Source organism: Fibrivirga algicola, from assembly GCF_011742925.1.
Taxonomy (GTDB): Bacteria; Bacteroidota; Bacteroidia; order Cytophagales; family Spirosomataceae; genus Fibrella; species Fibrella algicola.
The window spans coordinates 57,672-288,357 of sequence record NZ_WAEL01000001.1 but is presented as its reverse complement, the minus strand read 5'-3'; the positions used below and the strand labels follow the sequence as shown (position 1 = coordinate 288,357).

Genomic DNA, 230,686 nt, shown 5'->3' with positions numbered 1-230,686 from the left:
CACCTGCTTGGTGCCGCCCATATCGTGCTCGACATCTTTGAGAACGGGCAGAAAAAAAGCATCTGCTTCTCGGGCGACATTGGTCGTAAGAACTATCCCCTCCTGGTCGATCCCGCTCCGGTGCCCCCCGTTGATTACCTGATCTGCGAATCGACTTATGGCAATCGCCTCCACGTAAATACCGAGTCGCCGGAAGATGCACTGGCCGACGTGATCAAACGTACCTGCATCGATATTCCGGGCCGACTGATTATTCCTACGTTCTCGGTAGGCCGTACTCAATCGCTGCTCTACACGCTGAACCGGCTCTATACGGAGCGCGGCTTCCAGCCCATCAAAGTATTTTCAGATAGCCCCATGGGCTTCGAAAGCACGAAGGTGTACGCTAAAAATGTACGCCAGTTGAGCAAGGAGGCCCGCGATTTCTTCGATGAGAACGAAACGTTGTTCGATTTTGAAAACTTCGAGTTTCTGGAGTCGACCAAGGCGAGTAAGGCGGTATCTGACTACAACGAACCCTGCATCATCATCTCCTCGTCAGGCATGGTGCAGGGTGGGCGCGTTGAGTACCACGTAGCAGCCAACATTGGCAACCCCTATTGCACTATCCTGCTCATCGGTTATTGCGCCGAGGGCACTCTGGGCTGGCGATTGCTGAACGGGCAGCCTACTCTGACCATTAAAGGCGAAGAAAAACCGGTGTTAGCCAACATCGAAAAAATCGACGTGTTTAGCGGCCACGGTGACCGAAACGATCTGATGAATTTTGTGCAGATGCAGTCGCCCGAAACGCTGAAGAACATTTTCCTGGTTCACGGCGACGCTAGCAGTATGGTCTCTTTTAAAGAAACACTGGGTGAGGCAGGCTACGCAAACGTAGAGATTCCCGCCAAAGGCCAGACGTACGAACTTTAAACTAGTTTGCCGTTTGTGACTTGCCGGTTGGAGTAGCAGCGCAACATTAACCGACAAATCACAAACGGCAAGCCCCCTTCATGAAAACCTACCTCGATTTTGAAAAGCCAATAGCCGACCTGGAAGGCCGGTTAGACGAGATGAAGCGGCTGGCCGAAACCAGCAAAATAGACGTTTCAGAGGCTGTATCAACCCTCGAGCAGAGTATCGACCGGCTTCGGCACGACCTGTTCCAAAACCTAACACGATGGCAGCGGGTACAGCTTTCCCGCCACCCTGACCGGCCCTACACCCTCGACTACATCGAGCGGATGTGCGACCAGTTCATTGAACTCCATGGCGACCGTACGGTACGTGATGACCCGGCGATGGTAGGTGGCTTTGGTGAGATTGATGGGCAGACCGTTATGATCATCGGGCAGCAGAAGGGCCGCAATACCAAGCAGCGCCAACAGCGTAACTTTGGTATGCCCAACCCCGAAGGCTACCGCAAAGCCCTGCGGCTGATGAAGCTAGCCGAAAAATTTAACCGGCCCATCATCACACTAATTGACACGCCGGGTGCCTTTCCGGGTCTGGAGGCTGAAGAGCGCGGACAAGGTGAAGCCATTGCCCGCAACCTGAAAGAGATGTTCATGCTGAAGGTGCCGGTGATCTGTATCGTTATTGGCGAAGGTGCCTCTGGCGGTGCACTCGGCATTGCGATCGGCGACCGCGTACTCATGCTCGAGAACACCTGGTACTCGGTTATTTCGCCCGAAAACTGCTCAACCATCCTGTGGCGTAGCTGGAACTACAAGGAGCAGGCTGCTGAGGCCATGAAGCTGACAGCCGCCGATATGAGCTCGTTCAAACTGGTGGACGGTATCGTTGATGAACCGCTGGGTGGAGCCCACCACGACCACGCCGCGATGGCCGAGATCATGAAGAAGACGATTCTCGACACGCTGGCTGAATTAAATCAGATGACTCCCGAACAACGAATCGACAGCCGCATCGACAAGTTTTGCGCCATGGGCGTCGTAGTAGAATAAACTACGTGTAGGGTTTTTCGTTTGCTGGTTGGGGGAGGCAGCGCAACCAGCAAACGACAAACCCTACACTCAGTTCAACGCCAGCCGGATATGGGCCAGATGATGTTTGCCATGCCAAACGACCATATCAATTGCCTGCGCCAGCGTTACGTTAATTTGACGAAACGGGTGGTAGTAGGCCTTCTCTAGATCAGCGGCCGCCAGGTGTTCGTATAGGTAGGCTAGCCGTTGGTGTAGTCCCTCTATAATAGCCAGCGACGCCGCTACGGGCAATGACTTCCCATCGGGCTGGTTGGCCCAGCCAGTTACATCACTGAATATACCAGGTTGCGTCTCTGACACGGTTAGTGCGTGTTTGATCCGAAAATAGTGCCATTGGTGCGTATCGGCCACATGGTGTACCAATTGCCGAACGGTCCAGCTACCGGGCCGGTAGGTACGTTGTAACGCTTCATCCGAAAGCAATTCGGTTAACGCACGGTACATAGCTGGCAACTCATTCAGTTGCTGAATACGCTCCTTCACTTCATCAGACGTGAAAGTAAGTTGACCCGACCATCGGCCGATCGGAAACTGGCGGGATTCATCTGGTTGCATTGGGTACGTTCGGTTAGTTTGGTGCCGCCAATTTAAGCCCCACAATAGCTACAGCCAGCAAGCCTACGAAGAATAACTCGGTAAGTGACCAGGGGGCTTTCAGGAACAGAATGTCAGTCAGTTTGATCAGCACAAGTGTAGCGGCCGTCCAAAGTCCGAATCCCGTTGTGAGCGGAACGTGTTTAAACGCAATCGTCAGGAAGAAAACATTCGCCAGACCCGATGCAATGTTAGCCAGTATGGGCACCATTACGGCCAAGCTAAACCGGAATCCAGCCAGCGCGCTAAAATCAGCGTATTTCAACGAATATGTCCAGGCTGTCTGGCAGGCAGCAGCCAGCAAAAGAGCGATCCAGGCCATGCGACCAAATTACAAGCCAGACAGCAGTAGTCGGTAACCGGGTACGTTATGAAACCATTACGTTACTGGCTGGGTGTGTGGTTTCTTATCTATTGTTAACAAATTGAGCGAGGGCTATCCAGCACCTTTGTTGCGTAATCAAACCACAGCCAACGCGGCTGTTCATCCCATGAAAACGCTCCTGAAACTGGAAGAAGCGGCGCAGTTCGCCCTCTCAATTGCCCTGTTCGCTAAACTGCCGTTTGTTTGGTGGCTGTACCCTGCCCTCCTGCTGCTGCCCGACCTGGGTATGATCGGTTATGCTATCAACCCCACCATTGGTGCTGTTGTCTACAACGTGTTTCATCATAAAGGTGTCGCCATTCTGATAGGCCTGGTCGGACTATTGATGGGTAATCCAACGCTGATGCTCGCGGGCATCATCCTCTTTGGCCACTCGGCCATGGACCGGCTAATGGGGTATGGCCTGAAATACAGCAAAGGTTTTGCGTTTACGCACCTGGGCGATCTGGATAGTAGCCCTAAACAAGAGCCTATGCTCGTTAGCTGATCTAGTGGTACGGCAACTGACTCCAACAAAAACGGGCAGATCCTATTAGGAGTCTGCCCGTTTTTGTTGCACTATGAACGGTTAACCGACTGAACCCTCCAGGCTGATTTCCAGCAGTTTCTGGGCTTCAACGGCAAATTCCATTGGCAGTTGGTTCAACACCTCTTTGGCGTACCCGTTGATAATTAGAGCAACGGCCTGCTCGGTAGGAATACCACGCTGATTGCAATAGAACAACTGATCTTCACCAATCTTTGATGTAGTCGCTTCGTGCTCAACTGTGGCCGACTGGTTTTTTACCTCAATGTAAGGGAACGTGTGCGCACCGCACTTATCGCCCAACAGCAGCGAATCGCACTGCGAGAAGTTCCGGGCGTTGTCGGCACGCTTCATTACCTCAACCAGACCACGGTATGAGTTTTGGCTTTTACCGGCTGAAATACCTTTCGATACAATCCGGCTCTTCGTGTTCTTGCCGATGTGTACCATTTTGGTACCTGTATCGGCCTGTTGCATATTATTGGTAACGGCTACCGAATAGAACTCACCGATCGAGTTGTCGCCTTTCAGGATAACCGATGGGTATTTCCAGGTAATCGATGAGCCTGTTTCAACCTGTGTCCACGAAATTTTAGCGTTGGCATCGCAGATACCGCGCTTGGTCACGAAGTTGTAAACACCACCCAGACCGTTTTTATCACCGGGGTACCAGTTCTGAACGGTCGAGTACTTGATTTCTGCATTGTCATGGGCGATCAGCTCCACGCAGGCAGCGTGCAACTGGTTTTCATCGCGCATCGGAGCGGTACAGCCTTCCAAATAGCTTACGTAAGATCCTTCGTCGGCCACGATCAGCGTCCGCTCGAACTGACCGGTACCGGCCGCGTTGATACGGAAATAAGTCGAGAGCTCCATCGGGCAACGAACGCCTTTCGGGATGTAGCAGAATGAGCCGTCTGAGAATACGGCGGCATTAAGGGCTGCGAAATAGTTGTCTTTGGCCGGAATAACTGAGCCGAGGTACTTTTTCACCATTTCGGGGTGATCATGTACCGCCTCAGAGATCGAGGAGAAAATGATGCCTTTTTCAGCCAGCTCTTTCTTGAACGTTGTCGCTACTGACACCGAGTCCATAACGGCGTCGACGGCAACACGAGGCCGTTCAATTGGGTTACCATTAGCGTCTACGGGCTCTTCTACTACGCCCGACAACCGCTTTTGTTCCGACAGAGAGATACCAAGCCGTTCGAACGTCCGCCGCAATTCGGGATCGATCTCATCGAGTGAGCCTACCGTTTTTTGCTGTTTAGGCGCTGAATAGTAGATAATGTCCTGGTAATCAATCTTGGGGTATTTCACATTTGGCCAATGCGGCTCCTCCATGGTCTGCCACAGTCGGAACGCTTCTAAACGGCGTTCAAGCAGCCACTCTGGTTCGTTTTTCTTAGCCGATATAAAGCGGATGGTATCATCGTTCAGCCCTTTAGGAGCTTCGTCCGCTTCAATCAGGGTTTCAAACCCGTACTTGTACTCGGCGTTGGTAATGCTCTCTAAGAGTTCAACTTCTTTGCTCATGATTGGTTGGCAATTGCCGGTGAAAGCTAGCGTAACGCAAAAACCGTTCGCTACTGTTTAAGAACGTATCGTACAAAATTAACAAAATCGCGTAAGGGTCTGTTCCGGTGACGTGAAATAAGGTTGGGATACATATGGGTACGTTTGGCCGGCCCGATTAGTTGCCATCTCAACAAACTCAATCTACCCTATAGATGCGGCAGCCACTCTCGTCAAAGACCAGCATGCCCGATCCAGCCGGAGCAGGTACGTCGCCAACGGTTGCCGTGAACAGGTACGTACCGATCTGCCACGATAACGCCGTGCCAGTTGTTGCCTTGATATCCGGCTTTTGCCGCCATGTTACCGGCTTATCAGCTATGGTCGACCAGATCGCTTCGGCAAAAGTTCGGATTCGGCTGATCGCCATAAACTGCTCGGCATTGTGCCCCCAGACAAATGGACCATGCGTTACCTTATCCGTTTGCGCTTCATCGGCCACCCGGAATACGTATAGCTTGGTATATTCTTCATTGGCACCGCGCTCGGTATGCGGATTGCGTACCTCAAAACCCAACCCGACGTAGCTGGGTAGCTCGGCTAGAAACAGACTGACGAAGTAGCGGAACAGATTACCCGTCTGGTAAAACTCGTCGAAGCGAGGATCATCCTTATCCGCGGTCATCACCGTGAAATTAGGCGCAAACCGACGTGTCTCGGCCAAGTCCAGGTACGTGCATAGCTGTTCGTTGAACGTACCTGAACCGACAACCATCGACTGCAGATCGCCGAGTGTACTGTCGGCATCGATGGCTTCCAGGTGATCCAGTTCATTGCCGTAGGCCATGGTATCGGGCGGAGCCAGGAAGGTTTCGGCAAAAAACGCGAAATGGGGCGTTCCCTTTGCCTGAACGTAGTGCTTGATCGTTCGCAACGGATCATAATGCGCATCGGGATTGGCTGGCACCCCGTCGGGACGCAGCTGCACATGGGCCATGTCACCACGCATGAAATCGAAGCCGAACCGCTGCTGACAGGCGTGCACGTGCTGGCAGATATAGTCCCAGGCGGGTTGGTTGGGCTTATCAAAGTCGAGTTGCCAGTCGCGGTTATCGTTCAGGCTGTGGTAAAATTTGTAACGCGCCAGGGGGCCAAACACCCGTGAAAACGGTTGCGGCTGGTTGAAACTGTACTGATACCAGACCTGCCCGAACTCGTCGGTCACGAAATCGTCGGGAACAATGTGCAGTCCCCGATACGGCGGAGCCATTGTCATGGGCAGCGTTTCGAAGCCCTGCGCCGTCAGGTGCTTGATCAGATCGAGCCGACGTTGCAGCCGGCCACTGTAATCGCCGGGACGACCAAACAGAATCAGATGCCGCTGCTCGTCAGTCAGCAGTGGAATCTGAGTCGAGAAAAAGACACTTTTCGAGTACGTGATCGGGCTTTCATCGGCGGTGCCGTGCTGGTGTAGAAACTGCCAGATCACTTCTTCTACATGCCGATATACGTTTTCAGAATGATCGATTAGCCGGTAGTCTTCCCGGTGAACCCATTCAAACAACGCCGGATGCACAAGCGCCATTTCAGAGAACCGGTCGGTGTGAGGAATGACGTCCATCCCTACGGTGCGACCCATGGCGTGCAACAGGTTCACGACCACTTTCAGTTGCTTGTCGACCGTATCGAGCGTGGGGATGAAACGGGCCAGATCAACACTGTAGAATTCGGGGTTAATTTGCCAGCTCACCATCCCGTACAGGCTCCCTACCACCCCCGGCTCCCAGATGGGCAGCAGGTGAATGCTATCATGACAGGCAGGCAGTGTGAGCGTGTAGTTAATCACATTCCAGAATGAGCCGATCGTTCGCACATTGATGCCCACCATCCGGCTTTTCTTCATCCAGTGGCCATTAGGCTGCCCCAATACCGGCGACGCAATACTCTGCTGAGGGTCCAGTGCCTTACGCATCACGTCGGTACCCAGTCGTTTTTGCAGGATGTCGAGTGTCTGGTACACCGAAAACTGCACGGCTGTTTGTGGCAGCAGGTTGGGTACGTAGCTGGTCTTACCCGACTGGTACTCGTTCAGGTACGTTGGGTACTGGCGCTGCCAATCGGCAGAAATAGTCTGGATGGTGGTCGGCATGAAGCAAAAGTAAATAGGTTAGGGGCTTTACAAAAAAGAGTTGAACACAGGGCTACGGAGAACACGGAGTAATCTGTTTTAAAAAGAGACTCTATGCTCTCTGTGGCGCTGCGTTTAATCGCTTAATCTGCTCGTCAGGTTGTAACTCTGTGGCCCGAAAAGCTGTTTACCTGCCATGCAGGATGTACTTATCGTTGGCGGTGGATTGGCCGGGCTTGTCAGTGCGCTCGAACTGGCTCGGGCCGGGTTTGGCGTGACGCTGGTTGAGCGGAAAACGTACCCATTCCACAAAGTTTGCGGCGAGTACGTATCCAATGAAGTGCGCCCTTACATCGAATCACTCGGCGTTGATCTGGATGGGCTCGGTGCTGCCCGAATTACGAAATTCTGGCTCTCCTCGCCCGCTGGCAGGCTGCTCACGGCCCCACTCGATCTGGGCGGTTTCGGCATTTCCAGGTACGTTCTCGATGAGCAGTTGCATCAGCTTGGCCTGGCCGCAGGCGTCGACTTTCGGCTTGGGCAAAGCGTCGATCGGGTCGATTTTGCAAACGACCAGTTTACCGTAGGGCTATCGAACGGTGAGGCGCTGACGGCGCGGCTGGTACTGGGCACGTTTGGCAAACGATCGAAGCTGGACAAAACGCTGGATCGGGCCTTCATGCGGCGTTCTGGTCCGGCCTCCGGGTCGCCGTATGTCGGCGTCAAGTACCATATCAGCGGCATCGATTTTCCGAAAGATGTGATTGCCCTGCACAACTTCCCGGACGGCTATTGCGGCATGTCGGCTATCGAAAATGATGCTTATTGCTTGTGTTACCTGACCACCCGCACCAACGTGCGCACGCATGGCTCTATTGCCGCCATGGAACAGGCTGTTTTGCATCAGAATCCGCACTTACGGGCCGTTTTCGAAGAAAGTACTTTTTTGTACGACCGCCCCGAAGTGATTAACGAAATATCGTTTTCGCCCAAACAGGCCGTAGAGAATCACATCCTGATGGCCGGCGACGCGGCGGGACTGATTACGCCCCTTTGCGGCAACGGCATGGCCATGGCGATTCACGGTGCCAAACTCGTAAGCGGACTATCGGCCCGTTTTCTGCGCAACGAACTCTCCAGGCCCGACCTGGAACGTACCTATCAAACCGGCTGGTCATCGCTGTTCAGTAGACGGCTGTGGGTGGGGCGAACGGTACAAAAACTCTTCGGCCAGTCGTGGCTGAGCGAAGTGGCCGTGGCAGCATTCGGTACCGTTAAACCCGCCCTGCGTACCGTGATGAAGCAAACGCACGGAACAGTGATCGTGCCGTGACACAGCGTGTAGACAGTGGTAGTGAAGAGAAATTAGTCCGTACTTTCAGCAAATGAGTATAACTTGAAACCATGATCAAGTTATGCTGTACTTTTTTGTTGCAGGGTCTATGCCTGCTTTCGTTTGCTCAACAAAATCTGGTCCCCTACGTCCATCCGCTGATTGGCACCGAAAAAATGGGGCATACGTACCCCGGCGCTACAGTCCCTTTCGGCTCCGTTCAGCTCAGCCCCGACACCGACACACTCTCCTACGAGTTTAACGGCAAATACAACGGCGATGTGTACCGCTATTGTGCTGGTTACAAATACGAAGACAAGACCATTGTCGGCTTTAGCCACACGCACTTTAGCGGCACGGGCCACTCCGACCTCGGCGATTTCCTGATCATGCCCACGCAGGGGCCCCTACAACTTAACCCCGGCGTGGCAAGCGATCCTAAAAGCGGCTACCGGTCGGCTTTTTCGCACGCCAACGAGGTAGCGCAGGCGGCGTACTACAAAGTCAAACTCGACGATCATAACATCACAGCCGAGCTGACGGCTTCTGAACGCGTGGGCGTTCATCGGTACACCTTTCCAAAGTCCGACCAATCTCATATTTTGCTCGATCTGGCGGCGGGTATCTACAACTACGACGATAAAACGGTCTGGACGTTCGTGCGGGTCGTGAACGATACGCTGATCACCGGCTACCGACAAACCAACGGCTGGGCACGTACCCGCACGGTCTACTTCGCGCTCTCCTTCTCGAAACCGTTCAAATCATACGGCCAGAAAAACCTCGACAAAGCCCAGGTGTACCGGGGTTTCTGGCGCAAATTCGACCAGACACGTAATTTTCCTGAGATCGCGGGTAAACGCATCCGCATGTATTTCGACTTCGATACAAACGAGGGCGAACAGATCAACGTGAAGATGGCGCTCTCGCCAGTCAGCCAGGAAAACGCGCTGGCGAACATGCGGGCCGAAGTACCGCACTGGAATTTCGAGCAGGTGAAAGAGAAAGCGCAGGCCGCCTGGAATCGGGAGTTAAACAAAATTCAGATTGACGCGGCCGATGCCGACAAGGTCAATTTCTACACGGCCATGTACCACGCCTTCATCAACCCGACGGTGTATATGGATACAAACGGCCAATACAAGGGACTCGATCAGGGGGTGCATCAGGCCAGCGGCTTTACCAACCACACTACTTTTTCGCTCTGGGATACCTACCGCGCCCTGCACCCGTTTTTCAATTTGATGCAGCCCGCCCGAAACAACGACATGATGCAGTCGATGCTGAAACATTATGAGCAGAGCACGTTGAAGATGCTGCCGGTCTGGTCGCACTACGCCAACGATAACTGGTGCATGAGCGGCTACCACAGCGTATCAGTGCTGGCCGACGCCATCGTTAAAGGGGTATTCAAAGGCGACCCAAACCAGGCGCTGGATGCCTGCATCGCTACGTCGAACCACCGCAGCTACGAGGGTATCGGCGAGTACATCGACCGGGGGTACATTCCGGCTACGGCCAACGGCACGTCGGTATCGAACACGCTCGAATACGCCTACGACGACTGGTGCATTGCCCAACTGGCCAAAAAACTGGGGAGGCAGGACGTCTACGCCACGTACCTGAAACGCTCGGACAACTGGAAGAACGTCTACGACAAATCGATCGGGTTCATGCGCCCCCGCCTGGCCGACGGTTCGTTTAAACAGGCGTTCGACGTGTACAGCACCGACGGACAGGGCTTCATTGAAGGCAACTCCTGGAACTTCAGCTTCTTTGTTCCACAGAATCCGGCGGCGCTGGTGGAAACGATGGGCGGCGCGAAGAAATTTGCCGCCCGGCTCGATACGCTGTTCGCTATGCACCTACCCGACAAGTTCTTTGCCGAAACCGAAGACATCACCCGTGAAGGCATCATTGGCGGCTACATTCACGGCAACGAACCGGCCCACCACATTGCTTATCTCTACAACTGGGCAGGCCAACCGTGGCGAACCCAGGAGCGTATACGTCAAATTCTCCGGATGCAGTACAAACCCACCCCCGACGGGCTGGGCGGCAATGACGACTGCGGTCAGATGAGTGCATGGTACTTGTTTTCGGCGATGGGCTTCTACCCCGTCGCACCTGGTTCAACCAATTATTCGCTGGGCAGCCCACTGGTAAAAAGCGCAAAAATTGCTCTCGAAAACGGCCAGACGATACAAATCGAGGCGGTGAACCAGAGCGACAAAAATGTGTATGTCTCGAAGGTCACGTTCAATGGCACGACCCTCACACAGCCAGTCATAACCCACGACGACCTGCTGAAAGGCGGTAAACTCACCTTCTATATGAGCGCGAAGCCGGTGAAGAAATAGACGTGCTGTTGCTTCTCGCTTGCGGCCCTACGAAGTAGTGCCAACAAATAAAAAGGCTCTCCACTTTCGTAGAGAGCCTTTTTATTTTCAATACAACCAGCCTTATGGCTTACGATCGTAGTCTGTATTTTGTGGGTTGAAGTTTGTCCAGCCCGCGATCCAGTTATCGGTGCCGAACGCACCGCGGTACGTGGTTTGTGTGAAGAACGAACCAGTTAGTTTACCACCCGTTACGGCCCCACCCAGCAGCGTAGAACCGGTTTGTGGCAGGAAGTTGGGCGTCGTGGCGTTGAAGTTTGCTCCGTTAAGCATCAGCGAACCAATATCGCCCGAGCTGATGAGCTGGTTCGACCGGGTAGCTGCCGTCAGGTACGTGTTCGCCACGGCATCGGTAACAGCACCACCACCTGCAACAGGCGTCAGCGTATTGGCAAAGACATTACCCCGCAGGTCAATGGCACCGCTCGTGAGGCTGGCACCCAGCCCGGTCAGTGTACCTTCCAGCCGAACGCCTTCCGGATAGCCGTAAATCAGCGAGTTGTAAATGCTGATAGCCGTATTGCGACGCAGGTAAATACCCGACTGGTAGTAGCCTAGCACCGGCGAAGCAGCCGTTATGGCTGTGGGCGTGGTAGCAGCGGCAAAGTTACTCATGTTAGCAAACACCGGTGCCGTTTGTGGCAGCCCATTCAGGCGCGTCAGAGGCGTACCATCGGCGTTTTCGCCCGGATCATAGTTCTGCGATTCAAAGGCATTGCTACCCGATGGATCGGCCACGTTGGCATCGCGCAGGGCCACACCAAACTGCACCTGCCCCGTGTAGCCCCAATCGGTGCTCCAGTCGTCGTCGGTGGCGCGGTTAGAGACCAGGTATTTGGCCTGCACCCCGCCGCCGAACCAGCCAAAGGAATCGCCGCTGCTCTGCGTCACCTGAATGTGATTCAATACCGTGCCCGTGCCAACGCCAATCAGCGTAAGACCGGCCAGTTTACCCGTTGGTGTACCGCGCTGTCCCGTTCCGGCATACTCGATGCGCACATACTGAAGTGAACCGCTGTTGTCCTCCGGCTCCGAATAGGTCTCGGCAGTCCCCCGAATACCACCCGCGTAGGTCGTTGTTCCGGGCCGGTTGGTCGGCGATTTGCCCACGAGCACAACACCGCCCCAATCGCCGGGGAAACGCTGACCAGCGGGTTTGTTGGACGTAAAAACGATGGGCTCACTAGCTGTACCGTTGGCAATGAGCTTACCCCGGCGTTCAACCACCAACGTACCTGCATTGCCCTGATTAAGCGGGTCAGCATCGGCCCCAGCCCCTTTTATGACCGTTCCCGCCTGGATGGTCATAGTATAATCGGCGGCCACATAAACGAAACCCCGTAGCAGGTACACCGTATCTTTCGATAACGTCCGGTTTCTGAACAGGGTACCCTGCAGTTCCACAACGGGGCGCAATGGGTTGGGAGCCAGTGTAAATGTGGTCGTACTCTGAGTGGTTTGCCCACCAACCGTTAGCGAAACAGGGCCATTTTGTGCGCCCTGCGGAACCGTGACAACCAGCCGCGTAGCCGAGGCAGACACGATAGTGGCCGAAACACCACCGATCGTTACGGTATTGCTACCGGGCGTAGTGTTGAAGTTAGTACCATTGATGGCAATCGTGCTGCCAACCGGAGCCGTCGCTGGATCAATACTCGCGATCGTCGGCACGGCAGGCGTCGGAACGGGATCCGGCGTATTTTTACACGCCGCGAAAAAGACAAACAGGCCAATAAATAGCCAGAAGGCATGGAGCCACCGTGGAGATTGTTTCATGAAAAGATGACTAACGTTCGTGAGTAACCAAGCCTGGTTCAACAGGCTTACTACATCAAGTTACGTCAACCTCTTTTGTCTAGTGTGCTACCTATATAGGATATTTATCTAATGATCCATTTCCTCCATAGGATAATATCTATTCTAAAAATTAGCCAATAAAGATTCCTCTTCACACTGGAATGGCAGTGGTGCTTTTTACCTCAGCCATTACAAAGAAGCTGCTGATGTGCACAATGCCGGAAATCACCGACAGGCGTTCGCGGTAAAACTGGTTATAGGCGTCCATGTCGGGCACAATTACGTGGATCAGGTAGTCGAACGTACCTGAGACCAAATGACAGCTGAGTACCTCGGGCAATTCCAGTACCGCCCGATCAAAGTCCGCGAAATTATCGGCAGTCTGTTTATCGAGGGTGATCTGACAGAAGACCGCCAGTGGATTACCTATCTTCTTCTTATTGAGCACCGTCACGTACCGGTCAATAACGCCTTCCCGTTCCAGCCGTTTAATTCGTTCGTGAACGGGCGTTTTCGACAAACTAATCCGCTGCCCTATTTCCTGAATAGTCAGGTGTGCGTCGGCTTGCAGCAGAGCCAGTATAGCCCGGTCAATCTTGTCGAGTTCCATATGCAAAATGAGGGGACGGAAAAAGGAATTGGCAACAGGATAAAAAGCAGCGACTAAAAGAAATATATCCTGCTATATAGCCTTATTTAACACTAATTTCCCAAATATATGAACAGTAATAGAAAACAGTAGTGGATTTTTTAGCTTTGTAAGTACTTCAACAAGCTACTCTCAACTCCCCAAACGTATGGTAATTGGCGTCCCTAAAGAGATCAAGAACAACGAGAACCGCGTGGCCTTAACGCCTGCTGGTGTGGCCGAACTGCGTAAGTATGGCCATACGGTTTATGTACAGGTTAATGCCGGGGAGGGTAGCGGCTTCAGCGATGAAGAATACATTGGCGCTGGTGCTACCATGTTGCCTTCTATTGAAGACGTCTACGGTATTGCCGAGATGATCATCAAAGTGAAGGAGCCAATTGCACAGGAGTACCCACTGATCAAGGAAAACCAGTTGCTGTTCACTTATTTCCACTTCGCCTCGTCGGAAGAACTGACACACGCGATGATCGAAAAAGGCGCTGTTTGTCTGGCCTACGAAACGGTTGAGAAAACAGATCGCAGTCTGCCCCTGCTCGTACCGATGTCGGAAGTAGCCGGTCGGATGGCGATTCAGGAGGGCGCTAAATACCTGGAGAAACCACAAAAAGGACGCGGCATCCTGCTTGGCGGCGTACCGGGCGTAAAACCAGCTAAAGTACTTGTTTTAGGCGGCGGCATTGTTGGTACACAAGCAGCCCGCATGGCAGCTGGTTTGGGTGCCCACGTAACGATCATGGATGTTAGCCTACCCCGACTGCGTTACCTGGCCGACGTTATGCCCGCCAATGTCGACACGATGATGTCGAACGAATACAGCATCCGCGAAGAAATCAAAACGTCTGACTTGATTGTTGGTGCCGTGTTGATCCCCGGTGCGAAAGCTCCGCACCTGATCACCCGCGACATGCTGAAACTGATGCGTCCCGGCACCGTACTGGTCGACGTAGCCGTTGATCAGGGTGGTTGTATCGAAACTTGTCGCCCCACAACTCACGAAGATCCAACGTTTATCATTGACGACGTGGTGCACTATTGCGTAGCCAACATGCCCGGCGCCGTGCCTTACACGAGCACACTGGCCCTGACCAACGCTACTCTACCCTACGCGCTGCAACTGGCCAACAAAGGCTGGTTGAAAGCTTGCCGCGACAATGCAGAACTGAAAGTAGGCCTCAACGTGGTAGAAGGTAAGGTGGTGTACAAAGGCGTGGCCGATGCATGGGGCCTGCCACTGGTCAGCGTAGACGATTTACTGACAGAAGAAGTTCTGAACTAACGATATTACTAATTCATCGACGAACGCAGGCCGTTCCCTTCCGGGAGCGGCCTTTTTTTATCAAGTATACTACTGACTATCAATAAACTGGAAAGAAAACTATCATTCGTATTAGTGAGCCTTATCGAGCCACGCTACACGATAAACCCGGCGAAAGATGATACCCTATCTTTTTGAGCATTGCCATAAGCTGCTATCCCTTGCTGCTCTGCTTTAACGGGTACCTACTATGCTCCCGTAGTTTAGCAGCGTGCCATAGGTATGTGACTGTCGTGTACCTATGGCACGTTGGAATGCGGCAATAACTAACTTTTCTCTACCGACGCTACGCTGTCGAGCCCCAAGGAGGCAAAAGGCTCACGTTACATCACAGCCGCTTTCGTCTAGATATTTCTACAGATACATACCTACCAACTCCTGCCATTCGTCTTTCAGCGGTCCTTTAAAAACGGGTTTGCCCGCGCGGCGGTACCAGTAACCGGCATTGAATGAATCGCCTTCTTTTCGGTGCAGATACGCGTGTAAATGGTCGTAGGAAGGCGTCCCTTCTTTCAGTTGAGCAATATTGTGAGCAGCGGCCCATTCGCCCCGGGCATCATGCCAGAGTGCGGTCAGGATTGGGTTTAAATCGGCAGGTGGTGTCTTGTCCTGCAATGTGGCGGTAAATTGATCGAGCGTCATAAAAAGTAAATCAATAAAAAACGGTTTTCATCGCAGTTGTCATAACGGCCATAACGCAGACTTTGCATAGCTTGCAATCCGTACGCCCCTATAAATCAACTATGTACGTACCTAAACTCGCAGGTCTATGCAAACTATTCTGGGTGCAGGCGGTGCTATCGGCATCGAAGTAGCTAAAGCCCTCACCACCTATACAGACACCATCCGGCTTGTTAGTCGAACGCCCAGGAAAGTCAACGACACCGATACGCTGTTTCCAGCCAACCTCGACGACCCGGCGCAGGTGATGAAGGCCGTGGCTGGCAGTCAGGTCGTGTACGTGACGATCGGGTTCGATTACAAAACCAACATTTGGCAGGAGAAGTGGCCGGCACTCATAAAAAATGTAGTCAACGCCTGCACTGAGCATCAGGCTAAACTAGTCTTCTTCGACAATATTTACGCCATCGGGGGCGACAATGTAAGACACATTACCGAAACGTCGCCAATGAGCCCGTGCAGCAAAAAAGGCGAGGTTCGCGCTGCCGTGGACCGGCACATTCTGGAAGCCGTTGAAACAGGAAAAATCGACGCCATCATTGCCCGCGCGCCTGACTTTTTCGGACCAACCAGCCGCCAGACCAGCATTACCATGAACCTGATTTATGATAACTTGGTGAAAGGCAAAAAAGCGCAGTGGTTCTGCGATGCCGACCGGATTCATTCAACCGGTTACACCCCCGACCTAGGACTCGGCACCGCCATGCTCGGCAACACCCCGTCGGCCTACAACCAAATCTGGAACCTCCCTGTCGACCCAACCCCACCTACCGGCCGGGAATGGGCCAACCTGTTTGCCCAGGAAATGCCCACATCGAATGCACCAGCAGGCGTTCAGGTATTGCCCGGCTGGGGCATGCTGGCCCTGGGGCTCTTTGTTCCGGTCTTGAAGGAGATGCACGAAATGCGCTACCAATACGACCGTGACTACTTCTTCGACTCCGCTAAATTCAATACGGCCTTTAACTACGTACCCACCACCAACGCTGCGGCGGTGAAAGAAACAGTAGCGGCGTTAAGAGAACCAAGCCTATAAATTTTCAAAAATGCGGCAAGCCCTTGTAAGACCTCAAAACACTCCCTGTCATCTTTTTATAGCATAGTGCATGCTCAATCGTGCCGTTTGATTAAGCGATGACAGAAGCACATTATTGCTGGAGGCAGATCGCACCAGACTTTGGCTATAGCGGAGGTCAACCCCAATACGATGAGTCAGCGCATAGGCAAGTCCCGTAGTAAGCCCAAAGTCAAACGTGTTGAACTGGCTGGACTGTAGGTCAAAATAAGTGATGGAAGTGTACGCATTGTTGATTAAAAGCTGGTAATTACCCTTCTGGTGCTCGACCAGTTTCAGGCTCAGATACGGCCCGCCCAATAATGAGATCTTACCTAAGCGGTAACTGACCAATATGGGTAAGGTAAGGTACGTTAAGCGTGCGGTAGCCTGACCGATGGCAGAAATCGACGTTGGAGGGTGATAAATAATTCCACAATTACCACTAGTGCAATAGGTAACAAGCCTATCTGTAGTAGCCCGTGCGCCTTTTTGCTCCAAGTTTAATTCAGCACCAATGGTAAAATGCTTGCTCACATCAATTGACAACCCCGCACCCACATTAGGTGTTATTAAGGCATTGCCGGTTCCCGTTAGCAGCAAGTCTGTTTCATATTGAAATTGCTGGCTCAGCGCAACTACGCCCTGTCCAGTTGAACTCATCTGGCTAGCGCCTATCCCCGCCCGCACGTATACCTGGGTACGTATTGGTGTTTGGGCTACCAACGTAGAGGCAGTAATCAACAAAAGAAGAAGCGTGTAGCTGTTCTTCATAGGTCATTTAGTTGCTTTTGAAGTAGACCACTAAACAAGCGATTCCGTTGCCACGCCAGAAATAACCTAAACTGATAAAATCTCAATTTACGCTGACAAGCAATGTGTCTGATTCACTGGATTTTTGGGCTTCACTATAACCGTTTCCAGCGAAGTCAATCAAATGAATGCACACGAACAACTCCTGAACGAGGCTTACCTAAATTTCAATCAACGCACTATCGACGGTGCGTTAGCCTTGATGCACCCTGATGTTGACTGGTCAAATGGCATGGAAGGTGGCTTTGTGCACGGCCATCAGGAAATCCGGGATTACTGGACCAGGCAGTGGGGGCTCATCAACCCGCACGTTGAGCCGCTATCCTTTACAGTCGATAGCGACGGCCGGGTGCGCACGGAAGTTCATCAGTTCATTAAAGACTTAAACGGCGCAACGCTTATTGATGAGACTGTCTATCACATCTACCAAATCGAAAACGGCTTGATTCGCCGGATGGATATTGAGCGAATTGAGCTGTAGTGGAAGGTGCTTGCTTCTCGAGGTAGGGCCTGATCCTATCTGTAACGCCTAGTTGAAGGCCTTACCTCGAGAAGCAAGTACCCAAATTATCCAACTACCTCATCTGCCAACCTAGCAACCCTGACCGTAATACGCATTCACGCCGTGCTTGCGCTCGTAGTGCTTCATGCGAAGGGTGTCTTTCAGGCGGGGCGTGTTCGGGTTGATCTGGAGCGTGAGGTACGCCATACGAGCTAGCTCTTCCAGCACGGCGGCGTTGTATACGGCTTTTTCGGCGGTTTTCCCCCAGGTAAACGGGCCATGGTTCTGCAACAGCACCATTTCCATCTCCTTGTGGTTCAACCCTTTTTCGGCAAAAACACCAAAAATCTGATTGCCCGTTTCATGCTCATAATCACCCTGAATCATCTCGTCGGTTAAGGCGGGGGCGCAGGGGATATCTTGGTGCGTGTGGTCGGCGTGCGTAGTTCCAAAGATTGGAATGTCCATACCGGCTTGCGCCCAGGCAACGGCATGAGTGCTGTGCGTATGCACAATGCCACCGATATCGCCCCAGGTTTTGTAAAGCAACGCGTGGGTTTTGGTATCCGACGACGGGCGAAACGTACCTGCCACCACCTTCGCCTCGTAATCGCAGATGACGATGTCGGCGGGCGTTAGTTTGGCGTAATCGACGCCGCTTGGCTTGATGGCGAACACCGCTCGGTCACGATCGACCGCGCTGACATTGCCAAAGGTGAAGAGCACCAGACCTAGCTTCGGCAGCTGCATATTGGCCTCGTAGCATTCTTCCTGTAGGGACTTATACATAGGGGTAGAAAAGGAGGTACGGGAAAAGGGAAAAAGAGAAAAGAAATCAGTTGCACGCGTAGCTTACCGTGCGAAAGCAACCCCGTTTCACCGTTCCTCCCTTCTCCCTTTGTTTACATTTCTAACACAACAACTGACACCGCTGGCAAGGTCACGGTTAGTTCGTCACCGTTTAGTTTGGTTCCATTGAACGCAACGGGTTTCACTTTGGCCGGGCTCTCGAACGTATTGTGATCCTGCACCTTGGCCGACGTTAAAATACGGCCCGTTACGGCTTTGGCGGTTAACCCTTTCAGACTCACTGTCACCTCCTGCGACTTATTCGGATTCAGGTTTACGAGCGATACGTGTACTTTACCTGCTTTATCGCGTGAAGCCGAAGCCGACACGGCGGGCAGTTTGTCTTTACCCACTTCGTAATCGTCTGACTTTATATCGATCGGCAGCAGCGTGGCGTCCTGGTGCACGTTGTACATTTCCAGCACGTGGTAAGTCGGCGTCAGAATAAGCTGCGACCCTTTCGTCAGAATCACGGCCTGCAGCACGTTGATCGCCTGCGCCAGGTTCGCCATACGTACCCGCTCAGCATGCTTGTGGAAGATGTTGAGCGTGGCTCCGGCCAGAATAGCGTCGCGCATGGTGTTCTGCTGGTACAGGAAACCCGGATTGGTACCCGGTTCTACTTCGTACCACGAACCCCACTCGTCGACTACTAGCGCTACGCGTTTCTTGGGGTCATACTTATCCATGATAGCCGAGTGCTTCTGGATGTATTCATCCATTTTCAGCGCCTGCTGCATGGTGCGGAAGTACTGTGCTTCGGTGAAATCCGTAGCAGACCCTTTCACGCCGGGGTCCCAGCCGAATGTCGAGTAGTGGTGCATGGCTACGCCTTCCACCATGTTGACCGGAATATTCTTCATCAGCGTTTCCGTCCAGTTAAAATCGTCTGAACTAGCACCCGACGCAATGCGGAAGATCTTCTCTTTACCCACCTGCGGATTCATGAACGTGCTGTACTGCCGGTAGATGTTGGCGTAATACTCTGGTTTCATGTTGCCGCCGCAGCCCCACGCTTCGTTACCAACACCCCAGTATTTCACGTTCCAGGGCGTAGCGCGACCGTTCTGCTGACGCAGGTTCGACATCGGGCTATTCTTCTCGAAGTTCACGTACTGCACCCACTCGGTCAGGTCCTGCACGGTGCCGCTGCCGACGTTACCGGCCAGATAGGGCTCAGTGCCCAGCAGTTCACACATGTTCAGGAAGTCGTGCGTACCGAAGCTGTTGTTCTCGGTTACGCCACCCCACCAGGTGTTCACGATCGACGGCCGTTTGGCTTTCGGACCAATACCATCTTTCCAGTGATATGTATCGGCAAAGCAACCACCCGGCCAGCGCAGGTTCGGGATTTTCATCTTCTTTAGCGCGTCGACCACATCGAGACGTACCCCGTTTTTGTTCGGGATCGTCTTGTTGGTTTCGCCTACATAAAAGCCATCGTAGATACACCGCCCCAGGTGTTCGGCAAAGTGACCGTAGATATGCTTGTTGATAATGGTCTTGCCATCACCCGCATTGATCGTCACCTTATTCTGTGCTGCCGCCAATAATGACAGACAGGCTAAGGGAATAGTTAGGAGTTGTTTTTTCATGAGAGATTTTGGAGAGCGGGTTGTTTGTTGTCTTGGCGTAACCCCCTTGAGGGGGTTACGCCAAGACAACAAACAACCCGCAACGTACCTACCGGTAATAGCTTTCGCTCCAGCGGAGTTCGTTTTTCAGTTGACGCAGGTTTGTGTCGCCGTCGATCACGACGAGTTCAACACCGAAGATGTCGGCGAAATCTTCGATCTGGTCAGTGTTCAGGTTCTGGCTGTACACAGTATGGTGCGCACCACCAGCTAGAATCCAGGCCGCACAACCCGTGGCCATATCCGGCTTGGGTTTCCAGAGCGCACGGGCAACGGGCAGTTTAGGCAACGCTTCGGTTACGGCAACAGCATCTACTTCGTTAACCAGCAGCCGGAACCGGTTACCCATATCAATTAGCGACACGTTGATGGCCGGGCCAGCCGGGGCGTTGAACACCAGGCGGACAGGATCGGCTTTACCACCAATACCCAGCGGGTGAATCTCGCAGGTTGGCTTACCGTCCGCGATGCTGGGGCATATCTCGAGCATGTGCGAGCCTAATACCAGCGGATTTGATGGATCGAAATGGTAAGTGTAGTCTTCCATGAACGAGTTACCGCCCGACAATCCGGCCGCCATCACTTTCATCACGCGCACCATCGCCGCGGTTTTCCAGTCTCCCTCGCCCGCAAAGCCGTAGCCTTCGGCCATTAGCCGTTGCGCCGCAATACCCGGCAACTGACCCATGCCATGCAAATCTTCAAAGGTGTCGCTAAAAGCACCGAAACCACCGTCTTGCATAAACGCGCGCAGACCAATTTCAATTTTGGCAGCATCACGCAACGAGCTGTGCTGCTCGCCCCCTTTCAGCAGCGAGTTCATCAACGTGTAGCTATCGGCATAGTCTGTCACCAACTGATCAATATCCGCGTCGGTCACCTGGTTGATCACCGCTACCAGATCGCCGATGCCATGCGTGTTCACCGACATACCAAAGGTCATTTCGGCGGCCACTTTATCGCCATCCGTTACGGCCACCTGCCGCATATTGTCGCCGAAACGAACGACTTTCAGCGTCTTCAGCTCGTGCGCACCTACAGCTACCCGCGCCCATGACCCGATTTTCTGAATCACGGCCTCTTCCTGCCAGAAACCAACCACGATCTTGCGATTTAACCGCATACGCGACATGATGAACCCAAACTCCCGGTCGCCATGTGCCGACTGGTTGAGGTTCATGAAATCCATATCGATATCGCCCCAGGGTATATCGCGGTTGAATTGCGTATGCAGATGCAGCAACGGCTTTTTCAGAATGTTCAGCCCCCGAATCCACATTTTGGCGGGCGAGAACGTATGCATCCAGGTCACAATACCCACGCAGTTTGGCGCCACGTTGGCCTGCTGACAAATGGCGTAAATCTCGTCGGGCGTTTTCACCACCGGCTTGAACACCACCCGCACCGGCATAGCGGCGGCGTTATCGAGGAATTGGGCGATAACCTGCGAATGGGCATCTACCTGCCGCAGGGTTTCTTCCCCATATAAATGTTGGCTACCAGTAACGAACCAAATTTCGAACTGCTTCAGATTGAGCATTGATAATGAGTATTGTAAAATGAAAAATAGTGTATTGTGTACGTAACACAGGCTTCAGCCTGTATTACATCACCTCGGCCACTGCCTGCCGGGCAGGTACGTTCTCGACGAACGCGCCGAGAGTCAGGTATTTCTGGTAGAGGGTCTCATAGATCGCTACCTTGTCGGGACGGGGGGCGTAAGAGGCATCGAACCCGGAACCCATCGCCTGTTGCGCTTCCGATAGCGTTGGATGAACGCCCGCCGCTACAGCCGCGCACATAGCCGCGCCAAGGGCACAGGCCTGATCAGACTGCGCCACCTGAATGGGCTTGTTCAGCACGTCGGCCAAGGTTTGCATCACAAATGGCGACTTCTTGGCGACACCACCGATAGCAATTACTTTTTTGATTTGAACCCCTTCCTGAATGAACCGGTCGACAATGCTGCGCGAACCAAAGGCCGTGGCTTCGACCAGCGCCTTGAACACCTGTGCGGCATCTGTACCTAAATTCAGACCCGAAATAGCGGCTTTCAGCGTGTGGTTGGCATCCGGCGTGCGGCGACCGTTGATCCAGTCGAGGGCGATGATATCGTTTGGTGTAACGGGCAGCTGAGCGGCCTGATCTGACAGGTGCGGAATTAGTTTGCTCATCATCGTGTTGGCGGCTTCGTCACCCAGCAGATCGCGTACCGGCCCCGTCAGCAGGCGGGCAAACCAGGCGTAGAGATCACCGAAGGCTGATTGACCGGCTTCCATACCCAGCATACTCGGTGCCACCGACCCATCGACCTGACCGCAGATGCCCCGGATCAGGCGGTGTCCGATCTCTTCGTTCGGCGCCATCAGAATATCACAGGTCGATGTACCCATGATGCGGACGAACGTGTAGGGCTCAATTTCAGCCCCGACAGCGCCCATGTGTGCATCGAAGGCACCCACGCCAATGACCACGTCGGTCGACAAGCCCAGCTTGTCAGCCCATTCAGCCGAGAGGTTACCCATGGCTTCGTCGGCAGTATAGGTATCGGTAAACAGGCGATCGCGCAGACCGGCCAGTAGGGGGTCCAGTTTGGTTAAGAATTCATCGGAAGGTAACCCATCAAATTCACTATGCCACAACGCTTTGTGCCCCGCCGCACACCGCGACCGGCGCAGTGTCAGCGGATCGGTATTGCCTGTCAATACGGCCGATGCCCAGTCGCAGTGCTCAACCCACGAGAACGCGTGTTCACGTACTTGTTCATCAACGCGCAGAGTCCGCAGCATCTTGGCCCAATACCATTCCGACGAGTAAATACCGCCAACGTACTTGGTGTAGTCGGTATCCCAGTGGTGGGCCAGGTTATTGATCTCTTCGGCTTCGGCGTTGGCCGTATGGTCTTTCCAGAGAATGAACATGCCATTGGGGTTGCCTTCAAAATCGGGACGTAACGCCAGCGGCAAACCGGTTTTGTCGACCGCAACGGGCGTCGAACCGGTTGTATCGACGGAGATGCCGACTACCTGCGAACGTACCTCGGCGGGCGCCTGCGCTAATGCACCTTTGATGCTTGCCTCCAACCCTTCAAGGTAATCAAGAGGATGCTGACGGAACTGCGATTGGGCAGGATTGCAATATAAACCCTGTTTCCAGCGCACGTATTCATGCACGTGTGTGCCCACGGCCTGCCCGGTATGTGCATCCACCAGCAACGCCCGCACGGAGTCGGTGCCGAAATCGACGCCAATAACATACTGACTTTTCATAGTATTTTATTCGTTCTGAACGAGTTAAGGGTAAGTTTCTTCGACACTGTGTGATTAAGTGCATGTTGCTTCGCGCGCCAGACCTTTCCACAGACCCGGCGCGCGAAGCAACTATACAGCAAGCCTCAATCTGCTACAACGCGAAACACGGCACGCTTCAAAGAAGTCCGGTTACCCTTCTAACCCAACCGTGTAACCCGTACATGATTCAGGGTAAAAGCAGTCATCGAACCAGGAAACTCTTAAAAGTGTCAATTTGACACAATATTACTATCGTTCATTTTAACTTTAGCCGGGTTACTTCAATTTTTCCTCCAAAACAGGCCATCCTTTTCGGAAGGACAGTTCTCTGAACGCCAGTTTCGACCGGCCCTTATCTTCAGCATCGTAGTAATGAATCGATACGATATTCCTGCCTCCTTCGCGGAGCAGGCCCACGTGCCCGGGTCCGATATACCGGCCATCGGTGCGCAGTACAATGGTGCCACCGCCAGCCGTCAGATCGCGCCCCGTTTGGTCGAGGAACGGCCCCATCGGGTTTTCCGAACGGCCAACCACAATGTAGTATGTGCTGTTGAGCCCCTTGCAGCATAGCCCGTTGTTCACGAACAAGTAATAGTATTTCCCTTCCTTCACCAGCGTTGCCGCCTCCCAGTCTGACTCACGGCCGCCGGCCACCCGCTTAATGTCGGTTTTGAGTTTGCCGGTCGTTGTGTCTACCTCAGCTGCACCGATGCCTCCGTGGAAAGAGCCGTAAACGAAGTAGACCCGCCCATCGGTGTCGCGCATCAGGCCGGGGTCAATGGCGTTAAAATCAGCTCGCACCTTTGACTTCACCACCATGCCCTGATCCTCCCATTTGTAAGTCGGCGACTGCGGATCGAGCGTGGGTGACGTGGCCACACCAATAGCCGAGGTGGGCGCTCCAAACGACGAGCAGGAATAATAGAGGTAGTATTTCCCGTTCATCCGGATACAGTCGGGTGCCCAGAAATGACCTTTGAAATTCGTAACGGTCGAATCAATCCATTTAGGCCACGTACCCCGCTCAAAGATGGACTTTTCCACGTTCCAGGTCTTCAGGTCGGGCGAGCTAACGGCTTGTATGCCGTTCCCGGTAGCGAAATACCAGTACTTGCTATTCTCTTTCTGAATAGTGCTGGGGTCATGGGTGGTGATCCCCGTTCCCGACGTAGGGCCCGGCCCCTGTGCAAAGCTGGGTACGCCTGCGGCCAGGGTCATGAGCAGTGCAACGGTAGCTATTTTGTTGAACATGGGGTATTTTGGGTTTATCGTTTGTTGTTCGAGACGGTCCGCCGCCGCGGTTTGTGGTTGCTTCGCGCTCTAGGTTGCTGACGCGGGGCGAGTGACAACGGAGTAAGCGGTAACTATGGCTTAGGAGAGTTTGCAGTTGCTTTGCACTGTAGGTTACTGACGTGGAGCCCTTCGACTAGGCGTGCCCGCGTCAGTAGCCTACAGCGCGAAGCAGCCACAGACGTCAAACAATAAACCTCGAACCCGGTATTACATCATCGCCTTGATTCGCACGACTGAGAACGACTTGGGGGCCAGCGTCATCGTTACGTATTTCTTCTTCGTATCAACGGAAATCGGCTGTTCGACCGGGCTGACGTTGGTCGCGTTCTCAAAGGAATTGACCGCATTCAGGTTGTCATTTTTCAACAGGAAAAGCTTGCCGGTTGGGTCCAGTTTCTTCGTGCCGTCGAGCTGAATCTGACGTACCTGCACCTTGTCCGACACGTTGGCTACTTTCAGGATGATCTCGCCCGCCGCTTTGTCCCAGGCGGCCGAAGCATAGAGGCTATCCTGACCAGCCAGCGGCTCGTTGTTCTGCGTCATGGTTAGCACATGCGTGCCTTTGTTGACCGAATAAAGCTTCTGCACGTAATAGTTGGGCGTTCCGTACACCCGCAGGTTATCAACCCAGATCAGGTCGGGCGTCCACTGCCAGGCGTCGGCGTTGGCGAAGAGCGGGGCGTAGGAGGCCATCTGTACCACAGCAGCGTTCCGCTCCAGGCCGGTCATGAAGGCTGCTTCGTTCAGGGCGCAGAGCCAGTTATTCTTGTTGTTCACGCTCACCGTTTTGTCGCTTTGGGCGGCCCATTCGCCCGCAAACACTTTCGAGCCGTTGCGTGGGTACGTGTCGTAGCGCTTCACGTTTTGCAGGAACCACTCGGGCCGACGGTAGTAATGCTCGTCGATCAGATCGGCGTTCATGGCGCGGAGTTTCCCGTTCAGGAAGTCGAATCGTTCACCGTCGGGATCGGTGCCGGAGCTGCACACCAGCCGCATATTAGGGTATTTCGCTTTGATGGCTTTCTGGAAAATGGCTAGTCGCTCGATGTACTGCGGGCCCCAATTTTCGTTACCTACACCCAGCACTTTCAGGTTAAACGGCTTTGGGTGACCCAGATCGGCCCGCACCTTACCCCACTTGGTAGTCACATCAGCATTGGCAAATTCAATCAGGTCGATGGCGTCCTGCACGTATGGGTCGAGCTGATCCAGCGGTACCAGCTCGGCGGTATTGAACTGACAGGCCATACCACAGTTCAGGATCGGCAGTGGCTCGGCGCCGATGTCTTCACAGAGCTGGAAATATTCAAGAAAGCCCAGCCCAAATGTCTGGAAATAGTCGGGCGTGGGGCGGTGGCCAAACTCAAAATTCCAGCGGTTAATGACCAGCTGGCGATCTTCGGGTGCACCCAGCGTTTTCTTCCACTGGTAGCGTTGCGTGAGGTCATGCCCTTCCACGATACAGCCACCGGGAAAACGCACAAAACCAGGCTTCATATCGGCCAGCATCTGCACCATATCGGCCCGCATTCCGCCGGGGCGACCTTTCCAGGTATCTTCCGGGAAAAGCGAAATCATGTCGAGATCGACCACGCCGGTGCCTTCAAACCAGACTTTTAGCTTGCCTTTCGGCTCGGTGGCACTTGATTTAAAGCTGATCTGTTGTTTGTGCCATTGCCCGTCCGTTTTTTCGGGGGTCAACGTACCTGAGCCAATCGGTTGGCCTTTGGCATCGAGCAGGTCGGCGTGTAGTTTTACGTTACCCGATTGCACCCGGTACATCAGGGCGAAATCGTAACGCAGACCGTTCTTGATACCCATGCCCCGGAAGCCTTCATTGATCAGTTCCAGATCGCCGGCATTAGCCGAATTGGCACTTACCCGGATGTAGCGCGGGTTATTGCTTTGCGACTCCGACGACGTACCTGACTCGGCCCGGTTCTGCACCAGAATGTCGCCTTCCGTGCGCTTTTTACCCCGCACAGTCCAGCCCATCAGTGGCTTAAAAAACTCGAATGAGCGGTTCTTAACCAGTTCAGCATAAATCCCCCCGTCGGCCCCGAAGTTGATATCTTCAAAGAAAACGCCCCACATGGTAGGCTGAATATCGGCAACAGGTTGGTTGACATTAACCCGGACAACCGGGGCAGGTTGTGCCTGCGCAAAGCTGGCAGCGGCGAGCAACAGACTCACCGTTTTGGTAATTACATTCATACTATGTGATTCGATGGATTAATCAATTCGTTCTGGCAGGCTTTGTATCAACCCGACTATCGGGTAGGTACGTTACTTCTTTTTCCCCCACACGGCGGTGCCTTTGTTGTTGAGGCCGGTAAAAATGACCGTCGCTTTTTTGTTTTCCCAATCGCGGCCTTTCTGCACCAGTACCTGATCGGTCAGCCCGTCGCTCCAGGTGATACTAAGCCAGGGAGCAGCATAGGTCCACTTGCTGGCGGCATCGGCGTTCACCGTGCCATTGGCATTAAGCTTAAGGACTACCGACTGTTGAAAATCGGGCGATGTTTGTTCTCTGTCGTAACCCGGCACAATGCGATAACCCAGCGAAATAGCCTCCCAATCGCCCGACAAATCAGTTTGGGCCACCAATGCTTCGTCTTCACCAGCGTAACGTTCGGGCGAAACCACCGGCCAGCCATCGGGCGTCCAGAATAGCTTGCGAACGTGCAGGTGCATAAAGTATTTGTCGAACCCCGGCCGCCCCTGATGCGCCATGAAAAACTGGCCGTCTTTGGCAAACACCGAGCAGTGCGATACACCCTGCCAGCCACTATGCCCGCTAAACTGGTAAGGTGCCAGAATCATGGGGCCGTGGTCGATGTCGAGGTTCAGGTCTTTACCGTCGAAATCGTAGAACGGGCCGGTGGGGCTGTCACTGCGCCCAACCCGCACGTTGTATTTGGTGTCGATCCAGTCGTAGGCAATAAACAGAAAGTACTTTTTCAGCGTCGGGTGGTAAATGATCTCCGGCCCCTCAATATTGCCGTTGTAGCGGCCACTGGTAAAGCCCCGGTTGGCAATACGCCTGCCCTTGTCGCCGGTGGTCAGCGCCATCCCTGTTGCGGGGTTGAGTGGCAGGGTGTAGATACCGTCGTAGCCCGAGCCGTAGTGCATCCAGTGTTCGCCCGACGCGGTAACAATCACCGTGGGATCAATGGCGTTGGTTTGCGGGTTGCTCTGGCAGGTCGAACTCACCACAATGCCTTTATCGACCCAGGGACCTTCGGGGTTAGTGGCCGTGGCCAGGCCAATGGCGCTGAGTTTGCACTGGTCAGACGAGAGTGAGTAGTAGAGCCGCAGTTCGCTACCTACCTGCATGATGTATGGGGCCCAGATGCCTTCGTTGGGTTTGCCGTTGTTGAGCCGGATGAAGTTGGCCGCCGGAATCGGTAAGCCTGCGTTGAACACCCAGCCCACAAACGTCCACTCGATCAGGTCCTTCGATTTCCGGATCTGAATGCCCGGCCGCACGCTCGTTCCGTAAGCAACATCGGTATTGTAGCAGTAATAGTAATCGCCAATTTTCAGAATAGAGGGGTCGTGTACGTTGTAGCTTCCCCAGCGCTGGTAGTTGCTAAACGGAGCCACATTGGCATAATTATCCGTGATGGAATTGAGGTCAAAGGCGGGCGGCGGGCTACCCACGGGCACAACAGGTACGCTGCTGGCTGTGCCGGTGTCCTGTTTGCATGATACCATGAGCAGCCATAGCGCAAACGTACCCAGCAGTTTGTAAATAGGCATCCGTGTGACCGGGGTTGACTAGTGAAGATTGGGTGGCGCGGCGCCATACCACAGGTTGCACGGACGAACAGATACGTCTACTTCACCGCGATGAAACTACTTGCGCCCGACTCTCTTTTCGGCGTTGGTCCGGCCAGAACAGTAACAAACCGGGCAACTAACCACAACTGATCAGTTACCCGGTTTGCCTGCATCTCTATTCGTCCTGGCTACTTACTGCGTTATTTTCTGTACTGGGGCGTACAGCAGTTCAGCTACACCAACTGTTTTCACGCCAATGCGGGCGTAAAAATAAGCCCGGCTCGAAACCGCCGTTGGTAGCGCCAGCGACAGGGCCAACGGCTTGCTCAGATCGGCCAGGGCCGTTCCGGTCAAGTTCACCGAGCCAACGTTATTGGTAGCGTCAACAAACTGCGTAGTGCCCACATACATCGTTACCCGTTCGATAGCCCGACCCGCTGTTGCCTGAGCCACCGTACAGGAGCCCGTCAGGTTGGTACCGCTCCGCTGCACAGTTGGATTCCGAATTACGAAGTAGGGCTGCACGGGTACATCGATTGTGGCAGAGCCACGTACCTGTACAGCAATTGTATCGGTGTTGTCGACCCAGGGGCCATTACCGCGCAACCGCACCAGTTTGTAGTCGCCGTCGAACAGGACAGCCGAGAACGTACCATCCTGCCCTACCAGCAGGGGAATTTTCGTAAACAGCTGGTAGCCACGCTGCCAAAGTTCGAGCTGAACACCGTTGGTGCGAACGCCCACTGGCTGGTTCTCATAAATAACGCGGCCTGTCAGTGTCGACTTGGGGGGCTCGAAGTTATCTTTCTGGCAGCTCGTCATCAGGATCGTACCCGCCAATAGGCTAAAAAGAATTGCTTTCATGATTGGTTCTTACTGAAAAGGATTGCGAACGATCTTCGGATTATTATTGATAACAGCCTGGTCGATAGACGAATAGTAGTTACCAAACTGGAACAGGCGCGGCGCACGGAAACGGGGAGCCACCAACTTTACGAAGATGTATTTACCGTCTTGCGGGCTACCCGGACGCACTACGCGGTAGGGATACAGCGCCGACATGACGGCGTTGGGGTTGCTTGCGCTGCCATTCCAGATCTCGTGGGCAATACGCCACCGTTTCACGTCCCACACGCGGTGGTCTTCAAACGCCAACTCTACCCGACGCTCGTTTTGCAACCGCGCCAGCGTAAGGGTCTTGAGGCTATTGGCCGGGAAACCAGCCCGCTCACGTACCTGATTTACGTAGGTGAGGGCCGTGGCTGTCTGACCCAGTTCGAAGGCAGCCTCCGAGGCGTTGAGCAGCACTTCACCCAGACGGAAACGGATCCACCACATGTCGCTCCGGATACCACGCGTGCTCGACAGGGCGGCGGGATCAATGTATTTCCGTAGGTAAAAACCTGAGTTCGACACTTCCGTCTGTGACCGCTGTGGTCCCGAGCTACCTGTTAGCAATTTGCCATCGGTGTAGTTTGAACCCAGCGTGTTGCCTTCCACAAACTGGTAGGTTGTGCCATTCCAAACGGCTACGCCTGCCTGAATCTGTACTTCCTGCCCCTTAAAGGTGGTACCGGGGTAAATGACCGTTCCATATAAGCGGGCATCTTTATTGGCAAACGGACCGCTGAGATTATCGTAGTAGATATAATCTTTATCATCGGCCGTGCGCGTTTTCAGTTCACCCGACGAACCGTCCAGGTATTCGTAGGCTTCCACCAGGTTCAGGACAGGCGTTACGTTCGACGACGACAGGTTATCTTCCCGGATGTTGCGGGCGATGTTGTCGTAACTGAATGAGTGCCGCTTGTCTTTCGCCGTCAGGAAATCCTTGGCCATAATCACCTCGGCGTTGTTCAGCTTTTTGGTGATCGCATCAAAGAAATTTTCGCCCAGATTAGGGTTCACGCGGTAGAGTGAATACGGACCGGCAATAACTTCCTTGGCTGCATCGAGCGCCTTGGTGTAGTATTCGGTTGCCCGGTTGGCCGGAATACCAACCTCACCACCCGGTGTTTGAATCGGTGCGCCCAGCAGGTTGTTATACTTGGCAATTGACCCTGCATACAGCATCGCCCGGCTTTTCAGTGCCATCGCCGTGTAGCGGTTGGCGCGGGTGTTGCTGCCTGTATTACCCAAGTCATTCTTGATCGCATCGAGTTCACTAGCCACAAAATCGTACACTTCCGATTCTTTGTTGCGAGGGAACTGGATCGACGACGGATCACCGCTAAAGTCGTAGATGAGTTGCTTGGTGATGATCGGCACACCGCCCATCCGCTTCACCAACTCAAAATACATGTAGGCCCGCAGGAACCGGAACTCAGCCGAAAACTGTGCCTTTTGGGCCGTGTTTAGCGCGGTGCTTTTAGATTCGATGTTTTCTAGCGCCAGGTTGATGTCCCTGATCAAACCGTAGTCCCACAGGCGCCACCGATCAAAACCATAGTTAATGATGTTGTTGGGGCCGTCGTTATTTCCCGACCACATGGCTTCATCATAGGCCGCAAACTGATCCCAGCCGATATCGATCTGCGTGTGGGCAGGCAGCCGGTCGTAATAGTTGGCCAGCAGGCTCGTTATCAGCTTGGGGTCATTCCAAACCTGACTTTCAAGGATGATGTTTGGTGGCTGACGTTCCAGAAAGTCTTCCTGGCAAGCGGTCGAGCTAAGCGCCAGTAAACTGATTGTCAGAATTTTATGAAAACGATTCATTGTTATAGTCGTTTTTGGCGATTAGAAACTGAGTGCAAAACCGGCGTTATACAACCGTTGTGGTGGATACACCAGGGCACCGTTTGATGAAATTTCGGGATCTACTTCAATCGACTTCAGATTGTCGAACGAAACCAGGTTCGTACCGTTTACATACACCCGCATAGCCGTTACACCCAGTTTGCTCAGGAATAGCTTAGGGATGTTATAGCCAATCTCGAGGTTACGCAGGCGCAGGTACTGCACGTTGGTTACCCAGAAGTCAGAGCGGCGGCTGTAGTTCACGTGGCTTGGGCTGTCTTTCCGAACGGCTGGGTACGTGCCCTCAATCCAGGGGCTATCCGCATTGAACGGATCGGCGCGGTGCCAGCGATCTTCCAGAATATAAGCTGGTGATGTACCGTTATTTTGGAACGGGATTTTCTGCTCTACCTCGCGGCGGAACGTCTGCAACCCGGCACCCACTACATCGACGCGCAGCGAGAAGCCCCGGTAGCCTAGTGTACCGTTGAATGCGTAGTTGCCGTAGGGTGTCGCGCCTTCTGCATAACCGATCGGGCGCTCGTCGAGAGCAGTGATCAGGCCGTCGCCGTTGACATCTTTATAGATAAAGTCGCCGGGCAGTTGCGTACGGTTACCCTGTCCGTCATTGTCCACTTTGTAATCGTCGATCTGCTGCTGCGACTGGAACCGGCCTTCGACCTGGTAGCCCCAGTTGATGCTCGACCAGCGATCAACGGCTGAGTTGCGGTACTGATCCCATGAGTTACCAAACCGTGGCTTGTAAATCTCCAGGCTGCGCAACCGGGCCAGTGTCGCGTTTACACCAACGGTATACGTAAACTCACCGGCTTTGCCTGAGTAGCTCAAGGCACCTTCAATACCCCGAATAGCATCGGAGTTCAGGTTGGCGTTAGGCAGCGTGTAGCCCACTTCGCTTGGCAGGAGTACGTCATACTGCGCCGCTGGCAGACCCGTCCGTTTCCGCTCAAACACATCGAACTGACCCGTGAGTTTGCCATTGAAGAGACCGAAATCAACACCGATGTTGGTTGACACGTTGTTAACCCATGAAAGCGTGGTGATTGGTAAACCCCGTGGGCGAACACCAATTACGTATCCTCCGTTGAAAATGGCACTGCCTTGCAAAAAGTCGTAACCAGGCAGGTAGCTGTATGGCGGTACAATAAAGTTGTTGTTGATCAGGTCACTACCTGTACGACCGTAGCTGGCCCGCAGTTTCAGCTCGCTGACAATTTTGCCTACGCCACTGTTCTTGAAGAAGTCTTCTTCCGAAGCTCGCCAGCCCACTGAGGCACCAGGGAAGAAACCATACCGACGACCCGGAGCAAACAGGAACGACCCATCATACCGACCCAGCGCTTCAACCAGATACCGCTGTTTGTAGTTGTAATTGACCCGGCCAATGTAGCCCGCCCGTGCCGTTACGTTCCACTCGTCGAGCAGGTAGTCCTGGTTGGCGAATGACATCAGTGGGATATAGTTGTTGGGCGGCACTGTGTGCACGATCATGTACTTATTGTCGGTGTCATAGCGCTCGTAAGCCAGCACCGTCGACAAACCATGATCGCCAAACTGCTTATTATAGGTTGCCTGCAACTGCCCGAACCGATCGGCGATATTCCGCTTCCGGCGTTCACGCCAGGGGTTCTGGTTACCACCACCCGGCACTACATTATAGGTGTCGGTTTTGGCATCGTAGGTATAGGCGTCATAGGTATACTCGAAGCCGTCAAAATCAAAGTTGGTGAAGTTGTACGAATACGTTCCTTTAATAGCCAGGCCAAAATCGAAATCGTATTGCGCTGTAAAGTTGGCCTTCACCGCCCGCCATAGTTCGCTGATCGTACCGGTGATCTCCTTCTTATAGGTAGCCGGGTTTACGTTTACGTTGTGCGTCTGGTTAATGTAGTTCGGGTTATCGTTGGCGTAGGGCCGCTCGGTTGGCCACATCGAGAAGATACTCAGGAACGGGTTGAAGTAATCATCCAGGCCCGGTACACCCGTCTGGAAACGATTCTCGAAACGGCCGCTGATCTGCGTACCAATCCGAAGCTTCTTGCTCAGACCCGCCTCAACGTTCGCCTGAAAGTTGCTCCGTTTGAAATTGTAGTCTTCAATGAGGGCATCCTGGTTCAGGTGGCTGGCCGATACGTAGTACGACACGTTGTCTGACCCGCCCGACACGCTACCGTTCAGGTACGATTGGGGTACGTTGGGCCGCATCACCATGCTGTAATAGTCAAAGCTCTGATACCCTTTCTCGGTACCTACCCGCCACTTTTCCAGTTCGGCCGGCGTAATGCTCGACGCAATGCCCCGGTTCTGATCCGACTCGGCTAGACCCCGTACGTGCTGATACGCGTTGGCCGGTTTTGGGTACCGCGTGAAGTTCTGCAGACCATAGTAACCCGACAGGCTAACAACGGGCTTCTGACCGGCTTTACCTTTTTTGGTAGTTACCAGTACAACGCCGTTGGCAGCACGCAGGCCATAAATAGCTGCCGAACCATCTTTCAGAATCGATATATTCTCGATATCATTGATGCCCAGGTTATTGAATTGTCCTTCATCAGCAACGATGTTGTCAATTACATAAAGTGGCGTACCCATGTTCCGGATCTGGATGCCTGTACCGTTACCGGGGCGAGCATCGCCCTGACGGGCAGTGATACCCGGAACCCGGCCAACCAGTGCACTCGACGTAGCTACGGCGGGGGTTCGGAGGATCTCTTCCGATCTAACGGCAGCTACCGAACCGGTTACCGTTCCGCGCGACTGCGTACCATAACCTACTACCACCACCTCGTCGAGCGCCTGCTCATCAGCGAGCAGCCGAACGCTGAGGCGAGTCTGACTACCAACTGTAATCTCCTGCGATTTGTAGCCGACAAACGAAACAACCAGGACCGTAGTTGGCCCGGGTACGTTGATCGAAAACTGGCCATTCGCATCAGTGGTAGCGCCTTTCGTGCTGCCTTTGATAACCACGTTTACGCCAGGAAGTCCTTCGCCTTTGTCGTCTGTTACGGTTCCCGAAACTTGCACATCGGCCTTAACGCCAACGAAGCTGTTACCGGCACTTACCCGTACGCCCGGCGTTGTAAGTAGCCGATCCGCCCCGGGCGCAGCAATGGCTATGTCAAGTGTTACGCTGAGCGCAATTGGAAGCAATGCATGCTTGACTACCGCACACATCCGCTCAGTCTGTACTGGTCTTCTCATAATCCAGAGGGTTTTATTCGGATGAAAGAAACAGATGAGGGTGAAAAAAATGTAGCTGCTCTTAACTGGAAGCTATATTAATCTTATCAATTTAATTCTACTATTCAAAGCTAAAATGCAAGGATATTAAAAGCTAATTAATGATAAAATTTAGTCATTATTGGTAAATAGTTAATCTGTTTTTAGAACTATTCACTTATCCATTAGTGATCTACTCAGTAAATTGACTGTATTTTGCCTATTAATCCTTTTTTATTGCGCACCTACTTGCCAACGCAACAGGGTAGGTAACTGAGTGAACAGGTGGTCAAAAAAAGCTCAGTCTGGTCAGGAGATAATTACTTCAGTAGTAGCTGACTACAGCGACATAGCGGCGCACCGCGCTCAGCCTCCTTCGGGCAAGCGAATGAGATAGGATGACAGGTGCTCATTGAGCCGTGAGTTCGGCTAGTTCGGGCAGGAAGGTATAGTAGCCGTCGAGGTACTTCTGGTATTTCTCGGTGTTGAGGGTATAAAGCTGCGCCTTCTTGGTTACCGAATTGGTGTCTTTTTCGCCGGTGCTCAAAAGCAGGTCAGTAGCCATAATCTTACGACTAAAATTACGCCGGTCGAGTTGGGTATTGTAGATGGCTTCGTATAGCTTTTGCAATTGGGGTACCGTAAACTTCTCGGGCAGCAATTCAAATCCGATCGGATGCAGTGCCGCCTTGTACCGCAGCCGTTGCAGGGCAGCAATCACCATCTGGTCGTGGTCAAAAATGAGCGGGGGCTTGTTGTCGAGGCTGATCCACGACGCATTGTGGGCCTGAATGGCCGACACGTCCTGATCGGCAATATTCACCAGCGAATAATACACTACCGAGATCGTTCGTTCAACGGGGTCTCGGTGTACGGTGCCAAAAGTTTGTAGCTGTTCGAGGTAGTTGTTGTGCAGCCCCGTGAGGTTGTAGAGAATACGGCTGGCCGCATGCTCCAGGTCTTCCCCTTCGTTCAAGAAGCCACCCATCAGCGACCAGTTGCCAAACTGAGGCTCGAAATTCCGCTTGATCAGCAACAGCTTCAGCGTTTCTCCATCGAATCCGAAGATGATACAGTCCAGGGCGACAAGAATACGGGTGTTGTGCTGGTACGCTGATGACATGAAAGGGGGTGATGAATTAACACATGAAAGAAAACTTGCCTCGCGCTGTGTTGCTGACGACGGGGTTTCTGACCAGGCGTCACCGATAGGCTTAGCGTCAGCAACACAGCGCGAAGCAATATAAATCGTCAAAGAAACAACGTACCCAGCCTATGATACAAAGTCCTCCCGCATGGGTGTAAACACATCGACCAGCATGCCGGCTTCGTGGCAAACGGCGCCGTGAAGCACGTTGGGGGGAATATAATAGGCATCGCCAGCCTTCAGCACACGCTCTTCGTTGCCGATGGTGATGGCAAAGGCACCACTTTTTACGTAGCTGATCTGGGTGTGGTAATGCTGGTGCATGGCCCCTACCCCGCCCTGCTCAAAATCGACAACGACCAGCATGAGGTTGGCGTCGTAGGTCAGAATTTTGCGGCGCACGCCCTCGCCCACAGTTTCCCAGGCAATGGCCTCGGCATCAACAAATTGTTGCTCAAACGGAAAGGCACTCATCAGCTGGCTGGAATAAGGTTTATAAAAAAAGTCATTCACTGGAAGTCGATACGCACGCATTGTAAAAGCAATATTATGCGATTAACAGCGAAGGAGCACCAACGACCAATGAATGACCGGGTAACTAATTATATGTTTAATAGCCCGGATTCTGCGTATACAGACCTGGCTTGGCGTCTAACTCAGCCTGTGGAACCGGATAGAGAATGTAGTTTTTCTGGAACGGCTGCATCTGCTTCTGGGTGTCTTCCTTCGCAATCCAGCTAGTGATAATCGACTCGATTTGTCCGCTCCGCACCAGATCGTGCCAGCGCGACCCCTCACCGATCAGCTCTTTGCGGCGCTCCTGTAGTAACTGCGTCAGCGTGACACCCGTCACGGTTGGTAAACCGGCACGCACACGTACCTGATTCACAATCGCGTCGACCTCTGCCTGCGTACCGCCCGTGGCGCCACGCAAAATGCACTCGGCCTTAAGCAGCAGAATATCGGTGTACCGATACACAATGAAGTTGATGGGCCAGTCGGAACGGTTGTTGGTTGGCACCCGGGTCAGGTCAACGTATTTTTTTATGAAGGGCCGGGTTTCGGCCACGCCGTTGAACGTGTATCCACTTTGGACGGCAAACGCTTTTCGCACGTCGGCGGCGTCATACGAATTCACCAGATCGAGTGCCGCCGGACGGATGGTCAACCCACCCTGTACGGCTTTTCCGTTGGCCTGAAACCAGGTATCGGGTACCAGCACCCACGGGAACGTAGCGCCCACCAGCGGGTTCAGGCCGTTGGCATACTGCACGTCGAAAATCACCTCCGAGTTGTTCTCATTCGTGTACGAAAACACGTTGGCGTACGATGGAACCAGCGAAAACTTGCCGCTGGCGATTATTTCGTTCAGCAACGCCAGTGCCTGCGGCCACTCGTTTACACCCAGTCCCGGTCCTTCAATGTCGTAGGTAGGGCCCGAGCGGGTCATGTGCACCAGCGCCAGGGCGGCTTTAGCGGCAAACCGCGTAGCACGGCCCCGGTCGGCCACGGCGTAGGTTTCGGGCAGGTTGGTCGCGGCAAATGTCAGGTCGGCAATAATCTGTGCGTATACATCCTTAACGGGGCTGCGCGGAATGGCCGTGGCTTCGTTGGCCGTTACGGGACGGTCAATGATGGGCACCTTGCCAAAGAAGCGGACCAGATCGAAGTAAAAGAACGCACGCAGAAACTTGGCCTCAGCCTCTAACCGGGTACGCAGATTGGCATCAGTGATGACCTTGCCGTTTTTCTGCAATTGCTCTAGCAGCGTGTTGGCCCGGAATATCCCGTTGAAATTAGTCGACCAGGCTTCCGACACGTAGGGGTTACCCGCAATACTTTTCTGGAAGCTGTTGATGCCTTCCCAATCCCGCACGCCACCATCAGACACGGCGTACAGGTTGTCGGAGCGTGTTTCTGACAGGTTCAGCTGCCGGTCTGGATATCCCCGCAACGAACTGTAAACGGCATTACTCGCCTGTAGAAAGTCATTCGTCTGCGAATAAAACGTTGATGTTGTGGCCGCAGAAATAGGAATTTGGGTAAGGTCTTCGGTGCAGGATGTCAGCACCAGCATGGTAAGCGCCGCAACGGCGATTGATCTAGTTTTCATGAGTTTGGGCTGATTAGAATGTGACATTTAAACCGACAACAAGCGAACGGGGCAGTGGTAGTCCGCCGTAATCCCCCGCTTCGGGGTACTGCGAATTACCGCTCAGGTCAGTGTTGGTAGCTTCCGGGTTAAAGCCGCCTTTGTACTTGTCGAAGCCAAAGAAGTTTTCGGCCGTTACATACAGACGGGCACCCTGCAATCGAGGCGTTTTTACGAACGTTTTGAGGTCATACCCCAGGGTGATGTTTCGAACCCGCACGTAATCAGACGAATACAGCCAGTCGGTATTTTTGATCCGGCCAAATGTCGAGTACGCTTTACCCACAATGCCTGCGCCTGGGTTGGCCGCCGAGAACCAGCGATCGCGGTACGTACCCAGTGCATTATCCGTTGATCCCTGACCGGTACGGCCCAGCGCCCGGCCCAGCAGCGAGTAAATAGAACCGCCATTCTGGCCCTGCACCAGTACCGTCAGGTCGAAGCCTTTGTAGCGGACACTGTTGGTGATACCCCAGACAAAATCAGGGTTTGGCTTACCCACAATCATGCGGTCGTTGGCGTCGATCACGCCATCGTTGTTGGCGTCGAAGTACTTGGGATCACCCACCGTTTGGGTGCCAAACAGGGCTGCTTTGCCATCAATATCCGCCTGCGACAGGATGCCCACCTGCTTCACCACATAGATGCTGTACATCGGTTCGCCAATACGCAGCAGCGAGTGCGAAATATCGAACGCCGACGGAATCAGAATCTGGTTTTGTCCTTCAGCCAGCGCCACCACTTTGTTGTCGTAGTGGCTCAGGTTCAGCGAGGTATTCCATTTCACGGCACCCGTTGTGTTGCGGCTGCTTACTTCAATTTCCCAACCCCGGTTGCGAACGCTGCCCGCGTTGCTCAGGTACGAGGCAAAACCCGTAGCACCCGGCAGGGGTACGTTCAGCAGCAGGCCTTTATTCAGTTTGTTGTACACGTCGAAGGTCAGCGACAGGCGGTTGTTCAACAGGCTGGCATCAAAACCAAAGTCAACCGTTTCCGATGTTTCCCAGGTCAAATCGGGGTTGGTTACCCCACCCGGTGCCTGCCCAATGGCATTTACTCCGTTGAAGGTGTAGTTGGCCGTTGTCAGCGTGGGCAGGGTGCTGTAATCACCAATGTTGTAGTTACCCGCCGTACCGAAGCTGGCCCGGAGTTTCAGGTCGTTGATCGGCTTGATGCCTTTCATGAAGGACTCTTCCGAAATGCGCCAGCCAATCGAGGCTGATGGAAACAGGCCCCAGCGCGTGTTGGCCCCGAAGCGAGACGAACCGTCGCGGCGTAAGCTGGCCGACAGCAGGTACTTGTCAGCGTAGTTGTACTGCGCCCGACCGAAATACGAGATCAGGACGTTTTGCGATTCGGTGGTGTTGCCCGTCACGGCATTGGCTGCGTTCAGCGTGGTGATCACATTGCTACTGAAACCGCCGTTCGAGTTAAGCGTAGCCGTTTCCACCTTGAGCGAGTTGTACGAATAACCACCCAGCAGCGAAATATTGTGTTTATCGCCAATGGCCTTGGCATACGATAAGGTGTTTTCGTTGACGAACGTCCGTTTCCGATAGGTGTTGTAGTTGCCGCTGGTCAACGTCGTGAGCTGCGCCAGGCGGGTTGCCAGGTTGCTGGCAATGGCATACGGATTGTACGATTTCGCCGAGTTATCGGTGTTGTCGAGGTTCAGCGACGTCCGGAACGACAGGCCAGGCAGAATCTGGTAATCGGCAAATACCGAGCCGAGGGTACGGAACCGCTTGGTTTCACCAATTGCGTATTGCAGTTTACCGATCGGGCTGTTGGTCGACGTGCTCCACCGGTACTGCCCGTTATTACCCACGTTGGGGTATACGCCCATGGTATCTTCCTGCACCGGACTCATGCTCACCAGTTGGTGCAGAATATTGTCTTTGCCTTCCACACCCGGATCGTTATTGACCGAGTAAGTTGGGGCCAGATTCAGGCCCAGTTTCAGTTTGTTACTCGCATTCACTTCCACATTGGCCCGTGCCGAATAAGCAGTGTAGTTGGTGTTGATCACCATGCCCTGCTGATTCACGAAATTGCCCGACACGAAGTAGTTCACCCGGTCGTTACCGCCACTCGCCGACAGTTGGTGGTTCTGCACGCCGCCTCTGCGGAACGCCTGCTCTTGCCAGTCGATGTAGTTCAGACCCGGATGGCCCGGCAAAGCCCAGCGGTCGTCGGTCATAAAGGTAGTGTTCACCTGACCCACCGGCAGGCCCAGAATAACCCGGCGCTGTTCGTTGGTTTGCGAGGCCGACCGACCTGCTGCTGAGGCTACCCACTGCGCGTTGATCATTTCGGTAGCCCGGTCAACCCATTCCTGGGCGCTGAGCATATCCAGTTTACGGCTGCGCTCCATGAATCCGCCGTACGTATTCAGCGAGATCGTCGCCCGACCCGACTTACCGCGTTTGGTGGTCACCAGCACGACGCCGTTGGCCGCCCGCGAGCCATAAATAGCCGCCGAAGCCGCATCTTTCAGGACCTGAATCGACTCAATATCGTTCGGGTTGATGTTGTCGAGGGGGTTACCTTGCGCAAAGTTACCGGCCGTATTCGGCGCAGCCGTTGCCAACGGGAAGCCATCGATGACGTAAAGTGGTTCATTACCGGCTGTAATTGAGCCGCTACCACGTACCTGCACACTGAAGCCTTTCCCCAACGCACCGCTGGTTTGCTTCACCTGCACACCCGCCATCTGGCCAACCAACGCCTGGTCGACACGGAGTATGGGGCGTTGATCAATCGTCTTCACGTCAAACGAGGCTACCGCGCCGGTTACGTCGGCTTTTTTGGCCGTACCGTAACCGATCACAACCACCTCGCTCAGCGACCGGTCATCGGCATCCAGCTTAACCGACACCGTTGTCTGGTTGGTAACCACAACTTCTTTCGACGTATAGCCGATCGATGAGAAGGTCAGCGTTGCTGGCTTTGCGCTGTTAATACGCAGGCTGAACTCCCCTTTTGCATCGGTCACGGCACCGTTTGTCGTTCCTTTCTGAACTACGTTCACGCCGGGTAGCGCTTCGTTATTGTCGGCGGCGGTCACAACACCAGTGATCGTTTGAGCCATTGCTCCTGCGCCCATCAGTACTATACTGACAAGCAGAAATAGCCTGGTTAGGAAATTATACGTTCGCATAGTAGAGTGTATTTAAACAACATAGGATTGTATTAAATTTATACATGTCACTTGGGGTCGGCAAAAATGAAAAAACTACCTGCATAGGCCATCCTGTACTCACCTGAGTAGGCTGGTCCCGGTAGGGCGCATCCATGTTGCTCTATGAATTAATTTTTTCTAGCGAACTACCTAGAAAAGACTCCCCACCAGGTACTGCGCTCGCCATCAGACTGAAAATGGGCATAAAAAAAGTGGTCTGTGTCTGCACACAAACCACCTTAGAGAGATCTCAAGAAACAATATCGACTAGTTTGACAAGCACCACACTACCAGCCTCCCAAGGGGTTGTTGCTGGTTTCTGTAGCTAGCCATCCACTGATTATTTCGGGGCGGGCATTGCAACTTCGCGCCGGATTAAAACCAGTTGGGCCCGGTCGGCTTTGGCTACCTTTTTTCTAAAATCAGCGTAGTCAGTATAGGCAGTGGCCGGGAAGTTGCCCCGATGCATGCGTAACCGGCGAACGTAAACCACCTTGTCGCCGCTTACCTCGGCGCGGGCGCTATAGCTCCCAAACGGCGACTCGATGAGTTGAGGCGCCAGCGCAAATTCGGGCGTGTAGCCGGTGGGCAGCGTATAGGTTATGGTGTCCGTATCCAAGTAGTCCTGCGTATAGGTCAGCACAACCGGGAGTTTGCGGGGTTTTGTCAGTACGGGGGCGGTACCGATCGCAGAGAGCGGATTCAAGGGCAAAAACAACCGGGAACCACTGGGCGACGCCCACCGCCGCGACAACACCGACAGTGTCTCGGTAACAACCGGAATACGCTCTTTTTTTTCGGTAAAGCCAAAATCGGTCAGTTCAAACGAAGGCAGTTTTATTGTTTTGGTGAGCCATTCGCGCTGCTGATCGCGGTTTCGGCCGTGAAGCACCCCCACATACGGCTCTTGTTGCAGCCCCGTGTAATTGGTTCGAATGGTCGCCGTGGCGCCGCCGTCGGGCAGAAGCGTGACCGAAGCAGTACGTTGCTGCCGGTTATTATCGGGGCTATAGGCGGGTGTTTTCACCAGTTTACCCCCTTCGGGCGTCACCAGCAGCACATGACGGTTACCCGTAAAATCACCCAGATACCCCAGCGGACTATGCTGACTGGTACATTCCAGCCAAAGCGTATCCCGATCGACGGGCACGCACAGAAAAACGTGGTTGAACTGAAAACCAGGCAGGTCAGTCCGGATATCAGGGGCATCGTCACCCGCTTTTACGAGTGCCTCGACAGACGGCACACCAACGGCTTTCAGTAACGCCTTGGTGTAATTGGTCAGCGCCTTACAATCGCCGTAATGCGTCTGGGCCACGCGACTTGCTTCAATGGTTTGCCAGCCGCCAATGCCCAACTGAATGCTGATGTACCGGGCCTGACTTTGCAGGTAGGCATAGACGCTGCCCACCTTACCGGCCACCGTTTTTTCATTGGCTACCAGTTGCCGCACCTGCTGCTGAACCGCCTCCGGCAACACATCACGGCCTTTGTTGAGCTGGTAATAAAACGCACCTACATCTTTCCAGGTGTCAAAACGGCCGGTATAATCTTGTACGTCAAACTGACTGGGTGCCGTATACACGGTAGGCACCTGCTCGGACAGAGGTGGCGACAGGGGTTCCATTTCCAGGGCCCGCAACGTATCGAGGTACCAGGTGTAGGCCACGCCATTGGTTTGCCCGCTTCCGCCCGCCCGATTAACGGCGTTGGGTACGTTGCTTTCTTTGTAGCGCAGGCTAATTCCCGCCGGAATTTCGATGTGGAACTGGCTCCGGACAACCGACAGCCGCTGATCGTCCTGCGGTTGCCAAATGGGGTAAAACATCAGGTTGCGCGTACTCACCTCATACCGGAATTCGACCGTGTAAGGGTAGTCCAGCTGCCGCGAGAACTCAGCCAGTTTAAAGCGGGTGTCATCCTGAAAATCGTCGGAATAAGACCGGTCGGCAATCTCGGCACGTTTGAGGCGTTTCACCTGCTTGCCCGCCGCGTCAAAAATGGCGCCTTCAATGTCGACCACTTTCGAGAACTTATCATAATACACCGCCAGCCGCGCCTTATCCTCGGCCTGTTCGTTCAGGATCGTGATTACCTGACGTACCTGGCGAGTAGCTTCACCTGGCGATTTAACCACATACCGGAGGTCATCGAGCCGCAGCACGGCGTCGGCGTTTTCCAGCATGGCGGCTGGAATGGCGCTCACCGCCCAGTTTTCAGACTGTGCCCGGCTACTCAGCGAAGCCAGCAGTAAACCAATGGTAATAATTGTTTTCATGCCCGTTCAGGAACTGGTATCTACTTCTTCTCGGCTATCGCCCCTTTCACCAACACGACCTGTTCACCCTGCTTAAGCAGAATCTTGTCGTAAAACTCTTTGAGAAACATGTATTCCTCAGCGCCGAAAATGGGCTTCTTGATCGTAATACGGCTGACAACTGTCAGTTGCTTCCCCGATTGCTGCACCTGGTACACAAAGCGTCCAGCGTTTTCCGGTAGATTCATGACCAGCGGCTTAGGCAATTCGTCAGCAGTATAGCCATCGGGTAACGTATAGGTAGCGGTGAAGGCCTCGTCAATCGGGGTGCCGAAATCGATCGGAAACTGACGCGAGGGCTGTTTAAACGGATTTTCCGACTGGCCTTCCGTTAGCATCGGGTGCAGGTAAATTCGGTCACCGGCTACCTGCGCCACATCAGTCATGCTCAGGCTGTACTTCACATTCATCGATACATTCAGGTCGTCGACACTCGTAAATTCTGCTTTATCAACCTGCCAGGTCGATTTCCTACGCTTTACATCGGCCAGAAATTTCTCTTCGCCCTGACGTTTATACGACGCACGGGCCTGAACAGCCCCATACCCGCCGTACGAATGCACCAGTGTGCCCTTCGTTTCCCCATCATCCGTGATGGTAAACGTGCATGTCTTTGCTTCCACGTCCCGCTCCGCAGGCAGCAACGACACAAACCGGCTCTTCCCTTCCGGTAAAATCAGGCGGCCAACGGCATTCAGCGCCCGATACGGCAGCATACCGGGTTTTACGAACCGGTCGGTGGCATCGAGCATAACGTCTTTCCCGCCCAGTGTCAGGTGCGCCACCACGTAGTTGAACTGCCGTAGCAAACCATATGCCTCGTTTATCCGGCCATGGTCGCGCGTGCTCAGAATTACCGGATTAGCGTTGATATCGAGATTCCGCAACAGCCCGATCAGCATAAAATTCAGGTCAGCAGCGTCGCCTTTCTTCAATTCCAGCACCTTTTTCAGGCGATCGCTTTCCAGGTTTCCCTTTTCGTTCCAGGTCATGGTAGTACGCACGTAGTCGTAAGCCGCTGTTACACGGCCAAGCGTGTCACTTGCCGGGTATTTCGTTTTGATGGCCTCCGTTACGTCACGCAGATAAGTGGCTTTTGCATACTGTCCGCTGAAGGTTTCTTTATCCAGCAACAGGCGATCCATATCAGGCCAGCTCAGTGAATAAATCTTTGTGGTATACCCAGGCACATCGATCTTCGCCAGTTCGAAATGGATGCTGGCAACATAATCAACCGGGGTTGTGATGTACGGCTCGTTCCGAAAAGCCGGTGCATTCGCTATCGCATAGTGAAACAAAGTGCCACCCTCATCATTTAAGCCCGGAATCAGCCCCATCGACACGGGTTTTTGCTCGACAACAGTCAACGGGATGTAGCCACTCACCAGTCCCCTGAACTGAAAATAATTGGAGATAGTCACCTTGTAATCACTCCATATAACCGGAATTTCGTGCTGGAACTCCCACGACGGCGGGACCTCTTCATTTGGTGAGTAGACCGTGTAGCGGTACTCAATGATACACCCTTCCTCCACGCCTGGAAGGGTGAACTTTGTTGTGTTACTTACCTCAGAAAGCCGCTCTGATACCACCGCGGCCTTATCCATTTTCTGTCTGGCAACCTGCCCGTTCCGGAGCGTATACGTCTGGCCTTCGATCGCCGTCGCGTATTCAGCATTCCCCGGCTGATTCCACAACGGAATCTGGATGGTCGCCTGATCGTAACCTGACTTTTTATTGATTCGGATTCGACCGTAGTAGTAGGCTATTCTAGTAATTTTTTCATTCCGGTACTCGAACCGTGTATCCACTGACTCGTACAGCGCAACAGCTTCGGCAGTGGTATCATCAAGAGCCGGTTTAACCTGAAAATCAGCGGCTGTAACCTGCCCAAACTTGACGACGGGTTGTTGAGACGGCGCCTGAGCGCAAAGGAAAATGGGCAAGAACGTACCCAGCAACCCGCATAGGGTCGTTAATGGGGCAAACGCAGTAACGCGCATGAAGAATGGTGTGGCGAATAGAGGTTATAAAGAATCCGGAGAGCAATATATGTATAGTAACTACGCAAACAAATACCAATCCAGAATACTAGGTTAACCGGCAAATTCAAGGACAATCGCTCAATTTTACCTGGTCTCCGCACCACCAGCCATCTGCTTCCTCGCGTGATCAAGCCTATGGCAAACCAACCGGGACGCCTTTGTTATTGGTAAGCCAGCTACTTCTTCTCGGCTAGTGCGCCTTTCACCAATACGACCTGTTCGCCATGCTTGAGCAGGATCTTGTCATATAATTCCTTCAACATCGAATATTCGTCGGCTAAGAAAACGGGCTTCCGAATAGTGATCCGGCTCGACACGCTCAGTTGCCGCCCTATCTGCTGTACCTGATACGTAAACCGGCCACCGTTGTTGGGCAAACTCAGGGCCAGCGGTGCAGGCAGCTCATCTACCCGGTACCCCTCGGGCAGGGTATAGGTAGCGGTAAACGTCTCGTCGAAAGGGGCACCAAAATCGACCGGATACTGCCGAACAAGCTGTTTAAATGGATTGTCGGCCTGCCCCTCCGTCATCATTGGATGCAGGTACATTCGGTCGCCCACCACCTGAACCACATCCGTCACGGCCAGCTTATAATCGACGGTCATCGAGGCGGCAGGGTCATCGACATTAGCAAATTCAACCTGCTCCACCTGCCAGTTTGGCTTTTTCCGCTTCACATCGGCGACAAAGTTGGTTTCGCCCCGCAGACTGTACGACTTGCGCGCGTCGACGGCCCCGTAGCCGCCATACGAATGCCGCAACGTACCTGTCGTGGTGCCATCTTCGGTAACCGTAAGCGTTACCACTTTGGCTTCAATATCACGCTCAGTGGGGAGCAGCGACACAAACCGGCTCTTCCCTTCCGGTAAAATCAGGCGCCCCGTCTGGTTCAGCGCCCGCTCTGGTAAGACTCCCGGTTTTATAAAGCGATCGGTGGCGTCGAGCATAAAATCTTTGCCGTCCAGCATCAGGTGCGCCACTACGTAGTTGAACTGCCGAAGCAACCCATACTCTTTATTGACGGCCCCATGGCTGCGTGTGCTCAAAATCACCGGGTTCGCGTCGATGTTCAGCTCTCGGAGTAGGCCAATCAGCGTAAAATTCAGGTCCGATACCGTTCCTTTTTTCAGTTCCAGTACCCGCTTCAGACGATCCGACAGCAGGCTGTTTTCCTCATTCCAGGTTAGGGTATTACGTACATACGCGTAGGCCGCCCCTACCCGGCCCAGCGTATCAGCATCGGGGTGTTTGGCCTTGATCGCGTCGGCTACATCGCGCAGGAACGACGCCTTCTGGTATTGTTCACCGAAAGTGCTCTTCGTAAGCAACGTGCGGTCTACATCGGCCCAGCTCAGCGAATACGTTTCCAGCACATTGCCGGGAATCTCGATCTTCGCTAGCTCAAAATCAATCTTCGACAGGTAATCGGTCGGGGTCGTGATAAAGGGTTCGTTACGGAAAGCAGGGGCATTGGCAACGGCGAAATGGTAGACCATCGCCCCTTCATTGCCCAGCCCGTTCACCAGCCCAAACGAAATAGGTTTGGCCGTATTGATCGTGAGCGGCAAGTAACCGCCCAGTATGATTTTTAGGTAGAAATAGTTTGACAGGGTCAGCTTGTAGTCGCTCCAGAGTACAGGAATTTGCTGCTGAAACCGCCACGAGTGCGGCGTAGCGGTGGCCGGCGAATACACAATGTACCGGTACTCGATGATGCTGCCTTCTTCTACGCCTGGCAGGGTAAATTTCTGCACAGCCATGTCGGCCGTGGACTGATCCAGTACAATGGCGCTCTTATCCATCCGCTGCGTGGTTACCTGCCCGTTCCGGAGCGTGTGCGTAACGCCCTCAATGTTGGCCATGTATTCGGCACGGGCGGCCACACCCCACAACGGTACCTGAACGGTGGCATGGCGGTAACCCGACTTTTTATTAATGCGAATGCGGCTGTAGTACTGCGTAAACACGGTGATTTTATCATTCCGGTACTCGTGCTGCGTCACTGCCGACTCGTACAGCACCACGGCCTCGGCGGTCGTGTCATTCGGGACGGGCAGTTGCTTGAAATCGGCGGCCGATACCTGCCCAAACTTGACAACAGGTTCCTGCACGGGAGCCTGGGCGTACATCAAAAAAGGCAGGAACGTACCCAGTAACCCGCATAGGGTCGTTAGTCGGGCAAACGCAGCAATGCGCATGAAAAATGGCGTGGCGAAAATGTAAATGAAGAAACGGATAAGCAAGATATACATAGTAACTACGCAAACAAATAGCACTCCAAGACGCTGGTTTTGTCAACTCCATTTACACAATGGATAGTGTTTCGTATCGGCCGGGTTTCTATTTTTTTCCGGCTACTGGACCTTGCACTAATACAACCTGTTCGCCATGCTTGAGCAGGATCTTGTCGTAAAACTCTTTGAGAAACATGTACTCGTCAGCGCCAAAAACAGGTTTACGAATGGTAATACGACTCACTACATCCAGTTGATTTCCCTTTTGCTGAATCTGATACGTGAACCGCCCCCCGTTGTTAGGTAAGCTTAGTACCAGCGGCTTCGGCAACTCGTCTACCGTGAACCCCTCCGGGAAGATGTAGGTGGCCGTAAACGTTTCATCAAATGGAGTAGCAAAGTCGACTGGAAACTGGCGGGCTGGTTGCTTGAATGGATTACTCGTTATTCCCTCGGTAAGCAAGGGGTTCAGGTACATACGATCGCCGCTTATCGAAGCCGCCGCGGGAATGACAAGTGTATATTTTGCCAATACCGGGGCAGTCAGATCGCTGACGTTGGCTAATTCAGCCGTTTCTATCTGCCAATCGGGGCGTAGCTGTTTCACCTGACTCATAAACTTTTCTTCGCCCAAAAGTTGGTGAGCCAGGCGGGCATCTGCAGCCCGGTAGCCGTCGTACGATTGTGAAAAGAGTCCCTTAGCCTCTCCATCGGCTGAAATTTCGAAGTTGCACGCCTTCACGGTCACAGTACGCTCAGTTGGCAACAGCGAAAGAAACCGGCCTTTTCCGTTGGGCAGGATCAATCGACCGGTACCATTAAGGGCGCGCCGGGGCAGCATACCCGGCCTTAAAAACCGGTCAGTAGCATCGAGCATAACGTCTTTCCCGCCCAATGTCAGGTGCGCTACCACGTAATTAAACTGCCGAAGCAACGTATGCTCCGTATCAAGCTGGCCATGATCGCGTGTGCTTAGAAGTACCGGGTTAGCATCAAGGCCAATCAATCGAAGAAGGCCTATGAGCAGCAGATTAATATCAGCGGCATCCCCTTTTCGTTCGTCGAGCGCCTTTTTAAGCTGGTCAGAGTACTGATAAGCTGATCCATTCCAGGCGATCCTGTTTCGAATTAAGTCATACGCGGCCCGGATCTTGCCCAGGGTGTCCAACACCGGGTAGGTAGCCTTAATGAGTTGGGCTTCTTCCTTCAGCAGGTAGGGCTGACGGTACTGCACGCCAAAATCGTCAAACGCCAGCAGGGTACGGTCCAGGTCCTGCCACTCACGCGCAACCGCAGCCGCCGTACTATCCCGCTGGCTACGCACCCTGCTCCACTCAAAGCTGATTTTAGAAAAGTAATCAGCCATTGTCGTTATAAACGGCTCCTCCTGAAAAGCAGGTGCGTTGGCTACGGCAAACCGGTACTCTGTCTGCAAGCCCGACGATGAGGTCGTCACGTCGTTAACCGCCAGTGGCAAATACCCTCCCAATGTGATTTTCATGTAGTAGCGCGTGGGAATTTTCATCCTGTACTCGCTCCATAAAACGGGTATATAGCCCTGAAACCACCAGGTCGCCGGCGTGATGGCACCGGGCGAATAGGTGGTGTAGCGATACTCAATGATGGCCCCTTCTTCCACCCCCGGCAGGGTAAATTTCTGTACCGTTTCGCCCCGCGCCAGCTTTTCGGTAACAATAGCCCCTTTGTCCATCTTCTGCTGGACAACCACCCCATGTTGCAACCTGGACGTGACCCCGTCAATGGCAGTGCTAAACTCGGCGTTACTACCGGTCCCCCACAATTTAATCTGAACGGTAGCCTGGTCGTAACCCGATTTTTTATTAATGCGTATCCGTTTATAATACTCCGTAATCAGAGTATTCTTAGAGTTAAGTTCTTCGTAGTGCGTTTCAGCCAGTGCGTAGAGGACGACCGCCTCGGCTGTGGTATCGTTAGGAATGGGACTTAGCTGAAAATCAGCAGCTGTCACCTGCCCAAACTTCACAACCGGGGGCTGCACGGCCGCCTGAGCGCATACCAAAAAAGGCAGAAACGTACCCAGTAACCCGCATAAGGCCGTCAGTCGGGCAAACGCAGCAATGCGCATGAAAAATGGTGTGGCGAAAAGGTAGATAAAGAAACGGAGAAGCAAGATATACATAGTAACTACGCAAACAAATAGCACTCCAAAACGCTGGTTAACCTGGCTGCAAGCAGGAGCAAATGGCTACTTCCTACAAGGTCACCGACTTTACCTCGTAGCGCGATTACTGACCGGCAGACCATTATACAGCGCAGTAAAGTCCGTATTTTGGCCCCGGCTAACTCCTATCACCATGCCTATGGCCCTACTTTTTCGAATCCTACTCTCTGTTGCCTGCCTGCTACCTGCTGTCGCTTCCGTTGCTCAACAGAACACGGGCAAAATCGACACCAAACTTACCCAAAAGCTGACCGAAGCCCTGCGCGGCTTCCGGGGCGACGTGGGCGTGTACGTGCATCATCTGAAAACAGGCAAAACCGTCGCCATTAACGCCGACACCACCTTCCCAACGGCCAGCACCATCAAAATACCAATCATGATTGGCCTGTTCGACCAGATCGAAAAAGGGAAAATAGGCTACCAGCAGGAAGTCGTGTACCGCGATTCGCTGCATTACGATGATGGCATTGTGGGCTCACTAAAAGACGGGGCCAAACTACCCTTAAGCGAAGTGGTGATGCTGATGGAAACCGTTTCCGACAATACCGGCAGCTTATGGTGTCAGAAACTGGCAGGCGGCGGCATAGCCATCAACGCCTGGCTCGATACCAACGGATTTCCCCAAACGCGGATGAACTCCCGCACACCGGGCCGCGAAGCCTATCAAAAACGCTACGGCTGGGGGCAAACTACTCCCCGCGAACTGGCCGACCTGCTCACGTACCTGCGGCAGGGACGCGCTATCAGCCCCGACGCCAGCGACCGCATGTACCGCAACCTGTGCCGGCAGTTTTGGGATAACGACGGACTGTCGCAGTTGCCCGTGGAAGTGAAAGTGGCCTGCAAAACCGGAGCGGTGAATCAGGCACGGTCAGAAGTGGTGCTGGTGCATGCGCCCCACGGCGAGTACGTGTATTGCGTGATGACCAAAAATCAGAAAGACGAAAGCTGGACCCGCACCAACGAAGGGTTCACCCTGCTCCGAACTGTGTCGGCTCTGATCTGGCAGCACTTTGAACCCAAATTCCCCTTCAAACCCGTGGACGGCTACGAAAAATGGTGGTGACAAAAGTTTCCGGTTTCATGTTTCAAGTTGCAGGGCACCTGAAACTGTCTCCTTTCGTATACAAGCAGAGCACCTGAAACATGAAATCTGAAACGTCTTCCCCCATCGCCATCATGTGGCACCGGCGCGACCTGCGTCTCCACGACAACGCCGCCCTCTACCACGCCCTGAAAGCCGGACGGCCCGTACTACCGCTTTTTATTTTCGACAAAGACATCCTGGATCACCTCGACGACAAACGCGACCGGCGCGTGGAGTTCATCTACAAAGAGGTGCTGAAAATGCAGGATGAACTGCAAAAAATGGGCTCGTCACTGCTGGTTCGCTATGGGCATCCGCTGGAGGTGTTCAGGCAACTGGCCAGCGAATACACCATCGCCAACGTATTCACCAACTACGACTACGAAACCTACAGCAAAGGCCGCGATGCCGAGGTGGCAACGTACCTGAAAACCGTAGGCGTAGGGTTTCACAGCTACAAAGACCAAGCCCTGCTCGACCGCGACGAAGTACTGACCGGCACGGGCAAACCCTACACCGTGTTTGGCCCCTACAGCCGCAATTGGCTGGGTAAACTCGCCGACCCGTTCTACCTGAAAGCCTATCCTACGGAAAACTATTTTGACCGGCTGTTCAAGACGCCGCCAACCGGTACGGTCACGCTCGACGATATGGGGTTTGAACCGCTGGGCGAGAATTACCCAAAGCCAACGGTGTCGGCCGAATTATTGGCCAACTACCAGAAAATGCGCGACTACCCGGCCGAACGCGGCACCAGTGAACTGGGCATTCACCTGCGCTTTGGCACCATCAGCATCCGCGATCTGGCCCGGCAAGCGCAGGAAACCAGCCCTACCTTCCTAAGCGAACTCTGCTGGCGCGACTTCTATTTCCAGGTGCTCGACCATTTTCCGCACGTGGAGCAGCACGCCTTCCGCCGCGAGTACGATAATATCAAGTTCCTGAACCGGCCCGAAGATATTGAACGCTGGAAAACCGGCACAACCGGCTACCCGCTCGTCGATGCTGGCATGCGCCAGTTGAACGAAACCGGCTGGATGCATAACCGGGTACGGATGGTCGTGGCCAGTTTCTGCATCAAACACCTGCTCATCGACTGGCGGATTGGTGAAGCGTATTTCGCCCAAAAGCTCCGCGACTTCGACCTGTCGGCCAACAACGGCGGCTGGCAGTGGGCCGCTGGCTCCGGCACCGACGCCGCACCTTATTTCCGGGTATTCAACCCCACCGCCCAGGCCGCCAAATTCGATCCCAAAGGCGTTTACATCCGCCGCTGGGTGCCCGAATACAACAGCCCGCCCGGCGCACCGGTAACGTACCCCGCCCCCATGATCGACCACGCCTTCGCCCGGCAGCGCGTGGTGGAGATATACAAGGCAGGATTGGCTAAAAATGACTAATGAACAATGGATCTGCTACACCACGATCAGGTACGAGGCAGAGCCATTATTCATTAATCATTGTACATTATTCATTAACTCATGCAACGTTCCTAAATCATCCTACGTCTTTACCCCGATTGATGACCTAAACCCGGTTGCTCACGCGCCGGCGGCCTGTACCTGTTGGCGACGTACCCAAACCCCGCCCTGATCTCTGACCTGGTTGATCGCTCGAAAACGGGCGACCGACGAGCGCAGTATGAGTTGTATAATCGCTATGCCAAAGCGATGTACAATGTCTGTTTGCGGATTGTAGGGCATGATGCCGAGGCCGAAGATGTGTTGCAGGAAGCCTTCCTCGACGCATTCAGCAACCTGAACAAGTTTCGCGCTGAAAGCACCTTTGGCGCGTGGCTGAAGCAGATTGTAGTGAACCGGGCCATTGGTCATTTGCGGAGTCGGCGGCTGGCCCTGGTCAGCACCGACGAACTGGGCGACGGATTCGACGCTCCCGACGATACCGGCGGGGGAATCGATGAAGAAAGCCTGAACTGGGACGTGGAGCGGGTACGTCGCGCCATCCAGAAATTGCCCGAAGGATACCGCGTGGTGCTGACGCTGCATTTGTTTGAGGGCTATGACCATGAAGAAATCGGCCAGGTGTTATGCATCGGGGAATCAACCTCCCGCTCGCAATACCTCCGGGCCAAACGTAAATTGATTGAACACTTACAGTAACCTGAGGCTCCAGCTTCGGGAGAAAACCACATCTCTCTCCCGAAGCTGGAGCCTCAGGTAACCAGTACCTATGAACCTCGAAAAATTCATCCGCGATAACCGCGACGCTTTTGAGCAGGCCGGGCCCTCGGCTGGTTTGTGGGAGCGTATTGCCGATCAGCTACCCGATGAGCCCGCCGCCAAACCGGTAGAGCCATTTAAAACGGTCCACCGGCAACGTACCCGGTATGGAGGTACCTGGACCCGCTCGTACTGGACCTGGGCGGCCTCCATTGCCCTGTTGTTACTGGCAGGCGGCCTGTGGTGGGCCAACGATCGCTACCGCCCAACGGCCCAGCCCGACGTGGTGGCGTTTAGCCCAACCTATGCCCGGGAAGTGGCGCAGTATGCCAGCCTGATCGATAGCAAGCGCGCCGAATTAAAGCAGCTGACTGAAAGTAACCCCGATCTGTACGGCGAGTTCGCGCAGGACCTGAACCGACTGGAAGCCAGCTATAAAGGCCTGAAAAAAGAGTTGCCCAATACCCCAAATCAGGAGGTGCTGATTCAGGCCATGATTCAGAACCTACAGCTTCAGATCGACCTTCTGAACGAACAATTGCGTGTTATTCAGCGCATTAAACAACAAACATCACATGAGCCTGTTTAATCCATACCTCGTCATTGCGGCCTGCCTGCTGACAGCCCGCGCCCTGGCCCAATCGCCCGACGAGCAACTTAAATCTGTGGCGAAAGCGGCTCCGGAACAACTCGTTATCTTGTCGCCGCAAGCTCTGATGGATTTCCAGGAGTTGAGCGACGACCGCACCGAAGTGAACCGGACCATTGTAAAATCCTTTACCGTCGACGCTAAAAACGCGCTGTCGATCGATAACCGCTTTGGCGACGTGATTGTCTCGCTCTGGGATCGTAATGAAATGCGCGTCGAAATTGCCATCCGGTCATCGTCAGAAAATGCCGACCGCGCCCGGCAGGCCCTCAATGCCGTGAGCCTCGACGAACGGCGTGATGGGGATACATACCTGTTTAAAACCGTGATTGCATCGGAGTTCGAAGGCGGCTGGAAGAAAGGCGACCGGCGTAATTTTCTGCGGGTCGACTACCGGATTTCAATGCCCAAAGCCAATAAACTCGCCATCAAGAATAGCTTCGGCAACACCACCATTCCCGATTTCTGGGCCCCGCTTTCCGTCGAATCGAGTTTTGGTAATGTATATGGTGCGGCGTTGAATAACCTCACGACCAAAATCAAAGCCTCGTATGGCAACGTTTCCATCCGCGATTTGCAGCATGGCAATGTAGTGATGTCGTTCGGCGACCTCGACATCAACTCAGGTAATGTGCTTTCCATTCAGCAGACGTATGGCAAGCTGAACCTCGGAGAAACCAACAAGCTGGATGTGCGTACCAGCTACACCGATGCCCTGATCGGGTCGGTGCGGCAGTCGGGAAAGTTCCGCATGAACTACGCCCGCCAATTCCGGCTCGAACGCATTGGTGCGTCGGCCGATAAGATTGATGTTGAGGCGAGCTATTCCACCATAGCCCTGCCTGTGCAGTCGACGCCCAACTGCGATTTCGATGTCACTGTCTCGCACGGCGGCTTCAGCTACCCCACTCTGCCCAACCTGCAACTGCTGTCTCAGCCAGGCACACCACCCAACTCACCAACGGGCGTCAGCGTAACGGCACCCGCCCGCCCGGCCCGGGTACGTCAGTATGTGGGGAAAGTAGGAACTGGAGAGGGGCCGAGCATTAAAGTAGTAGCGACCTATGGCGATGTGCGCTTCAATAAATAGTTTGTCTTTAGGGATGAACGGATAGGGTTTAGCGTTGGGTCAATTTATCTTTGTGGCGAAGGAAGGCTGTGTGTCTAATTGGTTATTTCCCTGTTTTGTTGTTGCCTTCTGACTACATAAACAGACGAACGAACCCATAGACAAGCAGCCTTCGTACCGTTTACATGACCCAATCACGTGGCTTTAATTAAATCGATCTCGGGCATCCGGGGAACCATCGGCGGGCGTTCAGGCGAAGGCCTTACTCCGCTCGATGTAGTGAAATTTACGGCGGCTTTCGGCCAGTGGCTTCTGTCACGTCAGGCTGATAAAAAGGGGCCGCATACGGTAGTTATTGGCCGCGATGGGCGGCTATCAGGACCAATGGTGTCGCAGTTAGTGGCGGCTACCTTGCAGGGCCTGGGCATCGACGTGCTCGATCTTGGCCTGTCGACCACCCCAACCGTTGAACTGGCCGTTCCCGGTTCAAACGCCATCGGTGGGATTATTCTGACTGCCAGCCATAATCCCGTTCAGTGGAATGCCCTGAAACTCCTGAACGAAACCGGCGAGTTTATTTCCGGCGATGACGGCAGTGCCGTACTCGCGCTGGCCGACACGGAAGCATTTGTGTTTGCCGACGTGAAAAAACTGGGGCAATACCGGACCGATGATACATGGCTTCAGAAACACGTCGACGCCGTACTGGCCTTACCGCTGGTTGACCGGGAGGCCATTGCCAAGCGTAATTTCAAAGTAGTAGTCGATGCCGTGAATTCTACCGGCGGACTGGCTGTACCCATGTTGCTGGAAGCGCTGGGTGTTGAACAGGTAACCAAGCTACACTGCGAGCCAACCGGGTATTTTGCCCATAATCCCGAGCCACTTCCCGAAAACCTCACCGATATTATCAACGTCTTCAAGCGCGACAACCATGATCTGGGTATCGTGGTCGACCCCGACGTTGACCGGCTGGCGCTGATCTGCGAAGATGGCTCTCCGTTTGGCGAAGAATACACGCTGGTGGCTGTGGCCGATTACGTGCTGAAAAACAGCCCCGAAGGATCGTCGAAAAATACAGTGTCCAACTTGTCTAGCACCGTGGCGCTGCGCGATGTAACCCAGAAACAGGGCGGTCAGCATTTTGCATCGGCGGTAGGCGAAGTGAACGTGGTCGACATGATGAAGGTCAAGGGCGCGCTCATCGGTGGCGAAGGAAACGGTGGCATCATCTTCCCCGAACTGCACTACGGCCGCGATGCGCTGGTTGGTATTGCACTGTTCCTGAGTCACCTGGCCCGCTTCGGTAAGTCAGCCTCAATGCTCCGCCGGACGTACCCAAGCTATTACATCTCAAAGAATAAAATTGAACTGACGCCCGACATCGACGTCGATGCCGTGCTGGAACGGATCCGGGCCAAGTATGCCAAAAACCCCGTCAACACGATAGACGGTGTGAAGATCGAGTTCGATAAAGAGTGGGTACACCTGCGTAAATCGAACACCGAGCCGATCATCCGAATCTATTCGGAGTCAGATACACTCTCAACGGCCGATTACCTGGCCAATAAGATCATTTCCGACATTCGTGAGGTAATTGCCGACACGCTGTAAGTAAGTAGCAACGACTTTTGCAGGATCACCCTGCTATCAGACCAGAACGTACCCATACGTTCTGGTTTTTTTATGCCCATTACTCTGGCCTGGGCGGCGTTGAGAGCAGCGTATAAATTTTTCCAATAAACCTGAAGATGAACCAGATTGCCACCAGCCCGATGACAAAGACAAACGATTCATAATTCAGAATATCCTGAAGCGGGTTCTTCGCCGTAGCCCGGGTGCTCAGTTGCAGCACAACAATGACCGAGACCACATACATGACTGCCAGTGAGAAAAGTAACCCAATAAAGTTGAGTGCGATCTGCAGCACCCATTTTCTGACATGATTTGGCATAGGCTGTGAAACTACAAAAAGTCGGGTACCCGCCACGCGCCAATAGCCTGTAAACAACCGGTTTTTGCCATTTTTCAGGCAATTAGCCTGTCTGGTGCTTTATCAACCCACTGTAGTCTACTTAAGTTATATATATCATATACTATAATTTATTTACAAATAACGAATTACTTAAGCCAATAAGTATATAAATAGCGACTTGTAACTATCACTATACATATGCTTATGACTCGTTTTTATTCAGTACAGTTCATGCGGGGAACCCTCCTCTTTTTATTGATTAGTATTCGTCTTTTAGGCCAGGATATGCAACCTCCTACCTGGACCTCGACGCTGGAAGGGGATGTAAAATGGATGAAGCAAACCTCAACTGGTTTACTGATCGCCTACAGCGGCAAAGGCCTGTTCGGGATCGACCCCGCCACGCGCAGGATTGTGTGGCAGACCAAATGGGATGCTTCCGTGAGCGATCTGCTGGCCAACACCCCACTGACAGCCGACGGCTTTCAGGAGATCGACGGGTCACCTTATGCCCGGCTGCAGGAAGATTCAGACAAGTTTCTGGCCAAATCGCACACGTCCATCATCGACTTCACAACGGGCCGCGAGGTGTTCAGCAGCAAGGGGAAGCCAATGAAGATTTTCGACAACTACCCCATGTTCAGCATTGGCGCCATGCTACTGCAAATTCGGGAGACAAAAAAAGACTACCTCACCCTGCTGGATATAGCTACGGGTCAGGAACGGTGGCGCATTGAGCTGCAAGGCCTGAAACATGGCATGATGGGCAGCATGGTGGGTTCCATAAAGAAAAAGTCGGGCCTAAGCCAGCATCCTCCTGTGCCGGTGCTCGACAAGGAAGGCAACATTTTGTACCCACAGGGCGAAACCCTTAGCCGGCTCAACGGTAAGACTGGCGCAACGCTCTGGACGGCCAAATTTGATGAGCGCGTGGGTTGTCTTGAGTTTTCAGAAAAGGGAGACGTGGTGTATGCCGGCGCTGGCAAATACATCATGGGCCACTCGCTGAGTACTGGCGCAGCCACCTGGAAAGACCCTTATAAAGTACCGGGTAAGTTCAACTATTTTGTACCGCTAAGCAACAACTCACTGCTGGTGGTTACGGAAAGCGGCATCACCCGAATTGACGAAACCTCGGGCAAATCGGTTTGGAAGAAACCAGACTACGTTGACCTTCCCTTGCAGACAGTCGAGTTTTTGCCAACGGGCATGCTGGTCCTGTCGAGCAGTGACAAAGAATCCCAGTTTGATTTCATCGATTACAATGGCAAAGATCTATGGAAGCGTTCGTACAAAACGGATAAGCCGGTAACCACCTACGAACTAACCGAAAAGGGGCTGCTGTTTGCCAACGCCGAAGAAGCCAACGTAATTGACTGGACCGATGGCCGTGACGACATCTGGAAGCGCCGGATTAAACTGCGCGGTACGCCCGTGGTCTCAATGGATCGGGAGCACAGCGCTATGCTGATTTACAGCAACGACAAGCTATATACGGTCAATCTCAATGACTTGTCGAACAAGCTGCTGGCCGAAGACATCAAGTTTCGGGGTAATAATGAGGACGTTGAACTGATCGAAACGCGTAAAGACGGGTACCTGCTCAGTTCAAACCAGAACGTCTGGTTTGTGAGCTTCGATGGCAAAACCAAATTCAACAAATTCTACCGCGAAGTGGGTGCCGGCAAACGGGCGCTAGCCATACTGGGTCAGGCGGCCTCGACCTACGGTACCGTAGCCGGTGCGGTGAATATGAGCACCCAATTAGGATCGGGCGTCATGAATACGTTCGGCGGCGAAAAGGGAGCGGCTGATGCTAATTTCCGTTCAGCCAGCAACAATATATACCTGATGCAGGGAAGTACAGAGGCCAATACAGCGTTCACTACTATGCTGAACGAACGGCACAAGGCTTCCTTTGGCACTCACAATGCCGTGTTTATTATGACCGGCGTAGAAGAGGGTGGCGTGAAGCGGACCGGTCTGATGAAGGTCGATAAAGACACCGGGGCCGAACTGGTTAAAATTATGCTGAAAGATCAGGCACCCGTTTACGTGGTCGACGATGTAGCCAATTCGCTGTACGTCATCGTAGATGGTAACAAGTTCTACAGCTATCAGTTGTAATCGGCTGCTCCATCAGAAGTAATTGGCCGAACATTCGGGCCCGGTATTGGTTCGTTGAGTACACAATCAAATACTCAACGAACCAATACCATCATGGCTCAGGCATATCCGCAGACTGTCCTGCAAAACACGCTCCAGGCACTTTCAAACACCGACGCGCCACCGGCGAACGGCATTGACTTAATTAAAGAGTGGCAATCGACCCTCAAAAACACCACGGGTGCCGGGGAAGTACACCAACAGCTCACCGATCTGTACGACGAGTTGCTGAATCCTACTCCTGACAGCCAACGGGTGAAACAACTCCTGAACTCACTGGCCGCCCATACCCAGTTGCTGGCCCGCAGCGCCGACAAGGAAGTTAGCGATAACTTGGGTACACTGGCCGATTCGCTCCGATCACTGGCGAACGATTTAACGCCTATTGGCGACGATGACCAGTTGGCCGCCAATCAGGACGATGACCTAACGATTTACGACCTGCAAAATCCGGGCGATCGGGCGTCGAAGATGTTCATCAACACACTCGATACGCTGGCTGAAGGTCCGGCAATTGCCACGCCTGAACTGGGCTCGACCCTAATCGGCAACTGGATCACTGTTGTCCGTTCCGACGTTAGCACGCAGTGGATAGAGGCTCCTTTGACCCAACTTCGCGATGCCGTCACCACGGGCGATATGCGCAACACCGAACGGCTCCTTCGCGATCTGGCCGGCACTGCCCAAGAATACGCCAACAGCAATCCGGAAGGCCCATTCAGCAAACACCTGACCAACCTCGCCACGGCTCTTATCAGCTTTGCAGGTCCACTTTCTTAGCACCTGTGAGGCGTTTCCTGCTTCAAGGCAGTGACCTTGCTTCGCCATAGTATTAACACATTACTGAACAGCTCTGCCAACGTATCGATCAGGTACGTTGGCAGGGCTGTTCTGATTTCTTAGCGACCGTACCTCGCTCTTTAGCACCCATTCCCTAATTTGCTGACTCGAACGTACCTGACTCCTGCCATGATGTCTTGCCGCCCTACTCTGCCGCTGCTGACTTTTCTGCTTAGTATCTGTTTGCTGGCGCCCGCCTGTCGATCAGTAACAGCAACTAACCGGCCTGGAAAACCAGCCGACTCCATCGTTACCGGTGCCAACAGAACCGATCAGTATGTACCCTATTTACAGGGCAAACGGGTGGGCATGGTGGTCAATCAGACGTCGATTATCGGCAACAAGCCCAGTGTCGACAGTTTATTAAATCGGGGCGTAAAGATTGTACGGATTTTTGGACCTGAACACGGGTTTCGGGGTAACGCCAGCAACGGGGCTAAAGTAGCCGACGAAGTTGACGCCAAAACCGGGGTGCCGGTCATTTCGCTATATGGCAAAAATAATAAGCCTACCGCCGCCCAGCTAGCCGACATCGACGTGCTGGTTTTCGATATTCAGGACGTAGGCTGCCGCTTTTATACGTACATCAACACGTTGACGCACGTCATGGAGGCTTGTGCAGCAAACAACAAAGAGTTGATGATTCTGGATCGGCCCAACCCCAACGGGTACGTTGTTGACGGTCCTATGCTGGACGATCACCTGCACTCGGGCATCGGCATGCACCCTATTCCGATCACCCACGGCATGACAATGGCTGAGTTTGCACAAATGGCGAATGGCGAAGGCTGGTTACCCAATAAGGCCCAGTGTAAACTGCGCGTTGTGAAGCTGGCCAACTACGATCACGATAAACCGTATACGCTGCCTGTACTACCGTCGCCGAATCTCAACACCCAGCAGTCTATCTTGCTATACCCCAGCATTTGTTTGTTCGAAGGGACTATTGTCAGTCAGGGGCGCGGTACGTACATGCCCTTCACCGTGTTGGGTGCGCCTACGCTGAAAGGTAAATATGCGTTTTCGTTCAAGCCCGTCAGCCTGAAAGGCATGAGCGAAACACCCCTGCATCAGGACACGGAATGCTACGGCCTTGATCTGCGCAAGTACGATACAAACAAGCTCCGTAAGTCGAAACAGATTAACCTGGGCTGGCTTATCGAGATGTATAAAGCCTATCCCGATAAAGATCGCTTTTTCGACCGCAGCCAGAGCAAGCAAATGGGCGACATCAACAAGCTGGCAGGTACCGAAAACCTAAAAAAACAGATCATCGCCGGCACCCCCGAAGCCAATATCCGCAAAAGCTGGGAGCCGGGTCTATCGAACTATAAAAAGATGCGAAAACAGTATTTGTTGTATCCGTAAGGGTTAATGTATAGTGCATAATGAATAATGGCTCTGCCGAAGTACCAGATGGTGCCTCAGCGGAGCCATTACTCATTACGCACTATACATACATTATCCTTTCCACCTGACGAAGGCTTCCATGGCCTCATACTCGGCCAGACCGAGGCGGTTGTAGAGGCCAGCGGTAGCCCGGTTGCGCTCTTCGGCTCGTTGCCAGAACTCCCGCGAATCGGTGCCCTGATACACCACTCCGTCTTTTTGCGACTGGTGCTTAAAGATACCAAGCCGTTTTCTGGTCACCTGATCGGGCGACATCGGCACGGCCATTTCGATTTCGTGGATATCCCACTCCGCCCAGGCACCGCGGTAAAGCCACACCCAGCAGTCTTTCATGAAATTCTTGTGCGACAGGCGTTTCACCGCTTCCAACACGGCATCCAGACAGACCTTGTGGGTTCCGTGCGGATCGGCCAGATCACCGGCCGCGTAGATCTGATGCGGCTTGATTTTCTCGATCAGGTCCATCGTGATTTTGATGTCTTCTTCGCTGAGCGGCTTCTTCTCGACCTTGCCCGTCTCGTAGAACGGCAGGTTCATAAAGTGCGCATTCTCAACGGGAACACCCACAAACCGACACGTCGATTTGGCTTCACCCATCCGAATCAGCCCCTTCACATAACGTACCTCGGCAATGTCCATCTCCGAGTCTTTTTTGCTGCGCAATGAAGCGGCTGCCTCCTGGAAAATGCGGGTCGCTTCGGGGCTTTTTATCCCGAATTTCGAGTTGAAATCGACCACGTAATCGGCAAAGCGCAGGGCTTCGTCGTCGGCTACGGCAATGTTGCCCGACGTCTGGTACCCCACGTGTACTTCGTGACCCTGATCCACTAATCGCTGGAAGGTGCCCCCCATCGAAATAATGTCATCATCAGGGTGCGGGCTGAACAGCAGTACGCGCTTCTCAGCGGGCAGCGCACGTTCGGGACGGTTGGTATCGTCGGCGTTGGGTTTGCCACCAGGCCAGCCCGTAATGGTGTGCTGTAGCTGGTTGAATACGTCGATATTGATATCATAAGCCTGCCCATACTGCGCCAGCAGGTCACTCACACCATTGTCGTTGTAATCGCGGTCGGTTAGTTTCAGAATCGGTTTTTGCAGGGTCAGCGACAGGTACGTTACCGCTTTCTTCTTCATGGGATTATCCCACACTACCGAGTCGACGAGCCAGGGCGTTTTCATCCGCGTGAGCTCCGAAGCCGCCGCCGTGTCGATCACGAATAGCGCATTGGGATGCGTTTGCAGGTACGACGCCGGGTTTGTTTCCGTTACCGTTCCTTCCACAGCGCCCCGAATAACGGGCGCCTTCCGCTCGCCCCAGGCCAGCAGCACAACCCGTTTGGCACCCAGGATACTGGCAATACCCATTGTGATGGCTTTGCGCGGAGTACGCGACAAGCCGCCGAAATCGACAGAAGCTGCCGCCCGCGTCGAATGGTCAAGCATCATCAGGCGGGTATGCGAATTGATCAGTGAGCCAGGTTCATTGAACCCAATGTGGCCGTTCCCACCAATACCAAGCAGTTGAAAATCCAGCCCCCCAGCCTCGGCAATCTGTTGATCATACTGTTTGGCAAACTCGGCTACTTTATCGGGCCGCAATGTACCATCGGGTACATAGTAATTGCCCTGAGGAATGTCGACATGGTCGAACAGTTGCTCACGCATGAAGCGCCAGTAGCTTTGTAGCGAATCGGGCTCCATAGGAAAATATTCGTCGAGGTTGAAGGACACGACATTACGGAAGCTCAACCCCTCTTCCCGGTGCATCCGAATCAGCTCGGCATAAACTGTTTTGGGCGACGAACCCGTTGCCAACCCCAAGATACAGGGTTTATCTTCATTTTGTCTCTGACGGATCAGGTCAGCAATTTCATGCGCTACGGCCCGAGAAGCAGCCTTCGCATCGGCATAAATGTGGGTGGGTATTTTCTCGTAGGTAATGGCTGAATGAACAGGGCCACTAAACGCGGCGTCAGGTAAGACAGGTTCTGCAAGCATACGTTGACCAGCAATTTGGATGGAGCAGCAAAGGTAAGAAAACAGTTATCAGGGAACAGTCATCAATGATCAATTATCAATGTCTTCGCTAACTGATACGGCTTCGCGAAGCCATTGACGGGTAAGTACGACTCCCAGATCAGTAATCGTACATCACTGTTTACGAGCCAGTTGATCAGCTGCAAAGGCCAGCTCAAGGGAGGTGAGGCCGTTTTCTTCTGCGATAATCCGGTGTACGTCGGGCTGCGCAATTGCCGCTGCCTGATCGCGGAACATGAGGCGCAGTAACTCGCTGTAGCGATGCTGTTTCTCTACTTCGAATCCGAATTTCAGCTCAATTTGCTGGTAGGCACTAAACGTTTTGTGTCGCCCGCCAATCGGTTTAGACGGATCGATATTGGCCGTTACGTTGAGTTGTGCACCGGGGAAGAGATCCATCAGCGCCTTTGTGGTGGCTTCATCAGCTACGCAGCGCAGCACCATTCGGGTGGGTACCCATTCGTGCAGCGTGATGTCGCCCCGCTCAAAAACGAGCCGCATTTCCTGCCGGTCCATACGGCCGGTTTGGGTAAAGCCGTGGTAAAAATTAACGTATTGGTGTCCTTTTTCGGCCGTGCCATAGCGTACTGTGGCCTGCACCTGGTCTTCGACGTCGTCGCTGTTTGGCCGTTTCGAGAGTTGCGCGGCTACCACCTCCCCTTCGCCAAACCAGCCGGCAAAGAGATCGAAGAAGTGAACGGCGTGCTCAATGAAAATACCGCCCGATTTGGTACGGTCCCAGAACCAGTGCTGCGGGCTAAGTCCTTCGTCACCGGCGTAGTTTTCGAAGTAGCCGTGCAGGAAATCGCCGAGCAGATTCGCTTCGACCAGGTGTTTTACCCGAGCAAACAGCGGGTTATAGCGTTGCATCAGGTTGGTCACCATCAACAGGCCTTTCTCTTTTGCCTTGGCCAGCATCTGACGCCCCTCTTCCGGGTTCATCGCCAATGGTTTCTCGCAGATTACATGCTTGCCGGCTTCCAGCGCCAGCATAGCCTGTTCAAAATGCAGAAACGGTGGCGTGGCAATGTAAACGATGTCAACGTCGGGGTGTTGCACCAGTTCGTCGAGCGTGGCAAGTTGCTCGGCTCCGAACCGTTCGGCGGTGCGGACCGCTTCTTCGCGTTTCGATCCGGCAATGGCTACCAGCCGGGTATTGGGATGTTGCAAAAATTGCTGAACGGCAAACAGGCCAAACCCGCCCATTCCGATCACGCCGATTCCAAGTTGTTTCATAACAGACAGATTGTACGCCTCTACGGAGTCACCTCTGTTTAACCCGGAATGGTGAAAGGAGTTTTAAGTTTTAGTCTTCTGTCTCCGGTTCTCTGTTGCGCTGCCAGGCAACGTACCTAACGATACTAAGCGACGCAACAGGGAATCAGAAACAGAAGACTAAAAAATCATCGCCGGTTTTGGGCGTGGAATATGTCCGTGACGGTCGTGGCGAAGCAGCATTTCGAAGAGCTTGACCGTAGCGGCAGCGTCACCATAAGCCCGGTGCCGCCCCTGAAGCGGAATATCGAGCGATCGGCAAAGTTTACCCAGACTGTATGACGGGTGGCCCGGCAGGATTTTCCGGCTTAAACGCACCGTGCAGAGCGTTCGGCGCAGGAATTCCCGATCGACCCAGTTCATCTCTTTTTGCAAAAATCCGAAATCGAACAACACGTTGTGCGCCACAAAAATGGCACCTTCGGTGATTTCGTGCACCCGGTCGGCTACCTGATCGAACGTTGGAGCGTTGGCCACCATGTCGTCGGTAATGCGGGTTAACTGGCTAATAAAAGGCGGAATGGGATGGCCTGGGTTGAGCAGCGTCTGATATTCGTCGACGATTTGGTGCCCGTCGTGACGAATCAGGGCGATTTCAGTTAGGCGGGAGGGGCCTTTTACGCCCCCGGTCGTTTCAACGTCGACGATACAATACACGTAAAAGAGGCGTGGTTGCTAACAGGCCACCAGCAGGCCGAATGGTTTATTAAAGATACACTCTAAGGGGCAATTCAACAAACGATAATACTGACCGGGCATTCGTCATAGCCATTACCTTTGCGGTTATGACACGCTACGGACTCATCGGGCATCCGCTCACTCATTCGTTTTCTCAGACCTACTTTACCGAGAAGTTTGCCCGCGAAGGTATTACAAATGCCCGCTACGATTTGTTCGATATGCCTGATGTTCAGACGGCCTTACCCGAATTACTTGCCCTTCCGGGGTTGCGCGGTCTGAACGTAACCATTCCCCACAAGACAAACGTACTGCCCTTTCTCGACCGGCTCGACGCCTCAGCCGAGAAGGTTGGCGCGGTAAATGTGATCCGTCTGGAAGCCGATGGCACAAAAACCGGCTTCAATTCCGATTATTATGGCTTTCGGCAGTCACTGACCGAGTGGGTGGGCGATACCGTCCGTGAACAGTCCGACGACCCGGATATCCTGTCGATTTTGCCTGCCAACGCGCTGGTATTAGGCACGGGCGGGGCATCTAAAGCCGTAGTAGCCGCCCTGCACGATCTGGATATCGAGTACAAAATGGTGTCGCGAAGCCCGTCGGCCAACGGCCTGACCTATGCCGACGTACCTAACGTTATCGCTGACTATCAACTCATTGTTAACTGCTCTCCGGTGGGTACGTACCCCAAAGCAGACGCGGCTCCCGACTTGCCGTACGAGCAACTGAATTCGCAACACTGGCTCTATGACCTGGTGTACAATCCAGCCGAAACCGAATTCATGCGTCGCGGAAAAGAACAGGGTGCCGCCGTTATGAATGGCTATCAGATGCTCGTCCTGCAAGCCGAAAAAGCCTGGTCGATCTGGCAGTAGAGAGTTTACCGTTTGCGGTTTGGTGTTTGACGTTGCGTTGCCAATGCACGTAATAGCAGGCAGGCAGCGCAACGTCAAACACCAAACCACAAACGTCAAAAAATGTCCCTCTTTGTATTCGCTACCATTACCGCCAAGCCGGGCTTAGGTGCTGAGTTGAAAGCCGCTTTTCTTGACCTGATTCCGCAGGTACGTGCCGAAGCCGCCTGTCAGTTATACGAACTCTATGAAAGCGCCGAGCATACCGACCAGTTTATTATGCACGAACGCTGGGACGACGAGGCCGGTCTGGCCACCCACGCTGCGATGCCGCACATGGATGCGTTTAAGCAGCAGTTTGGCAGCCTCATGGCTGGCCCGGCCGAATTGACTACTGTTCAACAATAAGGTAGCCAGTCAACTTATGCTCTTCATCAACGCCACCGTTTTCACCGGTGATACCTTTCTACCACATACCTGCGTTCAGGTTGAGAATGGCCAGATTACAGCGATCGGACCTGATTTGCCGGTAAACGCCGGCGATTCTGTCATCGATTTGCAGGGTGATTATCTGGTACCGGGTCTGATTGACCTGCAACTCTATGGCGGTTCCACGGAGTTTCTCAACGCGTCTCTAACCCCCGAAACGGTTCGGCATATCTGGAAAAGCCACGCGCTGAACGGCACCACAACCCTGCTGCCAACGCTGCACTCAACCCACTTCGACGAAATGCGGGAGGCCGTTGATGCGGTGCGGACCGTGCGCGATGAGATGCCTTTAAACGTACCCGGTATTCACCTCGAAGGGCCGTACTTCAACCCCGTAAAACGCGGTGCCCACCGGGATAAGTACGTGCGTGTGCCGGCAGACGGTGAACTGGAGCAGCTCTTCAGCACCCATGCCGACGCCATCAGCATCCTGACGTTGGCGCCTGAGATTCTGTCAGACGCGCAATTGTCGCTGCTGTATTGCCTGGCGAAAGCGTCAGGTACGTTGTTGTCGCTGGGGCATAGCAACGCTACGTACCAGCAGGCTACCAGCGCCTTTGGCGACGGTTCGGCTACTGACCGGTTTTTGCTGGCAACGCATCTGTACAACGCCATGCGGGCTTTTGAAAGCCGCGAACCGGGCACGGTAGGTGCGATTTTCGACCACCCTTCGGTGATCAGCAGCATTGTGGCCGATGGCTACCACTGCGCCCCTGCAGCGATCCGGCTGGCCCACCGTGTGTTAGGCCCTGACCGCTTATTCCTGATTTCCGACGCGCTGTTTGCCAACCCGCCCCGTCCCGCATTTACGCTCGAGACGTTTATCGTTCACTTCGAACCAGGCACGGGCGCGTCCGATTCACCAGCCCACGGCCGATACGTTAATGAACAGGGTACGCTGGCGGGTACTGCCATTACCGTGCTCGACTGCGTTCGGTATTGCGTGCAGCAGGTAGGCCTGCCCCTGACCGACGCGCTGCGCATGGCCACCCTGACGCCAGCTACCGTTGTGGGCCTTGCCGACAAGATTGGGCGCGTTGCCACCGGGTACGTTGCCAATCTCGTCAGGCTCGATCAGGAATTGGTGAAGCAGGGCGTTTGGGTAAATGGCGAAGTATTGGTGTAGTGCCGAAGTTGGAGCCGCTGCGGCGGTTCGTTTCGGTGCTACGGTTTCATCTCCGATACACCAGCAGCGTATCACCATCAACCTGCTGTTGCTCGATTAGTTGACCACGTACCTGCGGCGCACGAATGCCAGCCTGTAGCGAAGCAGGGCTGCGAAACAACCGGATTTCATCCCATAAGTCAGCATCCAGAAATGATGTTAACGTTTGCGCACCGCCTTCGACCAGCACCGACTGGATACGTTGCTGGTGCAGATCGGCCATGATATCGGCCAGCGAGTCGGCGGGCACGTAACTGATTGCAGGCTGATCGGTCGGCGGGGTCAGGCCTGGAGTATGGTACACGCGCGTCGGTTGAGAGCCATCGAACAGATGCAGGTAGGGCGGTAACGCTAATGAGCGGTCGAGCACGATCCGGATGGGTGACTTGCTAGGCCAATGACGGACATTCAAACGGGGATTGTCGTTTAGGGCGGTGGTGGTCCCTACCAGAATCGCATCTTCTTCGCTCCGCCACCGATGCACCAGCCGACCTGCCAATGGGCCACTGATCGCAACAGGCGTGGCCCCTACCCCACCCATAAAGCCGTCAGCAGTTTCGGCCCATTTCAGGATGATATACGGTCTTTTTTGCTCAAAAAACGTAAAAAAACGGGCGTTCAACGCACGGCCTTCGTCGGCAAGCAGCCCGGTAATCACCTCGATGCCGGCCGCTCGAAGTTTGGCAAAACCGCGTCCCGATACCAGTGGATTCGGATCGTCGTTGCAGCAGATCACCCGGCCTAGTTGCTTAGCAATCAGCAAGTCAGCACAAGGCGGCGTTTTGCCATAGTGCGAGCAGGGCTCCAGCGTGACATAGGCGGTTGCTTCCGGCAGCAGGGCCTCATCCGCCAGTGATACGGCCCGAACGGCGTTCACCTCGGCATGTGGGCCACCGTACTGCTGGTGCCAGCCTTCGCCCAGTATTCGGCCCGTGGGCGCATTGCCCAGGTCATGCACGATAATACACCCTACCATTGGGTTGGGGCTAGCTGTTGCCCGGCCGTGTTGAGCCAGTTCGAGCGCACGACGCATGAAAAGTGGTTGTAGAGACATGGTTGGAAAGGTACGAATTGGCAGTAAGAGTAACCAAACGGCAATACAGGCAGTTATTCAACTACATAGTTGTACCACGGACTAAAGTCCGTTTTTTATATTTCCCAAAACGGACTTTAGTCCGTAGTAGACAATAATCGCTCAACAAATGATCGCTTTACGAATTCCCAGCTTACTGCTGGCCGGCAGCCTGTTAGTGGCTGGCTGCGCCGATAAAAAGAAAGGTGAAGGCCAGGCCGCACAGGTCGAAACCGCCATTGGCCCGCTAGATCTGCCGGCCCCTTACGCCAGTAAATCGGCGGTAAAATTCAGCAAGGTAATCGGCTGGGCCAACGGGCAGATGCCGACCGCACCCGATGGCTTTGTGGTTACCGAGTACGCCCGCGACCTGATTAATCCACGCTGGGTGTATGTAGCCCAAAACGGTGATGTCTTCGTGTCAGAATCGAACACGGAAAAGAAAGGCGTCAAAAAAGCGGTTGCTGACGTAAACGGGCAGGCCGACTCTCAGCGGTTCGACGAAAGCGCCAACCGCGTTACGCTGCTGCGCGATACCAACGGCGATGGTAAACCTGATCAACGGTCTGTCTTTCTAACGGGTTTAAACCAGCCCTTCGGTATGCTGGTGATGGGCGATTTCTTCTACGTGGCCAACACCGACGCCCTCTTGCGTTTCCCGTACAAAGCAGGCACCACAAAGCTGACAAGCAAGCCTGATACCATTCTGAAATTGCCCGCTGGTGGCTATAATAACCACTGGACGCGGAACCTGCTGGCTGGCCCCGACGGTAAGAAAATTTATATCTCCGTAGGATCGGGTAGCAACGTGGGCGAAAACGGAATGGAAAATGAAGTTCGCCGGGCCAACATTCTGGAGATCAACCCCGACGGATCGGGCGAGCGCATCTACGCCAGTGGCCTACGGAACCCCGTCGGTATTGACTGGCAACCGGGCACCAATAAGCTGTACGCCGCGGTGAACGAGCGCGACGAGCTTGGCGACGGCCTTGTGCCCGATTACCTGACCAGTGTGCAGGAAGGTGGTTTCTACGGTTGGCCCTACAGCTATTATGGTCAGATAGAAGACCCGCGCCGCGCCGGAGAGAAGCCTGATCTGGTGAAGAAAGCCATCATGCCCGACGTACCGCTGGGCGCTCATACGGCCTCGCTTGGCCTGGCCTTTTACGACGGAAAGAGCTTCCCGAATAAGTACCAGAATGGAGCATTTATTGGGCAGCATGGCTCCTGGAACCGCTCTGAACTATCGGGGTACAAGGTTGTTTTTGTTCCCTTTACCAATGGCAAACCCGGCAAACCCGAGGATTTCCTGACCGGTTTTATCGCCCCCAATGAAGGGCAAGACGTACACGGCCGCCCCGTAGGTACGTTCACGCTGCCCGACGGCTCGCTGCTCGTCACCGATGATTCAGGCAACCGCATCTGGCGTGTAGCGGCGAAAGAGAAAACAGCCGTTGCTTCGCGTAATTAGGCTGTCATATAGAATTAGTTAGTAGAGGCCTCTCTGTCAGTAAGTAGTTCGCTGCTGACAGAGAGGCCTATTGCATGTATTACCCCGCCCGGCGCTTTTCGTCTTCGGCACCACCGGTACGACGCGTAGGGGCTACTTTATCATTGCCAAACCGGTACGAGAACGACAGCGTCGCTACCCGTGAGTCCTGACGCTGGTAAAACCGCTCTACGTAATTGTCATACGACGACACAGCGTTGACCGTTCGGGTAAAGAAGACATCCGATACATTCAGGCGAAACGTGCCTTTACGCTCCCAAACCGCTTTTTGCAACCCAATTGTGACTTGGCCGTTTGGCTGTACACGCAGAAAGCCATACTGCTCGCCCGACTGGAACGTGCCGTTCAGTTCACCCGACCAGCCGTTGCCAAACGTAAAGGTGTGGTTGCTGCTCAGGTTAAAGGCAGCGCGCCCCCGATTGAGTGCCGTTCCGGCCAGGTTTCCCACAAAGTTGCTGTAGTAAAACACCGCGTTGTTGTATATCTGCCACCAGTTGGCCGGTTGTACCGGAGCCGTGAAGGTCAACGCCACGTAATCCTGCCGGTCGAGGTTAACATTAGTGGATACCACTGTTGAATCAGTTTCGGGCTGCACAACGTTGATCATCGGCGACGAAGTACGTGCGTAACTGATACCCGTACTGTATTTGCCTTTGAAGGTGTGCGTCAGCTCGACGTTGTAACTTGTTTCGGGCCGTAAGTTGGGATTCCCTGCTCCAGACGTAGTTGGATCGATAATAATCCGGAATGGATTCAATTGGTTATAAGCTGGTCGGTTAATACGTCGACTCAACGTTAGGTTCAGGTCATGGTTTTTGTTGAGCGTCTGTTTAATTGCGGCACTTGGAAAGAGTTGCGCGTAATTACGATCGAAACCCATGTCGCCAACTACCTGTCGGCCCTGCGCAATCGTTTGTTCAGCCCTTAGGCCCAATTGCAGATTAGTTTTCGCTAACGTCCGGTTCCAGTTCACGTACCCGGCCAGAATCGTTTCGTCATAATTGAATCGATTTGTTCTGTTTACGTCAATGGTGGTGAGTGACCCTTCCGTGATGCGGAACACAACGTCATTGTCAGACGATACCCGGCTAAACTTCGCTCCTGCTTCAAGCCGGGCCTTGTTCGGTAATGGCTGCACATAATCAGTCTTTATCGACATCAGGCTCAGGTCACCCGCCTGGTCGCCGGTAAGTAGTGTAGCCGACCGCCCCAGTTGCCGGTAAGCGGTAGTCAATTCCTGCACCCGATTCGATTTGTAGCGGGCATAATCAGCGTCAGCGGTTAATTCGGGGCTATCGGGCGAGTCGGCGAAGGTGTGTTTCAGGTTCGCGTTCACTGCCCCATTCGGTAGAGAGGCCTTCCTTACGTTCTGGGCCTGATACGAATCAATCAGCTTGCCTCCAGCGTCGAACAAACTGGTTTCGTTTACCCCCAGCTGACCCGGCGCATGCACCTCCTGACCACTCAACACCAGGCCCAGCACGGTCCGCTTCGACGGCGAAAAGTCAATGCCGGCTCTGGCTGTATTGGCCGTAGAAGCGTTCAACATCCGGTTCGTCTGATCGCTGGTACCCGTCAGCAACGGCTGACTCGTGGGTCCTTTTGCGTAAAAATCGCGGTGAATATCCAGCAGACTGATACCGTTCCGATTGCTGTACGTATACGAACCAAATAGATTTACCGAAGCGCCCGAGGCTAATTTACGCCGATTATTGAGCGTGAATCCCGCTGTGCTTTTCTCGTATTGACTCCGGCCATAGGTCGCCTGCACTGTGCCGTTGGTACCCATACGCTGGTCTTTACGGAGGTTAATGGCAATGATACCGGCCGTACCCTGCGCATCGTATTTGGCAGGAGGATTGGTGATCAACTCAATGCTTTTCAGTTGATCAGCGGGTAACGAACGCAGGTAATCGGCCAGTTCGGTACCGCTCATGGGCTGGCGGCGGCCATCGATGAGTACCAGCACGTTTTGCCGCCCGCGCAAGGCCAGGTTATCGTTGTTGTCGACGGTAACGCCCGGCGAGCGGGCCAGAATGTCGAGCGAGGTATTGCCAGCCGCCAGCGGGCTGCCTTCTACATTCACCACCGTCCGGTCGGCCAGTCGTTCGTAGAGCGGTTTCTGGCCAACCACTTTCACTTCGTTCAGCGTGGTAGCCTGACTGGGCTTCAGGGTCAACTCAGGTAGCGTAATGCCCTCGGCAGCCACCGTCACCACCTCAGACCAGGTACGTTCATAGCCAACCTGCGAGGCCGACACCCGGTAGCGTCCCGGTGCTGGCATGGTAAACTGGTAGAGGCCGTTACCATCCGAAAATTCGGCTTTAACTACGACCGAGTCGGCCGCCCGGTGCAGCGTTACGGTAGCTACCTCGATGGTTTTTCCATCTGCGGCCCGGACAGTACCCTGAAGACGGGCCGATTGCCCGTAACTGACCAAACTCAGCGCAGTCAGCATCAGCATGTGTACAAGAGCAAGAAAAGGCTTTTTCATGGCGTCAGATGATCAGAAAGAGAGAGGTTCTTGTTAGTGAATTATTGCTCATAAACAGGCATCAGCGTGCGTCAGCGCCTTTTTTAGCTAAAGAAGCAAGCGGTGTTTGATTTGTTGCTTAGTGCGCTAAAATTATATGATATATCATTGAATGGGCAACGGTTTATGACCGAAACCGCTCATTTCTGGGATGAACGGTTGATCAACCGTCCCCAAGCGGCGGCATGCTTATCGGAGGAAACCCATGCCAGCTACGATCATGTCTACTCCGACAAGGCAGCGTTTGGGTTAACTTGCGGAATCAAACCACCGGTCCGCTATGATCAATAAGGTAATTTTTTACACGCTCGAGAAGACGATTAAACGCTACCGGCAGTTTGCACAGCATAACATCGATCAGGCGGGTGTAGACATTACCATTGATCAGTGGCTGGTACTGAACGTCATTCAGGAAACCCCTACCCTGGCCCAGTTCGAGATTGGCGAGCGGGTGTTTAAAGATCAGGCGTCGATTGCCCGCATCATTGACCTGCTGGTAAAGAAGGAGTTGCTGATTCAGACGACCAGCGAACAGGACCGGCGGCGGGTAAACCGACAGATTACCTCAAAGGGTGAGCAGTTGATCAAGGCCGTAGCGCCCATCATTGCCCGGAACCGGAGCACAGCGCTGGCCGGTATTCCCGACGAAGCCATTGAACAGCTACGCCAAACGCTGACCCTCATCGACGATAATTGTCAGTAGAGGTTAGTTACGCTGTATTTTGGAAACATGACACGATTAACTTTTCAATACGCTTCGTACTCGAACAGTATCCGCGACGACGTATTTGAGGTCTGGGCAGTGACTGGTAACCCCTGGTCGTTGTAGGTGTAGCTGATTGTGTACGTTCGCACGCTACCACTTGAATACCTGACTGTAGCTTCTGTCACATTGTTCCGGCTGTAGCGGCGCACGGGCGTGATATCTGGTCCAACCAGGCCGAAAAACGGATTTGGTTTTGTGTCGAAGGTGAAGGTTTCGTACTGATCCGGTCCGGTCAAGGCTTTAATAGCCGTCAGGTTGCCTGACTCAACGGTATACTCATCTGTAGTGGCTGATGATCCGGCGGTTGTGGCCTCAGTCCGCACGGTGTTTACCACGCCGCCAATCAACGTCGAGGTAGTGTGTTTCAGTAACTGGCGCGCCCCGTCTGGCTTCACAAAATCGGTCTGGGCAAACAGAATATCGACCATCGGCTGGCCGGGGCCGTTGTTTTGAGGGCTGTAGCTGAACACTGTTTGCTCGCCCGAAAAGCCCTGGCTGTCGACATACGGATATTGATAGTCGTAGGTAACAAGCTGATTACTGGCATTGTAAGCAAACAAGCCTTTCGGAGCGCCCCGCCCGGAATCATGCCCTACGTAGATGGCCCGACTCACTTTTCCATTACTGCCGTATTCAAATTCGGTAGTAGCCCCTGTTGCCCAGGTGCCTTCGTAAACGATCCGTTTAATGCGATAGCCTTTGGTGGTTTTCTCGGGTTCTTTCTTGGGGGGCTGCTTCTGTTCGTCGACCGGCGCGTTAGTGGGTAAAACAGAGTAATCGGCTCCGCAGCCAAGCAGAAAAAAACTCCAGATCAGCAGAGAAAGTGGTAGTACTATTACTCGCATGGCGTTGGCTGTTTTTACACAAACTCACTGAACAGACAAAGAGTTGTACTGAGCCAGCTCTACCCATCCTTAAGGTATCTATGAGCGTAGCAGTGCTATCGGGGCGGCATGTCAATGGGACACTATCATTTGATAACGACAAAGCCCCGTTGGGACGACATGTAAGGTTTATACACCTACCATATCGCCCAGACGGGGCTCTATCCCACTCAGTTGGGTACGTTGGCTATTGACAATACCGCCCCAATGGGGCTAAAAGTCAACTTACCCTAACAACTCACGGCCCTGCGCCAGGGCGGCGTCGAGGCCGGAGGCGTCGGAACCACCGGCTGTGGCGAAGAAGGGCTGACCGCCACCGCCACCTTTGATGTTTTTGGCGAGATCTTTCACTACCTGGCCAGCGTTGAGGCCGCGACCGCTAATGAGGCTGTCGGGCAACATGACGGCGAGTTGCGGTTTACCATTAATATCGGCACCGAGCACCACGGCCAGGTTATCGACTTTGGCTTTCAGGTCATAGGCCAGTTGCTTCAATGCGTCGGCGTTGGGTACGTTCACGCGCTCAACAACCATGCTGTGACCGTTGACGGTCAGCACCTTACCCAATAGTTCTTCTTTGATTTGCTGTACTTTTTCGTTTTCCAGCGCCTCTACCTTTTTCAGCAGGGCGTTGCGCTCATCGAGAATCGACTGTACGGCTTTCACCACGTCTTTCGGTGCTTTCAGCAATTCTTTCAACTCGTTGATGATCGCTTCCTGCTCATTCAGCAGGGCTAGGGCACCTTCCGACGTTTTGGCTTCGATCCGGCGGATACCGGTTGACACTGACCCTTCCGACGTGAGTTTGAACAGACCAATCTGACCCGTAGCCGGTACGTGGGTGCCGCCGCAAAGTTCAACCGAATAGCTGGGGTCGAAGGTGATGACGCGGACAAAGTCGCCGTATTTCTCACCGAACAGGGCTGTAGCACCAAGTGCTCTGGCCTGCTCGATGGGTACGTTCCGCTTTTCGTCGAGCGGGATGTTCTGGCGGATCTTCTCGTTGACGATCGTTTCCACGCGGCTGATTTCCTCGTCGGTCATTTTGCCGAAGTGGCTGAAGTCGAAGCGAAGCGCGTCGGGACCAACGTACGAGCCTTTCTGCGCCACGTGCGTACCCAGCACCTCGCGCAGGGCCGAGTGCAGCAGGTGCGTAGCCGAGTGGTTGTCTTCGGTCAGTTCGCGGCGGTGCGTGTCGATCTTGGCAAACACCAGATCAGCCGATTGCAGTAGGTCGTCTATATCGGGGCGGTCGGCCACGAGATGGATGCTGAGGTCGTTTTCCTTGCGGGTATCCAGTACGCGCAGTGTGGCCTTAGGTACGTTGCTCTGGAACAGCTCCAGCGTACCGGTGTCGCCGATCTGTCCGCCCGATTCAGCATAGAACGGTGTGCGGTCGAGTACTACTTGTACCTGCGTTCCCTGCTTGTTCTGCACGCGGCGGTATTTTACCACCTGGGCATAGGCTTCGGTTTCGTCGTAGCCAACAAACTCGATCTTGTCAACGTCCTGAAGATCGATCCAGTCGCCAGTCGATGACGAGGCGTCTTTGCGTGAACGTTGCTTTTGCTCCTGCAACGCTTTCTGGAAACCGGATTCGTCGATCTCCAGCCCCTTTTCGCGAGCGATCAGAGCGGTGAGGTCAGCGGGGAAACCGAAGGTGTCGTTCAGTTCAAAAACGGTTTCGCCAGCGATGGTTTTCGTGTCGCCGAGCTGGTCGATGATCTGGTCGAGGCGCGTCAGGCCGGTGCCCAGCGTGCGGAGGAACGACACTTCCTCTTCGCGGATGACCGTAGCCACGAAATCCTGCTGGGCTTTCAGTTCGGGGAACACGTCGGCAAATTGATCGGCCAGTAGGGGCACCAGTTTGGTCATGAACGGCTCGGTAAAGCCCAGGTACGAGTACCCGTAGCGAATGGCGCGGCGCAGAATACGGCGGATAACGTACCCAGCTTTGGCATTGCTTGGCACCAGTCCGTCGCCAATGGCGAACGATACAGCCCGGATATGGTCAGCGATCACGCGCATCGCCACGTCCGACTTTTCCATCTTGCCCGTATAGGTACGTCCCGACAGTTGCTCAATCAGGTTGATCGTACCCGAGAACACGTCGGTATCGTAGTTCGACTGTTTGCCCTGGATGGCCATGCACAACCGCTCGAAACCCATACCGGTGTCGACGTGGCGGGCGGGTAGTTCTTCCAGCGAGCCATCGGCCTTCCGGTTGAACTGCATGAACACGTTATTCCAGATTTCGACCACCTGCGGGTGATCGGCGTTGACCAGTTCTTTACCCGACTTTTCGGCTACTTCGTCGGGCGAACGCAGGTCGATATGGATTTCCGAGCAGGGACCACAGGGGCCAGTTTCACCCATTTCCCAGAAGTTATCTTTCTTGTTGCCCAGAATAATACGGCTCTCGTCGCCGATGATGCCTTTCCAGAGGTCCCACGATTCCTGATCGAAAGGTACACCGTCCTTCTCGTCGCCCTGGAACACCGACACGTAAATGCGGTCTTTCGGCAGTTTGTACACCTGCGTCAGCAATTCCCACGACCATTCGAGCGCGTCTTTTTTGAAGTAATCACCAAACGACCAGTTGCCCAGCATTTCGAACATCGTGTGGTGATACGTATCGAAGCCAACATCCTCAAGGTCATTGTGCTTACCCGACACACGCAGGCATTTTTGCGTATCGGCAACGCGTTTGGCAGGTGGCGTACCGTTGCCGAGAAAAAAGTCTTTAAACTGAGCCATCCCCGAGTTGTTGAACATCAGGGTAGGGTCGTTTTTGGCAACGAGCGGTGCCGAAGCGACAATCAAATGCTGCTTTGACCGGAAGAAATCCAGAAACTGGCGGCGTATTTCAGGAGAAGTCATAGTGCTGTAGTTTCCCTCACCCCTAGCCCCTCTCCCACATTAGGAGAGGGGAACCGCTTCAGCTTAGCGCTGCCACAGGGCGAAGCTACTGTAGTTCGGCTCCCCTCTCCTTCACAAGGAGAGGGACCGGGGGTGAGGTTAAGGCCACAAAATTACGTTATTTTCGCCGTTGGGTTGGCAACTCTGGCAGACATCAGCCTTTAAATCACATCGTAACACCAATATGGAATCGGGCGACAAGCGGTATTACAGCATTCGGGAAGTGGCTGATCTGTTCAATGTCAACATCTCGAAGCTGCGTTATTACGAGAAGGAATTCCCCACGCTAAGCCCTAAAAAGAACCGTTCCGGCGATCGGGTATACACCAAAGCCGAGATTGAACACCTGCGCGAAATTCTTGATTTGGTCGAAAACCGGGGGTTCAAACTCCAGGGCGCCCGCGAATACCTGAGCAAAAAGCAAACAGCCCAGACCGACACAGCCCGCATGCTTGATAAGCTCCGGGAGATTCGGCAGTTTATGGCCGAGCTACGCGAGAAGCTCAATTAAGGTCGGCCCGCCCACTCCCCTTTTCCAGCGTCTCCTGTTGTTTTTCCTAAAACTGTTCGTTGTTCCAGCCAGTTTTGACGGTGAGCAGCCCGCTGATGTGTGCTGCCGGTTAACAACAACCTCATGGAACAACGTACCATTGGCAGCTCGACGCTGTCTGTAGCACCACTCGCTTTTGGCGGTAATGTATTCGGCTGGACAGCCGACGAGGCAACTTCCTATCAACTACTGGACGCTTTCGTCGATACCGGTTTCAACCTCATCGACACGGCCGATGTGTATTCGCACTGGGTACCAGGCAACCAGGGCGGCGAATCGGAAACGATCATTGGCAAGTGGCTAAAGAAAACGGGTAAACGGGATCAGATTGTACTCGCTACAAAGCTTGGCTCTAAAATGGCGCCGGATAAGAAAGGTCTTTCGAAAGCCTATGTGGCGCAGGCCGTAGAAGACTCCCTCCGCCGGTTGCAAACTGATTACATCGACCTTTATCAATCGCACTACGACGATCTGGATACGCCTATTGAAGAGACGCTGGACGGTTTTAGCCAATTGATCAAGGCTGGGAAAGTGCGGTTCATTGGGGCGTCGAACTTCACACCAGAACGGTTACGGGAGTCGATGGAGCTCAGTGCCAAACAGGGTTATCCAGCCTACCAAAGCCTGCAACCCGAATACAACCTGTACGATCGGGAAACATACGAACAGCAGTACGAGCCAATTGTGAAGCAATATGGCCTTGGCGTGATCAACTACTACGCCCTTGCCAGCGGATTCCTGACGGGGAAGTACCGGTCGGAGGCAGACCTGTCGAAAAGTCCACGGGGGCAGGGGGTAAAGAAATACCTGAACGACCGGGGCTTCCGGATTCTAAAGGCCCTCGACGAGGTAGCAGAGCAGTATTCGGCTACTCCTGCTCAGATTTCACTGGCCTGGCTCATGGCGCACCCAGGCATTACCGCACCAATTGCCAGCGCTACCAGCGTTGAGCAGCTACACGACATCGCCAAAGCGGCCGAACTGAAACTGGACGAGGCAGCGATCAGCCAATTAACGACAGCCAGCGAGGCGTAGGTACATGCTCTGCTTGTACTTGTTATAGCGTATGGCTTGTTTGCACCAGGCGTCACCGACAGGCTCACGGCCTGGTGCAAACAGCAGTGCTAGGCAGACGCCAATCTCAACATGAAGAAAAATTAATGTCGGCTTCAGACTGACCTTAACTGGCACGGATAGCTTTGTTTCACAATCAACCAGTAAAACAAACGCTACCAATGAAAACGAATCTCATCATCACCTCACTCCTGCTGGCTGGATTTGCCACCGCTCATGCACAGACCGCCAACACTACGCCGCCGCCGCCCCCAACCAATCCAACGGCGATTGACGGTCCGGGCATGGGCGGTCGCGGCCTTGCGAAAGGCGACCGCAAAGGCATGAAAAAATTCAAAGGTGACCGGATGCGCGACGGCTTCGGACCGCAAGATGGTCCCGGTCAGGGCGGGCCGGGACGGCCAGGAAAGATGGGCCGAAAAGGTGGGCCAGGCGGTCGCGAACATGGGCTGCTCTCGCTGACAACCGTAACCGGAACCGTTGGTGAACTGACGGGCAACGACGACTACATTCTGAATGGATTCACTCTCACGGGTACCAAGCCGATGGCCGTTCAGTTTCCGCCGCATCTGGGCAAGCAGGTACAGCAGGCGATAAAAACGGGCAGCTCAGTGAGTGTAACCGGTTTCTCCGATACCAGACCCGATGGCGAAACCAGCTTTCACATGACCAGCCTGACTGCCGGAAAAACAACCGTTACCGACGGGCCGCCAACCGCCCCCCCAACGCCGGTGACACCCGTCATGACCACGACAACCGGTAAGATCACCGATTACAAATTAGACCGCAGCGGCCGTGTCAATGGGCTGGTGATCAACGATAACAACATCGTTCACGTCCCACCACACATTGCCTACCAGCTGACGAATCTGGCCAAGAAAGGAACCGAGATTACCGTTCAGGGCTACACCCGGACATTGGGCGAAGGACAGGTCCAGCTTCAGAAAGCCAACATCCTCCGCGCATCGGTGCTGACAATCAATGGTCAGCAGTATCTTGTCCGCTAATCGTTAACCAGTCAGCCCCCCTCGCGCAACGAGGGGGGCTTTGTGCTACATGAAAATTTTAGTCATCGAAGACGAGCGTAAGCTGGCCCGGTTTATTCGGCAAGGGCTGGAGCAGGTGGGGCACGTGGCCGATCTGGCCTACTCGGGTACGGAAGGGCTCGACCAACTGGCGGGTGGACTCTACGATCTGGTCCTGCTTGATTTGATGCTGCCCGGCCAAACCGGTTTCGACGTTCTGAAAAATATGCGCGCTTTTGGGCTGAACGTACCTGTGGTCATCCTGTCGGCCCTCGGCGATGCGCCTACTGTGGTGCAGGGGCTGGATCTGGGCGCGGTCGACTACCTGCGTAAGCCATTCGATTTTGAGGAATTACTGGCTCGGATCAGGGTATGGCAGCGAAAAACCACTACGGGCGACGCCGTTGTGCTGCGGGTAGCCGATCTGGAAATGCGCCTCACCAGCCGGGAAGTGCTACGGAATGGCAAAAAGCTGGACCTCACCAACCGCGAATTTGCGCTACTTGAACTGCTGATGCGTCAGGCGGGGCGCGTTGTGACCCGCACCGAAATTGCCGAAAAAGTTTGGGCCATCGACTACGACCGGGGCAGCAACGTCATTGACGTGCACATGTACCAGCTGCGGAAAAAACTTGATACCGCCGCACCAACCGACGCAGGCAAACAACCGGAACTGGTTGAAACACTAATTGGGCAGGGATACCGGCTCCGAACCGCATGAGCCTGCGCAGCCGCATTGTGCTGGCAGTAGCAGCGGTGTTTGCCCTCGTCAGCGCCATTACCGGCAGTCTGATGCTGAGCCGGGCCGAACAGAGCCTGCAAACAGCGTTTGACCGGGCTACCCGAACCCGCGCCAACTGGCTGCTATCGATGGTCAGTATTGATCCTGTTGTGCTTCCGCTACCCAGCCTTCGCGAACAAATGCGCATCGTAGCCTCGTCGGCTTACTTGCCGGCCCGTGAATTGTTCAGGAGTCCTGACTTTCCAAATGACGATGGCTCACCCCGGCAACGGCGTTTTCACCAGCCAGGTACGTTGCCGCCCGTTGCCAGCAATTATCGCCTGGTCACCGTAGAATCGTCGACCGACCAGTTCATCGACAGTCAGGTTCACCTCACGCTGGCTGTGCCCGATGGCAGTCTGCAACGCGACATTCAGGACTTGAGATGGGTGTTTGGCCTGGGGTGGCTCTCTAGTTTAGTAGTGGCGCTGGCGGCGGGTTATGGCGCAGCGGGCTGGCTGCTTCGGCCCATCAAAAACCTGGTTGGTCAGGCCGCCCAAATCGGCACCGCAACCCGTATTGAGCCGCTCTCGCTGCCTACCAGCCGCGATGAACTCTATACGCTGACGATGGCCCTGAATCAGATGCTGGAACGGATTCAGACTACCATCGACACGCAACGGCATTTTTTCGGAGCTGCCGCGCATGAACTACGTACCCCGCTGGCCGTGATGAAAACCGGATTGGAAGTCACCCTCAGCAGCGGACATGTCGATGCGGATTTGCAGCCTTTTCTGGCTGGTCAGTTAGATGAAGTACGTCGGCTGAGCCGGCTCATTGACGAGTTCCTGACGCTTAGCCGCCCCGACGAATCGGCACCATTGCTTCAGCTATCGGCGCTTCAGTTGGATCAACAGGTGGCCCGTTGCCTGCACCAGCTGACTACCATTGCAGCCGATTATGAAGTAACTACCCAGCTAACCATCCAGCCGGGGCCAGGGCTGGCATTGACAACCGACGCCATAAAGCTGGATCATATTCTGCTGAACCTGATCGAAAATGCCATCAAGTACAGCGTAGCGGGCAGCACCGTTCTGGTGACTGTCGACGGCACAAACCCTGCTGGAGCAGTCGTGCTGGTTCAGAACAGCACATCGCGCGAGAATGGCCCTACTCTTGAACTGACCGAACCCTATTTTCAAGCCGACCCGCTCAAAGAAGGTCACGGCCTGGGCCTATGGATAAGCCATCGCCTAACAACCTTACTGGGGGGTCAGTTATCCCTGAATTGGCAGGCATTTACGTTTACCAGCACGCTTCATATTCCAGTACCCATGTCCAACTAGCCTAAAAAGGCATTACTCAACTCCCGAATGAAATCGCTTTACTGCGTTCTATTACTCACGCTCTCCAACATCTTCATGACCCTGGCCTGGTATGGCCATCTACAGCTTAAACAGTACCCCATGATCGCCAAATTATCGCTGTTTGGCATCATCATGCTTAGCTGGGGCCTGGCTTTTTTTGAATACATTTTTCAGGTGCCGGCCAACCGCATCGGCTCCAACGAAACAGGCGGCCCTTTCTCTCTTTTTGAGCTCAAAACCATTCAGGAAGCCGTATCGCTGACTGTTTTTACGCTAATCACTGTCTATTTTTTCAAGACTGATAAGCTGGCCTGGAATCACATTGTCGGGTTTGCCTTTATGGTAGTAGCGGTTTTCTTCATCTTCAAGAAATGGTAGCAGCCCCAAGCCGGTCCGACGCGCACGAGCCGTCTACCGTCAGCCTGCGAGCCCTCGACCAGGCCAACTTTTTTCTGGCCGATGTCCGCGACGGTCTGGGGCCTTACCTGGCGATCTACCTGCTCACCTCGCGCCACTGGAAGGCCCAGGATATTGGCTTAGCGATGTCGGTAATGGGTATAGCTACGGTGGTTAGTCAAACGCCAGCCGGTGCGCTGGTCGATCGTACGCGGCGCAAACGGCTGTACTCAATCCTGGCGTCGCTGTTAATCGCCACCGCTTCGCTGGGAACGGTGCTCCTCCCCACCTTTTCCGTCATCATCGGCGGTCAGGTACTGATGGGTCTGGCAGCGGCCTGGTTTACACCTGCCCTGGCCGCCATTACCCTGGGGCTGGTGGGCCATAAAGCACTCGACAGACGTATTGGACGCAATGAAACGGCCAATCACGGCGGTAATGTGTTTGCAGCGGCGATGGCGGGGCTCATTGGCTATTACGTCAGCGCAGAGGGTATTTTCGTGCTGCTCGCGGCCATGTCGTTGCTCAGCAGTGTGGCTATCTGGCGCATTCGCGAGTCAGACATCGACCATGAGCGGGCCCGGGGCGATGGTGACAATAAGACTGATTCAAACAAGCAGAAGATGGGGTGGCGAGCGCTGGCAAGTAATCGGGATATCCTGTTTTTTGCGCTGGCCTGCGTGCTGTTTCATTTTGCCAACGCAGCCATGCTCCCCCTACTTGGGCAACAGTTGGCCAAAGGCAACGGCGCAGGTACGTCGTCGGCCTACATGTCGGCCTGCATCATTGTGGCGCAGGTGGTTATGATTCCCGTTAGCTATTGGGCGGGTCAACTGGCGCCAAACGGCCGGAAACGACTTCTGCTGATTGGGTTTGCCGTTTTACCAGTACGGGGGCTGTTGTATACGCTCACCGGCGACCCCATAGCCCTGGTCAGCATCCAGTTACTCGACGGCGTCGGCGCTGGCCTTTTCGGGGTTTTGTCTGTCTTAATCGTTGCCGATTTGACGCAGGGAAGCGGTTTATTCAACACCACACAGGGCGCTATTGCCACAGCCGTAGGACTTGGCGCCTCGCTAAGCAATGCGTTCGCCGGGGCCATTGTTCAACGGTCGGGCTATGCGTCGGCCTTTCTGATCCTGTCTGGTATTGCAGTAGCCGCCCTGGCCGTATTCTGGCTGCTGGTACCGGAGACATGCCAGTACACATCGACAAGTACGCAGGCCCGGAATACCGTCTGACGAATGAGCAAGGTCGCCTGCCAGGTACGTTGCGCCTGACCATGTAGCAACAAAAATGCCCGATCCATATGAACCGGGCATTTTTTGCTGACGCTGTTTCTCTAGAACAGACGCCCAAGGAATATCAGCACAACGGCGCCACCGAAGGCGATCAGCAGGTTCATAACCAGCCCGTCGTTGTCGGGGTCGTTACCCAGCCGCTTGGCAATAAAACCGCCTACCAATCCACCCACGATACCGAGGATGATGTTGACCAGTGCACTGTTGTGACTGTCCATGAAACGGCTGGCCAGATAGCCGGCGATACCTCCGATGATAATAGAATACAGGAAACCCATGACTATAGTGTGTTAGGTGAAAAGGATAATTGTTTAGGTAATAACGCCCAATGTATAGATAAAGGCTGACAATACTGAGTGAACGGACCCGTGTAAACTGATAGAGTAAATCAACTTAAAAGGCAGTCAGACCTTATCTGTAAGTGACTGAAATACACCTCATAATGCCATCAGGAACGCACTGAGGGCCTTTTTCTCAGATTCGGTCAGGTTTAACTTATCCCCAGGCAAGGTCTGATTGGGTACGTCAAACCCGAGACCAGCGCCCCCTCCCCGATTGTAAAAATCAATTACCTCATCGAGCGACTTATAGATTCCGTTGTGCATGTACGGTGCCGTTTGGGCGACGAAACGAACCGTCGGTGTTTTAAACGAGTGCTTATGCAGGTTAATCCGGGTATGTTGAAACTTACCCAGATCGCTATCCAACGTGCTGTTTGCGGCGGTAGCTGGTAGGCCCACCACTTCGCTTTCTGTTTTCAGATACGCAGGCGGAACTGTGCCGTTGAAGAGCGGGTAGAAATGGCATGTGGCGCATTTGGCCTTGCCCATAAACAGGTTGAAGCCCCGGGTTTCCTCCGCCGACAGGATCGCCCGTTGTTGCCACAGGTCAGTAGATCGAATGGCCCGGTCTACGCGGGAGTCGAGGCGGACGAGTGAACGCACATAGCTGGCAATGGCATTTTTGAGGTTAGCTTCCGTCACCCCATCCGGGTACGTTCGGGCAAACGCTTGCCGATAGCTCCTGTTGTCGGTCAAAGCCGCCACCGCTTTGGGCAGCGACCCATGCATCTCGTTCTCATTTTCGATTACATCACTCGCCTGATCTTCCAGAAAAGCGACCCGCGAGTCGGCAAACTGGGCGGCCTGGAGGGCAGCATTGTACAGCGTTGGTGCGTTACGGGCAATGCGCTTTATACCCGGCTGCTCCCGTGTGGAAGTCACCGCCAGACTTTTCGACTCGCCGTCGGTGAAGGCTTTTGCCGGTTGGTGACAGGTGGCGCAGGTACGTTCGGGGCTGCCCGATAGAATAGGGTCATAGAAAAGCAGTTTCCCTAGTGCAACACGCGCAGGCGTGGAGCGGTGAGCGGTAGCATCGACGAAGTAATTAGCGTCAAACGCATCGGGATCGGTCAGCGTGCGGGCCGACGCCGACAACAGGCGACTTTCCTGAAAAACGGGAATAGCCAGGGCCCGTTGCGCGTCGAGTAGCTGACTGCTGAGCACATTGGCGTGTTGCCGGATAAACGTTAACCGGTCAAAATCGTTGAACGTGACCGGCTGGTTCAGGTACGAGATTGCCCTGGCAAAGGTTGAATCGAGTTGAATGGCGAGGTATTCGTGCTGGTCTTCAAGGTGATAAAAAGCCAGATGCCGCCGCAGACTGGCCAGCGCTTCGGCCGTTTCGGGGAGTGATGTGTTGGCAATCGGTGAATCAAAACCGGTGATGCCCAGCGAAATCAGCCGAAACACCTCCAACCGCATGGCATCGAACACGTGGCTGGAAGTCATGGGGTTGTTGACCGACACTTTATACAGCCGCCCCACCGCCGATTGCAACACACCCGCCTGCTGAATCAGGTTGGTTCGCTCGCCAGGCTGGTACGGGAACAACCCTTCTTCGAGCACCTGAAGGCCAGTGGGTTGTACTTCATTTTGCTGCGCATCGTCTTCTTCCACTTCGGCGATAGCCGGGCCGTTGATCGCCTTCGAGGGTTCGGGGTTGTAGAGTTCGGCCAGAAACTCGACCCGCTTCCAGGCTAGCCGCGTTGTCAGGAAAGCCGTCTGTACATCCGGGGCCTGTTGACCGGTTTTGAGCGCCCGGTGTAGCCTGGTAGTAGCCGTATCGAGCGCAACGATATCGGCTATGTACTGGGTACGTACCCGGTCGAGCGGGGTGGGCTGGGGGCGTGTCCAATAGTACAGTACGAGCACCGTAGCGGCAAGTACGCCTACCGAAATCCACCAGGAGCGGGTACGTCTGATTCGTTGAGCTGTGGTTTGTTCAGCAACTAGTTCCATACGAGGTCTATGCATACGGGCTAAGGCGCAGAGGCAGGTAACTGACCTGCTTACTGCGCCTTAGCCTGATACTGGATAAAAAGAGGAGTTGATTAGCGGGGCAACCCACGAACCAGAATCAACTGGCTCGCCTGCGCGTTAGACCGGTCGCTTGCACTGTCGGTGGCGCGGAGTTTACCACCATCCACGCCGATAAACTTCTTATCGGTCCAAGTGTGGGGTTGCAGCGAGATGATGAACGAATCAGGCACACCGATGGTCTCCGACACATCGATCATTGCGCCGTATTCCCATGATCCGAACGAGCTGTTCTTATACGCGAAGATGGCGTCGCGGTTGTATTTGTCTTTATCGGTGGCGTCGCGGCGGTGATCGAGAACCAGCGCAGGTTTAAGCGCCCCCGTAGCGATGTTATACTGGTAGATGTACGAATCGTGGGTTTCGTCGCCGTAGCTATTCGGATCTTCCTGCACGTAGAGGTAGTTGGTACCAACACAGATATTGTCGATGTTCTGAAAGGTCTTAGCGATTCCGGCCTTATCGTCGCCGTCGAGCACTACTTCCAGCGTACCCGTCAACGGATTGGTGGCGTCCATCACCAGGCGGTACAGGCGGCCGTATTTTGAGCGCGAATAATCGGCATTTACACCCGTATTAGCCTGCCCCGTTACGTTGAAATAGACTTCGCGGTTATTGGCCGCGCTACCTTTGCGGTAGTCAATGTCTTCCACCCGGCCAAACTTAATGCCTTTCAGGTCGTTCACTGCCGAGTTGATCTGGGCGCCAGTCAGCGACTTATGGTTTGGGATCTGTACAAATTCAACGTCGAATCTGGCACCCGCTTTCATATCCATTTCGCGGGCGTTACCGTCTTTCCGGCGCAGCATATACAGCGAACCATTCTGCAAATCGCCAACCGTATTGGTGAGGTACATGGCCAGCTGACCACCGTTGGTACCGCTGTCGTCATCACCAATCAGTATAGCCGTTTTGCCGGGAAACGCATTTTTGTTGAGAGGAACGGCATTCTCAGCGCTCCACCGGCCCAATGCTTCCACCTCGCGGCTGATGCTGTTTTGACTGGCGTCGCCGTATGGGTTTATGGCGTGGGTACGTGATTCCGCGCCACTTTCGCCGCAGGTCAGGTAAAGCGGGCCAAAACCATGCTCGGCCGGGGTTGCCATTGTTGCCGAGCAGAGCCGCCACTGCCCTCCGTCTGAGTTTAGGATATAGTCGCCTTTGATTGGCTTTAGCGTTTTGTCGAACGTGAGGCGCGACACCGAGAAGTTATCCTCGTGGTTCACCAGCATCGTGTAGGTACCATCGGCGTTTTTCAGCAGGCCAGAGCCGTCGGCAGAGCCACCAAACGTGAAATTGGGCGACTCAGCTACTTTATCATCACTGCTGATGAGCGAATAAACATTGATAGACTCGAAGCCGGGCATGGCTTTGGCGAGTTCGGGGGTGACCGATTTGCTGGCTAAAACAACGTCGCTTTGGGGAGCCGAGCCATTTTCAGACGTTGAGCAGCTAAGCAAAGAGACCGCCAGTAAAGCTGACGAGAGTGGTAAGGCTACGCGTTTCATGTGGGGAAGTAGTAGTTTCTACGAATACTTCGACAAAGGAACGGCTCAGCTATTACCCCACTTTTAGTATAGGTTTACCAGATTGTAAAGTTAAATCGGGGTGATTAACAAAGAGATCATGGTTCCATAAACTCTACGTAACACGGTAGCCTGCAAGCGCGGACATGCCACGCTCACACTATGGGGTCGCTGTTGATATACTTGTACGCTAGCCCTATCTGGCTGTTCATGGGGCAGATAGGGCTACATAACCGGACAGCAAAAAGCCGCTCAACCGGAATTTGATTCTTGGCTGAGCGGCTTTTTGTACTAAAAAGAGGCTATTTATTTTGGCATCAATACCGAGTCGATCGCGTGTACCGTACCATTGGTAGCCTTGATGTCAGCGACAGTTACGGTAGCCGATCCGCCTTTGGCATCAGTCAGCATCACCGCATTTCCCTGCTTACGCACGGTCAGCGAACCACCGCCTACTGTTTTGATCACCTGACCATCTTTCAGATCAGCGGCCAATACATTGCCCGATACCACGTGGTAGGCCAAAATACCGGCCAGCATGCCTTTATTTTCGGGCTTCACCAGCGTTTCTACCGTTCCGGCGGGCAGTTTATCAAACGCCGCGTTAGAGGGTGCAAACACCGTGTACGGACCGGCCCCTTTTGCCTTATCAACCAGGCCAGAGGCAACCATAGCGGCCTTTAGCGTCGAGAAATCGCTGGCGCCGAGCAGGTTATCAACCAGGTCTTTGTCAGTCTCTTTCGACGTGGTGCCCGATGGGCGGTTGATAGATGACGATCCCATTGTACCGGGCATCGTTGCCGGCGTTTCCGGCCGACCGGATGTGTTCGTTTGTGCGATTGCACCACCTCCTACTGCTAGTAGAGCCAGCAGAAGCGTTTGTTTCAATTGAATTTTCATACGAAAGGTATTTAAGTTCTGTAGGGAACAGAGGTATAACCTCGAACACCCCTGATTGTTAGTTATCACATCATTAAATCTGGCACTATATCTATACTGATTATCAGACAAGTCGACCAAAACCTGTCTGATTGCTTCCTGAGCGCAACTCAGTTAGTAATTTTGGCGGGAAATCGATATGATTGCAGGTAGCATTTATTACGTACCTGTGTCCACCACCGCAACTTCTCAGCACCTCCATCAGATTGCCCTTTCGCTCGTTCCGGGCGTTGGCGGCGTATTAATTCGTCAGCTTATCAGCTATGGCGGGTCAGCCGAAGCAGTATTGTCGTCACCCACGGCCAGGCTTCTTAAAATTCCCGGCGTTGGTGAAGTAACCGCCCGCGCTATTCGGCAACCGGGTCTGCTGGATAGTGCCGAGCAGATACTACGGCGGCTGGAGAAGCTGAACGCCAGGGCGCTGTTCTACACCGATCCCGATTACCCCACTCGCCTGAAAACCCTCTACGATGCGCCCGCCTTGCTCTACCAATTGGGCAACGCCGATCTGAACACCCCGCGCACGCTGGCGCTGGTAGGCACACGCCAGGCTACCGACTACGGTCGGCGCACCACCGAAGAGATTGTGCAGGCCATGCAGCCCTATGGAGTGTCGATCATCAGCGGACTGGCCTACGGGATCGATGTTGCCGCCCATCGCGCCAGTTTGCAGTATGGCCTACCTACAGTAGGCGTTATGGCCAGTGGTCTGGACATTATTTACCCGTCGGTGCACAGCCGCACGGCGCAGGACATGCAGGTGCTGGGCGGCTTGCTCACCGAACACGTACCCGGCGTTAAACCCGATCCGCGTTTCTTCCCAGCCCGCAACCGCATCATTGCCGGCCTGAGCGATGCCGTAGTGATCGTGGAAGCCGCCGCCAAAGGAGGCGCGCTTATTTCGGCCGAGTACGCCAATAATTACAACCGCGACGTCTTTGCCGTACCCGGTCAGCTATCGCAGCAGTTTTCGGCGGGCTGCAATAAGCTCATCCGCGAAAACAAAGCGCAGATTTACACCAGCCCCACCGACCTCATCGAAGCCATGAACTGGGATCAGGACCCCACCGCCATGGCCGCCGGCAAATCATCGGCATCCGTTCCGCTCCCGCTCGATTTTACGGCGCAGGAAAGCCAGGTAGTGGCGTTACTTCGCCAGAAGCCCGGCTTTCATATCGATGAGCTGAGCTGGCAGTCGCAGATCAACATGGGAGCGCTGGCTTCCCTCCTGCTCAGCCTCGAATTTCGCGGGTATGTTCGTTCGCTGCCGGGAAAGCGCTATGAGGTTGTGTAGAAGCGTGGCCTATCCACGTTTCTGCCGTACTTTTGCGCCTCGATTTTCTGCGGGAACACAAGTCCTGCCTATCCTTATAATCCTGTAAATTCCGACGGTCTGCTGCCGGAGCCATTGGCCGAGGTAAAGCGATACGGTTCAGCTATGTTAAGTGAACAAGAAGTAAATAGACGCCAGAAACGCGAAGAACTGATGCGGATGGGCATTGACCCTTATCCGGCCGAGTTGTTCGACGTGACCCACACCATCACCAACCTCCGCGATGCCTTCGCCGACAAAGCCGGGCAAGACACACAGGGCGGTTACGAACCGCACCTCGATTTCGCGGGCGATGCCACCTATGGTCAGGTACGTCTGGCCGGCCGAATGATGGGCTTCCGTATCTCAGGGGCCGCTTCGTTTGCCGAAATGCAGGACAGCACCGGCCGTATACAGCTTTATTTCCGCCGTGACGATATTTGCCCCGGCGAGGATAAAACGATGTACAACACGGTGTTCAAGAAACTGCTCGACATTGGCGACATCGTGGGCGTTGAAGGCAACATCTTCACCACCCAGACCGGCGAGCTGTCGCTTTATGTTCGTTCGTTTAAACTGCTGACCAAGTCACTGCGCCCTCTGCCGGTAGTGAAAGAAGTGGTGAATGAGCAAACCGGCGAGAAAGAAATCTACGACGCGTTCACCGACCCCGAACTGCGCTACCGCCAGCGGTACGTCGACCTGATCGTGAATCCGCAGGTACGTGAGGTGTTTATCAAACGCAGCAAGCTGGTCAACTCAATTCGGCAGTATCTGAGCGGCAAAGGCTATCTGGAAGTGGAGACGCCTATTCTTCAGCCCATTCACGGTGGAGCCACGGCGCGGCCTTTCCAGACGCACCATAACACGCTCGACATGACGCTCTATCTGCGGATCGCCAACGAGCTGTACCTGAAGCGCCTGATCGTGGGTGGGTACGACGGCGTATTCGAGTTCGCCAAAGACTTCCGTAATGAGGGCATGGACCGGACACACAACCCCGAGTTCACGCAGGTGGAATTTTACGTCGCCTACAAAGACTACAACTGGATGATGGACACCATTGAAGAAATGGTGGAAAAAGTGGCCATCGACGTAGCGGGTACCACGAAGGTGACAGTCGGCGAAAACGTGATCGACTTCAAACGCCCCTGGAAACGCCTGACCATGTTTGAGGCCATTCAGGAGTACACGGGTGTCGATGTATCGGAGATGGAGGAAGATGCCCTGCGCCAGACCGCCGAAAGCCGGGGGATTAAAACTGACCAGTCGATGGGCAAGTCAAAACTGATCGATGAGCTGTTTGGTGAAGCCTGCGAGCCAAACCTGATTCAGCCAACGTTCATCACCGATTATCCCGTTGAGATGTCGCCGCTGACCAAGAAGCACCGGAGCAAGCCCGGTCTGGTAGAGCGGTTTGAAGCCATTTGCAACGGTAAAGAGATTGCTAACGCATATTCGGAGTTGAATGACCCGCTCGATCAGCGCGCCCGGTTTGAAGAGCAGCTTGAGCTAGCCAAACGTGGCGACGACGAAGCGATGGTGATGGACGAGGATTTCCTGCGCGCGCTGGAATACGGTATGCCGCCTACAGCGGGCGTTGGCCTGGGAATCGACCGGCTGGCGATGATCATGACCAACCAGCCAAGCATTCAGGAAGTGTTGTTCTTTCCGCAGATGCGACCCGAGAAGAAAGAAGAGTTATCGACTGAAGCTGATTTTGTGGCGGCGGGTGTACCCGAAGCCTGGGTGCCGGCCCTTCAGAAGCTGGGTTACCTGACAATTGCCCAACTTCATGCCGCGAGCCCCAACAAATTATTCAACGATCTGGGCGGCGTTCGTAAGAAGCTGAAAATGGTCGACGTACCCATGCCGTCGATCGCCGACGTACACGGCTGGACGGGACATGCTTAGTTGACCAGTTTGTGGGTTGACGTTGCGCTGTTTATTACCGATATGGTTGGTAAGCAGCGCAACGTCAACCTGTTAAAAAATAAAATGCCCCGACTTTTCAGCCGGGGCATTTTATTTTTTCTATCGGACCAACGGTCTGACGAATTAGATCTTGCTGACCTTAACGGCGTTGAGGCCTTTCTTGCCATCAACTACTTCAAATTGAACCCGGTCATTCTCACGAATCGTCACACCGTTCAAGCCGGTAATATGAACGAAAATTTCACGACCATTGGCGTCATCAACGATAAAGCCGAAGCCTTTGCTCTCGTTGAAAAACTTAACCACACCTGTTTGCATAAATTTGGTATAAATTGAATATGTGAATAGCCTGTTGCAGGTTACTCACATGCATGAAGCGCAAAGTAAGTCAATAAGTTTCAGAACAGTGGCAGATAAGTTGAGCAAAAACAGCCATTCACTATGAATTTTGTGTGAATGGTCTGTAAAAGAAGAACAAACCTCAACTATTAGCGTTATGTTTACTCTTCTTCAGGACAACAAGCACATGGATCAGAGTCTAAACAGAATGAAATATTTCGTTGAGCAACAAGCATTTGGCGTTTGCGCCCGGCTTGGCGAACGAATGAACATTTCGGCTAGCAGCATCCGGCTCTATTTTATTTATACCTCCTGCCTGACGCTCGGCTCGCCCGTTATTTTGTACCTCATTGCCGCTTTCTGGCTCGAGATGCGCACGCACATACGCCGCAACGCAAACCCGACTTTCTGGGATTTATAGCCTAAGAGGGTACCTGATGCATACCCAATCGTGCCGTACCCGAAAAGACTGGACAACCACCCTTTAGCTCTTTCGTTTAAATAACGGTACAGTACTGCAAGGCTCACCGAAGAGAAGACTTTGCACAACGGAGGCCAGCACACGCGTAAGTTCTACATAAGCTGCCGTTGGCACAGGGACCTTGCTGCATCCCTTCACCACCAGTTTGGCACCTCTGTAAGCTTCAGGATCGATGCGCTTGATGGCGTCGAAGTACAATTTCTCATCCAGGTCTTGAAGCGTTCCATACACGACCGTGTTGGCGTAGGGTTGCAGATTCAGCGTCAGGAGCATAAACGCCCAGGTCGGAATGATGGCGTCTTCCGTACAGGTAATGGCTACGTTCTTACCAGCATACTGGCTCCAGTCGTGCTCTTTCAGGAACGCCCGAAAGTCTTTCTCCTTTAGAATGAGCCCCATAAACAGGTTGTCTTTCAGATCGTAGACAACCCGTTCGCCAGGGTGGTAGTACTCTTCCAGGTCGAGCGTAACCAACCCGCTGTTGGCTACCCGGTTCACAATAATATCCGTTTCCATGCCTACAGAACGGATGTTGTCAGTTTCAGGTTTCAGATCTTGGTTTGACGTTTGTGGTTTAACGTTACGTTGTAAAATTCAGAACCGGCCGGCCAACGAAGCAACGCCACACATCAACCCACAAACGTCAAATCAGCAACTAGAGACTGATCAGCGTAATCTTCATCGTTGTGTCTTCGGCCAGTTCAAAGGCGGCGTCGTCGAACGTAGGTGGCCCCATCAGCATGGCTAATTTTGAAAAGCCAAATGGTTCGGCAGGCCGGCCATTCTCCATGCCCATCTTCTTGTCGTCGTTCAGGTCCTGGTGTACCCGGACCGCATACGTACCTGCAGGCAGGTTGGCGAACGTAACTACCATTGGGCCTTCGGCAGGCACAGCCAGAGCGGTATCGATTTCCGCTTTGCCCATAAAATTCTCAGCTTTCGTAACAAGCCCTACCCGGATGGTGCCTTTCCGCTCCAGCAAATTACCAATAGTTACTGTCAGCTTATGGGTTTTAGCCTGCGCGAGTCCAGCGGTAGTAAGGCAAACAGAGGCGAACAGGGTGGCGGCGTATACAATCGTTTTCATAGCAGTAGTGCGTTTTGTTTTTGATTGAGCCAAAGGTATTTCCTTGTCTAAACAGTAAGCAAGCCATCGGGACAAACAGCACACTTTTGGGGCGAACGGGAATGGGTTGCGTACCTTAGCGGCCTGTTTTTGTCGTTGGATTCCATTTCGATTGGCTAACAAGACCAGGTTCATCTACGCCCAGGTACGTTATGAGTAGTGACAGCAGGTTCCCTTCCATCAGCCCCGGCATGGCGCGAGATCGTTTTCTGGTAAAAGACGGCGTATGGGAGCAACGGTTCCGGCCCAATTTCAACCACTTCATCATTGCGCCACTCGAGTATGCCCGTCCGGTAATCAAACTTCCCGTTCCGCCGGGGCGTACGGCAAACCACGCCTTGTTTCTGCTTACGGGCGGCCAGATCGAGCTTACAGTCGGGCACCTGTCGTATACCATCGGTGCACAACAGCTGGTTATCGTGCCGGCCCTACAGATTTTCTCAATCCTCTCCATTCGCGAAGACACGACGGGATTCATGAGTTTTTTCAGCAATGAAACGCTGCTGAGCGCCAGTAACGATCTGAGCTATGATTTCCTGAAATTGACTAACTCGCCGCATCTTGACCTGACAGACCAGCAAACCGTTTTTTTGACGAATCTTCTAAACCGGTTGGCCGCTGAATATACCGACGCGGGCGCCAGCCGAACCGACATCATCAGGCCCTACCTGCTGGCGTTACTGGCCGAAATAAACCGTGTGTACGCAGGCAAAACGTCAACAAAATCAGACGCGGGTAGTCGGCTTGTGCAGAGCTTTGTCGATTTGATGGATGAGCATATTCGAACACAGCATCAGGTAGCCGCGTATGCCGATCGCCTGCATGTTAGCCCCAACCACCTCAACAAAGTAATCAAAGCACGAACCGGCAAATCGCCGTCGATCTGGATCGACGAACGCCGGGTACTCGAAGCCAAAGTGCTGCTCTTTCAATCAACATTATCGATTGGCCAGATTGCCGCCGACCTGGGTTTCGACGACCAGTCGACCTTTGGGAAGCTATTCAGGAAGTATGCAGCATGCAGCCCGGCCCATTTTCGAAAAATGATTGATTCTGACCAAAGCTTGCCGGGTATGGCCTAACAAACCGTGGCCCACGAGCCGGATCTTTGCGGCCTGACTACAGTGGTTACACCAATGATTTACCCCATTATTCTCTTAATTCATAGTGCGCTTCGCTGGCTTGTGCTGGGCAGCGTAGTGGCCGTTCTGATTAGCGCCTGTACCGGTCTGCTTCAGGCCAGGCCCTATCGCAGGGCTGATCAGACATTACGCGTAGTAGCTACGTCAATTGTTCATACGCAATTTCTGATTGGTGTCTATCTGTATACCATCAGTCCACTTATCCGCTACTACTGGCGTAATCGGAGCACCCTCGGTGAAGCACCCGAGTTGTCATTCTTCGCCCTGATCCACATCGCCCTGATGACCACGTCGGTCATTGTCTTTACCGTAGGGTCGAGCAAGGCGAAGCGTGAATCCGACGCCCGACAGCAGTTTAAAACCACAGCGATTTATTTCTCCGTTGGGTTGTTGCTCCTGCTACTGGCTATTCCCTGGCCTTTTTCACCATTAGCGGCCCGCCCGTGGTTCCGTACCGCATAAAATCACGACAGTCAAGCGCCGTTGACAACTAACCCATCCAGAAAGGCGCTGCTATACTTAATTACCTGCTTTCCCATGACAGCCAATCTGTTCAATTCACCTAAAATTCGCCTACGGCTCGTTGGCCTTGCCGAAGGGATCTCGTTTCTGGTACTGGTCTTCATTGCCGTTCCGTTGAAACGCATCGGTGGCCATCCGGAGGCCGTAGAAGTAGTGGGTCCTATTCATGGCCTGCTGTTTTTGCTGTACGTTCTGACGGTCATTCAGGCCAAAACCGAGTACAAGTGGCCATTGGGCAAAACACTGATTGCGCTGCTGGCCTCAGTTATTCCAGGCGGTACGTTCTACGCCGATCACAAGATCTTTCGCCACCTGCAAGCTCAACCCGATTGATCGGGTACGTTTGCTGGGCGAAACAGGCTGGTCAGTGGCTACGTTTTTTCCGTAACTGCGGAGCTTACTCGCTGGTAAATACCACGCCTTTTACTTCAGTGTAGCGGTCCTGAATCGCGGTCAGGGCGTCATTGATCCATTTGGTCTGGCGAGGGCTATTGGCGGGGTACAGGCGGGTAATGAGCACCGGTTTCTGCCGAAGCTCATAAACAGGATGAAACCGGATGGCGTTGTGCATGGCTTGAAACAACGCCGCGAAGGAATGACTGCCTGGCTCGTTGTTGGTGCGCGATTCATGCAGTACATCCGTACCAATCCAGTCGATAGTGTCGGCAGCAGGATTGAAATAGGTGAGAGTTTCGGGGTTGGCTGGGCACCAGACCCAACTTACGTTTGAGACGTCGTGCGCCCGAAAGTACCGCACCAAATACTGCCAGGTTTGTTGGTACTCGGTTCGTGTAGACGCCTCAGCAGTGCCCCACAGCCGGGTGCTATCGTCAAAATAAGGCGCAAAGCTGAGCAACACGGGGCGTTTGTACTCTTTTACGTCATTGGCAAATTGGGCCAGCACCGCCTCGTTTTTTTTCTGCCTGATGTCCTGCAGAAACGCCCGAATAGCCTCATCAGTGGCCCTTTGCTCGAGTTGTAGCTCAATATACAACAGCGGTAATAGCCGGGCATTGACAGGCCAGTTCGGGGTAGCAGGCCTACCCGCCGCCTTAGGCCAGGGCAGATGTTGCGGGCTGATGAGCAAATCGAGCGTGCTGGCATTAGCTACGGGTACACTCGAATCATAACCGATATAAAAGGGCTGCGTGGTTGCGTACTGAACGCCGTAAGGTAACTCAGTAGCTTTCTGCTGCCGATACAGGTAATTGCCCAGGCCCGAAGTCAGTAGCACTAATCCACCCAACAGCCACACCACCGATGAGCGCAACCAGCCATACAGCCCGTACCGACCCCGCCAGATGGCATACCGAACCGGGCGACCCAACCGCCTGTTAACGCGCGTTTGCCCAAGCCAGGCTACCATACCAAGCAGCAGTTTCTCCTGCCCAATGAGCACGTTGCTTCCCAGGATCAGGAGGTTGACCAGCCCAAAGCCAATCATCATCTGCATGTAGATATTCCCGAAGGCATAGCGCCCGAAAAAATAGACGCTGTAGCCGATTGTCAGTACTGTAACCAGGGCAAACAAGGCGTTGGGCAGACAAAGCAGCACATTGTTTCGGGGCTGATCATTCTTGGGTGTGGGCAGGTAAGGCACATCCACCCGAAAAATAGTGTAGATAAGCCCCAGGAGGTAAATCCACCAGGTGCCGCTACTCAGTAAACCACCCACCACATGGAATCCCGCTTCGTGCGGCTCGGTCAGCCAACGCTGGGCAAATTGCCGAATCAGAAAGCCGGTAAGCAGCAAAGGCATGTATACCGCCGCAAATAGGGGCAGGTCTAGCCGAAGCGGTAGTTTCATCAGCAGCAACGAGACAATCGGCAACGCAAAGTCGATCAGTTGCACCAGTCCCAGCAGGTAATAGAGCGGTAACGTGCCGTAATGGACCCGCTGCCGCCAGGTAAAATGGCGGAACAGGGCTGGGTACGTTGTTACGAGCAGTTCAAACGTTCCCCGGGCCCACTTCAACTGTTGCTTGTAATAGCTTGCCAGCGTGGCTGGTACCAGCCCGTATGAAAGTGGCTTGGGGACGTAGACCGAAGTCCATTTTTTGGCATGAAGCTGCATGGCCGTATGCATGTCTTCGGACAAACCGGCGGCATGGCCTCCAATGGAGTCGAGGGCGGCCCGGCGGAACGTGCAGTTGGCACCAATGGCCTGCGCAGTGCCATACTGACCCATAGAGATCATCATGGGGCCATAAAAACTGTAGGTCTGTTCGGCGGCCCCGTAAGCCACTATACTCGCTTTCCGGTTCGAATACGCCTGTACGCATTGCACAAAGCCAACCTGCTCGTCGGCAAAATAAGGCAGCACTTCGTGCAGAAACTCAGGTACAGGTACGTGGTCTGGGTCCAGAACAAGGCAGATGTCGCCGGTTGCCTGCTTCAGCGCGTTATTGATGTTACCGGCCTTGGCATGTTGCTTATCGGTCCGTGTCACGTGTTTTATGCCCAAATCAGTACAGAGATGACGCAGATATGGGTCGTCGGCCTCATCACACAGGTACGTTGTATGAGGGTATCGGATCGCCTGAATAGCCCGCAGCGTGGTCTCAACCATGTCGAGTGGCTCGCCGGGGCAGTAGGTGGTCAGTACATCGACGGTCCAGGTACGCGTTGCTGCGGGCGGGACCGACGGGTAGATTGTCCAGTAGTGGTACCATTCGTGGAGCAGGCGCAGCAACTTGAATAGTACTGAGATCGTAAGCAGACTAAATAACCAGCTATCACCTCGGTTGGCTGGCTGGATGTATACCCAAAGAAAGAGTACAGTAAATACAAGGCCTACCAAAATTAGCCGCCTCAGAAGCCGAACATCTCGCTTTATGGCTGGCGAAACTAATAAGGTCGTTTTCTCATGTAGTGTCGTATCCTCACTCATTGTGTTCATCTAGTATATATTACTCTATATTCATATTTACATACTTAGCAAGCACGTAACTCTAATTAGCCTGATTAGAGTGGACAATTGCGCTCGATATTGTCCACTTCAGATGAGGCGGCTAGTCAATTAGACCAAGTACTAATAAATTCGTAGTCAACCGTTTGTATCAATAACAGGCAAACAACATCTATTTGATAGCCGAACAGCTAGTTTAGGACAAATATGCGCAAGAGGCAACGCAACTCACCTGAACGACCCCGTTAATCTACCTACTGGAAAGTCATTTTTCAGTTCATCGATGTTACATTGCTCATCACTCCACAAAAAGTAGGTAACATGCGAATTACCTGGCTGTATCTATGCAATTAGTAGCTATCGTTACGCACATACTTCGCCTACCCCAACGGTATACAGCGCTCTTGCTAAGTTTGCTGGCGCTGCTAGCTAGTTGTACCGAATCAACCACGTCGCATCAAGCAGGTACGTTGCCCGATTCGGTAACGGGTATCGTACAAAAGGGCAATACATTTACCCTCACTCACCAGGGGCAACCTTATTTTATTCGGGGCGTGTGTGGCCAGAGCCGCCTTGCCCGACTGCACGAATGCGGGGGTAACTCCATTCGTATTTGGGACGATAGCGACGCTGATTTCATTCTCGATCAAGCGCAACAGAACCAGTTGACCGTTTTTCTGGGGCTATGGATTGAGCGGGAGGCCGACGGATTCGACTATTATGATGAAGCGAAAATTACCCGGCAGTTCGAGCGTATACGCAAAGCCGTGCTCAAGTACCGATCTCATCCCGCTTTGTTGATGTGGTGCGTGGGTAACGAATGGACGCTGGATGCTACGAATATCAGGGTCTTTGACGAAGTGAACCGCATTGCGGCGATGATTCATGAACTGGACCCGAATCACCCCGTTACCACCGCTGTGATGCAAACTACCGCGCGCCCTATCTGGCTCATTCGGGATCGTTGTCCGGCGATCGACGTCCTTTCGTTGAACGTCTATGCGGCTCTTCACGAGACCGGCCAGCTTCTTCAAGAAGGCGGTTGGACTAAACCCTATATTATTTCGGAATACGGTCCGAAAGGTCACTGGGAAAGTGACCTGACTCCCTGGCGTACTTCTATCGAACCAACCAGTCAGGAAAAATACCGGTTCGTCCGGCAAAACTACGAGGCTTATATTGCTTCGCCCCCACCTAACTGCCTGGGTGCCTACCTGTTTCTGTGGGGCAACAAAGAAGAAGGCACCCACACCTGGTATGGATGCTTCGATGAACAGGGACATGAGACGCCACTGGTTGGGCTGCTGCAGGAGTTATGGACCAAGCAATTACCAGTTAATAAGGCTCCCACTATTGACGGCCTGCTCGTCGATGGCAGAAAAACAACCGGCGTCTCCTTTCCTGGAACAAACTCGATTCATCAGGCCCGCATCCTGGTCCACGATGTCGATGGCGACTCGCTGACATACGCCTGGGACATACGGACTGATCTCAGCAACGTGTATGACCTCGACAAACGCTCGCCCCCCATACGCATCAGCGGGCTTATTGTGGGCGAGCACAGTGCCGACATACGATTTACCGTACCGCGTCGGGCAGGCAATTATCGGCTATTTGCCAACGTATACGATACCCATAACCACGTTGGTACAGCTAACTTGTCTTTTCGGGTGCCTGGCCGCGAGGTTCCGTAAACATCACTGCTACCCTATAGGAGAAGGCACCTTCTGCTTAGGTTCCGTAGTTCTGAACTCTTTGAGGTAGTACGGTTCGAACGTAACCAGGTCTTCGAATTTGCCACTAGCATAGGCCTGCACGGCCAACGTACCTACAGTACGCGCTGAGGGACGTACCTGAACAGCCGGAAAATGAGCGTTGGGGTGCATTAATACAGGTCGGGCTTTGTCGGCCCCATCACCAAAGAACGCAATACGGTTGGTTACCAGCAGATCGGTGAACGAGGTTTCGTCTAAAATTGTGGCCGTTGTGGCCCGCACCTCGCGCCCATCCTGTCCGTAGAAGGCACAATACACCTCCATTCGCCGCGCGTCGATCATGGGGCAAAAGAGCGTATCGGAGGGATAAAACAAACGGACCTGCTCAGTCATGGCCGCCAGCGTATTGATGCCAAGCAGCGGTTTATCGAGCGCCATGCACAGCCCTTTGGCCGTCGATACACCAATGCGCAGCCCGGTGTACGAACCTGGCCCTTTAGCCACCGCAATGGCCGATACGTCACTAAGCGTGTATCCGGCATGTGTTACCACATCGTGCACCAGTGTAGTCAGGCGGGCAGAAGCAGTACGTTCGGTAAAGAGTTCATAGCAACCCAGTAGCGTGCCGTCGAGTTGGTGAACGGCTACTGAGCAAACGGTAGTGGACGTATCGAGCGAGAGAATCATGGTAAAGTGGGAGAAAGGGGAAATGGAGAACGGAGGAACGGAGTTGCTGACCAACCTATGTATGCTGGCGTCAGCAATCCCATTCCTCCGTTCTCCATTTCCCCTTCTTACTTTTATTTACTCCCTTTCAAAATCCGCTCATACCTGCTCATGTCTTTGAAGAGGTCGAGGGCGGTTTTGATTTCGGGATCGGTAGAGAACGACGCTTCCTTGATGCCTTTTTGCAGGTAATAATGACCCGCAATTTCCTGTTCCAGCAAGCCTCTGATTTCGGTCTGGAAGGTCTTCATATCGGCATCTTTACTATGCGACATCTTCGACTTCAATGCATTCAACTGATTCTGGATCTGGTCGAAATACTTTTCTTTCTTGGCCGATGCTTCCAGTACCCCCAGGTCTTTTTCAACCTGCGTGGTATAGTCGTATTCTTTGTCTGCCGCCCATTTCACAAATTCCTGGTACTCAGCATCTGTTAATTTGAACTCACGGGCCTGTTTGATCGTCGGGTGATCATGTTTGTACTTCACCGCATAATCGAAGATCAGGCCTTTGTTGGTCAGGCTCAGGGCCAGTGGCGAAGGCGTTGGCGCTTCCGTCTGAATATCGGGCGTTACGCCGCCACCATCATACACGGTACGTCCGGCACGGGTTTTAAAGGCGGTGCGCAACGAATCGGCAATTTTTCCCACGCTACCGTCGGCATTGCGGTGACTGTAGTCGATTGCCTGAATACACCGGCCACTTGGAATGTAGTATTTAGCCGTGGTAATCTTCATCCGGGTACCGAATGAGAGCGGCCGTGTAGTTTGCACTAACCCTTTACCGTAGCTACGCTGACCGATCAGCACGCCCCGGTCGTAATCCTGAATGACGCCCGACACAATTTCGGCGGCCGAAGCCGAATGGTTGTTGGTTAGCACTACCACCGGCATTTCGGTATCCACCGCTGGCGACAAGGCGGAGTATGACTTGTTCCACTCGGTTACTTTGCCCTTAGTCGTAACCACTTCAGAACCCCGTGGAATGAAAATATTGGAGATGTCGATCGATTGATCCAGTAACCCACCAGGATTTTCGCGCAGGTCGAGCACCAGTTTTTTCATGCCCTTTCCTTTCAACTCCTGGTAGGCGGCACGCACCTCGCGTCCGGCAGCAGCCATGAAGTCTTTCAGATCAATGTAGCCAACTTCTTCATTAAGCATGCCGTAATACGGTACGTTGGTCATTTTCACTACGTCGCGTAGCACCGAAATCTCGACCGGATCTTTCTGGCCGAACCGCTTCACCGTCAATTTTACGGCTGTTCCAGTCTGACCACGTAGCAGTTTACCCGCATCGGCGTCGCGCCGGGTTTTTATATCGACGCCATCAATCTTCAGGATTTCGTCACCGATTTGCAGACCCGATTTTTCGGCGGGTGTGCCTTCAAACAGCATCATCACAATGCTCTTGTCCTGCCGAGTACCGATCGTGGCCCCAATGCCGTTGTAGCGGCCGGTGGTCATGGTCATGTAATCTTCGATGTCATCTTCGGCGTAGAAGTTCGTATACGGATCGAGCGACTTCAACATGGCGTCGATACTCGTTTTTACCATGCGGTTGGGGTTCACCTCATCTACATAATACATGTTCAGTTCTTTGAACATGGTAGCGTAGATATCGAGGTTCCGGGCGATCTCGAAAAACCGATCATCGCGCGTAAAGGCGGTCATCCCCCCCGCAACAAGCAGAGCCGACGTACCCAGTATCAGTTTTTTATAAAGACGCATAGGGGAAGTTTGATGTTTGACGTTTGATGTTGCGTTGTTGGACTGACAGTGCGCGAGTTGGCGGCGCAACCTCAAACTAGTTTCTTCAAGGCTAATTTCATGCCTTTTTCTATCTCTTCAAACGAAATTTTTGTCTTGGCGGTATAGAGGAACACAATCTGCGCCACCGGCCCGGTAATAGGCTGTTTGTCAACACTCTTTTCGCTCCCCTGCACCAACCGATGCTTGTGCAACCGGTACGCTTCTTTCACGCGCCGACGAACGGCATTTCGGTCAACCGCTTTCTTAAACGCCCGTTTCGGCACGCTGAACAACACCTGAGGTAGCGCACCAGATTCGGCAACGCTAACCGTACTTGGCTCAGCCTGTTCCGTTTCGGGTACGTTGCTAAGTCCTTGCCGGAAGTACAGCACCCGGAACGGATAATGATAAAACGTCAGTGGTGCCGCGCCAGCTGGTTTTTCAGCGGGAGGCGTTCCTGGCTTATCGCGATGGAAAAGCTGGTCGATGACCTTCTGGCTGGTCAGGTGTTCCGATTTGGGAAAGAAGTGGCGCATACGTAGTCTACAAATTTAACACACCAAAGGCATCCCCCTCCTTTCCGTGGTTCGATTGGTGGAGAGCAATGTCGATGTATGGTATCCCGTAGGCTAACCATTCATTGAACAATATCACGTACATCATTGAGCTTTATTTAATTAAGCACAGGAGAAAAAACGTGGCTTAATATCAAAAACAGTACGCTGCATCCTGCTTATCTTTCTCACTCAACTCACTTACGCACAAGATACGTCAACTACTTATGGGTACGCTTAGGATGCGCAGACTAGAGAGAAGCTAACTGGCGCTAGAAATGATATTCTATTTGAGGTAAGACTTAATTCTAGATTTAGCTGGCTTTTACCACCAAAATAGTACTATATATAGCGAAAAAGCCGCTACTGATGATCAGTGCGGCTTTTTTAATGACGGGATAAGAGTCAGGCATTACAGTTTAAACCGAACGCCTTTTTTCTCGTCAGAAACGGTCAGTTTCCAACGACCTTTGGCCCGGCGACGAGCAATTACATTCTGCCCGTTAGGCGTTGACATCCGCTCACGGAATCCGTGTTTGTTCCGACGCTTGCGGTTCGACGGTTGGTAGGTTCTTTTCATTGTATACTTGTGACTAAAATGCCTGTTCCTGAATTGAGTCCGCAAAATTAACAGAATCATTTGTAACGACAAAGAAGTTTGTAGTTTGTTGTCTGTGGTTTGTAGTTGCGCTACTCAACTCAGGTACGTTATATAGCAACGCAACCACAAACCACAGACAACAAACCACAAACTATCCTATTTTTGCACCCGATACCTCCTGCTTCAGTTATTCTTCAGTTACCCCATGTTCAAAAGAACCAAGATTGTTGCCACCGTTGGCCCTGCCTCAGAAACCAAAGAACAGTTACTGGCATTGGCCCACGCGGGTGTCAACGTGTTCCGGCTAAATTTTTCACACGGTACGCACGAAGATCACCTTCAACGCCTGAATCTCATCCGCGAAATCAACGCTGAATACAACATGAACCTGTGTATCCTCCAGGATCTGCAAGGACCCAAAATTCGGATTGGGGCCGTTGAAGACCCTAAAAACGGGGTTCAGATCATTGCCGGTCAGCAGCTCGTGTTCACCAACGAAGAAATGATCGGAACGGCTAACCGCGTAAGCACTCCCTACAAAGGCATGTACCGCGATGTTCGCCCTGGTGAGCGTATCCTGCTCGACGATGGCAAACTGGAAGTAAAAGTAGTTGGTGTCGACGGCACCGACGTGGTTACCGAAGTGGTTTACGGCGGCCCGATGAAGTCGAAAAAAGGCGTCAACCTGCCCAACACGAAAGTGTCGATGCCATCGGTTACCGATAAAGACTGGGCTGACCTCGACTTTGGTTTAGAACATGACGTGGAATGGATTGCCCTCTCGTTTGTACGGGAAGCGCAGGAAATTCTGGAAATTAAAGACTATATCGCCTCAAAAGGTAAACTAGCCCGTGTAGTAGCGAAGATCGAAAAACCCGAAGCCATCGTTAACATCGACGCCATTATTGAAGCAACCGACGCGATCATGGTGGCCCGCGGTGACCTTGGCGTTGAACTACCCGCTGAAGAAGTACCGATGATTCAGAAAATGCTGGTCGAGAAGTGTAACCGCGCCGCCAAACCGGTAATTGTGGCTACGCAGATGCTCGAAAGTATGATCGACGCACCTCGCCCAACCCGCGCTGAAATCAACGATGTAGCCAACTCAGTAATGGACGGTGCTGATGCCGTGATGCTCTCGGCCGAAACGGCGTCGGGTAGCTACCCTATTCTGGCGGTTGAAAACATGTCGGCTACGATCCGCAACGTAGAAGCCAACACCGACAAGATTTACTACCGGCACCACGCGCAGGTGAATGATCACCCAAGCGAGAACGTGCTGAACGACAACGTTGTGATGAGCGCCTGCCGCCTAGCCCGTGATACCAATGCCAAAGCGGTAATCGGTATTACGACCTCAGGCTATACAGCCGTTCGTCTGTCGCACCACCGCCCCAAAGCGTCGATCTATGTATTCTCGCCCGATGCTCGCCTTCGCAACGTACTGGGCTTGTACTGGGGCGTTCAGGTAATTCCGTTCGAGCCTGATACGCAGATCACGGTTGACCAAACGGTTGAAGCCATCAAGCAGACACTGATTGCCCGTGGTTCGCTGGAATCGGGTGATATTTTTGTGAATACGCTGAGCATGCCACTGTCGCAACAGCGAAAAACCAACACGGTTAAGCTTAGCGTAGTGGATTAATTTACAGCGTTATACTGTATAGAAGGCGAGTCAGCAGCAGCTGACTCGCCTTTTTTGTTGGTGCGATGCCTCAAATCAAGTTCATGTTCCTACTCGTTAATCCTATTTCGACAACAAGTAGTATTGATCAAATAATTTGGCTACATATTGTAAAATCTTTATTTATTTTTCTTATTTTCTCATTCGTCCATACGGCTTTTTGGCAAACACCCTTTCCGGTTGACATGCTGGCATTCGCCCGGTCTATTGCTTACAAAAAAAACTTTGCCGAAGCCGATCGGCTTCTCTCCCGATTCACGTCGACCAAGAACGAGGTGAATGCATTACGTCTTCACGCTCAGGTTCTTTATTGGATGAAAGAAAATTAACGGGCTGATGCTGTATTTCAGAAAGCAATAGCCCTGTATCCGGACATCCATGTAATTAAGCTGGATTACGGACGGATGCTATTCGAAATAAGCAAACCTGATAGGGACGAGACGGTACTCAACGATTACCTACGCCACGATAACCAGCATACCGAGGCTACTATGCTGCTTACGTACCTTAATCTGTGGCAGGGAAATGGGCAGGCGGCCCGCGACCGGAGTAGCAAGCTGTTGCGCTGGTATCCCGATAACGTTCAGATTCAGGAATTGGCCGAAACGGTTCATTAACAAACCGGCCTTGCAGCGCGAGTAGAAAGCCATAGTTTTCTACCATAACGGTAGCGATAAGACCACGACCTACAAAACGCTGGACTGGACCTTTCGTACTGACAGTGCCGTTGTGGCCGCCGTGAAGCGATCTACGGCAAGCTGTACCACCCGAAGAACCAACCCTTTTTAAGGATTGGCCCGGCTACCTGTGCCCCGCAGGCTGTGGCACAATGACCGGAACGCTGCCGTAATCAGCGTATTTTTTTAATCGTAAGAATGGTAACTCAATCAGCTGGTACGACCCCCAGGCTGTAATTAGTAAAACAATGGCGCTTTCAGCCAGTAAGAGCACCGGTCTGTATGACACCATTCGGGCGGGCAGGTGTGAATGAATGGCCGACTCGACAACGTTCGACCGTAGTAATCGCGGTATAAAGTTATGGTAGATGTATAGTCCGTAGCTGATTCGGCCAGTGAACTGTAACACCGGGTTCGTTAACAATAACCCTAGTGCCGTTCTGGTCGGCCCCACTTGTTGCGTGCTGTACGTAATCAACCACAATGCTAGCACCGCAATACAGGTTCGCCTTGGTATGGCCACCGATGTATTAGCAGCTATGAACACACCGTATATAAGCAGGCAGCCAATAGCAGCAAGCGTGAGCCACTTGTAGAAATTCGGCATCAACTCGGGCCTGGACAGGGTTACCCACGCCAGTAGCGCGCCCAACCCGAAACAGTCGAAGCAGGTGACCGTCAGCAGGTCATACAGGGGGTATTGCCGCAGCATAAACTGACTGACGACCCCCAGGCCAATGAAAAGCAGAATGACACGCAGGGTATAGCGTCTGCCTACGTACAGCATCAACCAGGGCCAGATCAGATAGAATTGCTCTTCAACAGCCAGCGACCATAAATGAGAGAGCATACCGTCCCAGCCCTGCCTGGCATAAAAATAAAAGTTAGCGGTATAGGTGGCGAAATACCAGAACGACGAGCGGATACTGGTGTTGGTGTTATCGCCAAGGGCCAGCAGCAATAGAATAGTCAGGTAGTAGGCCGGAAAAATTCGTAGTGCCCGGCGGATGTAGAAGCTTCTCAGGATAGCAGCCGCCTGTAAACCGCTGACAGCCATTTTCTCTTTCTGCTGCAGCAGTATGCGGGTAATCAGGAATCCACTCAGCACAAAAAACGTATCAAGCCCGACAGCGCCCAGTCCCAGCCGTTGCACTACCGCCAGCGCACCAAACCAGTGGCTGGCGATAACCAGTAAAACAGCAACACCTCTGACGGCATCTAATTGCTTGAAATAGGTCATTAGTACTGTTGCATTTACTGAACCCGGCTTAGCGCACAATCCGATAAACTTATCGCTTACCGGTGGTTATGCCAAACCAAACAGCCACAACCAGTGCCCGCAGGTCTAGTAGACCGTCGCAATTACACGCTGGTAACGCGTTAGTGAGGGGGTTCCGGCATCGGTTACTTCCAGAATCAGGTGCATGGTTTGGCCGCTAGTTGCGTCGGCGGGTATGGTAAGCGAGGCCTTCGGCTGATTGGGTTGACTGATAACTACCGCTGCCGGGTACGTGCCTGCTTCTGTATATGGCCACCACCGATACGTCAGTTTGTCGTTGTCGGGGTCGGTAGCCGAGCCACTGAGCGTGATGGTCTGGCCTGCTTTTACCCGCAGGTCGCGCGCGTGGTTGAGCTTCACCACCGGCGCATGGTTGGCTTCTCTGTAGGACTTGACACACCAGTCGGCGCGGGCGGCAAAGTCGTTCTGCAAGACCGGTATCCAGCGTGTCTGGGGATATGCGGCGTCCTGTTTTTTGGTATACGGGTCATAATCGGTTACGGTTTTGCCATCTTCCCAGCGGTACGGGTTCGCTTTCGACTGCACCATGCGCCCGCCCCAGCCGCCATACGACACGTTTTCCAGACTCCGCAGGCCCACGTCGATCAGGTAAAAGTAGGCGGGGGAATCGCCTTCCGAGATAAAATCATACTGGCTCAGGTTGTACTTTTTAGCCTCGGCCGGGTCGCCATGCGTGTGTTCGGGGTCGCCGGCCAGTTGCTGTCCATCGCCCCAGAGGTAATACGACGACAGTAACGGACCATGCCCAAACTTAATGTACTTAGCAAACCAGTCTCCTTTTAGGTACGTCTGCAATTCGGTTGGCACCACGCGGGGCCACAGGTACGCGAAACTCCAGAACTGATCGGAATTATACAGCACCCTGATCTTCGGCCAGTTCGGGGCAACGTATTTCCGGTATGTAGCGTCCTGGTCGAGTACGGCGTAGATAACGGCTTTGTCGGCTACTTTTTTCTGGATGGCAGCCCACTGTGGCGTGTGTTTATACTGGTCTTCAATAGACTTCAGGGCCCGCGCTACGGTGTTGGTGCCCCCCCATATTTGCAGATAAACCGGGCTGGGGTCGTTATCGAGCAGGACGTTTTTGATAAAATCAGAGCCTTCGGTATCCTGACTCATCTCGCCTTCAAAATCGATGTTACCTACCCGCACCAGACTTTTCAGGTACGTTGGTGTGGGGTAGCCGCTGGCGTGCTTTATGAGGTTTGGGTAAACCTGAGCGTACTTATCGATATACGTGTCCATCCAGGTGGTGCCGGGCCAGCGCAGGTCGGTTCGTTCGCCGTAGCGCTCGGCTGTGTTGGCCATTTCGGAGGTAAACTTCGTGCCCTTTCCGTCACCCTTGTAATGCCACTGCGAACTGCTGTAAACGAGGCCAACGAGTGTAAATTCGTTGCTGTAGAGGAGCATACGGATAAATGTATCGACATCGTCGACTTCACCATCGGTTGTTACGATGGTGCGGGCTTTGGCAGGGCTCCCTTTTTTCTGAGCAACCCCAGACTGATCCAGCAGCGCAAGCAGGCATATCAATGTCAAAAGTAATTTCATAGATATAGGCGGAAACAGAGCTTATTTGGGCATTACCTGCACGATGACCCGTCTGTAGCGGGTCAGGGCGGGGGTGCCTTTGTCGGTTACTTTTAGGATGAAATGAATGGTCTGCGGCTGTGTTACCACGGGTGCCGTTACGGGTAGGTCATACAGGTTCGCCGCGTAAGGCCGAAAGCTGATGCGCCCTGGGTACGTACCTGCCTCAGGATACTGAAACCAAAGATAACTCATCGAATCGCCATCAGGGTCGGTAGTACCGGCCGCGTTTAAATGAAACAGCTCACCCGAACGAACCGTGAGGTGGTCGGGATGGACCAGAGCGGGGCGGGGCGGATGGTTGGCGTTGGCATACGACCGGGTGCACCAGTCCATACGGGCGGCAAAATCGTTCTGAAAATCGGTGCGCCAGCGCCAGATTGTTGCCATGACACTTTTTGCGCCGGGCAAATCACCAGCTTCCATGTATGATTTTCGGGGTAGCGCATCGCTGAATACCGAATCGGCAGCGTTGGTCCAGATGGGGCGCGTTTCTGGCTCATCGACCGGAAAATCGGGACGGGCAAACCGACCGCGAGGCGGCAGCGTGGTGGGTTGGTACAGCGTATAGCGTCCGCCCCAACCACCATAATCCGGGTGTTCAGGTACGTTCAGGCCGTTAGGCACCAGACCCAGGAAAGCGGGCGTGTCGCCCTCCATGCCGTAGGCTACATCGGGGTACAGCGCACCCATAGGGCCATGCCCCTGCTGAATATGGGTAGCCAGCCACGCGTTACTGATCACCTCGGCATGCGTACCCGCATCGGTGGTATTGATGCCGCGCCAGGTAGCCTGGTCGTAACCATAGCCGGGACTAACGACAAAGAAGACATCCGGAAATGTTTTCCGGATCCAGGGGCCCGAATCGTCCTGATCAGAGATGGTATAAACCCGCAGTTTGCGGTATAGCCTCCTGGCCTGCTCGGGGGTACGTGTCTTTTTTAGTTTCCAGAGCGCCTGCGCCAGCGTGTTCGGCCCGCCCCAAACCGACACCCACAAGGGGCGCTCGTCGGGTTTTTCCAGCACCCTGATAATCCAGTCGGACCCTTCTGAATCGTGGCCTTCTCCTACGCCGCCCATTCCGTATACAGGCAGCCCTTTTTTGATCAGGCCCATGAGCGATTGGGCTGTTGGAAAACCGGGTTCGTGTTTCAGCAGATTGGGCTGAACGACACCATACGCCGCCACAATTGCCCGGACGGTTTCGGGCGCTACCCGCGTTTTTTGGTGGATTGATGTGGTGGCTATCAGGCCCTCTATCGACCACTGGTTGGCGTAGGTCAGAAAGCGAATCAACGATTGTGAGTCGTCGGGGTCGGCTTCAATGTCGGTCAGCACCAGCACGCGCGGTTGGTCAGGTACGTTCGTCTTTTGTTGCGCTGCAAGCGAGAGTGGCGACAACAACGCTAGTAGGCACAGGCAATGTTTGATGTATCTGTAGCTCATAGTAGTGGGCTAAGGTTTTAGCTAGCTGGTGCGATGGCACTTGCGCAGCAGGCCCTTGACAAAGCCCGTACAAACGCCCTTGACCGGAATTATCACCGCACTATGTAGCTACCTGCTCTCATTAGTCATAGTGGGTATACTTTTCTGGCACTGAACACTGCATCGATTTTATCCGAGGTACTTAGCAGGTGCAGCAGTTTATTGATCAGTGACACCCGGCGGCGCTGACGACCAGACCACACCTACTCATAAAGCGCCTGAGCGCTTAGGTATACCGAGACGCTAGCCAGACAGCTTGCAACCCTTACTACTGCCCAACAGCTTGCCACGAAATCGAACTGAGCAACAACTGATTTGCCCAGCCGACTAACTATTGAGCCGTAATTGGCGCACCTAGATAGCGTACTAATGCCTTCTATCTGTAAAGCGTGTTTGTACGCAGGAGAAGCAGTGATTATCACCTTGTTAATGAGTTACTTACGGCGGAGCTTTGATCTACTTCTTCCACACCTATTTAATTTCACATATTGTATGAATGACGTTGTTCTAAACTGGAACCTGGTGGCTCTGGACGCTAACCGCGAAAGCCACACGAACGAAAAAGGGGAACAGACCGGCCCTACGCTCAGCTCACGGGCGCTGGCGATTGTCCATTTGGCTATGCATGATGCCTATGCAGCCATTCTAAACCTTCCTACCTGGCCGACCTATCTGCCAGTCGCCAGTATCCCTGGCGCGCCAACAGCCTCAACAGCGCCAGAATTAGCGATTGCCGGTGCCGCTTTCACGGCCCTGAACGCCTTGTTTCCTTCGCAGAAAGACTATTTCGCGCAACAGCTCCACTTGCTGGGTGGCCGAAAGGAGTCAGAGGAACACCAGTATGGCGAGAAGGTGGCAAAGGCCATGTTACAGGATCGCAAGTTCGACCCTGGTGCCAACGCAGGCAATTATGTACCCCCAGCCCGTCGGAACGCGCATCAGGTTGACCCAGACAATCCAAATCAGGGATTTCACGGGCCTTTGTATGGCGCAGGTTCCAAAGGCTTCGCCATTACCGCCCGCCACGAACTTGCTACGCCGCCTAACGATAATGCGGTGTATAGAGCGGCCCTGAAACAGGTACGTTACAAAGGCATAAAACCAGCGCTGAGTGGTACGCTGCCAAGCCAGTCAACGGTTTCCCCCACTTCGCTGAACATCCCCAAACGAACAGCCGACGAGACCATCATTGGTCTTTTTTGGGGCTACGATGGTGCCATTGACCTTGGTACACCGCCCCGGCTCTACAATCAGATCATTCGAAAAATCGCCATCGCCAGGACTAATTCACTAGCCGATAATCTTCAGCTATTTACACTCGTGAATGTGGCCATGGCTGATGCGGGCATTCTGGCCTGGGACCAGAAGTATATCCACGAATTTTGCCGGCCAGTAATCGGTATCCGCACCTACGACGCATCGAGCGATCCGGATGGCACCACATCTACTAATCCGATCAACCGATCGGCCGACCCCTTCTGGCTCCCGTTGGGTGCACCCTCATCCAACTCCGCCAATCGGGTTACCGTGATGGTGCCGCAGAAGTCTTTCCCCTTCGCCGTTACGCAAACAGCCCAAACAAAAAACTTCACGCCTAATTTTCCGGCTTATCCATCGGGCCACGCCACGTTTGGGGCCGCCGCTTTTCACATGACCCGGCTATTTTATGGTTCGGCCAATGGGGGCGTAGATCTTCCCGCTACGCCAAATGCCGGTAATAACACCACACCGGACACGTTGATAGATCAGGCAGCCGCTGGCATGAACAACACCCCTTTTTACTTTGTCTCGGAAGAGATGAACAACAAGACGCAGACCAACGAAGGCGAGGTACGGCCCCTGCACAGGCGTCGGTTCAACAGTTTGTGGGATATGATTATTGAAAACGGAATCAGCCGCGTTTATCTGGGCGTGCATTGGGTGTTCGACGCCTTTAACATCGACGACAGCGATCCGTTTACGCCTGTTTTCAGTAATGACCCAACTCAGCGGATCGGAGGTATTCCTCTGGGGCTGACGATTGCCGAAGATATTTTCAGACACCGGAATGGCAGCGGTCTCCGGCGATCAACTGTTGGCCCACGCAGCTGAACTCAGGTTTCATTCAGGTACGTATCGGGCATAAACCAGATCAGCCACCGCACAACGTTGACGTTGTAGGGTGGCTGATCTTATTTATCAGGAAACTAGTTGATTAGTCGCTGATGGTAAACGAGTAGCTGCCCGAACCAAGTGGAATGATAACCTGTCCGTTGGCCTGGCTTACGCCGTTCCATTGCGTGATTGGCTGGCCGTTTTCGCGAATCTGATCGAGGCGTTGGGCGGGCAGGTACAGGGTGGTTGTAGTGTTGGGAGGCAAGGTTGTTTTGTACAGCCATTTCGCTCCCTCCCATCTCCACTCGCTGCTGATCCGGCCATACACCGAATCGTAATACCCCTTGGCAAACGTCATTTTCTTTGCTGGGTCGGGCGTGGGCTTCAGCACAATCGCCTTGAAACCAGCCTGCTCGGAGTGCCGCTGAATACCCAGCGACTGGTTGTACATCCAGGATGCCACTGCCCCAAATGAGTAGTGGTTGAACGAGTTCATGCTGTTGTTGCCGCCAAACCCATTCTCGACGGTGTACGAATTCAGGCGTTCCCAGATCGACGTAGCTCCGTTGACTACCGAATACAGCCACGACGGATAGGTCTGCTGTTGCAGGAGCCGGTAAGCCGTTGCCGACTGGCCGTTTTCGGAGAGGGCATCGGTGATCGAAGCGGTACCAATAAAACCGGTCATCAGGGAATAGGCCGGGCGCTCAACGCCCTGGTCATCCTTGTTCGGCCGCTCCACCGACGCGTTCAGATGCCGGGTGGCAAACGGTTTGTTCTCATCGTTGAATACCCCCAGCGCCAAGGGTATGGCATATGACGCCTGGGTATCTATTAGTTGCCCTTTGTCAGTTTTCTGCGCCAGTTGCTGCTCATTCGGCGCGCCCATGAAGCCCGTCACGACACCCGATTTGATGGTTTTGCGGGTCGTTTTATCGACATAGATGTCATTCCAGGTCGCCTTCAACTCGGTGTGCCGCTTTAGGAACTGTGCCGCCTCGTCGGGTTTGTTCAAAACGCGGGCTACGTTGCTCATGATACTCAGATCATAGGCGTAATAGGCCATCCAGAATAACGTGTTGTCGTTTTTGTTGCCTTCAGGGCTCAGCCAGTCACCCAGTGGTCCTTCGTTAAGGATACCAGTTTTGGGGTCGATTTTGGTTTCCAGAAACTGCATGTAGCGTTTCATGGCGTCGTAGTGTTCGGCAAGCAGCGCAACGTCGCCGTACTGACGATACGTTTCCCAGGCCACCACAATACCGGCGCTTCCCCAGAGGGTGCCGCCAAACCCGCCACCCATCGGAGCCACATCGGGGAAACGACCATTTTCGGCCTGTACATCGCGCATGGCCAGCAGGTGTCGGCGCAGAAACAGATCGGCATTGGTCAGGTACGTTGCACTCCGCGAAAACACTGAAATGTCGCCGCTCCATCCCATGCGTTCATTGCGGGCAGGCGTATCGGTCGGAATAGACAGGAAATTACTGCGCAGCGACCAGGTAATGTTCTGCCACAGCTTGTTCACCAATGCATTCGACGTTTCGTACTGTGACGAAAGCGCCGATATAGAACTGATAACTTGGCCCTTTACGTCGGCAACCGGCACTGCTTTATCAAGCCCGGTTAGCTCCAGATAGCGGTAACCGTGAAAGGTGAAGCGGGGTTGTATGGTTTCGTCACCGCCTTTCAGGGTGTAGCTATCCTGCGTGAGTGCCGCCCGGATATTCTCCATCATCACCATGCCCGTATTTGCTGTATACTCGGGCAAGTTCGGGTATTTCACCTCGGCATAGCGCAGGGTAACGACTTGTCCTTTCCGGCCGTTTTTGATCCGAATCTGCGGAAAACCCACCATGTTCTGACCCATGTCGTAGACAAACACGCCCGGCCTGACCGCCGCTACGCTCAGCGCAGGCATGGTTTTCACCAGACTGGCATTATCGCCCATCTGCCCAACAAGTTGCTGGCCGCCATAACGCATCGATGTTGTACGGCCCTGGAAATCGGTAAACGTGCCCTGGTAAGCGGTACCTTCAAGGGGCACATCGACCGCCGGTTTCCAGGCAGCATCAGTATAGGCCGGGGTCGCCCAATTGGCAATTGACGCCTCTTTCGTGGCTTCGTACACTTCACCCTGGAAAAACGAGCCGTACCGCACCGGCCCATCGGTGAAGAGTTTCCAGGTGGCTGGATTCGAGGTAACGACTTGCTCAGTGCCGTCGGCGTAGGTGATTACCAGCTTGCTTAGCAATGACTGCCGATCGCCGAAATAATTCCAGCTTTCACCGCTATAGGTGATGTTACCGCTCCACCAGCCTTCGCTTAGCCACGCCCCCATTGCGTTTTTTTGGCCCGATTTCACCGCCGCCGTTACGTCGTAGGTCTGGTACATGTGATGTTTGTTGTACTGGGTCAGGCCGGGGTTGAAGTAGTCATTGCTCACCCGGTTGCCATTCAGATACAGCTCGTAGATCCCCCGTGCGGTGGCGTAGAGCCGGGCTTTGGCAATCGGTTTGGCCTGAGCCGTAAACGTGGTACGCAGCATAGGCGCAGCATTTCGGCTCGGGTCGGCCGTCACCAGTGCGCCGCCCCTGACCGTATACCGCCCCTGCTCGACGGTTAGGTTACTGGCTTTAAAGATGCCCGTATATGGTTTCTGATTCAGGTTTTCGATGAACAACGGATTGGAGGGAAAACGAAAATTTCGGATCGTCACCGCCGAGAAATGAGCCAGTTGACCGGTGGGTACCCGAAAGCCGATATCAGCCACCATCGGGAAACTGATGTAGTTATTGCCGCTGCCAACCGGGTTGAGGTTGAACCCTGCGGGCGCAAAAGGAGAGCGTGGGCCAGCCGTTTTATCAGTGAGCTTGCCCGTGTCGTCCTGTTTATCCACAAAAAACTCGAACAGCCCAAAATTGCAGTGGGCGAATACCGTATGCGGCTCGTATTTATTGGCATTGTTGATGAGTGTCTGCGGAATGTCGAAGCTCTTGAGCGGCACCTCGGCGTTATCGGTTTGGGTATAGCCAACCCGGTAGATATGGAGTTTGGCCAAGCCGCCCGGCGCGTCGCTGACCGATGAGATATCCAGCTCGAAGGCGACGTAGCTTTGGTTGCGGCCGACCTGAACGCCCATGAGGTTCAGGTTCTTGTTCTGCAACCGCCGGTCATTCGCCCCCAACACAAACGCCGCCTTCGTTGATTGGCTGGCCCGATCGAGCTGAACGCTAAACTGGCATTTGAAGACCGACAGGTACTGCGAATAAAAAACCAGATCATCATCGCCACCCCCGATCCATCTGGCACCCGACCAAGCCGACAGATCGGGGTTCATGAGGCCGGTTTCAAACCACGACGAATTAGTAACTGACTTACCCGTATTGTCCCAAACCGTTACGGTCCAGGTGTAGCGGGTGGTTGGCTGAAGGGCGCTCCCCGCGTAGTCGATGCCGTGCGAGCGGTCGGAGTCTACTTTTTTCGAATCCCAGACAAGTCGATTTCCGGCGTCCTTCACCACCAACTGATACGCTTTCTGGTAGTAGCCCCGCCGGTTATCGAGCGCCTTCATCTGCCACGAAAAGTGCGGCGTGGTCTGATCGGTCCCCAGCGGCGTTTTCTGGTAATCGACCGCCAGGTTATCGATAGCGACGTTGGCAAAAGCGGTAGTGAAACAGGCGAAGAGCAGCAAAAGCGGCAGGTACAAACTTTTCATGAGGGTAAGAGTCGCGTTACGGATCGGGTGAAGAAAAGCACAAGCAAGCAGGCATTCTTTTGTTGAATTGCCCTTGCAAAGCACTATAATTTCACGCAAATGTACTAGAGGCTATTTTGCCGAACACGGGTTTAGCTAGCCGCTACCTTCGAGTCAGGTACGCATCGCACGGTTCCGTTTGCTAACGCGGACGGTAACCTGTAGTGAGTCCCGCCGGGATCACTCTTTAGACAGCCACCACGAAAGTAGCCGCGTTTACGGATGGTTTTAGCCAGCAGAATGGCTCTATCCTACTTTGCCTTCACCCGTAGCTGAGAAAGAAGCGTTACGATGTTATGCCCGGCCACATCAGTGAATAGCACCCGCCCCGCTGGGTCGATGACTACTGTTCTCGGGAAGCTTCTTACCTGATAGGTGCTTAATAACTTGTTACCAGCATCAGCCATGAGTTGAGGCCATCCAATCTGCTCCCTGGCTACATATGCTCTTACTCTTTCAGGCGTATCATCTCCTACGACACCAATAAATTCAATGTCGTCCCGGCTTGTTTTTGTGTATGCTTCTTTCAGATAGCGCATCTCGGCCAGACAGGGAGCACACCAGGTCCCCCAAAAATCCAGTAGGACATATTTACCCCGATAATCGGTCAGCGACAGCGTCTGACCACTTATCAATTCGGTATCTGTAAAGACAGGAGCCAGATAATCTTTCTGGGTGGAATACAACGTTTCGTCTGAAGGCATCTTTTTCAGCTGGATCACCTGCCTGGCCAGGTCAATACCAGTATACTGATAAACTACCTTATCGATCGTGATATATTCACCTTGCTTACTCATCAGGCGTGTCGGAATTTTATTGGTAGAACTAAATGCAATCTGTTTAACCGCAAGGCTGTCAGTCAGATTGATACTAGTTGACGGCTGAAAAGCAAGGTGAGTAAATCCAGCCGACACGACAGCGATTGAATCAGTCCGATTCCCGGTAGTGAAGAAGGCCAGTGCATAAGATGGGAACGTACACATGATGCCGTCACCACCGAGCCAGACCGACAGATTTGCTGTCGCTTTCACAACCTCTCTTTGCAGATAACGCTCATACTGAACAGGGCGGGTATTTGATGGAAGCGGCTGGGAATGGGTAGCTCTGGATAAAGGCTCGATGGGTTGCTCGTCGGTGAAGTCCAGGTTGTTATTGGTATCAATCAGCACGAGTCGCTTTCCGGCCTCATCCAGCCCCGTGGCTACATACACAAAGCTTCGGATAGCCTGGGTGGTCAGCTTACTCGTGTCTGGCGTCCAAAGCCAGCTTGTCTACAACTGGTTGTATATAGAGTCAGAAATGTTCCCCGCCATAGCATGCTGATAGACATGTTGGTAAGGATCTATTCGCAAATAGCCTACCTGTGTTCGTTGCCAGCCTACCGGAAAACCCTTCAGCGTGTAATGCGTTTTAGACCATTCGTCGACTTGATTTGCATCCTGCCAAAGGGGACTTATGTAACTCGGGAAAAATGGTCCATACCCGTCCACAAGCTTGAAAGGAACGTCAATGGTGTTTGTCTGACCACTTACTACCTGCGCAATCAGGAGCAAACAACAGAGAAAATTCACTTTACATATTGAAGAAATCATCAGCCAGTCCTTTTTTGACAATGTATTTGACAATGTAATAGTTACGCCAACACCAGCGATCAGGGTGAGCCGCGTATATACTCGTTTGAGGGTCTGGTGCGGCCGGGAGCCCATATTCGTATCGACCAAAGGGGTGCATGCAGGACGTCAGTACACTGAACCCTATTCAATTAGCAGTCACAGGAGACTATCTGTCTGCTGGCCTCGAAATCGTATTACCGGCAGACCCTACGTCGGCCAGTTGAAGTTTATCGCCCAGAACGGATATGTCCTGGATCTGGATACGGCGATTATTCAGGATAAACGAGTCGCCAACTTTATACTCGTTCGTTCGTGGCCATGACTGGGTTGTTGTTTCCTCGGTTTGTCTGATTTCTACCGTGGTGGCCTGCGCATTATATGGCAACCCAGCCGTGCCGCTTTTCACGGTAAAATACACGCGCTGACCGCCCAGAATCGTCGTTCCTTTCCGGTATTCGTGGGCCAGTAACGAGAGATGAAACTGATTTTGAACCGGGTCCTGGTACGTCCAGCCAGAGTTGTAGGGATTGGGCTTGACCCAGGCGGTTCGCGGCACAACCCGTCGCCCATCAAATGCCTCCAACTGCACCTGAACAGCGGGCAGCGTATCACACACTGCGTTAATCGCGTTGGTATAGTGACCCTTCTCGTTGATCGGAATGGGTACGGCCATAGGGTACGTTAACACTCGATCGTCGCTAAAATCGCAGTTACTGTTAGCGTCTACGATGACCACCCTATGCCCCTGCCTATCGGTGCCGACCAGCGTGTTGATGCGATGACGAATGGGCGTTGGACTCAGCCCGACGGTATCACGTCCAAGGTTGGCTCTGTTCTTTTTCCACTCCTCGGCCGTGACTTTCCCCTGCTGATACGCCTCGAACTGCGACTGTCCCCGAACCGTATTGGCATACCGAATCACTTTCTCGACCAGGTAGTCGGGAATTCCTTTGAAACCAGCAAAATCGGTAGTCTGGTTTGTCCCCACCTGACTATACGCCTTGATCAGGTACGTATCAACCGGCTCGAGCGGCACGGTAACCGCAGGTGATTGCGCCAGCAGTTGACAGGGAAGCAACAGTAGGCCGAGGCAGTCAATAAAGCGAGATTTCATAGCAGATTCAGTTCAGGTAACTATAGAGTAGCAATCAAAGTACGCCGGACCAACGTCCCATCAATCAGACCGTTAATGAGTCAGAATGGTTGGAAAAGCGCAAAATTCCGGTTGACTACTTTCTACGTATACACTTCATGGATGCATAGCCGGTAAACATAGCATACCTTCTTTTTCGGCTTACATCCGGCATCGATGCTAACGGATGCACCAGGATGTATACGCCCATCGGTAGATCACTCCGTTAATATCCAGTTTGAAGGCTGTATCATAGGCCCGGAAAACGCTTTCCGTTCCTGAGGCGTCGCCTTTGTATACTCCTTGATCCTATGTCCCTTACTCCCCTGCTTGTTGGCGTCGATGTTGGCACCACGAATTTGAAAGTCCTTGCCATTGACCCCGACACAATGGAGCTTGTGGCGCATGCCGCCCGGCCCGTGGAAACAAACGTACCCAGGCCGGGCTACGCTGAACAGAACCCGGATTATCTGCGCAATCAGGATAGGAAATTCAGCTTACACGTTGAGAAAATCATTAGCCGGTCCTTTTTAAAGATGTAGCAGTTACGTCGTCGACACCTGCGGTTAAGGCGAGTCGTGTACATCAAAAATCTGTACTCATTTGATGGTCTGGTACAGCTAGGAGTAAATCATACTAACCAGGTAGAGTAAGGTCCTCGAACAAATTACTTTTGGGGTCGACGCAAGCCAGAGATCCGATGAAACTACTGCTTCTTTTTCTCAGCCTGTTATTCGTCGGCTTGGCTGCTGACGCCCAGCCAGCAACGCCAGCTTTAAGTAAGGATCCTGTTTTCCGCGTTCTGCTTCCCCGACGAATTATGTACCCCGTCGTGGCGGAGCGCGCCGGAGTGTACGCTAACGTGTATGCCGGTTTTCGGATCGACCATAGAGGACACGTGCAGGACGTCAGTATTCTGAACCCCACCAAAATAGGATATGGTTTCGAGCATGAAGTCATCAAGCGAGTGAAGCGACTGCCTCCGCTGGACCCGAAGTACGAGGGCAGGTACGCCCTTCCAGTAACATTTGCCCTACCCGATTATGGCAATGGTGCTAAAATAACGAGTTCGACCAACCGCTTACCCAACGCCTATCTCAAAGATCGGATTCTGTTAACTGAAGTAACGATTGTAGGGAACGTTATGCCAAGCGAAAAGGGCAACGAGTTGGCCCCCTACACGTTAGGGACTGTCCCGCCAGTCAATCAGTAGCCCCTTTCAACATCCATCTGCAAAAGCCGACATCTGGTGTTGATGCGACTGCTGGCCAAAACCGCCAGACCAGATGTCGACTGGTAGCGTACCCGTTACGGCTACTTTGTTTGTCGCCCAAATCAAAAAAGGCCCACTCTGCGAACAGAACGGACCTTCTTAATCGAACTGAGTCAGCTGACTAGCGTTGCTTTACTATTCGCTGACGATGGATTACGCCTTCCTGCGTTTCCACGCTTAATACATAGAGTCCCATCGACAGAGCAGATACATCAGCGTTTAATCGGCCAACACCGTCTACCGGCTCCAGCCCCCATTCGCCCTGGCGCCGCCCCTGCAAATCGAACAGGCCAATCTTACACGGTGCCGATAGACCAATCACATCAACCCGCAATCGATCTGCAATTGGATTGGGCAGCACTACCACTTGAAGCGACTCGGTGGCAGTTGCAGCTTCACGGGCATTAGCCAGTGAACAGTTACCATCCAATTGCACAAGAAGTAGACTAGTGCTTCCAGTTGCGTCGGTCACCATCAGCTTTAGCTTGTAATTGATAAGACTGTTCAGGTTTCCGTTACTGCTGGCCAAGATCAGCGTCGTTTCGTTGGGCGTGAACGTGACCTTACCGATCTTTTCTCCCTGTACTCCAATTGACTTGAACTCATCGTCAACGCTGCCCGCTGTATAGGACCAACTATATGTGAAAGGAGCCAGACCACCCGTCAGGGTTGCGGTGACTGGTATGGTCACGGTACCCCCTTTGGCCGGTGGGGCCGCTTTTACACAGACAGTGAGCGGTCCGGCTAGCGAAGGGAGTGTAGTAACTGTGACACTCGCCGTTGCTGTATTGGAACAGGTATTTGCATCGGTGACAGTCACGGTATAGGGCGTTGTACCAACGGGGGGCGAAACGGTAATCGACTGAGTTGTCTCGGTTGTAGTCCACCGGTAACTATCTCCGGCACTAGCCATCAGGGTAACCGACTGGCCTGTGTATAGTGCCGTGCTTGACGGAGTGATGCTCACCACGGGCAGCGTATTGACCGTCAAATCTGTGAAGCCAGCAACCATCAGGTTATTGGCGTCTGTTACCGTAACGCTAACCACCTGAGTACCTGCCAACAGATTGCTGACCGTAACTGTAGCCGTGTTAGCGTTGGTAAGTGTACCGCCAGCAGTCTGCCATGTATACGTGTAAGGTGTTGTACCGCCCTGCACCTCCACCGCTACCTCACTACTGCCCTTCTCACAGACAACCGCAGGCGTTGCCGTTAGTACCAAGTTGGTAAGCGATGAGGCTAACACAGCCCGGTCTGCCTGAATAAAACCAGCGCCGGTTCCGAAATCGAAGCCCGTATCGAAGTTCGGCGTAAACGGGTCATCCATATCCAGGGCCGTTTGCTGCATAATTGACAGGATTGTGTTACGGGACAGGGTATTTTGCGCCCTTTCCTGCATCAGCGCTGCTACAGCTGCAGCATGAGGCGCGGCAGCCGACGTTCCAAAGAAGTTGGGAAAGCCATCGCCATCGCTGTCACTACTGAAGAAAGTGTTATTGACCCCATCCACAGCCGTAATCTCCGGTTTCTGCCGCACGATGCCAGCACCTGGTAACCGTTCTCCAGTCGGGCTAAACAAGATGGGGGTACCGCCTGCTGACGAAAAATTTTCAATGACAGCGGTTGTCAATGCCGGGTTGAAGGCGGGGGTCTGTGTATACCCGGCCGCACCCGTGCTGATACAGCCAGCCGCCATATTGTGGCCATACGACGCCCCACTTTTCGTGTCGTACTCAATGGTGACGAATCGGCTTCCAAAATTCACCCATTTGATAAGCCCAGGATCAGGGCCGGCATATTTCACAACAACAATATCTACACCAACCGGGACCGATCCACTATTAGTTATGGTTGAGGTCACTTCAACAGGGTCTCCGCTGGCAAGGTTATCGGAGGAAGCACTTGTTAAAAGCGTACCATTTGTACGATAAATGAGTATATCTAAATCTGTTTGGGCACCCACCGAACCGGTAACAGATTTAAAGGGCTCATCCCACTGTAATACCAATCTCAACGTAGCTCCGCCAGGAATCGTAATTCGTTGACGAATATCGCCGCCACCAAAATCGTGCGCTGGCCCATAGTTGGGAATCGTTTGCCCTGAGTTGACAAAACCAGCTTGATAGGAAGACCTTACCCGGTTACCTGCAGACGAAAAGTACGAAACACCTTTCGTGTTCACGACCTCATCAACGGCCTGCCCAACAATACCATCCTGAAAGAACGGCTCTGCCAGGTAAATGATGTCATCTACGATGATGTTACACCCCGCGTTAGCTAGCGCCCTGATGCCATTAGCAAATCCAGCCTGGCCCCGATTAGCCGTGTTGAAAGCGATAGCTGCGCCAGGGGCCACATCATGCACAATTTCGGCCATAGCCCGCCCTTCATCGGTAGCACCAGCTACCAGATAATCATCCAGCACCTGTACGTTGGAGGGCAGATCACCAGATGCCACCCCCGCAGCAGCGCCGTTCCGGTAATTGTATGAGTCTGAAATCACGCCTATCTTGGAACCGGCTCCTGTGACGTTATAAGTTTGCCGGGCCACATTCGCCCGAAGTGCCACATCGCCCTGCGACGTAACCGCCCCGACATTTGTTTCAGGGCGGTAATAAGGCCGGGCATACCGCAACTCAGCAATGTCTTTTAGGGCATCTAGCTTATCAATGGGCAGATAGCCAAACACCATGCCTTTATGGGCTTCGCCACCTCTCAAACCAAGGCTTTCCAGCTTTCTCACCAGCGCCTGGCCATTCTTATTAGTAGCTATGGCTTCGATAGCAATGAAGTTGCCCTCGATGACGAGATCAGCGTTTTCTTCCAATCCGTCTACTGCCTGACGTTTAGCTACGCCGTTGTCTCTCTTTACCTTCAGTAAATCGGAAGTCAGTTTCGCTGCCTTGGCTTCCACCTTGGCCGCTTTCAATTCGTCAATATCAATTCGTTGGGCTTCGACGGGGGCACATATACAGAAAAACAACAGCAAAATGAGGCCAAATAGCCCCTTACGCACACGTAGTGATTTCGACATGGTTACCAGGGTTATAGTAGTGAAGCAAGACGATGTGTCTTTGAAAATATGTAAATGGGAACCCAGGCACGCATGGCATTGTGCCTGCCTGAATCCACGCTGAACGAACTAGTTATCTATAAGCGAGCACATGAATAACTAGTTAAATTCAAGTAGTAACATCGCAGTTATATAATTGATAAACAATGCCTTATTATTAAGTGGCCATCCCACACAATAAACACATATGTAAGTATTTTTATCCAAGCAATACATATTCATTCTACGAACGAAATAGTCTATTTATATGCATCAATTCTGGCCGCTTTTAACTAGCAGTCATACTTGGCCTGCCACCAATTAAGAATTCATTTTGACTATTGTCTACTAGACTCGCAAAACGCTTTCGGTTCCTGAGGCGTTGCCTTTGTGTATTCCTTAATCCTATGCCCCTTACTCCCCTGCTTGTTGGCGTCGATGTTGGCACCACGAATTTGAAAGTCCTTGCCATTGACCCCGACACAATGGAGCTTGTGGCGCATGCCGCCCGGCCCGTGGAAACAAACGTACCCAGGCCGGGCTATGCCGAGCAGAACCCGGACGCTATCTGGCAGTTGCTCCTGACCTGCCTGGATGAACTGGCAACTGAAGTAGCCGCCGCCGGCCGTAGCCTGGGCGCGCTCTGCTTCAGCACCGCCATGCACAGCCTGCTCGCCGTCGACGAAGCCGGCAAACCCCTCACCCCCGCCCTGCTCTGGTCTGACAATCGGGCGAGCGAAGAAGCAACCGACCTGCGCCGCGAACAGGGCGATCTGTATAAGGCTATTGGGGTACCCATTCACCCGATGCTGCCCTTGTGCAAGCTGATCTGGTTTGGCAAACACCAAACGCGCCTGCTGAAACGGGCTGCCCGCTGGCTATCCGTGAAAGAGTACTTGTGGTGGAAACTCACAGGGCGCTATGAGGTAGACTACGCTATCGCCACCGCAACGGGCCTGTTCGACAGCCGCAAAACCACCTGGCACCGCCCCGCCCTGAAACTGGCGGGCATTAGTACCGAGCAACTGAGTACGCCTGTCAACACGACCCACGTTGTGCCGTATGTGGCTTTGCCGGGTCAGGCCGTGCCGGGCCTTTTGCCGGGTACGTTGCTGGTCATTGGCGCATCAGACGGTTGCCTGGCCAATCTGGGAGCCGGGGCCGTTGAACCGGGCATTACCACCATCACCATTGGCACCAGCGGGGCCGTTCGCCGAACGAGTATCCGACCCGTTCGGGATGCGCAAAGCCGCCTGTTTTCGTATCCGCTCTACAGGCATGATAGCGGGTCGACCACGAGCCAGCCGGTAGCGACTCATTCAGAAACACGTCACCCAGGGCAGGCAGAGACTGGTTTATCGGACTGGTACGTGGTGGGCGGTCCCACCAACAACGGGGCTAACGTGCTGGAATGGCTCTCGGAAAAACTCACGCATCAGGACGTACCTACGGTGCTCGCCACTGCCGAAACAATTCCGCCCGGTGCCGATGGACTCCTGTTTCTGCCGTACCTACAGGGTGAGCGGGCCCCACTCTGGAATGCCGCCGCCCGGGGTAGTTACCGCAACCTCGACTGGCAGCACACCCAGGCACACCTGGTTCGGGCGGCGCTGGAGGGGGTGATGTTCAACCTGCGGCAGATCGAACTGTTACTGGCCCGACATGCTGGTCCCACGCGGGTGATTCACGCCAACGGCGGGTTTGCTCAATCAGAATTTTGGGTGCAGATGATGGCCGACGTGTTTGGCGTACCGGTGCGGCTCAATGCCAGTAATGAAAGCGGGGCCATCGGTGCGGTATTGCTGGCGCGACTGGCGCTGTCACTGCATACCGGCAAACCTGTATCTTTGACCGACCTGACCCGTCAAATAGCTTTCGGACATACATTTGAGCCAAACGCCGAGCGGCATAAGGTTTACCTGCAGTCCTTCAAACAGTTTCAAACCCTGATTGACACCCCGTAACGCCGAAACGGTCCGCCGCTAGGGGGTCAGTTTTAGTTCTACACCCGCCATACTATGGACTTTCTAAACACGCTACTCTTGCTCACCGTCGGTCTGGCCGGGGGCGTTGGCCTTACCACCCTGCTGCGCAGCAAAAGTGCTGCGCCTGTTACCGACGTACGCCACGAATCGACGTTGCTGCTGGAGCGAATCGAGAAGGTATTCAAGGTGGTGATGGCGGAAGGCTACTTCTCGGAGATTTACAATTACCAGGATCAGAAGAAGATTCTGTACATGTTCAACGACCCCAAAAAGGCCATGATCATCGCCAAATCGAAGGTGCTCGTGGGGTTCGATTTCCAGAAAGTGCGGTTCCGGCTGTCCGACTCCGGCGACAAAACCCTGGTTGTCGAGTCGTTTCCAGAGCCGGAAATCCTGTCGGTTGATACCGATTATAAGTTCTACGATATTCAGTCGGGCATCCTGAATCATTTCGATAGCGAGACCTATACGAGCATTCTCGACGAGGCGAAACAGGCCATGCAGAGTCGTGCCCTGCAAAGCGACCTGCCTCGCATTGCCAACAACCAGATTCAGTACATGATGTATCAACTGGCCGGTTCGATGGGTTGGGCGCTGGAACTCCCCGAAGGTGACCAGCGCAAGATCGAAGCCATTGAGCAGGGGAAACCACTGGCCCTGGATCCGCCCGCATTACCGCATCATCCAACTGATTAAGCCGTGGGGGTAGCCGGACTGCCCTCACGGTTATCCGCCTATATTACCTCACCAGACGAAGTACCTGTATAGCAACACGCATACCGTATTATCATGAAGCTAGCTCCCGGTTGGGCGATTCTGTCGGTCCGGAAGTGGGGAGGCAAAATAGCCCGTCCCTGCATACGAATCCTATGGTTGGCGGGTCTGCTTTTAGCGTCTTGCCAACCCAAAACGCAGCGTACAGCCGAGCTGCTGCCTGCCTTTTACCATTGGAAGACGACCTTTGCACCAACGGTTTCTGACCGGGCTACGCTGGACACGCTTGGCGTTAAAACGCTGTACGTTCGCTTTTTCGATGTTGACTGGGACGTGGCGAAACGAACTGCCATTCCCAAAGCGACCATCCATTTCGGGCAACGGCCGGGAGAAGGCCTGCGGGTGGTTCCGGTCGTATACATCACCAACCGGACAGTAGCCAACCTGCAGCCAGTCAACGCACCTGAGTTAGCCCGAAACCTGACTCGCCTCATTAGCCAGCTGGCCGATCAGCAGGCGATTCGTACTGACGAAATTCAGCTCGACTGTGACTGGACCCGCACCACACGCAGTACCTATTTTAGTCTCCTGACGGCCATTGCCCGCGAAGCGAAGGTGCCTCTTTCGGCAACCATCAGGCTGCATCAGGTGAAGTTTGCGGCGCAGACAGGCGTGCCCCCCGTAGCCCGCGGGATGCTCATGGCCTACAATACCGGCGACTGGAAACAGCCCGAAACCCGCAACTCGATTCTCGACCTGAACGACCTGAAAGCATACACCGACTACCTGCCCGGTTATCCGCTGCCGCTCGATATTGCCCTGCCCCTCTTCCGCTGGACGGTAGTGTACCGACATGGCCGTTTCCTGACCTTGCTCAACAACGTGGGTCGGGCGCAGGTACGTGCCCTGCCGGGGTTACAGCCGCAGACCGACTCCACCAGGTACGTTGCCAGCCGGGATACACAGGTGCTGGGCGTTCAGTTGCGCCGGGGCGATCTGCTCCGGACCGAGGTGTGTTCGGTAGCCGACTTACGAGCAGCTACCGACATCCTGCTGGCGCAATTACCCGATCAGCTACGTACATTTACCCTCTACCATCTCGACTCGACTGTATTGCATCCGTATGCTCATGCCGACCTCAACCTATCGTTACGCCATCCGTAGGGTTGCCCTGCTGCTCGCCATTCTCATCGGTTTTTCCTGCGGCCCCGGTGCCGATGAAATGGGCGAATTCTTCAGCCTGTTCCAGCCCGAAGCCGCTACGTTCGCCTCAGCCGATGGCCGGTATATATTCACACCCCAATTATACAAGGCGGGTTATTTCGGCGTCGATGATGCGCCCGATTCGCTGGCGGCTGAAACGAATACTGCCGCCTGGGTAGCTTACCTTGGCGCTGGGTATCCGGCCAAACTCGTGAGCGGCGCATTGGCCGATACGTCGGCTTCAAATGATTTGGTAAACCGACTGACCAGCGCAAAACCGGAGGCGGCAACGTACCTGCGTTTTGCCTATGCGGCCCAGCAGGCAACGGGCGAGTCATCGCCCTGGACTGTATCGCAACCCGACACCGTGCAGCTAACACAGCTGCGGGCGCAGGCACGGCGTTTGGCGATGGCGACAACTGATCCGTTCCTGAAAGAACGGTACGCGTTTCAGGCCGTTAAACTAGCCGACGAAGCCGGTCAATTTGCACAAAGCAGTACTGATTATCAGCAATTAGTAGCTTCATTACCAACGCGGACGTTCATCAGTGACTGGGCACGCTGCCGGCTGGCGGGGGCACTGCTGTCGCAGGGAGAGACGGATTGGGCCGTGTTTGAGTTTGCACAGGTTTTTGCCAACTGCCCCACCCGTCGCCTGGCTGCCGAACGGAGCCTGCGCCACCACAATCTGCGGTTTACCGACAAGGCACTGTCTTTCGCCAAAACTGATGCAGAACGGGTGGCCGTCTATGCCATCTGCGCCATTCAACCCAAACAGGACGCGCTTCCCCTACTGGAAAAGATGGTTACGCTCGATCCCAAAAACCCGTTGATCGAGCTGGTGCTGGCGCGGGAAATAAACCGGAATGAGTACTATTTCGCCGCCAAACAGTTTCCCGGGTACGTAGACGACGAAACCACCCGCGCTGACTCGATCGCTTTTGAAACCCGCCGAAAAAACGTACCCGGCTATTCGGAGCAACTGCTGGCTTTTGCAGAAAAATCAGCCAATAACGCGGCGCTGGGTAATCCGGCGTTCTACCTCACCGCTGCCGCTTACCTGCACTACCTCGACGGTGACTATGAATCGGCTAAAAAAACGCTGGCCGAAGCGGCCCTGAAACCAACAGCCAATACAGCCCTGAAGCAGCAAATTGCGCTGCAACAGTTATTGCTTCTGACTGCTCAGCCCGGCCTGCCCACCGCTACTGACGAAACCGAGCTGATTAGCTACCTGACCCAGTTCAAGCAGGCGAGCGTACCCGACACTAATGCACCGTATGTTACCAATTTCCGGTTTACCAACGCGATTCAAACAGTGGGGCGGCAACTGGCGAATCGGTACCTCGGCCATGCAGGCGACGACCGGCCAATTAAATGGCTGGCTTTTGTGGGCTGTAGCCAGAAAACACCCTTTGAAGGCGATCAGGCTACCTACAGCGGACCTCGACAGGCCAAAGCGTTTCTGATGCGAATGCTTACGACCGGAAACGGCAGCGCCGGGTACTCGCTCTACGATTTTGATGCACAGATGGCGCTGGAAGACTCGGCCTCGGTTGAAACGGCGCAGAGCCTGTACAACTACGTCAGAAATCCGCTAGGTGAGTTCGATGAACGGCTGGTCAAACTAGCCGGGGTAGATTCTACGTATGCCCGTTTGCTACTTGGGCGCCGGGCACTGGCCGAAGCGCGGTATGGTATCGCCGAGCGGGCGTTGAGCAAGGTTAATGCTGCTGTTTGGCAAACCGACCCGTGGAAGACGTACTTCACCATCGACCCGTTCAGCGTGAACATGCCGGGCGAAGGCAAGCCGCGCAACCCCTACACACCGGCCCGGTTTACCGAAAAGATGGCGAATCTGTTCTGGCGGGCGACATATCGTAAAGACGGTGACAAGACAGCACAAACCTGGTATGAACTGGGTTGCGGGGCGTATAACCTGACCTACTATGGCAACGCCTGGATGCTGGTTCACCGCTACCGGAGCAGCGGCGAGCCGTATACGTACCGCTACAGCGCCACCGACGCGGCACACCTCGATCAGTTCTACAATGACCCTTATTATTCGGCACAAACGGCGCGGTACTATTTCGTGCAAGCAGCCAAGCTGGCCACCGACCCCGAATTGGCCGCCAAAGCCACCTATATGGCTGCACGCTGTGAGGCGAACGCCCTCCAGACACGCCGGGTAGTTGAAATTGCCAAAACCGGTGGGTACGTGGCCGACGACGATCAGCTCTTCAACGAGAAGATGCGGCAGCTTGCCACTGCTACCTACGACTCGTGCGGTACCATTTACCAGCGTACCTACCGCCAAACGCAGTTTGCCCAACTCATGCAAACCCGCTGCGCACTCTACCGCGACTTTATGGGCGGGGAGTGAGGGCGTGGGGCATACCTAACCTATAGCTGGTCTACCGTGTCGACCACCCATCAACGCCCTATTCCCTTAACAAACGGAAGCTTAGGCGGTGGTATGGTGTAGTGCCGTACTCGCGGATGGCGGCCCGGTGTATAGCCGTTGGATAGCCAACGTTTTGCCCCCACCCATAGGCCGGGTACGTTTGACCAAGCTGCGCCATCAATTCATCACGGTAGGTTTTGGCCAGTACCGATGCGGCGGCAATGCTCAGGTAGAGCGAGTCACCTTTGACGATACAGGTATGAGGCACCATCGGGTAGGGCGTAAACCGATTTCCGTCGACCAGCAAATGCTCGGGCCGGACGGTGAGCGCATCGGTAGCACGGTGCATGGCGAGAAAACTGGCTTTCAGAATGTTGATTTTATCGATATCGGCGGGCGACACCTCGGCAATAGCCCAGGCAACGGCATCCCGCCGAATGTCGACCTGGAGTTTGTCGCGCTGGCGATGACTCAACTGCTTGGAATCGGTCAGGATGGGGTGGTGATAATCGGGGGGCAGAATCACTGCCGCCGCCACCACGGGGCCAGCCAGGCACCCCCGCCCCACTTCATCGAGTCCCGCTTCAAGCAAGTTGGGTGTATGGTATGATTTGAGCATATACTGTATGGTTTGACGTTTGTGGTTTGCTGATTGACGTTGCGCTGCCAATCAGCAAACCACAAACATCGAACTGGTTTAGTCTTCCAGACTATTGGCCAGTACGGTGTTTTTCAGAGCGAGTGCCAGCAGCAGGAACATGATACCCCAATAGATGTAGGGCCGATACTGATCCTGTACGTCTTCATAGGTCTGTACCCGAACGGGTGCCCGTTCGAGCTTGTCGATGCGGGCAAAAACCTGCCGGAGCTGACCGGCATCGTTAGCCCTGAAAAAGCCTCCCTGCCCAATTTTAGCGATCGTTTTCAGGATACCCTCGTCAAACTGCGTGGCTACACCCAGGGTATCTGTCGGCTGGGTACGTTTGCCAACGGCAATGGTATAAATTTTTATGCCGAAGTTCTGCGACAGCCGCGCTACGGTGAGCGGGTCGAGGTTGCCGGCGGTGTTGTCGCCATCACTCAACAGAATGAGCACTTTGCTTTTGGCCTGTGAGTCGCGGAGGCGGTTGATCCCTCGAGCCAGAGCGTCACCGATGGCCGTTCCCGTTGTCCGGATCATATTCGGGCTCAACTCACGGATATACTGCTGCAACAGGGCGTAGTCCGTGGTGAGCGGGCAAAGCGAGTAGGCCTCTCCAGCAAAAACAACCAGTCCAATGCGGTCATTACGGCGACCTTTCACGAACCCCAGTGCTACCTGACGGGCCGCCGCCAGCCGATTAGGACGCAGATCCGTCTCGGTCATCGACGACGAAATATCGATCGCCAGCATGATATCGATTCCATCTGACTGTTCCTCGCGCAGTTGCCGAACTACCTGCGGCCGGGCCAGGGCCAGCAGTAAAAAGCTGATTGCCAGCCAGACGCAGAGTGGCAGCAAAAAACGCAGGGTGCTCACCACACGCATCCAGCCGTCGGGACGGGGGCCAACTAACCCGGCCAGCGATACCCGCAGTTGTTGGTGGTACCGCCGACCAAACAGCTTACGAAGCCCGAAAAGCCCCACCGATAATGGAATGAGCCATAACGCCCATTGATTGTCGTAGTGAAACGATCGGAGGGTTTGGGGTAACAACCAGTAAAGCGCGTACCAGGGCATAAGGGTTTCGGAGCGGGGATTTTGGCTGGTGGATGGGATTTAATTTGGCGACAGCAATAGCGCTGACAGATAAACGTCCCAATCCAGAATCATTCATAACTCCATCCGTGGCAGCGGGCTGACGTCCTGACCAACGAATTCGTTTTGCTGAAACTTGACATAACCAGCCATAGCAATCATGGCGGCGTTATCGGTACAATATTCAAACTTCGGAATAAATACCTGCCATCCGTGTTCGGCCCCGAGGGCGAGCAGGCTGTTCCGCAAGCCACTATTGGCCGATACGCCACCCGCAATGGCAATCTGCCGGATTCCCGTTTCGCGCACAGCTTTCGTCAGCTTTTTCAGCAACATCTGAATCAGTGTGTGCTGAATGCTGGCGCAAATATCGTTCAGGTTGTCGGCAACGAACGTTGAGTTCCTGCGGGTGTTGTCGCGCAGGAAATACATGATCGCCGTTTTTATTCCGCTAAACGAAAAGTCCAGATCGGGCATGTCGGTGAGCGGAAACGGATACGCCATCGGATTACCCAGCTTCGCGTACTTGTCGATCAGCGGTCCGCCGGGGTATGGTAACCCCAGCAGCTTGGCCGATTTATCGAAGGCCTCGCCCACGGCATCGTCCTGCGTCTGGCCAATCACGTGCATGTCAAGCGGGCCATCTACACGCACCAGCTGGGTATGTCCACCGCTGACAGTGAGGCACAGAAAGGGAAATTCAGGTACGTTCTGTTCGGGTGTATCTTTGATAAAATGGGCCAGTACGTGAGCCTGCATGTGGTTCACTTCGATGAGTGGGATGTTCAGCCCCAGCGCAAATGCCTTGGCAAACGAAGCCCCTACCAGCAACGAACCCAACAGACCAGGCCCCCGCGTGAAAGCAATGGCCGACAAATCGGTTTTCGCTACTTTTGCCTCCGCCAGCGCTTGCTCAACTACCAGCACAATATGTTGCTGGTGCGCTCGTGACGCCAGTTCGGGCACTACCCCACCATAACGTTCGTGGATCAGTTGGGCAGCGATGATGTTGGACCGAATGTGGCCATCGGTTAACACCGAGGCCGACGTTTCGTCGCAGGATGATTCAATAGCAAGCAGTGTCATTACCGCAAAATTACGACCTTTTACGCCAACCCCGGCTTACGTACGCCGAATCGCCTTTCTGCCCACAGGATTACCAGACACCCTTTTCGTGCCACCCCCTTTTCCCTTACTCCCATGGCCCAAACCCTTGCCCTGATCGCGCTTGTTGTGGATGACTACGACGCAGCCATTCGCTTTTATGTCGATAAGCTCAATTTCACGCTGGTTGAAGATACCGTGCTGAGCGAGACCAAACGCTGGATACGTGTGGCACCGCCGGGGTCGACGGGTGGCAGTCAATTGTTGCTGGCTCAGGCCGCCGACGAGGCACAACACAGCCGGGTAGGTAACCAGACCGGCGGACGCGTATTTCTGTTTTTACACACTGACGATTTTCAGAGCGATTACCAGCGGCTGCTCGACAACGGAGTCAGGATCGTACGGGAGCCTGTGGTTCAGCCCTACGGAACCGTAGCTGTTTTCGCCGACCTGTACGGCAACCTCTGGGACCTGATTGGCCCTACAGCCTGATTGCTGTTTGTGGCTGGAACACGGACTTCGGCCTGTTTTCATCGATCACCGTACGGACTAAGGGCGGTCCTATTGGTCTTTCCGGGCGACAACGTATATAGACCGGTTTCCCTGTATTTTTGTACCGGATAAACAACAAAATACGCGCTGGCTGCCAAATCCGGTTAAAACCTTTTTTAGGCCAAAAAGCGGTGTAACGAAAACACCATTTTTACCGTTTAAAAGGCAGTTCCTAAACCGTACGGCTCGTTATTGGTCGAAGCAAAAACGACAACCGGGCCCACCCCCACCTTTATTACCCTGAATGCGGTCATTTGTTAACATACTCCTGAAAACGTTACTGCTGGTGTCACTGGCTTTTGTAACGCTTTGGGTGATGCTGCAATTACCCCCCGTTCAGACGTATATGGTGCAACGCGCCGCTAAATGGGCGACCGAAAAACTGGGCATGCAGGTAGCTATCGGTCAGGCTTCAATCAAATGGTTCGACACGCTAACGTTCGAGGATGTACGGGTTCGCGATTATCAGAACCGGCCCATGATCAATATCGGGCGGCTGGAGGTCGATTATAACCTCGCCAACTTCGTTGATTTCACCACGCTGCCTCACTGGTTGACCGACCTCTTTATGAAGCCGGGCACCAAGCTCCGGAAACCAACCAACGCCACGCACCTCGATGCGGTGGTGCTCTATAAGCCCAACGTGCAGTTGGTGTATAGCCCTAAAACAGGCGACCTCAACCTCGACGATTTTATCTCCGCCATTGAACGGCTAACCTCCGACCCCGCCACGGCCAATGTGCCCAGCGATATGCACGCCCCCTTTACCATTGGCGAAGTAGCCGTAGTCGATGGTTTTTTCTCGATGGACGATCCGCGCGAGGCGTACATGAAGAACCCGAAGGATTTTGATTACAATCACCTTCGGCTATCGGCCATCAATGGCGACGTAACCAACTTTCTGGTACTGGGCGATACCATTGCCCTCGATGTAGCCAGGCTGCGAACGGTGGACCGACAAACTGGCCTGACGGTGAAGCGGATGGATACGAAATTCCTGTACTCATCGAAGAAAATGGAGTTCGCCAACTTGTACATGGCGGTTAATAACTCGGTTATCCGCAAGTACGTGGCGTTCCTCTACAACACCCATAGCGACATGGGGGACTTCAATACGAAAGTGGCGATCCGGGCTAATTTCGACAATAGCATTGTGCGCTCGGCTGATCTGGGTGCATTCAGTGAATACATTCGGGGACTAAACGAGACCTGGTTTTTAACCGGTACCATGCGCGGTCGGGTGGTCGATCTAAGTCTGGTCGATACCGATCTTCGCTTCGGCCCGCAAGGCCGTAGCCGACTGGTAGGTGATCTGGCGTTCAAGGGCCTGCCCGACATGGATAACCTGCTGGTGAACCTCAAGTTCCGGCCGTCGCTGGTAACCATGGCCGACATCCGTCAATATTACCCCGAGCCGTCGTTCAACAAGACCATGGCCAAGTTGGGTACGTTGGCGTTTAACGCCAACTTTGCCGGAGCGTTCGACAACTTCACGACCGACGGGCAGTTTAGTTCAGCCCTGGGCCGGGTGGCTGGTAAGCTGAAGCTAAAACTGGCCGATAACCCCGACCTGACCACTTACGAGGCCGACTTGACCGCCGACAATTTTAAGATAGGCGAGTTGATCGATCAGCCGGGTACGTTGCAGGCCATTGACGGGCGGGGACGGCTTAAAGGGCAGGGCACTGACCTTAGCCGTGCGCAGGCCGACGTCGACGGGCAATTTGCGCGCTTTGGTTTTGGGGGGTATGACTACAAAAATCTGGTGGTACAGGGTAACCTGCAAAAAGCCTATTTCGATGGTCATGTGGCCCTGCGCGACCCGAATGCCAAGCTCAATCTGGATGGTGAATTTGACTTGCGAGGGCCCAGTAATCACTTCGACGTTCGGGGTACGATACAGGAAGCCGACCTGCGAGCCTTGGGCTACACCACTGACTCGTTAACGATCAGCACATATGTCAATGCCGTGCTGGAAGGCAATTCAGTTGATCAACTAACGGGCGACGCCAAGTTCCGCGAGGCGTTTCTGACGCTGAACGGCCGAAACCTGGCCGTCGACACGCTCTCTGTCGTATCAACGATCGAGGGGACACAAAGCCGGTACCTGAACATCGACTCTGATTTTCTGTCGGCGCGTTTACAGGGCAATTACCAGCCCAAACGCACCATTGCCGATCTGACCCGGCTTGTCAGTGAATATAAATTATATTTCGCTGGCGACGCGGTAGGCCGCAAACAGTATTATGCCGATAAGCTGGTGCGTTCGCTACGCGACAACCTGCCCGCCTATCATATCGATTACCTGATGGCCGTTCGAAACGTGGCTCCGTTGCTGACGTTTTTGAATATGCCGGCTTACTTATCGACAGGTACACGCCTGGCAGGTCGCTACAATGCCGACAATACGCAGTTTATCACCGCCAACGTCACCACCGATTCGTTGCGCATCGCCGATTACGCCTTTGGCCCCACGGAACTGGACCTGACGACGTCTAAATTCACTAATTCGGAGGAAGTGCTGGCATCGGCCATTATATCATCGGTGCGGCAAAAACTGGGAGGGCTGGCCCCTACCCAAAACCTTGACGTAGAAGCCTCCTGGGAACAGGACCATATCAATTTTACCAGCCGTGTCGACCAGACAGGTACGTCGAACCGGGCCGATCTGAATGGTGAACTTCGCTTCAAAGGCGATGCGATTGACCTTACCTTCCGCCAATCGAAGCTTCGGCTGCTTGACACCGACTGGACTTTGAATCCGGAGAGCCTGGTTCGAATGGTAGGCAACGAGTTTACGCTGCAAAATGTGACGGTATCGAATCAGAACCAGTTCATTACAGCCTCTGGAAAAGTATCGGCCGACTCGGCAGCGCGGTTGAATCTGGAAGCACGCAGTTTTCAGCTGAGTTCGCTTAACCCGGTGTTGAACACAAAGCTGGGTGGTCTGTTGAATGGCACGGTACAGTTACGCAATCTGTATAAGGCGGCCATTGTGGAAAGCCAGCTGAACGTGGCTGGGCTAGCCTACGAAGATGCCATCATTGGCGATCTGGTTGGTTCGGGAGCCTACGACCCGATTGCCGAGCAGGTGATTGTCGATGCCCGTCTGATTCGCGAGCAGGCCGACGTCTTTACGCTCAGGGGTACGTATACGCCAGGCCTGAAAACGAATTCACTGGCCCTGCGTGCGCTCTTCAACAATACCGAGCTCAAACTGGCTGCTCCGTTCACAAAAGGTCTTTTCTCGAACTTTGGTGGTACACTGGTTGGGCAAGTCGATGTAAAAGGCACGCCCAAAGCTCCCCTGCTGAGCGGCTCGGTCGATATCAAGAAAGGCCGGACTACCTTCGATTACCTGAAAGCTGACCTGTTTTTCGACAACACAGTTTATTTCGGCGATAATGAAATTGTAACCCGACGCATGGTGCTGCGCGATCCGGAAGGCAACACGGCGATTGTTCGGGGGGGGGTATACCACGATAACTTTAAGTTTTTCCAGCTTGGGTTTGATGCCGATCTGCAAAAATTCCGCATCATGAACACCACCGCCAAAGACAACGACCTCTTTTATGGTCAGGCGGTCATCACGGGCAAGGCCGAACTCTTTGGCCCACTGGATAACCTGACGGTGCAGGCCGATATGCAGAGCAACAAAGGCACGCGCATGTACATCCCGCTCGATGGTGCCGCGTCGGTGAGCCAGCAAGACTATATCCAGTTCGCCAGCCGCCGTACCGCCGCCAAGGACAGTGTGCGCCAGTCGGTGGATTTGTCGGGCATCAAGATGGATTTCAAATTCGACATTACGCCCGATGCGTATTGCGAAGTGCAGTTCGACCGGCAGTCGGGCGATATCATACGTACCTACGGCGAAGGGCGCATTGCGATGAACGTCGATACGAAGGGCGACTTCAGGATGACGGGTACATACGGCATCACCCAGGGTGACTACACCTTCACTTTCCAGAACCTGCTCAACAAGAAATTTCAGATTCGGCCCAATAGCCGCATCACCTGGACGGGTGACCCCTACGGCGCACTCATCGATGTCACGGCGGCTTACACGCAATTTACTGCCCTGGGGGCGCTGCTGCCTACATCAGGTACGTCGTCGAACGTGACAAACAACTCGCCCGACCGTACCCGCCGCTATCCCGTTGACTTGCTGATCAAACTGACCGGCCAGCTTACCACACCCGATGTTGGCTTTGATCTGAAAGTAAAAGAATACCCGGCGTCGTCAGAATTCCGGCAGGCGGTGACGGCATTCGAAAACAGGCTGCAAAGCAACGACCAGGAGTTAACCAAGCAGGTGAGCAGCCTCTTGATTTTTAACCAGCTAATTCCGGAAGGATCGAATCTGTTCAGCCAGGACGTGCAGGGCGGCGTAGGCAATGCCTTCGGCGAAATCCTGTCGAACCGCCTGAGCCAGTTATTCTCTAACGTCGACGAAAAACTGAACGTTGGCGTTTCGCTGGGCAGCATTTTCGGAACAGCTACGGGCACACAGGCGAGCGACAACCTGCTGAATAACCTGCAACTCCGGGTATCATACCGGCTGCTCAACGACCGACTGCGCGTAAGTCGCGACGGAGGCTTTACGTATGGCCAAAGTCAGGCAAGTGCGGCTAGTTTGCTGGGTGAGTGGACGCTGGAATACTGGCTCACCCCGGATGGACGATTGCGCGCCAAGATGTATAACCGCAACCAGCAAAGTGCACTCGGCGCACTCAGCCTCGGCTCGACGACGCTGACAACCAGCGGTGGCCTGAGCGTACTCTATACCCGATCTTTCAACCGGCTGCTCTTTGGCTCAAAAGACGTGAAACCCGGCATAGCCGTTCCGGAGCAACCTGCCCCGCCAACCACAGGCACGCAACCGCTGGCAACACCACCGCCAGCCAACCCACCTACCTCAACATCGGTAAGCCTGACGGGGAACAGATAGGCAATGGCCGGGTACGTTACCGGTCGATTCGGAGGAGAAACAAACCGGCCATAGGCGGGTTCTACTGGTAGTACATAACAATAGACCTCAACGTCCTTAACAAAAGAGAACCATGGCCTCACACGCATTGGATCAACGGCTGTTCGACCAGACAGCCACCGTATTCGCAGAGAACGACCCTTCTGCTACCTCGCCCGCCGATGGCGTTAAGCTCATCAACGGCTGGCTAAAAGTGGTTGAAGGCAACGCAAACACGGAGCGGATCGAGAACAAATTGAAAGAGCTAAGCGGTCAGTTGCAATTTGCCAAGCCCGACCTGGATCGCATCCGTGAGTTACTCATGACCCTGGCCGACCATACCTCGCAGTTAACGCAGAACGCAGCCATCCAAGAACAGACGGTCAATAAGCTCGAGAATGTAGCCACGTCATTGCGGCTCTTTGCTGAGCAGCTGTAAAATAGCTAGTTGTTACGCTCCATCTTCAAGGTGGGGCGTAACAACTAATTACTCCCGCCCGACGGTGACCCGAACGGTGTCGATGCGGGTACCCTGCACCGACTCGACCACAAACGCATACGGGCCCATCTCGAATATATCACCTACATTAGGCAGGTCTTCATTGATCGAAAGGATTAGACCACCCAGCGTCTCGTAATCGCCTTCGGGCAAATCCCACCCGTACTTTTCGTTTAGATCGTCGATCTCGTGACGGGCCGATAACAGGTACGTCCGGTCGTCGATTTGCTGTTCTACCCAGTCTTCGTTTACGTCATATTCGTCCTGAATCTCGCCGAAGATCTGCTCCACGATATCTTCTACGGTAATCATCCCCGCCGTGCCGCCAAATTCATCGACCACAAGCGCAATGCTTTTACGTTCCGACAAAAACCGCAGCAGCATGTCTTGCGCGGGCATGGTTTCAGGCACTGTCAGGATAGGTAGTAGAATGTCCTCGATTTGCGTTGGCTTCGTAAAAAGCCCCAGCGCATGGCAGTAGCCAATCACATCGTCGATGCTGTCGCGGTAGACCAGTACTTTCGAGTGGCCGCTCTGCTGAAACGCCAATCGCAATTCATCAATCGTTTCATCGCTGGCAACAGCCGCAATTTCGGTGCGGGGCACCAGGCAATCACGCACCCGGACGTCCCGGAAACCAATGGCGTTATTAAAGATTTTGGCGTCGACCTGTCCATCTTCTTCCGCTTCGGCAGGGCTTTGGTTCAGGTGCTGTAAGTAGTTATTGAGGTCGGTTAGCCCAAAAACGGGCCGCAATTCCGCCACATGTTGCCGCAACACATATTTGTTGAATAACCGGGCCGCGCCTACCAGCACACGTACCAGCGGAGCAATTCCCTGGTAGATAACCCATAGCGGAACGGCCAGTTTCTCCAGAAACGCATCGGGGTGAATAAGGGCGAGACTCTTGGGCAGGTAATCGGCAAAAGGCAGAAAAATAAGCGTCAGAACCAGCGTTTCGATGGCCAGCAAAGCGATCGGGCTGTTAAAGTCGGCGGGCAGCAGGGACTCCATCACCGGGTTCAGCACGGTTACGCCCAGTACGGCATACAGCACCAGAAAAAGCGTGTTACCGGTCAGGGTGGTGCCAACAAACAGAATTGGATTTTTCAGGAAGCGCGATACCAGCTTTTCACCCAGCGGGCCCTGCTTGCTGTGAAGGTCGAAATAAAGCCGGTTTACGGAAGTATAAGCCGTTTCAACGGCGGCAAAGATCCCCGTGGCAACCAGGGCAAAGAGCGCACCAAACAGGAGCGAATAGGTCATAGGAATGGGGCTTACTTCTTCGCTTTTTTCTCAGCGTCCTGCTTTCGTTTGTCAATCATCTGCTTAATCGTTGGCGATACACTTTTGTTTTTCTGCTGGTCACGCACCCGGAAAAACTGGAAGGCAAACAGAAAAACCAGTGCCAGCAACAGCAGGTCGTAACTCCCTGTGAAACCGACCCGGCGGATTTCCAGAATCCAGAGGAGCAGCGCACCGATGAATCCACAAATGAATAGTGTATCGCGAAGTTTCATGGTCGTAAACAACTATCAGTTATCCATCAACAATAAGCGTCGACCGGCAGCAACTGATAGCTGGGTACGTAGCTGTTTGTTGATGAATAACTGATAGTTGATTATTGGTAACTAACTACTGTTTTACGGGCTTCTTTTTCTGCCTTCCCGTCCATCTTCCGATTTTCGCGGTAGCGGCGGACAATGGCCATGACAAAGCCAATGACCATCACCAGGGTACCCATCCAAAGCAGGTTAATGAGTGGTTTCTCCGATGCCTTCATCACGATGTAGTCGCGCTGAGTACGGTTCACGGCAAACGTAAACTGGCCCGTTTTAGGATCAATCGTTTTCAGCTGAAGACGCACGCCCAACTCATCTGAAATGTCGGCCGGGCTGGCAATAGCCCCGTCCCGGATAACAAAAGCAGGCTGCATCATCACCTCACGATCTTTGTAGAGCACACGTACCTGCGCCTTCACACCCACATCCGTCGGCTTCATGTCGATGCCTTTCACCTCGTTTGTTTTGGCTACATTATCCAGAATGGCTACGTAGTCATTCAGGAAGAACGTATCACGGATGGCCACCGCATAGGTCTCGGTTTTCTCCCACTGGGCTTCCGCATTCGGATCGGGCACCGATGAAACAAAGGTGTACAGATCACGACCCGCTTTGTGACGAATATCAGGCGAAGCCAGCAGTCCCATCCGGTCGTTAACTTGGGCACGGGGGTAGAGCGAGAACACTTTACCGCTCGGCTCGCGGTACTCTACTTCATAGTACACGTTTTCGGGATACAGCGCTACGGTATCGCCTTTCTTGTGGTACAGCTTACCATCAATCGACAGGTCTTCCTGCGCAATGCCGTGGAAATCACCTTCGATCACTTCAACCGCCTTACGGGGAACGTACCCAGGCATATCACGCACCTCTACTTTCTGGCCACGGTAGGTCATCTGGTAGCCCTGCATTTGCTCCGACTGGTTGAGCCACAGCAGGACGTTCTCTTTGTTCTCTTTGTTGTCGTCTTTCGTGAATTCTTCCGACTTCGAAATCAACAAGCCACTGTTATTAATCGATGTCACTTTTGAATAGCCCGAGGAGAAAAGGATACCGATCAACATAAGGGCCATGCCCATGTGTGCAACAGCCCCACCCGACAAGCGGTAGTTGCCCTGTATCACCCCCAGCAGAATGGCGCCGTTGGCCATGATGGCGAACACCGAAGTAGTCAGGAATACCATGTAGATGGGATTCTTTATCTGACCAAAACCGATGATGGCGGCACTTACGAGCAATGTCAGTACCAGGGGCGTCATCAGCGTGTTGAAGTTGCCTTTACCAGCCTTGCGCCACCAGATATACTGGCCAACGCCCGACATGATGGCGATAATGCTGAAGAACCAGATCTGAAATTTGTTGTAGTGCGCGACCTGATTGGTCGGCATGGCCAGATTCGAGGCTTTACCAAACAATTCGGCTACTTTATTGTAAACCGGAATCGACGTGGTTGAGATAACCTGGAAACCGGCCAGACACAGCACCACGGCACCCAAAAAGAGCCAGAGTTCTTTATTGTAGATCGACAGTTCCTGCTCGTCGCTGGGGATCAGTTTCCACTTCGCCGCCATCAATGCTACCGAGATCACAACGAAGGCAAGCAGATACATTAACAATTGGCCCGATAAACCGAGGTCAGTGAAGGAGTGCACAGAGGCATTACCCAAAATGCCGGAACGCGATAGGAAGGTTGAATACAGGATCAGCAGGAATTGCGCAACGGTGAGAATAATGGCCGTTTTCAGGCCAGCCGAGCTGCGTTTGGCTGTCAGCATGGTATGCATGGCGGCCACCATGATCAGCCAGGGAACATAGACGGCATTTTCAACGGGGTCCCAGTTCCAATAGCCGCCAAAGTTCAGCGTTTCGTAGGCCCAGTAACCGCCCATCATGATACCAACACCCAGCACAACCGCACCAACCAGCATCCAGGGCTGAGCCGGACGAATCCAGTTGAGTGGCTGATTCCGCCACAGGCCCGCAATGCAGTAGGCAAACGGTACCAGCGACAGTGCAAAGCCGAGGAACAGCGTGGGCGGGTGAATCACCATCCAGTAGTTCTGCAACAGTGCGTTCAGGCCCTTGCCATCTGCCGGAATAAAGTTGGGATTCATCGTGAACACCGGCGCATCGGGCATCGCATCTTTCAGCAACAAAAAGGGCGACGAACCAATTTTCACATCGCCCAACACCACACCCAGAATCATCGAGGTCAGGAAAGCCTGCACCAGGGCAAACACGGTAAGCATGGGTCCCTCCCACTTGGCACCGGCCGTACGGGTCAGAATAATACCTAACATGGCGTTCCAGAACATCCAGAGCAGAAAACTACCCTCCTGCCCTTCCCAAAAACAGGAAATCATGTACTGAACGGGCAGCGCCAGCGACGAGTGGCTCCAGGCATACTGGTACTCGAAACGGTGGTTGTAAATGATAGAGAACAGGCAAGCCACTACGCTGACAACGGCAACACCGTGAACGTAGAACGCCCAGCGAGCCAGGCGTTTCCAATGGTTTTCTTCAGCCGCCTCGCGGGCCAGCGTCGTTTTCAGGTACGCAAACGTGGCTACCAGTGCCGTCACAAACGACAGGATAACAAACAGGTGACCCGTATTACCAACGGTGAATTCTTTCATAACTTGTTAACTGATAAGTTGGCTATACATCACGGGTTTCCGCTTTGCGTATGTCCTGCTTCGTTTCGTCGATCCAGGCGTCCAGCCGACCCGACTCCAGGTCGATGGCCAGTTGCGCCTCCCAGCGGGTCTGGTGCAGTTCTACTGCTTTGTCACGTATATGCGCCAGCTCGTCGATGGTGAGCGCCTGCATGGCAGCTTCAATCTCGTCAACACTCATAGCTTTGCCGTCTTTGCCTCGTGTTCGGTTACTTCCAGTTTGCCGTCCTGGTACTTGGATGGGCATTTAAGCAGTATCTTGTTCGTCTGGAAATGGTCGCCTTGTATGGCGCCGACTACGACGATCTGTTCCGACCGGTCGAAATCCTGCGGCTTAGGGCTATTGTACACGCACTTCTGCACCTGATTATCGTTATCGACAAGCGTAAACTCGAAGTGGTTTGGATCAAGTTGCGGCTGGTAAAACACACCCTCTGCTTTACCAGATGCATCTTTCTTCAACTTACCTACCACGTGTACCATGTCTTCGTCACCGTCTTTAGCCATTGCCATTGCTTTGCCAAAGGTCACATACGAGCTTGAGTCACCATAGGAGGTTATCACAATGCCGATGGCCACTGCGATAACGATAATGCCGATAATGTGTGAAAGTTTCATGAGTTAATTAGCGCATCAGCCAGGTACGTTACCGGCCAACGTTGGTTGTAGTTTTACCTGTGTTCACCTGACCGTCTTTAACCTCACGCTCCAGCTTGCCGATCTTTCCGTCGAGGCGAACGAGGTACCCGATAATGCCGAAGAAGACAGCAGCAATTACGGCGACCACCACCCATATTTTACCGTCGGCCCGGAGCTTGTCGGCCATCTCAACGGTATCCTGAGCCATCGTGGTCTGGGCAATCAGCAACAGGGAAAACAGGAAGCTAAAACGAAGTACTAAAGAGCGAGTCATGCGGTTGATGTAGAGACAGAGTCTCTTTAAATGTCAACAAAGATACGGTACGAATTATTCCAGAAAATGGATAAACCTTATGTGTATTGGTAATGGTAGCCTTAGCCGGGTCGACCGGCCTGCACTGTGATACTCATGTATTTATCAGCTTACGGGACGGGGCACCCGGCCAAAGCCATAATTAATCCTCTAACGACAAGTGCAGCCGGCGGAGGCGTACCTGGAGTTGCGTGATCCAGACGCCAAGCAGCGTAAATCCGATAACGGCCGGGTAGAAGACCATCCGCATCTGGCTGTTCATATCGTACTTACCGAACGCCGGATTCCCTCCGTTACCGGGGTGCAGTGAATCCTGCATGCGAGGCAGAATGAAAATGAGCGGGATAAACACGGCGAAGGCCAGAATATTGTACACCGCCGAAATCCGGGCCCGGCGCTGCTCATCGTCGAATGCGCCGCGCAGGATCAGGTATGCCATGTAGAGCAGCATACTCACCGCCACACCGTTTAGTTTGGGGTCGTTCGGCCAGGGTTCCCCCCAGGTGTAGTTGGCCCAGATAGAGCCCGTTGCGCAGCCCAAAAGGCCATACAGAATGGCGGTGTTGGCAAATTCGACCGATACCAGATCATGCCCGAGGTCGCCACTCCGCAGGTAGCGAATGGCGTACACCAGTGACGTGAACATAAGGGTGATCATGCCGAACCAGAGCGGCACGTGGAAGTATACGTTCCGAATACTCTCGTTCAGGATCGGCTGACGGGGAGTTGGCCCCAGGAGCCCCCAAAAAATCGTGTATGTTAAAATAATGACCGCCAGGGCCTTCCACCAATTTGCTTTCATATATTTTTCAAGTTTGTCGTTTGATCTTTGTAGTTGCGCTGCTAAGCCTGAACTATGTGAATCAGCAACGCAACCATAAACCGCAAACGACAAACGGTTTTTAACTCTTCCACAAAAACGGGAAGAGCAGGTAAGAAAGTGCCAAAACAATGGCGTCTATTGCCAGAATAGTTAGTAACTCATCGCTACTGGCCGATCGGTCCAGACCGTCCATGGCATTTTTAGCCACTTTCAACAGCAACAGAAGCAACGGCAGAATAACCGGGAAGCTCAGGATAGCCATGAGCGTAGCTGAATTTTCTGCTTTTGCTGCAATGCCCGCCACCAGTGTCAGCGAGGCCGCAAACCCGATAGCCCCCAACAACAGGCTACCTATATATAGACCTACATCCTGAACAGGACTACCCAATACAAAGGCGTAGACCGAAAAACCTAGCAGCGCCAACACCAGCATCAGGCCCGTGTTGTAAATTACCTTTGCCACGATGATCTGCTGCGGACTGGCCAACGTATAGTAATACAGTTGCCGACCGGCCCGTTCCTGCACAAACGTTTTGGCAATGGCATTAATGGCTGTAAACAGTTGGATGAGCCAGAAAAGCGTATTCCAGACAATGGGGGCCAGTTGACCACGCCGGGCATTGAAGCTCAGGTAACAAACGAAAACCGCCCCAACCATATACAGTAACATGCCGTTGAGCGCATACCGCTGCCGCCATTCCAGCCGAAACTCCTTGCCGACCAACGCTCCGATTTGCACTAATGATTCACGCATAGAACCGCAAAAATACGCCACGATGCGCAAACGGCCCCTACTTTTGCGGCTATGACGCCTGATACTAGTACACTGCTTACCCTTTGCGGCTTTTCGTTTCTCGCGGGCTTCATCGACTCCATCGTGGGCGGCGGCGGTCTGGTACAAACCCCCGCCATTCTGTTCAGTTTACCACAGTACCCTGTGCCCACGCTGCTTGGCACCACCAAAATTCCCAGTGCCGTGGGTACGTTGCTGGGAGCCATTCAGTATAGTCGCCGCGTTGTCATGCACTGGGCGCTACTGCTTCCGATGATGGCTGTGGCCTTTGCTGCCGCCTTCACCGGCTCCTGGACGCTCACCCACGTCCCCAACACGTTTATGAGGCCGCTGGCCCTGGTCATCCTGGTCGGCGTCTTTTTGTATACCCTGCTGAAACCCGACTTTGGTCAGCACGTGGAACGTACCCTCAGCCTACGGCAGCAACGTACCCGCACCCTGCTGATGGCGCTGCTCATTGGTTTTTACGATGGTTTTTTCGGCCCCGGAACAGGCAGTTTTCTGGTACTCGGGCTGGTCGGGCTGCTTGGGTTCGACTTTCTGCGGGCCAGCGCCCATGCCAAATGGGTAAACCTGTCGACCAACGCCGCCAGCCTGATTTTTTTCATCAATCGCGGCAGCGTGCTCTTCGCCGTGGCGATTCCTATGGCGGTGGCCAACCTGCTGGGTGCATTTGTAGGGGTGCGGCTTGCTCTGCTGAAAGGCAACGGATTCATCCGGGTGTTCTTTCTCTGCGTCATTGCAGCCACCATCCTGCGCTTTGCCTATGATTTGTGGGTGACGGCCAATGGAGCACGGATGTAGGGATTGAACGAACTGACGCTGCTTGTTGGTAGTAATGAAAGCAGTAGAAACGAGCGGGGTGAACCCGTTTACAGCCAGAAATCAATGGCAATCCGTTTAATCTACTCCACTCGCGCACCCATAAATTCCACGAACCATTTTTATCATTTCTCAACTTTTCGCCGTAATGTTGCGTTTGTTTAAATGAAGTCTAAATAAAGACACTATGAGCAATCGTACTGTAGCCGATCTGAAACCCGGCGAACGCGCCCGCATTAAGTCATTCAATGACCAGTGGGCATCGATTAAGTTGCTCGAAATGGGTTGCCTGCCCGGCGAGGAAGTGTGTTTGCACTGCAAAGCCCCGATGGGCGATCCAATTTGCCTGAACGTATCGGGCTACTGCCTGTCTATGCGTCGGGCAGAAGCCGCCACCATCATTGTTGAGTAGAACGGCCCTCCGGGTCGTGTGTTACCTTGGAAACGTCGCCCGTATTGGCATTAGTTGGCAATCCCAACGCCGGTAAATCATCCCTATTCAATCAGTTAACAGGTCTGCGTCAGAAAACCGGCAACTTTCCCGGTGTGACGATGGACAAGAAGTCGGGCACTGCCACGCTGGCGCCTCAGCTCGAGGCTACCGTTGTGGACCTACCGGGGGTCTATTCGATCTACCCTAAATCGCCCGACGAACAAATCGTAACCGACATTCTGGCTAACCCCGCCCACCCCGATTATCCGGATGTGGCCGTGGTTGTACTCGACGCCTCGAACTTGCGCCGGAACCTGCTATTGTTTACGCAAATCATGGATTTGCGTGTGCCGGTAGTGCTGGTGCTGAATATGCTCGATGTGGCCCGTCAGCAGCAGCAGGAAGTCAACGCAGTACGGCTATCGATGCGCCTGGGCGTTCCCGTTGTGCGCGTCAATGCCCGCACAGGCGATGGTGTCGACTTGCTCAGAAAGGCGATTATTCAGCAGTTGGACGAGCCTGTTTTGGCCGAAACGCTTTTCTTCGATCCCCAAACTGACCCTGTGCTGGCAGATTCAGTTACCGATCAACGAGCCGGATTGTTAGCCGAAACGAAGCAACGCTACAAGCTGAGCAACAATTACCTGGCTCTGCAATATGTCATTCAACACGACGGTTTCACCTTTCTGAATAAGCCGCAGCGTGAAGGGCTCGACGAACTGATTGCCAAATACGATTTCAGCGAACCGGCTTTTCAGGTACGTGAAACCATTCGCCGGTACGAACTGATTTCGGCCGTTGTTGCCGACGCCGTCACCGACAGTCGCCCGGTGGGCCAGTCTACCTGGAGTCAGCGGATCGATCGGGTACTGCTACACCCAGTCTGGGGGTACGTTATTTTTACATTGATTCTCCTGCTTGTTTTCCAGGCTATTTTCTCCTGGGCAACGCCCCTGGTCGACGTCATCGATGAGGGTGTGGCCTGGATGAACGGTACGCTAAAAGATAGCTTACCCGCCGGGCCACTAACCGATTTGCTAACCGATGGTGTATTGGCTGGCATTGGGGGAATTCTGGTGTTTATTCCACCCATTGGCCTGCTTTTCCTGCTGATCTCGCTGCTCGAAGAGTCGGGCTATATGTCGCGGGTGATGGTGCTGATGGATCGCATCATGCGTAAATTCGGGCTGAACGGCCGAAGTGTGGTACCACTGATCTCGGGAGCAGCCTGCGCAGTGCCCGCAATTATGGCTACGCGTGCTATCGGGTCCCGCCGTGACCGGCTTATTACTATTCTGGTAACGCCACTCATGAGTTGCTCGGCCCGCTTGCCCATTTACACCATACTGATTGCCCTCGTAGTGCCCGACCGGCGGGTGCTGGGACTGTTCAACATGCAGGGGCTGGCGCTGATGAGCCTGTATCTGCTGGGTCTGGTATCAGCGCTGGCAGCCGCCTGGGTATTTAAGAAAATTCTGAAAACGAAAGAGCGGAGTCTGTTCGTGATGGAACTCCCCACCTTTAAATGGCCCCGCTGGAACCACGTTGGTCTGACGGTCTGGGAAAGTGTTCGGTCGTTTGTATGGGAAGCAGGCCGCGTTATTCTGGCTATTTCTATCGTGCTGTGGGTGCTGGCCAGTTATGGTCCGGGTAACCAAATGGACGAAGCCGAAACGCAGGTACGTACCTCAATGGCTGGCCAGCCAGCTGCCGATATCGAGAATGCTATCGCTGCTGAACGCCTCGAGTCGTCGTATGCCGGTCACTTTGGCCACTTTATCGAACCGGCCATTAAACCGCTGGGGTACGACTGGAAGATCGGCGTGGCGCTGCTGGCGTCGTTTGCTGCCCGCGAAGTATTTGTGGGAACGATGGCAACGATCTACAGCCTGGGGGCTGGTGACAGCGGCGACGACACTACCATTCGTCAACGCCTGAAAGCCGAACGCAACGCCGAAACGGGTGGGCCAATGTATACCCCCGCCGTAGCCTGGTCGCTGCTGGTGTTCTACGTCTTTGCCATGATGTGCATGAGCACCATTGCCACCACCTACCGCGAAACCAAAGGCTGGAAATGGCCCATGGTCCAGCTTGGCTACATGAGCGTACTTGCCTACGCCTCGGCCCTGATCACATACCTGGCCCTGAAATAGCGGAAGCGATAGGGTCTTACCTTCGGTTCACCCTTAACCTACGTTGTTCATTCCTATACGCTGGCTACCTTTGCCTGCATCTGTTCCTGTATTCTCAGGCTAACTGGGTCAGCTCATACAGCTACTACACCGTGCAGAAACAGCGTTTAGCTAACCACGGGCCGGGATTCGGACATTACGGTTTCCTGTCTGTCCGTTAATTCATCGAAGCCAAATGGAGCAAAGCTCGAAACGACTCAATAAATTCATCAGCGAAAGCGGGTTATGCTCCCGGCGAGAGGCCGACCGGTTTATTGCCCAGGGCGTCGTGTTCATCAATGGGCGTAAAGCGGTGATTGGCGACCAGGTGAAGCCAAATGACCGTGTGCGAGTGAACGGAAACAACCTGGAACCCCGCGATAGTGATAACGCCATTCTCATTGCGCTGAACAAACCGGTGGGAGTAACCTCCACCACCGAAGAAAACGTGCGCGATAACATTGTGCAGTATGTGAACCACACTGAACGCCTCTTTCCCATTGGTCGGCTGGATAAGGATTCGCAGGGGCTTATTTTTCTGACCAACAACGGCGATCTGGTCAACAAGATCCTGAGGGCCGGCAACAAACACGAGAAGGAGTATGTGGTGACGGTCAACAAGCCCCTGACCGACGCAGTAATTACTGGCATGGCCAATGGTGTTCCGATGCTGGGCGTCATTACCAAGAAATGCAAAATAGTACGCGAAGGCGCCACTACTTTTCGGATTACCCTTGTCCAGGGATTGAACCGGCAGATTCGCCGCATGTGCGAACATTTCGGCTACGAGGTTACGAAGCTGGAACGGGTTCGGATCATGAACATCAACCTAAAGGGCCTGCCCGTTGGTGATTGGCGGGATTTGACCGACAGCGAAAAGGAAATCATTTATGACCTGCTGAAAGGATCAACCGGCCTGGACGAGAAAAAGCCCAAAAGTGATCAGGCACCCAGAAGAAAGAAGCCTACCGCCCCCCCAAAAGCAGCTGGGGCTAAAAAACCGGGGGCCACGCCGCCACCACCTCAGTCTCGCCTGGGTAAACCGGTTAAAAAGAGAACGGACAGCCGGACTAAAAAAAGTAAACCAGAGCCGAAAAGCGGCCGTCGTAACAAACGATAAGGACCAGCGCACGATCACTCTATACAGACATATGCAAAGAAGGCCAGACTCATGTGAGTCTGGCCTTCTTTGTTATAACTTAATCGCCACTTCTTTAGAACAACAGTCCTTTGGCGATGAGTGGGTAAATGAAATGGTAAACGATGTAGGCGAATAAGGCCACTGTGGCACCTCCTAATGCTGCTGTCTGACCTAAATCGGTCGATGACTTTGAATTCGACTGACCCATTCGCCATTCGCGCTGCGTGTAGTTACCCATCTTTGCTGTTCGTTTAGAATATGTTACTTCTCAACAGGCAAATTTGATGCCTTAATTACATAGCCTTCAGCGGAAACAAGTAAGGGTATTGAGTTCACCCATTCTAGCGGCGATTAGCATAAGCCCCTGCTTGGCACGGCTTATCTAACGGTCTGTCTATTAAGACCAATGAGCCAGTAGCCCCTCTGTGTAATTGTAGAATATATTCTACATAAACTATGGATTTTTCTCCATAGTGGCCAGGCAAAAAGACTTTAAGCCCAGTGTAAACTTTCGATCACATCAGTGGCGGTAAGGCCAATTTGTCCACGAACCTGAGCAGCCCTATCTCCTGCCTGCCCATGCATAAACACACCAAGTACCGCCGCCTCAACAGGATCGTAGCCCTGAGCCAGTAAGGCTGTGAGCAGACCAGTAAGCACATCTCCAGTACCACCCGTACTCATGCCGGGATTACCTGTTGAGTTGAAATGAACCTCGCCGTTGGGCAGTGCTACCGCCGTGTGGGCGCCTTTAAGCACCACTACAACCTGCTGGCGCTGCGCAAAGTCACGTAGTAGCTCCAGCTTGTCATAATCATTCTGCCAACGTTGCGTAAGTCGCTCAAACTCTTTTGGATGCGGCGTCAGAATGCTATTTTCAGGCAGCAGACCCAGCAGATCTTTATTGGTCGATAGCAGATTCAGCGCATCGGCATCGATCACGACCGGCTTATTGAAATTTGTCAGCACTTCACGTAGAAAACGGGCCGTTTCGGGAGCTTTACCAATACCCGGCCCAACGCCGATAGCCGCATAATCGGTCAGCGAAGGCCCCTCTACGTCACTGGGCCCGGTCAGTACACGTTCGTCGATGTCGGGGCGGCACATGGCTTCAGGCACAGCCGTTTGCAGGGCAACGTACCCACAGTGTGGTACCTGCACCGTCAGCAGCCCCACCCCCGATCGAAGGCACGCTTTTGCCGCCAGTATCCCCGCGCCTATTTTTCCATAGCTCCCAACCAGTAACAAGGCATGGCCGAATGAGCCTTTGTGTGAGAATCGCCCTCGTCGACGGAGTAGCAACCGGGCTTCCGCTTCGGTCGTGTAATAATACGGAGTAGGTGCCTGATCAATAAAACGCTGGTTCAGGCCAATGTCTACCATATGCCACTCGCCCACCGATCGGGCATTACCGGGCAGCAGCAGGGCCAGTTTAGGCAGGTCGAATGTAACCGTATGGTCGGGCCAGATGGTGACATCGTCGGGTTGACCAGCCTGATCGGCGCGCAGCCCACTGGCAATGTCGACTGAGATCACCTGCGCCGGAGCGTGATTGATCCGTTCGATCACCAGTTTGACCAGCCCTTCGGCGGGGCGTGAAATACCAGACCCTAAAATGGCGTCGATAACCACATCGCGCTGACGAAGGGTAGGCATATCTCCGGCATTTTCGATGTAATGCGGATTAATAAGTAGTTTTAGGCGGCGATGATTGTGCGCAAAATCGTCTGATTCGCGGGGGGCGTACCGCACCACAAAGACCTCAACGATGTAGTTTGCCTGGAGCAGCAGACGCGCGATAGCCAGGCCATCGCCCCCGTTATTACCAAGCCCGCAAAACACCTTTACGGGCGTAAAGGCGTCGTATCGTACGGTAAACCAATCAACAAAAGCCTGAGAGGCACGCTCCATCAATTGAATTGGAGCAATCGGTTCGTAGGTGATAGTGGCTTGATCAAGTTGACGAATTTGTTCAACGTTGAGAATTTTCATAGAAGTGAAGGGGGCTGTCTTAAGCAAAACTATTTTCTTACAACGAATTAAGTACTATCTTTGCGGCTCGATTTTGAAAAAATATCCTGACGATATACAATACGGTCATGAGTGAGCTGATTAAATTAGTGGAAGCCGACAACGCCCAACGGCGTGCCGACATCCCCGTGTTTCGCGCCGGCGACACGGTAAACGTACACGTTAAGATTCGCGAAGGTAGCAAGGAGCGTATCCAGGTTTTCACCGGTACGGTTATTCAGCGTCGCAACCCAAACACCAACGGAGAGACCTTTACGGTTCGCAAAATCTCAAACGGTGTTGGTGTTGAGCGTATCTTCCCCGTGCTGTCGCCAAACGTTGACAAAGTAGAAGTAGTCCGTCTGGGCAAAGTACGCCGCGCCCGGTTGTTCTACCTACGTGGCCGTCAGGGCAAAGCCGCACGTGTAAAAGAGCGGATTATCCGGAAACCAGCCCCAGTAGCTGCCGCATAGATTTTTCTCTGCATAAACAGAAAGGGCTGCTCATGCATGAGCAGCCCTTTCTGTTTATGCAGAGAAAAAGTTTCAGGTTTCAGGTGTCAAGTTGCGCTGCCTTAATAGCGCTACGCACCCTGGCAACGCAACTTGAGACTTGACACCCGAAACCTGAAACTCAACAATGCTCTTCTCTAAATACCAGGGAACCGGAAACGACTTTATCCTGATCGACGACCGGAACAACACGTTCCCTACCCACAACCAGTCGCTGGTAGCCCAGCTTTGCCACCGCCGATTCGGCATCGGGGCTGATGGACTTATTCTCTTACAGAGTCATAACGACTACGATTTCCGGATGGTGTATTTCAACGCCGACGGAGCCGAGGGCAGTATGTGCGGCAACGGCGGTCGGTGCATTGTCATGTTCGCGCACGATCTGGGCGTTTTTAAAACCCACACACGCTTTTTGGCCGTCGATGGTGAACACTTGGCGGAGGTAAATGGCGAAGAGGTTCGGCTCAAGATGAGCGACGTGGCCGACTGGTCGGTGCTGCCGGTAAATGCGCAGACAGGCTACTCGTTTTTGAATACCGGTTCGCCCCACGTGGTGAAGTTCCTTGACGAGCTAACGAGCCACGACGTGATAGGCGAAGGGCGCCAATTACGTCATGATAGCGCCTTTTCACCGGGTGGTACCAACGTCAATTTCACTGAGTTGGTAAACGGCAACGGGCTTTTCGTACGTACCTACGAACGGGGCGTTGAAGACGAAACTTACTCCTGCGGAACAGGCGTAACGGCAGCGGCACTGGTAGCCCACCGGCAGCGGAACCTCGCTAGCCCCATATCGATCCGCACCCTTGGTGGTAACCTTAAAGTAGCGTTTACAGCTCAGGAAGATGGCTCCTTTACGGATATCTACTTGATTGGGCCGGCACAGCGCGTATTTGGCGGGAACATAACCCTTTGATCAATCTTCGGTTTACTGTGTACAGTCTTCTGTCTCAGGTCTTCAGTCGTTTGCCTTCTCCTTTGCTTCCCGGCAAGGGTAGAGATGCAGTTGCACCATGAAGACGCTGCGATGGAAGACAGTAAAACAGTAAACTGATCAATGATTACATACACCAAAAATGACTGGTTTCCGGCTATCTGGCATTTTCACAGAAGCCCAACTGCCTTTTCGCTCTACAGACGTCTAATCTGGATAGGACTCTATGTGATAGGCGTTACCTTCCTTGAACTCTGGATGGTCGACCTCCGGCTGAAAGATACACCCACTGAGTTTCTGTCCACCATGGGCATTCTACTCAGTTTGTTGCTACTCTTCAGGACCAATACCGCTTATGATCGTTTCTACGAAGGGCGGCGCGCATGGGGGACATTGGTTAACAACAGTCGTAATCTGGCAGCATACCTGAATGCCGTTCTCCCCTCCGACCGGACCGACGATCGACTGTTTTTCACGAAGATGATCGCCAATTTTGCCTTTTCGTTGGAAAACCACCTGCGTAATGACGAGAAAACGGCTGGGCTGGAACCGGCAGGCGATGGTGAACTGAGCGAGCTTACTCACTTCGATCACGTACCCAACGGGGTGGTCGCTCAGTTACAGCTACGTACTGAGAAGTTGTACCGTGAAGGCGTTTTCACCGATGCCCATCTGATCAACCTGAACACCATGCTGCTCGTTTTCCTTGACGTGGCGGGTATCTGTGAACGTATTAAAAGCACACCGATTCCATTCTCGTATAGCTTCTTCATCAAGGTATTCATCCTGATGTACATCTTCGTGCTGCCGTTCCTGATCATCGACGAGTACGGCTACCTGACCATTCCGGCGGTGGTAGCGGTATCGTATATCCTGGTGGGTATCGAAATCATCGGCGAAGAAATCCAGAATCCGTTTGGCACCGAACATAATAACTTGCCGCTGAGCCAGATCGCTCATACGATTCGGCTGAATGTGCATGAACTCATGCAGTATTACATCCCCCACGAAGAAAAACAAGCCGCAAAAAGCAACTTCGCCATCGTCACGTAGGTTGGTTTGTCGTTTGATGCTGCGCTGCTGATCAACCAGACGGTGCTACGGCAGCGCAACAGCAAACCTCTACTCTCCTCCCACAATCCCCCCATGCAGGTGGTAGATTGTTTTTTTTGTGAATTCAGCCTGGCGGAGGAGATCTTTGGCCGCGACCCGGCTGCGCACACCATTGGTACAGATAACAATGATCGGGTTATAGGGAAGCAATTCGGCGCGGCGGGTGCGTATGTCGGCCAATGGAATATTCACGCCACCCAGGTTAAACTCGTCGTATTCCCAGTCATCCCGCACATCAACCACCACAGCATTTGGTTGCTGGCGAAGTGCATCCAGATCGGTCAGCGAAATATCAGTATAGGTCGCGTGCGTTGTCATACCAAAACTAACACCAGCTTATGCAGCTGTGTTCGGTTCCATACCGCCTGCCTGGCTGCATCGTTAGGAAATCGTTAAGTGGTTTCTGGTAAACGGCTGTCAACGAAACAGTTTGGTAACAGGCTGAAAATACTCACGCAATAGGGTGCCGATAGCTTTGTAGTCTATCAAACATATCCCTATCGCCATGAACGTACCTGTACTTCGTTTATCGATTAGACGCTTGCTGAGCGGCCTCCTGCTCCTCTTGTTTTCCGGACCGCTACTGGCTCAGGTCACCGTAACCGGAAAAGTAATTTCTGCTGACGATCAGCAGGCTATGCCGGGTGTATCGATTGTGATCAAGGGCACAACCGTAGGAACAACTACCCGCGCCGATGGTACGTATGCCTTGAACGTACCCGACGTAAACCGGACGCTGACCTTCTCATTCATTGGTTTCAACACGCAGGAAATTGTCGTTGGCAACCGCTCAACCGTCGATGTATCGCTGAAAGCAGCGGCGGCCACGCTTAACGAAGTGGTCATAACGGCTCTCGGCATTAAAAAAGACGTTCGCAACATTGGCGTATCTATTCAGTCAGTCGATGGCGCACAACTGGTTAAAGCCCGTGAGCCCAATGCAGTCAACTCGCTGGTAGGAAAAGTAGCAGGGTTAACCATCGGCGCATCAGCCGAATTGCTTCGCCGACCCAACATTGTGCTGCGGGGTAATACGGATGTACTCTTCGTCGTCGACGGTGTTCCCATCAACTCAGACACCTGGAACATCAGTGCCGATGATATCGAAACGTATTCAGTGCTGAAAGGCGCGTCGGCATCAGCGCTGTATGGCTTTCGGGGAAAGAACGGGGCCATTCTGATCACAACCAAACGCGGTACGAAAGACAAGCGGGGCTTTGCCGTAGAAGTGAATACCAGCCAGATGGTCGACAACGGCTTTCTGGCCATTCCGAAAGTGCAGGACGAATATGGTCCCGGCGACCATGGAGTATATGAATTTGTTGATGGTAAAGGCGGCGGCAAGAACGACGGTGACTATGACATCTGGGGACCCCGTTTCGAGGGGCAACTCATCCCACAATACGACAGCCCGGTTGATCCGGTAACGGGCAAGCGGATAGGTACCCCCTGGGTGGCGCGTGGCAAAGATAACCTCACCCGCTTCTTACAGGCCGGTGTGCTGTCGACCAACAATGTGGCTGTATCAGCATCGGGCGAGACATATGACCTGCGTTTTTCAGTATCGCACAACTACCAGCGTGGTCTGGTGCCCAACACGCAGTTAAACAGCACGACGTTCAAAATCAACACGGGCTATAACTTCACAAATCGGTTACGGTTTGAAGGCGACATTCAGGTAAACCGACAGTATACACCCAACATTCCTGATGTAAACTACGGTCCCAACTCAATGATCTACAACATGGTGATCTGGGGTGGAGCCGACTGGGATGTTGACCAGCTAAAGAATTACTGGCAGCCGGGCAAAGAGGGTACGCAGCAGATCTACGCTGAATACCAGCGTTACAACAATCCCTGGTTTACAACCAAAGAATGGCTGCGTGGCCACTATAAAACAGACATCGTTGGCCAGACGTCCCTGCGATACAACATCGCCGATGGCCTCGACCTGACCCTACGTACCCAGGTGTCGACCTGGAATTTGCTGCGGACCGAGAAGCTTCCTTACTCAGCCACCACCTACGGCCGTGAAGAGACGAAAGGCGATTACCGCGAAGATCGCCGTAACCTGATTGACAGTAACACGGACCTGCTGCTTAAATACAACAAGCGGGTCAATCCGGTGCTGACTGTAAATGCAGTGGCCGGTGGTAACATCCGGGTGTACAATTATAACTCGAGCTACACCTCAACCAATTACCTGAACGTACCTGGCGTGTATAATTTCGCCAACTCGCTCAACCCGGTTATCGCCTCAAATTTCAACGCCGATATGCGTGTGTTATCGGCTTATTACTCGGCTGACTTTACACTGAAAGAGTTCGTAACCCTGTCGACGACAGGCCGGGTGGACAAACTGTCGACCCTCCCCGCCGGTAACAACACGTTCTTTTACCCATCGGCAGCCCTGAGTACCGTTGTCTCCGATTATGTGGCGTTGCCCAGGGCTATTTCGTTCCTGAAACTGCGGGCCTCGTATGCCAACGTAAAAGACGGACTGACGGCTTCGACAATCGGCGTGCCGAACTGGTCGCTGGGATATGGCGAACAATATGCCTCATCGTATGACGGACCAACGTACCAGAACTCAGCCGTGTATGGTACGCCACTGACCGTTAACAACACCTCAACGGCCTACTTCACAAACGCACTCAATAACCCGAATATCAAGCCAAACAGTACGTCGCAGACGGAAGTGGGTTTAGACGCCCGTTTCCTGAACAACCGCCTGGCATTCGATGCCGCTTACTTCATCAGCGACGACGGCCCACGTATTTTCAACCTGCCTATCTCAGAAACAACGGGTTATTCGTCGCTGCTGGTAAACGGGATCAAGACCCGGAAAACGGGCACGGAACTGTCGTTGACGGGCAAAGTGCTCACCAACCCAAATGGCCTGAACTGGAGTGTACTAGCCAACTGGTCGACCTACAAAGAGGTGTTCAAGGAATTTTATCCGGGTGTAACGGCGCTCAATACCTTTTTCAAGCTTGGTGACCGGACCGACAAATACTACACCAAAACATTTGTTCGCTCACCCGATGGCCAGATCGTGAACGACGCTGGTGGCCGGCCGTTGCAGACTCTTGTAGCCCAGTACGTTGGTAACATCAACCCTGACTGGGTCTGGGGGCTCAACAACCGGTTCAGCTACAAGGCCATCACCTTCAGTTTCCAGTTTGACGGTCGCGTGGGTGGCGTCATCTCTGACTATGTTCAGCAGAAATCGTATGCTGGTGGCCGGATCATCAATACGGTGCAGGGCGAGATGGGCATTGCCCGCCTAAATGACACGAAAGGCATCAAGTCGTATCTGGGTGAAGGCGTTCAGGTGAGCAACGGTGCCAAGATCAACTACGACGCCGACGGTAATGTGACTAATTACGCCGAACTACAGTTTTCGCCCAACACCACGAAGGCCTTCCTGCAAGACTACATTGCCCGGCGGTATGGCTTCGATGGGGGTAACATCATCAGTCGCTCGTTTGCTAAACTCCGCGAAGTGGTCGTTGGCTACACCTTCCCCCAGCAGATGGTTAGCCGCCTGGGCATCAAACAGGCGTCGATCTCATTCGTGGGCCGTAACCTGTTTTACTTCGCCGAGAAGAAAGACATCGACATCGACCAGTTCACAGGCGGCGGCCGGTCAGACCTGCAAACACCTACTACACGCCGCTACGGTGTAAATATCAACCTAACGTTTTAAAAAGTTCCCCCTAGCCCTTCCCCGGTTTTCAGGAGAGGGGCCGGGGGTGGGGCAAACCTCCCAACATCATGAAACCATATCATTTTCTGCTCATTATTTTCGCCATTGCGCTGCTGGTGTCGGCCTGCGAAAAGCCGTTTGATGCCCTTGAAAAAGACCCGAACAGAGCCGTTAACGCCCCTGCGTCGCTGGTACTGAAGGGTATCCTGAACGATATGTACGATAGCCAGAACAGTCCGTCGGGCTTTTCAGGCGTTACCTATTCACCCTGGGGTAGCGAGCAACGCTACAACCAGTTTTACTGCTCGAACTACAACTATTACTCAACCAACGAGTATAGCTGGACAACAACTTCACTGAATTTCTACACCCTGAAAGATGTGGTAAAAATGGAAGCTGAAGCCAAACGGGCCGGTGCGCTCGATGTGAACCCTTACTCGGCACTGGGTAAGTTCTTTCGGGCCTACTTCTACGAAAACATGACCCGTCGGGTAGGTGATGTACCGCTAACAGATGCCCTGAAAGACCAGGCAAATCTGACGCCGAAGTACGACACGCAGAAAGCCGTTTACGTGCAGATTCTGAAATGGCTTGATGAAGCCAATACCGACATGGCGACGGTCATTGCCAGAGGGGACAATACCTTGAGCGGCGATTTCTACCTTGGCAATAACCTGCGTCAGTGGCAGAAGGTCATGAACGCGTTCCGTATTCGCGTGCTGATCAGCCTGAGCAAGAAGGAAACCGATACTGACCTGGCTATCAAACAGACGTTTGCTGACATGGTGGGTAATCCGGCCAAATACCCTCTGCCAACAGGCATGGGCGACAACCTGCAATACGTCCACAACAGCACGCAAAATAAGTATCCGCGCAACCAGGATAACTTCGGCCAGAACGCCACCCGCGAGAACATGGCCAAAACGTACATTGACCTGTTGGTTGACCGTAAAGACCCACGCGTATTCGTCGTGGCCGAACCGGCAGCGGCTAAGCTTGCCGCCGGTCTGAAACCAACTGATTTCGCTGCGTTTGTCGGTGCTTCATCGGGCGAAGACCAGCAGGACATGGCTACCAAAGTGCTTAAAGGAGAATACTCCTATCAGAACCGGAAGCACTATTACACCTCGTATGTGGGCGAGCCGGTATGTATCATCGGCTATCCTGAACTGATGTTCAACATTGCCGAAGGGATTAACCGGGGGTGGGCGAGCGGTAACGCCGACACCTACTATCAGCAGGGTATTGCGGCGTCAATGAGCTTCTACGGCCTGAAAGACGGTGACAATACCGTGACCTTTTCGCGCGATGGTGGCATCTTCAATTTCGATAACTACACGGTGAAGGTGAGTATGAACGACTACCTGGCGCAACCACTGGTGAAGTACGCGGGTAATAACGCTACGGGGTTGAACCAGATTCTGACTCAGAAGTACATGGCGTTCTTCCAGAACTCAGGCCTGGAAGCCTTTTACAACCAGCGCCGGACGGGCGTACCTACGTTCCTGACGGGCGTGGGCACAGGCAATAGTGCCCGTATTCCAAAACGATGGCTGTACCCACAAAACGAACGGACAACAAACGGTGACAACCTGAAGGCAGCTTTGAGCAGCCAATATGGCGGCAATGACGATATCAACGCCACCATGTGGGTGTTGCAGTAGTAGAACAGCAGGTGCGCGGATTTTGGATTTAAGCTGAGCAAATCCAAAATCCGCGTACTATTTCTTTTCTTCACTCCATGATGATCGAACAATTATTTGCGCAAAGTGGCGACGAGGCTTACTTCGGTGAGCCCGTCACCCAACTGGAACACGCCCTGCAATCAGCCCTGTTGGCCGAGAACGTAGGGGCCGATCGCGACACCGTACTGGCAGCCCTCCTGCACGATATTGGGCACCTCCTACCCGCCGGCTCTGAAGACGGGTATATGGATGGCTACGGGACTATCGACCATGAACGACTGGGAGCCGACTTCCTGCGGGAGCACGGTTTCTCCGAAAAAACGGCGCAGTTGATTGAAAACCACGTTAACGCCAAACGATATCTGGTAGCTAAACAGCCAGCGTATCTGGCCCGGTTGTCAGATGCCAGCTTACAGACCCTCGGTTATCAGGGTGGCCCCATGACGCCCGACGAAGTAGCTCAATTTGAGCAGCACCCTTACTTCGATGAGATTCTACAACTTCGCTACTGGGACGAGCAGGCTAAAATCCCCGGCTTACCCACCCGCGACATGGCCTACTACCTAATCCTGATGGATGAATAGGCAACCTGGCATCTCCCCCATCCAGCACTCGTTTTGCGTCAGTATACCATGAAGCTACTTCTCTGTTACGCCTTCCTGCTTAGTGCATTGCCCGCATTTTCGCAGAAACCCTACACAACCCTGCAAGTGCCGGGCCGCACGGACTATTGCCGCATCGATGCAGCGGGGAAATCAGTGTTGCCAAGCGGTAGGTACGTTACGCCGGCAGGACAGACGATTCGTATCACCAACGACCCATTTGGAATGGCGCAATCGCCCGATGGGCGAAAGATGGTGACGCTTCACGATGGGGTCATTACCCTGCTTAGCACCAGTACGCTAGACACCAAACGGGTGCCTGACTATGCAGGTACTGTTGCGTCGCCCGTGGGTGGCGCAACGTTTCTGGGCGTTGCGTTTGCACCCGATAGCCGAACAACGTACCTGAGCAATGGCGATAAAGGCCGCGTCATTGTGTTCGACACCGAGACCCTTCGCAAAACGGACAGTATCAGCCTCAACGGCAACGGGTATGAAGACAGTTTCACGTCCGACCTGCTCTTGACTGGCACTGAATTGCTTGTGCTGGACCGGGCTAATTTCCGTCTGGTGCGTATCGATCTCCCAACGAAACGCATCACCGCTTCTATTCCAACCGGTCGCCAGCCGTTCGGGCTGGCGCTTTCCCCCGATCGAAAAACGGCTTTCGTGGCCAATGTTGGCTTGTATGCGTACCCACTGGTTCCGGGCGTGACGAAGACCAACAAGGACACGATGATGCTGAAGTTTCCGGCCTACGGGGCACACACGAAGGAATCGCGGGAAGGCGTGGAAGTGGAGGGGCGACGGATACCGGGCCTAGGCAGCCCCCTTGCCGACGAAGCGATGAGCGTCTGGATGGTCGATCTGGCGACGAATAAAGTGACGGCCAAGCTGAAAACAGGGGTGCAAATTGGCGAAATGATTGAAGAAGCCGAGGTGGTAGGTGGCTCATCGCCCAATTCGGTCGCGGTGGGTAGCCGGTACGCGTACGTGTCGAATGCCACCAACGATAACATCTCGATTATAGACCATAAAACCAGGAAACTAGCTGGCGTTATTCCGCTGACGATTGATCCGAAGTTAGACCGCTATCGGGGCATGATGCCGTTTGGCCTCACGCTAACAAAAGACGAAAAAACGTTGTATGTGGCCTTACTGGCCTTCAATGCGGTGGCCGTTATCGATGTACCCACGCGCAAGGTACGCGGCCTGATTCCGACTGGCTGGGGGCCAACCCGCGTCCTGTTATCGTCTGACGAGCAACAACTTTACGTCACCTCGGCGCGGGGCTATGGAGCGGGGCCAAACGGGGGCGCGGGCTTCGTGAAACCACCTCAGGGAACCTACATCGGCGATATTCAGCTGGGTACGTTCCAGGCTATTCCTATTCCTTCAACTACACAGTTGGCAACCTATACGAAACAGGTGCTTGCCAATACCTACGAAACTATCACGGTTGTTGATGACGGTAAAAATCCGTTGCCTGTTCTGCCGAAAACGAGAAGCAACTCAACCAGTCGAACGCCAATCAAACACATCGTTTACATCACCAAAGAAAACCGGACGTATGACGAAGTGCTTGGGCAACTCAAAAACGCCAAAGGGGATTCGACCCTGGCCCGATTCGGTACGGGTGTAACGGTGCGATCACGCATAGCCACCTCACGCGGAACCAGCGGCCGTACTACCGATCAGGTCGGCGATTCGGTCAAAATTGATAGAGCCGATATCATGCCGAACCACGCCCGGCTTGCCACTCAGTTTGCCTTTTCCGATAATTTCTACTGCGATTCAGACGCCAGCATTCACGGCCACCACTGGATGATGGGCACCATCCCAAACGAGTGGGTAGAGGCCAACGCGGCTTCTGAAGGTCGATTCGATGCCTTCTCGAAAGCCCCCGGTCGGCGGTTCCCCAAATCGTCGGGCGCTATTGATCCGGAAGATTACAATGAAATTGGGGGGCTGTGGGAAGCGCTGGAACGTACCAACGTATCGTTCTTCAATTTTGGTCAGGTCAACGAATATGCCGGCAATTACGAAGAGCAGTTCGATACCACCTTTGGCGCGGCGCACCCGGTAGCTTTTCCGATGCCCGCCGCTGCCTTCCGACATACCTCGCGGAACTTCGCGGGCTACAATACCAACATCCCCGACCAGTTTCGGATGGATCAGTTCGAGCGGGAGTTTACGGCAAAGTGGCTCACCAAGAGCAGAAAGACCGGCCGCCTGACCCCACTACCGCAACTGATCACAGCCATGTTACCCAACGACCACGGCTCTGGGCCACGCCCCAAAGACGGGTACCCGTTCCTGCATTCCTACATGGCTGATAACGACCTGGCTGTGGGTCGTATGCTGCATTTCCTGTCACGCACTCCCTACTGGAAAAATATGCTCGTGATCATTACCGAAGATGACCCGCAAGGCGGTGTCGACCATATTGACGCCCACCGAAGCGTACTGATGATGGCTGGTCCGTACGTAAAGCGGGGGTACGTCTCCAACACACACGCCAACTTCGGCTCAATTTTGAAGGTGATCTACAACCTGCTGAATGTGCCTTACGTCAATCAGTACGACGCCACCGCTTCGCTCCTTCAGGATTTCTTTACGGACAAACCCGACTTCAGACCCTACGATGCGGTGCTACCCGACGTACGCATTTTTGATCCACAGCAGGCCATGAAGCCCTACAACAAACCCTTCGACTGGCGTAAGATCCAGAAAGGCCCCGAAATGGACGACCGCGCCGACCAGCGCGCCGATCATTACCGGCAGCAAAACGAAGGCAACTAAAGCGGAGACTTCGCGCCACCGAAGCAAAAGAAACCTTACAACTACTTATAAATCAGCTTACCCTTACCAGTTAATGACTCGAATCGGAATACTTTTCTTCAGTGTATTGACCACCCTATGCCACGCTCAACAACTCACCGGCGTGGTGCGCGATACGCGTTCTAACACGCCATTGACCGACGCTACCGTTCAACTGGATCAGGGCCAGCAAGGCACAACGACCAACAGGCAGGGCCTTTTCACAATTACGAACGTACCCGCCGGAAGCCACCAGGTACGTGTCAGTTTAGTAGGTTACCGATCAGCCACGCAAACGGTAACGATAACCGATCAGGCCACTTTATCGGTGCAGATCGATCTGGTTCCAACGGTTATCCAGCTCAACCAGCAAACGGTGGTGACAACACAGCGGCGGGAGAATCCTGATTTTGACCGGCCCGAGTTTACCACGGTACTGACCGAACGCGACCTGCGCCAGCGGTCACCACGAACAGCGCCCGAGGCGCTGGTTGGGGCTACAGGCGTCTTCCTGCAAAAGACCAATCACGGTGGGGGTTCGCCATTTGTGCGTGGGCTCACCGGCCAGCAAACGCTTATCCTTGTAGACGGAATCCGGCTTAACAACAGCACCTTTCGCTCCGGTCCGAACCAGTACCTGAATACAGTCGATCCGCAGAGCATTCGCCAGATCGAAGTACTTCGCAGCAGTGGCTCAGTTACCTACGGCTCCGACGCCATTGGCGGGGTAGTGAACATCCTGACGAAGACGCCCCAGTTCTCGGACGAAACGACAGTGACCGGCAGCGTATTCGGCAAAGCCATGACCCGCGACATGGAATACAGCAGCCGCGCTGAAGTGGGTATCTCAACGGCATCAGTGGCCATACTGGGCGGCCTTGCCTACCGGAACTTCGGTGATCTGGTAGCCGGAAAAGGGCTGGGGCTGGAAGCACCAACGGGCTATACACAGCTTTCGGGCGACGTGAAAGCCCGCTTTCGCCTGTCAGATAAGCTCCTGGCTACGGCGGCCTATCAGAGCGTACGGCAGGATAGCGTACCCGTTTTTCACCGCGTCCGGCTCGAAAACTATCGCTATTATCAGTTCAATCCCCAGCGGCGGCAACTAGCTTACGCGCGGCTGGACGGTTTTTACAACCACAAATTCCTGCAATCGGTGCAGCTAACGGCCCTGTGGCAAGACCAGACTGAGGGGCGACAGAGTCAGCGCAACAACAGCCCCACGGCTATTTATGAACGCGACCAGACCACCACAACCGGCCTCACACTCCTGGCCAATGCCCAGCCCACTCGCTTCTGGCACATGCAGAACGGCGCCGAATGGTACAACGACCGCGTAGCGAGCAGCCGCCAGGACGTGACTACGCAAACCGGCGTGGGTACGTCGAAACGGGGCCTGTACCCCAACGGGGCTACGATGAGCAGCCTCGCCCTTTTCTCGACCCACACGATCACGCTCAACCGGCTGACGCTCATAGCCGGGGGCCGCTACAATGCCTTCCGGATCATGACACCCGAAGCCGGAACAACGTCAAAAGAAGAAGCCATTATCCGCCCGTCGGCGCTGGTGGGCAATGCGGGTGTTTCAGTGACCATACTGCCAGGTTTGCGGGTCGTCGGGTCCGTCCAGTCAGCGTTCCGGGCGCCCAACATCGACGATCTGGGTACGTTGGGCGTCGTTGATTTTCGCTATGAAGTACCCAACGCCAGCCTCCGCCCAGAACGGTCGCTCAACATGGAGGCGGGTGTCAAGCTACGTACCCGGCGTGTTTCGGCTACATTGCTGGCCTATAATAACCGCCTGACCGACTTTATCAGCCGGGTACGTTCGGGCAACGACTCAATTCAGGGCTACCCCGTTTTCGTGAAACTGAACAGTGCCGAATCGTTTATACGGGGACTGGAGGCCGAGGCCGAATACGAGTTTCTGCCCAACTGGCTCGCCTACGGAAACCTGACCTACACTTATGGGCAGAATGTTACGGCCAACGAGCCCTTCCGCCGTATTCCACCCCTGAATGGCCGGATGGGCATCACCTACCAGTCGCCAGCGGGCTGGTGGACAAGGGCCGAGTACCTGTATGCTGGCGCACAGACACGGCTGGCTGCGGGCGATCTGTCTGACAACCGCATTGCCAAAGGCGGTACACTAGGCTGGCAGGTGCTGAATCTGAACGGCGGCTACCGCTTCCGGCACGTAACGCTGAGCGCCGAATGGCAAAACATCACCAACGAAGCCTACCGTACTCACGGCTCCGGAGTCGATGGCGTTGGTAGCAGCGCCTGGCTGTCGGTGTTGGTCAACTGGTAAACGTGCCGATTTTATCCTAACCCTGTAGACAAACCACCCGGATGGCCTATCTCTTCACAAACGTAACGCGAACTTCAGGCCGCATGGCAGCAGGCCCCCTGCGAACTAAAGTCCGCGTTACGTGCCTTTTTCTGCTCTTGACAATCAATACCGTTGCCCAGCTTAAACCGCCCACGTACCTGATCTCGGCCCCGGCGGGCAGCGCGTATACCCAGATCGATAAAGCCGGACGGACGGTGCTGCCCAACGGGAGATTCATTACTCCACGCGGCAGGCAGATCGAAACAGCTCCGCACCCCTATGGGCTGGTGCTGAGTCCCGATGGCAACACCTTGATTACGGCCAACTCAGGTATCAACCCGTTCTCTATCTCCATCATCCGCGATGTGCTGGGCGAATCCACGCCGGGTACGTCGCCATCCGTTCGTCAGGTACCCGAAGGCCCAAAAACCGACAATGGCGTGCTGGAAGCCTGCTTTATGGGCCTGGCCGTTTCGCCCGACGGGAAAACCGTGTATGTGGCGGGTGGCGAAACCAACAAGATTTTTGCCTTCGACATAGCCACCGGCAAACCGGCGGGCAGCATCAACTGCGGCGTAAAAACGGCCACCGCCGATTACCGGCACGGCTACATTGGCGACATGGCCCTGACCCGCGATGGCAAAACGCTTTACGCCGTTGACCAGATCGGCTTCCGGCTCTTGGTCATCGACGTACCCAGCAAAACCATCCGGCACAACGTACCTACCGGCCGCTACCCGTTTGGCATTACGCTATCGCCCGACGAAAAAACGGCCTACGTGGCCAACGTGGGCGTATTTGAGTACAAGCCCTTCACCGACCTGGACAAGAAAGACCTCAAACGAACCGCCCATGAGTACCCCTCGTCGAAATACGGCTCGAAAGAAATGCGCGATGGCGACGAGAAACGCGGTGTGCCGGCTCTGGGTGACCCTAACGTACCCGAGGCGTTTTCGGTCTGGCGCGTTAACGTGAACAATGTCGCTCAGGCTACGCCCACAGTAACGGCCAAAATCAAAACGGGCTTTCTGGTGGGGCAGATGGTTGAGGACTTCCCGGCGGTGGGCGGCTCAAGTCCCAACTCGGTGGTGGCTACTGATCAGTATGTTTTTGTCAGCAACGGCAACAACGACTGCGTATCGGTGATCGACCTACAAACCAGCACGGTCGTCAGGAACATTGCCCTTTCGCCCGATGCCCGGCTGGGTAACCTTCGGGGCATTATCCCGTTCGGGCTGGCCCTTTCACCCGATAGCAAGCGGCTATTCGTGGCCGAAGCGGGTATTAACGCCGTGGCCGTCATCGACGTACCTACGCTGGCGGTAGTCGGACACATCCCGGCGGGTTGGTTTCCGTCGAAGCTGAAAGTGAGTCAGGATGGCACGAAGCTGATGGTGGCCAATGCCAAAGGGTTCGGCAGCGGCCCAAACGGCGGCAAAGCGTTTACCCTTGGCGACCGGGGCAGTTACATCGGTAATCTGATGAACGGCACCGTGTCGGTCATGACCATTCCCACCGACGCGGAACTGAAAGCCGAAACAGAGCAGGTAATTCGCAACAATTTCACGTTTACACCGGTTAGCAACCCCGCCAATGCGGGGCAAGCGGTACTAGCCACCAACCCCATTCCGGCCTATCCTGGTCAGAAACGAGCGGCCGACGCGCCCAATCCCATCAAACACATTGTCTTTATCGCCAAAGAAAACCGCACCTACGACGAGTTGTTGGGTCAACTTCCGGGCGGGCGCGGCGACTCAACGCTGGCTCGCTACGGCGTAGGCGTGACAGTAACTAATCGGCAAACAAAACAGACCGTTGCGAAAGCGGCCGTCATGCCCAATCACCACGCGCTGGCCCGCCGCTTCGCCATGTCCGACAATTTTTACTGTGACTCCGACGTATCGGCCGACGGACATCGGTGGATGGTGAACACGTACCCGAACGAGTGGGTCGAAACAAGTACCGCGGCTTCGTACGGGGGGAAACGAAATCAACGCGATTCGTCGGGCGCACCGGGCAATCTGGCTTTTGTCGGGTCTGCGGGGTCTATTTACCCCGAAGATTATAACGAAGGCGGCTCCATGTGGGATCACCTTGAGCGGTGGAAAAAGGCGTTTTTCAACTTCGGATTCGGGGTTGAAATGGCTGGGGCTTACAGCGACAGCACGATGAAATACATCGGCGAGAAATACACCATCAACTATCCCCTGCCCGCCCCCCTCTTCGACCGCACATCGCGCATTTTTCCGACCTACAACATGGCTATCCCCGATCAGTTTCGGGCCGACCTGTTCATGAAAGAGTTCAACGAAAAATGGGGCACTAGCTCAACACCGGCTTCTTCCAGGACGCTGGATCGGCTGAAAACCAGGCGAAGCGAGCCAAAAAAGGTTATTTCTGACCGTACTGGCGTCATGCCGGATATGGTAACGTTGATGCTACCGAATGATCACGGCACCCGGCCCCGAGCCAAAGCGGGTTTTCCGTTTACCGAAAGCTACATGGCTGATAATGACCTTGCGCTGGGCCGGGTCGTGGAGTTTCTGTCGAAAACACCGTACTGGAAAAACATGCTGATTGTAGTCTTGGAAGACGATCCGCAGGGGGGCGTCGACCATATCGATGCGCACCGGAGCCCGCTGCTGGTAATTTCGCCCTGGGTGAAGCGCAACTACGTGGGGCATGTGCATTACAGCTTCGGCAGCGTGTTCAAAACGTTCTGGAACATCCTGGGCATGCCCTGCCTGAACCAGTATGACGCCGGCGCTACCGACCTCGCCGACCTTTTCACCGACCAGCCCGACTTCACGCCCTACCGCGCCGTTCCCGCCGACAGTCGCCTGTTCGACCCACAGAAAGCCCTCGACCCTTTCGACGAGAAATTCGACTGGAAAGCCTTCTCGGAATCTGAAGAGCTGGACCGCACCGAAACCATGCAGAAACGCCGCGCCGAAGACGATGAGGAAGAAAGACGGAAAAAGCCTGTGAAGAAGAAACGTCAGTAAATTATACGTACTTGTCCGGCTCAAACAGGATTACCGTAGCCATGTTTCCTAAACGTTCAAACCCTTGATCGTGAGCAATAATGGGCATGTCAAGTACAATGGCTGTTGCGGCTATAATTGAATCAATCAATTTCATGCCGGTTGCTAATCTGACCTGAATCGCTTTTGCTTTTACCTGAGCACTTAGGTTGACGATTACACAGTCATCAATTAAATCTTGAGTCAGTAAATGCTGTGCCTTACTCTGGCGTGGACGACACAGCAATTCCATTTCGGTAAGTTCAGATATAAACAACTGACTGTTTGCCAGTAGCCCCATTATAGTAGGATCACCATTCTGCAGGTAACCAACAGCGTTTGTATCAACTACATATTGTTGCATACTACTTCTCACTGCGACTTTCGCGTTGGTAGGCTAGCGGGTCCTGCTCCCACTTCACTTTGCCAGCGTGCTTATTAACGTCGAATAGTTTGGGCTCTTTTACTGTATTCAGTTGCCGTATCACATCAACGGGGACACTGCCTTTTTTTATTTTAATCGTCATTGAGCTTCGCATTTAAAAGTAGCTATATAACCTTAGGCAAAGGTGATGAATTCCCGCCTTACAAGACTAGCGCCTGTCACTTAAAAAGCGTTCTCGGAAGCCGAAGGACTGGACCGCACAGACATGTCGCACAGAAGACGACCGTAAAGAAAACGAACCCGAAACGCCCACGTTGAGTAGCGGCCTATGCGGGTAGATTCGGCAGGGGCAATTCTCTTACGGATGACCCTTATATCCCTATTATCAGGAAGTTTACGGATGGCACACCGAACGCATAAGGTATTCTTCGTAAATTGGTTCGCTCCTTTAATTCATCAAGACTAATGGCACTTTACAACCTGCAAATCAACGGTAAAGCTTACCGCGCTGATGTCGATCCGGATACGCCCCTGCTGTGGGTTCTGCGCGACAATCTGGGTCTGGTTGGCACCAAATACGGCTGCGGCATTGCCCAGTGTGGCGCCTGCACCGTTCACCTCAACGGCGAAGCAACGCGCTCGTGCGTGCTACCGGTATCGGCCGTGGGCAAAGGGAAAGTCATTACCATCGAAGGACTGGCGGCTACGACTGGCACGGGCAACATGCACCCCGTTCAGAAAGCGTGGGACGATATCGACGTTCCGCAGTGCGGCTATTGCCAGGCAGGACAGATCATGACGGCAGCGGCGTTTCTAAAACATACGCCCAAGCCAACTACCGCCCAGATCGACGAGGCTATGAGCGGCAACATCTGCCGGTGTGGTACCTATCACCGTATTCGCGAGGCCGTGAAAGTCGCCTCAACCGCCTCTGCCTCAGCCGCTCCTAAGTCAACTAAAACGAAATAGCCATGCAGACTCTATCAAACGCAAGTCGCCGGAACTTCCTGAAAGTGGCCGTCGCAGCCGGGGGTGGCTTATTTCTTGGCTTTAACTGGACCGACGCCGAGGCCGCAGTGGACGCTGCCGCAGTGGGAGCCGGCAACGTACCTGCTGCCGCACCGGGCGTGGGCTTTAACAGCTACCTCTCTATCAATCCGCAGGGGATTGTCACCATCATGTCGCCAAACCCCGAAGTGGGACAGGGCATCAAAACGGCCTTCCCGATCGTCGTGGCCGAAGAGCTGGACGTTGACTGGAAGAACGTGATTGTGGAGCAGGCCCCGCTTGACAACAAGAAATTTGAACGGCAAGTGGCTGGGGGTAGCGGCTCAATTCCGCACTCGTGGACGCGCCTTCGCAAGGCAGGTGCTACCGCCCGGCAGATGCTGGTCGAGGCAGCCGCCAAACGCTGGAACGTACCTGCGGCCGACTGCACTACGTCGGCTGGCTTTGTCATGCACACCGCCAGCAACCGTAAACTCAGCTACGGCGAACTAGCCACCGAAGCGTCGACCTTACCCGTTCCTGCCGATGTTAAGCTAAAGGAGCAGAAAGACTTTAAACTGATCGGGCAAACGATCAAGAACGTCGACAACCCCGGCATCATCACGGGTAAGCCCCTGTTTGGGCTCGACTTCTACCGCGAAGGCATGCTCATCGCCATGTTGCAACGGCCTGCTTTTGGCTACACGCTGAAGTCGGTCAATGAGGCCGACATCAAAGCTATGCCCGGCATTGTCGATGTGTTCACCTTCGACAATAACGTGGCCGTGGTGGGTAAATCGACCTGGCAGGTACGTAAGGCCAAAGATGCCCTCAAGATTGAGTGGACCAAAACCGACGCGACCGAAAGCACCTCCGACCATAACCGCATCTTCACCGAACTATTGAACTCATCGAAAGCCACCGTTCGCCGGAAAGACGGCGATGTGGAGGCGGCCTTCAAAAGCGCAGCCAAAGTGGTAACGGCCGAATACCAGTGCCCGTTTCTGCCGCACAGCCCGATGGAGCCGATGAACTTCTTCGCGCACGTTCGGCCCGACGGCGTTGAACTGGTTGGCCCTACCCAGACACCCGACCTGGCGCGCAACGAAACCGCTAAACTACTGGGTATTTCGCCCGAGAAAGTAACCGTGCAACTGACGCGCATGGGCGGCGGTTTTGGGCGACGCCTCAAAGCCGATTACGCCATTGAAGCCGTTCAGGTATCGAAACGGGCAAACGCACCAGTGAAGCTGATGTGGACCCGCGAAGATGACATGACGGGCGGTAGCTACCGGCCAGCCGTGCGCTACCGGTTCGAGGCGGCGCTGGATGCGCAGGGCAATATGATCGGCTACAAACTGCGCGGGGCCAGCATCAACGCCGGTAACGCCACGCGGGAAGACAATTTCCCCGCCGGCGCCGTAGACAACCTGCTGATCGATAGCGTCGACCATAAGTCAGCCATTACAACCGGGCCGTGGCGCGCGCCTATCACCAATTTCCTCGCCTTCGCCGAACAGTCGTTCATCGACGAGGTAGCGCAGGCGGCCGGTAAAGACCCGGTGAAGTTCCGCCTCGACCTGCTCGATAAAGCCAAAGCCAAACCAGCCGGTGCCGTTAAATACGACATCGACCGGATGAAGGCGGTAATCAACATGGCGGTTGACAAGTCGGGCTGGGGTACTAAGAAAGGAGCAGATGGCCGACCCGTAGCGCAGGGATTCAGCGTTTACTTCTCGCACCGGTCCTACGTGGCACAGGTAGGTGAAGTGGCGATGGAGAAAGACAAGCCCGTGGTGAAGAAAGTCATCGCCGTGGCCGACTGTGGCATTGTCATCAACCAGAGCGGGTCACGCCAGCAGGTGACGGGCTGTATCGTCGACGGTATTGGCCACGCCATGTTTGGCAACATGACGTTTAAAGACGGCGTACCCGAGCAAAGCAACTACAACAACTATCGCCTCATTCGCCTGAACGAGATTCCCAACGTGGAGGTCCACTTCGTGGATAACGGCATGGAGCCAACGGGGCTCGGCGAACCGGCGCTGCCACCCGCCGGTGCAGCCGTTGCCAACGCCATTTTCAAAGCCAGCGGCAAGCGCGTTCGCAACCAGCCGTTCATCGAAGATCAGGCGTTTAAGAGCATATTATAAAAACAGTTTGCTGTTTGCCGTTTGTCATTGTGCTGCCAGGTCACGCCATTGTATTTTAGCAGCGCAACGATAAACGGCAACCTGTTTTTCCCTTTCATGAAATCACCCGCTTTTCTTCGGCATCCGCTGGCTTTTTTGCTGTTTGGTTCAGTGGCTGCTTTTTGTACGTATACCTGCATGTACGCTTTTCGCAAGGGTATCACGGCGGTTTCGTTTGAGGGCATGGCCTACGCGGGCATCAGCTACAAAAGCTGGCTGGTCATTGCGCAGGTGTTCGGCTACGCCCTATCGAAGCGGATTGGTATAAAGGTGGTTTCTGAAATGGCACCAGCGCGCCGGGCACTCAACATTCTGGGGTTTGTGACCGTGGCCTTACTGGCGCTGCTGGGTTTTGCGCTCGTGCCTGCTCCCTGGAACATCATTTTCCTTTTCCTGAACGGCCTGCCGCTGGGGATGGTCTACGGCACGGTGCTGGGCTTTCTGGAGGGTCGCCGCCAGACCGACGCACTGGTAGCGGGCCTTACCGCTTCCTTCATTTTCGCGTCGGGCTTTGTGAAAACCGTGGCCCTGACCATACGCCGCGACTGGGGCGTTTCGGAGTATTGGCTTCCCTTCGCAACGGGTCTGCTGTTTGTGCTGCCCATGTTACTGGCCCTGTATGCCCTCTCGCTGCTGCCCCCGCCTACCGCCGAAGACCGCGCTTTACGCACCGCCCGGCAACCGATGGACAGCGATGAGCGAAAAGCGTTTCTGCGCACATTCGCCGCGGGGCTTATCCCCTTTGTTCTCTCGTATGTACTGCTGACGGCCTTCCGCGATTTCCGGGACAATTTCGGGCCTGAGATCATCAAATCGCTGGGCATTACCGATCCGGCCGTGTTTGCGCAGACGGAAACCATCGTGGCGCTCTGCATCCTGGTCATGATGGGCAGCATTCAATTTGTTCGCGACAATACCCGCGCGTTCCAACTGATCAACGTGATGATGATTGCATCTGTGGCTATGATCGGGGTGAGCACGTGGCTCTTTCAGCAGGGTAGGCTCTCGCCGGGCATCTGGTACACGCTGATGGGCGTGGGCCTGTACGGTGCCTATGTCCCTTGCAACGGCCTGTTTTTCGAGCGGTTTGTGGCCTCGTTCAGGTACGTGAGCACGGTAGGCTTCATCGTGACACTCGCCGATTTCTATGGTTATCTGGGCAGTGTGGGCGTGTTGCTGTACAAGAATTTCGGCCAAAGCAACGTCAGCTACCTCGATTTCTTCATCTACGGTGCCTACGCGCTTTCCATCGCTTATTCCCTGCTCATGGCTGTCTCTTACCGTGCCTTCCGGCGAATGGGTCATGAGCGACAGGCGCTGAAACTAGTTTGATGTTTATACGGTCTGCACAAACATCAAACTAGTTTCTTCACTGACTCCTCCGCGTAGCCTGCGCTGGACGACATACCTTTGCCGCCGATGCCGGTGATGATGTGAATGTGGTCGTCGACGGAATGCTCGAAAATCTCGTCGGGCGTTTGCGCATAGAAACCGGCCCAGCGGCGACCAATCTGATCGACAGGAAACGAAACGATGCGACGGGCTTCGGCCAAAACCAGGTCATCGATGAAGTCATGGGTGTCGAAACCCAGATCATCGACCTGCGTAGCCGGGGCGTATTCATGCGAATCACCAATGATAATCGACCCGTCGGTGGCTTGTTTGAACAGGATATGGATGCCCCACTTTTTCAGGTCGGCAAACCGCTCCGGCGTTTGAATACCGGCAAACGAAGGGCACTCGGCAAAGGCTTCATACCGCCGGATAGTCAGGCCCGTCAGGATGTTGCCCGGCATAACCAGTTGAGGCATCGGCGTTGTTTGCAGCATCTGTAACTTACTGACGATTAACCCACTTTCAGCAAATACCTCTGGGTAAAGCAACCGAAACTCACTGCCGCTACAGATCAGGACCCGATCGGCCTGAAACCGGGTTTTATCAGCCAGGGTAATAATTGCCCCATTGTAATTCGACTGACAGTCGACCACCGCAGCGTTGGCCAGGTACGTTACGTTGTATTTCGCTTGAACATACCCAATCAACTGATGAATCATCCGGTCGGGCTCAACGCTCACTTCATCAGGAAAAGACAAGGCGCCCCGCACGTAGTCGGGCTGTAGCATGGGGTAACGAGTCAGTACCTGCGCTTTCGACAAAAGCTCACAGGGGTACTGATCGGCCCGACGACGGTCGAAGAGTTCGTTGGCCAGCAGCCACTCATCGTCGTCAGAGGCCACGTAGATCGAGCCGTTTTGGCGCACTGTCAGGTCATGTTCAGCCTGGATTTCGCGGTAGAGCTCCAGGCTTCGGCGGCCATAGTCAAACCAGCGCCCCGACAGACCGGACGGCACTACCTGCCCAAAATTCCGGACCGTCGCGCTCTGTGGGCGGTTATCTTTTTCGAGCAGCAAAACACGCTTGCCCGCCCGTGCCGCATGATACGCATGAAACGTACCCAGCGCACCGGAACCAATGATAATAAGGTCGTAGAAAGCCATGATGGTGTATGTAGCACGGACTTCAGGCCGTGTTATGCTATGAACCCCCGCAGTTCGGTCAGGGAGCCGATGAGCCGGTCGTGTGGGTATGTGATCAGCTGGTCACGGGAGTGGGTGCCATTGGTGACGCCGAGGTTCAGGCCAACGCCCGCCGCCCGGCCGCTGAGCAGATCAGACGGAGTGTCACCCACGTTGACCACCGCTTCCGGATTAGTGATACTCAGCAGGTGCATTGCCTTCTGAATCATGAGCGGCTCGGGCCGACCATGCGGCACTTCATCCGACGCGATCGACGCCTGAATGATTGTCTGCGCCGTACCAACGTACCCAGCATTGAGGCCGTTGAGCCAGCCCAGCTTATTCAGGATAATATCGGTCACTTTCCGGTAGAAACCGGTGGTCAGCGCAATAGAAACGCCCTGTTCGCGCAGGAAAGCGAAGATGTCCAGGCAACCTTCCGTAGGGGTGACCGCGTGCGTGAGGTAGTGCGTCTCCAGCACTTCGGTAAACCGCTGATACGACACGTCGACCCGGTGCTTTACATCCTGATTTCCTTCGCCCAGTTGCTCGGTCCAGAGAGTGTCGAACACATGGCGCTTGGATAACCCCTGCATGGCCAGAATACGGTCAGCGCTCACGGTGAGGCCTGTTTCAGCGGCAGCTTCGGCAAAGCACTGCTCAACTTCATGCTGGTCGGTCACGGTGGTACCGGCCATGTCGAAGACGACTAGTTGGTATAGATTCATGGTAGGAATAGGTTGACCGTTGAGATCAAAGCCAAACCTACACAAACTGGGCGTTGGGTACGTTACGGAGTTGTTAAATTCGAGTGGCCGGTTTCTTGTTTCGGTAACCCGCCCAGAAACGAAGCAATCGCCGCATTAACGGCCTCCGGCTCCTCTACACTCGACGAATGACCCGCCCGCGGAATAGTGACCAGCAGCGATCCGGCAATTTTCTCGTGAATCCGCCGGGCCTTTTCGGGCACCGTTGCCACGTCTTCGTCGCCTACCATGATCAGCGTTGGCAGCGTAATGCGGTCCAGTTCGGCCCGAACTCCCTGTCTGCCAATCACTCCGTTGACGGCTCTGGTAATCGTCCGACTATTTTTCCGGAGTTCGCCTTCCCACGTTTTCCGGTCGGCCGTCCGGTTGGGGCTGGTCAGGAACGACTGACTGAACATGATTTTCATTACCGGGCCAACCACGGCCCATACCCCTAGCCAGCGAACCACGTTATTAAGTAGCCGGTACTTACCCTTATTTTCGTCAGGCTCCGGATCAGCCGTCGTTTCCATTAGAATCAGCGAGCGGAGCAGATCCGGCCGACGGGCAGCGAGGCGCATGCCAACAAATCCGCCCATTGAGAGGCCCGCGAAATGGCAAGGCGCCAGCCGAAGCCCCTCAAGTAACGCCACGGCATCGCCATATACCGTGTCCATGTCGTATCCCGATTCGGGCACGCTGCTTTGGCCTTGTCCCCGATGGTCGTAGGTCACCACGCGGTACTGCTGCCGAAAGGCGGCCACCTGAGCGGCAAACATTCGCCCACTCCACAGCAGCCCGTGCGAAAAAACGATCGTTTCCGGCTGTGGATCACCCATTAACGGCTCGTGAATTTCATAGTAGAGCGCCACGCCCGACTTGGTTTTGAAAAGCGGCATGCAGGGAAGCTTGAGAGTGCCGGAATAGGATTACATAAACGAGCTCATCGACGACTCATTGGCCAGTTCTTCGGCGTGTTCCTTGCCCAGGTACTTGTCGATCAGGTTGTGAGCCAGGTACAGCACCGGCGTTAGCAAAATAGCCGTGGTGGCTTTGTAGAGGTAGTTGATAATGCCAACGGCAATGACCTGCGCGATTGACCAGTTGCCGAATACGTAAAATGCGATACCCAACACCACAAACGAGTCGATGAGTTGCGAGACCAGCGTTGACCCCGTGGCACGCAGCCAGATTTTACGGCTTCCGGTAATGCTCCGCAGGTATTGAAACACCGATGCGTCGAGAATCTGGCCGATCAGAAAGGCGGTGAGCGAGCCGATGATAATGCCCAACCCCTGCCGGAAAATCATCTGGAACGCATTGTTGATATTGATCGGGTTGCCTGCGCCATCTTTTGCGTTTACGTCGAGCCAGAATTGCGCGGGGGGCAGTGTCGTTACGGCGTAGATGATCAGGAAACTGTAGGCCACAAAACCCGCCGTCAGGAAGGAGATACGACGAACCCCGGCCTTACCGAAGTATTCGTTGATAATGTCGGAGGTGATAAAGACAAAAGGCCAGATCACGGCTCCGGCGGTGAGGTTGAAATCAAGGACAAAATCACCGAACAGGTGAATCTGCGCGGGTTGCAGGCCCAGCGTGGTTTCGCCGGAGAATATTTTCACACCGATAATTTCGGCGATGATGGCATTGACCAGAAAAACGGCACTCAGAAAAATGTACAGATTTGTGCGTTTGTTGGTAAATGAATAGGAAGGCATAAACAGGTGCTGGTTGATAGTTCGTGGGGACGGATTTGGCCATTTTCACAGCCAGACAGGCAATATACAGAGCGATTGAATAGGGCAATATCAAATCTGCTGGCTGGCAGCGAAGGGCAAACGTACCCAGGCTGGAACGGCCCCGTTTTTACTGTTTTGCGGCGTTCAACAAGTACTGATAGTATTTTAACAAATAAGCCCGTAAACAGCTGAATCACATCATTCAGTCGCTTAATTACCATATAATTAATTGACAAAAAGGCCAATCGCCAACTAGTTAGTTGCCCGCTATGCAAACCACCGACGATGCAGTGACTGAATTTGTACCCCGGCTGGGGTTGCTGGATGCCACGATGATCGTGTCGGGCTCCATGATCGGGTCGGGCATTTTTATCGTTACCGCCGAGATCACCCGCAATGTGGGCGGGGCGGGCTGGATGCTAGCCATGTGGGCACTGGCGGGGCTGGTTACAGTAATTGCCGCTGTTAGCTACGGCGAACTGGCGGCGATGTTCCCCAAAGCAGGCGGGCAGTACGTCTACCTTCGGGAAGCCTACAACCCGCTGGTCGGTTTTTTGTACGGCTGGTCGTTCTTTACGGTCATTCAAACGGGCACGATTGCCGCCGTGGGGGTCGCTTTCGCCAAGTTCACCGCCTACCTGATTCCGGCTTTCAGCGAGACGAATTTCCTGCTCGACCTCGGCTTTTTCCGGCTGTCGGCGGCGCAGCTGGTCTCGATCTTCATCATTGTACTGCTCACCTACATCAATAGTCGGGGCGTGAAAGAAGGGGCCGCGTTGCAAACCTTTCTCACCCTTGTTAAACTCGTTTCGCTCTTTGGCCTCATCGTCTGCGGCTTCATTTGGGGTGTCGACGCGGACGTATGGCGGGCCAACTGGCAGAACGCCTGGTCGCTATCGGCGCTAAACCAGGCCGACGGGCAGGTGACGTACACATCGCTGTCGGGGCTGGCGGCGTTCGGGGCCATTGCCATCGCCATGAAGGGCACCCTCTTTTCGAGCGACTCGTGGCACAGCATCACCTCCATTGCCAGCGAAGTAAAACGTCCCCAACGCAACATCGGGTTGAGTCTGGTGCTGGGTACGTTGGTAGTCACGGCGATTTACCTGCTGGCCAACCTGATGTACCTGGCCGTGGTACCGCTGAAAGCCATTGCCTTTGCCCCCAGCGACCGGGTGGGCGTGGTAGCCGCCGACTATATTTTCGGCAGCAGCGGCACCATTATTATTGCCATCATGGTGATGATTTCTACCTTCGGCTGCAACAACGGCCTGATTCTGTCGGGCGCACGGGTGTACTACATCATGGCGAAAGACGGCCTCTTTTTCCGCAAAGCCGGGGTGCTCAACAAGAACGACGTACCTGGCTTCAGCCTCTGGACGCAATGCATCTGGGCGTCGGTGCTGTGCCTGACCGGCGAGTACAATAACCTGCTGGCACTGGTCATTTTCGGCGTGCTGATTTTCTACATCCTCACGATCCTGGGCATCTACCGCCTCCGTCGGCTACGCCCCGATCTCGACCGCCCCTACAAAGCACCCGGCTATCCGTTTCTGCCGGCCATTTACGTGGTGGTAGCGGCAGTGCTGGCCGTGTTACTGCTGATCTTCGAAACGCAGTATACCCTACCCGGCCTGGGCATTATTCTGTCGGGCGTGCCGGTCTATTACCTGCTCATCCGGCAGGGCAACAAAGCGGCCGCCAACTAATTCTGTTTCGACATACCTGAACATCACTTAGTACCATCAACTGTATGATTACGATGCATTCCACGTTCACCGCCCCGATGCTTCGCCCGGGAACAAGAAGTTTACTGGTGAGTATGCTGTGGCTGGCCTGCCTAACAACCGGCTTTGGGCAGGGGAAAGCCGCCGACTACAAACGGAGCGAAACGCTGAAAGAAAAGCTAAAAGACAAACTCTACAACGTACCCGGCACTATTCACTGGCTTCCGAACGGGCAGCGGTTCTGGTACCTGACCCGGACCCGGAAAGGTAGCGAGTTTGTGGTGATCGATGCCGCCCGAAAAACCCGCCAGCCTGCTTTCGATGCCCAGCAGCTGGCCCAGAAACTGGGCGAAGCAACCGGCAAAAAAATTGACCCCTACCAGCTTCCGTTTACGACCATCAGTTTTGGCACCGACGACGAAGCCGTTGAATTTGTGGCCGAAGGGTCGGTCTGGCAGTTTGGTCCGGGGGCGGTCGCTTTTCGGAAGAAAGGGCCGTTTAAAGCTGAACCCGTAACCAATCGGTACTGGGGGGCATCGCGCGATGAAGACCGGAAACGCCTCGTTGCGTCGCCCGACAGCAACTGGTACGCCTTCATTAAAGAGTACAATGTGTACCTGCGTTCGCGGCAAACAGGAGCAGAAACACAGCTCAGCTTCGACGGCGCGGAAGGCGAGTATTATGCCAGCACCATTCAGTGGGCCCCCGACTCGAAGAAACTGGTCACCAACAAAGTACGCCCCAACCAGAAGCACCTGATCTATTTTGTGCGCTCTTCGCCAACCGACCAGCTTCAGCCCCGACTCGAAAATCGGGAGTATCTGAAACCCGGCGACGCCCTACCCGTTCGCCGTCCTCAGCTTTTCCTGCTCGATGGCAAGCGGCAAATCTCGGTCGACGATGCGCTGTTTAACCAGCAGTACAGCCTGTCGGAACTGACCTGGCGCAAAGACAGCCGTGCCTTCACATTTGAATACAACCAGCGGGGGCATCAGGTGTACCGGGTGCTGGAAGTCAACGCAGCAACCGGGGCGGTACGGCCGCTCATCGAAGAAAAGAGCAGGACGTTTATCGATTACAGCGGCAAACGCTACCGCCACGATGTCGACGATGGAAAAGAGATTATCTGGGCGTCGGAACGCGACGGATGGAACCACCTCTACCTGATTGATGGGCTGACGGGCAACGTGAAAAAGCAGGTAACCAAAGGCGAGTGGGTGGTGCGCAACGTGGTGAACGTCGACGACAAAACCCGGACGATTCTTTTTGCGGGAAGCGGAAAAAACGCGGGTCAGGACCCGTACCTGATCCAGTATTACCGCGTCAATTTTGACGGCACCGGCCTTACGGCGCTCACCAGCGATAACGCGAACCACATCGCCACCTTCTCGCCCGACTTTACCTCTTTCGTCGACACCTATTCGCGGGTCGACCTGCCACCTACGTCAGTACTGCGCAGCACAACGACTGGCGCGGTGCTGCTGGAGTTGGAGAAAGCCGATATCGGTGACTGGCAGCAGGCCGGCTGGAAAACGCCCGACGTGTTCACGGCCAAAGGGCGCGACGGTAAAACCGACATCTGGGGCATTATCATCCGCCCTACCAACTTCGATTCGACCCGCAAGTATCCCGTTATTGAAAACATCTACGCTGGTCCGCACGGCTCGTTTGTGCCGAAAACGTTCATGACCAACAACCTGGCGATGCACGAACTGGCCGAGCTTGGCTTCATTGTGGTGCAAATCGACGGTATGGGTACGTCGAACCGGTCGAAGGCATTTCAGGATGTGTGCTGGAAAAACCTGAAAGATGCTGGTTTCCCCGACCGCATTCGCTGGATGCAGGAAGCAGCTCGCCGCTACCCATCGATGGACCTCGACCGGGTGGGTATTTACGGCACCTCAGCAGGCGGGCAAAGCTCGACGGGCGGGTTGCTGTTTCACCCCGAATTCTACAAAGTCGGCGTTTCGTCCTGCGGCTGCCACGACAACCGAATGGATAAAATGTGGTGGAACGAGCAGTGGATGGGCTACCCCATTGGGCCACAGTACGAAGAATGCTCGAACGTTACCAACGCCGCCAAACTTCAGGGTAACCTGCTGCTGATTGTGGGCGAAGTAGATGACAACGTCGACCCCGCCTCGACCATGCAACTGGCCGATGCGCTCATCAAAGCCCAAAAAGACTTCGACCTCGTGGTAGTGCCCGGCATGGGCCACTCATCAGGCGGTGATTTCGGCGAACGCAAACGCCGCGATTTCTTCGTCAGGCACCTCCTTCAGGTCACGCCGCCGGCCTGGCCTTCTACGAATTCGGCCGCCACAAGCCGAGCAAACTAACCCACGATGCTAGCCCAATCAATTACCTTACCTCACCTTCTAGCCAGTACCCTGCTGGCTGTTAACCTGCTGTTTGCTACCCGTCCGGCGGCCGTAGCACAACCCAACCCGCTGGCGGCGGTGAACCCGCAGAGCAGCGACGTGCACCATTTGCTGACGCAGTATTATGCCGACCGGGGCAGTCTGAGCCGGTTTTATACGGTACTGGGCTCGCCCGAACGCCGCGAACGGTTTCAGAAGCTGAATACAGAGTACCTGAGACAGGTGGAGCAGTTGAGTTTCGACAAGATGAACACCGACAGCCGGGTCGACTACCTCTTGTTTCGGCGCGACCTGCAGGAAACTTTGTACAAGCTTGCGGCTGAGGCTACCGAGCGCGAACAGATCAAAGGCTGGTTCCCGTTTGCCGACACTATTTACGCCGCCGAGAAGTTACGCCGTCGCGGGCACGTACCCAACGCCCGGCAGATGGCCCAGAACCTGACTGCCATCAGCAAACAAATTGTGCAAACCCAGCAGGAAGTCGATCAGCTTAAAAAGCTCGACCCGACGCTGCTTCGGCAGGCCGAATCGACTGCGCAGGGGCTAAAATCGGCGCTGGCAAGCATCTATACTTTCTATAACCACTATGACCCCGACTTCACGTTCTGGGTGCCGCAACCCTACCAGAAAGTCGATAGTTTGCTGACGGCCTACGCGGCGTTCTTCCAGAAAAAAGGCCGTTTAGCGGCCCCGGTTAAAGAAGACGGCAGCGGCATTGTGGGTGTTGCCGTGGGGCGTACCGAGTTGCTGCGGCAGTTACAGATGGAGATGATTCCGTACTCGCCTGAAGAACTGATCGATATGGCCAACAAGGAATTTGCCTGGTGCGACCGGGAGTTGCTGAAGGCGTCGCGCGAGATGGGATTTGGCGACAACTGGAAAGCCGCGCAGGAAAAAGTAAAGAACAGCTACGTACCCGTGGGCAAACAGCCTGAGATGATTCTGCGGCTCTATAATGAGTCGGTGGCGTTTTTGAAGGCCAAAGACCTGATCACCATTCCACCGCTGGCCGAAGAAACATGGCGCATGAGCATGATGTCGCCGGAGCGGCAGCTGGTCAATCCGTTCTTTCTCGGAGGGGAATCGATCATTATTTCGTACCCTACCGACGGCATGAAACACCCCGATAAAGTGATGAGCATGCGGGGCAACAACCCGCATTTTTCGCGGGCAACGGTACACCACGAACTCATTGCGGGGCATCATTTGCAGGGCTTTATGAATAACCGCTACAAAGTGTACCGCAATTTCGATACGCCGTTCTGGGTCGAAGGTTGGTCGTTGTACTGGGAAATGCTGCTGTGGGATCAGGGTTTTCCGCAATCGCCGGAAGATAAGATCGGGATGCTGTTCTGGCGGATGCACCGTTGCGCCCGCATCATTTTCTCACTCAATTACCACCTCGGCAACTGGGGTCCGCAGCAATGCATCGATTTTCTGGTCGACCGGGTGGGGCACGAACGGGCTAACGCCGAAGGCGAAGTTCGGCGGTCGTTTATCGGGGGTTACCCACCGCTGTATCAACTGGCTTACATGACCGGCGGCTTCCAGTTTCTGGCGCTCAAAAAGGAGCTGGTCGACAGCGGCAAAATGACGCACAAGCAGTTCCACGACGCTGTGATGCAGATCAATTCAATGCCCGTTGAAATGATCCGCGCCATCCTAACCAACCAGCGCCTGCCCAAAGATTTCAAAAGCAGCTGGCGGTTCTATAACCTGAAGTCGTAGCCGGATATAGCAGGTTGTGTGTGGTGTATGGCTTCGCGCTATAAGCTATACACCACACACAACCTCCCCCAACGGAGCAATTTACTCTGAGCGGAGTACTTCCAGTGGGGGGCGGCTTAGTACGTCGCGGCTGTTGAGCAGGCCGATCAGCATGGTCAGGCCAGTAACGGTCCCAACAACGGCCAGCAACGGCCATACGGTTGGTGCATAAGGCATCTCAAAGACGTACCTGGCCAGCACCCACGTACCAATCACCGACAAGACAATCCCCGACAGCGAAGCCAGCAAGCCCAGTAAGCCATATTCAACTAGCGTGATGCGGAGGATCTGTCGGCGGCTGGCACCCAGCGTACGGAGCAACACACTTTCCTGCATGCGCTGAAACTTGCTGATGATGACCGAGCTGCTTAGCACCAGCAGACCCGTCAGGATGCTGAATAGGGCCATAAACCGGATCACAAACGAGATTTTGCTCAGAATATCGTCCAGCGTTTTCAGGATCAGGCCGAGGTCGATCGCCGACACATTGGGAAATTTGGCGACCAGGGCCCGCTGAAACGTGGCCGACTTCTCAGTAGTGGGCACGCGCGTCATCAGCACGCTGAACTGCGGGGCCTGCTCGAGCACACCAGTCGGAAACACAACCAGGAAATTGGTCTGCACCCGGTTCCAGTCGACGGTACGCGTGCCGCCAACGATGGTTTCGATGGGTGCACCCTGTACGTTAAACGTCAGTTTATCACCCAGTTTCAGGTGGAGCCGCTTCATGAAATCGTCTTCAAACGTCACGGCCGGTACACCGGCAATCATCACCTGCGACTTGCCTGAGCTGAGTTTTTCAGACGCAATCAGCGAGTCGCGGTAGGTCACGCGGTATTCACGGTTCAACGCCCACTCGGGTATGTGTAACGACGTGTCTTTACGAATAGCCGCCAGTCCGCGCCCGTTGATGCTTTCGAGCCGCATGGTCACGATGGGTACCTGCTGCATGACTGGCAACCCCGATTGTGTAACCAAATCGCGCACACCCGCCGTTTGCTCGCGCTGAATATCAAACAGCACCATGTTGGGTTGCTGCCCGCTAGCCGAGAATTGCACGCGACCCAGCAACAGCGTCTGGGTGAGGTACAGCGTGGTGATCAGGAACGCGCCCAGTCCGATAGATACCAGCAGAATAAGCGTCTGGTTTTGGGGACGATACAGATTGGCCAGACTCTGCCGCCACACGAAACTCCACGACCGGGGGAAGAACCGGCGCACCACGGCCATCAGCGCCAAGCCCATACCCGTCAGCACCAGAAAACTCACGGCCATACCGGCAGTAAAGCCACCAGCTAGCTTCCAGTCACGGGTTTGCCAGTAAGCGAAGCCGAAAACGAACAAGGCGATTAACCCGAAGACGACCCACCGCAGCGGATCACGACCCGATACGTCGGCCTCCAATGAGGCGCGTAATGTGCGCAGGGGGGATATTTTTCGAATCAATAACAACGGTAGGGCGGCGAACAACAGGGCAATGAGCAAGCCCGTGATGATTCCCTGCCCAATGGCGGGCCACGAAATAGCAACGCTTACTTCAACGGGAAGGAACGAACCAAAGACAATCGGCATCAACCACTGCAATAACGACCCCAGCGCGGCACCCAGAACGGCACCACCGAGACCCATAACGGCGGTTTGTATCAGGAAGATCAGGAATGCTTGCCAGCCGCTAGCTCCCAGCGTTCGCAGAATAGATACCGACGTAATCTTCTCTTTTACATATAGTTGCACCGCGCTAGCTACACCCACACAACCCAGCAGCAGCGCCACGAATGATACCAGATTCAGGAAGCGGGTAAGATCGGCGAAGGCACGGCCTGTCTGGCGTTTCCGATTGTCAACGGTGTCGGAGTTTAGGCCGGCCTTGTCGAGCGTAGGCTCCAGGCGCTTCACCAGCGCAGGTACGTCGGTGTTCTTCGCAAACTTGTAGTAGTATTTATAGTTGACGCGGCTGCCTTTCTGCAACAGTCCGGTCTGGTTCAGGTACGTTGCCGGCACGAATACCGTGGGTGCCACCGCCGCCGTAGCTGCCGTAGCACCAGGTGTTTTCAGGACGCGTCCGGCTACCCGAAACACTACCTCGCCCACCCGTACCGAATCGCCCACGTTGACCCCGAATTGCACCAGCAGCGCATCGTCAACCAGAGCTACCCGTTCGCTGTTCGTTCGGAACTGCGCAATAGCCGAAGCAGGTTGAACCTCCCACGTACCATAATAAGGGAAACGACCTTCCAGCGCCTTGACCTGCGCCAGCCGAACCCCACCCGACCGCGGAAACAGCACCATCGACGCAAACGCCGTTTCGCTGCTCCGTTCAGCACCGATTCCCTGCAATAGGTTTTTCATTTTCTGCGATGGCGCTGCCGAAGCCGTTACGGTGAGGTCGGCCCCCAGCAGTTCCTGCGCCTGCTCGTCGATGCTACGGGCCAGGTTATCGCCAAATGAATTGATGGCAACCAGCGCCGCAATGCCCAGCACAATGGCCGACATAAACAGCAACAGCCGCTGCCGACTCCGCCGACTATCCCGCCAGGCAGTATTTAAGATGAAGTTCATAGGAAGGTGGTTTGCTGTTTGTCGTTGCGCTGCTACTTCACCGGCTGGTAGGCTAGCAGCGCAACGACAAACAGCAAACTGTTAACGTGTCTGGAGGGTATCTTCAACTACATGACCACCGCGGATGCGGATCATACGCTGGGTTTTGGCGGCCAGGTCGAGGTCGTGCGTAACGATTACGAGCGTGGTGCCCGCCTCGCGGTTCAAATCGAACAGCAGATTTTCGACCGTGATGCTGGTGTCTTCATCGAGGTTTCCGGTGGGCTCATCGGCAAACAGAATAGCCGGTCGGTTCGAGAACGCTCTGGCCAGCGATACACGCTGTTGTTCGCCGCCAGATAGCTGCAACGGGTAGTGATGTCCCCGATCGCCCAGGCCAACGCGGCCAAGTAGGTCGCGGGCAATGCGCTCGGCGCCGCGTGTACCGCGCAGTTCGAGGGGCACCATCACGTTTTCGAGGGCAGTGAGGGTGGGCAACAGCTGAAAGTTCTGGAAGATAAAGCCAACGTGCTGGTTGCGCACCGCCGCCCGCTGGTCTTCGTTCAGGCTGTCGAGCTGTACGCCGTTGAGCCACACGCTACCTGATGAGGCACGGTCGAGGCCGGCGCAGAGGCCAAGCAGGGTAGTTTTGCCGCTACCGCTAGGGCCAACAATGGCGAAGCTGTCGCCGGGCTGCAAATCAAAAGAAACGTCGTGGAGTACAGTAAGTGTCTGACCCGCACTCTGGTAGGTCTTCGTCAGGTTTTCGACGCGTAAACTCATAAATCAGGTTGTATAGTGAACGGGGCGCATGCTGCCGGGTCTTGACGTATAACCACGGCAGGGTCGTTTTCGTCACGGAACCAGTCAGAATTAGGCAGATCGGTCGCAATGGATGGCTTATCGGTAAAAATGACAGCTTTTGCAGTGCGGGTATTGCTTGGCGAGACACGCACCCGTAAACGTTAAGCAGACTTTCGGGGTTTGATAGAGCAACGACCAATGTCATCACTACTATGCATTTGATTGCCCGTTTCGCGCCTTTGCTGGGCCTCGTTTTTTGCCTAAGCTGCAACTCAAAAACAGAAACTGCCCAAACCGGTACCACCTCATCCGACAGTGTAGCCACCGCTGCCACTACCGACAACAAGAAAGTCATCGTTTTCTTCGGAAACAGCCTCGCTGCGGGCTACGGCCTCGACAACACGGCCGACGCGTTTCCGAACCGGATCGGCGCGCGTATCGACTCACTAGGACTCCCCTACCGGGTAGTCAATGCCGGTCTTAGTGGCGAAACAACCGCTGGTGGGCGTAGCCGCGTGGGTTGGGTATTGCGTCAACCAGCCGACATTTTCGTGCTTGAACTGGGCGGCAACGACGGTTTACGGGGTATTCCACTAAAGTCATCGCGCGAGAACCTACAGGCCATCATCGACACCGTCCGGCTGAAGAACCCGGCGGCGCGTATCGTTATCGCCGGTATGCAGATTCCGCCTAACCTGGGGAAAGCCTACACCAATGAGTTCCGGGGCATTTTCAAGGAACTGGCCGACAAAAATAAAGCCGTGCTGATTCCGTTCCTGCTCGAAAACGTGGGTGGCAATCCTAAACTCAACCAGGCCGACGGGATCCATCCCAACGTGCAGGGGCATCGCATTGTGACTGAAACCGTCTGGAAAATCATTGGCCCACTGGTGCAGCAACAGTCGTAGCCACATACCTGAGGCATCCCGGGAACTGCCAGTCGACTGACTACACAAATAGCCCGCTGCCAACTAGTTATTTTAGTTGGCAGCGGGCTATTTGTGTAGTCAGTCGACCTGAACTCTTACCCTTTATAATACTTCCGGGCTTCAGGAAGCAGCTTTTGCAGGTCAGCAATCCGGCGGGCATCAGATGGGTGCGTCGACAGAAACTCGGGGGGCTTGTTGCCGCCACCTGCTTTAGCCATACGTCCCCAGAAGTTGATGGCTTCGGCAGGATCATACCCGGCCATCGCCATGAAAATCAGGCCCAGTTTATCGGCTTCCGACTCCTGCGCGCGGCTATGCGGCAATTCCCGGCCTACCTGATAGGCAACCGGCAAGGCTACACCCACGGCCTGCAATAACACGGCTTTGGTAGCACTCGGATTCTGCTGCGCCCGCGAACCGGCAAACGCCTGTCCCGCTTGTAGCAGGCCGTTCGACAGTAAGCCTTCGCTCATCCGTTCGCGGCCATGCTCGGCAATGGCGTGCGAAATCTCGTGGCCCATTACGGCTGCTGCACCAGCTTCGTTTTGCGTATAGGGCAAAATACCGGTGTAAAAAGCCACCTTGCCCCCCGGCATACACCAGGCGTTGATCTGCGGACTTTCAATCAAGGCAAACTCCCACTGGTATCCGGCCAGGCGTTCGCCATAGCCGTTGCTGTTCATATAGCTTTCCATGGCCTGCCGCAGGCGATTCCCCACACGTTGCACCATCTCAGCCTGGCTGCTACTCCGAACCACCCGGCTCGTATCCAGCACACCCTGGTAACTTTGGAAACTCATCGGCAGCAATTCGGCATTGGACACCAGCGCCAGCTGCTTTCGGCCCGACAACGGAACCGTCTGGCAGCCAACCAGTAACCCAATGGCCACCATTCCTACAATTAACTTTTTCATCGTGTTCGTGAATTATGTTCGTTGGACAATTCGCATAGGCGTTGTATCCTACCGTATACGTACAGTCGCAATCGCCGTTTTGTTTACTGCTTTTGACGAGCGGGCGGCGTTATGGTTTAGTTTTGCAGGCGTTCGCTTCGCCTACTTTCTCTGTTTAACCAGGAGCATTCTGATCTCGAATCGCCCAAATCACTATGAAAATCATTGCAGTTGGCCGCAATTATGTGGAGCACATTCAGGAATTGAACAACGAACAGTCGGGTGATCCGGTCATTTTCCTGAAGCCTGAAACGGCCATTTTGTACCGCAACGCACCATTCTTTTACCCCGATTTCTCAACCGACGTTCACCACGAAGTTGAGGTACTGGTGAAGATCAACCGCGTGGGAAAAAACATCGAAGAGCGGTTTGCGCACAAATACTACGATGAAATAGGCCTGGGCATCGATTTTACGGCCCGCGATGTACAAAGCAAACTTAAGGCGAAAGGGCTGCCCTGGGAGTTGGCCAAAGCCTTCAACGGCTCGGCTCCCGTTTCGGAGTTTATTCCAAAAACGGAATTTGCCGACCTGCAAAACCTGAATTTTGACTTGGCAATCAATGGCGAAATGCGCCAGCAGAGCAACACCAGCCTGATGCTCTTCCGGATCGATTTCCTGATCGCCTACGTGTCGCGCTACTTCCTGCTTCAGAAAGGCGACATCCTATTTACCGGGACACCCAAAGGTGTGGGTCCCGTACAGATCGGCGATCGGCTGGTGGCCTCTCTCGAAGGCCGTGAGATGCTGAATTTTGGCGTAAAGTAAAATTTTCAGACGCTCGTGAGGACTAAAGCCGTTCTTGCCTGTACCTATCATTACTGATTGACGATTTGAAAGTTCACCACATTCTCCTGCTGACGCTACTGCCCGGCCTGTTGTTTGGGCAAGCGAGCAAGCCACTGCCCTCGCTGATTCAACCCGGTTATCTGCTGTTTCCTATCAATCCGGGTCAGGCAGGATCGCTTTCGGGCGGCATGGGCGATTTGCGGGGCAACCACTTTCACGCCGGCCTCGACATTCGAACGGGCGGCGTGGAGGGCCTCCCTGTACGGGCCGCCGCTGACGGGTACGTGTCGCGCATTGCCGTATTTACGGGCGGCTACGGAAACGTTATTTTCCTGAAACATCCGAACGGACTCACAACGGTATACGGTCACCTGAAAACGCTGAACGATACGCTGGGTACGTACCTGCGTGAGAACCAGTACGCCAACAAAACCTTCGAGATCGACCTGAAGCCCAGGCCCAACGAGTTTCCAGTGGCGAAAGGCGAAATCATTGCCCTATCGGGGAACACGGGCGGGTCGGGCGGGCCGCATTTGCATTTTGAAGTGCGTGACCCGAAAGACAACCTGCTGAATCCGTTGCTGTACGGATTCCCCGAACTATCAGACGATGTGCCCCCCTACTTCGAGCGAATCGCCATTCGGACTATGACGCCCAATTCGCGGTTAAACGGCGAGTTTCAGCGGCAGGTATTCACACCCGTTCGCCGGGCGGATGGCACTTATACGATCAGCCAGCCTATTTCGGGCTCGGGCCTGCTCGGGCTGGAATTGCTGGCCTATGATAAAGCCAACGGGTCGCCTTACCGCAACGGACTGAACTGCGTGGAAATCAGGCTGGACGGCAATGAGGTATTTGCGTACAACATGAACATGTTTCCGCACGAGCAGACACGGTTCATCAACGTGCACATGAACTACGAAGCCGAGCAACTCACTGGTCAGCGTTATCACCGGGGTTACCTGGCCGACGGAAATAAGCTGTCGCTGTACAAGACCAATACCTACCGGGGCAAGCTCCCCCTGCTCGACGGCAAACCCCACGAGGTGACGGTCACGCTATTCGATAACTACGAACACGCCACTACCCTGCGATTCATGGTGCTACCTGAGTCTATGGCTACTCCGGCTGCTCAATCAACGGCGACCATAGCGACCGACAGTATTGACCAACCTTTAACCGCCGTTTCAGCAGCGACCGTACAGGCGATTCCCAGCGTCACGATCACTCCCGACGACAACGTACTGAAGCTATCGGTGCAGGGCTTACCCGGTGCACCACCGAATGCGCTGCTGTTCACCGGCAAAAAGACAACTGAGCTTCCCGTTGCCTACACCCGCGCCAACAAGGCGGTTTACCTGATCGATCTGACCAAAACGCTGCCCGACTCAGTTCAGGTTGGCCGGGGCCGGCTGCCGCTCAACTTTCGGCAGGCAATCATTCCGGGACGCACCCAGACCGTTGATGCTGGCAATGTTACCCTACGCTTCAATCCCGAATCGCTGTTCGACACGTTGTATCTCTCTACCAGAACAACGGCAGGTAATATCCTGGAGATTAACCAGAATACTGTTCCGTTGAATGACTTCGTCGACATTCGATTCACGCCCACGTCACCGATCAACATCGATACCATGCGGACGAAAATGTACGCACTCTCCGGTGGTCGACAACGGTTTGTTGGCGGTACCTGGACGAAGAACCGGATCGAATTCCGGACCCGCGAACTGGGTAAGTTTGGCCTGCTGACCGATGTAACGCCCCCCGCCATCCGGGTAGTCAGTGTCACGGGTAAAGGCATCAGCGCCCGCATCAGCGACGACCTGTCGGGCATCGATCAGTTCCGGGTATTTGTCAACGGGGAGTGGATACTGATGCAGTACGATTATAAGCGGGCCTTGATCTGGTCAGACAAGCTCGACCCTGAAACGCCGTTCGAGCCAGAATCCGAGGTGATTATTCAGGTACGTGACCGGTCGGGTAATGTGGGCGAAGTGGTCACAACTATTGCAGCGGCCCCAGCCCCAAAAGCAAAGCCGGTAAAGAAGGCGCCTCCAAAAAAACGAGGTCGGAACCGCTAAGCTGAATATGTTTGCACTAAATTCCTGACTATGACTCTTTCCGTTGGCGATCTCGCCCCCGATTTTACTACTACCGATCAGCATGGTAACCCATTGACCCTCTCTGATTATCGGGGCAGAAAGGTAGTGCTGTACTTCTACCCCAAAGACGACACACCGGGTTGTACTGCCCAGGCCTGTAGCCTGCGCGACAATTATGCCGAATTAAAAAAAGCCGGCTATGAAGTGCTTGGGGTGAGTATCGATCCGGCAAAAGCGCATTATAAGTTTATTACCAAATACGATCTACCCTTTTCGCTGGTGGCCGACACCGACCAGTCGGTCGTAGAGGCATATGGTGTGTGGCAGGAGAAATCGATGTACGGACGTACCTACATGGGCACTGTTCGAAAAACATTCATCATCGACGAGAACGGCCTGATCACCGACATCATTGAAAAAGTTGACACAAAAAATCACGCAACGCAAATTTTGACATAGTTTACCGTTTACGGGCTACTCCTTACTATGGCTTCGCTACTGAGCAGCATACTAGTAATCAGCAGCCAGTAAACGGTAAACGGCCTTTAAGACTATGGAAATACAACAACTTGAGCACATTGCTTCGCAGGTACGTCGCGATATTCTGCGGATGGTATCTGCCGTTAATTCAGGACACCCAGGCGGTTCATTAGGCTGCACAGACCTGTTTGTGGCCCTTTATTTCGACGTCCTTCGCAAGAAGCTGGATGCCGACGGCAAACCTGTTTTTGAGATGGATGGCAAAGACGAAGACCTGTTCTTCCTCTCGAATGGTCACATTTCGCCGGTATTCTATTCGGTACTGGCCCGCACGGGTTATTTCCCTGTGTCGGAACTGGCTACCTTCCGCAAACTGGACAGCCGGTTGCAGGGTCACCCCACCACCGCTGAGCACCTGCCGGGCGTTCGTATTGCGTCGGGTTCACTGGGACAGGGTCTATCGGTAGCAGCCGGTGCGGCTTTTGCCAAGAAACTGAACAAAGACGACAAGCATGTCTATGTGCTGATGGGCGACGGTGAGCAGCAGGAAGGTCAGGTTTGGGAGGCGGCTCAGTTTGCCCCCAACAAAAAACTTGGCAACCTCACGGCCATCATCGACTACAACCTCGCGCAGATCGACGGCACCACCATGGGCGTCAACGATAACCGCGACCTGGCCGCGAAATACAAAGCCTTTGGCTGGAACGTGACCGAAATGCAGGGCAACGACATGGGTGATATCATCAAGACCCTGAAAGATGCCAAATTTGATCCCGAAGTACCCACGCTGATTCTGATGCACACCCTGATGGGCTACGGTGTCGACTTCATGGCGGGTAATTACAAGTGGCACGGTACCGCCCTCAACCCCGAACAAATGGCCAACGCCCTCGGCCAACTGCCTGAATACACAGGCATGGAGGACTATTAAAAATTGCTGACGTGTGTAGAGACGCAAAATCTTGCGTCTCTACGGTAGCCGTACGGTACGCCGCATTCAATGAATATCAAACGCCTCGTCATCGAAAATTTCAAGTCAATTGAAAAAATTGAACTTGAGAATCCGAATCCGTTCACGGTCTTTGTCGGCCCAAACGGCGCGGGCAAATCGAATATCTTCGAGGCGTTGGAGTTTATGAATCTAGCCACAAAAGCGAGCGGCTTGCTGGAAAGTATGTTTGGTGGAACGGACAAGTTTGTTAACCGGAGAGCTAGCAAGAAAACAGTAAATGCATTAGCCGTTTTAGATTCGGTGTCTCTGGAGTTAAAACTAAAGGGCGATGAAAATCAAGTTTCAGCTTACCGCGTCATTGGACCTGAGATAACCGATGGTAACACAGAGAAGGCAATTGGAAAGAGGCAAGACATAGATCAATTTCTGGCAAACTTCTCACGGCTATTCGTAGGCAACCATGGTTTGGTCAAGTTCACATACAAAGACGACGACCGACTATCGCTTTCCGCAGACAACCTTAAACTTGTTCTAAAGCGTGTACTGAGCAACGCCCCCCTTAGGCAAGAGATTTTCGAGTGGCTTGAATTGTTTGTACCTGGTTTCAAGGCTGTTGAAATTGATGATCGCGATGAAATACGTTGGCTTGAAGAATCAAGCGATCGCTACTTCACAGAAGATCTGATATCTGACGGTACGAAAAGCATCCTCGCTTTACTAACTGCGGTTTACCAGAGTGATAAACCACAATTCCTTTGTATTGAGGAGCCTGAGAATGGTCTTAATCCGAAAGTAACGAAGGAGTTGGTTCAGCTATTCCGATTTGCCTGTGAGGAGTATGGCCATTATATCTGGCTGAATACACATTCGCAATCGTTAGTGTCTGTGCTTACGCCTGAGGAGATCATTTTGGTAGATAAAGTGGATGGTGCAACAAAGACGAAGCAGGTAGCAGGAATGAACCTGCATGGATTACCAATGGACGAAGCGTGGTTGTCAAACGCTCTTGGCGGTGGCATTCCATGGTAAGGCTGGGCATCATATGCGAGGGTGAATCAGAGAAGATCATTTTTGATTCATCCGATTTCAAGGCACTGATGGACAGCTACCAAATAGAGTTAGTAGACGTGGTTGTTGCAGGCAGTAAGACGCAGTACCGAGCAAACTTCCTGCCTAAACATCGGCAGATTCTGCTGGACAAGGGCGTGGAGCGAATTATTGCGTTAGTCGATTTGGATGACGATCAGTGTATCACGTTGACCAAACAAACAGTCCCGGCATTTGACGACCAAATAGTGGTAGTAGCTGTTAAGGAATTTGAGAACTGGTATCTCGCCGATACAGTAGCGCTAGGTACGTTCACAGGTATTGATCAACCAGTCGACAAACCAGAAGGGTACGTTGAACCGCTAGATGAGATTATCCGTCTGCTTGGCAAACGCTTTCCGAAGAGTAAACCTAAGCTCGCCAACAACATGAAACGTTGCGGCTTCAGCATTGAACGTGCGGCGGGGCACCCGAACTGTCCGTCGGCGCGGTATTTTTTGAATAAATTGCAAACACTCGCTTCGGCGAATTGAGAATAACATGAAAAAATTCGAATACACGGATAAGAAAGACACCCGGTCTGGCTTCGGCGCGGGAATCTATGAACTGGGCAAAACAAACCCGAATGTGGTCGCCCTCACCGCCGATTTGGCTGGCTCACTCAAGCTTGATGCCTTCATTAAGGATTTTCCGGATCGGTTTATCCAGTGCGGTATTGCCGAAGCCAACATGATCGGCGTATCAGCTGGTCTGACTATCGGCGGCCATATTCCGTTTGCCACTACGTTTGCCAACTTCGCTACGGGTCGGGTATATGACCAGATCCGGCAGTCGGTAGCGTACTCGGAGAAGAACGTGAAAATCTGCGCATCGCACTCGGGCCTTACACTGGGCGAAGATGGAGCTACGCACCAGATTCTGGAAGATCTGGGTATGATGAAGATGCTACCCAACATGACGGTCATCAACACCTGCGACTATAATCAGACAAAAGCGGCAACCATCGCTATTGCCGAGCACGTTGGTCCGGTATACCTGCGTTTTGGCCGTCCGGTACTGCCCGTATTTACGCCTGCCGATCAGAAATTTGAGATTGGTAAAGCGTGGCATATGAACGAAGGTGATGCCTGTTCGGTATTTGTGACGGGTAACCTGGTGTGGGAGGCTGTTCTGGCCGGTGAAATGCTGTCGGCAGAAGGCATCGAAATCGACCTGATCAATATTCACACGATTAAACCGTTAGATCAGGAAGCGATCCTGAACTCGGTGAAGAAAACGGGTTGTGCTGTTTCTGTAGAGGAGCACAACATCTGGGGTGGTCTGGGCGAAAGTATCGCTCACGTATTGGCCCAGAATTTGCCCCGTCCTCAGGAGTTTGTTGGCACAAAAGATACCTTTGGCGAAAGCGGTACCCCCGATCAGCTTTTGGAAAAATATGGCCTCAAAGCCGCTAACATCGCCGATGCCGTTAAACGGGCAATAGCACGGAAATAAGTTTGACGTTTGTGGTTTGTCGTTGCGCTACAGTAGCACCTGATTGTTACGTAGCAGCGCACCGACAAACCACAAACGTCAAACCCATTTTGAATGACTGACCAGGAACTACTCGAAAAATACCGCGATCCGTCAAGTCGGAATTATGCCTTTAATCTGATGGTAAAAAAATACCAGCAGAAGATCTATTGGCATATCCGGAAGATGGTGATCGACCATGATGATGCCGACGACCTGGTGCAGGATACGTTTGTGAAGGTGTGGGCCAGTCTGGAACAGTTTCGGGGCGACAGTCAGTTATATACCTGGATTTACCGCATTGCCACCAACGAGTGCCTTAACTTCCTCAATAAGAAACGACGACGGTTCTTTCTGCCGATTGGCGATGTGGAGGGCGAGTTGATGGAAAAACTCGAAAGCAACGCCGACTATGTCACGTCGGGTGATGACCCCAGTGGTGAGGAGATACAACTTGTTTTACAAAAAGCGCTGCTTAAATTACCTGATAAACAGCGACTTGTCTTTAACATGAAATACTTCGACGACATGAAATACGAAGAAATTTCGGAGATTACAGGTACGTCGGTGGGTGCGTTGAAGGCATCGTATCACCTGGCTGTAAAGAAGATTGAGGATTTTTTGACCAACCGTTAAACCCCGGCACGGGCTGAGCATCAAAGAAGTATGAACAGTAAACAACCAATACGGCTTGAGGAGATCGACGCAGGGCACCCCCTGCGGCAGCATCCGTTTGAAGCGGTAGGTGCTGGGGTTCCTGACGGATATTTCGACACACTGGCTTCGCGGGTACAGGCCCGGGTAGCCCACCAAACACAATCGGCCGGCCCGATTATCAGCTGGTCATGGGGACGGACGATGGCTTCGATGGCCGGAGCCGGGCTAGTGGCTACATTAGTCTGGATAACCTGGCCCCAACGACAGGACTCGATCGGTCGGGAAACGTTGAGTGGCGTTAGCGACGCAGCGATTGTAGCCTACCTTGATGAGCAGGGGCTGAACCCCGACGAAGTGACTGCACTTCAGACAAGTACCGCCGCCACGTCCGACGAAGAATCGTCGTCACTCCAGTACCTCGACATTAAATCAGACGCTATCCGACAACACTTGGAATCACAGGATATCAGCGACGAACTCACGGACATGGGCTCTTAATATTCAAGCTAGAACACACCTATGAAACACCTATTATTGGCACTTCTGTTGCTCACGACCGTATCCCTCGGGCAAGTCATGGCTCAGAGCGATATTCAAAAAATCGAGTCGCAGAAGATTGGCTACATTACCAATCGCCTCAATCTCACCACCGAACAGGCACCCCAGTTTTGGGCTATCTATAATGAGTACAATGGCAAAAAGAAGGATCTGAACCGTAAAATCCGCCAGCTTACTGGTGAAAATTCACGGCAAAACCCGAACGATGCCGATGTACTGAGCAAGCTAAAAGAAGTGAACGGCGCCAAGCAGAAATTAGGCGAACTCGACGACGAATATATGTCTCGTTTCCTGAAAGTAATCAGCCCCACCCAGCTACAGGAACTGTACAAAGCCGAACGGAACTTCAACCGGATGCTGCTTGAGAAACTCAACAGTAATCAGGATTAGCACTGTCTACTCAACTCGTAGAATGCCCCGACCACAGCGATGAGGTTGGGGCATTTTTGTATCGCTACAAATCTGATTATTAAGGTGCTATCTTGTCTCTATATTTATAGAACAAACCGTTGTCAGCTACAAAACGATTATAAATGGAGCGCATGATGTGGACTAAATCCGCCTTACGTTGCCGCAAAAAGCCACCTTTCCATGAAACGCATCGTCGACAACAAGCACCCGCTGGCTATTCGCTGGTTTCACTGGGTAAATTTTCCGGTACTGGCCATTATGATCTGGAGCGGACTGCTCATTTACTGGGCGTATCATCCGTATAAAATTCAGATTGGCGGATTTACGCTTATCACCTTTTTCCCGGAGTGGTTTTTCAATGGACTGCATCTGAAACGACGCCTGGCGGAGGGCATGTCGTGGCATTTTGCGCTCATGTGGCTCTTCACCCTCAACGGCATCCTGTATGTAGGGTACACGCTCTTTTCGGGTGAATGGCGCCACCTGTTCCCCAGGCGCAACTCGTTTCGGGAAGCCTGGCAGGTGGTGTTGCATGATCTGGGTATTCGGAAAGGACCCTTGCCAATGGAGAAATATAATGCTGCGCAGCGCATTGCCTACAGCAGCATCATCGTGATGGGCTTCGGTTCGTTGGTCACCGGGCTGGCCATTTACAAGCCTACCCAACTGGCTTGGTTAACGACCTTACTGGGGGGCTACGAGACGGCCCGGCTGCTGCACTTCGCCTTGACGATTGGGTACGTGCTGTTTTTTGTCATTCATATTGCGCAGGTGGTAAAGGCGGGGTGGAACAATTTTCGAAGTATGGTTACGGGCTTTGATGTAGTAGATGAACAGGCATAAACCGATGGAAACGAACGAACAACAACCGCAGATGCCCGAACGTGAAGCCCTGACAGCCGAGCAGCAAATTCGACGGCGCACGCTAAAAGCCTTTGGTCTCTTCGGCCTGGCGAGTCTGGTGCCGGTGGGTATCTGGAAGTACATCACGGCACAACCCAAAGAGGCCGGTATCCCAACACCATTGCGCGCCGTATTAGACGGCAACGAGCAGGTGGCCAATACTTATTTTTCAAACCAGCACCTCGCTCCTACGTTTAACCTGGAGCAGGCTGCCAAGGCGGTTCGGGTTAACGGCCGCGAGGGAATCCGTACCGAGCTTGATCCGGCAACGTGGCAACTACAGGTGCTGCAACCCGGTCGTGAGAAGCTGATGATCCCCCTGGAGGCGATCAAAGCCCTGCCTAAACAGGAGTTGGTGTTCAACTTCAAATGTGTAGAAGGCTGGAGCCAGATTCAGCACTGGGGCGGCACACGGCTGTCTGATTTTATAGCACATTACAAGCTTGGTACCCGGACAGGACAGCCGGCTGCCGACGAGGGCGATTATTTCAACTACCTGGGTATGGAAACGCCCGATAAAGGCTACTACGTTGGCCTCGATATGGCCAGTGCCATGCACCCACAGACGTTGCTCGCTTACGAGATGAACGGCGAGCCGCTGACTGCTCTCCACGGCGCGCCGCTACGGCTGATTATCCCGGTGAAATATGGCGTGAAAAACCTCAAACGCATTGGCACTATCACCTTTGCCGACGATCGTCCGCGCGATTTCTGGGCTGAACGGGGATACGATTACCATGTCGGCTTGTAGGTAGATACGTTAGGCAAGCTACATGTTGGTGCTTGCCCGCACAGACTCACCCTAAATCAACAGCATGAAAATCAATCGATTACTACTGAGCATACTGGTCTCGCTCCCCCTATCGGCAACGAACGCACCCACGGCAACCCATCCGGTAGCGGTGATCGAACTGTTTACCTCACAGGGTTGCTCGAGTTGCCCGCCCGCCGACCGATTATTGATGGAAACAGCAGATAAAGCAATTGCTGCAAAGCAGCCGGTATATGCCCTGTCTTTCCACGTCGACTATTGGGATGGGCTTGGCTGGCGCGACCCGTTCAGCGATGCGCGGTTTACAGCCCGGCAACGACAATATGCCCGCCGGCTTGCCCTTGAAACGCTGTATACGCCACAGGCCATTTTGAATGGAACACAAGTGTTTGTCGGCTCGAATCGTGCCCGGCTGACCAGCCTGCTGACCGAGGCGTTAAACCAGCCGGCACCAATTACGATTCAAGCAAAGGCCGCTCAAGAAGGAGGATCCGTGCGGGTTGAGACGAAGCTGTCAGGTACGTTGTCGGGGGCTGTTCTGAATGTCGCGTTAGTGAGTAATTCAGTTAGCACGGTGGTTCGTAAAGGCGAAAACGCAGGGCGCACCTTAACGCACAGCAATGTTGTACGGGCCTTTACTACCATTCGCGCCACCGAGAGTGGACAAGTTACGTTACCTCTGCCAGCCAATTTTGACCCGGCTGCTGGTGCTGTAATCACATACCTCCAACACGAAAAAACGCTGGCGGTACTGGGTGCTGCGCGGGTGGCGCTCAACAAGTAACACCACCCCGCCAGCCCCGCGCTACTTACTGGCTAACTCACGTGTCCGGTTTTTTCCTTTCTCGACCGCTTTCATGACCCGGAAGAAGTTGCCACTCCAGATTTTTTCGATGTCTTTCTTCGAATAGCCACGCCGCACTAATTCGATGGTCACGTTCTCATATTGACTCACATCGAAGCAGTCGGCCAGTGCGCCGCCACCGTCGAAATCGGCACCCATGCCCACGTGTTCGATGCCAATCACCTTCACGATATGATCGATGTGGTCAACGGCATCTTTCACTGTAGCCAGCTGTATCGGGTATTTCTGGTTGACAGCCATAAACTCGGCGCGCGCTTTTTTCTGATCCTCCTCCGATAGTCTGCTCATGGCCCCCATCAGCGCACGACGATCAGCAACACCCCATTTATCAAGTACCGTTTTCAGGGCGGCTTCGCGCTCGGGGCTGGCAGGAATGGTTTTGATGTAATCGCTCAGTAGGTTTAACTGGACCACGCCCCCGTTTTTAGCCAGTGCCCGCAGCATATCGTCGGTCAGGTTGCGGGGGTGATTACAGATGGCCTTGGCCCCCGAATGCGAGGCAATGATGGGTACGTTCGATAGCCGCACGACGTCATAAAACGTTGAGTCGGACACGTGCGACACGTCGACCATCATACCCAGCCGGTTCATTTCTGCTACTACCTGCTCGCCTAGTGGGCTCAGACCCTGGTACTCAGCTCCTTTCGGGTCGGTCGATGAATCGCAGATGTCGTTATTGCTGGAATGGCAAAGGGTCATATAGCGGGCACCGAGGTCGTAAAATTGCTTCAGCAAGCTGATATCGTGGCCCATCGGATAGCCGTTCTCGACACCAATAAAAATCACCCGTTTGCCGGTTTTCCCAATCTGGTAAGCGTCGTCGGGCGTGGTAGCCAGCGCCGCGTCCGAAGCCGTGTTTTTGAGCGTGGTGTGCACCGCATCGAAGACACCCAGTGCTTTCTTCTTCGCCGTTTCGTGGCCTTCGGGGGTGCGTGGGCCCTGCCCCAGATATACAGCCCAGAAAATGGCATCAAGACCACCCCGCTTCATCCGCGGGTAGTCGACTTTGCTGTTTGTCTGGCGGGCGTCGTTGTCTTTCGTCACGTCGAACCCACCCCGCGACAGGAGCATGGGCGTATCGGCGTGCGTATCAACGGTGAAGGCTTTGTCGTGAATCTTGTGCGCTTTTTTCAGAAGTGCCTTCTCGTTTTGGGCAGAAGCCGACAACGAAAACAGCGCCAGACAAGCCGCCGTATATAACTGGTTTTTCATACTTGTATGAGTTGGGGAAGGTACTGTATTGCTTCACTTGGCGCGTTACTTCGTCAGGTAAGCGCTGAGCCTAGTCGAAGTAACGCGCCAAATGAAGCAATAATTTTTACAAATAATCCATTATCAATCAATTACTTAGCGAACCACAACTTCATCCGCATCGTATTTTGACCACCTTGCCGGGTCAGTGCTTCGTTGAAGTTGACGCGGTTCAGCGACTCTTCCGAACCGGGATACGGCAAGCGGGTTGGAATCACATTGAGGTTCGTGTTCAGGGCAGGCGGGGTAAGGGCCGGAATACCCGTCCGGCGGAACTCCGTCCAGGCTTCCACACCCTGGCCGAAGAGCGCAATCCATTTTTGTTCCATCAACTGCGTGTAACCAGCCGTTCCCCCCGCGAAGGTATTAGCAGTCAGGTACGTGGGTGACGCCGTTAGCCCATACTGGCTATGCGACGCCTTGATGGCATCTGTATACAGCGTTGCAGCGTCGCCCGCTGCTGCGATGCCCTTATAGGCAAATTCGGCTTTGATGAACAGCGATTCGGCGTAGCTCAGCAGCACACCCGGTGCTGTGGCCGCGACAAAGTAATTTCCCACTTTCGACGTCTTCGAAAGGCCCAGCGAGTTGGCGTCAGAGGCGGCCAATCCATTCGGTACGCCTTTGTAATCGCCCCCATCGGCAGGTGCGTTTGCATACACGGCCAGGCGGGCATCGCCCAGTGCCTTCATCTTGTTAACCAGCGTAGCGCCAACCCGGTGATCGTCGCGGGTTTTGCGGTTTTCATTAACGGGGTTGTTGCTTGGTGCGGCAGCCAGGTACACGAGTTGAACGTTATCGGCATTCGAGGCTAGCGTCGGGTATTTGGCCGGATCTTTCAGAATACGCTCGATTTCGGCCTTGGCATCGATGGGCGAATCGGCCTTGCCCAGCATCCGGTTCAGGATACGCAAACTCAGGGTGTTGGCAAATTTCCGCCACTTGGTCAGGTCGCCGCTAAACAGGATATCACCGCCAATCGCTTTGCTCTTGTCGGCCACGTCGATCTGTTCACCTGCTGCTTTCAATTCAGCGACCAGACCGGCATATACGTCTTTCTGGGCGTCATATTTGGGCTGTAACGTACCTTCCAGGCCCTGAATGGCCTGTTTGTAGGGAATATCACCGTATACATCTGTGAGCACCGAAAAAGCCCACGACCGCATGATGACGGCGACCGCCTGGTAATTGGTGTTGCCGGTTTGCTGACCGATCTTATAAATACGCTGGTAGTCAGCTATTGACTCGATGTACAGGGTCTGCCAGCCCGTATTGGCAACGTCGTTGGTCACGGTGTACTGATCAATGTCGGTGTACTGAATCCGGGCCCAGTGCTGCGAAAAGCCATCGCCTACGTCCATACCCAATGAGCCACCCCAATACGCATCAACGGCGGTCTGAATACCGTGCGGCATAAACAGGTCGGCCGAGGCATTGGTCGGGGTGTTGGGGTTGGTATTGATTTCGGCAAACTCACCGGTGCAGGCAGACATGCCCAGAAACAGACTAGCCAGTGCGGCTTTATAGCGGAGCGAATAAATGATTCGTTTCATGATTCGGAGTTGATCTGATGGGCGCCTAGTCAACGGCTGACGGGGCGTTCAGGCCCGTCGGCCGTTGACTACCGACCTGTGATTTATAGGCTGAAGCTGACGTTGAAACCGATGGAGCGCGTTGAGGGAGTTTGCCCGTTTTCGATACCCTGCAGGTTGCCATCGTTGTAATAGCTGGTTTCCGGGTCGATATGTGGTAGGTTGCTGTACAACAGCGCCAGGTTACGACCAACGGCCGAAATGGTGATATCGCGGAAAGGCAGGCGGCTGAATACTTTGCCCGGCAGGCGGTAGGTCAGCCGAACCTCGCGCAGTTTTACGTAGCTACCGTCGAAAATCGTGTTTTCGTTATTGGTCAACAGGTAGTACTTGTGATGCCATTCTTCCGACGAGATCGATTTGGTGTTGGGTACGTATATCGGATTTTCGGGCGTTCCGGTATTTACAACGCCCTGACCAACAATGCCCGTTTCGCGGCCAAGCGTTGTTTCGGCCAACACGCCCGTATACCGACCAATGTTGATCGTCTGCGAGAAGATATCACCACCCGCTTTGGCATCGATCAGCGTGCTCAGCGCCAAGTTTTTGTAGGTAAACGTGTTCTGAATGCCGCCAATCCAACGGGGCGTGAAGTTGCCCAATATGCGCCGAACCGGGTCTACACGCGGGTAACCGCTGTTATCATACACGATGTTGCCCGACGGATCGCGCAGGAAACCCTGCCCGAAGAACGTACCGTACGGTTGCCCGATGCGGGCTTCGACGGTCATCCCCCGAACGCTGCCCAAGGTATATGTGTCCAGCCCCTCGGCTAGTTCAACAACTTTGTTCTGGTTCCGCGCCCAGTTTACGGCTACGTCCCACTGGAAGTTGGCCGTTTTTACCGGTGAGCCCGTCAGTTGAATTTCAATACCCTTGTTTTGCAGGCGGCCTGCGTTCAACAGTTTCGACGAGAAGCCCGTTGCGTTAGAGATGTTGACGTTCAGAATCTGGTTATACGACTGTTTATCGTAGTACGTCACATCGACGCCAACGCGGTTGTTCCACAGTTTTACCTCGGCCCCGATCTCATACGAGTCGGTCAGTTCAGGCTTGAGCGCCGCGTTGAGCATAGCGTTACTTTCGGCCAGCGACGGTGTTGATCCCCAGGCGCTGGCGTAGTTGTAAGTCTGCAGCAGGTTATACGGATCGGTATCGTTGCCCACCCGGGCCACGCCAGCACGCACTTTCGCAAACGACAGCACGTCTGAATTTGACTTGAACATATCGGTCAATACCGCGCTCAATGCCGCCGATGGATAGAAGTACGACAGGTTATCGGCTGGCAACGTGCTCGACCAGTCGTTGCGAACGGTTACATCCAGGAAGAGGAAGTTCCGGAAGCCAACGTTCGATGAGGCATACACGCTGTTGATGACTTTGCGCGAGTACATCGTGCCATCCGTAACGGGCCGCTGACGTGAGTTACCGATGTTCCAGACGCGTGGAATGGCCAGTTCGGTAGCCCCCGTGTAGTTGCGCTGGGTGAAGTTGGCGCGGTGGTTACCACCTACGTTGGCCGTGATATCGAAATCGCCGAATTTACGGTTGGCGTTCAACAAGAAATCAGAGTTCGATTCCTGCACAAAAATCAGGTCTTCGTTGTAGCTGTCGAACAGGTTCGAAGTACGCGCCGCGTTCTTTGTTTTGCGACGGTCCTGATAGAAGTCTGTTCCTGAACGGGCCGTCAGCGCCAGCCAGGGCGTGAATTTGTAGGTCACGGCTACGTTACCAAACAACCGGTCTTTGGCGTTCTCCCGGGCACTCACATTAAGCTGGTAGTACGGGTTGGTCCAGTAGTTGTCGTTCCAGTTGCGCTGGTAGATGCTGCCGGGAGCCTGGTAGTTTTTCAGGCTTTCCATATCGACCTGTCGGCCAAACCAGATAAAGTAAAGTCCCCAGTTAGTGCGGTTGTCGCTGCCATCGTTTACGTAGTTACCCGTCGCCCGAATGCTCAGTTTGTCGGTCAGGTTCCAGCCCGCGTTGAGGGCTACAGTACGGCGGCGGTAATCGGTATTGGGCAATATCCCATTCTGGCTCAATTCGGTATACGACAGCCGGAAATCGCCTTTGTCGCTGCCACCGGTCAATGATACGTTGTTGGTCAGCGTGCGGCCGGTCCGATAAAACTGGTTCACGTTGTCGGGATGGGCAATCCAGGGTGTGGCCTGCCGAACGCCGTTGACAATGGGCGAGTCAAACTGCTCGATGAGCCGACCATCCAATTTAGGGCCCCAGCTTTCGTCGACACCGTCGTTGATACCAGCGCCCCGGCCATCAACGTACCTGAACGTTCCTTTGGCACCCTGCCCATATTCATTTTGCCACTCAGGCTGGCGAAACGGGGTGTCGAAGGTGGTGTTGGAGTTAATGGCAACGCCAATTCCTTTCGATCCTTTACCGCTTTTCAGCGTAATCAGGATAACGCCGTTGGCGCCCCGCGAGCCGTAAAGTGCAGCCGCGCTTGGCCCTTTCAGCACGCTGATGTTCTCGATATCATCCGGGTTGATCGACGCGGCACCGTTGCCATAATCGACTGCCGTACCAGAGCCAATGTTGCTGTTATCGATGGGTACCCCGTCGACAACAAAGAGCGGCTGATTATTGCTGCCGATCGAGTTAGAACCCCGAATCAGTACCCGCGACGAGGCACCGGGAGCACCGTTTGAGCCCGTTACCTGCACCCCGGCGATCCGCCCCGACAGCGAATTGACGAGGTTTGTTTCGCGCGCCTGGGTTAACTGCTTACCGTTGACCTCCTGCACCGAGTAGCCCAGCGCCTTTTTTTCACGGGTAATCCCCAGGGCCGTTACCACCACTTCGCCCAGAATAGACGCATCTTCTTCCAGCGTCACCGACAGGTTTGTGTTGTTACCAACCGCGATCTCGATAGGCTTGTATCCAATGTACGAGACAACCAGCGTGGCGTTTGGCTGGGCATTAAGCGTAAACTCACCGTTAGCATTTGTGGTGCTACCCCGGTCGGTGCCTTTAATAATGACGTTGGCACCGGGCAGGCCCGTCCCATCTGACTTAGAGAGTACCCGTCCGGATAAAGTTCGATCCTGTGCGTGCCCCAGAAGGCTACAACCTAGTAGAATCGACAAGTAACAGATTGCAGATAGTATTCTATTCATGTTGGGTTGTATTTAGAGATTGAGAGAGAATAAACTATAACTATTCCAATAAAAAAGCACTAAAAAATGACTTGAGACTGACCAGCTAGCGACTGGTCCTGTCGTATTCACTTTACAAAATGACTGGATTGATTGGGGGAAATTGCTTTACTGACCGCCATTAAAACTACTACATCATTCGAATTAACCTATATCAAATTCTTAAATTATTTAATAATTCAAAATATTTATTGGCGTAATATCAATTTTTCAAAATAGTATATCATCAGTAACAAAGCTCTATTTGTAGCAGGTTAGAGAAGTTACCTTTATCAGCACTGGCGCAAAAAATGGTACTATTCGTTTATTAATTTAACCCAACCACAGAAGGAGTATACACAAATTGACTGCGCATAAAAAAACCCTGACCTACTTATACGGTAGATCAGGGTTTTACAGGGGATAATCAGGCGATCCAGTGAGCCTGTATTGAAGGCAGATCGTTTAGACGTTTTTTTACTTCCTATTGGTCTATCGCGGTCAATGAACGGCCGAAACGACATTTCGCAACCGACTAACTACCTGTACTACCTGCTGTATTGCCTGTTCGATATCGGTTTCGGTCGTAAAACGTCCCAGACTGAAGCGCACCGAGCTATAGGCCAGGTCGTCGGGGAGGCCCATGGCTTTCAGCACGTGTGACGGATCAGTAGACGCGGCGGTGCAGGCCGATCCGTTCGACACGGCAATGTCATTCAGGCTCATCAATAGCGCCTCTCCATCGACCTGCGCGAAGGCCAGATTAGTCGTATTTGGTAGTCGATGGCTTTTGCTACCAGTTACCTGCACGCCGGGCAGTTGGGCGAGGATACCCGCTTCCAGCCGATCGCGTAGTTGGGTGAGACGGCTGGATTCATCGACCAGCAGGGTTTGAGCCAATTCGGCAGCTTGCCCCATTGCCACAATGCCGGGTACGTTCAGCGTACCCGACCGGCGGCCACGCTCGTGCCGCCCCCCATCCTGTTGAGCAACAAGACGCGTTTTTTGCCGAACGAACAAGCCGCCAATGCCTTTAGGGGCGTAGAATTTATGGCCTGAGAAACTAAGCAGATCAACTGGCAGATCAGCCAGGTTGATAGGCAGCTTGCCAACCGCCTGGGTAGCGTCGGTATGCACCAGGCTATTGTGTTGCTTCGCCAGGGCAGCAATGTCGGCCAGCGGCTGTATAACGCCCGTTTCGTTGTTGGCCAGCATTACCGAGATCAGTATGGTATCCGGGCGAAGCGCCGCCGCCACCTGCTCAACCGAAATAAGCCCATCGGCGCCGGGAGGCAGGTACGTTACCTCGGCCCCAAGTTGTTCCAAATGCTGGCAGGTGTCCAGCACGGCCTTATGCTCGGTGGCAACGGTGATGATGTGGTTTCCCCGATGCGTATTAGCTTCAAATACGCCTTTCAGCGCCAGATTGATCGACTCGGTAGCCCCGCTGGTAAACACCAGTTCGTTGGGCAGGGCACCCAGCAGGGCCGCTACCTGTCGCCGCGCCCGATCAACGCCTTCTTCGGCTTTCAGGCCAAATACGTGCGTTCGAGAGGCCGCGTTACCAAAATGCGTAGTCAGGTAAGGCAACATCACGTCGAGCACTCGCTGATCAACGGGTGTAGTGGCGTTGTAATCCAGGTAGATGGGGTAGTGCATGGGCGCTGCTTACTCGCGTTCGTGAATAGGAGCCTGCCGTAATCGAAGCGACGAGCCATCGCGGCCAGATAACACCGCTTTTATTTCGGCAACGATCGACAGGGCAATTTCTTCGGGTGAGGTAGCCCCAATGTCGAGGCCAACCGGCGCGTGTACCCGTTCTTCCAAGCTAATGAATACACCTTCAGCGGCTAATTCCGTCACCATACGCTCGGTACGTACCCGTGGACCAAGCACGCCCACAAACGGCGCATTGGTGGCCAGCGCTTTGGGCAGATTGGCCCGGTCGGTGTTGAAATCATGGGCCATCAGGATAAATGCTGTTTGTTCATCGATGGGGATCGTATCGAAGTCAGCGGGGGCAACCAGGGCGTTAGCCTGGCTGAAAAACGCCTTCGTTATCTTCTGCGGGTTAGCTACCACCGTTGCCTGCCAGCCCAACTCATTGATCAGGCGCACCAGTGGGTACACATCGTATTGCTGGCCCATGACCACCACATGCGGCACGGGCGGAATTACTTCTACAAACAGTTCGATTGACCGGCCGTCAGATAAACCGAGGCTCACGGGAGCGGACTTCCCTTTGGCGATGTACTTCCGCACAACGTTGTCGAGCAGTTCGATTGCCTGCTCATCACCGAATACAGACAGACTGTCGGGGCCCGAATACACCCGCATATCACCAATGGTGAGCCCCTCAACCAAGCCATTCACCTGGGTAACGGTGAGCAAGATGTGAGTTTGCCGGTCGCTGGTAACACAATCTTTCAGCAGGTTGATGGCGGTGGGCTCAGCCTCGTTGATCGGTGCAATCAGCACGTCGATGATGCCGTTACAGCCTAGTCCAACGCCAATCTGATAGGCATCATCGTCGGTGGTATCGTAAGTGACCAGCGTGGGCCTGGCCTGGGCCATAGCCAGTCGGGCGCGTTTGAGGGCATCTCCTTCCAGGCACCCGCCACTTATGCCGCCAACCCACATACCATTATCCATGATCAGCATTCGGGCGCCCGTTCGCCGGTACGACGATCCTTCAACCCGAACCACTGTAGCCAGAGCCGCTTTAGTGGTGGCCGGATTCATGTTTTGGTAAGCAGTCAGGATATTGGAAATCTCTTTCATGATGGTTTTTATACGCTTCTTTAGAAACACCAAACGCACCGCGGTGTTACACGCCTCACAAAAGAACTAACGGTTTTCAACTACTGGCAGTTGCCAACGAATCATAAAAAAGCCGCCCGGCTGGTAGGCAGGGCGGCTTTGCGGTAAAGGAAAGGGTAGTCTAATAACAATTAGTAACGTGACACCTTGAGGCTGGAGAGGCCTCCATCGTAGCGAATCGTAATTTTTTTGGTCGACGTATTGTAGTTGGGGCTCAGGTACGTGCTGCTGCCAACTTTATCAAAATCATCGTCGATATCGGTGGAGTTCAGGCCACCATCGGTCGTGATCTTTACACCCGCTGTTTTAGGCACTTTGATCTTAACGGACGCCATGCCCGACGAGATTCGCACATCTGACTGCGCGGCCCTATCACCGAGGCGAAGGTCAAGGCTCGCGGCCCCGGCTTCCACTTTCAATGCCTTCACGGCGTATCGGCTAAGATCAAAATCGGCGGCGCCAGCGCCAAAATCCATCTGCATGTCCCAGAGTGGGCTTTCGTTCAGCTTCACCACCACTTCACCGAAATCAGAATCGCCATCATCATCGAATAGACTGATGTTGTTGCTGCTTCCTTTGGCGGGCGACAGGCGAACGGTTGGAATTTGCGTACCGACCCGGTCAATGCTCATGCTGTACAGATTCACAGCTTTGGTACGGGCATCAATCAGTTTAGGCGTTGTATCATCCATTTTGAATTTTGCGGCCCCTCCTTCCAGTCTGAACCGGGCTTCGGCTGGTGCTGGTACGGGCATGTCTTCCATGAACGTTCCAGCCTTTAAATGGCGATTCGTATCGAAGTCATCGTCGTCGTCATCCTCATCGTCGTCGTTATCATCGTCCATATCCATCGATGGTGGATTAGGAACGCCGGGCGGACTAGGCGGGCTGGGCGGCGAAGGCGGATCGAACCGCATGGACAAGTCGCGGTCTTCCCGGTAACTATGATGGCGCCCGATGTAACTGAATAACCAGAACGGTAAAGCAACCGCCAGTAATCCCGTAGCCACAACCGACATGACGGGCGTTGTAGTCCGTAGAATCAGCGCCGCACCGCCTAAGATGAGCAACACGGGCCAGAGCGTACGCACAAAGTGCCAGTCGGGCATTGGAAACAGGTTCCAGTTACGGGCCAGAAACAACACGCCCAGTGTGACGCAGGTGAGGCCCCAGAAAAAATTACGATTCGTATTCATGATGAGCAGTTTAGGGGGTGACAGGCGCGGAGAAGCGGGCCTGGAAAAGGAGGTGTTGCATACGCACTGGCAATAACACCCGCTGCCCCAGGCCTAGAACGCCCCGCTCTTCGCCCATTACACCTGGTTGATAGGCCGGTTTGGGTCGTAGGGATCGTTTGTCGGCGGTGTGGGCGGCGTAGGATCGTTGTCGAGGTAGCTCGACGAATTCGCTCTCCGGTCACGATCTCTCAGGATCAGCCAGGCACCGAAACCGATCAGCAACAGGGGCCACACATCGCTGAAGTCGATGTCTGTATAGCGCTCGAGCAGGGCGAACACGCCGATGATAATCAGAACGGCGCCACCAATGAGGTTACCGTTACGCTTTTGGTCAGTAGACGACATAGAAAAAGCTGGGTTTGAAAAAACGGTTGTTTGCGATTGAGAAGACAACCCAAACCGGCGTTCGGGCAAGACAATCCACAAGATAATATATAGGATGAATGCTGGTGCCGACGGAATGAAGAGTCCGGCGACAAACAGTACCCGGATCAGCGTCCGATCGATGTCGAAGTAATGGGCCAGTCCGGCCGCCACGCCCCCGATCTGTGCTTCGTCGAGGTAACGTTCCAAACGTTTTTCCATGTCAGTAGGTATCTTCTGTTGAAGTATGGGTCAAACGTACAGGGTGGGTGATAAACGGCAAATGGAGTTAGTAAGAACGGGTGCCCGTTTTGATGAAGGGCCGTTTTCATCGTTAGTTGGTAATACATAGTAGCGGGCATTAGCTTGCTAATCCGACGCTACTTTTGGATGTCCTCCCCCGTTTATCGGTCTGGATGGCCATTTGTCAAAAGAGATTCTAGTCTATTAGCCCTACCGCCGATCTTCCGGCTATCAATCGTCCTTTACGCTATGCGCTTATTTTTGCTTGCCTGCCTGTTTCTGTCGGGAACGTACCTGGCCACTGCTCAGTCACCCAGCCCTGACCCCGTCGTTGATTTTCTGCGCACCTATCCGACTCGGTCTGCCCTATACTTAATTCGGAATGATACGGTACTCATCAGCCAGCGGCCCGACCAGAAAATGCCATTGGCCAGCGCCGTGAAAACGATCATTGCCATTGAGTTTGCCCAGCAGGCTGCTGCGGGGAAGATCGACCCGAATGAACGCATACCGCTGACTGACGTAGACCTATATTACCTGCCCAACACCGACGGGGGCGCACACCCGGCCTGGAAGCAGCGACTGGCGCAGCAAAACCTTATCAGCAACGGTACCGTTCCGCTGCTCGACGTCGCCAAAGGCATGATCATGTTTAGCTCGAACGCCAACACCGAATACCTGCTCGACCGGCTGGGGCCAAAGGCGGTGAACGCGAACCTGAAAACGCTGAAACTGCCCAACCACGACCAAATCTACCCGATCGTGGCGGCTCTGATGCTGTATTCTGCCGCCCCTGCTGATTCGGCAAAAGCGGCAAAGGCAGTTCGTAGCTTATCGGCCAACGCCTACGCCGCCCGCTGTCAGGCCATCCACGAGCAGTTGAAAAACGACCGGTCAGGTGCGTATAAGCAGGGGTTTATCTTTCCCGACATGAACCTGCAAAAGAGCTGGTCAGATCGACTACCGGGGTCTACGGTACGGGAGTATGCCTCGGTGATGCAGAAGATCATTTCCCGCACGTACTTCCCCACTGCCGTGCAAACCGTACTGGATTCGATCATGGAATGGCCGTTTGTGGCGAATCCAGGGAACAAGGACGTCTATAAGCACTTGGGCATGAAAGGGGGCTCAACGGCCTTTGTGCTCACCAACGCGTTTTACGCCGAAACAACGAAAGGCAATCGAGTAGCCGCCGCCGTGTTCTTCAACAACCTCACTGCCGCTGAATTCAGCCTACTAAGCAAGGAGTTGAACAACATCACCATCCGCTGCATTAGCAAGGCTCAGTCAGCCGCGTTGGCAGCGGCACTAGTGAAGTAATTGGTCAGAGAACAGGTCAGTATAAACCCGGATCGGCTAACCACTTAGCTCAGGAGATTGATAACAGAATACTTGTATAAAGCCGCCAGGAAGTATCCTCTTTTCGGTCAAACAAGTAAAGCGTTGCGGCTGAATTTTCGGGTCCATGATACTGGTACACTGAAAAAATCGCCTTGGAATGATCGGCCGAAAAGATAACAGGTGAAAGGAACAGTGGGCCCAGAACAGTACGAAATTTTCTTCTTCGATTAGTCACCCCGCCACTTCCGTCTCTTTTGTACATAGGGCCAGCTTTTGACAACAGCCGAACCTTGGTTTTGGTAGCGAACATGTCTGCTAGTCTACCATTACGTACGTTTTTTATCTGGATAGCAGTCAAAAAAGCAGACCAATCCGGTGCATTAACGAGCCGCTGTATGGCTGGGTTCAGCGTTCTACCGCTAAGCTGACGAAAATCAACATCCTGAAGTTGATGAACCGTTGTGCTATCCGCAACAACGGCATACGAATAGGAACTACTTGCTGCCAGTAGGTTGATTACCGCACCGTAAAGCTGATAGGTTTCCTCTGGTACGTTCGTTCGGTTGAATGAACATAAGGATAGGACTACAAAGTAGGTTAAGAATTTGATGCGTTTCATACGTTGACTATTCATTCATAAGAGTGGGCTCTATCCGTTGATCCCCCATACCGATCAGGCAGGTTTCAATTGTCACTTTTTGGCCTGCGGACCTATCCCTGCCAATAACTCTGTTTCACCTGTAATAACACGTCAACGAACCTGGTCAACCACCGCCCGAATAGCCGTCTCGCTGCTTTGAAACCGTTCGTACTCGCCGGGTATGGTGCTGGCCATAGGTACGTCATTGCGCCGGAATTGCATCGGGCTTTCAGTGGTTATACTCCCGCTCAAATGCAATGCCGACACACCTGCCTGGGCCAGTTGCACCGCGTTCTGCCCGTTTACGCCTGAGCCCGCCATGATCGCAATTCGTCCGGCAGCCTGTTTAGCCAACGCGTCCAGCAAGGAAAGCGCATCGATGGCCCGCGCCTGTTGCCCCGACGTGAGCACCGTACCGATACCCAGCTCGATTAATGTTTCCAAGGCTTCGGCGGCGTCGATGGTGAGATCAAACGCGCGATGAAACGTAATTGGCAATGAATAAGCCCGCGCTATCAACCGGCGAGTCGTGTCCCGATCTACACGACCATCGGGCAGCAACGTACCCAGTACGATTCCATCGGCACTGGCTTGTCGGGCAGCATCGATATCGGCTTCCATCACGGCCAGTTCAGCCGGTGAATACACGAAATCGCCACCCCTGGGTCGAATCATAACAAATACTGGCAGTGATGTAGCCGCCTTTGCCGCCCGAATCAGGCCCAGACTAGGCGTTATTCCTCCCTCGGCGCGGGCCCCACAGAGTTCAATCCGGTTAGCCCCAGCCCGTTCGGCCGCCAGGCAGTCATCAACCGAGTAAGCACAGACTTCGATGATCATAAAAAATGAGTTTGAGGTTTTTCGTTTGGGGGTTGTGGTTGCGCTGCTTGTGTATGTTGTTTCGTCAGAGGCTGCGTAACCACGAACCCCAGACAACAAACCTCGAACGTCAACCCAGTTTTAAAAGTAGAACAGACACCCATTCGGGTTTCTATGGCTACAAATAACCTGCGAAAACAATGCGTCTGTCAAGTCTTTGCGTCGCCTCCCTTCTGATTTTATTCATAGCGGCCACCCCGCCCAAAAAACAGCGCGTTACACTGAAACGGGAAACCGGTCGGGTAGCGGTGCTGGTAGATGGGCAGTTGTTTACCGCCTATATCTACCCGGGGCCCGATGTGCTGAAAAAGCCAGCGCTGTATCCGATCCTGACCGCGTCGGGCAACCCGATCACGCGGGGTTGGCCCATGGATCCTCGCCCCGGCGAACGTGTTGACCATCCACACCACGTAGGGCTGTGGTTCAACTACGGCGACGTGAACGGGTATGACCTCTGGAATAACTCGTCGGCCGTTGACCCCAAGGGGATGTATGGTACGATTGTCAACACCAACATTGCCCGGCTGAACGAGAACGGCAACAGCGCCGAACTGACCGTTGAGGCCGATTGGCAGGATAGGGACGGCAAGCCGATGCTGCACGAAACAACGCAGTTTACGTTCTCGGCCGATGGCGCCACCCGCCGTATTGACCGGCAAACCACGTTGAAAGCCGTGGGGAACGACGTCATTTTCAAAGACAATAAAGAAGGCATGCTGGGCCTGCGCGTTGCCCGGCAACTGGAGCACCCATCTACCAAGCCCGATCTGTTTACCGACGCGTCGGGTAAAACCACTGCCGTGCCAAAACTCGACAACGAAGGGGTGACGGGCAAGTACCATAGCGCTGCCGGCATTGATGGTGATGCTGTTTGGGGGACCCGCGCGCCCTGGGTTACGCTGACAGGTACGTTACCCAAAAATGAACCGGTGGCCGTCACCATCATCGACCACCCCGCCAATCCGGGCTATCCTACCTACTGGCATGCCCGTGGCTATGGCCTGTTTGCGGCGAACCCAATGGCCCCAAGCGTTATGTCGAGCGGAAAAGAGGCGCCCATGAATTACACGCTGAAAGCTGGTCAGTCGGTAGTTTTCCGGCATCGTGTGCTCATCACCGAAGGTACCCAAAATGATCAGGCGCTGAATAAAGAAGCAGCCGCCTTTGCGAAATAACTTGCTGGTGCGCGGATCGGGCGGATTTAATGGGACTGACGCAGCGGCGGACCGTCTCTTTAAATCCGCCCGATCGGCATACTACCTTTTTCCACGTACTGTCTCGTGCTATTTTTGTGGCGATGTCGCTGTTAACTGCCACCAATCTACGTCGTGCCTACGGGCCGTTACCTGTATTGAATGAAGTAAGCCTGTCGGTTGCGGCAGGTGAGGTTGTTTCCATCGTGGGCGCGTCCGGGGCGGGCAAAAGCACGCTGCTTCATATTCTGGGCACCCTCGACCGTCCCGATTCGGGTTCGGTGCGCCTGGCCGATCAGGATGTTTTTTCGCTGAACGATACCCAGCTAGCCCGCTTTCGGAACGAGAAGATTGGCTTCATTTTCCAGTTTCACAATTTGCTCCCCGAATTCACGGCCCTCGAGAACGTGTCAATTCCGGGCTTCATCGCCAATCGTGACGAGCGGGATGTAAAGCAACGAGCCGAACAGCTATTGGCTAAGCTCGGACTGGTAAATCGGCAAGGTCATTTCCCATCGCAGTTATCGGGCGGTGAGCAGCAACGCGTAGCCGTAGCGCGGGCGCTGATCAACCAGCCAGCCGTTGTCTTTGCCGATGAGCCCAGTGGCAACCTCGATTCACGCAATGCCGAAGAACTTCATCAGCTCTTCTTCGACCTGCGCGACGAATTCGGCCAAACGTTTATTATCGTAACGCATAATGAACCCCTGGCAGCCCTGGCCGACCGGACTATTACCCTACGCGATGGCCAGGTTGTATGACCAAGACTACCTACTTACCCGTATTTCCCGGCCTGGCGGTGAGTAGCTCTGCTTACACCTACACCCCTTTTTTAAGGGTAATCTACTACTAAAACTGGTCCTACGAAAATTTTAATGTGTAGTCAGCGCTTTGATAATTAGCCATTTACATAGTCTGCATAAAATTTTTATTACCTCTTGAACTGAATAATGAGATTTCTGCTTTATACTTGTATCGAAAAGAAAAGTTTTTCATAACGTTGAGTAAATCAGAAAGCCAAGGGGGAATCTCGCTTGGCTTTTTTGTTTGTAGTCGGGTCTGGAAATTTACCCGTTCAACTTACTCTTGTACCGAAACTTCCTGGCAGAGTTCAATCAACACGCCATTGGTTGTTTTAGGGTGCAGAAAGCACACCAGCTTGTTGTCGGCTCCTCGCTTAGGCGTCTCGTTCAGTAGTGTAAACCCCTCCGATTTTAACCGGGCCATTTCGGCCTCAATGTTGCTCACCTCGAAGGCCAGGTGATGAATGCCTTCGCCCCGCTTTTCTAGGTACGTGGCAATGGGGCTGTCAGGCCGGGTGGGTACCAACAGTTCTATTTTGGTCTGATTGACCTGGAAGAACGAAGTCATTACGCCCTCCGACGCTACTTCTTCTGACTTGTAAGGCTGAGCATTTAGCAGGCTGGCAAAGAGGGTGTTAGAAGCTGCCAGATCGCGAACGGCAATGCCAATATGTTCTACATTAGTAAACATTTTCGGGAGGGGGTTACGTGGTCGGTGCGACGAATCATGTGTTCAGTACGGGAGGCATGAACTTTTCGACGACTGGAGACCGTTTTTGATGAAAGGAATGATGGTATCATTGTTCCGCAGACTTTATTCATACATTATTCACTGATGCCATGGTAACGGTAACGGAACAAGCCAAAGATAAGATTGTTGAACTACGCCAGAAAGATGGCCTCACCGATGATTTTGCCATTCGGGTAGCGGTGCAGGGTGGCGGCTGTTCAGGCCTGATGTATGATCTTCAGTTCGACACCGCTCAGCAACCAACCGACCACATCGTAGAAGACAAAGGCATTAAGATTTATGTAGATCGTAAAAGCCTGCTCTATCTGGCTGGCACCGAACTGGATTTTTCTGACGGGTTAAACGGAAAGGGATTTCAATTTAAGAATCCCAACGCCTCGCGTACGTGCGGTTGCGGCGAAAGCTTCTCCGTGTAAGCCAACCGTTTACATTTTTTTTGTACCGAATACGTGAAGTGACCGCCCTAAAGTTGTAATACGTTGGGCGGTCATTTATTTTTATCAGACTACTACTAGTTGTACTCGGTCTTGGATCCTTACATGAAGTTCTACATAGCCGTGGGCTCGGCGATGTTACTGGTGATGACCATGTTCATCATCCTCTTCGTGGCATTTTACCAAAACCGGCAGGTACGTCACCAGTTGGCCCTGAACGAACTGCGTGAAGCCTACCGCAAAGAGCTCATGGAAGCTACTTTCAACGGGCAGGAAGTAGAGCGCCGCCGCCTGGCCCGCGACCTGCACGACGAGATCGGCACCATGTTGTCCGTCACCAAGCTGAGTCTGAATCAGTTGGAGCGAAAGCTAACCAATACCCCGGAAGACAGTCTGCATGTTCAAAAAACCCGGTCACTGCTCGACGAGACGATGAGTAACGTGCGGCGGATCAGCCGCGATCTGGTACCAACCACCCTCGAACGCTTCGGACTGCTGGCTGCTATCGAAGAGCTCACCGAAAAGGCCAGTGGCCCCGATGTAGCCGTGCTGCTCGAAGCCCCCAACTCGCTGGAGCGCATTGCCCCCGCCCAGGAGCTGATGTTCTACCGGATTGCGCAGGAGTTAATCAATAACGCCATTAAACATGCCGCCGCCACGCAGGTCGAAATCCAGTTTTTGTACCTCGATGACTCGGTACGTATGTCGGTGCTCGATAATGGCAAAGGGTTCGATTATGACGAAGCGGTGAAAGACCGACGGAGTGGCTTAGGGTTACGGAATATCGAAAGTCGGCTGTCAGTAGTGGACGGGCATGTTACCTTTGACGTGGCACCTGGGCGAGGCTCACGGGTACATGTTCAGGCGCGCCTCCACACAGTCGTTCCTGAAGAAGTGGTCCCGGCCACGGCATAAAAGACAATGGCAAAGATCAAATTAGCCTTAGTAGACGATCACAACCTGTTTCGGCGCGGCATTGCATCGATTTTGGGGCAGGTGGCCGACTTTGAACTAGTACTGGAAGCCAGCAATGGTCAGGAATTTATTGATAAAATTCCCCGGCGGGTTCCCGACGTTGTCCTGCTCGATCTTCAGATGCCGGTGCTCGACGGTACCGCCACCGCCGATTACCTGCGCGAGCATTATCCGATGATCAAGATCATTGTGCTCACCATGCACGATGAAGACCGGATGGTGCTGCACCTGCTCGAAAAGGGCGTGAGCGGCTATTTGCTGAAAGATTCGGACCCCGACGAGGTAGAGCGCGCCATTCGGAAGGTGATCGACGAGGGCGTTTACCTCAATGAATTCGTATCGCGGGCCATGTTGCGGAAGATGACCAACAAGACCACGGTGGTGAAGCAGTCGACGTTGTACAACAGCAAAATACTGTTGTCGGAACGGGAAAAAGAGGTGCTGAAACTCATCTGCGAAGGCATGTCGACGGCAGAGATCAGCGATAAGATTTTCCTGAGCCCCCGTACCGTGGAAGGACACCGCCTGCGGATTCTGGAGAAAACCGGCACCAAAAATACGGCGGGCATGGTGGCCTATGCCTTCAAAAACGGCCTGGTGTAGGTACGTTCCCGCCGCTGGTTCAGGCGGCAACCCACCTTCTTATTTTCTGCCATCCCACCATGCTTCGTCTTGTTGTCTGCTTTTGCTGGCTCTTACTGCTCTCCTGCGGTACGTCAGAAACCTCACCCGTGGAGTTGGGGCTTGATTACCGGCCAGTCTCAAGCGGCCGCTATATCATCTACGACGTAACTGAACAGCGCTTCTCGCTCATTGCCGCGCCTGTTACCAGCACTTACCAGCTAAAAGAGACCGTTGGCCCCCGCTACACCGATGTTACGGGCCAGCCCGCCTACCGGTTGCAACGGTTTCGCCGGGCCAGCACACAGGCCAGCTGGCAACCCGACTCGCTATGGACAGTGCGGGTAACCGACCGCATGGCCGTGCAGACTGAAAGCGGGGCCGACTTCGTTAAACTGACGTTTCCACTCATTGACCGAAGCCGTTGGAATGGAAACGAGTTTAACCGCTTTGCCGAAGACCTGTATGAAGTACGCAACGTAGCGAAGCCCTACACAGTTGGGGCACAGACATTTACTGAAACCGCAACGGTCTGGCAACAAAATGATTCTACCCTGGTTTCACAAGACAAGCGTATCGAAGTATTTGCCCGGCAAATTGGCCTCGTGTACAAAGAAACGGTGCAACTACAATTCTGCTCGTCGACACCCACCTGCGTGGGCACATCACAGATCGATTTTGGCGTTCGCAGGTACGTCCGGGTAGCGAGTTATGGCACTGAATAATACCTTTCAACTACGCATTGCGGCGGCGCTCTTCATCGTCAGTCTATTCTGCTGCTTCGGCCAGGGAGCACAGGCCCAACGGGCGGGCCAATACCTGCTTTTATTTCGCGACAAAGCGGGCACACCGTTTCGGATCGACCGGCCCGATCAATTTCTGTCGGCCCGGTCTGTCTCCAGGCGGCAACGGCAGGGCATAGCCGTCACAGAACGCGATTTGCCTGTTACACCGGCCTACCTGACTGGGCTGCGTCAGGCGGGAGCAACCGTGCTTTACACGTCGCGCTGGCTCAACGCCGCTCTGGTACAGATTGCCCCAACGCAGCTCCCCGCCCTGCTGGCGCTGCCCTACGTGCAGGGACTTGAAACGGGGCGCGTACTCAATAATGCCCGGCTGGGAACCAGCGACCAACCCCTCACTGATCGTGAACGAGCCAGTAAGTTTGGTCGGTCAGCGTCTGTACCAGCCTACGGACTAGGCGACTTTCAGCTGAGGCAGCTGGGCGTAGACCAAATGCACGACAGCGGGTATCATGGCGAAACCATGCTGGTTGCTATTCTCGATGCCGGCTTTTCACGGGCTAACCGGGTTGCCTTTCTGAATTCGCTTTTTGCGGAGAACCGGGTGCTGGCCACCTATGACTTCCCCGACCGCGAAGCCGACGTATACGACGACGATGAGCATGGCCTGAATGTATTGTCAGTAATGGCCGCCGAAGCACCAAACCAGCTCTACGGCCCTGCTTATAAGGCAACGTACCTGTTGCTACGAACAGAAATTGCCGCCAGCGAAAATCCCGTTGAAGAAGCCTACTGGCTGATTGGCGCCGAATATGCCGATAGCACTGGCGCCGACGTAATTAACTCATCGCTGGGTTACACGACGTTCGACAACCCCGCTGATAACCATACATACGCCGACCTGACCGGCACAAAAACCCTGATCAGCCGGGCGGCCACGTGGGCCGCCGACGCCGGTATGGTCGTTGTTAATTCGGCGGGTAACGAAGGCAACAGCGCCTGGCGCTACATTGGCGCACCGGCCGACTCGCCCGGCGTGTTGAGCATTGGGGCGGTTGATCGCAATGGCCTCCTGGCCCGATTCAGCTCGGTTGGTCCAACCTACGACGGTCGGCTGAAGCCCGATCTGGTAGCGCTGGGGCAGGGTACTGTGCTGGGTACGTCGGCAGGTAGCGTTGTCGGGGGTAACGGCACGTCGTTTTCCGGTCCGCTGGTGGCCGCACTGGCCGCTGGTTTCTGGCAGGCATACCCCACCCTATCGGCCGCTCAGGTACGTAATTTGCTTCGCCAGTCGGGGTCTCAGGCCGACCGGCCCGATGTACAGTACGGGTATGGTATTCCTAATTTCGGACGGGCTATACAACTCGCTGCTGCCCAGCAACTACTGGCTATTTACCCCAATCCCGTTACCGGCACCGAGCGGTTGCAGGTTAGCCTCACAGACGCAGAATCGGCCCAGCCAATCACCATTCGTCTGACCGATCTAACCGGGCGGGTTGTCTTCCAACGCAATTACCCGAGTGGACAAATCGGCACACTCTCCCTGGAAGTACCTGATCTACAACAAGGCATCTACCTGATATCGATCTCCGCTGCGGGCCATATACGAACATTGCGCCTGTTGAAACGGTAGAAGCCGTAAGTTTGTGCCGCTTGTCCATTCGCAACCAACTCAATGATTTCTCCGCCTGTCTCGTCTCAACTACCCGTATCTATAGACTCATTGCCATCCATCAGGTGGAGCTATATATTGGTTGGACTGGCCATGTCATTCGCCCTTTGGGTCACCTTCGTTCATCCGCCCGACGGGGGTTACTTCACCACCGATGAGCAGTTTATAGCCGACTCGGGCGTGTTTATGCTCTTTGGCGCTACACCCCGTTGCCTCGACTGGCCGGGTATTCCGATGGTGATCGTGTTTTATCTGCTCGCGTTGGGTCAGTGCCTGATCAATCTGGTCAGCGCTCCGGACCTCTCGGGTGTTGGTGCGTTTGAGGTGATTGATAAGACAGCCTACGCCTACCTGCTGGATCGGATTCCACTCATCACCGCCGGTCGGCTGGTTCAGACGCTGCTGGTTGGGGGCTTATTGATCTGGTGCGTTCGCATCATCCACCGGGCCAGCCCATCGCTGCTTCCGCCGGTGCTGCGCCTTCCCCTTGTCGTTATTCTGTGCCTTCAGTATGACGTTTTCATCAGCACACCCGTCATTCGTCCCGAAGCCCTCAGCTATGCACTCTTTGCAGTAGCTGGCTTTCTGATTCTCTTTGGTGAATTTCCGGCCCGCTCGTGGCGGCAGCCCGCCGTTGTGCTGCTGCTCATTGCCCTGCTGGTCAGTCAGCGGCTGCTGTTCGTATTTACCTTCCCGTTCCTGCTGGGTGGGTTGCTCGTGCGTATCGGCTGGAGCTGGCAACGGGCCCTTGGGGTGTTGGGCGGACTGTTGCTGTTCGTGCTGTTAACAATGCCATTCCTGTGGACAGACTCTTTTGTGCTGCTCAAAGCCTTTGGTGGCGGTATGCTGATGAAGGTTGGCGGTGCCCAGTCGTCATTTTTCAATTGGGGGTACGTTACCAGTATGGTGCTGCCATCACCCACTGTCTGGCAACTGCTCCTATTGCCTATCGGGGCGGTTTCGTTCTGGCGCTGGTACCCCAACCGGGCTATGGCTGCCCTCCTGATTGGCAACCTGGTATTATTGACGGTATCCATCTTTCATTCGTCTACCATCTACATCACGCACACGCTTCCGTTGCGTATGATGGGCCTGTTCTTACTGGCGTATGGAGCATACACACTGTACCTGCTGTCGCGGCGGCGTTGGGTCCTTTACACTGTAGCAGGCCTGCTCGCCCTTTCACATATTGCCGAAAGCGCACTACTGGAGGCTGATCTGCTACGTCCGTCGACACTGTGGCAAACGGCTACTTTTCTGCAAAAATTACCCGCCAATACCCCCGTGCTGACCACACCGGAGTTTGACAACATCACACCGCGAAACAAGCAGACGCTGATTCGGGAATTGCGAGCCGTTGAGGATGAAACCCTGACTCAGGCGAAATATGATCGTCAGTTTGGCGGCAAAATAAGCACCTCGCCGCCTGTCGTACTGAAAACATCCCTGTCGGAAGACGAACGGCTGGCCATTCTGCAGCGGCAAATTCTGGTTCAGTACACGCCCCTCAACCACTATCCTGACCTGACGTTTTATGGTTCACTGACCGGATTCGTCAACTACTTCGTCGACACGAAGCTGGCGTTTGCCGACTTCGAGAAAGGCCGATACACGTACCTGGTTACGCACGATGGCAACCTCCCCTACCCACGGGTCACTCAGTTTGACCAGCCTTCACACGACGGCGCTTTTTACGTCTACAAAACACCCGCTCAACCGGTAACGCCCTAGCCAGATTGCCCTGCCCGGCCTAAACATTTGCGGATAAACGACCGTTGGTGTACCATCACACCATCGATATGCCTGCGTCTAAAACCCCGATCTACAGCGCCTTAATTGCCAACGTAGCCATTGCCATCACGAAATTCATTGCCGCCAGCGTAACAGGCAGTTCGGCCATGATTTCGGAAGGCATTCACTCACTCGTCGACTCTCTGAATGAAGTGCTGCTCTTGCTGGGCATCAAACGGAGTAAGCAACCAGCCGACGACAAACGCCCTTTCGGATACGGCAAAGAGCTCTACTTCTGGGCCTTCATCGTCTCTATCCTGATTTTCGGTGTGGGTGGTGGCGTCTCGTTCTATGAGGGAATCACCCATCTGCAGCATCCCGAAATCATTGAAAATCCGTTCTGGAACTACATCGTGCTCGGTATTGCCTTTGTCCTCGACGGATTTTCGTTCATCACCGCGCTGAAGGAGTTTAATCGGCAGCGGGGTAGTCAACCGTTTTGGGCAGCCGTAAAACGAAGCAAAGACCCCTCAACGTTTGTCGTCTTGTTTGAAGACGCCGCCGACGTGCTGGGCCTGCTGGTTGCCTTTTTGGGTGTTTTTCTGGGCCATCAACTGCAAAATCCTTATTTCGACGGCATCGCTTCCATCCTCATTGGCTTGATCTTAACGGCCGTTTCTGTGGTGCTGGCCCGCGAAAGCCGGGGCCTTTTGATGGGCGAAAGTCTGGAGGCGGCCACCATGCGGCAGGTAGTAGCGGTGATTGAACAGGATCAGGCCGTTGTGCGCGTGCTCCGGTCACCCTCAATGTACATGGCCCCTGAAGAGGTGATTCTGATGCTGGTCATCGATTTCCATAACGACCTGTCGACGACGGATATCAACCAGGCAATTACCCGCATCCGGGAGACGGTTAAACAGAAATTTCCGATCATCAACCAGTTGTTCATCGAGCCCGGCGAAGCCCCCTCCCCGCTACCGGAACCGCAGGCTGACGGGCTTGCCTTCTGAGCACATTGGTCAGTCAGGTGCGATGGCTCCCTCGAAGCCAAGTGTCATCGCTTTTTTCGTCTCGTCGGCCTGTTTGATGCCGCCCGTAGGCTGAAGCAGGACGTTGCGGCATTTGATGTACAGAAAGCCGTTGACCTTCGATACGCTCACCGTGCCCGCCCCATCGGCCCCTTTCCAATCCCTTATTTCACTTTTAAGAATGTCGGAAAAGGACAGTTCCACTTTTTTCTGGGCGGGGCTGGCCTTACCGCTTACCTGATACGTACCTACCGCTGGTGTATCCGTACCGAAGTCCAGCGTCATCACCCGGTTCTGTCCCGGTTCAACGGCCGTAAACGTATGCATGATGAGGTTGAACCCTCCCTTGAATCTGTAGGCTGTTTTAGCAGTGTTGGCCACCTCGGCCCGCACTTCGCCGTAGTTGTACCAGCCGTCTGGCCCCGCATACAACTTACTTTTGGGATTAGTGTACCGATCGTCGGGGGCGGAAGCGGCCTTCCCCCAGGTATCATTTTGAGTTGGTGAACCAGGTTGCTGGGCGTGTATACTAACGGTAACAAACAGGCTAAGAGCCACATACAGTGTGCGTTTCATACGGGTGTGTTTAGGCCAACAAGGTACTAAGCTTGTGCCTGATGGCCTACTATCATTTACACAACCGGCAACGTAAACCAGAAAGCAGCCCCATCGGTAACGGTCGTATCGAGCCCGATCCGGCCATGCATGCTTTGAATAAACTCACTCGAAATAGCCAAACCAAGCCCCGTACCACTGGCCTGCCCGTTGGAACCCGGCGCGCGGAAATAGCGGTCAAAAATCCGGTCGCGGTGCTCTGGCCGAATACCAGCTCCGTAGTCGCGCACCCGAAATTCAATACCCTGTTTAACCGGCTTAGCCGATACCTCAATCCGGCTCTCGTCTGGCGAGTGCCGTACCGCGTTCGACAGAAAATTGATCAGCACCCACGACGCTTTATCAGGATCGGTACGTACCTGAGGCAACCCGGCAGGCAGGTCGGTATGCAGGCTTATGGCACGCTGGTCGGCGGCCACCCGAAGCGCGTTGACGGCATACCCGACAATATCGCCCGCGTCTACAGGCTGTATGTTCAACTGAATCTGGCCCGACTCCACCTGCGCCATATTCAGCAGTTCGCCCGTAATGGCCAGCAATCGGTCGGCGTCGGCCCGCAGGTCAGTCAGCAGGTCTTTCTGTTCGTCGTTGAGGCTACCGATACGCTGGTCGTCGAGGAGCTTCAGGCTCATTTTTATGCTTGATATGGGCGTTTTCAACTCATGCGAGACCGTAGCGATGAAGTTTGTTTTGGCCAGATCAAGCTCTTTATACGACGTCACGTTTTTCAGCACAATCACGTACCCGGCCCGCACGGCCTGTTCGTCGCCGGTGCGCGTAATATCGACGGGCTGGGTTTGGCGGGTAAAATAGCTTTCCTTATCACCATCATAAATTTTCAGCAAACTGGCCTCCCCGGTTGCGCCAGCTCCTTCCGGTGTGGACGGAGTACGTTGCAGCGGCGGCATCACGTCCTGAATCAGCGTGCGCATCAGGTCGTTGGTGGCGGCAATATCGGGGGCATATTTTCCCAGCAGATCCGACTCGGTCAGGCTCAGCAAGCGGCTGGCAGCCTGATTTACGAATAGGATATACCGGTTCTGATCTAATCCGATGATGCCGTCAGACATGACCTGAATCAGCGTATCGATGCGCTTTTTCTCAAACAGGATCCGCGCCAAGTTCGAGTGTTCATACTCGTCGAGTTTCTCGGCCATGCGGTTGAACGACCGGGCCAGTTCCCCAAACTCGTCGCTGGAATTGACATGCAGACGCTCTTCAAAATTACGGTTGGTCACCTGTTTTATTCCTTGCGTGAGTTCGCGCAGGGGCCGGGCCACGTAGACAGGAAAATTAATAGTGAACGACAGAACAATCAGGAAGCAGGTGGTGCCAATGACGGCCAGCCAGATCAGGGCATCTTTGGCGGTTTGCTTGGCTACCTCATTTTTGCGCACAATAGCCTGTCGATTGATCTCGTCAAGTTGAAACAGGGCCTGATGCATTCGTCTGATCGTAACGGAGTCGGTTGCGCCACGCCGAAGTCGCTCAAATTCACGCCGCAGGTTACCCGTTACCTCCGCCTCACCGGCCTCCGTAAAATTGGCTTCCTGCTTTTTCAGGTTTCGCTCAAAATCCCCTATCGACTCGTTATCCGTCAGGTCGGCCAGTGCTTTTTGCATATGACTGGTGTACTCGAGCGAAATGTAGTTATCCTGAAGAATAGCCTGCGAGTCGTTGGCCAGTTGGTTAAGGTAATACGCGCCCAGCCCACCCAGCAGCAGAATAATGGCAAATAAAAATGCCATGCCGAGCGCTATTTTGGATTGAAGGTTCATAGAGAAATTGAGTTTACTGTTCACCGTCTTCCGGTGCGTTGTCGAACAGGTAATTCAGGATGTAGCAGCCTAACAGCAGACTACACACAGCAGACTTTGTTAAGACAGAATCACCAGGTCGACGTCGGAGTCAGAGAGTTTGTTGAGCAGGCGATTAAATGCGTTGGTGCGCAGGATGATCTGAATCAGACTCAGGTGCGGTTTGCCGATACAAACCGTTGTCACCTTGCGTGTGTCAACTTCCTGCATGATGCAATCTACGATGTTCCGTCCCTTCGCCTGAATAACCTCTGCGCCCAGTTCGGTAGCCAGTTTCAGGTTATTGATCAGATGCCGCTGCAGGTCAAGTCTGATTCGGTCGGGACTTTCCTCCGGCGTTTGCACGTACAGCACATACCAGCGCGAATTGTAGTAGCTAGCCAGGCGGGCTGTTTTCCGAATCACCCGCCGCGCAATATCCGGGTTGCTACTGATCGACGCCATAAACCGCTCGTGCCGTCCATTTCCTGCTAATGGCAAGGCCTGATCCACCTTACGTTCGACCTGACCGGCCACTTCTTTGAGCGCTAACTCACGCAGTTGCAAGATTTTGTCGGGCCGAAAGAAATTGGTCAGCGCCATCTGCACTTTCGACGGATCATAAATTTTCCCTTCCTCGAGTCGCGCAATGAGTTCGTCGGCGGTCAGGTCGATGTTTACCACCTCGTCGGCAATCTGCAACACCCGGTCGGGCACGCGCTCGGTTACGTCGATGCCCGTGATCAGGCGTACGTCGTCGTAGAGGCTTTCGATATGCTGAATATTGACCGCCGAGATGACGTTGATGCCTACGTCGAGCAAGTCAAGCACATCCTGCCACCGTTTTTCGTTTTTCGAACCGGGAATGTTCGTATGCGCCAGTTCATCCACGATTACCAGTTCGGGGTGGCAGTTGATGATCGCCTGCACGTCCATTTCCTCGAGCTGACGGCCCTTGTAAAACAGCGTGCGCCGGGGAATAGCCGGCAGACCTCCTACCAGCGCCTCAGTTTCGGCCCGTCGATGGGTTTCAATGAACCCGATCTTCACGTCGACGCCATTGCGTAGCAGGCTGTGTGCTTCCTGTAACATCCGGTATGTCTTGCCCACACCCGCGCTCATACCGATGTACACCTTGAACTTCCCCCGCCTCGATTCGCGAATAAGGGTCAGAAATCGCTCGGCCGGTTCGCCGTTGTGGTGTTGATCATTTACAGTCATAAAGCAGCTATAGACACGAAGCTTCCCGGAGAAACCCCGTGTTACCCATCTATTAAAACGAAATGGCCAAACTCGTCGTCAACGCAGCATTCGTACGGCTTGCGCCTGCCCTGCCCTCGAAAATAGGGGCTTTGCTGTCGTACACCTTCCCCTCGATACGCAGTAGAGCCGATCCCGCGCCCTGATTCGACAGAATGGCGTAATCGTAGCCCAGCGAATACCCCGTTGTTTTGAAACCGGGCAACGTACCTGTACTGATGAGTACGTTGTTGGGGTCATCGTAATATTCTACGCGCCCATTCACATAGCTCCGATCCGACGTTTTGTACCGGGCAATGACCACGGGCGAATACCAGATGTAGCTACCGCCCCCATCGATCCGCACAGCAGACCCGGTACGAACAACCGGCTTTCGATCGGCACCAAAATCAAAGCCCACTATCACGCCAAAGCGCCCCTGCGACGGTCCGCCGCCCGGATTAATGATGGCGTAGAAGTTATTGAAGAATCGGCTCTGTTTCAGCGAGTCGGGACGGTCACTGCCCAGGAAGCTGCTCCAGTTGAGTGTTAGGGTCGACGATGGCCGGAATTGCACCTGGGTACTGATCGACGGGCCACTGTAGCCATCAAGTTTTTTGATCCGCTGCCACCCGTTAAGTACAGACCCCAGCAACGTCCATTTCCCATTACCGGTGTTGTACGTCACTTTGGCCCCCGCCAGGTAGTAGGGCGAATTCTCGGCCATGATACTCCGGGTCAGGGTCCAGCAATCTTTCGAGATGGCACTTTCAAAACCGATGTGCGACGAAAAAATGCCTGCGTCGAGCCACAGATCGTGCTTTTTCGCCAGCTTCACCCCGGCGTTGGCTTCGAAGAGGTGCTGCACCAGTGTCTGTTCAACAGCGTAATTGTATTGGGCATAGTTGCCCGCCTGCAATGCCAGATTCCCTCGGATTCGCTCAGCCGCATAAGCCGCTTTGATAAAAGCCAGGTTGATGTTTACTTCCCGATTACGCCGGTGGTTGTACACAAATCCGGGGCGTTCCTGCGCGGTTTTCGGGGCCGTAAAGTCATGCGCGTAGTAAGCTTCAACGTACCCAGATACGGTCAGGCCCGCCACGGGCACTGTCTGAGCTACTGCGGGGGCCCGCGTGGTGTCAATCGCCTGAGCATGTACGGTTGAGGCTGACATGCCCCACCCCAGGTACGTTACCGCCAGCAATAAGGTCTTAAATACTGTTTTCATTCCTGTTAAGATTGGCGAGCCACAAGGTGCTCTCTTGCCGTTGGCTGAAGCCAGCAGATTTAATTCCGTTTATCCAGCGCCACATTCAGCGCCAGTACATTAACCGTAGACGGCCCAAACAAACCCAGCAACGGCCCCTGCGTATGTTCATCGATCAGTTGCTCTAATCGGTCGACCGACAAGCCGCGTAGCTTCGCAACACGACGTACCTGAATTTTCGCAGCGGCCGGCGATAAATCAGGGTCAAGCCCCGAACCCGACGCCGTCACCAGTTCAGCCGGTATGTCGGCCTTCTGCACACCCGGATTGTGCACCAGAAACGTATCGATCCGAGCCTGCACTGTTTTCAGATAATCCGGGTTCGAGGGTCCTTTGTTCGACCCGGCCGAACCAGCCGCGTTATAATCGACCGCCGATGGGCGTGACTTAAAATAACGGTCTTCCGTAAACTGCTGCCCAATTCGGGCGTAACCGACAACCTTACCGTTTACGGTGACCGTTTCGCCAGCCCCGCCGCCCGGAGCCAGTTTAGCGATGCCTGCCACCACAAGCGGATATATGACAGAGGTCAGGATAAGCATAGCCACCGTTAACCGAATGGCTGGAGAGATGTGATTTTTCATGTTTTTGTTGGTTTACCCCCCCAGCGGCGGCCCCTCCCGGAATGCCGCTGCGGGTAGGGTGATTGTCTAGACAAATAGCCCCACAACTAAATCGAGTAGTTTGATGCCGATGAAGGGCGCTACCAAGCCGCCGAAACCATAGATAAACAGGTTGCGACGCAGCAGGGCTGAGGCACCGATCGGCTTGTATTCGACCCCACGAAGGGCCAGCGGAATCAGCATTGGAATGATGATCGCGTTGAAGATTACGGCCGACAATATGGCTGACTCAGGGCTGTGCAGCTTCATCACGTTGATGGCCTGCAGGGCCGGAATGCTACCCACAAACAGCGCGGGGACAATGGCGAAATACTTGGCGACGTCGTTGGCAATGGAAAAGGTGGTCAACGTACCCCGCGTAATGAGGAGTTGCTTGCCAATTTCTACCACTTCGATCAGCTTGGTCGGATCATTATCCAGGTCGACCATGTTGCCGGCTTCCTTGGCCGCCTGCGTGCCCGAGTTCATCGCCACCCCTACATCGGCCTGCGCCAGGGCGGGGGCATCGTTGGTCCCGTCGCCCATCATCGCCACCAGTTTCCCACCGGTTTGCTCCGTGCGGATATACTGCATCTTGTCTTCTGGTTTGGCCTCGGCAATAAAATCATCGACACCCGCCTTCTGGGCAATGAACCGGGCTGTCAGTGGGTTATCACCTGTGACCATCACCGTTTTCACGCCCATTTTGCGCAACCGATCGAAGCGTTCGGCGATACCGGGTTTGATGATATCCTGCAATTCCACGACGCCCATTACCTGTTCATTTTCCGTTACCACCAGCGGCGTACCGCCATTACCCGCAATCTCGTTGGCTTTCTGCTCCGTTTCTGACGGGAAAGCGTTCCCCGCCTTTGTTACGATGGTCCGAATCGAGTCAACAGCGCCTTTCCGAATCCGCAGCGAGCCACCATCCCGCGCGGCATCGGGCATGTCGATCCCCGACGAGCGCGTTTCGGCCGTGAATTTGATCATCGTTGATCCGGTCATGCTCAGGTTGCGCGTTACGTCGGTCCCGGCCAGTTCCACGATCGATTTGCCTTCGGGCGTTTCGTCGGCCAGCGAACTGAGCGCCGACGCCCGGACCATCTCGGCCTGGTTGATACCCGGCGCGGCGTAGAAATGGGTAGCTTTCCGGTTACCAATCGTAATCGTGCCCGTTTTGTCGAGCAACAGCACGTCAATATCGCCCGCCGTTTCAACCGCCCGCCCCGACTTGGCAATGACGTTGGCGCGCAGGGCGCGGTCCATTCCCGCAATACCAATGGCCGACAGCAGCCCGCCAATGGTCGTGGGGATCAGGCAGACGAACAGTGAGATCAGCGCAGCAATGGTAATGGGCGTGTTGGCGTAGTCGGCGAAGGGTTTCAGGGCTACACAAACGATGATAAAGATGAGCGTAAAGCCCGCCAGCAGGATTGTTAAGGCGATTTCGTTCGGCGTTTTCTGCCGCGACGCCCCCTCTACCAGCGCGATCATCTTATCGAGAAACGACTCGCCGGGCTGGGTAGTCACCCGCACGGTGATCTTGTCAGACAGCACCTTGGTACCACCCGTCACCGACGATTTATCACCGCCCGCTTCTCGAATCACCGGGGCCGATTCACCCGTAATGGCCGATTCGTCGATGGTGGCTAACCCTTCGATGATCTCTCCGTCGGCCGGAATGGTGTCGCCGGTTTCGCATAGGAACACATCTCCTTTCTGCAGTTGCGCCGACGAGATGACCGTAATTTTCTCCTCGCCCCCTGCTCCTTGCCCCCCGCCTATTTTCTTAGCGGGCGTTTCCTGCCGTGTTTTCCGAAGTGACTCTGCCTGGGCCTTGCCCCGCGCTTCGGCAATGGCCTCGGCGAAGTTGGCGAATAGCACCGTAAGCAGCAGAACGGCTGTAATCACGCTGTTGTAAGCCAGGGTACCCTGCGCTTTGTCGCCCGAAATGGCAATATAGATCGTCATAACCAGCATGATGACCGTACCGATTTCAACCATAAACATCACTGGATTCTTGACCAGAACCGCCGGATTCAGTTTGGTGAACGACTGTTTTATAGCCGCCCCTACCAGCTCAGACTGGAATAGGGCCGGGGAAGATTGCTTTGCCATTTTTGTGAAACCTCACCCCCGACCCCTCTCCTTCACAAGGAGAGGGGGGTGCTCGGCCCATTAATCGGAGTAAACGACTAGCGGAGCTTTACTCCCCTCTCCCAACGTGGGAGAGGGGCCGGGGGTGAGGGTTATTTAAGTGAGAAATACTCTGCCAATGGCCCCAGCGCGAGCGCAGGG

Annotated in this window: 185 protein-coding genes (2 of these 185 only partly in view); 92 read left to right on the top strand and 93 right to left on the bottom strand. The window is 53.9% G+C overall.

What is annotated here, in order from left to right; all coding sequences use genetic code 11:
* Positions 1 to 915, top strand: the 3' portion of a protein-coding gene (locus F7231_RS01140) for an MBL fold metallo-hydrolase RNA specificity domain-containing protein (protein ID WP_085410430.1). 516 nt of this gene lie to the left of the window's left edge; the window shows 915 of its 1,431 coding nt (coding positions 517–1,431); its start codon lies off the left edge, out of view; its stop codon occupies positions 913 to 915.
* An 80-nt stretch (positions 916 to 995) separates the two neighbouring features.
* The gene (locus F7231_RS01135) at positions 996 to 1,949 is read left to right on the top strand and encodes an acetyl-CoA carboxylase carboxyltransferase subunit alpha (protein WP_085410431.1); all 954 of its coding nucleotides are present in this window, start codon (positions 996 to 998) and stop codon (positions 1,947 to 1,949) included.
* Positions 1,950 to 2,018: 69 nt separating this feature from the next.
* Here F7231_RS01135 and F7231_RS01130 read toward each other — a convergent pair whose 3' ends face one another.
* Positions 2,019 to 2,546, bottom strand: a complete 528-nt coding sequence (locus tag F7231_RS01130; protein WP_166690611.1) for a YfiT family bacillithiol transferase — start codon at positions 2,544 to 2,546, stop codon at positions 2,019 to 2,021.
* A 13-nt stretch (positions 2,547 to 2,559) separates the two neighbouring features.
* Positions 2,560 to 2,907 carry a DMT family transporter gene (locus tag F7231_RS01125; protein ID WP_085410433.1) on the bottom strand — a complete coding sequence of 116 codons (348 nt, stop codon included), beginning with the start codon at positions 2,905 to 2,907 and terminating at the stop codon, positions 2,560 to 2,562.
* Between the two features lie 169 nt (positions 2,908 to 3,076).
* On the opposite strand from F7231_RS01125, the gene F7231_RS01120 reads away from it, so the two are divergent.
* On the top strand, positions 3,077 to 3,457 hold the full coding sequence (locus tag F7231_RS01120; protein ID WP_166690610.1) for a DUF4260 domain-containing protein: 381 nt from the start codon (positions 3,077 to 3,079) through the stop codon (positions 3,455 to 3,457).
* A gap of 81 nt (positions 3,458 to 3,538) precedes the next feature.
* On the opposite strand, the gene sufB is transcribed toward F7231_RS01120, so the two are convergent.
* Entirely contained in the window at positions 3,539 to 5,032 is a 1,494-nt protein-coding gene (sufB, locus tag F7231_RS01115) for a Fe-S cluster assembly protein SufB (protein WP_166690609.1), read from the bottom strand.
* A 178-nt stretch (positions 5,033 to 5,210) separates the two neighbouring features.
* A complete protein-coding gene (locus F7231_RS01110; protein ID WP_166690608.1) occupies positions 5,211 to 7,160 on the bottom strand; it encodes an alpha-amylase family protein in 1,950 nt (649 codons plus the stop codon).
* Between the two features lie 175 nt (positions 7,161 to 7,335).
* Here F7231_RS01110 and F7231_RS01105 point away from each other — a divergent pair, with 175 nt between their 5' ends.
* Both F7231_RS01105 and F7231_RS01100 read left to right on the top strand, forming a co-directional pair.
* Positions 7,336 to 8,472, top strand: coding sequence for an NAD(P)/FAD-dependent oxidoreductase (locus F7231_RS01105; RefSeq protein WP_166690607.1), 1,137 nt, complete (start codon positions 7,336 to 7,338; stop codon positions 8,470 to 8,472).
* Positions 8,473 to 8,543: 71 nt separating this feature from the next.
* Positions 8,544 to 10,832, top strand: coding sequence for a GH92 family glycosyl hydrolase (locus F7231_RS01100; protein ID WP_166690606.1), 2,289 nt, complete (start codon positions 8,544 to 8,546; stop codon positions 10,830 to 10,832).
* Positions 10,833 to 10,934: 102 nt separating this feature from the next.
* On the opposite strand, the gene F7231_RS01095 is transcribed toward F7231_RS01100, so the two are convergent.
* Positions 10,935 to 12,647 (bottom strand): IPT/TIG domain-containing protein, encoded by a 1,713-nt coding sequence (locus F7231_RS01095; protein WP_085410439.1) that lies wholly within the window; start codon positions 12,645 to 12,647, stop codon positions 10,935 to 10,937.
* A 172-nt stretch (positions 12,648 to 12,819) separates the two neighbouring features.
* On the bottom strand, positions 12,820 to 13,278 hold the full coding sequence (locus F7231_RS01090; protein ID WP_166690605.1) for an Lrp/AsnC family transcriptional regulator: 459 nt from the start codon (positions 13,276 to 13,278) through the stop codon (positions 12,820 to 12,822).
* Between the two features lie 187 nt (positions 13,279 to 13,465).
* Here F7231_RS01090 and ald point away from each other — a divergent pair, with 187 nt between their 5' ends.
* The gene (gene ald, locus F7231_RS01085; RefSeq protein ID WP_166690604.1) at positions 13,466 to 14,596 is read left to right on the top strand and encodes an alanine dehydrogenase; all 1,131 of its coding nucleotides are present in this window, start codon (positions 13,466 to 13,468) and stop codon (positions 14,594 to 14,596) included.
* Between the two features lie 393 nt (positions 14,597 to 14,989).
* Here ald and F7231_RS01080 read toward each other — a convergent pair whose 3' ends face one another.
* Entirely contained in the window at positions 14,990 to 15,277 is a 288-nt protein-coding gene (locus F7231_RS01080) for a hypothetical protein (RefSeq protein WP_085410442.1), read from the bottom strand.
* A 127-nt stretch (positions 15,278 to 15,404) separates the two neighbouring features.
* Between F7231_RS01080 and F7231_RS01075 the strand changes: the two genes are divergently transcribed.
* On the top strand, positions 15,405 to 16,352 hold the full coding sequence (locus F7231_RS01075) for an NAD(P)H-binding protein (protein ID WP_166690603.1): 948 nt from the start codon (positions 15,405 to 15,407) through the stop codon (positions 16,350 to 16,352).
* A 48-nt stretch (positions 16,353 to 16,400) separates the two neighbouring features.
* Here F7231_RS01075 and F7231_RS01070 read toward each other — a convergent pair whose 3' ends face one another.
* Positions 16,401 to 17,144, bottom strand: a complete 744-nt coding sequence (locus F7231_RS01070) for a porin family protein (RefSeq protein ID WP_166690602.1) — start codon at positions 17,142 to 17,144, stop codon at positions 16,401 to 16,403.
* Positions 17,145 to 17,307: 163 nt separating this feature from the next.
* Here F7231_RS01070 and F7231_RS01065 point away from each other — a divergent pair, with 163 nt between their 5' ends.
* Positions 17,308 to 17,664, top strand: a complete 357-nt coding sequence (locus tag F7231_RS01065; protein ID WP_166690601.1) for a nuclear transport factor 2 family protein — start codon at positions 17,308 to 17,310, stop codon at positions 17,662 to 17,664.
* A gap of 111 nt (positions 17,665 to 17,775) precedes the next feature.
* Here F7231_RS01065 and F7231_RS01060 read toward each other — a convergent pair whose 3' ends face one another.
* The 18 genes from F7231_RS01060 to F7231_RS00975 form a co-directional block, all read right to left on the bottom strand.
* Positions 17,776 to 18,474 carry an L-ribulose-5-phosphate 4-epimerase gene (locus F7231_RS01060; RefSeq protein ID WP_085410446.1) on the bottom strand — a complete coding sequence of 233 codons (699 nt, stop codon included), beginning with the start codon at positions 18,472 to 18,474 and terminating at the stop codon, positions 17,776 to 17,778.
* A gap of 113 nt (positions 18,475 to 18,587) precedes the next feature.
* Complete coding sequence (locus tag F7231_RS01055) at positions 18,588 to 20,129, bottom strand: alpha-N-arabinofuranosidase (RefSeq protein WP_166690600.1); 1,542 nt, start codon at positions 20,127 to 20,129, stop codon at positions 18,588 to 18,590.
* A gap of 88 nt (positions 20,130 to 20,217) precedes the next feature.
* Entirely contained in the window at positions 20,218 to 21,708 is a 1,491-nt protein-coding gene (gene araA, locus F7231_RS01050) for an L-arabinose isomerase (protein ID WP_166690599.1), read from the bottom strand.
* A 64-nt stretch (positions 21,709 to 21,772) separates the two neighbouring features.
* Positions 21,773 to 23,437, bottom strand: coding sequence for a ribulokinase (locus F7231_RS01045; RefSeq protein ID WP_166690598.1), 1,665 nt, complete (start codon positions 23,435 to 23,437; stop codon positions 21,773 to 21,775).
* A gap of 297 nt (positions 23,438 to 23,734) precedes the next feature.
* Positions 23,735 to 24,712 (bottom strand): arabinan endo-1,5-alpha-L-arabinosidase, encoded by a 978-nt coding sequence (locus F7231_RS01040; protein WP_166690597.1) that lies wholly within the window; start codon positions 24,710 to 24,712, stop codon positions 23,735 to 23,737.
* Positions 24,713 to 24,961: 249 nt separating this feature from the next.
* Positions 24,962 to 26,968 (bottom strand): alpha-L-arabinofuranosidase family protein, encoded by a 2,007-nt coding sequence (locus F7231_RS01035; protein ID WP_166690596.1) that lies wholly within the window; start codon positions 26,966 to 26,968, stop codon positions 24,962 to 24,964.
* Positions 26,969 to 27,040: 72 nt separating this feature from the next.
* Positions 27,041 to 28,516 carry an arabinan endo-1,5-alpha-L-arabinosidase gene (locus F7231_RS01030; RefSeq protein ID WP_166690595.1) on the bottom strand — a complete coding sequence of 492 codons (1,476 nt, stop codon included), beginning with the start codon at positions 28,514 to 28,516 and terminating at the stop codon, positions 27,041 to 27,043.
* A gap of 213 nt (positions 28,517 to 28,729) precedes the next feature.
* Positions 28,730 to 29,401 (bottom strand): DUF3823 domain-containing protein, encoded by a 672-nt coding sequence (locus F7231_RS01025; protein ID WP_085410453.1) that lies wholly within the window; start codon positions 29,399 to 29,401, stop codon positions 28,730 to 28,732.
* A 9-nt stretch (positions 29,402 to 29,410) separates the two neighbouring features.
* Entirely contained in the window at positions 29,411 to 31,252 is a 1,842-nt protein-coding gene (locus F7231_RS01020) for a RagB/SusD family nutrient uptake outer membrane protein (RefSeq protein ID WP_085410454.1), read from the bottom strand.
* A gap of 21 nt (positions 31,253 to 31,273) precedes the next feature.
* A complete protein-coding gene (locus tag F7231_RS01015; RefSeq protein WP_085410455.1) occupies positions 31,274 to 34,498 on the bottom strand; it encodes a SusC/RagA family TonB-linked outer membrane protein in 3,225 nt (1,074 codons plus the stop codon).
* 427 nt (positions 34,499 to 34,925) lie between these two features.
* On the bottom strand, positions 34,926 to 35,639 hold the full coding sequence (locus F7231_RS01010; protein ID WP_085410456.1) for an NUDIX hydrolase: 714 nt from the start codon (positions 35,637 to 35,639) through the stop codon (positions 34,926 to 34,928).
* 150 nt (positions 35,640 to 35,789) lie between these two features.
* Entirely contained in the window at positions 35,790 to 36,137 is a 348-nt protein-coding gene (locus F7231_RS01005; protein ID WP_085410457.1) for a cupin domain-containing protein, read from the bottom strand.
* 136 nt (positions 36,138 to 36,273) lie between these two features.
* On the bottom strand, positions 36,274 to 37,776 hold the full coding sequence (locus F7231_RS01000) for a RagB/SusD family nutrient uptake outer membrane protein (RefSeq protein ID WP_166690594.1): 1,503 nt from the start codon (positions 37,774 to 37,776) through the stop codon (positions 36,274 to 36,276).
* A 13-nt stretch (positions 37,777 to 37,789) separates the two neighbouring features.
* Entirely contained in the window at positions 37,790 to 40,975 is a 3,186-nt protein-coding gene (locus F7231_RS00995) for a SusC/RagA family TonB-linked outer membrane protein (protein ID WP_166690593.1), read from the bottom strand.
* A gap of 361 nt (positions 40,976 to 41,336) precedes the next feature.
* Positions 41,337 to 43,274 (bottom strand): DUF3857 domain-containing protein, encoded by a 1,938-nt coding sequence (locus tag F7231_RS00990; RefSeq protein WP_166690592.1) that lies wholly within the window; start codon positions 43,272 to 43,274, stop codon positions 41,337 to 41,339.
* Positions 43,275 to 43,294: 20 nt separating this feature from the next.
* Positions 43,295 to 45,316 carry a DUF3858 domain-containing protein gene (locus tag F7231_RS00985; protein WP_166690591.1) on the bottom strand — a complete coding sequence of 674 codons (2,022 nt, stop codon included), beginning with the start codon at positions 45,314 to 45,316 and terminating at the stop codon, positions 43,295 to 43,297.
* Positions 45,317 to 45,534: 218 nt separating this feature from the next.
* On the bottom strand, positions 45,535 to 47,610 hold the full coding sequence (locus F7231_RS00980; RefSeq protein ID WP_166690590.1) for a DUF3858 domain-containing protein: 2,076 nt from the start codon (positions 47,608 to 47,610) through the stop codon (positions 45,535 to 45,537).
* A gap of 88 nt (positions 47,611 to 47,698) precedes the next feature.
* A complete protein-coding gene (locus F7231_RS00975) occupies positions 47,699 to 49,753 on the bottom strand; it encodes a DUF3858 domain-containing protein (protein WP_166690589.1) in 2,055 nt (684 codons plus the stop codon).
* 181 nt (positions 49,754 to 49,934) lie between these two features.
* Here F7231_RS00975 and F7231_RS00970 point away from each other — a divergent pair, with 181 nt between their 5' ends.
* The 6 genes from F7231_RS00970 to glmM all read left to right on the top strand — a co-directional run bounded on the left by F7231_RS00970 (position 49,935) and on the right by glmM (position 56,394).
* Positions 49,935 to 50,861, top strand: a complete 927-nt coding sequence (locus tag F7231_RS00970; RefSeq protein WP_166690588.1) for a serine hydrolase — start codon at positions 49,935 to 49,937, stop codon at positions 50,859 to 50,861.
* Positions 50,862 to 50,941: 80 nt separating this feature from the next.
* Entirely contained in the window at positions 50,942 to 52,282 is a 1,341-nt protein-coding gene (locus F7231_RS00965) for a cryptochrome/photolyase family protein (protein WP_166690587.1), read from the top strand.
* A gap of 165 nt (positions 52,283 to 52,447) precedes the next feature.
* A complete protein-coding gene (locus F7231_RS00960) occupies positions 52,448 to 53,002 on the top strand; it encodes an RNA polymerase sigma factor (protein ID WP_085410464.1) in 555 nt (184 codons plus the stop codon).
* A 70-nt stretch (positions 53,003 to 53,072) separates the two neighbouring features.
* A complete protein-coding gene (locus F7231_RS00955) occupies positions 53,073 to 53,651 on the top strand; it encodes a hypothetical protein (RefSeq protein ID WP_085410465.1) in 579 nt (192 codons plus the stop codon).
* Positions 53,638 to 54,801, top strand: coding sequence for a hypothetical protein (locus tag F7231_RS00950; protein WP_085410466.1), 1,164 nt, complete (start codon positions 53,638 to 53,640; stop codon positions 54,799 to 54,801). Before F7231_RS00955 ends, F7231_RS00950 begins: the two co-directional genes overlap by 14 nt.
* 177 nt (positions 54,802 to 54,978) lie before the next feature.
* Positions 54,979 to 56,394: a phosphoglucosamine mutase gene (gene glmM, locus F7231_RS00945; protein ID WP_166690586.1), complete on the top strand. Its 1,416-nt coding sequence runs from the start codon at positions 54,979 to 54,981 to the stop codon at positions 56,392 to 56,394.
* Between the two features lie 79 nt (positions 56,395 to 56,473).
* Here glmM and F7231_RS00940 read toward each other — a convergent pair whose 3' ends face one another.
* The gene (locus F7231_RS00940; protein WP_166690585.1) at positions 56,474 to 56,734 is read right to left on the bottom strand and encodes a hypothetical protein; all 261 of its coding nucleotides are present in this window, start codon (positions 56,732 to 56,734) and stop codon (positions 56,474 to 56,476) included.
* Positions 56,735 to 56,959: 225 nt separating this feature from the next.
* On the opposite strand from F7231_RS00940, the gene F7231_RS00935 reads away from it, so the two are divergent.
* The 3 genes from F7231_RS00935 (at position 56,960) to F7231_RS00925 (ending at position 61,129) form a co-directional block, all read left to right on the top strand.
* Positions 56,960 to 58,882 (top strand): outer membrane protein assembly factor BamB family protein, encoded by a 1,923-nt coding sequence (locus F7231_RS00935; RefSeq protein WP_166690584.1) that lies wholly within the window; start codon positions 56,960 to 56,962, stop codon positions 58,880 to 58,882.
* Positions 58,883 to 58,975: 93 nt separating this feature from the next.
* A complete protein-coding gene (locus tag F7231_RS00930; protein WP_166690583.1) occupies positions 58,976 to 59,701 on the top strand; it encodes a hypothetical protein in 726 nt (241 codons plus the stop codon).
* Positions 59,702 to 59,890: 189 nt separating this feature from the next.
* The gene (locus F7231_RS00925; RefSeq protein ID WP_208295508.1) at positions 59,891 to 61,129 is read left to right on the top strand and encodes an exo-beta-N-acetylmuramidase NamZ family protein; all 1,239 of its coding nucleotides are present in this window, start codon (positions 59,891 to 59,893) and stop codon (positions 61,127 to 61,129) included.
* 93 nt (positions 61,130 to 61,222) lie between these two features.
* Here F7231_RS00925 and nagB read toward each other — a convergent pair whose 3' ends face one another.
* The 3 genes from nagB to F7231_RS00910 all read right to left on the bottom strand — a co-directional run bounded on the left by nagB (position 61,223) and on the right by F7231_RS00910 (position 65,140).
* The gene (nagB, locus tag F7231_RS00920; protein ID WP_166690582.1) at positions 61,223 to 63,169 is read right to left on the bottom strand and encodes a glucosamine-6-phosphate deaminase; all 1,947 of its coding nucleotides are present in this window, start codon (positions 63,167 to 63,169) and stop codon (positions 61,223 to 61,225) included.
* Between the two features lie 153 nt (positions 63,170 to 63,322).
* A complete protein-coding gene (locus F7231_RS00915) occupies positions 63,323 to 64,444 on the bottom strand; it encodes a Gfo/Idh/MocA family protein (protein WP_085410474.1) in 1,122 nt (373 codons plus the stop codon).
* A 159-nt stretch (positions 64,445 to 64,603) separates the two neighbouring features.
* Entirely contained in the window at positions 64,604 to 65,140 is a 537-nt protein-coding gene (locus tag F7231_RS00910) for a 3'-5' exonuclease (RefSeq protein ID WP_085410475.1), read from the bottom strand.
* A gap of 128 nt (positions 65,141 to 65,268) precedes the next feature.
* Between F7231_RS00910 and F7231_RS00905 the strand changes: the two genes are divergently transcribed.
* The 3 genes from F7231_RS00905 (at position 65,269) to nagA (ending at position 67,633) form a co-directional block, all read left to right on the top strand.
* Positions 65,269 to 66,039, top strand: a complete 771-nt coding sequence (locus tag F7231_RS00905) for a shikimate dehydrogenase family protein (RefSeq protein ID WP_166690581.1) — start codon at positions 65,269 to 65,271, stop codon at positions 66,037 to 66,039.
* A 102-nt stretch (positions 66,040 to 66,141) separates the two neighbouring features.
* Positions 66,142 to 66,426: a putative quinol monooxygenase gene (locus F7231_RS00900; protein WP_166690580.1), complete on the top strand. Its 285-nt coding sequence runs from the start codon at positions 66,142 to 66,144 to the stop codon at positions 66,424 to 66,426.
* Between the two features lie 16 nt (positions 66,427 to 66,442).
* Complete coding sequence (gene nagA / locus F7231_RS00895; protein ID WP_166690579.1) at positions 66,443 to 67,633, top strand: N-acetylglucosamine-6-phosphate deacetylase; 1,191 nt, start codon at positions 66,443 to 66,445, stop codon at positions 67,631 to 67,633.
* Between the two features lie 46 nt (positions 67,634 to 67,679).
* Here nagA and ribD read toward each other — a convergent pair whose 3' ends face one another.
* The gene (gene ribD / locus F7231_RS00890; RefSeq protein WP_166690578.1) at positions 67,680 to 68,705 is read right to left on the bottom strand and encodes a bifunctional diaminohydroxyphosphoribosylaminopyrimidine deaminase/5-amino-6-(5-phosphoribosylamino)uracil reductase RibD; all 1,026 of its coding nucleotides are present in this window, start codon (positions 68,703 to 68,705) and stop codon (positions 67,680 to 67,682) included.
* Between the two features lie 169 nt (positions 68,706 to 68,874).
* Here ribD and F7231_RS00885 point away from each other — a divergent pair, with 169 nt between their 5' ends.
* Positions 68,875 to 70,215 (top strand): PQQ-dependent sugar dehydrogenase, encoded by a 1,341-nt coding sequence (locus F7231_RS00885; protein WP_085410480.1) that lies wholly within the window; start codon positions 68,875 to 68,877, stop codon positions 70,213 to 70,215.
* Positions 70,216 to 70,294: 79 nt separating this feature from the next.
* Here the strand turns inward: F7231_RS00885 and F7231_RS00880 are convergent, their stop codons facing one another.
* The gene (locus F7231_RS00880; protein ID WP_166690577.1) at positions 70,295 to 72,748 is read right to left on the bottom strand and encodes an outer membrane beta-barrel protein; all 2,454 of its coding nucleotides are present in this window, start codon (positions 72,746 to 72,748) and stop codon (positions 70,295 to 70,297) included.
* Between the two features lie 319 nt (positions 72,749 to 73,067).
* Between F7231_RS00880 and F7231_RS00875 the strand changes: the two genes are divergently transcribed.
* The gene (locus F7231_RS00875; RefSeq protein ID WP_085410482.1) at positions 73,068 to 73,490 is read left to right on the top strand and encodes a MarR family winged helix-turn-helix transcriptional regulator; all 423 of its coding nucleotides are present in this window, start codon (positions 73,068 to 73,070) and stop codon (positions 73,488 to 73,490) included.
* A gap of 44 nt (positions 73,491 to 73,534) precedes the next feature.
* Here F7231_RS00875 and F7231_RS00870 read toward each other — a convergent pair whose 3' ends face one another.
* Both F7231_RS00870 and alaS read right to left on the bottom strand, forming a co-directional pair.
* On the bottom strand, positions 73,535 to 74,398 hold the full coding sequence (locus F7231_RS00870) for a hypothetical protein (protein ID WP_166690576.1): 864 nt from the start codon (positions 74,396 to 74,398) through the stop codon (positions 73,535 to 73,537).
* Positions 74,399 to 74,662: 264 nt separating this feature from the next.
* The gene (gene alaS, locus F7231_RS00865) at positions 74,663 to 77,317 is read right to left on the bottom strand and encodes an alanine--tRNA ligase (RefSeq protein WP_166690575.1); all 2,655 of its coding nucleotides are present in this window, start codon (positions 77,315 to 77,317) and stop codon (positions 74,663 to 74,665) included.
* A 223-nt stretch (positions 77,318 to 77,540) separates the two neighbouring features.
* On the opposite strand from alaS, the gene F7231_RS00860 reads away from it, so the two are divergent.
* From F7231_RS00860 to F7231_RS00830, 7 genes are all read left to right on the top strand, one after another.
* Positions 77,541 to 77,867, top strand: a complete 327-nt coding sequence (locus F7231_RS00860) for a MerR family transcriptional regulator (protein WP_085410485.1) — start codon at positions 77,541 to 77,543, stop codon at positions 77,865 to 77,867.
* Positions 77,868 to 77,990: 123 nt separating this feature from the next.
* Positions 77,991 to 78,941: an aldo/keto reductase gene (locus F7231_RS00855; RefSeq protein ID WP_166690574.1), complete on the top strand. Its 951-nt coding sequence runs from the start codon at positions 77,991 to 77,993 to the stop codon at positions 78,939 to 78,941.
* A 200-nt stretch (positions 78,942 to 79,141) separates the two neighbouring features.
* A complete protein-coding gene (locus F7231_RS00850) occupies positions 79,142 to 79,987 on the top strand; it encodes a hypothetical protein (protein WP_166690573.1) in 846 nt (281 codons plus the stop codon).
* 49 nt (positions 79,988 to 80,036) lie between these two features.
* Positions 80,037 to 80,726, top strand: a complete 690-nt coding sequence (locus F7231_RS00845) for a response regulator transcription factor (RefSeq protein WP_085410488.1) — start codon at positions 80,037 to 80,039, stop codon at positions 80,724 to 80,726.
* Positions 80,723 to 82,072 carry a sensor histidine kinase gene (locus F7231_RS00840; RefSeq protein ID WP_166690572.1) on the top strand — a complete coding sequence of 450 codons (1,350 nt, stop codon included), beginning with the start codon at positions 80,723 to 80,725 and terminating at the stop codon, positions 82,070 to 82,072. The genes F7231_RS00845 and F7231_RS00840 overlap by 4 nt, the downstream gene beginning before the upstream one ends.
* 27 nt (positions 82,073 to 82,099) lie before the next feature.
* Positions 82,100 to 82,471, top strand: a complete 372-nt coding sequence (locus F7231_RS00835; protein WP_166690571.1) for a DMT family protein — start codon at positions 82,100 to 82,102, stop codon at positions 82,469 to 82,471.
* Complete coding sequence (locus tag F7231_RS00830) at positions 82,465 to 83,730, top strand: MFS transporter (protein WP_166690570.1); 1,266 nt, start codon at positions 82,465 to 82,467, stop codon at positions 83,728 to 83,730. The genes F7231_RS00835 and F7231_RS00830 overlap by 7 nt, the downstream gene beginning before the upstream one ends.
* Before the next feature lie 101 nt (positions 83,731 to 83,831).
* Here F7231_RS00830 and F7231_RS00825 read toward each other — a convergent pair whose 3' ends face one another.
* From F7231_RS00825 to F7231_RS00810, 4 genes are all read right to left on the bottom strand, one after another.
* Positions 83,832 to 84,068 (bottom strand): GlsB/YeaQ/YmgE family stress response membrane protein, encoded by a 237-nt coding sequence (locus tag F7231_RS00825; RefSeq protein WP_085410492.1) that lies wholly within the window; start codon positions 84,066 to 84,068, stop codon positions 83,832 to 83,834.
* Between the two features lie 159 nt (positions 84,069 to 84,227).
* The gene (locus tag F7231_RS00820) at positions 84,228 to 86,105 is read right to left on the bottom strand and encodes a cytochrome c peroxidase (protein ID WP_166690569.1); all 1,878 of its coding nucleotides are present in this window, start codon (positions 86,103 to 86,105) and stop codon (positions 84,228 to 84,230) included.
* A gap of 77 nt (positions 86,106 to 86,182) precedes the next feature.
* Positions 86,183 to 87,676: a PhoX family protein gene (locus F7231_RS00815; protein WP_166690568.1), complete on the bottom strand. Its 1,494-nt coding sequence runs from the start codon at positions 87,674 to 87,676 to the stop codon at positions 86,183 to 86,185.
* 324 nt (positions 87,677 to 88,000) lie between these two features.
* Entirely contained in the window at positions 88,001 to 88,594 is a 594-nt protein-coding gene (locus F7231_RS00810) for a fasciclin domain-containing protein (RefSeq protein ID WP_166690567.1), read from the bottom strand.
* A gap of 208 nt (positions 88,595 to 88,802) precedes the next feature.
* Here F7231_RS00810 and dprA point away from each other — a divergent pair, with 208 nt between their 5' ends.
* A complete protein-coding gene (gene dprA / locus F7231_RS00805) occupies positions 88,803 to 89,927 on the top strand; it encodes a DNA-processing protein DprA (protein WP_310589260.1) in 1,125 nt (374 codons plus the stop codon).
* Between the two features lie 144 nt (positions 89,928 to 90,071).
* Positions 90,072 to 91,859, top strand: a complete 1,788-nt coding sequence (gene lysS, locus F7231_RS00800) for a lysine--tRNA ligase (RefSeq protein ID WP_166690565.1) — start codon at positions 90,072 to 90,074, stop codon at positions 91,857 to 91,859.
* Positions 91,860 to 92,003: 144 nt separating this feature from the next.
* Here the strand turns inward: lysS and F7231_RS00795 are convergent, their stop codons facing one another.
* Positions 92,004 to 92,198: a cold-shock protein gene (locus F7231_RS00795; protein WP_085410498.1), complete on the bottom strand. Its 195-nt coding sequence runs from the start codon at positions 92,196 to 92,198 to the stop codon at positions 92,004 to 92,006.
* A gap of 178 nt (positions 92,199 to 92,376) precedes the next feature.
* Here F7231_RS00795 and F7231_RS00790 point away from each other — a divergent pair, with 178 nt between their 5' ends.
* Entirely contained in the window at positions 92,377 to 92,640 is a 264-nt protein-coding gene (locus F7231_RS00790) for a PspC domain-containing protein (protein WP_229364998.1), read from the top strand.
* A gap of 63 nt (positions 92,641 to 92,703) precedes the next feature.
* Here the strand turns inward: F7231_RS00790 and F7231_RS00785 are convergent, their stop codons facing one another.
* Together F7231_RS00785 and F7231_RS00780 are read right to left on the bottom strand one after the other, a co-directional pair.
* Positions 92,704 to 93,216 (bottom strand): DUF2480 family protein, encoded by a 513-nt coding sequence (locus F7231_RS00785; protein WP_085410499.1) that lies wholly within the window; start codon positions 93,214 to 93,216, stop codon positions 92,704 to 92,706.
* 139 nt (positions 93,217 to 93,355) lie between these two features.
* Positions 93,356 to 93,787, bottom strand: coding sequence for a DUF2141 domain-containing protein (locus F7231_RS00780; RefSeq protein ID WP_166690564.1), 432 nt, complete (start codon positions 93,785 to 93,787; stop codon positions 93,356 to 93,358).
* A 230-nt stretch (positions 93,788 to 94,017) separates the two neighbouring features.
* On the opposite strand from F7231_RS00780, the gene F7231_RS00775 reads away from it, so the two are divergent.
* The 3 genes from F7231_RS00775 (at position 94,018) to F7231_RS00765 (ending at position 95,823) form a co-directional block, all read left to right on the top strand.
* Complete coding sequence (locus F7231_RS00775) at positions 94,018 to 94,908, top strand: helix-turn-helix domain-containing protein (RefSeq protein WP_229369535.1); 891 nt, start codon at positions 94,018 to 94,020, stop codon at positions 94,906 to 94,908.
* 54 nt (positions 94,909 to 94,962) lie between these two features.
* A complete protein-coding gene (locus F7231_RS00770) occupies positions 94,963 to 95,430 on the top strand; it encodes a hypothetical protein (protein ID WP_166690562.1) in 468 nt (155 codons plus the stop codon).
* A 75-nt stretch (positions 95,431 to 95,505) separates the two neighbouring features.
* The gene (locus F7231_RS00765; RefSeq protein WP_085410503.1) at positions 95,506 to 95,823 is read left to right on the top strand and encodes a DUF3817 domain-containing protein; all 318 of its coding nucleotides are present in this window, start codon (positions 95,506 to 95,508) and stop codon (positions 95,821 to 95,823) included.
* Positions 95,824 to 95,887: 64 nt separating this feature from the next.
* Here the strand turns inward: F7231_RS00765 and F7231_RS00760 are convergent, their stop codons facing one another.
* Positions 95,888 to 98,182 (bottom strand): glycosyltransferase, encoded by a 2,295-nt coding sequence (locus F7231_RS00760; RefSeq protein WP_229365000.1) that lies wholly within the window; start codon positions 98,180 to 98,182, stop codon positions 95,888 to 95,890.
* Between the two features lie 560 nt (positions 98,183 to 98,742).
* Here F7231_RS00760 and F7231_RS00755 point away from each other — a divergent pair.
* Entirely contained in the window at positions 98,743 to 100,092 is a 1,350-nt protein-coding gene (locus F7231_RS00755) for a glycoside hydrolase family 2 TIM barrel-domain containing protein (protein WP_166690561.1), read from the top strand.
* Positions 100,093 to 100,101: 9 nt separating this feature from the next.
* Here F7231_RS00755 and tsaB read toward each other — a convergent pair whose 3' ends face one another.
* From tsaB to rpmH, 4 genes are all read right to left on the bottom strand, one after another.
* Positions 100,102 to 100,800: a tRNA (adenosine(37)-N6)-threonylcarbamoyltransferase complex dimerization subunit type 1 TsaB gene (gene tsaB / locus F7231_RS00750; RefSeq protein WP_085410506.1), complete on the bottom strand. Its 699-nt coding sequence runs from the start codon at positions 100,798 to 100,800 to the stop codon at positions 100,102 to 100,104.
* Between the two features lie 113 nt (positions 100,801 to 100,913).
* Positions 100,914 to 102,569, bottom strand: coding sequence for a S41 family peptidase (locus F7231_RS00745; protein ID WP_166690560.1), 1,656 nt, complete (start codon positions 102,567 to 102,569; stop codon positions 100,914 to 100,916).
* Between the two features lie 71 nt (positions 102,570 to 102,640).
* Positions 102,641 to 103,126 (bottom strand): ribonuclease P protein component, encoded by a 486-nt coding sequence (locus F7231_RS00740; protein WP_166690559.1) that lies wholly within the window; start codon positions 103,124 to 103,126, stop codon positions 102,641 to 102,643.
* Between the two features lie 430 nt (positions 103,127 to 103,556).
* Complete coding sequence (rpmH, locus tag F7231_RS00735; protein ID WP_085410512.1) at positions 103,557 to 103,724, bottom strand: 50S ribosomal protein L34; 168 nt, start codon at positions 103,722 to 103,724, stop codon at positions 103,557 to 103,559.
* Between the two features lie 226 nt (positions 103,725 to 103,950).
* Between rpmH and pyk the strand changes: the two genes are divergently transcribed.
* The 3 genes from pyk (at position 103,951) to F7231_RS27555 (ending at position 106,046) form a co-directional block, all read left to right on the top strand.
* Positions 103,951 to 105,390, top strand: coding sequence for a pyruvate kinase (gene pyk, locus F7231_RS00730; protein ID WP_085410513.1), 1,440 nt, complete (start codon positions 103,951 to 103,953; stop codon positions 105,388 to 105,390).
* 224 nt (positions 105,391 to 105,614) lie between these two features.
* The gene (locus F7231_RS00725) at positions 105,615 to 105,758 is read left to right on the top strand and encodes a hypothetical protein (protein WP_166690558.1); all 144 of its coding nucleotides are present in this window, start codon (positions 105,615 to 105,617) and stop codon (positions 105,756 to 105,758) included.
* Between the two features lie 162 nt (positions 105,759 to 105,920).
* Entirely contained in the window at positions 105,921 to 106,046 is a 126-nt protein-coding gene (locus F7231_RS27555) for a hypothetical protein (RefSeq protein WP_262889632.1), read from the top strand.
* A 184-nt stretch (positions 106,047 to 106,230) separates the two neighbouring features.
* On the opposite strand, the gene F7231_RS00720 is transcribed toward F7231_RS27555, so the two are convergent.
* The 3 genes from F7231_RS00720 to F7231_RS00710 all read right to left on the bottom strand — a co-directional run bounded on the left by F7231_RS00720 (position 106,231) and on the right by F7231_RS00710 (position 110,442).
* Positions 106,231 to 107,346 (bottom strand): acyltransferase family protein, encoded by a 1,116-nt coding sequence (locus F7231_RS00720; protein ID WP_166690557.1) that lies wholly within the window; start codon positions 107,344 to 107,346, stop codon positions 106,231 to 106,233.
* Between the two features lie 105 nt (positions 107,347 to 107,451).
* Positions 107,452 to 108,957 (bottom strand): DUF1593 domain-containing protein, encoded by a 1,506-nt coding sequence (locus tag F7231_RS00715; protein ID WP_166690556.1) that lies wholly within the window; start codon positions 108,955 to 108,957, stop codon positions 107,452 to 107,454.
* A 21-nt stretch (positions 108,958 to 108,978) separates the two neighbouring features.
* On the bottom strand, positions 108,979 to 110,442 hold the full coding sequence (locus F7231_RS00710) for a DUF1593 domain-containing protein (protein WP_166690555.1): 1,464 nt from the start codon (positions 110,440 to 110,442) through the stop codon (positions 108,979 to 108,981).
* Between the two features lie 531 nt (positions 110,443 to 110,973).
* On the opposite strand from F7231_RS00710, the gene F7231_RS00705 reads away from it, so the two are divergent.
* On the top strand, positions 110,974 to 112,572 hold the full coding sequence (locus F7231_RS00705; protein WP_166690554.1) for a vanadium-dependent haloperoxidase: 1,599 nt from the start codon (positions 110,974 to 110,976) through the stop codon (positions 112,570 to 112,572).
* Between the two features lie 103 nt (positions 112,573 to 112,675).
* On the opposite strand, the gene F7231_RS00700 is transcribed toward F7231_RS00705, so the two are convergent.
* From F7231_RS00700 to F7231_RS00690, 3 genes are all read right to left on the bottom strand, one after another.
* Positions 112,676 to 116,290 carry an alpha-L-rhamnosidase gene (locus F7231_RS00700; RefSeq protein WP_166690553.1) on the bottom strand — a complete coding sequence of 1,205 codons (3,615 nt, stop codon included), beginning with the start codon at positions 116,288 to 116,290 and terminating at the stop codon, positions 112,676 to 112,678.
* A gap of 290 nt (positions 116,291 to 116,580) precedes the next feature.
* A complete protein-coding gene (locus tag F7231_RS00695) occupies positions 116,581 to 117,498 on the bottom strand; it encodes a TlpA family protein disulfide reductase (protein ID WP_166690552.1) in 918 nt (305 codons plus the stop codon).
* 610 nt (positions 117,499 to 118,108) lie between these two features.
* Positions 118,109 to 119,056: a hypothetical protein gene (locus tag F7231_RS00690; protein WP_166690551.1), complete on the bottom strand. Its 948-nt coding sequence runs from the start codon at positions 119,054 to 119,056 to the stop codon at positions 118,109 to 118,111.
* A 329-nt stretch (positions 119,057 to 119,385) separates the two neighbouring features.
* On the opposite strand from F7231_RS00690, the gene F7231_RS00685 reads away from it, so the two are divergent.
* Positions 119,386 to 119,616, top strand: a complete 231-nt coding sequence (locus F7231_RS00685) for an FGGY family carbohydrate kinase (protein WP_166690550.1) — start codon at positions 119,386 to 119,388, stop codon at positions 119,614 to 119,616.
* 158 nt (positions 119,617 to 119,774) lie between these two features.
* Positions 119,775 to 120,287: an energy transducer TonB gene (locus F7231_RS00680; protein ID WP_166690549.1), complete on the top strand. Its 513-nt coding sequence runs from the start codon at positions 119,775 to 119,777 to the stop codon at positions 120,285 to 120,287.
* A gap of 181 nt (positions 120,288 to 120,468) precedes the next feature.
* Here the strand turns inward: F7231_RS00680 and F7231_RS00675 are convergent, their stop codons facing one another.
* The gene (locus F7231_RS00675) at positions 120,469 to 123,381 is read right to left on the bottom strand and encodes a S8 family serine peptidase (protein WP_166690548.1); all 2,913 of its coding nucleotides are present in this window, start codon (positions 123,379 to 123,381) and stop codon (positions 120,469 to 120,471) included.
* A gap of 425 nt (positions 123,382 to 123,806) precedes the next feature.
* On the opposite strand from F7231_RS00675, the gene F7231_RS00670 reads away from it, so the two are divergent.
* From F7231_RS00670 to F7231_RS00655, 4 genes are all read left to right on the top strand, one after another.
* A complete protein-coding gene (locus tag F7231_RS00670; protein ID WP_166690547.1) occupies positions 123,807 to 125,363 on the top strand; it encodes a gluconokinase in 1,557 nt (518 codons plus the stop codon).
* Positions 125,364 to 125,417: 54 nt separating this feature from the next.
* Positions 125,418 to 126,080, top strand: coding sequence for a DUF4230 domain-containing protein (locus tag F7231_RS00665; RefSeq protein ID WP_085410528.1), 663 nt, complete (start codon positions 125,418 to 125,420; stop codon positions 126,078 to 126,080).
* Positions 126,081 to 126,173: 93 nt separating this feature from the next.
* On the top strand, positions 126,174 to 127,262 hold the full coding sequence (locus tag F7231_RS00660) for a hypothetical protein (protein WP_229369532.1): 1,089 nt from the start codon (positions 126,174 to 126,176) through the stop codon (positions 127,260 to 127,262).
* Positions 127,228 to 129,684 carry a hypothetical protein gene (locus F7231_RS00655; RefSeq protein WP_166690546.1) on the top strand — a complete coding sequence of 819 codons (2,457 nt, stop codon included), beginning with the start codon at positions 127,228 to 127,230 and terminating at the stop codon, positions 129,682 to 129,684. Before F7231_RS00660 ends, F7231_RS00655 begins: the two co-directional genes overlap by 35 nt.
* 58 nt (positions 129,685 to 129,742) lie before the next feature.
* On the opposite strand, the gene rnhB is transcribed toward F7231_RS00655, so the two are convergent.
* The 3 genes from rnhB to tsaD all read right to left on the bottom strand — a co-directional run bounded on the left by rnhB (position 129,743) and on the right by tsaD (position 132,529).
* Complete coding sequence (gene rnhB, locus F7231_RS00650; protein ID WP_085410530.1) at positions 129,743 to 130,324, bottom strand: ribonuclease HII; 582 nt, start codon at positions 130,322 to 130,324, stop codon at positions 129,743 to 129,745.
* Between the two features lie 78 nt (positions 130,325 to 130,402).
* Positions 130,403 to 131,425: a vWA domain-containing protein gene (locus tag F7231_RS00645; protein WP_166690545.1), complete on the bottom strand. Its 1,023-nt coding sequence runs from the start codon at positions 131,423 to 131,425 to the stop codon at positions 130,403 to 130,405.
* A 93-nt stretch (positions 131,426 to 131,518) separates the two neighbouring features.
* Positions 131,519 to 132,529: a tRNA (adenosine(37)-N6)-threonylcarbamoyltransferase complex transferase subunit TsaD gene (gene tsaD, locus F7231_RS00640; protein ID WP_166690544.1), complete on the bottom strand. Its 1,011-nt coding sequence runs from the start codon at positions 132,527 to 132,529 to the stop codon at positions 131,519 to 131,521.
* 114 nt (positions 132,530 to 132,643) lie between these two features.
* Here tsaD and F7231_RS00635 point away from each other — a divergent pair, with 114 nt between their 5' ends.
* From F7231_RS00635 to F7231_RS00625, 3 genes are all read left to right on the top strand, one after another.
* Positions 132,644 to 133,039, top strand: coding sequence for a VOC family protein (locus F7231_RS00635; protein WP_166690543.1), 396 nt, complete (start codon positions 132,644 to 132,646; stop codon positions 133,037 to 133,039).
* Between the two features lie 304 nt (positions 133,040 to 133,343).
* The gene (locus F7231_RS00630; RefSeq protein WP_166690542.1) at positions 133,344 to 138,050 is read left to right on the top strand and encodes a translocation/assembly module TamB domain-containing protein; all 4,707 of its coding nucleotides are present in this window, start codon (positions 133,344 to 133,346) and stop codon (positions 138,048 to 138,050) included.
* A 112-nt stretch (positions 138,051 to 138,162) separates the two neighbouring features.
* Complete coding sequence (locus F7231_RS00625) at positions 138,163 to 138,507, top strand: hypothetical protein (RefSeq protein ID WP_166690541.1); 345 nt, start codon at positions 138,163 to 138,165, stop codon at positions 138,505 to 138,507.
* Between the two features lie 48 nt (positions 138,508 to 138,555).
* Here the strand turns inward: F7231_RS00625 and F7231_RS00620 are convergent, their stop codons facing one another.
* From F7231_RS00620 to F7231_RS00585, 8 genes are all read right to left on the bottom strand, one after another.
* Positions 138,556 to 139,833: a hemolysin family protein gene (locus tag F7231_RS00620; RefSeq protein WP_166690540.1), complete on the bottom strand. Its 1,278-nt coding sequence runs from the start codon at positions 139,831 to 139,833 to the stop codon at positions 138,556 to 138,558.
* An 11-nt stretch (positions 139,834 to 139,844) separates the two neighbouring features.
* Positions 139,845 to 140,087 (bottom strand): hypothetical protein, encoded by a 243-nt coding sequence (locus F7231_RS00615; RefSeq protein WP_085410536.1) that lies wholly within the window; start codon positions 140,085 to 140,087, stop codon positions 139,845 to 139,847.
* A 101-nt stretch (positions 140,088 to 140,188) separates the two neighbouring features.
* Entirely contained in the window at positions 140,189 to 142,765 is a 2,577-nt protein-coding gene (gene ccsA, locus F7231_RS00610) for a cytochrome c biogenesis protein CcsA (RefSeq protein ID WP_166690539.1), read from the bottom strand.
* Between the two features lie 22 nt (positions 142,766 to 142,787).
* A complete protein-coding gene (locus tag F7231_RS00605; RefSeq protein ID WP_085410538.1) occupies positions 142,788 to 142,985 on the bottom strand; it encodes a hypothetical protein in 198 nt (65 codons plus the stop codon).
* The gene (locus F7231_RS00600) at positions 142,982 to 143,422 is read right to left on the bottom strand and encodes a cytochrome c maturation protein CcmE domain-containing protein (protein ID WP_085410539.1); all 441 of its coding nucleotides are present in this window, start codon (positions 143,420 to 143,422) and stop codon (positions 142,982 to 142,984) included. The genes F7231_RS00605 and F7231_RS00600 overlap by 4 nt, the downstream gene beginning before the upstream one ends.
* A 28-nt stretch (positions 143,423 to 143,450) precedes the next feature.
* Complete coding sequence (locus F7231_RS00595) at positions 143,451 to 143,717, bottom strand: CcmD family protein (protein ID WP_085410540.1); 267 nt, start codon at positions 143,715 to 143,717, stop codon at positions 143,451 to 143,453.
* 181 nt (positions 143,718 to 143,898) lie between these two features.
* A complete protein-coding gene (ccsA, locus tag F7231_RS00590) occupies positions 143,899 to 144,651 on the bottom strand; it encodes a cytochrome c biogenesis protein CcsA (protein ID WP_510186188.1) in 753 nt (250 codons plus the stop codon).
* Between the two features lie 7 nt (positions 144,652 to 144,658).
* Entirely contained in the window at positions 144,659 to 145,333 is a 675-nt protein-coding gene (locus tag F7231_RS00585) for a heme exporter protein CcmB (RefSeq protein WP_085410542.1), read from the bottom strand.
* Positions 145,334 to 145,384: 51 nt separating this feature from the next.
* On the opposite strand from F7231_RS00585, the gene F7231_RS00580 reads away from it, so the two are divergent.
* The 4 genes from F7231_RS00580 to rluF all read left to right on the top strand — a co-directional run bounded on the left by F7231_RS00580 (position 145,385) and on the right by rluF (position 149,918).
* Complete coding sequence (locus tag F7231_RS00580; RefSeq protein ID WP_166690538.1) at positions 145,385 to 146,176, top strand: sulfite exporter TauE/SafE family protein; 792 nt, start codon at positions 145,385 to 145,387, stop codon at positions 146,174 to 146,176.
* Positions 146,177 to 146,381: 205 nt separating this feature from the next.
* The gene (locus tag F7231_RS00575; RefSeq protein WP_085410544.1) at positions 146,382 to 146,606 is read left to right on the top strand and encodes a FeoA family protein; all 225 of its coding nucleotides are present in this window, start codon (positions 146,382 to 146,384) and stop codon (positions 146,604 to 146,606) included.
* Positions 146,607 to 146,632: 26 nt separating this feature from the next.
* Positions 146,633 to 148,780 (top strand): ferrous iron transport protein B, encoded by a 2,148-nt coding sequence (gene feoB / locus F7231_RS00570; protein WP_166690537.1) that lies wholly within the window; start codon positions 146,633 to 146,635, stop codon positions 148,778 to 148,780.
* Positions 148,781 to 148,994: 214 nt separating this feature from the next.
* The gene (gene rluF, locus F7231_RS00565; RefSeq protein ID WP_166690536.1) at positions 148,995 to 149,918 is read left to right on the top strand and encodes a 23S rRNA pseudouridine(2604) synthase RluF; all 924 of its coding nucleotides are present in this window, start codon (positions 148,995 to 148,997) and stop codon (positions 149,916 to 149,918) included.
* Between the two features lie 94 nt (positions 149,919 to 150,012).
* Here the strand turns inward: rluF and F7231_RS00560 are convergent, their stop codons facing one another.
* Both F7231_RS00560 and F7231_RS00555 read right to left on the bottom strand, forming a co-directional pair.
* Positions 150,013 to 150,177, bottom strand: coding sequence for a hypothetical protein (locus tag F7231_RS00560; protein WP_166690535.1), 165 nt, complete (start codon positions 150,175 to 150,177; stop codon positions 150,013 to 150,015).
* A 254-nt stretch (positions 150,178 to 150,431) separates the two neighbouring features.
* Entirely contained in the window at positions 150,432 to 151,931 is a 1,500-nt protein-coding gene (locus F7231_RS00555) for an NAD(P)H-hydrate dehydratase (RefSeq protein WP_166690534.1), read from the bottom strand.
* Between the two features lie 107 nt (positions 151,932 to 152,038).
* Here F7231_RS00555 and rplS point away from each other — a divergent pair, with 107 nt between their 5' ends.
* From rplS to F7231_RS00540, 3 genes are all read left to right on the top strand, one after another.
* Complete coding sequence (gene rplS, locus F7231_RS00550; RefSeq protein WP_085410548.1) at positions 152,039 to 152,422, top strand: 50S ribosomal protein L19; 384 nt, start codon at positions 152,039 to 152,041, stop codon at positions 152,420 to 152,422.
* 166 nt (positions 152,423 to 152,588) lie between these two features.
* Positions 152,589 to 153,377 (top strand): diaminopimelate epimerase, encoded by a 789-nt coding sequence (gene dapF, locus F7231_RS00545; RefSeq protein WP_166690533.1) that lies wholly within the window; start codon positions 152,589 to 152,591, stop codon positions 153,375 to 153,377.
* 141 nt (positions 153,378 to 153,518) lie between these two features.
* A complete protein-coding gene (locus F7231_RS00540; protein ID WP_166690532.1) occupies positions 153,519 to 154,448 on the top strand; it encodes a bestrophin family protein in 930 nt (309 codons plus the stop codon).
* A 69-nt stretch (positions 154,449 to 154,517) separates the two neighbouring features.
* Here the strand turns inward: F7231_RS00540 and F7231_RS00535 are convergent, their stop codons facing one another.
* Positions 154,518 to 154,826 (bottom strand): rhodanese-like domain-containing protein, encoded by a 309-nt coding sequence (locus tag F7231_RS00535; RefSeq protein ID WP_166690531.1) that lies wholly within the window; start codon positions 154,824 to 154,826, stop codon positions 154,518 to 154,520.
* Between the two features lie 187 nt (positions 154,827 to 155,013).
* On the opposite strand from F7231_RS00535, the gene F7231_RS00530 reads away from it, so the two are divergent.
* The 6 genes from F7231_RS00530 (at position 155,014) to F7231_RS00505 (ending at position 168,661) form a co-directional block, all read left to right on the top strand.
* Complete coding sequence (locus F7231_RS00530; RefSeq protein WP_166690530.1) at positions 155,014 to 158,217, top strand: SusC/RagA family TonB-linked outer membrane protein; 3,204 nt, start codon at positions 155,014 to 155,016, stop codon at positions 158,215 to 158,217.
* Between the two features lie 68 nt (positions 158,218 to 158,285).
* On the top strand, positions 158,286 to 159,881 hold the full coding sequence (locus F7231_RS00525; protein ID WP_166690529.1) for a SusD/RagB family nutrient-binding outer membrane lipoprotein: 1,596 nt from the start codon (positions 158,286 to 158,288) through the stop codon (positions 159,879 to 159,881).
* An 80-nt stretch (positions 159,882 to 159,961) separates the two neighbouring features.
* On the top strand, positions 159,962 to 160,486 hold the full coding sequence (locus tag F7231_RS00520; RefSeq protein WP_166691162.1) for an HD domain-containing protein: 525 nt from the start codon (positions 159,962 to 159,964) through the stop codon (positions 160,484 to 160,486).
* A gap of 48 nt (positions 160,487 to 160,534) precedes the next feature.
* Positions 160,535 to 163,306 (top strand): bifunctional YncE family protein/alkaline phosphatase family protein, encoded by a 2,772-nt coding sequence (locus tag F7231_RS00515; RefSeq protein ID WP_085410554.1) that lies wholly within the window; start codon positions 160,535 to 160,537, stop codon positions 163,304 to 163,306.
* Between the two features lie 73 nt (positions 163,307 to 163,379).
* On the top strand, positions 163,380 to 165,635 hold the full coding sequence (locus F7231_RS00510) for a TonB-dependent receptor (RefSeq protein WP_166690528.1): 2,256 nt from the start codon (positions 163,380 to 163,382) through the stop codon (positions 165,633 to 165,635).
* Between the two features lie 83 nt (positions 165,636 to 165,718).
* Positions 165,719 to 168,661 (top strand): bifunctional YncE family protein/alkaline phosphatase family protein, encoded by a 2,943-nt coding sequence (locus F7231_RS00505; RefSeq protein WP_166690527.1) that lies wholly within the window; start codon positions 165,719 to 165,721, stop codon positions 168,659 to 168,661.
* A gap of 1 nt (position 168,662) precedes the next feature.
* On the opposite strand, the gene F7231_RS00500 is transcribed toward F7231_RS00505, so the two are convergent.
* Both F7231_RS00500 and F7231_RS00495 read right to left on the bottom strand, forming a co-directional pair.
* Positions 168,663 to 169,043, bottom strand: a complete 381-nt coding sequence (locus F7231_RS00500) for a PIN domain-containing protein (RefSeq protein ID WP_166690526.1) — start codon at positions 169,041 to 169,043, stop codon at positions 168,663 to 168,665.
* Position 169,044: 1 nt separating this feature from the next.
* Positions 169,045 to 169,206: a hypothetical protein gene (locus F7231_RS00495; RefSeq protein WP_166690525.1), complete on the bottom strand. Its 162-nt coding sequence runs from the start codon at positions 169,204 to 169,206 to the stop codon at positions 169,045 to 169,047.
* 323 nt (positions 169,207 to 169,529) lie between these two features.
* On the opposite strand from F7231_RS00495, the gene F7231_RS00490 reads away from it, so the two are divergent.
* The 3 genes from F7231_RS00490 to F7231_RS00480 all read left to right on the top strand — a co-directional run bounded on the left by F7231_RS00490 (position 169,530) and on the right by F7231_RS00480 (position 173,575).
* Entirely contained in the window at positions 169,530 to 170,033 is a 504-nt protein-coding gene (locus tag F7231_RS00490) for a (2Fe-2S)-binding protein (RefSeq protein WP_085410556.1), read from the top strand.
* 2 nt (positions 170,034 to 170,035) lie between these two features.
* Positions 170,036 to 172,204: a xanthine dehydrogenase family protein molybdopterin-binding subunit gene (locus tag F7231_RS00485; RefSeq protein ID WP_166690524.1), complete on the top strand. Its 2,169-nt coding sequence runs from the start codon at positions 170,036 to 170,038 to the stop codon at positions 172,202 to 172,204.
* 96 nt (positions 172,205 to 172,300) lie between these two features.
* Complete coding sequence (locus F7231_RS00480; protein WP_166690523.1) at positions 172,301 to 173,575, top strand: DUF5690 family protein; 1,275 nt, start codon at positions 172,301 to 172,303, stop codon at positions 173,573 to 173,575.
* A gap of 23 nt (positions 173,576 to 173,598) precedes the next feature.
* Here F7231_RS00480 and F7231_RS00475 read toward each other — a convergent pair whose 3' ends face one another.
* The 4 genes from F7231_RS00475 to F7231_RS00460 all read right to left on the bottom strand — a co-directional run bounded on the left by F7231_RS00475 (position 173,599) and on the right by F7231_RS00460 (position 177,226).
* The gene (locus F7231_RS00475) at positions 173,599 to 174,741 is read right to left on the bottom strand and encodes a TIGR03364 family FAD-dependent oxidoreductase (RefSeq protein ID WP_166690522.1); all 1,143 of its coding nucleotides are present in this window, start codon (positions 174,739 to 174,741) and stop codon (positions 173,599 to 173,601) included.
* Positions 174,742 to 174,773: 32 nt separating this feature from the next.
* Entirely contained in the window at positions 174,774 to 175,487 is a 714-nt protein-coding gene (locus F7231_RS00470; RefSeq protein ID WP_166690521.1) for an HAD family hydrolase, read from the bottom strand.
* A 62-nt stretch (positions 175,488 to 175,549) separates the two neighbouring features.
* Positions 175,550 to 176,404: an alpha/beta fold hydrolase gene (locus F7231_RS00465; RefSeq protein WP_166690520.1), complete on the bottom strand. Its 855-nt coding sequence runs from the start codon at positions 176,402 to 176,404 to the stop codon at positions 175,550 to 175,552.
* Between the two features lie 30 nt (positions 176,405 to 176,434).
* A complete protein-coding gene (locus tag F7231_RS00460; protein ID WP_166690519.1) occupies positions 176,435 to 177,226 on the bottom strand; it encodes a queuosine precursor transporter in 792 nt (263 codons plus the stop codon).
* 290 nt (positions 177,227 to 177,516) lie between these two features.
* On the opposite strand from F7231_RS00460, the gene F7231_RS00455 reads away from it, so the two are divergent.
* Genes F7231_RS00455 through F7231_RS00445 form a run of 3 tightly spaced genes read left to right on the top strand, consistent with a single transcriptional unit; the run spans position 177,517 to position 183,083 of the window.
* Positions 177,517 to 178,956 (top strand): APC family permease, encoded by a 1,440-nt coding sequence (locus F7231_RS00455; protein WP_166690518.1) that lies wholly within the window; start codon positions 177,517 to 177,519, stop codon positions 178,954 to 178,956.
* Positions 178,957 to 179,009: 53 nt separating this feature from the next.
* Positions 179,010 to 181,313, top strand: a complete 2,304-nt coding sequence (locus tag F7231_RS00450) for a S9 family peptidase (protein WP_374757365.1) — start codon at positions 179,010 to 179,012, stop codon at positions 181,311 to 181,313.
* 6 nt (positions 181,314 to 181,319) lie between these two features.
* Entirely contained in the window at positions 181,320 to 183,083 is a 1,764-nt protein-coding gene (locus F7231_RS00445; RefSeq protein WP_166690517.1) for a DUF885 family protein, read from the top strand.
* Between the two features lie 81 nt (positions 183,084 to 183,164).
* Here F7231_RS00445 and F7231_RS00440 read toward each other — a convergent pair whose 3' ends face one another.
* Together F7231_RS00440 and F7231_RS00435 are read right to left on the bottom strand one after the other, a co-directional pair.
* The gene (locus tag F7231_RS00440) at positions 183,165 to 185,681 is read right to left on the bottom strand and encodes an ABC transporter permease (RefSeq protein ID WP_166690516.1); all 2,517 of its coding nucleotides are present in this window, start codon (positions 185,679 to 185,681) and stop codon (positions 183,165 to 183,167) included.
* Between the two features lie 81 nt (positions 185,682 to 185,762).
* Positions 185,763 to 186,443, bottom strand: a complete 681-nt coding sequence (locus F7231_RS00435) for an ABC transporter ATP-binding protein (protein WP_085410566.1) — start codon at positions 186,441 to 186,443, stop codon at positions 185,763 to 185,765.
* Positions 186,444 to 186,676: 233 nt separating this feature from the next.
* Here F7231_RS00435 and F7231_RS00430 point away from each other — a divergent pair, with 233 nt between their 5' ends.
* Positions 186,677 to 187,372 carry an arylesterase gene (locus F7231_RS00430; RefSeq protein WP_166690515.1) on the top strand — a complete coding sequence of 232 codons (696 nt, stop codon included), beginning with the start codon at positions 186,677 to 186,679 and terminating at the stop codon, positions 187,370 to 187,372.
* Positions 187,373 to 187,488: 116 nt separating this feature from the next.
* On the opposite strand, the gene F7231_RS00425 is transcribed toward F7231_RS00430, so the two are convergent.
* Positions 187,489 to 188,307, bottom strand: a complete 819-nt coding sequence (locus F7231_RS00425) for a M48 family metallopeptidase (protein WP_085410568.1) — start codon at positions 188,305 to 188,307, stop codon at positions 187,489 to 187,491.
* A gap of 194 nt (positions 188,308 to 188,501) precedes the next feature.
* Here F7231_RS00425 and F7231_RS00420 point away from each other — a divergent pair, with 194 nt between their 5' ends.
* The 13 genes from F7231_RS00420 (at position 188,502) to F7231_RS00360 (ending at position 199,312) form a co-directional block, all read left to right on the top strand.
* Complete coding sequence (locus tag F7231_RS00420; RefSeq protein ID WP_166690514.1) at positions 188,502 to 189,113, top strand: fumarylacetoacetate hydrolase family protein; 612 nt, start codon at positions 188,502 to 188,504, stop codon at positions 189,111 to 189,113.
* A 209-nt stretch (positions 189,114 to 189,322) separates the two neighbouring features.
* Positions 189,323 to 191,215: a M23 family metallopeptidase gene (locus F7231_RS00415; protein WP_166691160.1), complete on the top strand. Its 1,893-nt coding sequence runs from the start codon at positions 189,323 to 189,325 to the stop codon at positions 191,213 to 191,215.
* Positions 191,216 to 191,245: 30 nt separating this feature from the next.
* On the top strand, positions 191,246 to 191,695 hold the full coding sequence (gene bcp / locus F7231_RS00410) for a thioredoxin-dependent thiol peroxidase (RefSeq protein WP_085410570.1): 450 nt from the start codon (positions 191,246 to 191,248) through the stop codon (positions 191,693 to 191,695).
* Between the two features lie 94 nt (positions 191,696 to 191,789).
* Positions 191,790 to 192,647, top strand: coding sequence for a transketolase (locus F7231_RS00405; RefSeq protein ID WP_166690513.1), 858 nt, complete (start codon positions 191,790 to 191,792; stop codon positions 192,645 to 192,647).
* Positions 192,648 to 192,716: 69 nt separating this feature from the next.
* Positions 192,717 to 193,697, top strand: a complete 981-nt coding sequence (locus F7231_RS00400) for an AAA family ATPase (RefSeq protein WP_166690512.1) — start codon at positions 192,717 to 192,719, stop codon at positions 193,695 to 193,697.
* On the top strand, positions 193,658 to 194,248 hold the full coding sequence (locus F7231_RS00395; protein WP_166690511.1) for a DUF4276 family protein: 591 nt from the start codon (positions 193,658 to 193,660) through the stop codon (positions 194,246 to 194,248). The genes F7231_RS00400 and F7231_RS00395 overlap by 40 nt, the downstream gene beginning before the upstream one ends.
* A gap of 7 nt (positions 194,249 to 194,255) precedes the next feature.
* Positions 194,256 to 195,209, top strand: a complete 954-nt coding sequence (locus F7231_RS00390; protein ID WP_085410574.1) for a transketolase family protein — start codon at positions 194,256 to 194,258, stop codon at positions 195,207 to 195,209.
* A 93-nt stretch (positions 195,210 to 195,302) separates the two neighbouring features.
* The gene (locus F7231_RS00385) at positions 195,303 to 195,863 is read left to right on the top strand and encodes an RNA polymerase sigma factor (protein WP_085410575.1); all 561 of its coding nucleotides are present in this window, start codon (positions 195,303 to 195,305) and stop codon (positions 195,861 to 195,863) included.
* A gap of 30 nt (positions 195,864 to 195,893) precedes the next feature.
* Positions 195,894 to 196,382 (top strand): hypothetical protein, encoded by a 489-nt coding sequence (locus tag F7231_RS00380; protein WP_166690510.1) that lies wholly within the window; start codon positions 195,894 to 195,896, stop codon positions 196,380 to 196,382.
* A 21-nt stretch (positions 196,383 to 196,403) separates the two neighbouring features.
* Positions 196,404 to 196,832: a hypothetical protein gene (locus F7231_RS00375; RefSeq protein ID WP_085410577.1), complete on the top strand. Its 429-nt coding sequence runs from the start codon at positions 196,404 to 196,406 to the stop codon at positions 196,830 to 196,832.
* A 201-nt stretch (positions 196,833 to 197,033) separates the two neighbouring features.
* Positions 197,034 to 197,696 (top strand): cytochrome b/b6 domain-containing protein, encoded by a 663-nt coding sequence (locus F7231_RS00370; protein ID WP_166690509.1) that lies wholly within the window; start codon positions 197,034 to 197,036, stop codon positions 197,694 to 197,696.
* A 4-nt stretch (positions 197,697 to 197,700) separates the two neighbouring features.
* Complete coding sequence (locus tag F7231_RS00365) at positions 197,701 to 198,507, top strand: molybdopterin-dependent oxidoreductase (RefSeq protein WP_166690508.1); 807 nt, start codon at positions 197,701 to 197,703, stop codon at positions 198,505 to 198,507.
* 64 nt (positions 198,508 to 198,571) lie between these two features.
* Positions 198,572 to 199,312, top strand: coding sequence for a DUF1223 domain-containing protein (locus F7231_RS00360; RefSeq protein WP_166690507.1), 741 nt, complete (start codon positions 198,572 to 198,574; stop codon positions 199,310 to 199,312).
* 21 nt (positions 199,313 to 199,333) lie between these two features.
* On the opposite strand, the gene F7231_RS00355 is transcribed toward F7231_RS00360, so the two are convergent.
* The 7 genes from F7231_RS00355 to F7231_RS00325 all read right to left on the bottom strand — a co-directional run bounded on the left by F7231_RS00355 (position 199,334) and on the right by F7231_RS00325 (position 210,034).
* Positions 199,334 to 200,605 (bottom strand): dipeptidase, encoded by a 1,272-nt coding sequence (locus F7231_RS00355; RefSeq protein ID WP_166690506.1) that lies wholly within the window; start codon positions 200,603 to 200,605, stop codon positions 199,334 to 199,336.
* 131 nt (positions 200,606 to 200,736) lie between these two features.
* Complete coding sequence (locus F7231_RS00350) at positions 200,737 to 202,197, bottom strand: SusD/RagB family nutrient-binding outer membrane lipoprotein (protein WP_166690505.1); 1,461 nt, start codon at positions 202,195 to 202,197, stop codon at positions 200,737 to 200,739.
* Between the two features lie 83 nt (positions 202,198 to 202,280).
* Positions 202,281 to 205,373 carry a SusC/RagA family TonB-linked outer membrane protein gene (locus F7231_RS00345; protein ID WP_166690504.1) on the bottom strand — a complete coding sequence of 1,031 codons (3,093 nt, stop codon included), beginning with the start codon at positions 205,371 to 205,373 and terminating at the stop codon, positions 202,281 to 202,283.
* Between the two features lie 519 nt (positions 205,374 to 205,892).
* Entirely contained in the window at positions 205,893 to 207,050 is a 1,158-nt protein-coding gene (locus F7231_RS00340; protein WP_166690503.1) for a cysteine desulfurase family protein, read from the bottom strand.
* A 9-nt stretch (positions 207,051 to 207,059) separates the two neighbouring features.
* A complete protein-coding gene (locus F7231_RS00335; protein ID WP_166690502.1) occupies positions 207,060 to 208,172 on the bottom strand; it encodes an XdhC family protein in 1,113 nt (370 codons plus the stop codon).
* Positions 208,173 to 208,342: 170 nt separating this feature from the next.
* On the bottom strand, positions 208,343 to 209,407 hold the full coding sequence (locus tag F7231_RS00330; protein ID WP_166690501.1) for a toast rack family protein: 1,065 nt from the start codon (positions 209,405 to 209,407) through the stop codon (positions 208,343 to 208,345).
* Positions 209,408 to 209,524: 117 nt separating this feature from the next.
* Complete coding sequence (locus F7231_RS00325) at positions 209,525 to 210,034, bottom strand: PspC domain-containing protein (protein WP_085410586.1); 510 nt, start codon at positions 210,032 to 210,034, stop codon at positions 209,525 to 209,527.
* 270 nt (positions 210,035 to 210,304) lie between these two features.
* Between F7231_RS00325 and F7231_RS00320 the strand changes: the two genes are divergently transcribed.
* Entirely contained in the window at positions 210,305 to 211,375 is a 1,071-nt protein-coding gene (locus F7231_RS00320) for a serine hydrolase (protein ID WP_166690500.1), read from the top strand.
* A gap of 49 nt (positions 211,376 to 211,424) precedes the next feature.
* On the opposite strand, the gene F7231_RS00315 is transcribed toward F7231_RS00320, so the two are convergent.
* Together F7231_RS00315 and F7231_RS00310 are read right to left on the bottom strand one after the other, a co-directional pair.
* Positions 211,425 to 212,015 (bottom strand): hypothetical protein, encoded by a 591-nt coding sequence (locus tag F7231_RS00315; protein WP_166690499.1) that lies wholly within the window; start codon positions 212,013 to 212,015, stop codon positions 211,425 to 211,427.
* Positions 212,016 to 212,147: 132 nt separating this feature from the next.
* Positions 212,148 to 212,876, bottom strand: coding sequence for a copper homeostasis protein CutC (locus F7231_RS00310; RefSeq protein WP_166690498.1), 729 nt, complete (start codon positions 212,874 to 212,876; stop codon positions 212,148 to 212,150).
* A gap of 179 nt (positions 212,877 to 213,055) precedes the next feature.
* Between F7231_RS00310 and F7231_RS00305 the strand changes: the two genes are divergently transcribed.
* Both F7231_RS00305 and F7231_RS00300 read left to right on the top strand, forming a co-directional pair.
* The gene (locus F7231_RS00305) at positions 213,056 to 214,090 is read left to right on the top strand and encodes a DUF6807 domain-containing protein (RefSeq protein ID WP_166690497.1); all 1,035 of its coding nucleotides are present in this window, start codon (positions 213,056 to 213,058) and stop codon (positions 214,088 to 214,090) included.
* Positions 214,091 to 214,212: 122 nt separating this feature from the next.
* Positions 214,213 to 214,869, top strand: a complete 657-nt coding sequence (locus F7231_RS00300) for an ABC transporter ATP-binding protein (RefSeq protein ID WP_085414970.1) — start codon at positions 214,213 to 214,215, stop codon at positions 214,867 to 214,869.
* A gap of 319 nt (positions 214,870 to 215,188) precedes the next feature.
* Here F7231_RS00300 and mce read toward each other — a convergent pair whose 3' ends face one another.
* A complete protein-coding gene (gene mce / locus F7231_RS00295; RefSeq protein ID WP_085410591.1) occupies positions 215,189 to 215,602 on the bottom strand; it encodes a methylmalonyl-CoA epimerase in 414 nt (137 codons plus the stop codon).
* A gap of 149 nt (positions 215,603 to 215,751) precedes the next feature.
* On the opposite strand from mce, the gene F7231_RS00290 reads away from it, so the two are divergent.
* From F7231_RS00290 to F7231_RS00260, 7 genes are all read left to right on the top strand, one after another.
* The gene (locus tag F7231_RS00290; protein ID WP_085410592.1) at positions 215,752 to 216,078 is read left to right on the top strand and encodes a HesB/IscA family protein; all 327 of its coding nucleotides are present in this window, start codon (positions 215,752 to 215,754) and stop codon (positions 216,076 to 216,078) included.
* Between the two features lie 123 nt (positions 216,079 to 216,201).
* Positions 216,202 to 217,011, top strand: coding sequence for a sensor histidine kinase (locus F7231_RS00285; protein ID WP_085410593.1), 810 nt, complete (start codon positions 216,202 to 216,204; stop codon positions 217,009 to 217,011).
* Between the two features lie 6 nt (positions 217,012 to 217,017).
* The gene (locus F7231_RS00280) at positions 217,018 to 217,674 is read left to right on the top strand and encodes a response regulator transcription factor (RefSeq protein WP_085410594.1); all 657 of its coding nucleotides are present in this window, start codon (positions 217,018 to 217,020) and stop codon (positions 217,672 to 217,674) included.
* Between the two features lie 59 nt (positions 217,675 to 217,733).
* On the top strand, positions 217,734 to 218,417 hold the full coding sequence (locus F7231_RS00275) for a hypothetical protein (protein ID WP_166690496.1): 684 nt from the start codon (positions 217,734 to 217,736) through the stop codon (positions 218,415 to 218,417).
* Positions 218,404 to 220,068, top strand: a complete 1,665-nt coding sequence (locus F7231_RS00270; protein WP_166690495.1) for a S8 family serine peptidase — start codon at positions 218,404 to 218,406, stop codon at positions 220,066 to 220,068. Before F7231_RS00275 ends, F7231_RS00270 begins: the two co-directional genes overlap by 14 nt.
* Positions 220,069 to 220,110: 42 nt before the next feature.
* On the top strand, positions 220,111 to 221,838 hold the full coding sequence (locus F7231_RS00265) for a hypothetical protein (RefSeq protein WP_166690494.1): 1,728 nt from the start codon (positions 220,111 to 220,113) through the stop codon (positions 221,836 to 221,838).
* Positions 221,839 to 221,906: 68 nt separating this feature from the next.
* Positions 221,907 to 222,848 carry a cation diffusion facilitator family transporter gene (locus F7231_RS00260; protein WP_085410598.1) on the top strand — a complete coding sequence of 314 codons (942 nt, stop codon included), beginning with the start codon at positions 221,907 to 221,909 and terminating at the stop codon, positions 222,846 to 222,848.
* Between the two features lie 9 nt (positions 222,849 to 222,857).
* Here the strand turns inward: F7231_RS00260 and F7231_RS00255 are convergent, their stop codons facing one another.
* The 7 genes from F7231_RS00255 to kdpA form a co-directional block, all read right to left on the bottom strand.
* A complete protein-coding gene (locus tag F7231_RS00255; RefSeq protein ID WP_085410599.1) occupies positions 222,858 to 223,442 on the bottom strand; it encodes a hypothetical protein in 585 nt (194 codons plus the stop codon).
* Between the two features lie 56 nt (positions 223,443 to 223,498).
* Positions 223,499 to 225,259 carry a HAMP domain-containing sensor histidine kinase gene (locus F7231_RS00250; protein WP_166690493.1) on the bottom strand — a complete coding sequence of 587 codons (1,761 nt, stop codon included), beginning with the start codon at positions 225,257 to 225,259 and terminating at the stop codon, positions 223,499 to 223,501.
* 99 nt (positions 225,260 to 225,358) lie between these two features.
* Positions 225,359 to 226,498 (bottom strand): sensor protein KdpD, encoded by a 1,140-nt coding sequence (locus tag F7231_RS00245; RefSeq protein WP_166690492.1) that lies wholly within the window; start codon positions 226,496 to 226,498, stop codon positions 225,359 to 225,361.
* 52 nt (positions 226,499 to 226,550) lie between these two features.
* Positions 226,551 to 227,744 (bottom strand): porin, encoded by a 1,194-nt coding sequence (locus F7231_RS00240; protein ID WP_166690491.1) that lies wholly within the window; start codon positions 227,742 to 227,744, stop codon positions 226,551 to 226,553.
* 59 nt (positions 227,745 to 227,803) lie between these two features.
* Complete coding sequence (locus F7231_RS00235; RefSeq protein ID WP_166690490.1) at positions 227,804 to 228,367, bottom strand: K(+)-transporting ATPase subunit C; 564 nt, start codon at positions 228,365 to 228,367, stop codon at positions 227,804 to 227,806.
* A 66-nt stretch (positions 228,368 to 228,433) separates the two neighbouring features.
* Positions 228,434 to 230,506, bottom strand: a complete 2,073-nt coding sequence (gene kdpB / locus F7231_RS00230; RefSeq protein ID WP_166690489.1) for a potassium-transporting ATPase subunit KdpB — start codon at positions 230,504 to 230,506, stop codon at positions 228,434 to 228,436.
* A 131-nt stretch (positions 230,507 to 230,637) separates the two neighbouring features.
* Positions 230,638 to 230,686: the final stretch of a potassium-transporting ATPase subunit KdpA gene (gene kdpA / locus F7231_RS00225; RefSeq protein WP_166690488.1), read on the bottom strand. Its footprint extends 1,667 nt past the window's final position; the window shows 49 of its 1,716 coding nt (coding positions 1,668–1,716); its start codon lies off the right edge, out of view; it ends in the stop codon at positions 230,638 to 230,640.

What these genes read in the sequence shown, in the direction of transcription:
- rpmH (WP_085410512.1), bottom strand. Translation starts at nt 103,724, where the DNA reads ATGAAAAGAACCTACCAACCGTCGAACCGCAAGCGTCGGAACAAACAC.
- F7231_RS00400 (WP_166690512.1), top strand. Translation starts at nt 192,717, where the DNA reads ATGAATATCAAACGCCTCGTCATCGAAAATTTCAAGTCAATTGAAAAA.
- F7231_RS00795 (WP_085410498.1), bottom strand. Translation starts at nt 92,198, where the DNA reads ATGCAAACAGGTGTGGTTAAGTTTTTCAACGAGAGCAAAGGCTTCGGC.
- F7231_RS00370 (WP_166690509.1), top strand. Translation starts at nt 197,034, where the DNA reads ATGAAACGCATCGTCGACAACAAGCACCCGCTGGCTATTCGCTGGTTT.
- F7231_RS01080 (WP_085410442.1), bottom strand. Translation starts at nt 15,277, where the DNA reads ATGACGCTCGATCAATTTACCGCCACATTGCAGGACAAGACACCACCT.
- F7231_RS00790 (WP_229364998.1), top strand. Translation starts at nt 92,377, where the DNA reads ATGTTTACTCTTCTTCAGGACAACAAGCACATGGATCAGAGTCTAAAC.
- F7231_RS00870 (WP_166690576.1), bottom strand. Translation starts at nt 74,398, where the DNA reads ATGCGAGTAATAGTACTACCACTTTCTCTGCTGATCTGGAGTTTTTTT.
- F7231_RS00285 (WP_085410593.1), top strand. Translation starts at nt 216,202, where the DNA reads ATGAAGTTCTACATAGCCGTGGGCTCGGCGATGTTACTGGTGATGACC.
- F7231_RS00700 (WP_166690553.1), bottom strand. Translation starts at nt 116,290, where the DNA reads ATGAAAAGTTTGTACCTGCCGCTTTTGCTGCTCTTCGCCTGTTTCACT.
- F7231_RS00300 (WP_085414970.1), top strand. Translation starts at nt 214,213, where the DNA reads ATGTCGCTGTTAACTGCCACCAATCTACGTCGTGCCTACGGGCCGTTA.
- rplS (WP_085410548.1), top strand. Translation starts at nt 152,039, where the DNA reads ATGAGTGAGCTGATTAAATTAGTGGAAGCCGACAACGCCCAACGGCGT.
- nagB (WP_166690582.1), bottom strand. Translation starts at nt 63,169, where the DNA reads ATGCTTGCAGAACCTGTCTTACCTGACGCCGCGTTTAGTGGCCCTGTT.
- F7231_RS00435 (WP_085410566.1), bottom strand. Translation starts at nt 186,443, where the DNA reads ATGAGTTTACGCGTCGAAAACCTGACGAAGACCTACCAGAGTGCGGGT.
- F7231_RS00670 (WP_166690547.1), top strand. Translation starts at nt 123,807, where the DNA reads ATGCCCCTTACTCCCCTGCTTGTTGGCGTCGATGTTGGCACCACGAAT.
- F7231_RS00605 (WP_085410538.1), bottom strand. Translation starts at nt 142,985, where the DNA reads ATGAGTGTTGACGAGATTGAAGCTGCCATGCAGGCGCTCACCATCGAC.
- F7231_RS00480 (WP_166690523.1), top strand. Translation starts at nt 172,301, where the DNA reads ATGAAATCACCCGCTTTTCTTCGGCATCCGCTGGCTTTTTTGCTGTTT.
- F7231_RS00240 (WP_166690491.1), bottom strand. Translation starts at nt 227,744, where the DNA reads ATGAAAACAGTATTTAAGACCTTATTGCTGGCGGTAACGTACCTGGGG.
- F7231_RS00665 (WP_085410528.1), top strand. Translation starts at nt 125,418, where the DNA reads ATGGACTTTCTAAACACGCTACTCTTGCTCACCGTCGGTCTGGCCGGG.
- F7231_RS00685 (WP_166690550.1), top strand. Translation starts at nt 119,386, where the DNA reads ATGTCCCTTACTCCCCTGCTTGTTGGCGTCGATGTTGGCACCACGAAT.
- F7231_RS00250 (WP_166690493.1), bottom strand. Translation starts at nt 225,259, where the DNA reads ATGAACCTTCAATCCAAAATAGCGCTCGGCATGGCATTTTTATTTGCC.
- F7231_RS00305 (WP_166690497.1), top strand. Translation starts at nt 213,056, where the DNA reads ATGCGTCTGTCAAGTCTTTGCGTCGCCTCCCTTCTGATTTTATTCATA.
- F7231_RS00535 (WP_166690531.1), bottom strand. Translation starts at nt 154,826, where the DNA reads ATGACAACGCACGCGACCTATACTGATATTTCGCTGACCGATCTGGAT.
- rnhB (WP_085410530.1), bottom strand. Translation starts at nt 130,324, where the DNA reads ATGCTCAAATCATACCATACACCCAACTTGCTTGAAGCGGGACTCGAT.
- F7231_RS00375 (WP_085410577.1), top strand. Translation starts at nt 196,404, where the DNA reads ATGAAACACCTATTATTGGCACTTCTGTTGCTCACGACCGTATCCCTC.
- F7231_RS00455 (WP_166690518.1), top strand. Translation starts at nt 177,517, where the DNA reads ATGCAAACCACCGACGATGCAGTGACTGAATTTGTACCCCGGCTGGGG.
- F7231_RS01100 (WP_166690606.1), top strand. Translation starts at nt 8,544, where the DNA reads ATGATCAAGTTATGCTGTACTTTTTTGTTGCAGGGTCTATGCCTGCTT.
- F7231_RS00335 (WP_166690502.1), bottom strand. Translation starts at nt 208,172, where the DNA reads ATGAAAGAGATTTCCAATATCCTGACTGCTTACCAAAACATGAATCCG.
- F7231_RS01135 (WP_085410431.1), top strand. Translation starts at nt 996, where the DNA reads ATGAAAACCTACCTCGATTTTGAAAAGCCAATAGCCGACCTGGAAGGC.
- F7231_RS00405 (WP_166690513.1), top strand. Translation starts at nt 191,790, where the DNA reads ATGGAAATACAACAACTTGAGCACATTGCTTCGCAGGTACGTCGCGAT.
- F7231_RS01005 (WP_085410457.1), bottom strand. Translation starts at nt 36,137, where the DNA reads ATGAGTGCCTTTCCGTTTGAGCAACAATTTGTTGATGCCGAGGCCATT.
- kdpB (WP_166690489.1), bottom strand. Translation starts at nt 230,506, where the DNA reads ATGGCAAAGCAATCTTCCCCGGCCCTATTCCAGTCTGAGCTGGTAGGG.
- F7231_RS01030 (WP_166690595.1), bottom strand. Translation starts at nt 28,516, where the DNA reads ATGCCTATTTACAAACTGCTGGGTACGTTTGCGCTATGGCTGCTCATG.
- F7231_RS27555 (WP_262889632.1), top strand. Translation starts at nt 105,921, where the DNA reads ATGCTGCTTACGTACCTTAATCTGTGGCAGGGAAATGGGCAGGCGGCC.
- F7231_RS01020 (WP_085410454.1), bottom strand. Translation starts at nt 31,252, where the DNA reads ATGAATCGTTTTCATAAAATTCTGACAATCAGTTTACTGGCGCTTAGC.
- F7231_RS00540 (WP_166690532.1), top strand. Translation starts at nt 153,519, where the DNA reads ATGATTACATACACCAAAAATGACTGGTTTCCGGCTATCTGGCATTTT.
- F7231_RS00440 (WP_166690516.1), bottom strand. Translation starts at nt 185,681, where the DNA reads ATGAACTTCATCTTAAATACTGCCTGGCGGGATAGTCGGCGGAGTCGG.
- F7231_RS00675 (WP_166690548.1), bottom strand. Translation starts at nt 123,381, where the DNA reads ATGTCGAAATCACTACGTGTGCGTAAGGGGCTATTTGGCCTCATTTTG.
- F7231_RS01105 (WP_166690607.1), top strand. Translation starts at nt 7,336, where the DNA reads ATGCAGGATGTACTTATCGTTGGCGGTGGATTGGCCGGGCTTGTCAGT.
- tsaD (WP_166690544.1), bottom strand. Translation starts at nt 132,529, where the DNA reads ATGACACTGCTTGCTATTGAATCATCCTGCGACGAAACGTCGGCCTCG.
- F7231_RS00350 (WP_166690505.1), bottom strand. Translation starts at nt 202,197, where the DNA reads ATGAAACGAATCATTTATTCGCTCCGCTATAAAGCCGCACTGGCTAGT.
- F7231_RS00635 (WP_166690543.1), top strand. Translation starts at nt 132,644, where the DNA reads ATGGCCCAAACCCTTGCCCTGATCGCGCTTGTTGTGGATGACTACGAC.
- F7231_RS00765 (WP_085410503.1), top strand. Translation starts at nt 95,506, where the DNA reads ATGACAGCCAATCTGTTCAATTCACCTAAAATTCGCCTACGGCTCGTT.
- F7231_RS00315 (WP_166690499.1), bottom strand. Translation starts at nt 212,015, where the DNA reads ATGAAACGCATCAAATTCTTAACCTACTTTGTAGTCCTATCCTTATGT.
- F7231_RS00850 (WP_166690573.1), top strand. Translation starts at nt 79,142, where the DNA reads ATGAAAACGAATCTCATCATCACCTCACTCCTGCTGGCTGGATTTGCC.
- F7231_RS00900 (WP_166690580.1), top strand. Translation starts at nt 66,142, where the DNA reads ATGTCCCTCTTTGTATTCGCTACCATTACCGCCAAGCCGGGCTTAGGT.
- nagA (WP_166690579.1), top strand. Translation starts at nt 66,443, where the DNA reads ATGCTCTTCATCAACGCCACCGTTTTCACCGGTGATACCTTTCTACCA.
- mce (WP_085410591.1), bottom strand. Translation starts at nt 215,602, where the DNA reads ATGTTTACTAATGTAGAACATATTGGCATTGCCGTTCGCGATCTGGCA.
- F7231_RS01095 (WP_085410439.1), bottom strand. Translation starts at nt 12,647, where the DNA reads ATGAAACAATCTCCACGGTGGCTCCATGCCTTCTGGCTATTTATTGGC.
- F7231_RS00970 (WP_166690588.1), top strand. Translation starts at nt 49,935, where the DNA reads ATGGCCCTACTTTTTCGAATCCTACTCTCTGTTGCCTGCCTGCTACCT.
- F7231_RS00325 (WP_085410586.1), bottom strand. Translation starts at nt 210,034, where the DNA reads ATGGAAAAACGTTTGGAACGTTACCTCGACGAAGCACAGATCGGGGGC.
- F7231_RS00915 (WP_085410474.1), bottom strand. Translation starts at nt 64,444, where the DNA reads ATGAAACAACTTGGAATCGGCGTGATCGGAATGGGCGGGTTTGGCCTG.
- F7231_RS00420 (WP_166690514.1), top strand. Translation starts at nt 188,502, where the DNA reads ATGAAAATCATTGCAGTTGGCCGCAATTATGTGGAGCACATTCAGGAA.
- F7231_RS00725 (WP_166690558.1), top strand. Translation starts at nt 105,615, where the DNA reads ATGCTGGCATTCGCCCGGTCTATTGCTTACAAAAAAAACTTTGCCGAA.
- F7231_RS00520 (WP_166691162.1), top strand. Translation starts at nt 159,962, where the DNA reads ATGATCGAACAATTATTTGCGCAAAGTGGCGACGAGGCTTACTTCGGT.
- F7231_RS00940 (WP_166690585.1), bottom strand. Translation starts at nt 56,734, where the DNA reads ATGCCAAATCATGTCAGAAAATGGGTGCTGCAGATCGCACTCAACTTT.
- F7231_RS00935 (WP_166690584.1), top strand. Translation starts at nt 56,960, where the DNA reads ATGACTCGTTTTTATTCAGTACAGTTCATGCGGGGAACCCTCCTCTTT.
- F7231_RS00390 (WP_085410574.1), top strand. Translation starts at nt 194,256, where the DNA reads ATGAAAAAATTCGAATACACGGATAAGAAAGACACCCGGTCTGGCTTC.
- F7231_RS00280 (WP_085410594.1), top strand. Translation starts at nt 217,018, where the DNA reads ATGGCAAAGATCAAATTAGCCTTAGTAGACGATCACAACCTGTTTCGG.
- F7231_RS00415 (WP_166691160.1), top strand. Translation starts at nt 189,323, where the DNA reads ATGGGCGATTTGCGGGGCAACCACTTTCACGCCGGCCTCGACATTCGA.
- F7231_RS00525 (WP_166690529.1), top strand. Translation starts at nt 158,286, where the DNA reads ATGAAACCATATCATTTTCTGCTCATTATTTTCGCCATTGCGCTGCTG.
- F7231_RS00460 (WP_166690519.1), bottom strand. Translation starts at nt 177,226, where the DNA reads ATGCCTTCCTATTCATTTACCAACAAACGCACAAATCTGTACATTTTT.
- F7231_RS00880 (WP_166690577.1), bottom strand. Translation starts at nt 72,748, where the DNA reads ATGAAAAAGCCTTTTCTTGCTCTTGTACACATGCTGATGCTGACTGCG.
- F7231_RS00710 (WP_166690555.1), bottom strand. Translation starts at nt 110,442, where the DNA reads ATGAGCTACAGATACATCAAACATTGCCTGTGCCTACTAGCGTTGTTG.
- F7231_RS00615 (WP_085410536.1), bottom strand. Translation starts at nt 140,087, where the DNA reads ATGAAACTTCGCGATACACTATTCATTTGTGGATTCATCGGTGCGCTG.
- alaS (WP_166690575.1), bottom strand. Translation starts at nt 77,317, where the DNA reads ATGACTTCTCCTGAAATACGCCGCCAGTTTCTGGATTTCTTCCGGTCA.
- F7231_RS00445 (WP_166690517.1), top strand. Translation starts at nt 181,320, where the DNA reads ATGCTAGCCCAATCAATTACCTTACCTCACCTTCTAGCCAGTACCCTG.
- F7231_RS00260 (WP_085410598.1), top strand. Translation starts at nt 221,907, where the DNA reads ATGCCTGCGTCTAAAACCCCGATCTACAGCGCCTTAATTGCCAACGTA.
- F7231_RS01010 (WP_085410456.1), bottom strand. Translation starts at nt 35,639, where the DNA reads ATGTCATCAGCGTACCAGCACAACACCCGTATTCTTGTCGCCCTGGAC.
- F7231_RS00655 (WP_166690546.1), top strand. Translation starts at nt 127,228, where the DNA reads ATGCCGACCTCAACCTATCGTTACGCCATCCGTAGGGTTGCCCTGCTG.
- ribD (WP_166690578.1), bottom strand. Translation starts at nt 68,705, where the DNA reads ATGCGTCGTGCGCTCGAACTGGCTCAACACGGCCGGGCAACAGCTAGC.
- F7231_RS00530 (WP_166690530.1), top strand. Translation starts at nt 155,014, where the DNA reads ATGAACGTACCTGTACTTCGTTTATCGATTAGACGCTTGCTGAGCGGC.
- ald (WP_166690604.1), top strand. Translation starts at nt 13,466, where the DNA reads ATGGTAATTGGCGTCCCTAAAGAGATCAAGAACAACGAGAACCGCGTG.
- F7231_RS00740 (WP_166690559.1), bottom strand. Translation starts at nt 103,126, where the DNA reads ATGCGCCACTTCTTTCCCAAATCGGAACACCTGACCAGCCAGAAGGTC.
- F7231_RS00845 (WP_085410488.1), top strand. Translation starts at nt 80,037, where the DNA reads ATGAAAATTTTAGTCATCGAAGACGAGCGTAAGCTGGCCCGGTTTATT.
- F7231_RS00995 (WP_166690593.1), bottom strand. Translation starts at nt 40,975, where the DNA reads ATGCGAACGTATAATTTCCTAACCAGGCTATTTCTGCTTGTCAGTATA.
- F7231_RS00475 (WP_166690522.1), bottom strand. Translation starts at nt 174,741, where the DNA reads ATGGCTTTCTACGACCTTATTATCATTGGTTCCGGTGCGCTGGGTACG.
- F7231_RS01065 (WP_166690601.1), top strand. Translation starts at nt 17,308, where the DNA reads ATGAATGCACACGAACAACTCCTGAACGAGGCTTACCTAAATTTCAAT.
- F7231_RS00595 (WP_085410540.1), bottom strand. Translation starts at nt 143,717, where the DNA reads ATGACTCGCTCTTTAGTACTTCGTTTTAGCTTCCTGTTTTCCCTGTTG.
- F7231_RS00680 (WP_166690549.1), top strand. Translation starts at nt 119,775, where the DNA reads ATGAAACTACTGCTTCTTTTTCTCAGCCTGTTATTCGTCGGCTTGGCT.
- F7231_RS00820 (WP_166690569.1), bottom strand. Translation starts at nt 86,105, where the DNA reads ATGCATAGACCTCGTATGGAACTAGTTGCTGAACAAACCACAGCTCAA.
- F7231_RS00495 (WP_166690525.1), bottom strand. Translation starts at nt 169,206, where the DNA reads ATGACGATTAAAATAAAAAAAGGCAGTGTCCCCGTTGATGTGATACGG.
- F7231_RS00380 (WP_166690510.1), top strand. Translation starts at nt 195,894, where the DNA reads ATGAACAGTAAACAACCAATACGGCTTGAGGAGATCGACGCAGGGCAC.
- F7231_RS00905 (WP_166690581.1), top strand. Translation starts at nt 65,269, where the DNA reads ATGACACGCTACGGACTCATCGGGCATCCGCTCACTCATTCGTTTTCT.
- F7231_RS00465 (WP_166690520.1), bottom strand. Translation starts at nt 176,404, where the DNA reads ATGCCGCTTTTCAAAACCAAGTCGGGCGTGGCGCTCTACTATGAAATT.
- F7231_RS01045 (WP_166690598.1), bottom strand. Translation starts at nt 23,437, where the DNA reads ATGAAAAGTCAGTATGTTATTGGCGTCGATTTCGGCACCGACTCCGTG.
- F7231_RS00580 (WP_166690538.1), top strand. Translation starts at nt 145,385, where the DNA reads ATGACGCCTGATACTAGTACACTGCTTACCCTTTGCGGCTTTTCGTTT.
- F7231_RS00630 (WP_166690542.1), top strand. Translation starts at nt 133,344, where the DNA reads ATGCGGTCATTTGTTAACATACTCCTGAAAACGTTACTGCTGGTGTCA.
- ccsA (WP_166690539.1), bottom strand. Translation starts at nt 142,765, where the DNA reads ATGAAAGAATTCACCGTTGGTAATACGGGTCACCTGTTTGTTATCCTG.
- F7231_RS00770 (WP_166690562.1), top strand. Translation starts at nt 94,963, where the DNA reads ATGATTTACCCCATTATTCTCTTAATTCATAGTGCGCTTCGCTGGCTT.
- F7231_RS01070 (WP_166690602.1), bottom strand. Translation starts at nt 17,144, where the DNA reads ATGAAGAACAGCTACACGCTTCTTCTTTTGTTGATTACTGCCTCTACG.
- bcp (WP_085410570.1), top strand. Translation starts at nt 191,246, where the DNA reads ATGACTCTTTCCGTTGGCGATCTCGCCCCCGATTTTACTACTACCGAT.
- F7231_RS00620 (WP_166690540.1), bottom strand. Translation starts at nt 139,833, where the DNA reads ATGACCTATTCGCTCCTGTTTGGTGCGCTCTTTGCCCTGGTTGCCACG.
- F7231_RS00385 (WP_085410575.1), top strand. Translation starts at nt 195,303, where the DNA reads ATGACTGACCAGGAACTACTCGAAAAATACCGCGATCCGTCAAGTCGG.
- F7231_RS00840 (WP_166690572.1), top strand. Translation starts at nt 80,723, where the DNA reads ATGAGCCTGCGCAGCCGCATTGTGCTGGCAGTAGCAGCGGTGTTTGCC.
- F7231_RS00235 (WP_166690490.1), bottom strand. Translation starts at nt 228,367, where the DNA reads ATGAAAAATCACATCTCTCCAGCCATTCGGTTAACGGTGGCTATGCTT.
- F7231_RS00355 (WP_166690506.1), bottom strand. Translation starts at nt 200,605, where the DNA reads ATGAAAAACCAGTTATATACGGCGGCTTGTCTGGCGCTGTTTTCGTTG.
- F7231_RS00990 (WP_166690592.1), bottom strand. Translation starts at nt 43,274, where the DNA reads ATGAAAACAATTATTACCATTGGTTTACTGCTGGCTTCGCTGAGTAGC.
- F7231_RS00270 (WP_166690495.1), top strand. Translation starts at nt 218,404, where the DNA reads ATGGCACTGAATAATACCTTTCAACTACGCATTGCGGCGGCGCTCTTC.
- F7231_RS00875 (WP_085410482.1), top strand. Translation starts at nt 73,068, where the DNA reads ATGATCAATAAGGTAATTTTTTACACGCTCGAGAAGACGATTAAACGC.
- F7231_RS01075 (WP_166690603.1), top strand. Translation starts at nt 15,405, where the DNA reads ATGCAAACTATTCTGGGTGCAGGCGGTGCTATCGGCATCGAAGTAGCT.
- F7231_RS00925 (WP_208295508.1), top strand. Translation starts at nt 59,891, where the DNA reads ATGATGTCTTGCCGCCCTACTCTGCCGCTGCTGACTTTTCTGCTTAGT.
- F7231_RS00885 (WP_085410480.1), top strand. Translation starts at nt 68,875, where the DNA reads ATGATCGCTTTACGAATTCCCAGCTTACTGCTGGCCGGCAGCCTGTTA.
- F7231_RS00345 (WP_166690504.1), bottom strand. Translation starts at nt 205,373, where the DNA reads ATGAATAGAATACTATCTGCAATCTGTTACTTGTCGATTCTACTAGGT.
- F7231_RS00490 (WP_085410556.1), top strand. Translation starts at nt 169,530, where the DNA reads ATGGCACTTTACAACCTGCAAATCAACGGTAAAGCTTACCGCGCTGAT.
- F7231_RS01090 (WP_166690605.1), bottom strand. Translation starts at nt 13,278, where the DNA reads ATGGAACTCGACAAGATTGACCGGGCTATACTGGCTCTGCTGCAAGCC.
- lysS (WP_166690565.1), top strand. Translation starts at nt 90,072, where the DNA reads ATGTTAAGTGAACAAGAAGTAAATAGACGCCAGAAACGCGAAGAACTG.
- F7231_RS01000 (WP_166690594.1), bottom strand. Translation starts at nt 37,776, where the DNA reads ATGAAAACTAGATCAATCGCCGTTGCGGCGCTTACCATGCTGGTGCTG.
- F7231_RS00245 (WP_166690492.1), bottom strand. Translation starts at nt 226,498, where the DNA reads ATGACTGTAAATGATCAACACCACAACGGCGAACCGGCCGAGCGATTT.
- dapF (WP_166690533.1), top strand. Translation starts at nt 152,589, where the DNA reads ATGCTCTTCTCTAAATACCAGGGAACCGGAAACGACTTTATCCTGATC.
- F7231_RS00575 (WP_085410544.1), top strand. Translation starts at nt 146,382, where the DNA reads ATGAGCAATCGTACTGTAGCCGATCTGAAACCCGGCGAACGCGCCCGC.
- F7231_RS00975 (WP_166690589.1), bottom strand. Translation starts at nt 49,753, where the DNA reads ATGTATATCTTGCTTCTCCGTTTCTTTATCTACCTTTTCGCCACACCA.
- F7231_RS00855 (WP_166690574.1), top strand. Translation starts at nt 77,991, where the DNA reads ATGGAACAACGTACCATTGGCAGCTCGACGCTGTCTGTAGCACCACTC.
- F7231_RS00600 (WP_085410539.1), bottom strand. Translation starts at nt 143,422, where the DNA reads ATGAAACTTTCACACATTATCGGCATTATCGTTATCGCAGTGGCCATC.
- F7231_RS00485 (WP_166690524.1), top strand. Translation starts at nt 170,036, where the DNA reads ATGCAGACTCTATCAAACGCAAGTCGCCGGAACTTCCTGAAAGTGGCC.
- F7231_RS00365 (WP_166690508.1), top strand. Translation starts at nt 197,701, where the DNA reads ATGGAAACGAACGAACAACAACCGCAGATGCCCGAACGTGAAGCCCTG.
- F7231_RS00310 (WP_166690498.1), bottom strand. Translation starts at nt 212,876, where the DNA reads ATGATCATCGAAGTCTGTGCTTACTCGGTTGATGACTGCCTGGCGGCC.
- F7231_RS01015 (WP_085410455.1), bottom strand. Translation starts at nt 34,498, where the DNA reads ATGAGAAGACCAGTACAGACTGAGCGGATGTGTGCGGTAGTCAAGCAT.
- F7231_RS00720 (WP_166690557.1), bottom strand. Translation starts at nt 107,346, where the DNA reads ATGACCTATTTCAAGCAATTAGATGCCGTCAGAGGTGTTGCTGTTTTA.
- F7231_RS00265 (WP_166690494.1), top strand. Translation starts at nt 220,111, where the DNA reads ATGATTTCTCCGCCTGTCTCGTCTCAACTACCCGTATCTATAGACTCA.
- F7231_RS00625 (WP_166690541.1), top strand. Translation starts at nt 138,163, where the DNA reads ATGGCCTCACACGCATTGGATCAACGGCTGTTCGACCAGACAGCCACC.
- F7231_RS00965 (WP_166690587.1), top strand. Translation starts at nt 50,942, where the DNA reads ATGAAATCTGAAACGTCTTCCCCCATCGCCATCATGTGGCACCGGCGC.
- rluF (WP_166690536.1), top strand. Translation starts at nt 148,995, where the DNA reads ATGGAGCAAAGCTCGAAACGACTCAATAAATTCATCAGCGAAAGCGGG.
- F7231_RS00500 (WP_166690526.1), bottom strand. Translation starts at nt 169,043, where the DNA reads ATGCAACAATATGTAGTTGATACAAACGCTGTTGGTTACCTGCAGAAT.
- pyk (WP_085410513.1), top strand. Translation starts at nt 103,951, where the DNA reads ATGTTCAAAAGAACCAAGATTGTTGCCACCGTTGGCCCTGCCTCAGAA.
- F7231_RS00705 (WP_166690554.1), top strand. Translation starts at nt 110,974, where the DNA reads ATGAATGACGTTGTTCTAAACTGGAACCTGGTGGCTCTGGACGCTAAC.
- F7231_RS00860 (WP_085410485.1), top strand. Translation starts at nt 77,541, where the DNA reads ATGGAATCGGGCGACAAGCGGTATTACAGCATTCGGGAAGTGGCTGAT.
- araA (WP_166690599.1), bottom strand. Translation starts at nt 21,708, where the DNA reads ATGCTCAATCTGAAGCAGTTCGAAATTTGGTTCGTTACTGGTAGCCAA.
- F7231_RS00780 (WP_166690564.1), bottom strand. Translation starts at nt 93,787, where the DNA reads ATGAAAACGATTGTATACGCCGCCACCCTGTTCGCCTCTGTTTGCCTT.
- F7231_RS00275 (WP_166690496.1), top strand. Translation starts at nt 217,734, where the DNA reads ATGCTTCGTCTTGTTGTCTGCTTTTGCTGGCTCTTACTGCTCTCCTGC.
- F7231_RS00515 (WP_085410554.1), top strand. Translation starts at nt 160,535, where the DNA reads ATGAAGCTACTTCTCTGTTACGCCTTCCTGCTTAGTGCATTGCCCGCA.
- F7231_RS00290 (WP_085410592.1), top strand. Translation starts at nt 215,752, where the DNA reads ATGGTAACGGTAACGGAACAAGCCAAAGATAAGATTGTTGAACTACGC.
- F7231_RS00835 (WP_166690571.1), top strand. Translation starts at nt 82,100, where the DNA reads ATGAAATCGCTTTACTGCGTTCTATTACTCACGCTCTCCAACATCTTC.
- F7231_RS00255 (WP_085410599.1), bottom strand. Translation starts at nt 223,442, where the DNA reads ATGAAACGCACACTGTATGTGGCTCTTAGCCTGTTTGTTACCGTTAGT.
- F7231_RS00825 (WP_085410492.1), bottom strand. Translation starts at nt 84,068, where the DNA reads ATGGGTTTCCTGTATTCTATTATCATCGGAGGTATCGCCGGCTATCTG.
- F7231_RS01125 (WP_085410433.1), bottom strand. Translation starts at nt 2,907, where the DNA reads ATGGCCTGGATCGCTCTTTTGCTGGCTGCTGCCTGCCAGACAGCCTGG.
- F7231_RS00985 (WP_166690591.1), bottom strand. Translation starts at nt 45,316, where the DNA reads ATGCGCGTTACTGCGTTTGCCCCATTAACGACCCTATGCGGGTTGCTG.
- F7231_RS00755 (WP_166690561.1), top strand. Translation starts at nt 98,743, where the DNA reads ATGCAATTAGTAGCTATCGTTACGCACATACTTCGCCTACCCCAACGG.
- F7231_RS00555 (WP_166690534.1), bottom strand. Translation starts at nt 151,931, where the DNA reads ATGAAAATTCTCAACGTTGAACAAATTCGTCAACTTGATCAAGCCACT.
- F7231_RS01040 (WP_166690597.1), bottom strand. Translation starts at nt 24,712, where the DNA reads ATGTTCAACAAAATAGCTACCGTTGCACTGCTCATGACCCTGGCCGCA.
- F7231_RS00585 (WP_085410542.1), bottom strand. Translation starts at nt 145,333, where the DNA reads ATGCGTGAATCATTAGTGCAAATCGGAGCGTTGGTCGGCAAGGAGTTT.
- tsaB (WP_085410506.1), bottom strand. Translation starts at nt 100,800, where the DNA reads ATGATTCTCTCGCTCGATACGTCCACTACCGTTTGCTCAGTAGCCGTT.
- F7231_RS00690 (WP_166690551.1), bottom strand. Translation starts at nt 119,056, where the DNA reads ATGAAATCTCGCTTTATTGACTGCCTCGGCCTACTGTTGCTTCCCTGT.
- F7231_RS00775 (WP_229369535.1), top strand. Translation starts at nt 94,018, where the DNA reads ATGGCGCGAGATCGTTTTCTGGTAAAAGACGGCGTATGGGAGCAACGG.
- F7231_RS00320 (WP_166690500.1), top strand. Translation starts at nt 210,305, where the DNA reads ATGCGCTTATTTTTGCTTGCCTGCCTGTTTCTGTCGGGAACGTACCTG.
- F7231_RS00505 (WP_166690527.1), top strand. Translation starts at nt 165,719, where the DNA reads ATGGCAGCAGGCCCCCTGCGAACTAAAGTCCGCGTTACGTGCCTTTTT.
- F7231_RS00980 (WP_166690590.1), bottom strand. Translation starts at nt 47,610, where the DNA reads ATGTATATCTTGCTTATCCGTTTCTTCATTTACATTTTCGCCACGCCA.
- F7231_RS00560 (WP_166690535.1), bottom strand. Translation starts at nt 150,177, where the DNA reads ATGGGTAACTACACGCAGCGCGAATGGCGAATGGGTCAGTCGAATTCA.
- F7231_RS00425 (WP_085410568.1), bottom strand. Translation starts at nt 188,307, where the DNA reads ATGAAAAAGTTAATTGTAGGAATGGTGGCCATTGGGTTACTGGTTGGC.
- F7231_RS00785 (WP_085410499.1), bottom strand. Translation starts at nt 93,216, where the DNA reads ATGGAAACGGATATTATTGTGAACCGGGTAGCCAACAGCGGGTTGGTT.
- F7231_RS00930 (WP_166690583.1), top strand. Translation starts at nt 58,976, where the DNA reads ATGGCTCAGGCATATCCGCAGACTGTCCTGCAAAACACGCTCCAGGCA.
- F7231_RS01055 (WP_166690600.1), bottom strand. Translation starts at nt 20,129, where the DNA reads ATGAAAAAACAACTCCTAACTATTCCCTTAGCCTGTCTGTCATTATTG.
- F7231_RS00340 (WP_166690503.1), bottom strand. Translation starts at nt 207,050, where the DNA reads ATGCACTACCCCATCTACCTGGATTACAACGCCACTACACCCGTTGAT.
- F7231_RS00430 (WP_166690515.1), top strand. Translation starts at nt 186,677, where the DNA reads ATGCATTTGATTGCCCGTTTCGCGCCTTTGCTGGGCCTCGTTTTTTGC.
- F7231_RS00815 (WP_166690568.1), bottom strand. Translation starts at nt 87,676, where the DNA reads ATGAAACGCGTAGCCTTACCACTCTCGTCAGCTTTACTGGCGGTCTCT.
- F7231_RS01120 (WP_166690610.1), top strand. Translation starts at nt 3,077, where the DNA reads ATGAAAACGCTCCTGAAACTGGAAGAAGCGGCGCAGTTCGCCCTCTCA.
- F7231_RS00450 (WP_374757365.1), top strand. Translation starts at nt 179,010, where the DNA reads ATGCATTCCACGTTCACCGCCCCGATGCTTCGCCCGGGAACAAGAAGT.
- sufB (WP_166690609.1), bottom strand. Translation starts at nt 5,032, where the DNA reads ATGAGCAAAGAAGTTGAACTCTTAGAGAGCATTACCAACGCCGAGTAC.
- F7231_RS00950 (WP_085410466.1), top strand. Translation starts at nt 53,638, where the DNA reads ATGAGCCTGTTTAATCCATACCTCGTCATTGCGGCCTGCCTGCTGACA.
- F7231_RS00955 (WP_085410465.1), top strand. Translation starts at nt 53,073, where the DNA reads ATGAACCTCGAAAAATTCATCCGCGATAACCGCGACGCTTTTGAGCAG.
- F7231_RS01110 (WP_166690608.1), bottom strand. Translation starts at nt 7,160, where the DNA reads ATGCCGACCACCATCCAGACTATTTCTGCCGATTGGCAGCGCCAGTAC.
- F7231_RS00830 (WP_166690570.1), top strand. Translation starts at nt 82,465, where the DNA reads ATGGTAGCAGCCCCAAGCCGGTCCGACGCGCACGAGCCGTCTACCGTC.
- F7231_RS00660 (WP_229369532.1), top strand. Translation starts at nt 126,174, where the DNA reads ATGAAGCTAGCTCCCGGTTGGGCGATTCTGTCGGTCCGGAAGTGGGGA.
- F7231_RS00645 (WP_166690545.1), bottom strand. Translation starts at nt 131,425, where the DNA reads ATGCCCTGGTACGCGCTTTACTGGTTGTTACCCCAAACCCTCCGATCG.
- F7231_RS00510 (WP_166690528.1), top strand. Translation starts at nt 163,380, where the DNA reads ATGACTCGAATCGGAATACTTTTCTTCAGTGTATTGACCACCCTATGC.
- F7231_RS00715 (WP_166690556.1), bottom strand. Translation starts at nt 108,957, where the DNA reads ATGAAATTACTTTTGACATTGATATGCCTGCTTGCGCTGCTGGATCAG.
- F7231_RS00745 (WP_166690560.1), bottom strand. Translation starts at nt 102,569, where the DNA reads ATGCGTCTTTATAAAAAACTGATACTGGGTACGTCGGCTCTGCTTGTT.
- F7231_RS00470 (WP_166690521.1), bottom strand. Translation starts at nt 175,487, where the DNA reads ATGAATCTATACCAACTAGTCGTCTTCGACATGGCCGGTACCACCGTG.
- F7231_RS01025 (WP_085410453.1), bottom strand. Translation starts at nt 29,401, where the DNA reads ATGAAAGCAATTCTTTTTAGCCTATTGGCGGGTACGATCCTGATGACG.
- F7231_RS00330 (WP_166690501.1), bottom strand. Translation starts at nt 209,407, where the DNA reads ATGAATACGAATCGTAATTTTTTCTGGGGCCTCACCTGCGTCACACTG.
- F7231_RS00810 (WP_166690567.1), bottom strand. Translation starts at nt 88,594, where the DNA reads ATGAAAATTCAATTGAAACAAACGCTTCTGCTGGCTCTACTAGCAGTA.
- F7231_RS01035 (WP_166690596.1), bottom strand. Translation starts at nt 26,968, where the DNA reads ATGAATGTAATTACCAAAACGGTGAGTCTGTTGCTCGCCGCTGCCAGC.
- F7231_RS01130 (WP_166690611.1), bottom strand. Translation starts at nt 2,546, where the DNA reads ATGCAACCAGATGAATCCCGCCAGTTTCCGATCGGCCGATGGTCGGGT.
- F7231_RS01060 (WP_085410446.1), bottom strand. Translation starts at nt 18,474, where the DNA reads ATGTATAAGTCCCTACAGGAAGAATGCTACGAGGCCAATATGCAGCTG.
- F7231_RS00360 (WP_166690507.1), top strand. Translation starts at nt 198,572, where the DNA reads ATGAAAATCAATCGATTACTACTGAGCATACTGGTCTCGCTCCCCCTA.